Source organism: Cohnella thailandensis (assembly GCF_014212135.1).
Classification (GTDB): domain Bacteria; phylum Bacillota; class Bacilli; order Paenibacillales; family Paenibacillaceae; genus Cohnella; species Cohnella thailandensis.
In genome coordinates this window covers 1-230,686 of the sequence record NZ_JACJVQ010000008.1, presented here as the reverse complement: position 1 = coordinate 230,686, position 230,686 = coordinate 1, and the positions used below count along the sequence as shown (strand labels likewise).

General features: G+C 58.6%; 190 protein-coding genes and 4 riboswitches (1 of these 194 cut by a window edge). Of the genes, 146 read left to right on the top strand and 44 right to left on the bottom strand.

The genetic code is table 11. The features are described 5' to 3' along the window. The 5 genes from H7B67_RS12435 to H7B67_RS12415 all read left to right on the top strand — a co-directional run. Positions 1-742: the 3' portion of an MFS transporter gene (locus H7B67_RS12435; protein ID WP_185120146.1), read on the top strand. 437 nt of this gene lie to the left of the window's left edge; the window shows 742 of its 1,179 coding nt (coding positions 438-1,179); its start codon lies beyond the left edge, outside the window; its stop codon occupies positions 740-742. Between the two features lie 90 nt (positions 743-832). Continuing rightward, positions 833-1,408: a 5' nucleotidase, NT5C type gene (locus tag H7B67_RS12430; protein ID WP_185120145.1), complete on the top strand. Its 576-nt coding sequence runs from the start codon at positions 833-835 to the stop codon at positions 1,406-1,408. Positions 1,409-1,450: 42 nt separating this feature from the next. Then, positions 1,451-1,768, top strand: a complete 318-nt coding sequence (locus tag H7B67_RS12425; protein WP_185120144.1) for an ArsR/SmtB family transcription factor — start codon at positions 1,451-1,453, stop codon at positions 1,766-1,768. Positions 1,769-1,942: 174 nt separating this feature from the next. After that, positions 1,943-2,021: riboswitch (ZMP/ZTP riboswitch) on the top strand. 50 nt (positions 2,022-2,071) lie between these two features. Beyond that, positions 2,072-2,671: a DJ-1/PfpI family protein gene (locus H7B67_RS12420; RefSeq protein ID WP_185120143.1), complete on the top strand. Its 600-nt coding sequence runs from the start codon at positions 2,072-2,074 to the stop codon at positions 2,669-2,671. 594 nt (positions 2,672-3,265) lie between these two features. Beyond that, positions 3,266-4,384 (top strand): NADH:flavin oxidoreductase, encoded by a 1,119-nt coding sequence (locus H7B67_RS12415; protein ID WP_185120142.1) that lies wholly within the window; start codon positions 3,266-3,268, stop codon positions 4,382-4,384. A gap of 60 nt (positions 4,385-4,444) precedes the next feature. Here the strand turns inward: H7B67_RS12415 and H7B67_RS12410 are convergent, their stop codons facing one another. The 4 genes from H7B67_RS12410 to H7B67_RS12395 all read right to left on the bottom strand — a co-directional run bounded on the left by H7B67_RS12410 (position 4,445) and on the right by H7B67_RS12395 (position 9,078). Next, on the bottom strand, positions 4,445-5,920 hold the full coding sequence (locus H7B67_RS12410) for a sulfatase (RefSeq protein ID WP_185120141.1): 1,476 nt from the start codon (positions 5,918-5,920) through the stop codon (positions 4,445-4,447). Between the two features lie 6 nt (positions 5,921-5,926). Further along, on the bottom strand, positions 5,927-6,793 hold the full coding sequence (locus H7B67_RS12405; RefSeq protein ID WP_185120140.1) for a carbohydrate ABC transporter permease: 867 nt from the start codon (positions 6,791-6,793) through the stop codon (positions 5,927-5,929). Positions 6,794-6,804: 11 nt separating this feature from the next. Then, positions 6,805-7,677, bottom strand: coding sequence for a carbohydrate ABC transporter permease (locus H7B67_RS12400; protein ID WP_185120139.1), 873 nt, complete (start codon positions 7,675-7,677; stop codon positions 6,805-6,807). 93 nt (positions 7,678-7,770) lie between these two features. Beyond that, positions 7,771-9,078, bottom strand: a complete 1,308-nt coding sequence (locus H7B67_RS12395) for an ABC transporter substrate-binding protein (protein ID WP_185120138.1) — start codon at positions 9,076-9,078, stop codon at positions 7,771-7,773. Positions 9,079-9,288: 210 nt separating this feature from the next. On the opposite strand from H7B67_RS12395, the gene H7B67_RS12390 reads away from it, so the two are divergent. The 11 genes from H7B67_RS12390 (at position 9,289) to H7B67_RS12340 (ending at position 21,707) form a co-directional block, all read left to right on the top strand. After that, positions 9,289-10,206 carry a helix-turn-helix domain-containing protein gene (locus tag H7B67_RS12390; protein ID WP_185120137.1) on the top strand — a complete coding sequence of 306 codons (918 nt, stop codon included), beginning with the start codon at positions 9,289-9,291 and terminating at the stop codon, positions 10,204-10,206. Positions 10,207-10,244: 38 nt separating this feature from the next. After that, positions 10,245-11,276, top strand: a complete 1,032-nt coding sequence (locus tag H7B67_RS12385) for a formylglycine-generating enzyme family protein (protein WP_185120136.1) — start codon at positions 10,245-10,247, stop codon at positions 11,274-11,276. A gap of 485 nt (positions 11,277-11,761) precedes the next feature. Then, positions 11,762-13,498: a sensor histidine kinase gene (locus H7B67_RS12380; protein WP_342592587.1), complete on the top strand. Its 1,737-nt coding sequence runs from the start codon at positions 11,762-11,764 to the stop codon at positions 13,496-13,498. Between the two features lie 6 nt (positions 13,499-13,504). Beyond that, the gene (locus tag H7B67_RS12375) at positions 13,505-15,085 is read left to right on the top strand and encodes a response regulator (RefSeq protein ID WP_221468750.1); all 1,581 of its coding nucleotides are present in this window, start codon (positions 13,505-13,507) and stop codon (positions 15,083-15,085) included. A gap of 158 nt (positions 15,086-15,243) precedes the next feature. Then, a complete protein-coding gene (locus H7B67_RS12370) occupies positions 15,244-16,164 on the top strand; it encodes an ABC transporter permease (protein ID WP_185120134.1) in 921 nt (306 codons plus the stop codon). A gap of 77 nt (positions 16,165-16,241) precedes the next feature. Further along, positions 16,242-17,114, top strand: coding sequence for a carbohydrate ABC transporter permease (locus H7B67_RS12365; RefSeq protein ID WP_245363878.1), 873 nt, complete (start codon positions 16,242-16,244; stop codon positions 17,112-17,114). A gap of 58 nt (positions 17,115-17,172) precedes the next feature. Continuing rightward, positions 17,173-18,771, top strand: coding sequence for an ABC transporter substrate-binding protein (locus H7B67_RS12360; RefSeq protein WP_185120132.1), 1,599 nt, complete (start codon positions 17,173-17,175; stop codon positions 18,769-18,771). A gap of 293 nt (positions 18,772-19,064) precedes the next feature. Further along, positions 19,065-19,622 carry an NUDIX domain-containing protein gene (locus H7B67_RS12355; protein WP_185120131.1) on the top strand — a complete coding sequence of 186 codons (558 nt, stop codon included), beginning with the start codon at positions 19,065-19,067 and terminating at the stop codon, positions 19,620-19,622. Positions 19,623-19,765: 143 nt separating this feature from the next. After that, positions 19,766-20,293 (top strand): DUF5946 family protein, encoded by a 528-nt coding sequence (locus H7B67_RS12350; RefSeq protein ID WP_185120130.1) that lies wholly within the window; start codon positions 19,766-19,768, stop codon positions 20,291-20,293. A 3-nt stretch (positions 20,294-20,296) separates the two neighbouring features. Next, complete coding sequence (locus H7B67_RS12345; protein WP_185120129.1) at positions 20,297-20,881, top strand: MBL fold metallo-hydrolase; 585 nt, start codon at positions 20,297-20,299, stop codon at positions 20,879-20,881. A 52-nt stretch (positions 20,882-20,933) separates the two neighbouring features. Beyond that, entirely contained in the window at positions 20,934-21,707 is a 774-nt protein-coding gene (locus tag H7B67_RS12340) for a Cof-type HAD-IIB family hydrolase (protein ID WP_185120128.1), read from the top strand. A gap of 105 nt (positions 21,708-21,812) precedes the next feature. Here the strand turns inward: H7B67_RS12340 and H7B67_RS12335 are convergent, their stop codons facing one another. Then, positions 21,813-22,916, bottom strand: coding sequence for a bifunctional 3-deoxy-7-phosphoheptulonate synthase/chorismate mutase (locus tag H7B67_RS12335; protein ID WP_185120127.1), 1,104 nt, complete (start codon positions 22,914-22,916; stop codon positions 21,813-21,815). Positions 22,917-23,414: 498 nt separating this feature from the next. Here H7B67_RS12335 and H7B67_RS12330 point away from each other — a divergent pair, with 498 nt between their 5' ends. The 6 genes from H7B67_RS12330 (at position 23,415) to H7B67_RS12305 (ending at position 27,973) form a co-directional block, all read left to right on the top strand. Next, positions 23,415-23,987 carry a hypothetical protein gene (locus H7B67_RS12330; RefSeq protein WP_185120126.1) on the top strand — a complete coding sequence of 191 codons (573 nt, stop codon included), beginning with the start codon at positions 23,415-23,417 and terminating at the stop codon, positions 23,985-23,987. A 24-nt stretch (positions 23,988-24,011) separates the two neighbouring features. Then, positions 24,012-24,722 carry a hypothetical protein gene (locus H7B67_RS12325; protein WP_185120125.1) on the top strand — a complete coding sequence of 237 codons (711 nt, stop codon included), beginning with the start codon at positions 24,012-24,014 and terminating at the stop codon, positions 24,720-24,722. 12 nt (positions 24,723-24,734) lie between these two features. Then, the gene (locus H7B67_RS12320; protein WP_185120124.1) at positions 24,735-24,893 is read left to right on the top strand and encodes a hypothetical protein; all 159 of its coding nucleotides are present in this window, start codon (positions 24,735-24,737) and stop codon (positions 24,891-24,893) included. A gap of 36 nt (positions 24,894-24,929) precedes the next feature. Beyond that, entirely contained in the window at positions 24,930-25,142 is a 213-nt protein-coding gene (locus tag H7B67_RS12315; protein WP_185120123.1) for a hypothetical protein, read from the top strand. A gap of 107 nt (positions 25,143-25,249) precedes the next feature. After that, positions 25,250-27,580: an ATP-dependent helicase gene (locus H7B67_RS12310; RefSeq protein WP_185120122.1), complete on the top strand. Its 2,331-nt coding sequence runs from the start codon at positions 25,250-25,252 to the stop codon at positions 27,578-27,580. A gap of 108 nt (positions 27,581-27,688) precedes the next feature. After that, positions 27,689-27,973, top strand: a complete 285-nt coding sequence (locus H7B67_RS12305; protein WP_185120121.1) for a late competence development ComFB family protein — start codon at positions 27,689-27,691, stop codon at positions 27,971-27,973. Positions 27,974-27,995: 22 nt separating this feature from the next. Here H7B67_RS12305 and udk read toward each other — a convergent pair whose 3' ends face one another. The 3 genes from udk to H7B67_RS12290 form a co-directional block, all read right to left on the bottom strand. Beyond that, the gene (gene udk, locus H7B67_RS12300; protein WP_185120120.1) at positions 27,996-28,619 is read right to left on the bottom strand and encodes a uridine kinase; all 624 of its coding nucleotides are present in this window, start codon (positions 28,617-28,619) and stop codon (positions 27,996-27,998) included. A gap of 362 nt (positions 28,620-28,981) precedes the next feature. Continuing rightward, positions 28,982-30,268, bottom strand: coding sequence for a glycoside hydrolase family 27 protein (locus H7B67_RS12295; protein ID WP_185120119.1), 1,287 nt, complete (start codon positions 30,266-30,268; stop codon positions 28,982-28,984). 137 nt (positions 30,269-30,405) lie between these two features. Further along, positions 30,406-30,756 carry a DoxX family protein gene (locus H7B67_RS12290; RefSeq protein WP_185120118.1) on the bottom strand — a complete coding sequence of 117 codons (351 nt, stop codon included), beginning with the start codon at positions 30,754-30,756 and terminating at the stop codon, positions 30,406-30,408. A 156-nt stretch (positions 30,757-30,912) separates the two neighbouring features. On the opposite strand from H7B67_RS12290, the gene H7B67_RS12285 reads away from it, so the two are divergent. Then, positions 30,913-31,275: a winged helix-turn-helix transcriptional regulator gene (locus H7B67_RS12285; protein WP_185120117.1), complete on the top strand. Its 363-nt coding sequence runs from the start codon at positions 30,913-30,915 to the stop codon at positions 31,273-31,275. Here H7B67_RS12285 and H7B67_RS12280 read toward each other — a convergent pair. Then, positions 31,272-32,168, bottom strand: coding sequence for a helix-turn-helix transcriptional regulator (locus tag H7B67_RS12280; protein WP_185120116.1), 897 nt, complete (start codon positions 32,166-32,168; stop codon positions 31,272-31,274). The two genes, H7B67_RS12285 and H7B67_RS12280, sit on opposite strands and share 4 nt — an antisense overlap. 180 nt (positions 32,169-32,348) lie before the next feature. Between H7B67_RS12280 and H7B67_RS12275 the strand changes: the two genes are divergently transcribed. From H7B67_RS12275 to H7B67_RS12265, 3 genes are all read left to right on the top strand, one after another. After that, positions 32,349-33,581, top strand: a complete 1,233-nt coding sequence (locus H7B67_RS12275) for an allantoate amidohydrolase (RefSeq protein ID WP_185120308.1) — start codon at positions 32,349-32,351, stop codon at positions 33,579-33,581. A 114-nt stretch (positions 33,582-33,695) separates the two neighbouring features. After that, the gene (locus H7B67_RS12270; protein ID WP_185120115.1) at positions 33,696-34,052 is read left to right on the top strand and encodes a DUF1304 domain-containing protein; all 357 of its coding nucleotides are present in this window, start codon (positions 33,696-33,698) and stop codon (positions 34,050-34,052) included. 139 nt (positions 34,053-34,191) lie between these two features. Continuing rightward, complete coding sequence (locus H7B67_RS12265) at positions 34,192-34,983, top strand: stalk domain-containing protein (protein WP_185120114.1); 792 nt, start codon at positions 34,192-34,194, stop codon at positions 34,981-34,983. A 68-nt stretch (positions 34,984-35,051) separates the two neighbouring features. Here H7B67_RS12265 and H7B67_RS12260 read toward each other — a convergent pair whose 3' ends face one another. After that, a complete protein-coding gene (locus H7B67_RS12260) occupies positions 35,052-36,269 on the bottom strand; it encodes a LysM peptidoglycan-binding domain-containing protein (protein WP_185120113.1) in 1,218 nt (405 codons plus the stop codon). 220 nt (positions 36,270-36,489) lie between these two features. On the opposite strand from H7B67_RS12260, the gene H7B67_RS12255 reads away from it, so the two are divergent. Continuing rightward, positions 36,490-40,632 carry an S-layer homology domain-containing protein gene (locus H7B67_RS12255; RefSeq protein ID WP_185120112.1) on the top strand — a complete coding sequence of 1,381 codons (4,143 nt, stop codon included), beginning with the start codon at positions 36,490-36,492 and terminating at the stop codon, positions 40,630-40,632. 421 nt (positions 40,633-41,053) lie between these two features. Here the strand turns inward: H7B67_RS12255 and pepT are convergent, their stop codons facing one another. Together pepT and H7B67_RS12245 are read right to left on the bottom strand one after the other, a co-directional pair. Then, on the bottom strand, positions 41,054-42,286 hold the full coding sequence (gene pepT / locus H7B67_RS12250; RefSeq protein WP_185120111.1) for a peptidase T: 1,233 nt from the start codon (positions 42,284-42,286) through the stop codon (positions 41,054-41,056). 119 nt (positions 42,287-42,405) lie between these two features. Continuing rightward, positions 42,406-44,730, bottom strand: coding sequence for a helix-turn-helix domain-containing protein (locus tag H7B67_RS12245; RefSeq protein WP_185120110.1), 2,325 nt, complete (start codon positions 44,728-44,730; stop codon positions 42,406-42,408). 117 nt (positions 44,731-44,847) lie between these two features. Between H7B67_RS12245 and H7B67_RS12240 the strand changes: the two genes are divergently transcribed. From H7B67_RS12240 to H7B67_RS12220, 5 genes are all read left to right on the top strand, one after another. After that, positions 44,848-46,350 (top strand): extracellular solute-binding protein, encoded by a 1,503-nt coding sequence (locus H7B67_RS12240; protein WP_185120109.1) that lies wholly within the window; start codon positions 44,848-44,850, stop codon positions 46,348-46,350. 86 nt (positions 46,351-46,436) lie between these two features. Then, entirely contained in the window at positions 46,437-47,522 is a 1,086-nt protein-coding gene (locus H7B67_RS12235) for a VanZ family protein (RefSeq protein WP_185120108.1), read from the top strand. A 206-nt stretch (positions 47,523-47,728) separates the two neighbouring features. After that, positions 47,729-49,294: an extracellular solute-binding protein gene (locus H7B67_RS12230; protein WP_185120107.1), complete on the top strand. Its 1,566-nt coding sequence runs from the start codon at positions 47,729-47,731 to the stop codon at positions 49,292-49,294. A 79-nt stretch (positions 49,295-49,373) separates the two neighbouring features. Next, positions 49,374-50,321, top strand: coding sequence for an ABC transporter permease (locus H7B67_RS12225; RefSeq protein ID WP_185120106.1), 948 nt, complete (start codon positions 49,374-49,376; stop codon positions 50,319-50,321). A gap of 25 nt (positions 50,322-50,346) precedes the next feature. After that, positions 50,347-51,222, top strand: coding sequence for a carbohydrate ABC transporter permease (locus H7B67_RS12220; RefSeq protein WP_185120105.1), 876 nt, complete (start codon positions 50,347-50,349; stop codon positions 51,220-51,222). Positions 51,223-51,427: 205 nt separating this feature from the next. Here the strand turns inward: H7B67_RS12220 and H7B67_RS12215 are convergent, their stop codons facing one another. After that, positions 51,428-52,612, bottom strand: a complete 1,185-nt coding sequence (locus H7B67_RS12215) for an oxalate decarboxylase family bicupin (protein WP_185120104.1) — start codon at positions 52,610-52,612, stop codon at positions 51,428-51,430. Positions 52,613-53,292: 680 nt separating this feature from the next. On the opposite strand from H7B67_RS12215, the gene H7B67_RS12210 reads away from it, so the two are divergent. After that, positions 53,293-54,114, top strand: coding sequence for a phosphodiester glycosidase family protein (locus H7B67_RS12210; protein WP_185120103.1), 822 nt, complete (start codon positions 53,293-53,295; stop codon positions 54,112-54,114). Here H7B67_RS12210 and H7B67_RS12205 read toward each other — a convergent pair. Continuing rightward, complete coding sequence (locus H7B67_RS12205) at positions 54,111-54,308, bottom strand: hypothetical protein (protein ID WP_185120102.1); 198 nt, start codon at positions 54,306-54,308, stop codon at positions 54,111-54,113. The genes H7B67_RS12210 and H7B67_RS12205 overlap by 4 nt on opposite strands. Positions 54,309-54,421: 113 nt before the next feature. Beyond that, positions 54,422-55,279, bottom strand: coding sequence for a helix-turn-helix domain-containing protein (locus H7B67_RS12200; RefSeq protein ID WP_185120101.1), 858 nt, complete (start codon positions 55,277-55,279; stop codon positions 54,422-54,424). Positions 55,280-55,506: 227 nt separating this feature from the next. Between H7B67_RS12200 and H7B67_RS12195 the strand changes: the two genes are divergently transcribed. The 3 genes from H7B67_RS12195 (at position 55,507) to H7B67_RS12185 (ending at position 62,075) form a co-directional block, all read left to right on the top strand. Beyond that, positions 55,507-57,810 (top strand): glycoside hydrolase family 95 protein, encoded by a 2,304-nt coding sequence (locus H7B67_RS12195; protein ID WP_342592588.1) that lies wholly within the window; start codon positions 55,507-55,509, stop codon positions 57,808-57,810. Between the two features lie 163 nt (positions 57,811-57,973). Next, positions 57,974-60,262, top strand: a complete 2,289-nt coding sequence (locus H7B67_RS12190; protein ID WP_185120100.1) for a helix-turn-helix domain-containing protein — start codon at positions 57,974-57,976, stop codon at positions 60,260-60,262. A gap of 16 nt (positions 60,263-60,278) precedes the next feature. After that, positions 60,279-62,075, top strand: coding sequence for an extracellular solute-binding protein (locus tag H7B67_RS12185; protein WP_245363845.1), 1,797 nt, complete (start codon positions 60,279-60,281; stop codon positions 62,073-62,075). 391 nt (positions 62,076-62,466) lie between these two features. Here H7B67_RS12185 and H7B67_RS12180 read toward each other — a convergent pair whose 3' ends face one another. Continuing rightward, positions 62,467-65,757, bottom strand: a complete 3,291-nt coding sequence (locus H7B67_RS12180) for a X2-like carbohydrate binding domain-containing protein (RefSeq protein ID WP_185120099.1) — start codon at positions 65,755-65,757, stop codon at positions 62,467-62,469. 420 nt (positions 65,758-66,177) lie between these two features. Here H7B67_RS12180 and H7B67_RS12175 point away from each other — a divergent pair, with 420 nt between their 5' ends. The 3 genes from H7B67_RS12175 (at position 66,178) to H7B67_RS12165 (ending at position 69,847) form a co-directional block, all read left to right on the top strand. Next, complete coding sequence (locus H7B67_RS12175; protein ID WP_185120098.1) at positions 66,178-67,104, top strand: ABC transporter permease; 927 nt, start codon at positions 66,178-66,180, stop codon at positions 67,102-67,104. Positions 67,105-67,119: 15 nt separating this feature from the next. Continuing rightward, positions 67,120-68,019 carry a carbohydrate ABC transporter permease gene (locus tag H7B67_RS12170; protein ID WP_185120097.1) on the top strand — a complete coding sequence of 300 codons (900 nt, stop codon included), beginning with the start codon at positions 67,120-67,122 and terminating at the stop codon, positions 68,017-68,019. A 133-nt stretch (positions 68,020-68,152) separates the two neighbouring features. Next, positions 68,153-69,847, top strand: a complete 1,695-nt coding sequence (locus tag H7B67_RS12165) for an ABC transporter substrate-binding protein (RefSeq protein ID WP_425353910.1) — start codon at positions 68,153-68,155, stop codon at positions 69,845-69,847. Positions 69,848-69,916: 69 nt separating this feature from the next. Here H7B67_RS12165 and H7B67_RS12160 read toward each other — a convergent pair whose 3' ends face one another. Then, a complete protein-coding gene (locus tag H7B67_RS12160; RefSeq protein WP_185120096.1) occupies positions 69,917-70,081 on the bottom strand; it encodes a DUF1328 domain-containing protein in 165 nt (54 codons plus the stop codon). 151 nt (positions 70,082-70,232) lie between these two features. Here H7B67_RS12160 and H7B67_RS12155 point away from each other — a divergent pair, with 151 nt between their 5' ends. Beyond that, on the top strand, positions 70,233-70,394 hold the full coding sequence (locus H7B67_RS12155) for a hypothetical protein (RefSeq protein WP_185120095.1): 162 nt from the start codon (positions 70,233-70,235) through the stop codon (positions 70,392-70,394). Positions 70,395-70,757: 363 nt separating this feature from the next. Here the strand turns inward: H7B67_RS12155 and H7B67_RS12150 are convergent, their stop codons facing one another. After that, positions 70,758-70,928, bottom strand: coding sequence for a DUF4023 family protein (locus H7B67_RS12150; RefSeq protein ID WP_342592589.1), 171 nt, complete (start codon positions 70,926-70,928; stop codon positions 70,758-70,760). Positions 70,929-71,257: 329 nt separating this feature from the next. Here H7B67_RS12150 and rocF point away from each other — a divergent pair, with 329 nt between their 5' ends. The 10 genes from rocF (at position 71,258) to H7B67_RS12100 (ending at position 84,521) form a co-directional block, all read left to right on the top strand. Then, positions 71,258-72,154 (top strand): arginase, encoded by an 897-nt coding sequence (rocF, locus tag H7B67_RS12145; protein ID WP_185120094.1) that lies wholly within the window; start codon positions 71,258-71,260, stop codon positions 72,152-72,154. An 86-nt stretch (positions 72,155-72,240) separates the two neighbouring features. After that, positions 72,241-73,044, top strand: coding sequence for a hypothetical protein (locus H7B67_RS12140; RefSeq protein ID WP_185120093.1), 804 nt, complete (start codon positions 72,241-72,243; stop codon positions 73,042-73,044). Between the two features lie 101 nt (positions 73,045-73,145). Then, positions 73,146-73,469 carry a lipid-A-disaccharide synthase N-terminal domain-containing protein gene (locus tag H7B67_RS12135; protein ID WP_185120092.1) on the top strand — a complete coding sequence of 108 codons (324 nt, stop codon included), beginning with the start codon at positions 73,146-73,148 and terminating at the stop codon, positions 73,467-73,469. 34 nt (positions 73,470-73,503) lie between these two features. Then, positions 73,504-74,427, top strand: coding sequence for a S66 peptidase family protein (locus H7B67_RS12130; protein ID WP_185120091.1), 924 nt, complete (start codon positions 73,504-73,506; stop codon positions 74,425-74,427). Positions 74,428-75,327: 900 nt separating this feature from the next. Beyond that, entirely contained in the window at positions 75,328-77,172 is a 1,845-nt protein-coding gene (gene glmS / locus H7B67_RS12125; RefSeq protein ID WP_185120090.1) for a glutamine--fructose-6-phosphate transaminase (isomerizing), read from the top strand. Between the two features lie 9 nt (positions 77,173-77,181). Further along, complete coding sequence (locus H7B67_RS12120) at positions 77,182-79,434, top strand: glycoside hydrolase family 5 protein (protein WP_185120089.1); 2,253 nt, start codon at positions 77,182-77,184, stop codon at positions 79,432-79,434. 1 nt (position 79,435) lies between these two features. Continuing rightward, positions 79,436-80,515, top strand: coding sequence for a HEAT repeat domain-containing protein (locus tag H7B67_RS12115; protein ID WP_185120088.1), 1,080 nt, complete (start codon positions 79,436-79,438; stop codon positions 80,513-80,515). A gap of 193 nt (positions 80,516-80,708) precedes the next feature. Continuing rightward, positions 80,709-82,133, top strand: a complete 1,425-nt coding sequence (locus H7B67_RS12110; RefSeq protein ID WP_185120087.1) for a glycosyltransferase family 2 protein — start codon at positions 80,709-80,711, stop codon at positions 82,131-82,133. A 20-nt stretch (positions 82,134-82,153) separates the two neighbouring features. Next, the gene (locus tag H7B67_RS12105; RefSeq protein ID WP_185120086.1) at positions 82,154-82,963 is read left to right on the top strand and encodes a response regulator; all 810 of its coding nucleotides are present in this window, start codon (positions 82,154-82,156) and stop codon (positions 82,961-82,963) included. Positions 82,964-83,156: 193 nt separating this feature from the next. Next, on the top strand, positions 83,157-84,521 hold the full coding sequence (locus tag H7B67_RS12100) for a nucleotide sugar dehydrogenase (protein ID WP_185120085.1): 1,365 nt from the start codon (positions 83,157-83,159) through the stop codon (positions 84,519-84,521). 464 nt (positions 84,522-84,985) lie between these two features. On the opposite strand, the gene H7B67_RS12095 is transcribed toward H7B67_RS12100, so the two are convergent. Then, the gene (locus H7B67_RS12095) at positions 84,986-86,179 is read right to left on the bottom strand and encodes an MFS transporter (protein ID WP_185120084.1); all 1,194 of its coding nucleotides are present in this window, start codon (positions 86,177-86,179) and stop codon (positions 84,986-84,988) included. Positions 86,180-86,314: 135 nt separating this feature from the next. Between H7B67_RS12095 and H7B67_RS12090 the strand changes: the two genes are divergently transcribed. Continuing rightward, the gene (locus H7B67_RS12090; RefSeq protein ID WP_185120083.1) at positions 86,315-87,196 is read left to right on the top strand and encodes a LysR substrate-binding domain-containing protein; all 882 of its coding nucleotides are present in this window, start codon (positions 86,315-86,317) and stop codon (positions 87,194-87,196) included. Positions 87,197-87,205: 9 nt separating this feature from the next. On the opposite strand, the gene H7B67_RS12085 is transcribed toward H7B67_RS12090, so the two are convergent. Then, entirely contained in the window at positions 87,206-88,138 is a 933-nt protein-coding gene (locus tag H7B67_RS12085) for a hypothetical protein (RefSeq protein ID WP_185120082.1), read from the bottom strand. Positions 88,139-88,267: 129 nt separating this feature from the next. Here H7B67_RS12085 and H7B67_RS12080 point away from each other — a divergent pair, with 129 nt between their 5' ends. The 5 genes from H7B67_RS12080 to H7B67_RS12060 all read left to right on the top strand — a co-directional run bounded on the left by H7B67_RS12080 (position 88,268) and on the right by H7B67_RS12060 (position 95,034). Continuing rightward, positions 88,268-89,137, top strand: coding sequence for an alkaline phosphatase family protein (locus H7B67_RS12080; RefSeq protein ID WP_185120081.1), 870 nt, complete (start codon positions 88,268-88,270; stop codon positions 89,135-89,137). A gap of 371 nt (positions 89,138-89,508) precedes the next feature. Beyond that, positions 89,509-91,572, top strand: coding sequence for an alkaline phosphatase (locus H7B67_RS12075; protein ID WP_245363847.1), 2,064 nt, complete (start codon positions 89,509-89,511; stop codon positions 91,570-91,572). A gap of 483 nt (positions 91,573-92,055) precedes the next feature. Then, a complete protein-coding gene (locus H7B67_RS12070) occupies positions 92,056-93,105 on the top strand; it encodes a hypothetical protein (RefSeq protein ID WP_185120080.1) in 1,050 nt (349 codons plus the stop codon). Then, positions 93,105-93,821 (top strand): ABC transporter ATP-binding protein, encoded by a 717-nt coding sequence (locus H7B67_RS12065; RefSeq protein ID WP_185120079.1) that lies wholly within the window; start codon positions 93,105-93,107, stop codon positions 93,819-93,821. The genes H7B67_RS12070 and H7B67_RS12065 overlap by 1 nt, the downstream gene beginning before the upstream one ends. Beyond that, positions 93,784-95,034: an ABC transporter permease gene (locus tag H7B67_RS12060; RefSeq protein ID WP_185120078.1), complete on the top strand. Its 1,251-nt coding sequence runs from the start codon at positions 93,784-93,786 to the stop codon at positions 95,032-95,034. The genes H7B67_RS12065 and H7B67_RS12060 overlap by 38 nt, the downstream gene beginning before the upstream one ends. Before the next feature lie 20 nt (positions 95,035-95,054). On the opposite strand, the gene H7B67_RS12055 is transcribed toward H7B67_RS12060, so the two are convergent. After that, entirely contained in the window at positions 95,055-95,585 is a 531-nt protein-coding gene (locus H7B67_RS12055) for a TlpA family protein disulfide reductase (RefSeq protein ID WP_185120077.1), read from the bottom strand. 268 nt (positions 95,586-95,853) lie between these two features. Between H7B67_RS12055 and H7B67_RS12050 the strand changes: the two genes are divergently transcribed. The 6 genes from H7B67_RS12050 (at position 95,854) to H7B67_RS12025 (ending at position 104,035) form a co-directional block, all read left to right on the top strand. Then, positions 95,854-98,994 carry a hybrid sensor histidine kinase/response regulator gene (locus H7B67_RS12050; protein ID WP_185120076.1) on the top strand — a complete coding sequence of 1,047 codons (3,141 nt, stop codon included), beginning with the start codon at positions 95,854-95,856 and terminating at the stop codon, positions 98,992-98,994. Next, positions 98,972-100,114 (top strand): response regulator, encoded by a 1,143-nt coding sequence (locus H7B67_RS12045; protein WP_185120075.1) that lies wholly within the window; start codon positions 98,972-98,974, stop codon positions 100,112-100,114. The genes H7B67_RS12050 and H7B67_RS12045 overlap by 23 nt, the downstream gene beginning before the upstream one ends. Before the next feature lie 194 nt (positions 100,115-100,308). Further along, positions 100,309-102,477: an ATP-binding cassette domain-containing protein gene (locus tag H7B67_RS12040; protein WP_185120074.1), complete on the top strand. Its 2,169-nt coding sequence runs from the start codon at positions 100,309-100,311 to the stop codon at positions 102,475-102,477. Beyond that, positions 102,474-102,950 (top strand): hypothetical protein, encoded by a 477-nt coding sequence (locus H7B67_RS12035; RefSeq protein ID WP_185120073.1) that lies wholly within the window; start codon positions 102,474-102,476, stop codon positions 102,948-102,950. Before H7B67_RS12040 ends, H7B67_RS12035 begins: the two co-directional genes overlap by 4 nt. A gap of 224 nt (positions 102,951-103,174) precedes the next feature. Beyond that, positions 103,175-103,681 (top strand): hypothetical protein, encoded by a 507-nt coding sequence (locus H7B67_RS12030; protein ID WP_185120072.1) that lies wholly within the window; start codon positions 103,175-103,177, stop codon positions 103,679-103,681. A 51-nt stretch (positions 103,682-103,732) separates the two neighbouring features. Next, positions 103,733-104,035 (top strand): hypothetical protein, encoded by a 303-nt coding sequence (locus tag H7B67_RS12025; RefSeq protein WP_185120071.1) that lies wholly within the window; start codon positions 103,733-103,735, stop codon positions 104,033-104,035. A 53-nt stretch (positions 104,036-104,088) separates the two neighbouring features. On the opposite strand, the gene H7B67_RS12020 is transcribed toward H7B67_RS12025, so the two are convergent. After that, the gene (locus H7B67_RS12020) at positions 104,089-105,705 is read right to left on the bottom strand and encodes a bifunctional metallophosphatase/5'-nucleotidase (protein ID WP_185120302.1); all 1,617 of its coding nucleotides are present in this window, start codon (positions 105,703-105,705) and stop codon (positions 104,089-104,091) included. 125 nt (positions 105,706-105,830) lie between these two features. Beyond that, positions 105,831-106,721, bottom strand: a complete 891-nt coding sequence (locus H7B67_RS12015) for an NmrA/HSCARG family protein (RefSeq protein WP_185120070.1) — start codon at positions 106,719-106,721, stop codon at positions 105,831-105,833. A gap of 120 nt (positions 106,722-106,841) precedes the next feature. Between H7B67_RS12015 and H7B67_RS12010 the strand changes: the two genes are divergently transcribed. From H7B67_RS12010 to H7B67_RS12000, 3 genes are all read left to right on the top strand, one after another. Then, the gene (locus H7B67_RS12010; RefSeq protein ID WP_185120069.1) at positions 106,842-107,225 is read left to right on the top strand and encodes a winged helix-turn-helix transcriptional regulator; all 384 of its coding nucleotides are present in this window, start codon (positions 106,842-106,844) and stop codon (positions 107,223-107,225) included. Positions 107,226-107,287: 62 nt separating this feature from the next. Beyond that, positions 107,288-108,235 carry a peptide-methionine (S)-S-oxide reductase MsrA gene (msrA, locus tag H7B67_RS12005; protein WP_185120068.1) on the top strand — a complete coding sequence of 316 codons (948 nt, stop codon included), beginning with the start codon at positions 107,288-107,290 and terminating at the stop codon, positions 108,233-108,235. Between the two features lie 606 nt (positions 108,236-108,841). Beyond that, positions 108,842-109,315, top strand: coding sequence for a CcdC protein domain-containing protein (locus H7B67_RS12000; RefSeq protein WP_185120067.1), 474 nt, complete (start codon positions 108,842-108,844; stop codon positions 109,313-109,315). Positions 109,316-109,476: 161 nt separating this feature from the next. Here the strand turns inward: H7B67_RS12000 and H7B67_RS11995 are convergent, their stop codons facing one another. Next, positions 109,477-109,800 (bottom strand): hypothetical protein, encoded by a 324-nt coding sequence (locus tag H7B67_RS11995; RefSeq protein WP_185120066.1) that lies wholly within the window; start codon positions 109,798-109,800, stop codon positions 109,477-109,479. Positions 109,801-110,110: 310 nt separating this feature from the next. Beyond that, positions 110,111-111,634: a stalk domain-containing protein gene (locus H7B67_RS11990; protein ID WP_185120065.1), complete on the bottom strand. Its 1,524-nt coding sequence runs from the start codon at positions 111,632-111,634 to the stop codon at positions 110,111-110,113. 213 nt (positions 111,635-111,847) lie between these two features. Here H7B67_RS11990 and H7B67_RS11985 point away from each other — a divergent pair, with 213 nt between their 5' ends. From H7B67_RS11985 to H7B67_RS11895, 19 genes are all read left to right on the top strand, one after another. Continuing rightward, positions 111,848-112,129 (top strand): winged helix-turn-helix transcriptional regulator, encoded by a 282-nt coding sequence (locus H7B67_RS11985; protein ID WP_245363888.1) that lies wholly within the window; start codon positions 111,848-111,850, stop codon positions 112,127-112,129. Positions 112,130-112,205: 76 nt separating this feature from the next. Continuing rightward, positions 112,206-114,395, top strand: coding sequence for an alpha-galactosidase (locus H7B67_RS11980; protein ID WP_185120063.1), 2,190 nt, complete (start codon positions 112,206-112,208; stop codon positions 114,393-114,395). A 226-nt stretch (positions 114,396-114,621) separates the two neighbouring features. Next, complete coding sequence (locus tag H7B67_RS11975) at positions 114,622-115,629, top strand: ROK family protein (RefSeq protein ID WP_185120062.1); 1,008 nt, start codon at positions 114,622-114,624, stop codon at positions 115,627-115,629. Then, the gene (locus H7B67_RS11970) at positions 115,616-116,734 is read left to right on the top strand and encodes a mandelate racemase/muconate lactonizing enzyme family protein (RefSeq protein WP_342592590.1); all 1,119 of its coding nucleotides are present in this window, start codon (positions 115,616-115,618) and stop codon (positions 116,732-116,734) included. Before H7B67_RS11975 ends, H7B67_RS11970 begins: the two co-directional genes overlap by 14 nt. Positions 116,735-116,919: 185 nt before the next feature. Continuing rightward, on the top strand, positions 116,920-118,284 hold the full coding sequence (locus H7B67_RS11965) for an ABC transporter substrate-binding protein (protein ID WP_342592591.1): 1,365 nt from the start codon (positions 116,920-116,922) through the stop codon (positions 118,282-118,284). Positions 118,285-118,353: 69 nt separating this feature from the next. Beyond that, a complete protein-coding gene (locus H7B67_RS11960; RefSeq protein ID WP_185120061.1) occupies positions 118,354-119,283 on the top strand; it encodes a carbohydrate ABC transporter permease in 930 nt (309 codons plus the stop codon). Continuing rightward, positions 119,283-120,173, top strand: coding sequence for a carbohydrate ABC transporter permease (locus H7B67_RS11955; protein WP_425353911.1), 891 nt, complete (start codon positions 119,283-119,285; stop codon positions 120,171-120,173). The genes H7B67_RS11960 and H7B67_RS11955 overlap by 1 nt, the downstream gene beginning before the upstream one ends. Positions 120,174-120,210: 37 nt before the next feature. Further along, positions 120,211-121,317, top strand: coding sequence for a glycoside hydrolase family protein (locus tag H7B67_RS11950; protein WP_245363851.1), 1,107 nt, complete (start codon positions 120,211-120,213; stop codon positions 121,315-121,317). Positions 121,318-121,359: 42 nt separating this feature from the next. Then, positions 121,360-122,055, top strand: coding sequence for an N-acetylmannosamine-6-phosphate 2-epimerase (locus tag H7B67_RS11945; protein ID WP_185120060.1), 696 nt, complete (start codon positions 121,360-121,362; stop codon positions 122,053-122,055). 20 nt (positions 122,056-122,075) lie between these two features. Further along, positions 122,076-123,092, top strand: coding sequence for a zinc-dependent alcohol dehydrogenase (locus H7B67_RS11940; protein WP_185120059.1), 1,017 nt, complete (start codon positions 122,076-122,078; stop codon positions 123,090-123,092). Positions 123,093-123,096: 4 nt separating this feature from the next. Beyond that, positions 123,097-124,005 (top strand): Gfo/Idh/MocA family protein, encoded by a 909-nt coding sequence (locus H7B67_RS11935; RefSeq protein WP_185120058.1) that lies wholly within the window; start codon positions 123,097-123,099, stop codon positions 124,003-124,005. 21 nt (positions 124,006-124,026) lie between these two features. Further along, the gene (locus H7B67_RS11930) at positions 124,027-124,809 is read left to right on the top strand and encodes a M55 family metallopeptidase (protein ID WP_185120057.1); all 783 of its coding nucleotides are present in this window, start codon (positions 124,027-124,029) and stop codon (positions 124,807-124,809) included. A gap of 66 nt (positions 124,810-124,875) precedes the next feature. Then, positions 124,876-126,564 (top strand): DUF4855 domain-containing protein, encoded by a 1,689-nt coding sequence (locus H7B67_RS11925; RefSeq protein ID WP_185120056.1) that lies wholly within the window; start codon positions 124,876-124,878, stop codon positions 126,562-126,564. A 209-nt stretch (positions 126,565-126,773) separates the two neighbouring features. Continuing rightward, positions 126,774-127,634: an SIS domain-containing protein gene (locus H7B67_RS11920; protein ID WP_185120055.1), complete on the top strand. Its 861-nt coding sequence runs from the start codon at positions 126,774-126,776 to the stop codon at positions 127,632-127,634. A 312-nt stretch (positions 127,635-127,946) separates the two neighbouring features. Further along, positions 127,947-128,396 (top strand): MarR family transcriptional regulator, encoded by a 450-nt coding sequence (locus H7B67_RS11915; RefSeq protein ID WP_185120054.1) that lies wholly within the window; start codon positions 127,947-127,949, stop codon positions 128,394-128,396. Between the two features lie 82 nt (positions 128,397-128,478). Then, a complete protein-coding gene (locus H7B67_RS11910) occupies positions 128,479-129,603 on the top strand; it encodes an ABC transporter substrate-binding protein (protein ID WP_185120053.1) in 1,125 nt (374 codons plus the stop codon). A gap of 20 nt (positions 129,604-129,623) precedes the next feature. Further along, positions 129,624-130,427, top strand: a complete 804-nt coding sequence (locus H7B67_RS11905) for an ABC transporter ATP-binding protein (RefSeq protein WP_185120052.1) — start codon at positions 129,624-129,626, stop codon at positions 130,425-130,427. A gap of 29 nt (positions 130,428-130,456) precedes the next feature. Beyond that, positions 130,457-131,305: an ABC transporter permease gene (locus H7B67_RS11900; RefSeq protein ID WP_185120051.1), complete on the top strand. Its 849-nt coding sequence runs from the start codon at positions 130,457-130,459 to the stop codon at positions 131,303-131,305. Next, on the top strand, positions 131,289-133,559 hold the full coding sequence (locus H7B67_RS11895) for an arylsulfatase (RefSeq protein ID WP_185120050.1): 2,271 nt from the start codon (positions 131,289-131,291) through the stop codon (positions 133,557-133,559). The genes H7B67_RS11900 and H7B67_RS11895 overlap by 17 nt, the downstream gene beginning before the upstream one ends. An 87-nt stretch (positions 133,560-133,646) precedes the next feature. Here the strand turns inward: H7B67_RS11895 and H7B67_RS11890 are convergent, their stop codons facing one another. Next, a complete protein-coding gene (locus tag H7B67_RS11890) occupies positions 133,647-135,062 on the bottom strand; it encodes an amidohydrolase (protein WP_185120049.1) in 1,416 nt (471 codons plus the stop codon). Positions 135,063-135,238: 176 nt separating this feature from the next. Here H7B67_RS11890 and H7B67_RS11885 point away from each other — a divergent pair, with 176 nt between their 5' ends. Beyond that, positions 135,239-137,287: a helix-turn-helix domain-containing protein gene (locus tag H7B67_RS11885; protein ID WP_185120048.1), complete on the top strand. Its 2,049-nt coding sequence runs from the start codon at positions 135,239-135,241 to the stop codon at positions 137,285-137,287. A 1-nt stretch (position 137,288) separates the two neighbouring features. Here the strand turns inward: H7B67_RS11885 and H7B67_RS31285 are convergent, their stop codons facing one another. Further along, positions 137,289-139,061 carry a histidine kinase gene (locus tag H7B67_RS31285; protein WP_185120047.1) on the bottom strand — a complete coding sequence of 591 codons (1,773 nt, stop codon included), beginning with the start codon at positions 139,059-139,061 and terminating at the stop codon, positions 137,289-137,291. Positions 139,062-139,067: 6 nt separating this feature from the next. Further along, a complete protein-coding gene (locus tag H7B67_RS11875; protein ID WP_185120046.1) occupies positions 139,068-139,808 on the bottom strand; it encodes a response regulator in 741 nt (246 codons plus the stop codon). Positions 139,809-140,184: 376 nt separating this feature from the next. Here H7B67_RS11875 and H7B67_RS11870 point away from each other — a divergent pair, with 376 nt between their 5' ends. The 10 genes from H7B67_RS11870 to H7B67_RS11825 all read left to right on the top strand — a co-directional run bounded on the left by H7B67_RS11870 (position 140,185) and on the right by H7B67_RS11825 (position 152,164). Then, positions 140,185-141,189 (top strand): ABC transporter ATP-binding protein, encoded by a 1,005-nt coding sequence (locus H7B67_RS11870; protein ID WP_185120297.1) that lies wholly within the window; start codon positions 140,185-140,187, stop codon positions 141,187-141,189. Further along, on the top strand, positions 141,186-142,184 hold the full coding sequence (locus tag H7B67_RS11865) for an ABC transporter ATP-binding protein (RefSeq protein ID WP_185120045.1): 999 nt from the start codon (positions 141,186-141,188) through the stop codon (positions 142,182-142,184). Before H7B67_RS11870 ends, H7B67_RS11865 begins: the two co-directional genes overlap by 4 nt. Positions 142,185-142,206: 22 nt before the next feature. Further along, positions 142,207-143,157: an ABC transporter permease gene (locus tag H7B67_RS11860; protein ID WP_185120044.1), complete on the top strand. Its 951-nt coding sequence runs from the start codon at positions 142,207-142,209 to the stop codon at positions 143,155-143,157. 48 nt (positions 143,158-143,205) lie between these two features. After that, a complete protein-coding gene (opp4C, locus tag H7B67_RS11855) occupies positions 143,206-144,111 on the top strand; it encodes an oligopeptide ABC transporter permease (protein WP_185120043.1) in 906 nt (301 codons plus the stop codon). A gap of 74 nt (positions 144,112-144,185) precedes the next feature. Further along, on the top strand, positions 144,186-145,862 hold the full coding sequence (locus tag H7B67_RS11850; RefSeq protein ID WP_185120042.1) for an ABC transporter substrate-binding protein: 1,677 nt from the start codon (positions 144,186-144,188) through the stop codon (positions 145,860-145,862). Positions 145,863-145,912: 50 nt separating this feature from the next. Continuing rightward, positions 145,913-146,929, top strand: a complete 1,017-nt coding sequence (locus H7B67_RS11845; RefSeq protein ID WP_185120041.1) for an ABC transporter ATP-binding protein — start codon at positions 145,913-145,915, stop codon at positions 146,927-146,929. Positions 146,930-147,112: 183 nt separating this feature from the next. After that, entirely contained in the window at positions 147,113-148,582 is a 1,470-nt protein-coding gene (locus H7B67_RS11840; protein ID WP_185120040.1) for a M20 family metallopeptidase, read from the top strand. 10 nt (positions 148,583-148,592) lie between these two features. Next, on the top strand, positions 148,593-150,050 hold the full coding sequence (locus H7B67_RS11835; protein ID WP_185120039.1) for a M20 family metallopeptidase: 1,458 nt from the start codon (positions 148,593-148,595) through the stop codon (positions 150,048-150,050). A 596-nt stretch (positions 150,051-150,646) separates the two neighbouring features. After that, positions 150,647-151,414, top strand: coding sequence for an SDR family oxidoreductase (locus H7B67_RS11830; protein WP_185120038.1), 768 nt, complete (start codon positions 150,647-150,649; stop codon positions 151,412-151,414). A 171-nt stretch (positions 151,415-151,585) separates the two neighbouring features. Next, positions 151,586-152,164 (top strand): TetR-like C-terminal domain-containing protein, encoded by a 579-nt coding sequence (locus H7B67_RS11825; RefSeq protein WP_185120037.1) that lies wholly within the window; start codon positions 151,586-151,588, stop codon positions 152,162-152,164. Between the two features lie 52 nt (positions 152,165-152,216). Here H7B67_RS11825 and gcvPB read toward each other — a convergent pair whose 3' ends face one another. The 3 genes from gcvPB to gcvT are packed head-to-tail and all read right to left on the bottom strand — an operon-like array spanning position 152,217 to position 156,229. Continuing rightward, positions 152,217-153,755: an aminomethyl-transferring glycine dehydrogenase subunit GcvPB gene (gcvPB, locus tag H7B67_RS11820; RefSeq protein ID WP_185120036.1), complete on the bottom strand. Its 1,539-nt coding sequence runs from the start codon at positions 153,753-153,755 to the stop codon at positions 152,217-152,219. Further along, positions 153,752-155,110, bottom strand: a complete 1,359-nt coding sequence (gcvPA, locus tag H7B67_RS11815) for an aminomethyl-transferring glycine dehydrogenase subunit GcvPA (protein WP_185120035.1) — start codon at positions 155,108-155,110, stop codon at positions 153,752-153,754. Before gcvPA ends, gcvPB begins: the two co-directional genes overlap by 4 nt. 9 nt (positions 155,111-155,119) lie before the next feature. Then, complete coding sequence (gene gcvT / locus H7B67_RS11810; protein ID WP_185120034.1) at positions 155,120-156,229, bottom strand: glycine cleavage system aminomethyltransferase GcvT; 1,110 nt, start codon at positions 156,227-156,229, stop codon at positions 155,120-155,122. A 107-nt stretch (positions 156,230-156,336) separates the two neighbouring features. Continuing rightward, positions 156,337-156,451: riboswitch (glycine riboswitch) on the bottom strand. Between the two features lie 3 nt (positions 156,452-156,454). Beyond that, positions 156,455-156,560, bottom strand: a riboswitch (glycine riboswitch). Between the two features lie 257 nt (positions 156,561-156,817). Continuing rightward, a riboswitch (glycine riboswitch) is annotated at positions 156,818-156,931 on the top strand. Between the two features lie 153 nt (positions 156,932-157,084). Here gcvT and H7B67_RS11805 point away from each other — a divergent pair. From H7B67_RS11805 to lpdA, 5 genes are all read left to right on the top strand, one after another. Further along, positions 157,085-158,326: a serine hydroxymethyltransferase gene (locus H7B67_RS11805; RefSeq protein WP_185120033.1), complete on the top strand. Its 1,242-nt coding sequence runs from the start codon at positions 157,085-157,087 to the stop codon at positions 158,324-158,326. A 49-nt stretch (positions 158,327-158,375) separates the two neighbouring features. Further along, entirely contained in the window at positions 158,376-158,771 is a 396-nt protein-coding gene (gene gcvH / locus H7B67_RS11800; RefSeq protein WP_185120032.1) for a glycine cleavage system protein GcvH, read from the top strand. A 179-nt stretch (positions 158,772-158,950) separates the two neighbouring features. Beyond that, a complete protein-coding gene (gene sdaAB, locus H7B67_RS11795) occupies positions 158,951-159,616 on the top strand; it encodes an L-serine ammonia-lyase, iron-sulfur-dependent subunit beta (protein WP_185120031.1) in 666 nt (221 codons plus the stop codon). Positions 159,617-159,683: 67 nt separating this feature from the next. Further along, positions 159,684-160,583, top strand: coding sequence for an L-serine ammonia-lyase, iron-sulfur-dependent, subunit alpha (gene sdaAA / locus H7B67_RS11790; RefSeq protein ID WP_185120030.1), 900 nt, complete (start codon positions 159,684-159,686; stop codon positions 160,581-160,583). Between the two features lie 27 nt (positions 160,584-160,610). Next, positions 160,611-162,062 carry a dihydrolipoyl dehydrogenase gene (lpdA, locus tag H7B67_RS11785; RefSeq protein WP_185120296.1) on the top strand — a complete coding sequence of 484 codons (1,452 nt, stop codon included), beginning with the start codon at positions 160,611-160,613 and terminating at the stop codon, positions 162,060-162,062. 105 nt (positions 162,063-162,167) lie between these two features. Here the strand turns inward: lpdA and H7B67_RS11780 are convergent, their stop codons facing one another. Further along, a complete protein-coding gene (locus H7B67_RS11780) occupies positions 162,168-163,145 on the bottom strand; it encodes an aldo/keto reductase (RefSeq protein ID WP_185120029.1) in 978 nt (325 codons plus the stop codon). Between the two features lie 435 nt (positions 163,146-163,580). Here H7B67_RS11780 and H7B67_RS11775 point away from each other — a divergent pair, with 435 nt between their 5' ends. The 8 genes from H7B67_RS11775 (at position 163,581) to H7B67_RS11740 (ending at position 172,014) form a co-directional block, all read left to right on the top strand. Further along, positions 163,581-164,360, top strand: a complete 780-nt coding sequence (locus H7B67_RS11775; RefSeq protein WP_185120028.1) for an ABC transporter ATP-binding protein — start codon at positions 163,581-163,583, stop codon at positions 164,358-164,360. Between the two features lie 19 nt (positions 164,361-164,379). Beyond that, positions 164,380-165,216, top strand: a complete 837-nt coding sequence (locus tag H7B67_RS11770) for an ABC transporter permease (protein WP_185120027.1) — start codon at positions 164,380-164,382, stop codon at positions 165,214-165,216. 18 nt (positions 165,217-165,234) lie between these two features. Then, positions 165,235-166,071 carry an ABC transporter permease gene (locus H7B67_RS11765; RefSeq protein WP_185120026.1) on the top strand — a complete coding sequence of 279 codons (837 nt, stop codon included), beginning with the start codon at positions 165,235-165,237 and terminating at the stop codon, positions 166,069-166,071. Between the two features lie 56 nt (positions 166,072-166,127). Beyond that, positions 166,128-167,210: an ABC transporter substrate-binding protein gene (locus H7B67_RS11760; protein WP_185120025.1), complete on the top strand. Its 1,083-nt coding sequence runs from the start codon at positions 166,128-166,130 to the stop codon at positions 167,208-167,210. A 17-nt stretch (positions 167,211-167,227) separates the two neighbouring features. Beyond that, a complete protein-coding gene (locus tag H7B67_RS11755) occupies positions 167,228-168,568 on the top strand; it encodes an LLM class flavin-dependent oxidoreductase (RefSeq protein WP_185120024.1) in 1,341 nt (446 codons plus the stop codon). 12 nt (positions 168,569-168,580) lie between these two features. After that, positions 168,581-169,330: a class II aldolase/adducin family protein gene (locus H7B67_RS11750; protein WP_185120023.1), complete on the top strand. Its 750-nt coding sequence runs from the start codon at positions 168,581-168,583 to the stop codon at positions 169,328-169,330. Positions 169,331-169,428: 98 nt separating this feature from the next. After that, positions 169,429-170,355, top strand: a complete 927-nt coding sequence (gene cysK, locus H7B67_RS11745) for a cysteine synthase A (RefSeq protein WP_185120018.1) — start codon at positions 169,429-169,431, stop codon at positions 170,353-170,355. Between the two features lie 48 nt (positions 170,356-170,403). After that, complete coding sequence (locus H7B67_RS11740) at positions 170,404-172,014, top strand: gamma-glutamyltransferase family protein (protein WP_185120017.1); 1,611 nt, start codon at positions 170,404-170,406, stop codon at positions 172,012-172,014. A 145-nt stretch (positions 172,015-172,159) separates the two neighbouring features. Here the strand turns inward: H7B67_RS11740 and H7B67_RS11735 are convergent, their stop codons facing one another. Next, positions 172,160-172,774: a hypothetical protein gene (locus H7B67_RS11735; protein ID WP_185120016.1), complete on the bottom strand. Its 615-nt coding sequence runs from the start codon at positions 172,772-172,774 to the stop codon at positions 172,160-172,162. 188 nt (positions 172,775-172,962) lie between these two features. Between H7B67_RS11735 and hisJ the strand changes: the two genes are divergently transcribed. Beyond that, positions 172,963-173,784 carry a histidinol-phosphatase HisJ gene (gene hisJ / locus H7B67_RS11730; protein WP_342592592.1) on the top strand — a complete coding sequence of 274 codons (822 nt, stop codon included), beginning with the start codon at positions 172,963-172,965 and terminating at the stop codon, positions 173,782-173,784. Between the two features lie 77 nt (positions 173,785-173,861). Here hisJ and H7B67_RS11725 read toward each other — a convergent pair whose 3' ends face one another. Both H7B67_RS11725 and H7B67_RS11720 read right to left on the bottom strand, forming a co-directional pair. Next, positions 173,862-174,281, bottom strand: a complete 420-nt coding sequence (locus H7B67_RS11725) for a DUF4183 domain-containing protein (RefSeq protein WP_185120015.1) — start codon at positions 174,279-174,281, stop codon at positions 173,862-173,864. A 24-nt stretch (positions 174,282-174,305) separates the two neighbouring features. Beyond that, positions 174,306-174,626 carry a DUF4183 domain-containing protein gene (locus H7B67_RS11720; protein ID WP_185120013.1) on the bottom strand — a complete coding sequence of 107 codons (321 nt, stop codon included), beginning with the start codon at positions 174,624-174,626 and terminating at the stop codon, positions 174,306-174,308. Between the two features lie 183 nt (positions 174,627-174,809). Here H7B67_RS11720 and H7B67_RS11715 point away from each other — a divergent pair, with 183 nt between their 5' ends. The 10 genes from H7B67_RS11715 (at position 174,810) to H7B67_RS11670 (ending at position 193,615) form a co-directional block, all read left to right on the top strand. After that, complete coding sequence (locus H7B67_RS11715) at positions 174,810-175,049, top strand: cysteine-rich CWC family protein (protein ID WP_185120012.1); 240 nt, start codon at positions 174,810-174,812, stop codon at positions 175,047-175,049. Between the two features lie 142 nt (positions 175,050-175,191). After that, a complete protein-coding gene (locus H7B67_RS11710; RefSeq protein ID WP_245363855.1) occupies positions 175,192-177,003 on the top strand; it encodes a cache domain-containing sensor histidine kinase in 1,812 nt (603 codons plus the stop codon). A gap of 14 nt (positions 177,004-177,017) precedes the next feature. Beyond that, the gene (locus H7B67_RS11705; RefSeq protein WP_185120011.1) at positions 177,018-178,331 is read left to right on the top strand and encodes a response regulator; all 1,314 of its coding nucleotides are present in this window, start codon (positions 177,018-177,020) and stop codon (positions 178,329-178,331) included. A 95-nt stretch (positions 178,332-178,426) separates the two neighbouring features. After that, positions 178,427-179,347 carry a carbohydrate ABC transporter permease gene (locus H7B67_RS11700; protein ID WP_185120010.1) on the top strand — a complete coding sequence of 307 codons (921 nt, stop codon included), beginning with the start codon at positions 178,427-178,429 and terminating at the stop codon, positions 179,345-179,347. Between the two features lie 2 nt (positions 179,348-179,349). Continuing rightward, positions 179,350-180,222: a carbohydrate ABC transporter permease gene (locus tag H7B67_RS11695; RefSeq protein ID WP_245363857.1), complete on the top strand. Its 873-nt coding sequence runs from the start codon at positions 179,350-179,352 to the stop codon at positions 180,220-180,222. A 123-nt stretch (positions 180,223-180,345) separates the two neighbouring features. Then, on the top strand, positions 180,346-181,803 hold the full coding sequence (locus H7B67_RS11690; protein ID WP_185120009.1) for an ABC transporter substrate-binding protein: 1,458 nt from the start codon (positions 180,346-180,348) through the stop codon (positions 181,801-181,803). 481 nt (positions 181,804-182,284) lie between these two features. Then, a complete protein-coding gene (locus H7B67_RS11685) occupies positions 182,285-182,947 on the top strand; it encodes a hypothetical protein (protein WP_185120008.1) in 663 nt (220 codons plus the stop codon). 635 nt (positions 182,948-183,582) lie between these two features. Then, complete coding sequence (locus tag H7B67_RS11680; RefSeq protein ID WP_185120007.1) at positions 183,583-186,159, top strand: glycoside hydrolase family 31 protein; 2,577 nt, start codon at positions 183,583-183,585, stop codon at positions 186,157-186,159. A gap of 150 nt (positions 186,160-186,309) precedes the next feature. Beyond that, positions 186,310-192,960: an S-layer homology domain-containing protein gene (locus tag H7B67_RS11675; protein ID WP_185120006.1), complete on the top strand. Its 6,651-nt coding sequence runs from the start codon at positions 186,310-186,312 to the stop codon at positions 192,958-192,960. 70 nt (positions 192,961-193,030) lie between these two features. Next, positions 193,031-193,615 carry a Uma2 family endonuclease gene (locus tag H7B67_RS11670; RefSeq protein ID WP_185120005.1) on the top strand — a complete coding sequence of 195 codons (585 nt, stop codon included), beginning with the start codon at positions 193,031-193,033 and terminating at the stop codon, positions 193,613-193,615. Between the two features lie 45 nt (positions 193,616-193,660). On the opposite strand, the gene H7B67_RS11665 is transcribed toward H7B67_RS11670, so the two are convergent. Beyond that, positions 193,661-194,632 carry a D-2-hydroxyacid dehydrogenase gene (locus H7B67_RS11665; protein WP_185120004.1) on the bottom strand — a complete coding sequence of 324 codons (972 nt, stop codon included), beginning with the start codon at positions 194,630-194,632 and terminating at the stop codon, positions 193,661-193,663. Between the two features lie 168 nt (positions 194,633-194,800). On the opposite strand from H7B67_RS11665, the gene H7B67_RS11660 reads away from it, so the two are divergent. From H7B67_RS11660 to H7B67_RS11640, 5 genes are all read left to right on the top strand, one after another. Next, on the top strand, positions 194,801-195,241 hold the full coding sequence (locus H7B67_RS11660) for a DUF4362 domain-containing protein (protein ID WP_185120003.1): 441 nt from the start codon (positions 194,801-194,803) through the stop codon (positions 195,239-195,241). 74 nt (positions 195,242-195,315) lie between these two features. Then, positions 195,316-196,068: an MBL fold metallo-hydrolase gene (locus tag H7B67_RS11655; protein WP_185120002.1), complete on the top strand. Its 753-nt coding sequence runs from the start codon at positions 195,316-195,318 to the stop codon at positions 196,066-196,068. Then, a complete protein-coding gene (locus H7B67_RS11650; protein WP_185120001.1) occupies positions 196,046-196,633 on the top strand; it encodes a TetR-like C-terminal domain-containing protein in 588 nt (195 codons plus the stop codon). The genes H7B67_RS11655 and H7B67_RS11650 overlap by 23 nt, the downstream gene beginning before the upstream one ends. A 117-nt stretch (positions 196,634-196,750) precedes the next feature. Then, positions 196,751-197,359, top strand: a complete 609-nt coding sequence (locus H7B67_RS11645; RefSeq protein ID WP_185120000.1) for a permease — start codon at positions 196,751-196,753, stop codon at positions 197,357-197,359. Between the two features lie 150 nt (positions 197,360-197,509). Continuing rightward, complete coding sequence (locus H7B67_RS11640; protein ID WP_185119999.1) at positions 197,510-198,364, top strand: VOC family protein; 855 nt, start codon at positions 197,510-197,512, stop codon at positions 198,362-198,364. Positions 198,365-198,616: 252 nt separating this feature from the next. On the opposite strand, the gene map is transcribed toward H7B67_RS11640, so the two are convergent. Both map and H7B67_RS11630 read right to left on the bottom strand, forming a co-directional pair. Beyond that, entirely contained in the window at positions 198,617-199,366 is a 750-nt protein-coding gene (gene map, locus H7B67_RS11635; RefSeq protein WP_185119998.1) for a type I methionyl aminopeptidase, read from the bottom strand. 3 nt (positions 199,367-199,369) lie between these two features. Continuing rightward, positions 199,370-199,984, bottom strand: a complete 615-nt coding sequence (locus H7B67_RS11630; protein ID WP_185119997.1) for a TetR/AcrR family transcriptional regulator — start codon at positions 199,982-199,984, stop codon at positions 199,370-199,372. A 206-nt stretch (positions 199,985-200,190) separates the two neighbouring features. Between H7B67_RS11630 and H7B67_RS11625 the strand changes: the two genes are divergently transcribed. The 8 genes from H7B67_RS11625 to H7B67_RS11590 all read left to right on the top strand — a co-directional run bounded on the left by H7B67_RS11625 (position 200,191) and on the right by H7B67_RS11590 (position 210,605). Then, positions 200,191-200,946: a hydroxypyruvate isomerase family protein gene (locus H7B67_RS11625; protein WP_185119996.1), complete on the top strand. Its 756-nt coding sequence runs from the start codon at positions 200,191-200,193 to the stop codon at positions 200,944-200,946. A 167-nt stretch (positions 200,947-201,113) separates the two neighbouring features. Further along, positions 201,114-201,695 (top strand): phage tail protein, encoded by a 582-nt coding sequence (locus tag H7B67_RS11620; protein ID WP_342592654.1) that lies wholly within the window; start codon positions 201,114-201,116, stop codon positions 201,693-201,695. 28 nt (positions 201,696-201,723) lie between these two features. After that, positions 201,724-202,758: a phage tail protein gene (locus tag H7B67_RS30860; protein WP_245364137.1), complete on the top strand. Its 1,035-nt coding sequence runs from the start codon at positions 201,724-201,726 to the stop codon at positions 202,756-202,758. Positions 202,759-202,878: 120 nt separating this feature from the next. After that, positions 202,879-203,394, top strand: a complete 516-nt coding sequence (locus H7B67_RS11610) for a phage tail protein (RefSeq protein ID WP_185119995.1) — start codon at positions 202,879-202,881, stop codon at positions 203,392-203,394. A gap of 30 nt (positions 203,395-203,424) precedes the next feature. Beyond that, positions 203,425-203,925, top strand: coding sequence for a phage tail protein (locus tag H7B67_RS11605; RefSeq protein ID WP_185119994.1), 501 nt, complete (start codon positions 203,425-203,427; stop codon positions 203,923-203,925). Positions 203,926-203,950: 25 nt separating this feature from the next. Then, the gene (locus tag H7B67_RS11600) at positions 203,951-204,475 is read left to right on the top strand and encodes a phage tail protein (RefSeq protein ID WP_185119993.1); all 525 of its coding nucleotides are present in this window, start codon (positions 203,951-203,953) and stop codon (positions 204,473-204,475) included. 339 nt (positions 204,476-204,814) lie between these two features. Continuing rightward, entirely contained in the window at positions 204,815-210,127 is a 5,313-nt protein-coding gene (locus H7B67_RS11595; RefSeq protein ID WP_343069208.1) for a choice-of-anchor D domain-containing protein, read from the top strand. Positions 210,128-210,176: 49 nt separating this feature from the next. Then, complete coding sequence (locus tag H7B67_RS11590; RefSeq protein ID WP_185119991.1) at positions 210,177-210,605, top strand: GNAT family N-acetyltransferase; 429 nt, start codon at positions 210,177-210,179, stop codon at positions 210,603-210,605. Between the two features lie 71 nt (positions 210,606-210,676). Here H7B67_RS11590 and H7B67_RS11585 read toward each other — a convergent pair whose 3' ends face one another. Next, entirely contained in the window at positions 210,677-211,318 is a 642-nt protein-coding gene (locus H7B67_RS11585; RefSeq protein WP_185119990.1) for a TetR family transcriptional regulator, read from the bottom strand. 188 nt (positions 211,319-211,506) lie between these two features. On the opposite strand from H7B67_RS11585, the gene H7B67_RS11580 reads away from it, so the two are divergent. From H7B67_RS11580 to H7B67_RS11565, 4 genes are all read left to right on the top strand, one after another. Continuing rightward, positions 211,507-212,265, top strand: a complete 759-nt coding sequence (locus tag H7B67_RS11580) for an SDR family oxidoreductase (RefSeq protein ID WP_185119989.1) — start codon at positions 211,507-211,509, stop codon at positions 212,263-212,265. A 34-nt stretch (positions 212,266-212,299) separates the two neighbouring features. After that, positions 212,300-213,184 (top strand): SDR family oxidoreductase, encoded by an 885-nt coding sequence (locus H7B67_RS11575; RefSeq protein ID WP_185119988.1) that lies wholly within the window; start codon positions 212,300-212,302, stop codon positions 213,182-213,184. A gap of 399 nt (positions 213,185-213,583) precedes the next feature. Further along, the gene (locus tag H7B67_RS11570) at positions 213,584-213,970 is read left to right on the top strand and encodes a tautomerase family protein (RefSeq protein ID WP_185119987.1); all 387 of its coding nucleotides are present in this window, start codon (positions 213,584-213,586) and stop codon (positions 213,968-213,970) included. A gap of 40 nt (positions 213,971-214,010) precedes the next feature. Next, a complete protein-coding gene (locus H7B67_RS11565) occupies positions 214,011-214,697 on the top strand; it encodes an HAD family hydrolase (protein WP_185119986.1) in 687 nt (228 codons plus the stop codon). A 670-nt stretch (positions 214,698-215,367) separates the two neighbouring features. Here H7B67_RS11565 and H7B67_RS11560 read toward each other — a convergent pair. Continuing rightward, positions 215,368-217,122, bottom strand: coding sequence for a response regulator (locus tag H7B67_RS11560; protein WP_185119985.1), 1,755 nt, complete (start codon positions 217,120-217,122; stop codon positions 215,368-215,370). After that, positions 217,119-218,996: a cache domain-containing sensor histidine kinase gene (locus H7B67_RS11555; protein ID WP_185119984.1), complete on the bottom strand. Its 1,878-nt coding sequence runs from the start codon at positions 218,994-218,996 to the stop codon at positions 217,119-217,121. Before H7B67_RS11555 ends, H7B67_RS11560 begins: the two co-directional genes overlap by 4 nt. A 119-nt stretch (positions 218,997-219,115) precedes the next feature. Between H7B67_RS11555 and H7B67_RS11550 the strand changes: the two genes are divergently transcribed. The 6 genes from H7B67_RS11550 to H7B67_RS11530 all read left to right on the top strand — a co-directional run bounded on the left by H7B67_RS11550 (position 219,116) and on the right by H7B67_RS11530 (position 224,010). Then, entirely contained in the window at positions 219,116-220,003 is an 888-nt protein-coding gene (locus tag H7B67_RS11550; RefSeq protein ID WP_185119983.1) for a carbohydrate ABC transporter permease, read from the top strand. Continuing rightward, positions 220,003-220,851, top strand: coding sequence for a carbohydrate ABC transporter permease (locus tag H7B67_RS11545; protein ID WP_185119982.1), 849 nt, complete (start codon positions 220,003-220,005; stop codon positions 220,849-220,851). Before H7B67_RS11550 ends, H7B67_RS11545 begins: the two co-directional genes overlap by 1 nt. Positions 220,852-220,974: 123 nt before the next feature. Beyond that, positions 220,975-222,285, top strand: coding sequence for an ABC transporter substrate-binding protein (locus H7B67_RS11540; protein WP_185119981.1), 1,311 nt, complete (start codon positions 220,975-220,977; stop codon positions 222,283-222,285). 180 nt (positions 222,286-222,465) lie between these two features. Further along, complete coding sequence (locus H7B67_RS11535) at positions 222,466-223,179, top strand: MerR family transcriptional regulator (protein WP_342592653.1); 714 nt, start codon at positions 222,466-222,468, stop codon at positions 223,177-223,179. A 132-nt stretch (positions 223,180-223,311) separates the two neighbouring features. Further along, complete coding sequence (locus H7B67_RS31280; protein WP_342592652.1) at positions 223,312-223,446, top strand: hypothetical protein; 135 nt, start codon at positions 223,312-223,314, stop codon at positions 223,444-223,446. Positions 223,447-223,461: 15 nt separating this feature from the next. Next, positions 223,462-224,010 carry a DUF559 domain-containing protein gene (locus H7B67_RS11530; RefSeq protein ID WP_342592651.1) on the top strand — a complete coding sequence of 183 codons (549 nt, stop codon included), beginning with the start codon at positions 223,462-223,464 and terminating at the stop codon, positions 224,008-224,010. Between the two features lie 271 nt (positions 224,011-224,281). Here the strand turns inward: H7B67_RS11530 and H7B67_RS11525 are convergent, their stop codons facing one another. Genes H7B67_RS11525 through H7B67_RS11515 form a run of 3 tightly spaced genes read right to left on the bottom strand, consistent with a single transcriptional unit; the run spans position 224,282 to position 227,154 of the window. Beyond that, the gene (locus tag H7B67_RS11525) at positions 224,282-225,160 is read right to left on the bottom strand and encodes a sugar phosphate isomerase/epimerase family protein (protein ID WP_185119979.1); all 879 of its coding nucleotides are present in this window, start codon (positions 225,158-225,160) and stop codon (positions 224,282-224,284) included. Positions 225,161-225,185: 25 nt separating this feature from the next. Then, positions 225,186-226,043 carry a sugar phosphate isomerase/epimerase family protein gene (locus H7B67_RS11520; protein WP_185119978.1) on the bottom strand — a complete coding sequence of 286 codons (858 nt, stop codon included), beginning with the start codon at positions 226,041-226,043 and terminating at the stop codon, positions 225,186-225,188. A 46-nt stretch (positions 226,044-226,089) separates the two neighbouring features. Further along, the gene (locus tag H7B67_RS11515; protein ID WP_185119977.1) at positions 226,090-227,154 is read right to left on the bottom strand and encodes a Gfo/Idh/MocA family oxidoreductase; all 1,065 of its coding nucleotides are present in this window, start codon (positions 227,152-227,154) and stop codon (positions 226,090-226,092) included. Positions 227,155-227,289: 135 nt separating this feature from the next. Here H7B67_RS11515 and H7B67_RS11510 point away from each other — a divergent pair, with 135 nt between their 5' ends. The 4 genes from H7B67_RS11510 to H7B67_RS11495 form a co-directional block, all read left to right on the top strand. Beyond that, entirely contained in the window at positions 227,290-228,144 is an 855-nt protein-coding gene (locus H7B67_RS11510; protein ID WP_185119976.1) for an AraC family transcriptional regulator, read from the top strand. A 30-nt stretch (positions 228,145-228,174) separates the two neighbouring features. Next, the gene (locus H7B67_RS11505; RefSeq protein ID WP_185119975.1) at positions 228,175-229,305 is read left to right on the top strand and encodes a GntR family transcriptional regulator; all 1,131 of its coding nucleotides are present in this window, start codon (positions 228,175-228,177) and stop codon (positions 229,303-229,305) included. 150 nt (positions 229,306-229,455) lie between these two features. Then, on the top strand, positions 229,456-230,157 hold the full coding sequence (gene araD / locus H7B67_RS11500) for an L-ribulose-5-phosphate 4-epimerase (RefSeq protein WP_281067930.1): 702 nt from the start codon (positions 229,456-229,458) through the stop codon (positions 230,155-230,157). Positions 230,158-230,215: 58 nt separating this feature from the next. Continuing rightward, positions 230,216-230,686: FGGY family carbohydrate kinase (locus H7B67_RS11495; RefSeq protein WP_246476041.1), on the top strand; the 471-nt coding region annotated here is incomplete at its 3' end.

Here is a 230,686-nt window from a genome sequence, read left to right as displayed (position 1 = left end):
GGGCGTTCCGATGGGAATCGCCATCTCGGATTGGTGGGATTGGAGAGCGGTGTTCGCCGTCCTGGGTGCCGCGACGCTGCCGATTTTCTTTATCCTTCGCCGAATGCTGCCCGACATCGAAGGAGACGAACCCGTTCCGTTCAAAAGCCAGTTCGCGGTATTCCGCCAACGGATCGTTCTGGCGACGTTCCTGCTCTCGTTCCTCTGGGCTTCCGGCAACTCGATCATCTACTCGTACATGACTCCTTTTCTTCAGACCGTCCTGCGATTTACCACGGGGGAGGTCGGCGCGATGCTGCTGGCGTTGGGGATATTCGGCATGCTGGGCTCCCGGCTGGGAGGAATCGGAGTCGATCGGCTGGGAACCGTCCGGATGCTCGTGCTAAGCTTGACGCTCCATATCGCCGCGTTGGCGCTGCTTCCGCTATTTGAACATTCGACCTTTGGGGCGCTGGCCGTCATTATCCTATGGGCGTTCTCGATGTTTATGTCGGCGCCGGCGCTCAATACCTACTTTATTCAACTGGCTCCCCGGAAAGCGCAATTCGTTCTCGGCCTGAACACGTCGTTCACCCACCTGGGCCTGGCGGCCGGGGCGGGAGCCGGCGGGCTGATGATCGATTGGAGCGCGACGCCTCTTTACAATCCATGGCTGGCCAGCCTGCTGGGAGTCGTCGGAATGGGCATCGCGTGGTACTCCTTCCGATTGAAGGGCAGAATCGTCCCGAGTCCCGCCGCTTAACGCTCGACGGGTGAATGGCAACGGTGTCTTTTCCGCGCGGTTCTGGTAAAATGAATGGAATCACCCGCATGCGGAAAAGGGAGAACTTGCATGAAATTCGGTTTCGACATCGACGATACGTTGATCAATCTGCGCGAGCATGCCTTTAACCTCTATCAGAAGAAATTGAATAAGAGCGTAGAGCATGAGAAGTTTCTGGCCTTGAAAAGCGTTCCGATCCATGAGCTGTTCGGGATGACGACCGAAGAGGGCGGAAGAATGTGGAACAGCTTGCGCGAAGAAATTTATTATACGGATTGCCCGCCGTTCCCGCATGCCGTCGAAGCGCTCCAGGAGCTCATTCGGCAAGGCCATGAGGTATACTATATTACGGCACGAGCTCCGGAGTATTGCGAGAGAACGAAGCAGTGGATCGCGGAGGCCGGTTTTCCCGTGGAAGAGGGTCGGTTCTACTGCGGCATGGGGGATACGGAGAAGGTTCACATCATTCGGAAGCTAGGGCTCGATTATTACTTCGACGACAAGCCGGCGGTGCTCGACACGCTGATGGAGCTGCCTCTGAAAGTGTACGTGAGGGACAATTCGTACAATCGCCACCTCGACATTCCGCGGATCACGACCTGGAGCGAGCTGCTCGAGATCTTACGGGAAGCAGGAGACCGGTGATATCATGCAAGAGACTATTCTAGGAAGAGAGCGGGATTCAGGATGGACGCGAATGCCCAGCTGACAATTATGAAGGTGCTGTCGAACGAGACCCGTCTTAGCATCCTTCAGTGGCTGAAGGAACCGGAGAAACACTTCGTTCCGCAAAATATTCCCGAGAGCGCGTCCTTCGACGGAGGAGTATGCGTGGGCAGCATTCAGGAGAAAACCGGACTCGCGCAGTCGGTCATCTCCGGCTATCTGAGCTCCATGCAGAAATCCGGCTTGCTCGAGTGCAAGCGCGTCGGCCAATGGACGTATTACCGCCGGAACGAGCCGGTCATCGAGGAGTTTCTCGAGAGCCTGAGCTCGCAGCTTTAAACGGATGAGCGGGCATAAGCGGAGTCGCCAGAGGCGGTAGGGGCGGCGGATTGCCGGATCGCCGGATCGTAGGGGCGCCGGTTCGCTGTATCGCCGGAGATGGCCGAAGGGCCATCTTTTTTATATCGGGGTGTTGAAAGGAAGAATTTTCTGAATATAATGAATTTATATCAAGAAGGTAGGTGTGACTGGCGTAACGTGGAGAACCACGAGGGAGCACCTATTTCATAAGCCGTACGCCTGGGCGAAGCATTCGGTCGATGACCGGATGCTTTTATTTTCTTATCCGGGGGAGAGGATAGCATGGAACAGGCGCGTCAGGCAAGGAACGTGGTGATTCTGATTTACGAAAAGGTGGAGCCGCTCGATTTCGTCGGGCCTTTCGAGGCGTTTATCTCGGCAAGCGACTTCGGGCGGGACTTCAACGTGTACACCGTGGCGGAGAGAGAGGGGGCCGTGGCGGCCGTCGGCAATCTGAGCGTCAACCCCGCGTATGCATTCGATTCTTGCCCCAAGCCCGACATCCTGATCGTTCCGGGCGGTTGGGGCTCGCGCAAGGAGAGGCTCAACCCGGCGATCGTGAATTGGGTGAGGGAAGCGTCCGGCGAGGCGGAGCTGGTTTTGTCCGTGTGCACCGGGGCTTTGATATTGGCGGCAACAGGGTTGCTGGACGGCCTGGATGTGACGACCAATCGTTCGGCTATGCATGAGCTAAGGGCGGCGGTTCCCTCGACCACCCGAGTGATCGAAGGCGTACGGTACGTGGATAACGGAAAGATCGTCCTGTCCGCCGGCGTATCGGCCGGCATCGATGCCTCGCTCTATGTCGTGGGCAAGCTGCTGGGAATCGAGCGGGCGGAGAAGGCGGCGACCATCATGGAGTATGATTGGCGACGGGAGTAGACCGTTCGTTTCGGGGCATTAGGCGTGAAGACCATCCATCGGATGGTCTTTTTGCGCGGGACGAGCCGTGGGAATATCGTTTCGGAGTTACTCCCGTGCCGGCGTTGTGCGGAAAAGTCGTGTATCTCTGCCTCGGCAAGCCGCTCTGGGGTGGCGTTGTGCGGAAAAGTCGTGTATCACCGCCTCGGAAGGCTACTCTGGGGCGCGTTGCACGGAAAAGTCGTGCATCTCCGCCTCGGCAGGTCGCTCTGGGGTGGCGTTGTGCGGAAAAGCCGTGTATCACCGCCTCGGAAGGCTACTCTGGGGCGCGTTGCACGGAAAAGTCGTGCATCTCTGAGTATGTGGGTATCCTCTTTATGGTGCAAAATAGGAATGCTCACTAGAATGCTCACGTAGTTGCCGCCCGTACCGTATCGGCAAGCCCGTTCGATCCCCAAGTACGTCATTGACTTGGCAACTTTATATTTACATATCTATAAAAATAGATATAATAAAGAAACACCAAGAATATCACTCGGAATAAAAGGCGGATATGAGGAGCCGATAAGAATCATTAAGAATCTTCTCTGTCCGAAATATAAGGAGGAAGTAACGATGACCATTAAATCGCCTAGCGTGGATGCTTTGTTTCGCCCCTTCGACAGCGAGAAATTAAGTTTGTCCAACCGCATCGTGATGGCTCCGATGACGCGCAGCTTCTCGCCGCGCGGCGTTCCGGGACCGGACGTGGCGGCTTATTACAGGCGGCGCGCGGAGAACGGCGTCGGCCTGATCGTGACCGAAGGAACGGTCATCGAGCACCCGGCGGCCGCGGCGGATCGCGACGTCCCGCACTTCTACGGCGAAGAAGCGCTGCAGGGCTGGGCGAACGTCGTGCGCGAGGTGCATGAAGCCGGAGGCAAAATCATCCCTCAGATCTGGCATGTCGGCATGGCCCGCAACCCGGCTGTTTTCCCCGAATCGGACGCGGTTCCGGTCGGCCCTTCGGGATTGACCGCCGACGGGGCGCAGACGGGTCACGCTTTGAGCGTCGAAGAAATCAAAGGGCTGGTGAACGCCTACGCCGAAGCCGCGGCGAACGCGAAGAAGCTAGGCTTCGACGGCGTCGAGATCCACGGCGCCCACGGCTACCTAATCGATCAGTTCCTGTGGGAGCGGACGAACAAGCGAACGGATGAATACGGCGGCGACATGCTGGGAAGAACGCGGTTCGCCGCGGAAGTCGTTGCGGCGGTCCGTGCGGCCGTGGGACCGGACTTCCCGATCGTGCTGCGCCTCTCCCAGTGGAAGTCGGTCGATTACCGAGCGAGGCTCGCTCCGACGCCGGAGCTTCTCGGCGAGCTGCTGAAGCCGCTCGTCGATGCGGGCGTCGACATTTTCCACGCCTCGACCCGCCGCTTCTGGGAGCCGGAGTATGAAGGCTCCGACCTCAACTTCGCAGGCTGGATCAAGAAGCTGACCGGCAAGCCGGCGATTACGGTCGGATCGGTCGGCCTGGACGACGACTTCATGAACACGTTCAAGCCGACCAGCGAAGGAGCCGGCAATGCGGATATCGAAGCCCTCCTGCGCAGGCTGGAGGACGGGGAATTCGACCTCGTCGCCGTCGGCCGCGCCTTGCTGGCCGATCCCGCCTGGGCCGCCAAGATTCGCGACGGCAAGCTCGACGAGCTGGTTCCGTTCACCCGCGAGGCGTTGCAAAGCTTGTCTTGATTAGAGAAGCAAGAAGCCATCGAGGAGACCCCATAAACGGGATCTCCTCGATGGCTTTTCTCATTCCGCCAATCCGATCCGCACGTACTGCTCCGGAGGCGCGTCGTTCGCCGCCATCAGCTTCTTCAGCAAATCGATCATTCTCGCTTCGATTGCCGGATCCTGGATCGGATGCCTCTGCTCGGGGTCCTGCTCGAGATCGAACAGCAGCGTGCCGTATTGATGCAGATGGCCATAAGTGCTTGCCGGAATCCGCAGCAGCTTGGTTCCCTTGGTGAAGGAGAACGGCTCCGACAGCTCCGCGTCCCGCAGCTCCTCCGGCCGGAACCGGCTCCTCATATGGGTCGGCATCAGCGTGTAGTCGTAGAGCGGACGGTTGTCCGGGGACGCGGCTGCGCGCATGTAGACGTACCTTCCGTCGGTCACGTTCACGTGTCCGCCATGCAAGCCGAACAGAGCCGCCTCCCGCACGGACTTGTCGGAAGCGATCGTCTCGGACAGCGGCTTGCCCTGCATATCCTTCGGCAGAGGCAGGCCGAAGAAGTCCAGCAGCGTGGCGGGCAGATCGACGGTTTGGACGAGACTGCGGCGATTGACCCCTTGGACCCGGCTCCGGGGATCCCAGATGAAGAGAGGGGTATGGGCCACTTCGTTATAGAACGGTTGAACGCACTTCGCCCATTGATCGTGCTCCCCGAGCAGGAACCCGTGGTCGGTGTTGACGATCAGCATCGTGTCGTCCCACAGCCCGAGCTCATCCATCGTATCGAAAACCCGCCCCAAATAATGGTCGCACATGCTGAGCAGCGCCAGGTACTCGTACCGGAGATGCTCGACCTCCTCCTTCGTCTCGGTGACGGGACCGTAAGTCGGCCAATCGAACGCTCTTCCTTCGTAACGGTGGGGATACAGATTTTTGTACAATTCCGGGCTGTAAAACGGCTCGTGCGGGTCGAACGTCTCGAGCTGCAGGAACCAGCGGTCCTCGTCCGCGTTCTTGCGGATGAATTCCAGTCCCTTGGAGAAGGTTCGGGCTTGCGGAAATTCCTTTTCCTCCCGAATGTACTTGCGGTTGATCCGATCCTGCCTGCCCAGCTTATGGGCATACGGATGAAGCTGTCCTAACTCCTCGGGCAGTCCTTCGTCGTTTACTTCGCCTTTCCACGGATCTCCTTCCTGTCCCCTTATGAGCTCGAAGCTTCGATAGCGCGGATGATAGGTGCCGCCGCCGTCCTCCCAGTAGTGCTGGTGGTCCGTGACCAGGTGGGTGTAGACGCCCGCGTCGCCGAGCAGCTCGATGGCGGAATCGTCGAACGGCTCCAGCGGTCCCCAGCTGCGGTGCAGGAAGTTGTGCCTTCCCGTATGAAGCTCGCGGCGGGCCGGCATGCATGGCATGCTGCCGATATAGCTGTTGTCGAAGACGGCCGTTCTCTCGGCCAATCTCTTGAAGTTTGGGGTATGAATCCAGTCCGGAGCCCCATAAGGAGAGAGCATCCGGCGGTTAAGCGTATCGAACATGACCATGATGGCTTTCAATCGTTATCATCCTTTCACTCCGGTGGATACCATGCTCCGAATAAACTGCTTTTGGAAAACAAAAAACATGATCAGAATCGGAATCGACACGAGCAGGGAGGCCGCCATCAGCAGGTTGTACTGCACCTGGTGCTCCCCGCGGAACACCTGCAAGCCGAGCTGTACCGTCCGCATTCCGGGAGAGTTGGTATAAAGAAGCGGGTGGAAAAAATCGTTCCAGACGGAGACGAATTTGAAAATGCCGAGAGTCGCGAGAAGCGGGCCGCTCAGCGGGAGATAGACGGAGAAGAACAGCCGCAGGTAGCCGGCTCCGTCGATGTAGGAAGCGTCGTCCAGCGCTTTCGGGAATTGCAGGTAGAATTGCCGGGCCATGAAGACGCCGAACGCGCCGGCCAGCTCGGGAACGATCAGCGCCCAATAGCTGTCCAACCAGCCGTTGCCGCCCTGTCCGAGCCAATCGTTGCCCCCGAACAAGGGGATGGATTTCATGATGATAAACTGCGGAATGACCGTTACCTGGGCGGGGATCATCAATCCGAGCAGCAGCAGCAGGAAGAGAGGGGTGCGACCGGGAAAACGAATTCGAGCAAACGTAAATCCGGCGAGCAGATTCAGCACGAGGCTTCCTCCGACGGCGGCCGCGGTCACGATAGCCGAGTTGCGGATAAAGACGCCCCAATCCGCCATCTCCCACGCGCGAGAATAATTCTCCGGATGCCAGGAGGAGGGCAGCAGCGTCATGCCGCCCAGCGAGAACTCTTCGTCCCCCTTCAACGAGGTGAACAAGGCGATAACCAAGGGAATGATCGCGACCAGCGCGATCAGCGTCAAGAACAGATAGGCCAGACTTCGTTCGGTTAGGGTATGCTTCATCGTTCATTCACCTACTCCGTGGTCGTATTGCGGCTTCCCAGCCAATATTGCAGCATGGTGACTATAAGCGTGATGCCGAGCAGGAAGACCGCCATGGAGGAGGCGTAGCCCATCCGATATTCCTGGAAGCTGGCGCCGACGATCTGCGTCACGATGGTCGTGCTCGAATTGGCCGGACCGCCGCCCGTCAGGATGTAGACGAGATCGAACACCTGGAACGAGCGAATGGTGGCGGTAATAAATAGGAAAAGCAGGATCGGCTTCAGAAGCGGAACCGTGATGAAGCGGAATCTCTGCGGACCGGAAGCGCCGTCGAGCGAAGCGGCCTCGTACAGGCTCTCCGGGATGCCCTGAATGCCCGCGAGCAGGACGATCATCGCGTAGCCGAGCCCGGTCCAGACGCCGATGACGATGATGGACGGCAGCGACGTGTCCGGATTCTGCAGCCAATTCCGGCCCCCGATGCCGACCGCCTCGAGCGCGCCGTTGATCGGACCCTGCAACGGATCGAGGAGCCACAGCCATGTCATGGCGACGGCCACCGACGAGAGGACGCCGGGCAGGTAGATAAGAGCGCGGAAGGCGGCCAAGAGACGAATCTTCATCGTGAGCAGCGCGGCCAGAATGAGGCCCAGCAAAATAGTAGGGACGATGGTGCCGATCCAATACCATATCGTATTGACGATCGCTTTGCGGAAAAGGGTATCCTGTAGCAGCCGTTCGTAGTTTCGGCCTCCGATCCACTCGGAGGGCTGCAGGATCGTGTAGTCGGTAAAGCTGAGGTAGACGATCCACAGCACCGGCGCCAGCACGAATACGGCAAAGATCAAATAGTTCGGCAAGATCAACAAATAAGGGACGATGCGGTTCCAGCCTCGGTTCATGCCGATAAAGCCTCCTTCCTCGCGGACAAGAGCTTCGCCCGAAGCGGCGCGTCGGGCGAAGCTTGCGATGCGGTCGTAATGTCAACTCTCTTTTTACTTCAAGCCGGCAATCTCGTCCCTCGCCAGCTTCGCGTTATCCTTAAGCGCATCGGCCGCGGGCTTGACTCCGTTATAGGCCTCTTCAAGCGCCAGCCGCAAATATTTGACGTTGATCCCCCACAGCTCGGATGCCCGATACCCTTGGGCATGGTTCAGCGCTTCGAAGGAAATTTCGTTCTCCGGGCTCAGCTTGACGTATTCGTCCTTAAGCGATTGAAGCGGCGGGATAAAGCCGGTCTTCGTCGCGAATTCGAAGACGTTGTCCTTCTCGAACCAGAACTTGAGGAATTCCCATGCCTCTTCCGGATGTTTCGTGTTCTTCGCGGCGGTAAGGAAGGTGCCCAAGACCAGAGAGGTCCGGTTGCCGGCCGCTCCTTCCGGAGGGAGGGCCCAGCCAAGCTTGTCGGCTCCTGCGGATTGCTTAAGAGCAGCGGCGCCCGCCGTCGAGACGAAGGCCATGGCCGCCTGGCTCTGAGTGAACGTGCTTCCTCCGACCTGCTGGGAATTATAAGGAATGATGGCGCCGTCCTTGTACAATTGGACCAATCGCTCGACCAGCTTGATCGAGGTGTCGGAGTCGAACGTCGGGTTGCCTTCGTCGTCGTAGAAGTCCTCCCCCAGCAGCAGAAGCAGCGACAGATAGGGCTGCTCGCCGTTGCTGGTCGCGATGTCGATTCCAGCCCGGACCGTCTTGCCGTTCTCGACGACCTTCAGCTTGTTCGCGAGCTCGAACAGCTCGTCGACCGTCTTCGGCGGCGACTCCGGATCGAGTCCGGCTTCTTCGAAGAAGTCCTTGCGCCAGGCGAGCGGACGGATCTCGGGGAGCAGCAGGCCGTACTGTCCTCCTTGCCACTGGCCGGCCTTCAGAATGTCGGGGAAGAAGTCGTTCCGGCCCTCCCAGTCGTCCTTGTCGATATACGGCTGCAGGTCGAGGTACTTGCCTTGGCCCACGGTCGAGATCAACTGGCCGAAGCCGAGTCCGTGCACGTCCGGCTGCAAGCCGCCCGAATAGGCGACGGACAGCTTCTGGAAATATTCCGAGAAGGGAATCGTGGTCAATTCGACTTTAATATCGGGGTGCAGGCTCTCGAATTTATCGATCTGCGCGTTTACCGCGTCGATGGCGATTTGTTCGGCGGTCGGGTACCAGAATTTGAGCGTGACCTTCTCTCCGGACGAAGCTCCCGTCCCCTGGCCCGCCGCGGCTCCGTTACCCTCGTTGGTCCCCCCGCCGCAGCCTGCCAATGCCAAGCTCAATGCCGCAATCGGCGCGATCGTTAATGCCCAAGCTTTTTTTCTCATCTCATCTACCTCCCAGATCGTTCAGGGCCTAAAATCGGCAGCATCCGGTTGTCCGGTCTGAAATGCAGTTCTAGTATTCCCATTAACATACTTGTATTTGAAGCGTTCAATGGTTACTATTGTAGCATTCGGAGCTATTCCCGTATTTATCTAGCAAGGGCGATTAGGTTTCAAAAATGCAGATTATGGTCCGTTAGGAGGCGAGGCGGAATGACCGTATTCATGGAATTCAGCAATCGGAGCTCGCTCGATCCGCTCAACATCAACATTCGCTGGTTGAAGGAATGGCACCTGAACATCCGGCAGCATTCCGGCTATTTGTTCCCGTACACGGCCATTTGGCTCGTGCTGGGAGGGAGCGCCGTCATCGAGCTGAACCGGATCCGCTACCCGCTTAAGAAGGGAGATATCGTCTGCATTCCATCCAAGACTCTGCAAGGCTGGGTCCAAATCGACGGAGACGAGGCATTTCATTTCATCTCCTTCGCTTGCGAGGCCAAGGTCGGGATGTTCGATCTGATCCGGCTGTACCGATTCCCTTACGTCGTCTCGTCCGCCGACCCGGAGCAGTTCGGCGAGCTCGTCCGCAAATGGAGGGAGATCGCGAGGGAATACTCCTCTTACTTGCAGTGGTTCAAGCCGGAGGATCTGAAGACCAGCGAGAGGGGGTACGAGCACAAGTATCCATCGTTCACGTTGAACACGTTCCAGGCCATCCAGCACATGAAGATCCGGTCGGCGGGCTTGGACTGGATGCTGAGCCTGTTCGGGGCTCTGAGCCATCTGCTTCCGGAGCAGCCGGCTTCCTATGATACGAGGGTGTTCGAGGTGTGCGAGTACGTGGAAGGAAGGCTGGACAGTCCTTTGAGCTTGGAAGAGCTGGCCGATCGGGCCGCTCTCAGCAAAGAGCAGCTGAGGGCGCTGTTCCAGGCGGCAATCGGCGTCTCCCCCATGAAGTACGTGCGTCACGCGCGCATGCAGAGGGCGAAGGAGCTGCTGACCCTTACCGCCCATCCGATCAAAGAAATCGCCGGGGCGGTCGGCTTCGCGGACCAGCATCATTTCTCCCGCGCGTTCCAGCAGAGCGAGCGCATGTCTCCGATCGAATATCGGCGCAGCCAGAAGTAGAATCGGATCTCTAGTCTATGAAGAAGGAGAGGGTACATATGGAAGGGAAAGAGAACGGAGAGCTGAAGCCTTGCTGCGCTGCCAGACGAGACGGCGCGGAGGGCGGGGATCCGCTTATCGCGGTATCTTCTTTCGGCAGGCTGAAGGCGAATAAGGCGTCGCAAGCGGAACCGGAGAAAGGCGGTACTCGGAGAGAGGAGCCTCCGATGGTTTATCTATCCGGAGGCGTATTCCTAATGGGGACGGAGGACAAAGAAGGCTTTCCGAGCGATGGGGAGGGGCCCGTGCGGGAAGTGGAGGTCGCTCCCTTCTATATCGATAAGTATTCGGTCACTAATGCCGAGTTCGCCATATTCGTAGAGGCAACGGGGTACGTCACCGAAGCGGAGCGTTACGGCTGGTCTTATGTCTTCCATCTGTTCGTCTCGAAGGCGACGGCGGCGGGCGTCCGGCAGCAAGTGTATCGCACTCCATGGTGGTGGGTCGTCGAAGGGGCGGATTGGCGCCATCCGGAAGGTCCGGATTCGGACATTCGGGATCGGCTCGATCATCCGGTCATCCATGTCAGCTTCACCGATGCCGAAGCGTATTGCGCCTGGGCGGGCAAACGGCTGCCGACCGAAGCGGAATGGGAATACGCGGCCCGCGGCGGGCTGGAGCAGAAACGCTTCCCTTGGGGAGACGAGTTGGAGCCGCACGGCGAGCATCGATGTAACGTCTGGCAAGGACAGTTCCCGCACGTTAATAATGCGGCGGACGGCTACGCGGGCACGGCGCCCGTTCACGCCTATGAACCCAACGGCTACGGACTCTGCAACATGGTCGGCAACGTCTGGGAATTCTGCTCGGATTGGTTCGACATCTCGCATTCCTTGCCCGGCGCCTCCGCCGAGCGTTGCGTCAACCCGAAGGGTCCGGAGAACGGCGTCAGCAAGGTCATGAAGGGCGGCTCCTACCTCTGCCACGATTCCTACTGCAATCGCTATCGCGTTGCCGCCCGCAGCTCCAACACGCCGGACAGCTCCGCCGGCAACATGGGCTTTCGCTGCGCCCGCAGCGCGGACATGTAGAGCAGCATACGGAGATTTCTTAGGCAAGGGCCATCTCGCGAGGGACGGCCTTTTTTCATTGCAAGTCTACTCTCTAAACTTCTTACGGAAATCACAGCCTCTATTTGCCCGAAATCCGGCTCTATTGAATTCTAACGGAAGTGGGAGCCCCTTATTTTCGTTTTTGCTCCGCTGAATCGGCAAAATTCTCGGAATAGCGTCTCTCATTTCCGTTAGCTGGAGAAACCCGGCTTTTGGAACCGAATAGCGTCTCTCATTTCCGTTACGTCCATTCGTCTGCCTCGCCATGCGCCGCTCCTAGCAGCTACGCCACGGAAGAGCGGGTGGTGGCTAGAGCGTCGGAGCTAGAGGAGAGAATGAGGGCGCACGTGATTTGAGGGCTATCGAGTTTTAAACTCTAGTAACCGCTTACTTTTCGGTGTAAAATGAGGCGAAATGTCTCTGCTCTATCACACATCAGAGCCTTACCTAAGGGGAGCGCGCGCGTGAAGAGATTCCTGTCCGGCAAGAAGTATATCCCGTTCACGTACAAGATGCTGGTTCCGTATCTCGTCCTTGTCCTGCTGACGGACATAGCCGTCGGGTATATCTCCTTCACCATGCTCGTTCAGTCCCGAACCGAGATGGCGGAAACGAACATTCGGACGGCTCTGGAGCAGACTCGGAACAATATCGTGTACCAGATGGACGAAATCAAGCGGATGTCGAACTCCCTTTTTCTCAATACGAACTTTCAGAATGCCCTTCAATTCAGAGGCGATATCGTAGAGAACATGCTGAAGATGAGAGACGATATCGTTCCGTACATGAAGTCTCCCCTTCAACTGTACGGGAACAAGCTGAGGCTGGTGCTGTATCCCGTCAACGACTCGATGCTCGAAATCCCGGGTGACGACATGACGCAGCCGATCGGCCGAAGCGACTATTACGTTCTCTCCTATCGGAACATCGAGCATGCGGAATGGTTCCGGTCGATCGCGAGCTTAAACCAGGACAATATCTGGATTCAGATCGAGACGGATCGCGAGCTCGGGAACCTTTCCTACTTTCGCAAGCTGGTGAATTCGAGCGGGGCTCCTTCCGTCATCGGCTATGTCCGCGTCACGGCGAGATTCGACGAGCTCCTCGGCAACTTCGATACGTTCCCGATCGAACGGGGGATCGCTCTTCGTCTGTTGGATAAAGCGACGGGGACAAGCGTCTACGAGCGGGGAGAAGCGAGCGGGGACGCGAGGGACGGCTCCTATCTGCTCCTGACCGAAGACATCCCCGGGTCTAACTTCGTCATTGAAACCCGGGTGCCGAGAAGCTATTTGTCCCAGGACGCCAGCCGAATGCAGCGGGTCATCGAGACCGTGTGCTTGATCAGCTTCCTGGTGATGGCCTTTATCGGCTACCTGGTCGCCCGCCTGTCCGGCAAGAAAATGAAGAGGATCGTCACCCTGGTCCAATCGTTCCAGGAAGGGAACTTTCACAAGCGGATCGGGTTTACCGGGAACGACGAATTCGTGTTTATCGCGGATGCGTTCAATCGGATGGCCCGAAGCATCCAGGAGCTGATCCGGAACGTCTACGAGCAGGGCATCCATAAGAAGCAAGCGGAGCTGGACGCGCTGCAGGCGCAGATCAGCCCCCACTTCCTCTATAACACTCTCTCGACCATCGGCAGCTTGGCGAATCTGGGGGAAGCCGACAAGGTCACCCAGATGGTTCACGGGCTCTCGAGATTTTACCGGCTGACATTGAACGAAGGGCAAGTGGATATCTCCCTGGACAAGGAAGTGGAGCAGGTCAAGACGTATCTCGACATTCAAAGGGTCAAGTACGCGGATGCTTTCCGGGTTTACTACGATATCGACCCGGACATCCTGCATATCCCCGTTATCAAGCTGATTCTGCAGCCGTTCGTGGAAAATATTTTTAAGCATGCCTGGTTCGGGGAATCGATCGCGATCCGCCTTACCGGCAAGAGGCTCGGAGACCGCATCGAGTTGAAAGTGATCGACAACGGCATCGGCATGCGGCCGGATACGTTAAGGGCCATGCGCTCGGGCTCTCCTGATCCGACTGGCTACGGCTTGAGGAACGTGGAGGAGAGAATCAAGCTGAGGTACGGCAACGATTACGGCATCCGCATCGGCAGCCATTATGGAGCCGGCACGACCGTTCAACTCATTCTGCCGATCGATAACGCGGAGATCCGGGAAGATAAGGGGGCATAGGGAAAGATGGCTATCGAGATCAACGTTCTGCTGGTGGACGACGAGGCGATCGATCTGGAATGGCTGCGGCGCCGGGTCGTCTCCCACGAGCATTTGCCCATCCATAGCGTTACGACGGCTTCAAGCGGGTTCGCCGCGTTGAAGATCCTGGAGCAGAGCCCGGTGGATATCATTCTGTCCGACATTCGCATGCCGATCCTGTCCGGGACGGAGTTCGCGCGGCAAGCCAAAGCGAGGAATCCGAACGTCCACATCGTCTTTATCAGCGGGCACCAGGACTTCGGCTATGCCAAAGAAGCGATCGAAATGAACGCTTCCGGATACTTGCTCAAGCCGGTAGAGGACGGCGAGCTGAATGCCGCCTTGACCGGCCTGTGCGCCAAGATCGAGCAGGAGAGGAACCAGCACAACTCCTTGACCGAGACCATGTCCCTCGTGAACCAGGAGCTGCTGCTGCGCTGGTTCAACGAGCCGGCGCCGGGGGACGTCGAGACGCACATTCGCGCGCTGCTGGCTCCGGTGATGCAAGCGGGAACCGCGGTCGCCATCCTCGAGATCGACGATATCGCGTGGAAGCTCCGTCAATCGTCCGAAGACGAACGGAGGTCTTGGACGAACCGGGCGTCCCATTTTATCCGGAAGTTCGCTCAGGATCATCAATTGGGCATGGCGATGGCGACCTACGACTACCACTTCGTCATCGTGGCTTCCGTTCAGGAGCCGTATTTCTCGGCACTGCTCGAAGAGCTCATTCGCGCGTTCCGCGAGACGTTCTCCTATACGGTGACGATAGGCACGGGGATGTATACCACGGAATTCGACAAGCTGCACGACTCCTACCGGCAGGCGCGGGCGGCGCTGAGCATCAAGTGGATCCTCGGCAAAAACCGGCTGATCCAGGACGCTTCGGAATGGCGCCCCAAGGAGAGGATCGCTTCGAATCTGGAGGAGATCGTCGACCGGATGCTGAAGGCCATGCTGGAGTACGACCTTACGGCCATCGACGATTGCTTGCTGCAGCTGTTCGACGGGGACAGCCCGCCCTCCCAGAAGAACGAGATCTACGACCTTATCATTCGGATCACGTCCAAGCTGCATGCGGACCTGCGGCAAATGAACGAGCACCTATACGAGATTCTCAATTGGGATTCCCACCAGCCGTTCGTGCTGTTCCAGTTCGAGACCGTGCACGACATTCTCTCCTGGCTGCGGCGCCGCTTCTTCGAGCTGTCCGAGCTGCTCTACATGAAGCGGCAGAAGCAGAAGCGCAAGCTGATCGCCGAGATTACCGAATACGTCCAAGGCCGATTGGAGCAGAAAATCACGCTGAACGAGGTGGCCGCCCGCTTCAACTTTACGCCGAATTATTTGGGCCAGCTGTTCAAGGCGGAAACGAACAGCCTGTTCAGCGATTACCTGAACGAGCTGCGAATGAAGCGGGTGTGCGAGCTGCTCGAGGACCCCACGAAGAAGGTATACGAAATCGCGGAGCAGGTCGGCTATAAGAATATCATCTACTTTAACAGGCAGTTCAAACAGGTCATGGGCATGTCGCCCGGCGAATACCGGAAAAAACGCAAGATCTGAGGGCATTCCTCCTTCTTGAGGCTCAGGTTCCGTTCGGAACAGGGGCCTTTTTGCGTCGAATCGTTGAAAAAGTATTATGTTTAGTTGATTCGCTGAATCCTATCGATCCGCTTGGACTTCTATAATGAGAGCTACAGAGACGAGAGAGGAGAGCAGCGATGAAACGGCAAACGTTCTGGAACGATCTGAAAAACTACAAAGTCCTCTTATTGATGCTGACGCCGGCGGTCATTTTCTATCTGCTATTCGCTTATCTCCCGATGGCGGGCATCGTGATCGCCTTCAAGCGTTACGATTACGCCGGCGGCATCTTCGGTAGCCCATGGAACGGTTTCGATAACTTCCGCTTCTTCTTCGAATCGGGGGATGCCTTCCGGGTGACGCGCAATACGGCGCTTTACAACATCGCTTTTATCGCCGTAAATAACGCCCTGCAAATCTTCGCGGCCATCCTGCTGTTCGAAGTAGGAGGCAAGTGGTTCCGCAAAATCATTCAATCGGCGATGTTCCTCCCTTATTTCATATCGTGGGTCGTCGTCGGGGCGATCGCCTATAACCTGCTCAATTACGATATCGGCACCGTGAACGTGCTGCTTAGGGGCCTCGGGCTCGAGCCGATCGATATTTACAATACGCCCGCCTACTGGCCGTACCTTCTCGTGCTGGTATCCGCATGGAAGGGGCTCGGCTACGGCACGGTCATGTACCTGGCCGCCATAACCAGCATCGATACCGAGATGTACGAGGCGGCCGAGATCGACGGGGCGAACATCTTCCAGAGAATCATGAAGGTGACGATACCGAACCTGTACCCGACCGTCATCATCCTGGTGCTGTTGGCAGTAGGAAATATTTTCCGCGGGGATTTCGGGATGTTCTACAACATGATCGGCAACAACGGAATCCTGTTCTCGACGACGGACGTCATCGACACCTTCGTGTTCCGCTCGCTGATCACGTCGAACGACATCGGCATGTCGGCCGCGGCGGGCGTCTTCCAATCGGTTCTCGGCTTCGTGACGATCATGCTCGTCAACTATGCCGTCCGGCGGTATGACAAAGACCGCGCGTTATTCTAACAGAAGGGGGTCCTACCATGAGCGCAACGGAGCTTAACGTCGATAAATCGTTCGCCAAGGCGACGGGAGTCCGCAAGATGGATCGCAAGGCGTTCTCAGTCATCGGATACGTATCGCTGACGATATTGGCGCTGCTATGCCTGCTGCCTTTCATCCTCGTCGTGTCGTCCTCGCTGACGAACGAAGACAAAATCATCATCGACGGCTATCAGTTTATCCCGGCCGATTTCTCCACCGAGGCATACCGCCTTCTGTTCAAATACCCCGAGCAGATCGTCAGGGCGTACATCGTCACGATCTGCGTGACGGCCGCCGGCACGTTCTTCGGCTTGTTCCTGACCTCGATGACGGCGTACGCTTTGTCTCGCAAAGACTTCAAATGGCGCAACCGATTTTCGTTCTTCTTCTTCTTCACGACCCTGTTCAGCGGCGGTCTCGTTCCCTGGTACCTGCTGATCGTGAATTACCTGAACATGAAGGATACCTTTCTCGCGCTGGTCGTTCCTTTGTTGTTCAACGTCTTCTATATCATCGTCATGAAGTCGTTCCTTAGCGGCATTCCCGAAGCGATCGTCGAATCGGCGAAGATCGACGGCGCGGGCGATTTTCGGATCTACGCCAAGCTTATCCTGCCGCTCTCCAAGCCGGCGCTGGCGACGATCGGATTGTTCCTTGCCCTTGCCTATTGGAACGATTGGTACAACGCCTTGCTCTTCGTCTCCAACGAGAACCTGATGCCGCTCCAGTATTATCTATACAAGATGCTCGGCAACATGGAAGGCATGCGCAAGGCCATGATGGGGGCAGGAGCCGTCATTACGACCGCGATTCCGACCGAGAGCCTGAAGATGGCGATGACGGTCGTGGCCACCGGCCCGATCCTGCTGGCCTATCCGTTCGTTCAGAGGTTCTTCGTTCAAGGCTTGACGATCGGCGCCGTCAAAGGATGAACCCGGGGCTACCCGGTTTATCGATAAATCGAATATCAACTTAGGGGGAAGAAAGGACATGCAAAAGAAAAGCGGATTGATTATGCTGGCGATTGCCATGATGCTCGTCATGATCATGAGCGCCTGCGGCAACAACAATAACAACGCTTCGGAACCGTCCGCAAGCTCGGAGCCGAGCGCGAGCGCTTCTTCGTCGGCATCGAGCTCTCCGGCCGCAACGGAGACGGAAGGCACGGCCGGCGCCTCCGTCGACACCTCCAAAGAAGTCAAGCTGAAGATGATCTTCGTCGGTCCTAAACCGGTCGATTACGATGCCGTCTTCGCGGAAATCAACAAAAAGCTGAAGGAAAAAATCAACGCGACGCTCGAAGGCGAATTCCTCGACTGGTCCGACTGGGCGCAGAAATATCCGCTGAAGCTGGCCGCTGCCGAAGATTTCGACCTGATCTATTCGGCTAACTGGGCCGGGTACAACGACCAGGCGCTGAAGGGCGGATTCCTGGAGATTACGGACGAGATGATCCAGAAATACATGCCGCAGACGTGGGCCAACATGCCGAAAGTAAGCTGGGGCCAGGCGAAGGTCAACGGCAAGCTGTACATGATCCCGCAGAACCGCGGAGAATCCGTCGAGAAGCTGATTCTCTACCGCGAAGACCTGCGCAAGAAATACAATCTTCCCGAAATCAACAGCCCCGAAAGTTTTGCCACTTATTTGAAAACGATTGCAGCCAACGAGAAGGGAATCGTTCCATTTACGCCGGAAACGGGGGATTGGAAGTACCACAACCTGGACCGCGTCTTGCTGAAGCAGCAGAACGAGTGGAACATGTTCGACCTGGATATGCCGTTCGCCTACAAGCTGACGGACGAGAAGGGGCAAGTGTTCAACGTCTACGAGACGCAAGAGTTCAAGGATCTGATGGTTTATTACAAGGATCTCGCGGACAACAACGCTTGGTCCAAGAACGTGCTGAACAGCAAGAACGACCATCAGCAGGATTTCAAGGCAGGCAAGACGGCATCGATTACGCATAACAACGGTACGCTCGGAGCGCTTATGTCCCAGATGCGCCTGGAGAATTCCCCTTACGAAGTGAAGCTGGCGGACATCAACCAAGGCAAGAAGAAGTCGGTGGCCATCTCCACGCAGAACGGCACGTCGATTCACGCCACCTCCAAGAACGTAGAGCGCTCGCTGATGCTGATCGAGCTGATGCAGAACGACAAGGAACTGCACGACCTGATGATGTACGGAATCAGCGGCGTGAACTACGAGCCGGTCGGCGACGACAAGTATAAGGCGACCGACAAGTTCCAGAACTTCTACGGCTTCTCGAACTGGAACTTCAACTCGCCGCTCAACCGTACCGACGAAGCGTTCCCGCAAGAAGCTTCCGACCTGGTCAACAGCTGGGAAGCGGACGTGTACCACTACCCTCTGGAAACCTTCGTGTTCGACAACAGCAAGGTGAAGACGGAGATCGCCAACGTCGGCAACGTCATGCTGCGCTACGGCATTCCGCTCGAATACGGCCTGGTCAAGGACATCGACAAGGGCATCGCGGATCTGAACAAGCAGCTGAAGTCGGCCGGCCTCGAGAAAATCCAAACCGAGCTGCAATCGCAAATCGACGCTTTCCTGGCTAAACAGTAACCATGGGCAGGCATGGGTAGGATCAATGAATAGGATCAAAGGATAGGAGCAAGGCCATCCCCCGGCGGATGGCCTTGTTTTGCACTCTTCGGATACGTGCCTGGGTGGATATGGTAAGTTTGGACAATAAACAAACTTTCTTCGACAAGGAACGTTTCGAGTCGGCATGGATCGCCACGCCTGCCCCTTGCCACGCCTTCCCCTCTAGCTCTCCAACCTGTCTATGCACGACTGCGGTTCGGGAGTATAATCGGAGAAGCGTTTGAGCTTGGACAACGAGGTGAAGAGACAGGATGGAACCGAAATTCTGCATGTCCTGCGGACACGAATTGGAAACCCGCGATATCGGCGGGACTCCGCGAAGGGCCTGTCCGGAGTGCAGCTTCGTCTATTGGGGCAATTACAGCATCGGCGTGGGCGCTCTCGTTCTAAGAGAAGACAAGGTGCTGCTCGTGCGGCGGGCTCAAGATCCGGGCAAAGGCTACTGGACGAATCCCGGGGGCTATGCGGAGCAGCTCGAGCAGCTGCACGACACCGTGCGCAGGGAAGTGTTGGAGGAGTGCGGCGTCGATGCGGTCGTGCGCAACGTCGTGGCGATCCGGGATCTCCCGCGGAGCATTCATAATCTTTACGTGGCGTTCTCGATGGACTACGCCGGAGGCGAGCCGGTTCCCGACATGGACGAGGTGGACGCGGCCGGCTTCTTCAGCTTCGAAGAGATGAAGGAGATGAACGTCGCGCCGTTTACCCGGTGGCTCGTGGACGTCGCGCTGAACGGCCGCAACGAGGGACTAGCGCTTGACGCCGAGCCGCTCGTGAAGCTGGACGGGCATGGGCTTTTCCGGTGCTGAGTTCTGCATTTTGTTTAAAGAGGCTGACCCTTGCTCTGGCGGATTCCAGAGCTTGAAGGTCAGCCTTTTTGTTCGCGGGCGAGCTTCTCTTTGACATTCACGCAGCGTTAACCTTTATTGTGTTATAAGGGAGGCGAGCTGACATGCAAAGCATAGAACGTCAAGCGCAAAAAAAGGGCGTGAAGCTGATCCATCGCGGGCGGTGCCAATTCTGCGGGTCCGATACTCGAAACGGAGTGTTTGAATGCTTTGAGATATTCAATCGTCTGGCATCCGCCTTCGAAGACGATACCGGTCCCTCCACCTTTATCTATGCGGACGCGCATTGCTTGCAGCATTCGGAGGTTCACGGCACGTGGAATAACCATTTCCATCTCGCCAGGCAGTATTTGATTCTGGATAAGTCCGTGGAATGGAATTATTCCAAAACGCCTTTCTTAAGCAAAATCATGGATGAATACAAAAGATCGCATCCGGAAGCCGCAATCCCTGCTTTGCCTGTCTTGGAGAGAGGACGTTTTACCGTGACGGATTTGGCGGGGCTTGAAGGAGAAGAACTCGCAAGTTCGTTGCGGAAATGGGCTCTTGGCGTCTATTCGTCCTATGAACGATATCATCCGATGGCCGAAGCGGTCGGCGATCTTTATTTACGCAGATATGAAAGGGGATAGATAATGGATAAGATAGGCGTTGTCAACATCGGCTATAACTCGACCAACTACTATGCCATTCATTGCAACCAAGGGTATCTGCTAATCGATACGGGATTGCCGGGCACGTTGGAGAAAATGATGAGCCAATTCCGCAAGTACGGCATTCGCCTGAACGAGATCCGCTTTTTGGCGGTCACTCATTTTCATCCGGATCACTGCGGAATAGCGGAAGAACTGCAGGCTCTGGGCATCGACCTAATCGTAAGCGAGAAGCAATCGGAGTACCTGGAATCGGCCAATGAATCCATGAGAAAGTTTCGTCCGTTCAAAGAGATCGTCGTGAAGCCCCATAATATTCTCGTTGCAAACGATCGCATATCATTTTCGCAAAAAACAGGCCTCTCTGGGTATCTTCTCTGCACGCCGGGCCATTCCGAAGATTCCATAAGCGTGGTTATCGAAGGGTTAGGCGTTTTTACGGGCGATCTTCCTCTGGAGGGAACGACGATCGATTCAAACGGGAAGATTAAGCGGAGCTGGGCGCAGATTATAAAGACAAATGAAAGAACGGTATTTCCCGGACACGGCCGAACCTTTGAAATATAAATTGCAAAAGTGCTATAATCGGCGAAAATAGAGATAGGAGAGGGAGAAAAAAATGTCATATAAAATCGCTTTTTTCGATATCGACGGGACGTTGGTGGACGAGGAGAAACGGATTCCGGCGGACGCCATCGAGGCGATTCGGCGCTTGAAGGAGCGGGGCATCGAGCCCGTCATCGCGACAGGGAGAGCTCCTTATTTCTTCAAGGCGTTGGCGGAGGAAGTCGGCATCGAATCGTACGTCAGCATGAACGGGGCTTACGTGAAGTACAAAGGACAGGACCTGCACGAGAGCAAGATCGCTCTCGAGGTGCTGGAGAAGCTGGTCGGACTTGCTCAGAAGCACAAGCACGAGCTCGTGTTCGAAGGCAAGAGCGCTTATTTCTCCACGTCGCCCGAGCATCCTTTCGTCTTCGAGGCAATCGCTTCGCTGCGGGTCGAGCATCCGGGGTTGGACGCGGACTTCTGGAGGAAGGAAGGCATCTACCAGGTGTTCCTGCACTGCGAGAGCCACGAGGAGCAGCTGTACGCGACCGAGCTGCCGGAGCTTCGCTTCGTTCGCTGGCATGCCAAGGCGCTGGACGTGCTGCCGAATACGGGCTCCAAGGCGGAAGGCATCAAGGCGCTGCTCGATCGGCTCGGCATCAAGCCGGAGGAAGCGATCGCGTTCGGCGACGGGCTGAACGACAAGGAGATGCTGCAGCTCGTCGGCCTCGGCATCGCGATGGGCAATTCCCACGCGGAGCTGCTTCCGTACGCCGACTACGTGACGACCGCGGTGGACGAAGGCGGCGTCAAGAACGGGCTTGAGTACGCGGGGGTTCTGTAAGGTTTTAATGATTGAAAAGGCAGCGCCGGCGGCGCTGCCTTTTTAGCTGGAAATGCAGGTAGTCAGACTACGCACATGGGTCATACGCGCAAATCCAAATCTCTTTTAAGCCAGCACCCCGTCCTTGAGCAGGCCGGAGGAGCGAACGTCCGCCATGAAGCGTTCGAACTGCGGGATGTCGAGCTGCTGTGCGGCGTCGGAGAGGGCGACGGCCGGGTTCGGATGCACCTCGACCATGATGCCGTCGGCGCCGGCGGCGAGCGCGGCCTTGGCGCATGGCGCCATGATGTCCTTGCGGCCGGTGGAGTGGGTGACGTCCACGAGCACCGGCAGGTGGCTCTCCTGCTTCAGGATCGGCACCGCGGAGATGTCGAGCGTGTTGCGCGTTGCTTTCTCATAGGTGCGGATGCCTCGCTCGATGAGCATGACCTGGGAGTTTCCGCCGGCAAGGATGTACTCCGCGGCGTTCAGGAATTCGTCGATCGTCGCGGCCAGGCCGCGTTTGAGCAGAATCGGCGTCTTCACGCCGCCGGCCGCCTTCAGCAGCTCGAAGTTCTGCATATTGCGCGCGCCGATCTGGATGACGTCGATGTATTCGGCCGCCAGCTCGACGTGGGCCGGATCGACGATCTCGCTGATCGTCTTCAAGCCGAATTCGGCGGCAACTTCCTTCAGGATGCGAAGCCCCTCGATGCCGAGACCTTGGAAGTCGTACGGCGAGGTGCGGGGCTTGAACGCGCCGCCGCGCATGACCGTAACGCCGGCCGCCTTAAGGGCGGCCGCGGCCGCGCGGGTCTGCTCGTAGCTTTCGACGGAGCAAGGGCCGGCGATCATGACCGGCCGCCCGCCTCCGATGACGGTGGAGCCCAGTTGGATCGTCGTGTCCTCCTTGCGAACCCGCCGGCTGACGAGAAGCTCCTTCTTGCGTTCCTGAACCTGCAGGTCCAGCGACGCCTGAAAAATCTGCTTGAACAGATGACGGATCGTCTTATCGTCGAAAGGCCCCGGATTGGCGGCGACGAGCTCCGTCAGCATCTCCTGCTCCCGAACCGGGTCGAACTCCGGTCCTCCTTGCTTCTCCTTGATCCGGCCGATCTCCCGGACGGTCTCCGCCCTTCGCGACAGCAGCTCCAGCAATTGCCGGTTGATGCCGTTCAGCTCGCTCCTCAGCGACTCCAAGCTCGATGGTTGCTTCTCCTCGTTGTTCATCTTCTCACGCGCTCCTTTTTTTTCACCGTTAATAGAAAATAAAAAAGACTCCCCGCCGCAAGGGACGAGGAGTCGTGGTACCACCCTTATTAGAGCGACGCATGCCCGGCCCGGGCGAAACGCCGCTCTCGCTTGAACCCTTAACGCGGGGAACGGATTTCTCTACGCAGTTGCCCGTGCATGCGGACACCCTTCAAAAAATCGGCTCCGGAGCGAACTTCGGCGAATCGGTTCGTTCGGCTGCTCTCAGTCGGTCGGCGCGCCGTCCCTGTCAGGAACCGTAGTTCGCTTACTCTCTCCATCATGGCCTTGGCTAATTCGGTTATTCCGTATTCTATGCCGAAGAGCCGAACCTCGCAAGAGCACGGACTGCCGCTTGTACGCAGCGTTTCATCGGCGCTTTGTCGCGATAAAAGAAATAATTCGGAACATCGTTTCCATATTGAGGTATAATTGGATGAAGAGATATCTTGCGAGTGAGTTAAAGGAGGAGCACGCATGAAAATAAGGGACTTGGCGTTCGTGCTGATCCGGCTGCTGGCGTTGTATATAATCGTTCAGGGAATCGGGCAGCTCGGGAATCTGTTCCAGCTTCTGTACTTTAACGAAATATCGGGCGACGCGGCGTCGACTTCGATCGAGCTTTTTGTCGCGGTGTTCGTCGCATGCGCCGTCGTCTACTTCCTGGTGGGCTGGCTGCTCTGGAGCCGCAGCGGAAGGCTGGTTCGTTTTCTCGTCGGCGGGGACGCGTTTCGCTCGGAAGCTTCGCAGGAGACTTCCGTCCCATTGCGCGAATGGTATTCGCTCGGGCTCACGCTCGTCGGCATCGTGCTCGTCGCGCAGAACGTCCCGGGCCTGGTCGGCTACATCATGCAGCTCATCCAGTACGCGACCAGCGAGCTTCCGTCCGCGTTCGCGGCCGCTCGCCAACAGACGTGGATTGCTCTTGCGACGGTAGTATTGAAGCTTGCGATCGCTTTCGTTCTGATTTTCCGGGCGGACGGCATCGCGGGGCTGATTCGCAAAATCAGGGAGCTCGGCGTCAAGGACGAACGGCAGACGGAGCTGTAAGATCGAGAGGAGAAGCAACGAACCATGAGAAAGCGCTGGATAGCCCTCGGCCTGCTTGCCCTTGCGGCGGCGGGCGTGGGCTTTTATTTCAATGGGGAACTGGCTAAGGAGAAGGAAGCGTCCAGTCCGACGGCCGTGGAGGCGATCGAGCGGGTTCGGGACGATTACCTGGATTACGTCGTTCACGAGGAAGCGGTCGACGGGGGCAAGGTCGTCTTTTATCTTCATTATCACGATAACGGCTTCGTCCTTCAGGCCGATTATGCGAAGAAGACCCGATACGGGTGGAAATACGTATTCGGCGGAGGCTTCGGGGGCTCGGGGATGGAACGTCAAGAGGGAGCGCAGCCCATGCCGGAGGATCCTGACCGTGCCAAAGAGAGCTATTTGAATTTATTGCATATGTACATCCCCAGCACCGTAGGAACCGAATTCGGCCGTACTCCTTTTCCGATGTACATGGGGGCGATCCTGGATCCGGAGGTAACGAGCGTGGTCGTGACGAGCGTGGAGGACGGCTTGGAGAAGCAGGCGAAGATCGTAACGGTCGACGATTATTTTCGGATCTACTTCGTCTTCCTGGACGAGTCGCAAGGCTTGAAGCTGAAGGTAACGACCTATGACGGCGATGGACGCAAGCTTCAGGAGGTCGAGCGGGACGAGAGCGCTTCGCATGGCTTCGAGTCGGGAACGCAGGCGAGCGCCAGCCCGGCGTCGGTACCGAGTTCAACGTGAGGGAGGATCTTCATGGGGGTTATCGCGTTTATCGGATTTATTTTGGCCGTTATTGTTTTGTTCGGAATCGAAATCAACACCCGCAAGCTGTTAGTTGCACAAGAGCAAACCTTGGCCGTTCAGGAAGAGATCCTGGAGATCCTGAAGAGGCGGGACGGGGAAATTGAATGAGTCTGGCGATCAAGTCGTCGCAGAGGAGGATATTTAGTGGGAATCGTTCTTGGTATTATCGCGTTTGTCCTCTCCATTCTTCTGTTGGAATACATTATCCGGACCGCGATCAATTCGTCGAGAATGGCCAAGAAGCTCGACGAAGTCGTTTGGGAGCTGCAGCAGCTTAGGAAGGAGCTGAAGGCCAGGGACGAACGGGACCATCCGGAGAAGCCCGATACCGGACGAGTAATCGACGCCGAGGTCTAAGCGGGGAGTTTCATCCATTGCTTCGCGGACGGTTTATCTTTATCATTAAGCTTTACGTGCCTATTCGCTGGGCATCGAGATCGGAACGGATTGGAAGGATTGCGGCAATGCAGGGCAACGAGTTTCTATCGCGGAAAAAGGCAGAGCTGGGCGTGGAGCTGAACGAGGTGCAGAAGAGGGCGGTCCTTCATACGGAGGGCGCTTTGCTGCTGCTCGCTTCGCCGGGCTCGGGCAAAACGACGACGCTCATCATGAGGATCGGCTACCTCGTCGAGGAGAAGGGAGTAAGGCCGGAGCGGATCAAGGCGGTCACGTTCAGCCGGGCTTCCGCCCGGGACATGAAGGATCGGTTCAACAAGTTTTTCCCCGAGTTCGCGGGGGAGCGCGTCGCCTTCTCGACGATCCATAGCCTGGCTTTCGAGATGATGAGAGACTCCCTTCGCAAGCAGCGGATCGACTATCAGATCATCGAAGGGGACGCCGCCGAGCTGGAGGAGGAGATCGACTTCGAGGGCGAGCGGCCGCCGCTGCACAAGAAGCTTATTCTTCGGGAGCTGTACCGCCGCGTGGCGGGCGACAACATGACCGACGACCAGATGGACGAGCTGACGACCTATATCAGCTTCGTGAAGAATAAGCTTCTTCCGCGGGAAGAGTGGGGCTCCGTGAAGTGCGACGTGAAGGACGCGGAGCGGTTGCTGGCCGAATACGAGCGATTTAAGCGCGGCGGGGCGGACAAGCTGCTCGTCGACTACGACGACATGCTCGTTCTCGCGAACGAAGCGCTGGAGAACGACCGCGAGCTGCTGCGCAAGTACCAGCGCCGCTACGACTACGTCATGACCGACGAGAGCCAGGATACGTCGCTCGTCCAGCATGCGATCGTAGAGAAGCTGGTGCGCGCGCACGGCAATCTGTGCGTCGTAGCCGACGACGACCAGAGCATCTACACCTGGCGGGCGGCGGAGCCTCAGTACCTGCTCGACTTTAAGAAAGTGTACCCGCGCGCGAAGCTCCTCAAGATGGAGCAGAACTACCGCTCCTCGCGCAATATCGTCCAGGTGGCGAACCGCTTCATCAAGCGCAACAAGAACCGCTACGACAAAAACATGTTCACGGACAATCCCGAGGACGAGCCGATCGTCGTTCACCGGCTCGGCGATTATCAGCTCCAGGCGAAGTTCGTGGCGGAGCGGGTAGCCGAGGAGGAGAACCTGCGGGAGATCGCGGTGCTGTACCGGAACAACTCGTCCTCCATCACCCTGATGAACGCGTTCGACCGTGCGGGGATCCCCTTCTACATGAAGGATGGGGACAACCGGTTCTTTTCCCACTGGGTCGTGGAGGACGTCCTGAATTTCATGCGGATGACGTTCACGGACCGAAGGCCGGACCTCCTGGAGAAAATCCACACCAAGATGAACGGCTACATCACGAAGCAGCAGATGGCGGCGCTGAAGGCGGTGACGAACCCGGATTCGGTGTTCGATAACCTGATGAACTATGTCGCCCTCCGCGATTATCAGTTCAAGCTTCTGCAGGAGTGCAAAGAGACGTTCGAGCGGATGAAGGGGATGGCCCCGCGCGATGCCATCCAGACGATACGCTACGATCTTGGCTATGAGAAAGCCATTGACAAGATGTGCGAGAGGCTCGGCTTCCGCAAGGAGTATCTGATCGGCATCTTGAATACGCTGGAGGATATCTCGGAAGGGCTGGAGTCGATGGAGTCGTTCGCCCGTCGGCTGAAGTATCTCGAGCAGGTCATGAAGACGTCCAGGCGGCGCAAAAACGAGAACGCGGTGACGTTCTCGACGCTGCACAGCGCCAAGGGGCTCGAGTTCGAACGGGTGCTGATCGTCGACCTGGTGGACGGCATTCTGCCATCCAACGACGATATCAAGAAGTACGAGAACGAGGATGTCGCGGACATGGAAGAAGCGGTGCGTTTGTTCTATGTCGGGATGACGCGGGCGAAGAAGCGGCTGGAGCTGCTCGCCTATGAGCGTAGGGACGGAGCGAAGGCTAAGGTTTCCCGGTTCGTGAACGCCGTGCGGCGCATTCAGAATCCGGAGGAGTTCACGGGAATCGGGATCGGCGGAAAAGGCGCAGGCGGAGCTGGCGGGGCGAGGGAGTACGGCGGGGCTGGCGCGGCCGGGCGGCCGCTTGGCGCCAAGAGGTCCGCCGTCAAGGCGACCGTCGTCCGCATCGACAACCCGGGCGCGAAGGCGGCGGCCGCCCGCAACCCGAACGCCGTCCGCGAGGCGGAGCTGCTGAAGGCGGGAAGCTCGGTCGAGCACCGCGCCTTCGGCCGCGGCCGCATAGTCCGGATGCGCGGCGACCAGGCGGACATCCGCTTCGAGTCGGGCGAGAAGACGCTGTCCGTCGCGACGTGCATCGAGATGGGGTTGCTGGAGCTAAGAGGGGGAAGGCCTTGAACCCATGGTTCCTCGGTTGCATAGGAATAGCCCATTCGGCCTGCTTCGCTCGGCGTGCGCGTATGGTATTCTATTGTATATCCGCTTGGAAAATAGAAGGAGACGCGCATGCAGCTAACCGGCGAGACTCAAATATTAAATGCGATGGAACCGATCGTACATAGCATCTTCGAGGAGCACGTTCTGCCGAATCGGGCCTTGAAGTGCGATTGCGACAAATGCAAGCTCGACATTATCGTGCTCACTTTGAACCACGTGAAGCCTCATTATACGTCCACGCAAGTCGGGGAAGCGTATATCAAAGCGCTCTACATGAACACTCAGATGATCTCGGACGTCATCCAGGAGCTGGCGCGATCGGTTCTGGTCGTGGAACAGAAACCGAACCATTGAGCGTTTTGGGCGAGTTCGCCGCCTACAACGGCTTCCCGGTCAAATACTTCTCGGTCAGAACCGACAGCAGTTGGACGCCGACCTCATTGTGCCCGCCCTCGGGAATGATGAGGTCGGCGTATTTTTTGGACGGTTCGATGAAGGCGTCGTGCATCGGCTTCACCGTCGTCAGGTACTGGGCGTAAACGGACTGGACCGTGCGACCCCTCTCCTCGACGTCGCGAATGACGCGGCGCAGGATGCGAACGTCCGGGTCGGTGTCGACGAACACCTTGATGTCGAGCATCTCCCGGAGATTCTCGTCGGAGAGGACATGCAGCCCTTCGATGATGACGATGTTGTTCGGCTCGAGCGTGACCGTCTCCGCGGCGGAGCGGGCATGAACCGAGAAATCGTAGATCGGGGCGAACGCCGGACGGCCTTCCTTGAGCAGCTTCAAGTCTTCGATCAGCAGCTCGTTATCGAAGGCGAAAGGGTGGTCGTAATTGAGCTCGGCCTTCTCTTCCAGGGTCAGCTCGGGATAATCCTTATAATAGTTGTCCTGAGAGATGAAGGTTACCTTGTCGTTCCCCAGTCTCTCGATGACGGAGCGGGCGACGGACGTTTTGCCGGAGCCTGTCCCGCCGGCGATTCCGATGATGAGCATGTGTCGTTTTCTCCTCCAATAGTTATGCAGCCGAAATCATAATTTCAGTAGTATAGCATAGTTGGAGGAGGGGATAAACAGCGGAATCCGGCGATTTGGATGGCTCTTCGGCGCGGAGAATGACCAGTTGATGCATTAAGCTTGAAAAATCATGTATATTTTCGCGGGCGCGGAAAACGAAGAAGATTAAACATGAAAAACCATGTTTAATCTCCTGGGGATTGCCGAACCTTGAGGATTAAGCATGAAATATCATGTTTAATCGCTTGAGAATCGCCGAATGCGAGAATTAAGCATGAAAATTCAAGTTTATTCGATTCGGAATGTTCTTCAAATTTAAAACGGTTCTATGCGCACTGGTCTCAACTAAGCTTAAACAGCTTGGCTCCGTGGGGAGGGATCGAGGCGGCAAGCGTGCCGCCCGGCTCGACCGTGCCCCAAGCCTCGCCGCTCCACAGCTCGGTCGCGGACGCGCTGCCGCCGAGCGCCAGCTCGGAGCCGCTCACGGACACCTCGAGCTCCGTCTCGCCGGTGTTGAACAGCGCGACGTAGGCAGCGCCGCCCTGCACCGAGGTCGTCCAGACGACGCGGTCGCCTTCCCGGAAGACGAGCCTCGCGCCGTCCGAGTCCCGATGCATCGCGAGCACCTCGCGATTGGTGAGCAGCGATAACGTCCAGTCGTCGTTATCCCGCAGCTCCCCGCCGAACATGAGCGGCGAGCGGAACAAGCTCCACAGCGTCATCATCGTCCGCTGCTCGTCCCGCGTGAAGCGGGTCCAGCGGTCGGCGCCTCCTCCGTCGACGGAGCGGATGCCGATATGCCCGAGCGGCAGCATGTCGCAATCCGGCCAGTTGCCCGGCCTTGCGCGGCCCTGCCAGCTCTCGCACCGATCGAACATGTCGAGCAGCAGCTCCCACCGGTCCCAGAAGTCGTCCGTCATCCGCCACATGTTGGCAAGTCCGGCCAGCTCCTCGGCATAATGGACCGGAGCGGGGCCGGGCGACAAGCTCAATACCATCGGCCGGCCGCAGCGGTCGATCGCCTTGCGGATCAGCCCGATCTCCGGCAGATGGGTGTCGTACAGGCGGGACGCGGCGATGTCGTCCACCTTCACGAAGTCGACGCCCCATTCGGCGTACAGCTCGAACAGGGAGTCGTAGTACGCCTGCGCGCCTTCCGCGGACGCGTCGACGCCGTACATGTCCGTGTTCCACGGGCAGATCGAGTTCGGGTGCGCGATGTCGCGGGCGGTCGCCGTCGTTCCCTTGATCGCGGTTGCGGCATGGGCGGCTTGTCTCGGAATGCCGCGCATGATGTGGATGCCGAACTTCAAACCCAGGCCGTGCACGTAGTCGGCAAGAGGCTTGAAGCCGGCTCCCCCGGCGGCCGAAGGGAAACGATTGACGGCGGGCAGCAAACGAGAGTATTCGTCCATCTCCAGCGGGACGAACTTGCGGTATTGGGACGAGACGGCGCCGGGTTCGTACCATTGGATGTCGACGACGACGTATTCCCAGCCGTAATCCTTCAGGCGCTCGGCCATGTATTCGGCATTGCCTCTGATTTCGGCTTCGGTGACGGCGGCTCCGTAGCAGTCCCAGCTGTTCCAGCCGAGAGGAGGCGTCGGGGCGGCGAGGCGGTGGTCCATAAAGGCGATCTCTCCTTATTCGGGAATGATAGGATTGGAGAAAATTGCGATGTCTCACCTATCATAATTCCTGCCTCATTTGCGCTTCCACCGTAAAATCGTTCGACCTATAGCACAAAATTGCTTTTTTCCCCCCGTTAAATCCGACCGAAAGCAACGATCAAAGCCAAAGCCAAGAACACGATGTTGATGCCGATGTCCTTATATTCTCGGCGAGATACATGAAACAAAGCTCCGAGCAGCACGACGGCGGCCAACGCGAATGCGGCTATCGGCGTCAATGCGGGAGCGATTCCCGACGCAAGCGGCGCGATCACCCCGACCGCCCCCAAGAGCTCGGCTAACCCGATGGCAACGACAAGCCCCTTCGGAATCTCGCGCGCCCACGGCCAGGAAGCTTTTGCTTTCTCGACCTGCACCTTCATCCATCCGGAGTATACGAACCCTAAGGCCAATAACCCTTGCGCGATCCATAATGCGATATTCATGCGACTGCTTCCTCCTTGATTTCTCTTCAATCGATTGTCTTGCCCGGCCGATAGGTGCATAATAATCGATAGACAAATTTCTCGGAAGTAGACACTTTAACTAAACATAGTCACTAAAAAGAAACCTAGGAAAATTAAACGATCGGAGCGAGGCTCATGGCCAATTATTGCAAGTTCGAAAAGGCGCTGGAGATCTTCATGGGAAAGTGGAAGCCGGTCATTCTGCTGCGTCTGTTCGCCAACGGAACGATGAGGTTCAGCGAGCTGCAGAAGGCGATTCCGGACATTACGAAAAAAATGCTGACGCAGCAATTAAGAGAGTTGGAGTATCACGACATCGTGCATCGCGAGGTGTACCGGGAGGTTCCCCCGAAGGTCGAGTATTCGATTACGCCTTACGGCAAGGGGATGGCGAACGTCCTGCAGGCGCTCAACGATTGGGGAGAGTCCCATATCGTCCACCTGGACGAGCTTTACGGGGAAGATCGTTCGGAGGGAACCGAGCGGCGGCTCCCTTAATCGAAGAACAAGCGGCGATAATGCAGCCCGTTGCTGCCGGAGGCGCGGAACGAGCCGGGCGTCTGTCCGGTCAGCCTGCGGAAAATCTTGATATAATAGCTGCCGGTCGAATAGCCGACGCTCCGGGCGATCCTCTCCAGCGGCCAGTCGGTCGCCTGCAGCAGTTCCATCGATTTCTCGATCCGCACGCGCATCAGATAGTCGTTCGGCGTCATTCCGGCGTAACGGGCGAACGTGCGCAGGAAGTGGTATTTGGACACGCCGAGCCGCTTCGCCAGCTGTTCCTGATCCGTCATGTCGGCATAATGGCCGTTGATGAAGGAGACCGCCTGAGCCACGCTTTCCGGCCACTCCGATCGCTCGGAGAGAGGCGAAGCGGCATATCGCCCCAGAGCCATGGCGAATTGATAGACGGAAGAGGAAGCGGAGTAGGGACCGTCGATCCGCCCGGCTTGCGCATCCACGACCAGCTGCCGAAGCAAGCGGATCGGCTCGCTGTCCGGCGGCAGGGAAGCCACCTCCCCGAGCTTCGCCTTCGCCTCCTCCCAAACGGGCAGGATAAGCCGGGGATTCATCAGGATGAAATAGAATTCCCAATGCTCCCGATCCTCCGGAAGGTAGTAGCGGTGACGGCCGGGGATCTCGACCAGCAGCGCCTGTCCTTCTTCGATCCGGCGCGAGCGGTCTTCGATCACGGCAGCCCCGCCGCCGGAGACCGTGTATTGGAATAGCAGCAGGGGGCCGTCCGTTCTCTCCATTCCGTCCCAGCTATAGGAGGAGCTCTCTTCCCGTTCATGGCCGACGGCGAACAAGCCGCATAGCGGCAGCTCCGCCGATTCCCCGAACCGGAAGCCGTACGTTCCCAAGCCTCGTCTCTCCTCCGTATGTTCCATGCCGCTCGACCGCTCCTTTTCCCCGAACATTCTCTTCCTACCATGTTAAGTCCTCCGCCGCTCGGGCGCCAGCGTAAAAAAACGAACGGGCTCGTTATACATTTTGTCAATTGAAAGCTCGGGCGGTTCCGGTACTATTACAAGTATGTGAGAGAATCTGACGTTGTTGGGATAGGAGTGATCGGGATGCCGAAGCTGTTCGTGAACGGGGCCAGGTTGAAGGAGACGATCGAGACTTTCGCGGATTACGGGAGAACGCCGAACAACGGGGTGACGCGGCTCAGCCTGTCGGCGGAGGACGTCGGGGCCAGGAATTATTTCCGCTCGTGCTGCGAGGAGCTCGGGTTGACGGTTACGGTGGACGACATGGGCAACATGTACGGAACGCTCGCGGGCGAGCTTGGCGATCGGCCTCCGGTCGTGATCGGCTCCCATCTGGATTCGGTGAAGAAGGGCGGGCGCTTCGACGGGGCGCTGGGCGTGCTGTCGGGGCTCGAGGTGATCCGGACGCTGGTCGACCGCGGGGTGAAGCCGAAGGTTCCGGTGACGGTCATGAACTTCACGAACGAGGAGGGGGCGCGGTTCGAGCCTTCCATGATGGCGTCGGGCGTGCTGTCCGGCAAGTTCGATAAGGCGACTATGTTAGCGAAAAAGGACGCGGACGGAATTGCGTTCGGCGAGGCGCTGGCGGCAAGCGGCTTCGAGGGGGACGAAGCGAACCGGCTGCGGGAAGCGACGGCGTACCTGGAGCTGCATATCGAGCAAGGACCCGTTTTGGAGAAGGAAGAGATAACGATCGGAGTCGTCGACTGCGTGGTCGGAATGGTCTGCTACGAGATCGAGGTGAGCGGGGAGTCCAACCATGCCGGCACGACGCCGATGGGCATGCGCAAGGATGCTCTGTTCGCGGCGACGGAGCTGATCGCGCTGTTCCGGGAGAAGCTGGGCTCTTTGGACGACGAGCTCGTTTACACGATGGGGCGCCTCAACGTGTGGCCCAACATTCATACTGTTATCCCGAACAAGGTCGTGTTCACGCTCGAAGCGCGGCACAAGGACGAAGGCGTCATCGCCCAGGTGACGGACATCATCCACGGATTGCCTGAGGAACAGAGCGGCTGCTCCGTGAAGCGGACGAAGCTGTGGGGGCGCGACACGGTCTGGTTCGACCAGGCGGTCGTCGGGGCGATCGAAGCGTCGGCGGCGGATTACGGGTATTCGAGCAAGCGCATGGCCAGCGGAGCCGGGCACGACGCCCAGTTCGTCGCGAGTTATCTTCCTTCGGCGATGATTTTTGTGCCGAGCGTGAACGGGCAAAGCCATTGCGAGGAGGAGTTCACTCCGTACGAAGACTGCGAGAAGGGCGCGAACGTGCTGCTGGGCGCGGTGCTGGGGATTTTGGAGCGGGCTTGAGCGAAGGAACGGGATACGTGTACGTTGCACTTTTTCCATTGATTGGTCGGATTGTCCCGCTTATAATGGGCAGACGGGATTGTTATCCATATCTGACCATAAGGAGCGTCGGCGATGCTGGCAACGATACTGACGGGCTTGATAGCGCTCGAGCATATTTACATTCTGGTTCTGGAGATGTTCCTTTGGACGACGCCTAGGGCAAGGCGCTCGTTCGGGACGACGGAGCAGCTGGCTCAGGCGACCAAGTCGCTTGCGGCCAATCAAGGGTTGTATAACGGTTTTCTGGCGGCGGGCCTTGTCTGGGGGATCGTTCATCCGGTTGCCGCGACGGGGAGGTCGATCGAGATCTTCTTCCTCGCGTGCGTCCTGATCGCGGGTTTGTACGGAGGAGCGACGGCGAAGCGCTCGATCTGGCTCGTCCAGGCGCTGCCGGCGTTGATCGCGCTGCTAGTCGTTCTGTTTAGCTGAGCCGGGCAAAGACTCGTTCCCTGCGGGGGGCGAGTTTTTTTTGTTGGGGAAGTGTTACAAGAAACATATTTCTGGATAAAAGAGTCTATGGAATAGTGAAACATAAAAAAGTTCTAATTGGCGATCGGAGGGTATTCTTGTGAAGAAAATCGTTTTGTTTTGCGCTATTTTGGCCATGACTCTCGGGTTCTCGGGCTATACGCCCCAGACGAGCGCGGCAACGGCGGAGAAAGTGCCGGTACATTTGAAAATCGGGAAGTTCTATATTCTTTATACGCAGTACGGCGCTCCTTTCTCCGATTCCCAGAACAGGCTGCTCATTCCTCTGCGAACGATCGAAGGGTTGATGGGGGGCAAGGTGAATTACGTCAATCGAACGAAGACGGCGACCGTCGATTGGCTGGATCATCGGTTCGAGCTGACGATCGGCTCCAGTCGGGCCACGATCGACGGGGAGGCCGTTACCATGGACACCGTGCCCGTCCTGAGGAATGGGGCGATGTTCCTGCCGATCCGCTTGTTCCTGAAGCCGACGGGAATCGAATACGCATGGGACCAGGACAATCAGTTGCTTCGCATCACCGATAAACGCGTTCTGGTCGGGGAGCCTTTCGCTTTGTTCGACGGCGCGGATGGCAACGCGAACGGCAAAGACGATCATATTCTCATCGATTCGTATGAACTCGTTCGTTCCAAAACCGGGCTAATGGTAACCCTCCACGCCAAGAATCTGTCGGATGCCGCGATTCCGGAGGGGGCGGCGGACATTAATCCGCTCGCGTTCTTCAGCGACGGCTCCTTCTCGGTAGACTCCTATTCCCGTCCTTCCAGCCCGACGTTCGTCGAGATCCCCAAGAACGGTTCAGTCACTCTGACGCGAGCTTATACCAATAATCTGGAGTATCTGATTTCGGTCGCGCGGCATTCGTAAGCCGCCGATCCATCATTCGAACAAGAGGGCGGCCCATGGCGGGCCACCCTCTTTTGCTATGCTCTGGGTTAGGCGTTGGCGGAAGCAGCGGTGCTAGTGCTGTCGCTAGAGCTACCGGAACTGCCGGAGCTCGAGGAGCTGCCGGCAGACTTGCCGCCGTGACCGCGTCCGCCGAAGCCGCCTTTGCCCGCGAATTCGCCGTTTACGAGCTTGGTCGCGGTGTCGGGGAGCGCTGAGGCTTGCGTGTCGTACTGCTCTTGCGTGATCTTGCCGTCGCTAAGCTTCTCGGCAAGCTTCTCTTTCAGCGATTCCGTCACGGAAGCGATGACGGTATCCACGCTGACGTTCTGAGCCGCCGCGATGGCGGCGAGGGAGTCTCCGGCTTGCAGCTTCGTCTTCAGCTCGTCGGCGGTGAGGCCGAGCAGCGCGGCGAGCTCGTCGGACGCGAGATTCGCTCCGCCAAAGCCTTGGCCTCCGCCCAGTCCGCCGCCGAAGCCGCCTTTGCCCGCGAATTCGCCGTTGACGAGCTTGGTCGCGGTGTCGGAGAGCGCTGCGGCCTGCGTGTCGTACTGCTCCTGCGTGATCTTGCCGTCGCTAAGCTTCTCGGCGAGCTTCTCCTTCAGCGATTCCGTCACGGAAGCGATGACGGTATCCACGCTGACGTTCTGAGCCGCCGCGATAGTGGCGAGGGAGTCGCCGGCTTGCAGCTTCGTCTTCAGCTCGTCTGCCGTGAGACCGAGCAGCGCGGCGAGCTCGTCGGACGCGAGATTCGCTCCGCCGAAGCCTCTGCCGCCGCCCGGCCCGCCGCCGCGTCCGCCTTTGCCCGCGAACTCGCCGTTGACGAGCTTGGTCGCGGTGTCGGAGAGCGTTGCGGCCTGCGTGTCGTACTGCTCTTGCGTGATCTTGCCGTCGCTAAGCTTCTCGGCGAGCTTCTCCTTCAGCGATTCCGTCACGGAAGCGATGACGGTATCCACGCTGACGTTCTGAGCCGCCGCGATAGTGGCGAGGGAGTCGCCGGCTTGCAGCTTCGCCTTCAGCTCGTCGGCGGTGAGGCCGAGCAGCGTAGCGAGCTCGTCCGAGGCCAAGAGAGCGGCTTGTCCGCCTTTGAAATGACCGAACCCGGGCTTCTCCGCGCTCTGGGTTTGGGTCTGCGTTGCGGAGGTATTCGAACCGGAGGCGGCGAAAGCGTCGGTGCCGAGCAGCGTACCGCCGCCAATCGTCAGGGCAAGGGCCATGGCGCTTACGGCGGCTAGTTTCGTTTTGAGCTTTTTGTTCGGATTCATCATTCGTGCTTCACCTCGAGGATTTATTTGCCTTGCTTTAGCATTCTCCCCTCCGCGACTTATCGGGAGATGAAGCGGAGCTTAAAGGGAGCTAAATTTCGGGGGAGATGCCCCATTCGGAAGCTTCACCAATCGATTACATTAAACCGGATTCTATTTTACATAGGCCATCTATAATCTCTTTTATCGACAGCAGTGCAACTATGAGAGGATGTGCCTTCCCTTGAGAACCAGCCGGACAAGCCTTGCCCGAATCGTCGTCGGATCGATGGCGGTTTTATTAGCCGTTCCCTTTGCCGCTCCGATGCCCGCGAAACAGGTCGCGTTCGCAGCTTCATCGGGAACCATCGACAATGGCGTGATGATGATGGAGGACTTCGAGTCCGGCGATGCCGGAGTCGTCAAACTAAATCCCAAACGGGTCGTTTCGGCCGGAGCGTCGATCGAGACCGATCCCCAGCACGTAAGGAACGGCGCCTACTCGTTAAGAATCGACTACGACATGATCGACGTCGTCGATAATCCGTCGCAATTGGAGCTGGCGCCCGCATCCGGCAGCATCGCCGTTCAAGGCAAACCGATCAAAGTCGGCATGTGGGTATACGGCAGCAACGATGGACACCTTCTGACAACGAAGTTCCGCGATAGCGGCGGATCCTCATTCACTCCGGAGTACTACTCGGACGCGTCCGTCGGCGTGAACTGGACAGGCTGGAAGTACATCGAGGTCGACGTTCCGCAGAACAAGATCGAGGGAAGCAATCTGGAGCTTCTCTTCCAATTAAAGCAATCGGACATGTCCAAGAAGAACAAAGGCTCCATCTGGATCGACGACGTACAGCTGATCTACGAAGACATGGGAGAGGATCGGGAGGTTCCCGTCATCGAGGCCGTCTCGCCTGCGCCGAACGCGGTACTCCCGAGCGACCTTGCAAGCTTCGAGGTTCGGATTCGGGACGTGCAGCCGGGCACGGACAAGATGTCCGGTATCGACCCGAGCTCGATATCGTTGATCGTGGACGGGCAGGATTTGACCTCCCGGATGACTTACGCGGAAGAAACGCAGCTCTTGAGTCTGCCGGCGGAGCTCATTACGGGCGGTTATCACGAGGTCGTCGTGGCCGCCAAGGATAAAGCGGGCAATCCGGCCCGGCTTAGCTACTCCTTCACGGAAGACGCCGGCGAACGTCTTGTCATGTGGGCTCCCGCGGAAGCGGTAAGCAACGAACTGTACGAAGTCACGGTATCCCTGGCCGGAGACCGGACGAGCTCTTCCACCAATATCGCCCTACAGTATGATGCCGGCACGCTGACGGTCGAGCAGATCGTTCCCCTGAACGGGACGACGGCCGAACTGACGTCGGATGCGGGCGGAGTGCTTCAGTTCGATGTCGGCGGCATCCAGTCCGCGGGCGGGCTGGCGACGGTGCAATTCCGCGTCAGCCCCGACGCCGTGCTCAACCGCGGGGAGAGCTTCAAGCTCGTGAAGATGAGCGCGGGCACGCTCGCTTCGGAATCCCATACCTTCTCTTCGCTGGCGCAGCCGATCCGCTACACGATCGCTTTCCCTTATTTGATGACGGTCGAGGGCGTAGGCATGAATACGACGACGACCTTCAAGGTGACGACGCATGACGGGGCTCCTTATGCGGGAGCGGACGTCTTCCTTCGCGGCTTGCTGGAGCAAATGGCCGTCGTTGCGGTCAACTCGGAGACGCCGGTTTACGAGGACGATGACGTTTCGGAACCCGTTCTGGCCACGCTTCCCGCGGGTACTCGCGTCTATGGGACACCGGAAGCGGACGACGGCTGGTACGAAGTGCTGCTGGCCGACGGCGTGACGACCGGGTACGTGGCGGAGGCGAACGTGGATGCCGCTTCTATCTTCCCGTTAAACCAATCCTTGGGCCAGACGGACGAGAACGGCGAATTGAAGACGAACCTGACGACGCTGGCTCTGGGATCTTACAAGGCCCAAGCGGTCGTCGGCAACAAGAATAGCGCAGCCCTTGGCTTCGAGGTCGTCGAGCCCTACGGCAATAAGAATCCGGAATACGTTCAGACTTACGTGACGGAGGACTTATCCTCCCAGTTGAGCGTGGGCTGGACGACAAGCCCGTCGGCGGCAACGAATTATATTCAATACGCGAAAGCGGAGGATTGGGGGACGGACGCAACGGATCCGGATGCTTCGAAGGTAACGACGGTCGAAGCGGACAGCGTCGGCCAAGTGCTCAGCGAGCTGGAAAACGGGACGAAGGGCGAGATTCGATTCCATACGGCGCTGATCAGCGGGCTTAGCGAGTCGACCGCCTATAAGTATCGGGTAGGCGCCGAAGGCGCGTGGAGCGAATGGTACGATTATTCGACCGCGGATGCGAAGACGTCCACTCCGGTGTCGTTCGTGTTCGTCACGGATTCCCACGTGAAAGCCGATAACGGCAAGATGACCTACCAAGCGTTGGTTCAGAATGCTCTGGATACGTACCCGGACACCCAATTCCTCATGCATGGCGGCGACGCGGTGGATGCGGGCGGGGCGTTCGCGGAATGGAAGCGATTCTGGGAGGCTTCCTCCAGCTACACGACTTCCCTTCCGTCGGCGACGACGCTCGGCAACCACGACGTCAAGGCGGAGGGCAAGGAAGTCTATGCCAAGGGAGCGATCCTGCCGGACAACGGGCCGGAGTCGTATAAGGAATATGCGTATTCTTACGATCTGGACGATACCCACTTCGTCGTCTTGAATTCCGAGGGAACGAAGGAGCAAATGGCTTTGCAGGCGGAATGGCTGCGCCAAGACCTGGACCGCAACGAGAAAAAGTGGACCATCGCGATGTTCCACCGTCCCGTCTACCATACGGAAGCCGGCCGCGGCGATCTAGCGGAGGACGTTAAGGTTTATTTTGCCGATATCCTCGAGAGCCGCAAGGTCGATCTAGTCCTGGTCGGACATGACCACGTGTATGCGAGAACGTATCCGATGGCGGGAGGCGCGGTCGCTTCGGACGGCGCAGGCACCGTCTACCTGGACGGCGGCTCTTCCGGCTGGAAGTTCTACGAAGGCCAGAAGTACGATTACCTGGAGTTCATGTACGATGACGACGTACCGGTCTATTCTCATATCGAAATAGCGGACGACAAGATTAAAGTAGAAGCGAGAACGCTGACGGGCGAGCTCGTCGATGAGTTCGACATTGCCAAGAAGGATTCCCCGGGGGGCGAGACTCCGACCCAACCTGGTAATCCCGATACTCCAGGCACGCCTAATACTCCTAGCGCACCAGGCAGCTCGACCGGCGCCGAAGAAACGGACGGGACGGTGCATGAGCTGACGGAGAAGGAGCTGCAAGCGGTCCAATCGAACGGCGATTTGACGGTGAAGGTGTCCGGACCGACTCGACAATTGAAGATCGGAGCCGGCCTTCTGGCCAAGCTGGCTTCGTATCAGGTCGATTCCCTTATCATCCAAGGCGACGGTCAGCCCGCAATCCGAATCGACGCAACGCAATTGAGCTTGCCTGCCGACGGATCGGATCTCGTCCTGGCGTGGAAGCGGGAGGACTTCGCGAATTCCGGCGCCTTGAATCAGGCAGCGCCCGCTCCGAACGCGGAAGCGTCGAGCCGACTAGCCTTTACCGTATCCTCGAACGGCAAGGCATTCGCGTATTCCTTGGATTGGAACGGTTTGTCCCTTACGCCTTACACGAATTTGTACCGGGTAACCGAGAACGGAAGCCTGGAGCTGGCAGCCTTCAGTATCGTCAATCAAAAGAAAGCGGCTAGCTTGTCCTCGGGCTCGACTTACGTCGCGGTCGAAGTGAAGCACGGCTATAACGATCTCCCAGCTTCCCATTGGGGATACCCGTATGTTCAAATGCTGTCCGGGATCGGAGTTATTCATGGAACCGGCGACCGAATGGCGAGCCCGGAGAAGAAAGTGACCCGAGCGGAGTTCACGACGATGATCGCCAGAGCTCTCGGGCTGCGGCCTTCGGGCGCCGCGGCTTTCGCGGACGTGAATCCGAATGCCTGGTATAGCGAAGCCGTCAAGGCAGCAGCAGCGAACGGCATCGTGACGGGCGATAGCGACGGCCGATTCAATCCGAACGCGGGGATCTCGAGGCAAGAGATGGCCGTTATGATTCTGCGAGCTTTGGAGTATCGCCATGTAACGATATCTAAGGATAGCGAAGGAACAAGCTTCGGCGATCGGGCCGACATCGCGGCTTGGGCGCTGGACGCGGCCCAAACCTTGAAACGGCTCGGCATGGCGGAGGGCGATGCGGCAGGAAACTTTAATCCGCTCTCCCCGGCTAGCCGCGCCGAAACCGCCAAGGTGATTTCGATGCTCCTGTTCCAGTAACAGGATTGCCCGGAATCCTTGCAGGTTGGACGAAAAGCAGACGTTGGCGTCTGCTTTTCGTCTTTTTGCTTTGTTGTTGGCGAGCGGCTATTGCCGATGCGGGCTAACGGACGACAGGAGAGACGCTTACGGTCGAAATAAGAGCGAATTCTAATTTTAACGGACCTACAAGACGCTTAAACTCAATAATCTTGCTTGGAAGGGCGATTTTTAAAGAATAAGGGTTTCTCTTGGTCCGTTAGGATTTATTAGGGCGTAAATAGGCGCAGTAAGAGGTTCTTATGTCCGTTAAACATCTAAGGCAGGGGGAGGCAGAGGGAGGCTGGCTATCTTCGGAACCAGTAGTTCCCCGAACTACTCTGTGTGCTGAGATAAGAAAAAGCCCGCCTGTCTCCAGGCGAGCCTCTCCAGCTTGCGGCCATCAAGCCCGCGCTTCGAACCGCTTCACCGTCTCGATAATGACCGCGACGGCTTGCTCCATCGCTTCGACGGACACGTATTCGTAGCGGCCGTGGAAGTTCTCGCCGCCGGCGAAGATGTTCGGCGTCGGCAGCCCCATGAAGCTTAGCTGCGAGCCGTCCGTGCCTCCGCGGATCGGTTCGAGCTTCGGCTCGATGCCGAGGTCGATCATCGCGTCGCGCACGACGTCGACGATCTCGCGAACGGGCTCGATTCGCTCCCTCATGTTGAAGTAGCGATCCTTCAGCTCGAGCGCGAAGCGGCCTTCGTGCTTCGCGTTCAGCTCGGCCGCCAGCTCCGTCATGAACGCCTTGCGAGCTTCGAACTTCGCGCGGTCGTGGTCGCGGATCAAATAGGTCATAACGGCTTCCTCGACGTCTCCCACGAAGGAATTCAGATGGAAGAAGCCCTCGTAGCCTTCGGTGTGCTCCGGAGCTTCCCGTTCGGGCATTCGGCCCTGGAACTCCATCGCGAGCTTGAGCGCGTTGACCATCTTGTTCTTGGCGGTGCCGGGATGGACGTTCTTGCCCTTCACCGTTACGGTGGCGCCGCAAGCGTTGAAGCTCTCGAATTGCAGCTCGCCAAGCGGGCCGCCGTCCATCGTGTAGGCGAATTTCGCCCCGAAGGCGGCGACGTCGAAGAGATGCGAGCCCCGGCCGATCTCCTCGTCCGGATTGAAGGCGACGCGGATCTTGCCGTGCTTGATCTCCGGATGCTTGATCAGGTACTCCATCGCCGTCACGATCTCGGCGATGCCCGCCTTGTCGTCCGCGCCGAGCAGCGTCGTGCCGTCGGTCGTGATCAAGGTATGGCCCTTGTAGCCGGCCAGCTCCGGGAATTCGCCGGGGGAGAGAACAATGCCCAAAGCCTCGTTCAGCAAGATGTCTCCGCCGTCGTAGTTCTCCACGACCCGAGGCTTGACGTCCTTGCCGGTCATGTCGGTCGCCGTGTCGACGTGGGCGAGGAAGCCGATGACCGGCACGCCGGTCTTGTCCGTATTGGCAGGGAGCGTCGCCATGACGTAGCCGTTGTCGTCAAGGGTAATCTCCGTCATGCCGATCTCCTTCAGCTCTTCCGCGAGCAGCCGGAGCAAATCCCATTGTCCCGGCGTGGATGGGCACGTCTCGCTGCTCTCGTCCGATTGCGTATCGATCTTCGCATAGGTCGTCAGCCTGCGGATCAGATCGTTCTTCATTATGGCTCCAACTCCTCTATGTAGCGCGTCCCGCGCATTCGCAACGGCTTCCCGTCCAGGGGCCAACGCTCGATTTTCACCCCCTATTGTATAACTTCCGTCCCCGCATGACAAAACCGTCATTCCTTCGAATGCTTCTCCCGGTATTGCCCCGGCGTCATGCCTTCCTGCTTCCGGAACGAGCGGATGAAATTCTGCGGGTTGTTGTACCGGAGGCGGGCGGCGATGTCCTTGATCGGCATGTCGGTATCCGCCAGCCACTTCTTCGCCATGTTGAACCGGTAGGCGGCGAGATACTCGCTGAACGAGACGTTCGTCTCCTTGCGGAAAACGCTGCTCAAATAGTTAGCGTTGTAATTCAGCCTGGACGCGCACTCCTCGAGCGACAGATCGGTGTCGTAATGCTTCTGCACGAGATCGATGATTTTCTCCGAGATGTTCTGGTACTGGGACGATTGCCGGTCCGCGAAGACGCGAAGCATCGGCTGGATCGCGTTCGTCCAGAACCATTCCTGAATGTCCGGAACGGTGCCGAGATCGATCATTTCCTCGTAGAGCGTACCCTGGGACGGACGGATTTTGCTTAAGCTGATGCCCGACTCCTGCATGACCATGATCAGGCTGTTCAGCAGGCGGGTGAGCGGAATCTGGTATTCCTGCGGCGTCATCTCGGCGGCGAACGCTTTGCCCATGAAGACGCTGAGGCTTTCCTTGGCTTTCTCCGCGTCCGCGAGCTTGATGGCGTCGATGAGCTCGGCCTCCGAATGGGCCGGGTAGTTGATCTTTAAATAATGCTTGCCCGAGTTGAGCTGCTCGTATTGCACGACGATGCCTTCGCCCAGCTTGAGCCGGTGCTTCAAGGCGTCGAGGCCCTCCCGATAGGCGATCGGAAGCTGCTTGATCGATTCGAAGGGAAGACTCATGCCGATGCTGACCGACAAGCCGAGGAAGCTGAGGAACTTGCCTTGAAGGTCCTCGGTAACGCTGTACAGCTCGGCGTTGAACGCCCCGCGATCGGGGTCGGGGCTACCGTACAGCAGCACGACCGTCTGCTCGATGGCGACGGGATCGAACCGGCGTCCTTGCGGAATGAGCTCCTCGATCATGTTATGGACGGAAAATAGGAGCAGTTCCATGTCCCTGCGCTCATAGCGGGTCGCCTCGAGCGAGTCGATCTGCAGCGTCATGACCGCCATCTGGCGCCATTCCTCGAGGCGGGAGCCGTAGCCGAAGCTTCCCAGCCGATCAAGCAATTCGCTCAGCTTCGTTTGCCCTTGGTAAGCCCGGACCAGATAGAACGTTCTCGCTTGCTTCAGATGCTGGCGAACCTGGTCCTCCAGACGGGAGTTCGATTGGAAAAGCCGGTGCATCTGCTCCCCGATGACCTGGAACTCGTCCGTTCTCCGCCGCTCCGTCCCCGGCAGGCGGTCGTCGATCATCCGGAGCAGCTTCTGGATCGGCGAATACATTCTTCGGGAGCCGAACCAGGCGAGAAGCGTCGTCAACAGAAGGATCGCCAGGCAGACGGCCAGCGTGTAGAACCCGATCTTCTGCGATTCGTGCGTCAAGCTGGACAGAGACGTCAGCGACACGTACGTCCAGCCGTTGTAAGGCGACTTATAGTAACTGATCGCGAAGGAGCGATCGTTCACGCGGGATTTGAATTGGCCGGAGGAGAACTCCAGGCGGGCGGTATCGCCGAAGCCCGCCGCCGAAGCCGGCTGCCCGATAAGCCCTCGGTCCGGGTGAAGCAGAATCCGGTAGCTCTCGTCGAGCACCATGATGGTGTCGGAGGCGTTCGAGCCGGCCTGCATGTTCGATTCGTTCAGAAGCTGCGCCTGCAGGCTGCAGGACGGGATGTTCGCCATGACGAGGCCGTAAGGCGTAAGTCCGGTGACCGGCAGCTTCTTCACCAAGCTGATGCTGTACGGACAGATCGCGCCGCCCGCGCTCTCTTCGCTGTAGAACCAGGAAGAAGGGTTCAACGTCCAGGAGGCCCCGGCCGGCTCGCGAATGATCGCCGACAGTTGCTCCGCATACTCGTATTCGGAGAACCGGTATACCCCGGAATTTTTGACCATCCAATCGTTTCTCTCGTTCACGAGCACGACGTCCTCCAGCTTCGTATCGAACGTCTGCATGTGCCGAAGCTCGTTGCGGAGATTGTCATACAGCTTGAAATCGCTTACAGTTAGAGGGCTGTTTAATGCGCTTTTGAGCACCGTCGAGTTGATGACCTGATTCAGCGTGTGATTGACAGTCGTTAAAATTTGCTCTACATTGGCATTAATTTGGGATAAGAGTTGCATTTTCCCTTCGTTTACATGTTTTTGAATTTCTCTCGAGGACGTCGCATAGGAGAAGTAGCCGATGAACAGGACCGGCAGCATGCTGAGCAGACATCCGAATATCGTCATTTTGGTCAAGTAGCTTAAGGAGCGCATGGGCGGCCATCACCTACGGTTTCGAGGATTCTATTATTGTAGGGCAGAGGCGCGTCCCGGACAATAATCATCGCGCGTTAACGATAATCATCTTAACAGATTCAAGGGGGAAAAGGGATGTTGAAGAGGGCGGCAAGCCTTGCGACGACTATGGTTATGCTCGCGGCGGTCTCTCTATCGCTCGTATCTTGCGCCGCCTATTCGTCCACGGGGTCCGCCGCGAAGGAGACGGGCCGGACCGTCTTGACGGTGATGGCCCCGCTGCATTTTCCGAATACTCCGGATGCGGGGGTCATCGATAAACTCGAAGAGCTGACCGGCACCCGCCTATCGATCGAATGGGTGAGGGACGAGATCTACACCGACAAGATGAACACGGCGCTGACGACGAACTCGCTCAAGAAGGCGACCTTCGCGAAGTATACGGACTACATTCTGATGAAAAATTCGATCCGCTCCGGGGCGTTCTGGGAGATCGGCCCCTACCTGGACGAATATCCGAACTTGAGGCGGCTGGACCCGGACATCCTGAAGCAGACGGCGGTGGACGGCGAAATTTACGGGCTCTATACGGAGCGCCCGTCGTCGAGGCAAGGCATCATCCTGCGGGAGGACTGGCTCGAGAACCTTGGGCTGGAGATACCGAAGACGATCGACGAGCTGTACGAGGTGATGAGGCAGTTTACGTACGGCGACCCGGACCGCAACGGCAAGGACGATACGATCGGCCTGACCGACCGCGACGATCTCGTGTTCGGCGCCTTCAAGACGCTGAGCTCCTACTTCGGAGCGCCGAACGATTGGGCGGTCGAGGGTCGGAGCTTCGTGCCCGAATTCGAGACGAAGCCTTATATGGACACGATGAACTTCATGAAAAAGCTGTACGACGAAAAAATCGTCAACCCGGACTTCGCCATCACGAGCAAGGATGTCCAGCGCAACCTGCTCATTCGCGGCAAGGCCGGCGTCTACATCGGCAGCATGTCCGACGCGCAGCGCCTCTCCTCGGAGGCGAAGCGGGTCGACCCGGACGCTAGGTTCACGCTGGCGAACCGGATCGAGGGGCCGGACGGCTACAAGGTGTGGTCCATCCCGAACTTCAACGGCCTTTATTTGTTCTCGAAAACGGCCATACGAACGGAGGAGGAGCTGCGGGAGGTTCTGCGTTTCTTCGATCGGACGATGGATCCCGACGTCGCTACGCTGATGCGGTACGGAATCGAAGGGAGGCATTACGAGCTGGAGGGCGAGCAGATCTATCTCCCGGAGGAGAGCTCGCAGCTTAGGGTCGACGAGGTCGCCTCCCTGTACACGCTGATGATCGCCGATCTCAGCAACCCGAACGTGAAGAAGGTCGTCAGCCAGGAGGAGCTGTCGGAGTTGGCCGACCGGCTTATCGAGGACAATGAGAAGTTCATCGTCCGGAGTCCGTCGGTCGGCTTGGAGTCGCCTTATTACGACCAATACGGAGCCGAGCTGTACAAAATCGTCACCGACGCCACCTACAACTACATTCTGGGCGGCCTGGACGAGGAAGGCTTCCGCAAGGAGATCGCCAAGTGGCGGGCGAACGGCGGGGACAGGATCATCTCGGAGTATGAGCAGGCTTATTTTCGGTAGCGCCTGGACTAAAGGAGATCGCGCGAGGGAATGAAATCCTGTATAGTAGAAAAGCTACTTTTCCGACTGGCAGGTGTTCTCTTCTCATGCTCGATTCTTATCTTTTCCCGATCTCGTATGCTTTCTTTACGTTCCCTATCGCCGCGGCCTTGTTCACGATGCCGTTCCTGGTCGTTCAATATCGGCGCCACGGCTACATCCACAAATACCGGGCTCTTATTCTATATCTGCTGCTGCTGTACTTGATGAATGCCGTTTATCTGATCGTGCTGCCGTTCCCCTCCACGGTTCATAACCGTCCGCCGGAGAGGTCCTATTTCCAGCTGATTCCGTTCCACTTCCTGGCCGATATCGCGAAGGAGACGGGAGTGAGGATCGATCAACCCTCGACCTACTTGCATCTTCTGAAGGAGCGGGCGTTCCAGCAGGTGGCGTTCAACGTCGCGTTGACGGTGCCGTTCGGCTTGTTCCTGCGCTATTACTTCAGGGCGAGGTGGACGCGCTGCCTGCTCTTCTCGTTCGGCCTGTCGCTGTTCTTCGAGGTGACGCAGGTGACCGGAATCTACGGCATCTTCGACTATCCGTACCGGCTGTTCGACGTGGACGATCTGATGACGAACACGCTGGGCGGCATGATCGGATACGTGGCGGCCGAGTGGCTGGCGTCGCACCTCCCCCGCATCGACCGTCTGGACGAGAACGTCGATTTGGCGACCAAGCGCGTCACGTACACCCGAAGAGGCATCGCTTTCCTGATCGATTGGGCGATCCTGTTCCCCGTCGGCGCCGTTCTCGCCGTCCTGCACTTGCGGCTCGCGTATTTGCCGCTGGTCATCGCGTACTTCATCGTCGTTCCTTATGCGACAAACGGCCAAACGGCGGGCAAGTGGGTCGTGCGCATTCGGGTCAAGGGGCAGGGGGAGAGGCTTCGGCTGCGGGAGCTGGCGGTCCGTTACGGGCTCTTGTACGTGGTCATCGGAGGGGTGAACCTGGCTTACCCGATCATTGCCGTGCAATCCTCCTCTCCCTGGCTGAACATCCCCTATGCGTTCGTCCTGTTCGCGATGAACCTGACGTTCGCCGTCCATCTGATTCGCTGCGTCTTCAATCGCAAGCGCACTCTGTTCTACGAGAAGCGGAGCGGCACCGGTCACGTCATTTCTTTAAAATAATGGGTAAAGCCTCGGGCGCCTCATGCGGCGTTCGGGGCTTTTTTACTCCGCCAATCATTTTCCCCGCCGATAATCATCTCCTCACATCCCGGCCTGCGAGGCCTCAATCTGGCGCAATGATTGTATCGGTAACGAGCCGCGAGGCGTATCGTTTGACTTGCATAACCCATCCCACCCATTCCAACCAAAGATGGAGGTCAAGCGGTATGAACGGTAAGGTACCATCGATTCTGCTTAGCATGGCATTGGTCGCAGGGGCGTTAACCGGTTGCGGAGGCAACGACAACGACAACGAAACGTCCTCGCCCAAGGCGAGCGAGCCCGCAAGCAGCGGAAGCCCGTCCGCGTCGACGCCGGCATCGGAGACGCCTAAAGACGAGAAGCCGACGGAGATCACGATCATGCTTCCGCTGAACACTTCGGAGACGCCGCCCGACACGATCAAGAACGAGGTGGAGAAGCTGACGAACACGAAGCTGACCTACCAATTCTTCCCGGCGGACACGTACGAGGAGAAGCTGAACGCGTCGCTTGCGACCGGATCCCTTCCGGAAGTGACGTACCTGAAGAACCAAGCGACGTTCATCCAGATGAAGGGAGCGATCCGCGACGGCCAATTCTGGGAGATCGGGCCGTACCTGAAGGACTTCCCGAACCTGAGCAAGCTGAAGGAGCAAATTCTGAACAACACGAAGGTCGACGGCAAGCTGTACTCCCTTTATATCGGAAGACCTCTCGCCCGCCAAGGTCTCATTTACCGCAAGGACTGGGCCGACAAGCTCGGCCTCAAGGCGCCGGAGACGGTCGCCGACGTCGTCGCCATGGCGAAGGCGTTCACCGAGAAGGATCCGGACGGCGACGGCAAGCCGAACACGATCGGTCTCGCCGACCGCAACGACCTCGTGTACGGCGCGTTCAAGACGCTCGCCTCGTGGCTGGGCACCCCGAACAACTGGGGCGAGAAGGACGGTCAGCTTCAGCCCGACTTTACGTTCCCGCAATACATCGCCTCGATGGACGTCATGAAGGAGATTCGCGACGCGAAGGCGATGAACCAGGATTTCGCCGCGACGAGCAAGACCGATCAGGTCAACCTGTTCACGAGCGGCCAAGCCGGCATGTACATCGGCGCCATGTCCGACGTCGACTCGCTGAACAAGGATCTGGTCAAGAACGTGCCGACGGCGGTCGTCGATACGAAGGCCTTGATCAAGGGACCGAACGGCGAGCTGTCCACTTGGGCGATCCCGGGCTACAACAACGTCGTTCTGTTCCCGAAGGGGGCCGTCAAGGACGAAGAGGAGCTCAAGAAGGTGCTCGCGTTCTTCGACAAGATGATGACGCCGGAAGTCGCGAACGTCATGTATTGGGGCATCGAAGGAACCCATTACACGGTCGAAGACGGCAAGGCGAAGGCTTCCGACAACAAGGAGCTGACGGAGCGCGAAGTGAAGGGCTTCAAGGACAGCGTCATCGGCGAAGCCGAGACGAACGGCATGTACGAAGGCTACTATACGCTCGAGGCGCGCATTCACGCCGAAGAGTTCACGGTCGAGAACGAGAAGATCGCGATCCACGACCCGGCGGCCGCGCTCGACTCGGCGACTTACACCGAGAAGGGAACCGAGCTGCAGAACATCATCACGGACGCGACCTATCAATACATCTACGGCAAGCTCGACAAGGCCGGCTTCGAGAAGGAGATCGCAACCTGGAAGAGCCGCGGCGGAGACAAAATCATCGAAGAGTTCAACGCAGCGTACAAAAAATAAACGCGTAACCGGGGGGCCGTCGTCGGAAGAGGCGGCGGCTTCAGCGGTCCGCGCGGGCGCGGAGAGGGAGAGATAGACGATGCAGCAAGCGATCGCACGGCCGGAACCGGAGCTTCGGAGCGAGAGCCGATTGTCCCGGAGGCTTGTCCGCAACAAGTGGCTTTACCTGATGATTTTGCCGGGGCTGCTTTATTTCGTGATCTTTAAGTATCTTCCGATGTACGGCCTCATTATCGCTTTCAAGGATTACAAGCCGTTCGCCGGCATCAACGGCAGCGAATGGGTCGGCTTCAAGCATTTCGATCGCCTGTTCACCGAATCCGATTTCGGGACCATTCTGACGAACACGCTCGTTTTGTTCGGGTTGAATCTGGTGTTCTTTTTTCCGATTCCGATTATTCTCTCTTTGATGCTTAACGAGGTTCGCCTCACCTTCTTCAAACGGATCTTCCAGACGGTCATTTATCTCCCGCACTTCATGTCCTGGGTAATCATCGTCTCGATCGGCTACGTCATGCTGACGATGGACGGAGGCATTATCAACGAATTCATCGCGAGTCTCGGCTTCGAGAAAATCAATTTCCTGCTCAGTCCCGAATGGTTCCGACCGACGTACATCATCCAGGTCATCTGGCGGGAAGCAGGCTGGGGAACGATCATCTATTTGGCGGCCATCGCGGCGATCGACCCGCAGCTTTACGAAGCGGCGCGGATGGACGGAGCCGGTCGGCTGCGCCAAATTTGGCATATAACGCTTCCGGCGATTCGCAGCGTCATCATCGTGCTGCTCATCCTGAAGATCGGCGACGTCCTGGAGCTTGGCTTCGAGCACGTTTATCTGCTTCTGAACTCGATGAACCGCGACGTGGCGGAGATCATCGATACGTACGTGTACACCGCGGGCCTTAGGCAAGGGCAGTTCAGCTACAGCACGGCGGTCGGATTTTTCAAATCGTTGGTCGGTCTCGTAATGGTCATGATTGCGAATCGTCTGGCGAAAAAAATGGGCGAAGAGGGCGTCTATTAAGGCGCGCTAGAGGAGGCAGATTAGAATGGTAGAGGATCGCACGCTCGCGGGCCGTTTGTTCGGCATCGTGAACTTCGCTCTGCTGGCTCTGATCGCGATCGTCATGATGCTCCCGTTCATCCACGTGGTGGCGGGCTCCTTCACGACGAGCGCGGAGATGGCGGTCAAGAAATTCGTGCTCATTCCGACGGATTGGAGCATCGACGCTTACAAGTTTATTTTCTCGACGAATACGATCTTCCGGTCGATGGCCGTATCGGTAGGGATCACCGTCGTCGGCACCCTGTTCAGCATGCTGATCTCTTCGATGATGGCATACGGGCTGGCGCGACGGGATCTGGACGGACGGCGGGTGTTCATGTTCCTCGTCGTGTTCACGATGCTGTTCAACGGCGGCCTCATTCCGACGTTCCTCGTCGTGAAGGAGCTCGGCCTCATCGATAATTACGCCGCGCTGATTCTTCCGATCTCGATCAACGCGTTTAATCTGATCATTCTCAAGAACTTCTTCCAGAACATTCCCGAGGGACTGGAGGAATCGGCCAAGATCGACGGCTGCAACGACTTCGGCATCCTGTTCAGGATCGTGCTGCCGCTGTCGATGCCGGTTATCGCGACGATCTCGCTATTCTACGCGGTTACGTATTGGAACACGTATCTGAACGCGATCATGTACCTGAACGAGAGCAAAATGTGGCCGATCCAGGTTCTGCTGCGGCAGATCGTCGTGCTCGCGAGCGGGCTCGACTACAGCTCGGATCTCGATTCGGCGGTTCCTCCTCCGGACCAAGCGGTCAAGATGGCGGTTATCGTAGTGGCGACGCTTCCGATTCTTCTCGTTTATCCTTTCCTTCAGAAGCATTTTGCGAAGGGGGCGCTGCTCGGGTCGGTCAAGGGCTGATTCGGCAAAGGACGCCAAAAACCCATTATCCCCGCGGGTCAGAACGGCTTCGTGCTACGTGCCGTAACCCTGAACCGAGGGGATAATGGGTTTCGTGCGTGACAGGAGGAGCTCTGAGCCGAGGGGATAGCGGGTTTCGGTCGCGGTCGCGGTGCGCAGTCGGGTCTGAGCCGAAGGGATAGCGGGTTCAAGAAACGTTCTGCGGCTAAGGAGCCGGAAACCCGGGGTACTTCACGACCGGCCACTTCTCCTTGCGAAGGGAGCGCATGAGCTCGCCCGTTGCGTTCAGGTTCGACTTCACGAGCTCCGGAGGCGTGAGCGCCATCCATTGGTTGAGGGAGATGTCCGCGAAGCGGTCGCTCTGGAACATCTCGAGGAACCAGAGACTCTCGGTGCCCGTGTTCTGGATGTAATGGCCGTAGGCGAACGGAATGTAGCCGACGCTGCCGGCCCGTACGTCGAACGTGCGGGCGGTGCCTTGAGCCGCAAAGGCGGTCATGCGGCCTTGACCGGTAAGAAAGTACTGCCACTCGTCGTTGTTGGGGTGCCAGTGAAGCTCTCTCATGCCGCCGGGCAATATCTCGACCAGGGCGGCCGCGATGGCGGTCGACACCGGAAAATTCCGGGAGTCGACGATGCGCACCGAGCCTCCCGGAGTCCGGATCGGTTCCTGGGCGAACAGGCGGTGGGTGAAGCTGAGCGGAACGGCGCCTTGCGGATCCGGAACGGCTTGGCTCTCCAGGGGGCCGGGCACGTTGGATTGGTAGATGTAGACCTGTTCCTTCGGGCGGCCCGCGAACGCCGTTTCCGGAATGCCAAAGTTGCCGCTGAGCACGTCGCTCGGAGTGCGGGCGAACCAGTCCGAGATCGAGAAGGTGTCGATGTCGGAGAAGGCGCCGTCGTTGAACACGAGCAGAAATTCGCAGCCCTCCTCCAGCCCTTGAAGGGAATGGGGGATGCCGGGAGGGAAGTACCACAGGTCGCCGGGCCCGACGTCGGCGATAAAGTTCCGGCCGTTCTGATCGACGGCGGTAATCCGGCATCGGCCCCAGAGCATGAACGACCATTCCGCCTGCCGATGCCAATGCAGCTCCCGGACCCCTCCGGGGGTCAGGCGCATATTGACGCCGGCCAGCGTCTTGGCGATCGGCAGCTCCCGCACCGTCACTTCTCGCGACCAGCCCCCGTGGTTGAGCTGCATGTGCGTATCCGAGAACGAGAATACAAGATTCGGCACGGTGCCGGCATCGGTCTTCGGAGGGACGAGAAGATCGGGATTCTCCGCGTCCCGCATCACGTCGCGAGGGCCGGGATCGGTCGCTCCCGCGCCGTCCGTCCGGATCGGCTGGGGAATGGAGAACTCTTTCGGACGTTCCTCTCTATTCTTCATGTTCGCAGCACGCTCCTCAAGGCGGATTTTCCCATAAGGGTATTTTTACCAATATAGAAAGGTATGGCGGAATCGATCCTCTCATGTCATTAGGCTCAACTCTATGGAGAGGATGGGAGCAAGGAACGATAATTTCGAATGAATGCGCTTGCAAAAATAAGAGAAAGGAAGAAATAAGCAGATAAAAGCGGACTGGGCGGGAAGAATGGATATAACTGTCGATTTCTAGCGAATTTTAAGTTGTCAGAATATTTGATCAAATAGAGCGATTCGGGTATACTCAAGACATCAAAAGGAAAGGGGATAGTCCAATGGGTTAGGTAAGCGAAGCATATCCGGGGCAAGCGAAAGCGCAAGAGCAAGATTTTTCGCAAGCGTAACGGAACCGGAAAAGGCTAGCGCAAACGTAATGGCAAGCGCGAGCTGGCAATGGGAATCGGAACGAAGGCTGCCGCTGGGAAGACGGAAGCGGCGACGGATATGCGGGATTCCAGGACGTCTGCCGGACAATCTCTTATTTCTTAAGACAGGAGTGTAAAGGAACAATTGAATAGTTCGTGTCCAGCAAGCTAGGGCGCTCGGTTATCAGCGGTTAACCGGGCGTCCTATTGCGCTTTACGGGGGGTGCCCGACTCCTATATCATAGGGGAAAACACTCGTAAGCGCGAAGGGAATCCGATATGGAAACAAGGATGAAGGCCATTCGATATCAAGCGGGCAGACCCGGAAATTGGATCGCGCTCGGAATCGTTCTGATCCTTTTGGCGGGAGGAGCCTACCTTATCTGGGGGAGAGACGGAGGGAGCGGCATTCCGCCGGTCGTTCCGGAGCCGCGGAACTATGCATACGAAGAGGCGGTCGCGACCAACGGCATGGAATTGCATGTGGTTAGAACGCGGCCTTCGAATATAACGTTGAAGTCGATCAATGGCAACGTAACCGTCGCTCCGTATTACGGAATCAACGGCGGGTTCTTTTATCAGCAGGCGCTGGTGAGCATGGCGATCGTCAACGACATTCCAGTGAACGGGGCGCAGGGGGAATACGGTTCCGGCGAGGAAAATATGAAGTACGCCCGGGGAACGCTCGTCTGGGACGGGGCGACGGATTCGTTAAGCGTGCAGGTCGTTAGCCGGCAGTCGGAGCTTCAAGTGACGGATCGTTCCTCCTATTGGGCGCAGGGCGGCATCAGCATGGGGCTCGATCTCGGCGATGCTGGGTGGGTCGGCCGTTCGATCGCGGAGAATGCTCCGTTCGCGGACGAGCCCAGGCTGCGATCGGCGCTCGCTTACGATCGGGAGGGAGACTTGTACTTGATCGTGAGCTCGAGCTTGGGAACGCTGGCGGAGTTCCGCGAGGCGATCCTGGAGAAGGTCGGGGGCGGGGAGCTGACGAACGGGATTTTCCTCGATGGAGACGGTTCTTCGCAGATGCGGGTACGGGAGCGAAGCCTGAAGGGGGACGGCCGTCCGGTCGTGCAGATGATTCAGGTCGTGGGCTAGAAGCGGTCCAGCGTTCTCTTCAGCAGCATGGGAGCGGCGATGCTGCCGGCTATGGGGATGAAGAAAGGAAGGGACAGGCTTTGAAGCCCCTTGAGCGTCAGCATGCTGAACAGGATGTCGCAGGCGATGAAACGGTACACGTCTCCGCGGGTAATCACGATAATGACGATGCGGCGGCGATGACGGATACCCATGGACGCTCCTCCTTCCCGATTTGGCGGGTGACGCCCTAGTGTATGCCTTCGGGATTGTCCGATATGAAGAGCAAAAGGCAAGGCTTCCCTCGCGGCGGCCTTGCCTTTCTTTATTAGACGCGCGCTCCGCTGCGGAAATGGCGCGGGCTTACCCCGTGATAGGCCCCGAACTGGCGGCTGAACGGATGGATGGAAGGGTAACCGAGCTTGTCGGCGATGGCGGTAACGCTGAGGTCGCTCTCCCGGAGGAGCTGCGCCGCTCGCCTCATTCGCTGCTTGTGCTGGTAGGCTTTCGGCGTTATGCCTGTCTCGCGGTGGAACAGCTCGTGGAACTGGCTGCGCCGAAGGCCGCAGAACCTCCACCATTCCGAGACCGGCTCGCGCAGCTCCGGGGAGGCGTCGAGCCTGGCCAGCAGGCGGACGATCCGGTAGTCGGTCGGCTGGCGCGAATGGACGGCGTTGTACCAGGCCAGCATCCACGAGTAGAACAGATGGTTCACCGTCTCGTCGCGGTAGTAGGCCGCGTTCTCGAACAGCAGCGCGAGAGCGTGGAACAGGTCGAACAGCTGCGCGTGAGGCTGCAGGGAGAAGACGCTTGGCAGCCCGTCGAGCTCGTCGCAGCGCGGGGTCGGCGTCTCCGTCCGCGGAACGTGGGGTTCGGGATAGCGGTAGAAAATCCGGTTCAGCGAGCGAGGCTGCTCCTTGTCCCACAGGTCGAAGTACAGATTGTACGAGGACAGAGGGTGAGCCGGCGAGACGTGGAACGCGTGCGGCTGGCCCGGACGCAGGAAGAAGAGGGAGCGGCGCCCGATCGGGTAGCGCTTGCCGTCGATCTCCATCTCTCCCGGGCCTTCCGGGAATAGGTGAATGGCGTAAACGTTGGACGTGCGCAGCCCCTCGTTGGAGCTGCCGTCGTACAAGTAGGGCATATATTCGCCGACGACCGGCGTGATGTCGGACAGCTTCTTCACCGAGGGCTCCTTTCCCGGACAACGATACCTGATTCGTTCGATTGCCGGATTAAATGACAAATCTATGGATGCGTTATCAAATACGATTCTCTCTTCGAATGATACGATAAAAGCAAGGAAACCGAAATAGGACGTGCCGCAGGGATGGAGAAATGGTTCGCTTCGGCTACGTATCGTGCGGTTCGGAACTAGGAGAAAACCGGATCCGTTAACAAGGAGGCATCCCCGTGAAATTAGGGTACGATAGGCCGGCGGCGAGCTGGAAGGAAGGGCTGCCGATCGGCAACGGCCGGATCGGAGCGGTTATCGCGAGCGGAGGGAGCGACGAGACCTGGTTCGTGACGGAGTCGACCTATTGGTCGGGCAAGCCGGAACGAATGCCGAGCCGATCGCGCGGCAAGCCCGATCTGGAGCGGATGAGGAAGCTGTTCTTCGAAGGGCGCTACGAGGAAGGGGAACGGCTCGTCGGCGAGCTGCTGCAGCCCGAGAAGGGCAACTTCGGCACGAATCTGCCGATGGCGGACGTCATCCTTAGCTTCGGCCACTCGGCGGAGGAGTTCGCTCGCGAGCTAAGCTTGGACGAGGCGGTCGCGCGCGCGGCGTATCGTTCGGCGGGAGTATCGTTCGTCAGGGAGACGTTCGCGTCCCACGCGGACGGAGTGCTCGCGTCGCGCCTTCGTTCGGGCAAGCCGGGAAGCTTATCGTTCACGCTCCGGCTGCGCGGGCGAACGGACGCGTTCGCGGTCCGCGAACAAGGGGACGGCACGCTCGTCTTCGAGGGTCAGGCAACGGAGACGGTGCACAGCGACGGCACATGCGGCGTTCGCTGCCGCGGAATCGTCCGGGTCGTCGTCTCCGGAGGCTCGGGGAACGCGAAGGCGCATGACGGAGCCATCCTGGTGGAAGGCGCCGACGAGGCGTGCGTTTACCTGGCCGTCGCCACCGACTACAGGGCCGCGGACGACGATTGGACCCGGGAGGCCGAGGCTGCCGCGGCACGGGCTGCTCGGGACGGCTTCGAGGCCGTCCGGGAAAGGCACCTGGACGATTACCGGCGATTATTCGGGCGCGTCCGGCTTGATCTCGGAGGGCGCGATCGGGTTTCGCTGCCGACCGACGAACGGATCCGGCGGCTCCGCCGGGGAGAGAACAACGATCCGGAGCTGTTCGCGTTGTTCTACCAATACGCCCGCTACCTGACGATTGCGGGTTCGCGCGAGGATTCTCCGCTTCCTCTGCATCTTCAGGGCATCTGGAACGACGGAGAGGCGAACCGGATGGCGTGGAGCTGCGATTACCATCTGGACGTCAACACGGAGATGAACTATTACCCGACCGAGTCGGCCAATCTGGCCGAGTGCCAATTGCCGCTGCTCAGATTCGTAGAACGACTGTCGGAAGCCGGGCGCGAGGCGGCGCGGGATTTCTACGGATGCGAGGGCTGGGTCGCCCACGTGTTCACGAACGCTTGGGGCTTCTCGGCTCCGGGGTGGCATTATTCGTGGGGGCTGAACGTAACGGGCGGCCTCTGGCTGGCGGCTCAACTTATGGATCATTACGAATTCGGCGGCGACGACCGTTTTCTGAGGGAGACGGCTTATCCGGTGCTGCGCTCGGCCGCCGAGTTCTTTCTCGACTATATGACGGTTCACCCGGAGAGAGGGTGGCTCGTCACCGGCCCGTCCAACTCTCCGGAGAACAGCTTCTACCCGGCCGGGACGCCGGATCGCTCGCGCACGATGTCGATGGGGCCGGTCATGGATACGATGCTCGTGCGCAGGCTCTTCGCGTTCTGCCGCGATGCCGCTTCGAAGCTAGAGGGCGAAGACGCTTTTGCGGAGCGGTTAGCCAAGGCGCTGCCTCTGCTGCCTCCGCCGATGATCGGCCGCCACGGCCAGCTTCAGGAATGGCTGCTGGACTACGCCGAAGCGCAGCCGGATCACCGTCATTTGTCGCACCTGTATGGCTTGTTCCCCGGGAGCGATATTACGCCGGAGCGGAGCCCGCAGCTGGCGGAAGCGGCGCGAACGACGCTGGAGAGGCGGCAGCGCGAATCGAATCTGGAGGACGTCGAGTTCACGCTGGCGCTGTTCGCGGCCGGCCGGGCGAGGCTCGGGGACGGCGACAAGGCGCGCGAGCACGTTGCTTATCTGATCGGAGAGCTGTGCTTCGACAACCTGCTGACGTTCTCCAAGCCCGGCATCGCGGGGGCGGAAGCCTACATCTTCGTAGCGGACGGCAACTTCGGAGGGGCCGCCGCGATCGCGGAGATGCTTCTGCAGAGCCATGCGGGAGAACTTCATCTGCTGCCGGCGCTCCCGGCCGGTTGGCCGGAGGGCTCGTTCGCGGGCCTTCGCGCCAGGGGAGGAGCGGAAGTCGGAGCGGCCTGGAAGGACGGGCGGCTCGTGTCCGCGACGGTCAAGGCGGGCAAGCTTCCGCTGAGATCGACGGTCCGATACGGGGAACGGCGTCTGAGGCTGGAGCTGGAGCCGGGCGAATCCGCGGCACTCGAAGGGGAATGGGGAAGGTAGACCGGATTTTGTTACTCATAACGGCAAGGCACAAGCGGCTGCGGGGGTTCCCCTGCGGTTGCTTTCCTTTATTTTAGTAAAGTGCAAAAAAGCGGTTTATGTACGATAATAGGAGTATTCTTTCTTGATAGCGCTGCCAAAAGGTTCGGGGAGGAGAAAACGCGTGGGGAAATTTACGAGGGTTTTTCGCAGTTTTCTGCTCTCTTATATTGTCATCCTGATCATCCCCAACATCGCCTTGTTCGTCTCCTATCGGACGTCCATCTCCGTTACGGAGAAGGCGTCGATCGAGAATAGCGTCACCCAGCTCGCGAAGACGAAGGAGCTGCTGGAACGGCGGATGGCCGAAGTCGAAGGCTTCACGAGACAGCTGGCGATCAACCCGGACCTGAGCGTTCTGATGAACGAGCGCAATACGGGCGATCAAACGAACGTGTACGGCATATGGAAGATGCTTCGCAGCATCCTGACCTTCGGGCAGACGAACGATTTTTTGCAGCAATTTTATATTTATCTGGGCAATTACGACGTGATCCTGACTCCGGGCTCGGCTTACTTCCGCCCCGAGCATTATTACGAGAACTTCCGGTACGCGGACCAGACGTTCACCGATTGGAAGCAATCGGTTCTCGGCCAGACTCACCGAAGCGAGATCATGCCGCTCCGGCCGTTCCTCAACAAAGGCGCGGAGACGGCCGTCGTTACGTATATGCAGTCGTTCCCTCTGGACGCCTTCAACAGCTCCTCGCCGGCGCTCGTGGTCATCATGATCGACGAGAAAACGATCGCGAGCCTGCTCGCCGGCATTACCGACCGGTACGGCGGCTGGACGCAAATTACGGATGCCCAGGGGCGGACGATCGCCTCCCAAGGCGAAGGCATTCCGGACCTGGCTAAGCTGGAGGAGGACGGGCGCTACGACCCGGCCAAGGTTAGCCAGTTCCACGAAGGAGATCTCGTCATCACGACCGTCTCCGACACGAACGGTTGGGTGTATCGCGCGGGCATTCCGCGCAAGGTGCTGCTCGCGGACGCCAACCACGTCAAGCGGATGACGTGGACCGGCAACGGGATCGCGCTCGCGGTCGGCCTGCTCGTCTGCCTGGGGCTTGCCTATCGCAACAGCGCGCCGATTCACCGCCTCATCTCCGCGTTCGGGGCGGCCGGGAAGGAGCCGGGCCGCAACGAGTACGATTTTCTTCACGGGAACATCGCGGAGATGCTTCACAACAGCAACCGGCTGGAATCCGAGCTGCGCCGGCAGCAGCCGCTCATCCGGGATGCGTTCTTGAAGCGGCTGCTCTCGGGAGAGCTTCCGTCCCGCGAGGAGATCGTCGCCGCGGCGACGCAGGCGAACACCGGCATTTACGGGAACTCCGGGTACGTTTGCATCCTCCAGATCCAGGGGTACTCCGGCAAGGGCACCGTCGAGATCCTGAACGAGCTTAACGCGGCTCGGCTCATCCTGAAGCAGTCGCTGACGGATCTGGCCGGTTTTACTTTGATGACCGATTGGGGGGCCGACCGGATCGTCATCCTGTTCGCGTCCCGCGAGACCGAGACGGGCGCGGCCGTCGGCCGGGACGAGATCGCGTCGCTTCTCGATCAGCTGTCCCGGCACGCGTTCGAGGAGTACCGGATCACGTTCACGGCCGCGGTGGGCGAGCGGTTCGAGGCGGAGACCGGCGTGAGCGCGTCCTACGAGCAGGCGAAGCAAGCGCTGGAATACGCGCTTCATTCCGATCGGAAGAGCGTCGTCTGGCATGAGGAGACGCGCTTGGAGAGCGCGACCTATTATTATCCGCTGGAGCTGGAGCAGCGGCTTCTCGGCACGATCCGCGCCGGCGAGACGGAGGAAGCGCTCCGCATCGTGGAGACCGTCGTCACGACGAACACGGTCCAGCGCGAGCTGTCGGTCGAGATGTGGCATCAGCTCGTCGGCGAGCTGAAGGGAACGCTGCTTAAGCTTATTGACCAGAAGACGTTCCTGGAGTCCGGCAGCTTCGAATCACTGAAGGATCGGATTATCGCGGTTCAGCCTGCGGACAAGAGAACGCTCCAGAGGGAGATCGAGCAGATCGTCGCCGCGATGTGCGCCGTCGTCGAGGGACGCAAGAACGCCAGCCATTCGCGCATCGTCGAACAGATCAAGGCGTACGTCGGCGAGAATTACGGCGATGCGGAGCTGACGCTCTACCGGATCGCGGAGCAGGTGGAGCGGCCGGAGAAGTACATCTCCCAGCTGTTCAAGGAAGCGACGGGCTCGAACCTGTCGGATTACCTGGAGACGGTCCGGATGGACCAAGCGGTCAAGCTGCTCGTGGAAGGGCGCTATACGGTCGACGAGATCTCCGCGCGCGTCGGGTACAACAGCTCGCACTCCTTCCGGCGGGCGTTCAAGCGGGTAACCGGCGTCTCGCCGAGCTCGTACCGGGAAGCAGCCGGGCGCTGAGAGGAGGGGGATTGGAATGGCATTCCGGATTCGGATTCGGACGATGGCTCGGCGGACGTTAAGGGAACTGAGGGCTCCGACGCGACTGAGGGTGCCTAAGCGACTGGGAGTGCCGACGCGGCCGAGGGTGCCTGGGCCGCCGTGGCCGGTGATGACGCGGAAGGCTCTGTCGGCGGCTTTGTTGCTCCTAATCGCGGCCGCGATTCTAGTCTCTTGCGCGGGATCCGGGCAGCGGGATCCGGTGGAGACCGCCGCGGGCAAGCCTTTGAGCATCAGCGTCTTCGCCCAGCAGGACAGCACGTTCGACTTGAAGACGAACGACTTCTCGCGCTTATTGGAGGAGAAGTTCAATTTCTCGTTCGACTGGCAAACGGTGCCGTACATAGGCGCCAAGCAGAAGCGGCAAATCTCGCTGGCGAGCGGCAATTATCCCGATGCGTACATTCTGACGTCGTACATTGATCAGTTCTCCCAGGCGGACGTGCTGCGATACGGCAAGCAGGGAGTGTTCTATCCGCTGAACGATCTGATCGACCGATTCGCTCCGAATATCAAGGCGGCTTTCGCCCGGGACCCATGGCTTAAGGAGCTCAGCACGGCGCCGAACGGGGCGATCTACGGGCTGCCGGCGTTCAGCGATTGCTTCCACTGCTCGTACCCGTACAAGCTCTGGATCCATACGAAGTGGCTGGACCGTCTGGGGCTGTCCATGCCCCGGACGACGGAAGAACTGCGGGACGTGCTGTACGCCTTCAAAACCCGGGATCCGAACGGCAACGGAATCGCAGACGAAGTGCCGCTAAGCGGCTCGGTCGAAGACTTCGGCGTAAGAGTGCTGCCGTACTTGATGAACGGCTTCGTCTACGACGACGATCAAACGTACTTGACGGTGAAGGACGGCAAGGTCCGCTTGTCGCCCGCGACGCCGGAGTGGAAGGAAGGACTTGCCTACGTCAAGTCTCTCTATGACGAGGGGCTGATCGACGCGGGCGCCTTCACGCAGGACGTGGAAGCGTACAGGAGGCTCGGGGAGAACGAGGAAGCCCAGATCCTCGGAGCGGGAACGGCGATGCACCCGGCGATTTTCGTCGATACGGGACCGGACAACGAGCGGGGAAGCGACTATAACCCCGTTCCTCCGCTTAAGGGTCCTCACGCTTCATATGCGGTCTATTACCGATCCGGAATCACCCCGGGGGCGAAGTTCGTCATCACGGACAAAGCCAGCCCGGAAGCGCGCGAGACGCTGATCCGGATCGCGGATTACTTGTATACGCCGATCGGGCAGGCGAACGCGGAGGTCGGCATGGAGGGAGTGGATTGGCGGCTCCCGCTGCCGGGAGAGGTCGCGCTCGGTCCGGACAGCAAGGCGGAGTTCGCCCGCATCCCCGTCAAGGAGGGCGAGCCTTCCCGCAACTCGGGCTGGGCGGGCATGGGCCACTTTTATATGCCGAAAGAGTATCGGGACAGCTGGACGCAGGACATGGACATCTACTCGCCGAACGGGTACGAGCGCCGCTTATACGAGGCGTCCGAGCTCTATCAGGGACACGAGTCTCCGGAGCTGTACCCGAGCTGGGCGATCTGGCTCGACCCGGACGTCGTCGACGAGCTCGGCATGCTTCAGGCGAACGTCCGCAACGAAGTGGACCAGAGTGCCATGCAGTTCATCACGGGCCAAAAGGATCTGAACGAGGATTGGACCGCTTACGTTCTGAGGCTGAACGAGCTGGGGGCGGACCGTTATTTGGAGATCATGCAGCAAGCGTACGATGAATGGTCTAGAAGCAACGCCGGTTCCGCGGTTCGTTAGCGAGATGCCTAAAAAGAGGGGCCGTCCCGTAAGTCATCAAAATTGACTTAGGGACGGCCCCTGATCTTTTAGCGGCGGTTTCAGCTTCGCGGCTTGCCGAAGAGCATAAACTTACAATAGCGCGAAGGGACGACCTCTCCCTCCTCATATACACCTTACTTTTGCCTAGGTGAGCTTATCTGAGACTATCTCCTCTCCCAACACACCTTACTCTCGCTGAGATAGTCTCATCTGAGACCATCTCCTCCACGATGTCTACCGGAAGGCCGATCAGTGATGCTTACCGCCATCGACTACAGCCGATCCGTCAGCTTCAATTGATCATGCCGTCCGGCAACGTGCCTCACAGTCTTCGCTTTACTATCGACGACAATGCTGCCCGCCGCTGCCGTTACCGCCCACCATTACCTCCACCATTACCTCCACCATTACCTCCACCATTACCTCCACCATTACCGCCGCCGTTGCCGCTACCATTGCCACCACCATTACCGCCGCCATTGCCGCCACCGTGTCCGGCACCATTACCGCCACCGTGTCCGCCGCCATTGCCGCCGCCGTTACCGCCGCCGTGGCCCGGAGAAACCGGCTGAACCGGAACCTCGAAGCGAAGCGCGTCCGCGAGCATCCATTCGCCGGATTTCTTGACGACGCGAATCGTATGCGTGCCGTTCGGAAGCGAAGAGACTTTATACAAGCTCTTTAGAGCGCCGCGACTGTCCGCGTGGGCATCGACCGTCTGGACCAGCTCGCCGTCGACATAGACGTCCATCTGTCCCAGCTTCGGCCCGGTCGGCGAGAGCAGCTCGATGCCGGTTCCCTTGAACGAGTATTCGAAGGAGGCTCCATTCTCGGTCGTTCCGTGAACGTCGTCCGCGTAGTCGCCGCTGAAGCGGAACGTGAGCTTCGTCGTGCCGACCGGCTGCGCGGCCAGGTACTCCTTCTTGATGGTCGCTTGCGCGCCCGCCACCGTGTAGTCGACTCCCTCCGCGAGAGCGGCGGAGCCGTTATAGATGCCGACCAAGTCGCCCGCGTCGTCCATCAGGCCTACGGTGACGTCCGCTTGCTTACCGGCCGCCAGGTCGAACTCGGCCGCGGAAGTGTCGATCAGGTCGGGAAGCTTCACTCGCAACGCATCCAGCAGCATAAACCGTCCCGACTTCTTGACCGCCTTCAGCGTATGGAAGTCCTTCGGCAGGCCGCCGACCGAATAAACGGTCACCTGCGGCTTGTTGCTGGCATTAGGATCGTAGGTGCTGACCGTTCCTTGGCTGACCCCATCGAGGAAAATCTCGATGTCGCCTTGGCCCGAATCGACCTCGCTGATAAGATCGATGCCGGTTCCATGGAACGAATAGGTGAAGAAGGCTTCGTTGTTCTCCGTCCAGTGGACATCGTCCATGTAGTCGCCGAGGTTGCGTCCGCCGCTGTTGTTCCAAGCTCCGGTATACCGGATAGCGGGATCGTTGTTGTTGATCATCGCGTAGCGGCCTGCGTTCGCCGAACCGGTTACGGCGATGGACAACTCCTGCGAATCGCCTCCGGCGAATTCGAACGCGAGCCGAGTCGTTTGACCGGAAGGCTGCTGCGCCAGATAAGTCGACGGGATCGTGACGACGTTGCCGCTAATCGCATAGTCGCTTCCTCTCGCAAGCGCACTCGTCCCGTTCTTGATATCCGTCAGGGAACTCGTGCCTAGCGGGAGTTCGACCGTAATGTCGGACGGCTCGTTCTTGTCGAAGCTCGTTGCCGAAGGAGTGCCGAGAAGAGAAGCCGTCGTCACCTTCAAAGCATCCAGGATAAAGAAATACTGGCCGCCCGGATTGCGAACCGCCCGAAGCGTGTGTTCCCCAGGTGGCAAATCCGAGATCGAGTAAACCGGAATTTGACCGGTCTGGGGGTCGCCCGACGAGTCGACCGTCTCCTTGAATTCTCCGTCGATATAGATGTCGATTTTGCCGCTGCTATTGCTCTTCTCGGACCAGAGCTCGATTCCCGTGCCGCTGAACGCATACGAGAATTCCGGCTCCGTGCCGTTATCCGGCTCGCCGTAATGGACGTCGCCCATGTAGTCGCCGAACGAGCGTCCGCTGCTGTAACCCCACTTGTTGGCATATTGGATCGCAGGGTCGTTATCGTTCAGCACCACGGAATAGGAAGAAGGTTGTTCCGTTCCCGGTTCTTCCGGCCCGCCATATGTCGAGTCGATCACGGAGACGGACAGGTCTTGGGCATCCTGCACCAGTTGGTTGCCGCCGTTGCGGGTCCAACTGCCGGAATACTCCATTCCCGTATCGTCGTCGTTGACGATCGAAGTGCCGTTAAGGGCGGTTACTTTGAAAAGGCGGGAGGCATGCGGCTCGAGGTACACCGGGGCGATTCCCGTCTGGAAGGCGCCGAGCTCCGTATGGCTCCACAGGTCGCGGACGGAAGCGGAGCCGCTCAGGCCGATGTCGCTCCAATTCACGCCGATGTTAGCGGCCTTGGTGCCGAGGTTGAACAGCGCTACCGTGTACGTACCGTCGCCGTTGTTGGCATACCAGACCTGCTGCTTGGTCGCGGTCGATACCGGATGGATCGGCCGTCCGGCTTGGTTGACGGCGATGACCTCGTCGTTGGTGTACAGGGACAGGCCGTACTCGTCCAGGTTGGTCAGGTCGTCGCCGGTATAGAACGGAGCGGCGGAAGCGGCCCACAGAGTCGCGGCCGTCCGGCGCTCGTCCCTCGTCAGCCCGGAGGTCAACCCGTTGCCGACGTTCAAGGAATCGAGGTCGTTCCAGCCGCCGGGACCCGCGTCCCTCCACCATAAGGCCACGTCGGGGAACAGACGGGCGATGTTGGCCCACGTCGTCATCCCGACTTCGGGGTCGTACGCCTCCACGTCCCAATTGACGCGCCAGCCGTTGGCGTACTTTTTCCAATAGTCGACGTAATTGTGGTCGAGCGCCCAGCTCAGCTCCAGCCAGATGCCGTGGCGGGACAACGCGGTCGACCAGGCCTTCACGTCGTCGCGCGCGTCGATAGATTCGTCGTTATGGCCGGAGCCCGGCGTCACGCTGTCGAACTTGACGAAGTCGACGCCCCAGGAGGCGATCAGATCGGCGATCGAGTCGACGTACTTCTGCGCGCAAGGATTGCTGAAGTCGATCTTGTAGCCGAGGTTCCAGTAGTCCGCATACTTATAAGGCTTCACGACGATGTCGCCGATCGTGCAGCCATCCGCCCCGTAGATCGGAAGATCCTGCTCCACCGCCTGCGGGGACACTCCCGGGATAAAATAAAGGCCGATTTTCTGCCCCTTGGCGTGCACGTAATCCACGAGGTTCTCGAAGCCGTTCGGGTACAGGGTCGTGCTCGGAATCGGACGAGCGTACTCGTCCATGCTGCCGTTCCAGCCCGCGTCGATATTGATGTACTCGAAGCCGTGAGCCTGCAGCTTCTCGTGCATCGCGTCGGAGATCATCTTGATCTTCTCTTCGGAGATCCAATTGCCGGAAGGGCCGTCGTACACTTGCAAGCTGAAGCTGCTCCATCCCATGTAAGGCTTCAGGGCCAAGCCGTTGTCGGCGGCTTCCGCGACGTTCTTGTGCGGCGGGACCCACGCGATCTGGACAAGCACGACGATGGCGAGCAGCAGATAGATCCAGCTTCTTCGCCGACTGCTAGAGCGACTGTTCAACATCCTTTTCCCCCTTCGATCCGTTGATTGGGCAACCGCTACCGGCCGGCCTTCGAATCGCAATGATAGCGCTTACCGCAACCCGATTGTAGTCGATGGCCCGGCTCGTCAGGTAGGTACAACTCGGTCGTTTAGCGTACCATTTTCCCGAAATCGAGGGTACAAATCGGCGAGGACTGGCCATTTGCGGAGGGGGAGAAGCGCGGAGGCGGAAGCGGCGGGAAGGGGGCGAACGGATGCGGAAGGGAGGAGGCGGGCAGCCTCGTTTGGCCTGCCGGCGAACAATTGGCCCCCCGCCGATCGGGAAAGGTGTACGCTTCGGGACGCAATTGTACCTACCTCGCAAGCGGGAAAGCCCCTATCATGGGGATTGTTCAACGGGAAAGCGCTCTCATTACACATCACGTTCGGAAGAAGGGATTCATGTTGGAAGCCGCAACCAAAGGCCTGGGAGCGCGAAGGAGCTTCGCCAGGCACTGGCAGCTGTACCTCATCGTCGCGCCGCCGCTGTTGTTTTTTCTGATCTTTAAATACTATCCGATGCTCAATGCGGTGCTGGCGTTCAAGGACTATTACGTCACGAAGGGAATCTGGGGCAGCCCTTGGGTCGGCTTCAAGAACTTCGAGATGTTCTTCGAGAATCCGGTGTTCTGGACGCTCATCAAGAACACGCTGTTCATCAGCTTCTATCTGCTGCTGGCGGGGTTCCCGATTCCCATCGCGCTGGCGCTCATGCTGAACGAAATCCGCAGCCGGAAGTTCAAGCGCGCCGTGCAGCTGATCACCTTCGCGCCTTACTTCATCTCCACGGTCGTCATGGTATCGATCATCATGCTTTTCCTGGCGCCGCGCCTTGGATTCGTCAACGTTGCCCTGGGCCATCTCGGACTCGAACCGATGAACTTCCTCGGCAATCCGGGCATGTTCTCGTCCATCTACGTCTGGTCGGAGATCTGGCAGACGGCCGGCTATTCGGCGGTCATCTACCTGGCGGCTCTGTCCGCGGTCGATCCGACGCTGTACGAAGCGGCGAAGGTCGACGGGGCGTCGCGCTTCCAGAAAATATGGAACGTCGACCTGCCGGGCATCCTGCCGACGATCACGATCATACTCATCCTGAACGTCGGCAACGTCATGGCGATCGGCTTCGAGAAAATCTACCTGCTGCAGAACAACCTGAACATCTCCAGCTCGGAGATCATCGCCACGTACGTGTACCGGATCGGTCTGCTGAACGCGAACTACAGCTTCGCGACGGCCGTCGGCCTGTTCAACTCGGTCATCAACCTGATCCTGCTGTTCTCGGTTAACGCATTGGCCAAACGGTTTTCCAACTCGAGCATTTGGTAATCAAGAGGTGATTCCATGATAAACGCTACTACCCGGATCAAAGAATCGGCGGGCGACCGGTTGTTCCTGATCGTCGTCTACGCCGTCCTGTCCGTCGTGCTCGTCGCGGTGCTTTATCCGCTGATCTATATTTTCAGCAGTTCCCTCAGCAGTCCGTCCGCCGTCTCGGCCGGCCGCGTGTGGCTGTGGCCCGTCGATTTCTCCATCAAAGGCTACGAGACCCTGTTCAAAAATCCGCAGATCCTGACCGGCTACGGCAACTCGCTCTTCTATACGGCCGCAGGCACGCTCATCAGCGTCACGTTGACCGTCATGCTCGCCTATCCGCTGTCTCGGCGGACGTTCTTCGGACGCAACGCGATCATGATGATCGTGACCTTCACGATGCTGTTCAGCGGCGGGCTGATTCCAACCTATATGGTGGTCAAGGCTCTCGGCCTGATCGATTCCCGGTGGGCGCTGCTGATTCCGAACGCGATTTGGGTATGGCAGGTCATCATCGCGAGATCGTTTTTCCAGTCTTCGATTCCGGAGGAGCTCGCGGAGGCGAGCGACATGGACGGCTGCAGCGACCTGCGGTTCATGAGAAGCGTCGTCCTTCCGCTGTCCAAGCCGATTATCGCCGTTCTCGTGCTCATGTACGCGGTCGGCCAATGGAACGCCTACTTCGACGCGCTGATCTACCTGAAGACCGCGGACAAATATCCGCTGCAGCTTATCCTGCGAAGCATCATCATCCAGAACAACAGCGGCAGCTCCCTCATGGACGCGATGAAGCAGGTCGAGCGGCAGCAGCTCGCCGAGCTTCTCAAATATTCGCTCATCGTCGTCGCCACCCTTCCGGTGCTGCTGATTTACCCGTTCGTGCAGCGGCACTTCGTCCAAGGGATGCTGGTCGGGTCGGTCAAAGGCTGAATCGGCCGGGAGCTTCTCATGAAGGGGGGGATGCCGGAGGCGGCGCGGAGCCTTCTCGGCACGGATGGACGCAAGATCAGATTGTCGAAGGATGATTCGAACCTATATTCGGGAAAAGGGAGCGAGATCCATTTTGAAAAAGAGAATGATAAGCCTTCTATCGATCGCCCTGCTGCTCGGCGGCCTATTGGCCGGCTGTTCCGGCAACAATAACGAAGGAAGCGGCGGCTCCGCCTCGGGATCGGAATCGCCGTCCTCTTCCGGCGCCTCTTCCTCGGAGCCGGCAGCCGCCGAACCGACCAAGATCAAGGTGTTCGCCGTCCAGGAGCCGAACATCGACCTGGCGACGAACAAGTTCACCCTCTTCGCGGAGGAGAAGTTCGGCATCGACTTCGACTTCGAGGCCGTCCCCTCCGACGGCGCGAAGGAGAAACGCCAGATCTCGCTCGCCAGCGGGGACTATCCGGACGCTTATATCCTCACGGCCTACATCGATCAATTCTCGCAGGCGGACCTTCTCAAGTACGGACAACAAGGCGTGCTCGTCCCCCTGAACGACCTGATCGACCAATACGCGCCGAACATCAAGGCGGCGCTGGAGAGCAACGCGGACTTCAAGGCGTTCAGCGTCGCTCCGGACGGCAACATCTACGGCTTGCCTTCGTACGCGCAATGCTTCCATTGCTCGTATCCGAACAAGATGTGGCTCAACACGACGTGGCTCGAGAAGATGAATCTCGAGATGCCGAAGACGACGGACGACTTCAAGAAGGTGCTGGAAGCGTTCAAGAACGACGATCCGAACGGCAACGGCAAGAAGGACGAAGTTCCTCTCAGCGGCTCCACGGAAGACTACGGCGTACGGATCGTTCCGTACTTGATGAACGCGTTCGTCTATGACGACGACCGGAACCACCTGATGCTGAAGGACGGCAAGGTGTCCTCTTCGGCGACGACGGAGGAGTGGAAGCAGGGGCTCGCCTACATCAAGTCGCTGTACGACGAAGGCTTGATCGATCCGGGCGCGTTCACGCAGAACTCCGAAGCGTTCAAGAAGATCGGCGAGAACGCGGACGTGCAAATTCTCGGCGCCGGCGCCGGCATGCACCCCGCCATCTTCGTCAACATCGACAAGGGCAACAAGTACTCCAAGGATTACAACGCGGTTCCTCCTCTGACCGGACCGAACGGCGTCTCGTACGCGACCCACGACAACGGCGGCGTTGCGCCCGGAGCGAAGTTCGCGATCACGAACAAGGCCAGCGAGGAAGCGAAGATCGCCCTCATCAAGTTCATCGACTACCTGTTCACGCCGGAAGGCCAGACGAACGCCGCATCGGGCTTGGAAGGCATCGACTGGAGAAAGCCGACGGAGGGCGAAGTCGCGCTCGGAGAAGGCGTAACGCCTCTGTTCGCGCCGATTCCGGCCGCCGAAGGCGAAGCGCCGCGCAACGCGGGTTGGAGCGGAATGGGCCACTTCTACATGACGAAGGAATACCGCGACAGCTTCGTGCAAGGCACGGATATCTACGACTCGACCGGCTACGAACGCCGCCTGTACCAAGCTTCGCTGCTGTACGAAGGCAAGGAGCCTAAGGAGCTGTTCCCGATCTGGGCGCTCTGGCTCGACCCGGCCGAGACCGACGAGGCCAGCATGCTGCAGACGAACATCCGGACGTACATCGACGAGAACACGCTGCAATTCATCACCGGCAACAAGAGCCTGGACAAGGACTGGGACAGCTACATCAAGGGCTTAAACGGCCTCAAGCTGGACCGCTACCTTGAAATCCTTCAGAAGTCTTACGACAATTCTACCTTTAAGTAAGAGGAAAAAGGGAAAGAGGGTCTCCGACGTCATCGAATGACGGTTGGAGACCCCTTTTATCGCGTGGGCTCAGGCTCTGTTGCGGGCGCCGAAGATGAGTCCGAGGATGAACAGGATGATAAAGACGAAAAACAACACTTTGGCGATGCCTGCCGCGGCGGCGACGATTCCGCCGAAACCGAAGATAGCGGCGACAATGGCGATGATCAGGAACACGACCGACCAATATAACATATGCGTCTCCTCCTTTGGTTGTGGCTGATGTAGGCTTGCTTGCCCCCTCCTTACCACTTGTCCCGCGGAATGAAACGCATGATTAAATCGTCGGGCGTCAGGGTAATACCGTTACGAGCATCCAATCTGGGACAAGAAAGGATGATGACCCATGGCAATCGAACATCGCAACGTAGGCGTCGAAGAGCGGATCGTCGAGAAAAAATCGGACTCCAGCAAAGTAGGGACCGCCATCATCAAGTACGCGACCTATCTGATCATTTTCTTCGGAGTTTTGTATTTCCTGATTCAATATATCCTTCCGAAGTTTTGATCGGGACTTAGCCGGACGATCCGGCGCGGAAAGGCAAACGCCGAGCCCTGGATAGGGGTTCGGCGTTTTCGTATGCGGCGTGCCCCGTGAAGCGGGAGGGGGCAGCTAGGCGTCGAGGATGCGAACTATAACGGAACTCATAGCCCTTATTTCTGCTAAGAATGGCTCTTTTCCGTTCTAACGGAAACAGGAGACCTTATTTTAGGCGAAGCGGCCTGATTTCTGGCTATTGCTCCAAAATAACGTCTCTCACTTCCGTTAGAATTCAGAAAAGAGATTTTGGAGCGAAATAACGTCTCTCACTTCCGTTACAACTTCAAAAGACGCCAAGGGCCGCTCATCGGTCCGCTAGGCGTCTTTTGCTTATTTGTTCGTGCTGTGCTGCTTGCCGGGCAATACGTTGCCTTCGCTGCCTTTGGCGCGATTGCGGTTCTTCTCGGCTTTCTTCTGATTGTCCTGGATCTTCTGGACGAATTCGCCGGTGCTGTCTGGGGACGTAACGATCGCCTCCTTCCTCCTGATGGCCGTGTCCACAGTAGCATATCCAAATTCAGGGCAAACATGAATAGAAGAGGTTTTCCCCCGTCGAATACGTTTTGCGAGCGTTCTCCAATTGAATGAGACTCATGGCGCCCGAGCCGCTCCAACCTGAAAAATTCAGGTTGCAGGGCCCAAACAAGGTGTTCTACGAGCTCTAGCCCGAAAAATTCGGGTTAGAGAACCGCGTCCGAATGAAGTTAGCAAGTTTACTTTCAAAATAGAGCGATTAGGTCCGAAAACGCGCAGCGGACCGCGAGCATACAATGGAATAGACCCCCGTTGTGCCTCTCTTGTCGGATAGCAGGGGGAGGGAGGGCGATTGGATGCGCATAAAGAAAGTCGGACTGGTCTGCGTCCCGTTCGGACTCGGCGGAGCACGGGAAGGCGCAGAGCTGGGGCCGCGGAGCGTCATGAACGCCGGGATCCTTAAACAGCTGGAGAGCTTGGGTATCGAAGAAATAACGGTTAGAGACGTCTTGTGCCCGCAGAGGCCGACCGGCCTGCCGAGCGGGGGACGCATGCGATACGAGATCGAGGTGCGCCGGATGAGCGATCTGATGTGCGAGCAGGTGGCAGACCTAACGGCTAATGGCTATATGCCCATCGTGCTCGGAGGCGACCACAGCGTGGCGATCGGTTCGCTCTCCGGCATTACGGAGCGCGATGGCAGCCCTGGCGTTATCTGGATCGATGCCCATAGCGATTTGAATACGGAGGCGACGAGCCCTTCCGGCAACGCGCACGGCATGCCCTTGGCCGTCGCACTCGGCAAAGCGCAATTCAAATTGTCGGGCGCAAGCGGCAAGTCGATTCGCAAGGAGAAGCTCGTCCTGATCGCGGCAAGGGACCTCGATCCGGGAGAGAAGGAGCTCATCCGCGCCGATGGAATCGCGTGTTTCACCATGCATGACATCGATAGGCTGGGCATGAAAACGGTGATGGACAGAGCGCTGGAGATCGCGGGAGAAGGAACGGCCTCTCTGCACGTCAGCTTGGACATGGATTCGCTGGATCCCTCGGAAGCGCCGGGAGTCGGCACCCCGGTTCCGGGCGGTTTGAGCTACCGGGAAGCCCATCTGGCGATGGAGCTGCTGGCGGAATCGGGCAAGGTCACCTCGCTCGACATCGTCGAGGTCAATCCGACTCTGGACAGCGGAGGCAGAACCGCCCGGCTGGCCGTCGAATTGTGCGCCTCCCTGCTAGGCAAAACCATCCTCTAGAACCCTGGTCGATTGACTTTGCGCCTGGCGTTGCAGTACAAATGAAGAGGTATAGACACCAACGATTAGGAATGGAGGCGGATCCCATGAGGGCGAAGCCCGCAAAACATACCCCGCCCAGCGCCGCCATCCGGCCGGCGATCCGGTTAACGGGACGCCGGCGCATGGCAGCCGTTGCCGTCCTTCTGCTCGCTTGCTTGTTCCTTCTGACCTCTTGCGTGCAAGGCCAGGCTCATCTGAAGATCAACCGGGACGCAACCGCCGACCTCCATTTGAATCTGGCCGTCTCCAGCAAAGCGCTTGACCTGATAGGCAAGCCGGAGCTGCTTCGGCAGGCGGCGGAACGAGTCGCGGGAGACCGGATGGCGTTCAAGGCTTACGAGAAGGACGGGCAGCAGGTGCTGGAGGGAACACGGCACTTCGATCTTAAGGAGATGAGGCAGCAGCCGATGGATCTTCCGGAAGGAGTCGAAGTCGAACACAGCTCGGAGAAGCACTTTTTCTACACTAAATATCATGTCGCGGTTACGGTCGATACGGACAAGCTGATGGAGGGAAGCGGGGGAGCGGACTCGGAGAGCATGACGGACAAGCTGTCCTCGCTCTCTCCTCTTGTGAAGAAGCTGGTGCTGAGCCAGCTGGACTTCGACCTCAAGGTCACGTTCCCCTTGAAGCCCGGCGCGAATAACGCTCCCGGGACGGAGGACGGCGGCCGAACGCTGGTTTGGCCTTTCTCCTTCACGGAGCCGAACCGCTTCGAGCTGGATTTTAACGCGCCGAATTTGAAGAACATTCTGATCGTCGGAGCTCCCGCGCTTCTCGTTATCCTCGGAGGAGGCGTCTGGCTGATCGTTCGCCGCCGAAGGAGCAAGCGAGGCAAACCCGCTTAAGAAGCATCGGAGCTTCTTAGGGATGGAAGTGACACATATAGTTGATTAAGAAATAGGAGCTCCGGCCCGATAATCCCATTCAAGATTCGAGGCGAATAGGCATGTGGGAGAAGCTGACCGGTCATCTAACCGTCGAGGAGCTGCTCTGGATCTCCTTCGGCCTTATCGGCCAAATCATGTTCACCGGCCGGTTCATCGTTCAATGGATCGCGAGCGAGCGGGCCCGGAGAAGCGTCGTCACCCGATCCTTCTGGCTGTTCAGCATTCTCGGCAGCAGCATGCTTTCCATCTATGCGATCTACCGAAGGAACCCCGTCTTCATTCTCGGCCAGGTGCCGGGAATTTTTATCTACTTCCGCAATCTGATGATCATGAGGAATGAAGAGAAAGAGAACGAGAAGGTGTCGGAAAAAGCCACGGGCTAGCGTGCGAATGCTCTTCTTTAGAGGAGGCGAGGGGATGGCGGTTCAATCGCCCGCGCTGCGGCGGGGAGATACGGTCGGCATCGTGACGCTCGGCAGCCCGCTGGATGCCGGCGTGATTCGCGAGAGAATCCGGTATCTGGAGGGCATGGGCTTCAGGGTTGTCGTCGGGCGGCATGTCTTCGATCAGAACGGTTTTCTGGCGGGGAGCGAGGAAGGGCGAGCGGCGGATCTGATGGCGATGTTCGCCGACCCGAACGTGCGGCTGATTCTGCCGTCCCGCGGAGGGGTAGGCGTCGAAGGCATTCTTCCTTATCTCGACTTCGGCGTCATCCGGTCGCGCCCGAAGCTGATCAGCGGTTATAGCGACATCACGGTGCTGCTCAACGCAATCTCGCAATTCTCCGGACTCGTTACGCTGCACAGCCTTATGCTTATCGACTTCAAGCCGGAAACCCCGGCATATAACTTCAATCAATTCTTTGCGGCGGCTTCCTCCTCGGACGTCCCGAGGTCGATCGCCAACCCTCCGGAGATGGCTCCGATGAGAGGGAGAGTTCCCGGCAACGCGTTCGGGCCGCTTGCCGGAGGCAACCTCACGTCGCTCGTAGGAACGCTAGGAACTCCATACGAGATCGATACCCGAGGCAAGGTATTGCTGCTGGAGGAGACCCACGAGCCGATCAATACGGTTTACCGGTACTTGGAGCAGATGAAGCTGGCCGGCAAATTCGATGGCGTTGCCGGCATCGTCATGGGCGAGTGCACCAATTGCGCGGACGCGTATGGGAAGTCGTACGAAGACCTGATCGAGGACTTCATGGTTCCGCTAGGCAAGCCGCTCGTCACGGGCATCGCCTCCGGCCACGGCACGTACAAGGCCGCCTTGCCGATCGGCGCGTTCGCGAACTTGGACGCTAGTAGCGGGAGCTTGGTTTTGATGGAGCCGGCTGTGGGGTAGATGATAAGGGAAAGGAGTTCTAAAAGAAGATCAGGTGTCCCCTATTATTACAGGAGTAAGTGAATAGGATTGGGCCCAATTTCGCAGCTTCAATCTAAGTTACTTAAGGGTTATAGAATATGATTTCGAAAGTAAAGTGATTGCTTTCTACAGTGCGAATAGGAAGTTCACATGATTCTCCTGTAGGTTTCGCACCTGGAAATGGCGAACAAAATGTTTGTATGTTATTGTTTATCTGCAATTAATTATTGCTTGATTTTTGAATTTATGCGGTTTTAGGTCGCAAGAGGAAGAAAGTGTTCCTTTACGACCTTAAATCGCTGTCGCATCCCGCAGGGGATGCGTGGATTGAAATAGCTCGATGTTGTTGGTTAACGAAGTGTTTTGCTGATAGTCGCATCCCGTGCGGGATGCGTTGAACCCTAAGGCAGTCTCGATCCGAGACCGCCTTTTCGGCGTTCCTTAGGCAGGCGAATTCGCCGCCGCACGCCCCCTAGCCGCTCGAACAGACGGACCAAGTGCTCTTTTTCGCAGCACAAGGGATATTTTGGTCCGTCCCCCACCGAAAACCTGCTCTTAACGGCCCGAACTCTGAAAAATGACATGATAATTTTTTAAAAACGATCGCAACCCCGGTTTTTCTGTAAGGAAAAGAAATCCATCCTCGAAATCCCTATCGAGCTACGGCTTTACCTCGCATGGAAGATTTTTACCTCGCCGCATAAGGACGGACGAACGATTTCCGATTCTAATCCTTTTCTGAGAAGCCGGCCCCCTAATGTTAAGATTTCCTCAGGTTTGGCGCCTCGGCTCCGGTTTATAGTGATTAGGTCGGCAGGGATGGCTCGAAAGAGGGGGTCCTTCCCTGCAAGTAAGCTGGACGAGGAGTGGACGTTAGCAATGTGCGGAATTATGGGATATATAGGCGCTAAGCCGTCGGAACGAATCATCGTGGAAGGCCTGCGGAAGCTGGAGTACCGAGGGTACGATTCGGCGGGAATCGCGGTGTGCACCGACAGCGGCATGAAGGTCGTGAAGGCGAAGGGCCGCATCAAGGAGCTGGAGAATCGGCTGAACGGCCACGATCTGGCGACGGGAACGGTCGGCATCGGCCATACCCGTTGGGCCACGCACGGGAAGCCTTCCGACGAGAATTCGCATCCCCATACGGACGGCCAGATGAAAGTCTCGGTCGTGCACAACGGAATTATCGAAAATTACATGGAGCTCAAAAAAGAGCTGGAGGAGACCGGAGTCCGCTTCGTCTCCGAGACGGACACCGAGGTCATCTCCCATCTGATCGCTTCCGAATACGAGGGAGACATCGTTCGGGCGGTGCAGCGGGCAACCGCTAGAATGCGCGGCGCTTATGCCTTGGCGGTGCTGTCCGAGCAGGAACCGGACAAGCTGATCGCGGCTCGGCTGCATAGCCCTCTGATTATCGGGCTCGGGGATGGCGAGCACTTCATCGGCTCCGATATTCCCGCGATCCTGGAGCATACGCGCGACGTTTACATTCTCGACGACGGCGAGATGGCCGTTCTGACGAGAGATGCCGTCGAGCTCATGACGATAGAAGGCAATCCGATCGCCAAGGAGCCGTTCCGCGTCAACTGGGATTTGGCGGTCGCGGAGAAGGACGGCTTCGATCACTTCATGCTCAAGGAGATCCACGAGCAGCCCAGGGCCTACCGGGATACGATCGGCAACCGCCTGCTCGGCGCGTATCCTTGGGTACACCTGCCGGAACTGACGCTGACTCCGGAGAGAATCCGGCTGTTCCGACGGGTGCATATCGTCGCTTGCGGCACCGCGTACCACGCGGGACTCGTCGGCAAGCAGGCGCTCGAGCGCTGGGCCCGCATTCCGGCGGAGGCGGACGTGGCCTCGGAATACCGTTATCGATCCCCGCTCGTCGCCGAAGATACGCTCGTCATCGTCGTGAGCCAATCCGGCGAGACGGCGGATACGCTAGCCGCGCTGCGGGAAGCAAAGCGCCAAGGAGCGCATGTCATCGCGATCACGAACGTGGTCGGAAGCTCCGTCGCCCGGGAAGCGGATGACGTGCTGTTCACGATGGCCGGCCCGGAGATCTCCGTCGCATCGACGAAGGCATATTCGACGCAGTTGCTCGCGTTCTACATTCTGGCCCTTCATATGGCCCGCGCCCGCCGGTCGCTCCCGGACGAGGAGTTCGCTCCGATCGTCGAGGCGCTGCGCAAGCTTCCGGAGCAGGCGGAGCAGGCCCTGAAGCAAGCCGAAGAGATCCGCTCCTACGCGGAGGAGATCTCGCATCATCGCCACCTCTTCTTCCTGGGACGCGGGATGGACTACGCGGTGGCGCAGGAAGGCTCCCTTAAGCTGAAGGAAATCTCGTACATTCATTCGGAGGCGTACGCGGCGGGCGAATTGAAGCACGGCACGCTGGCGCTGATCGAGGAAGGCACGCCCGTCGTCGCGTTGGCGACGCAGCCCGAATTGTACGAGAAGACGGTCAGCAACATTCGCGAGGTCATGGCCCGCGGCGCGACGGTGCTTGGCATCGCCAGCCCAAGCGGCAGCCGAGGCGACGCGAACCTCGCTTCCCGCGTCGACCGCGTGCTGACGATTCCGGATACGCATCCGATGCTAACCCCGGCGCTCTCGGTCATCCCTCTGCAGCTTCTCGCCTATTACGCGTCGACCGCGCTCGGCTACGACGTGGACAAGCCGCGCAATCTCGCCAAGAGCGTCACGGTGGAATAAGCGGGAACGATGAGCCATTCCCAAAAAAGAGCTTGGTGGAAGGGCGGCAAAGGCGCGGCGGCGGGGCTCGTTCTGCTCGCGGCCGTCGCGGCAGGCGGGTTCTACCTCCGGGAGCGATCCGCCGATGCCGTTCCGGCCATCGAGAGCGCCATCCAAGCGGACGGAACGCAGATCAAGTTCAAGACCGAAGGCGAGACGGTCCAGATATTCCGGGACGGCAAGTGGGAGCCGCTGTTCCTTCAAGGCGTCAATCTCGGGGCTACGGTTCCGGGTTATTTTCCGGGCGAATTCCCGATAACAAGGGACGACTACATGAACTGGTTCGGTCAGATCAAGGAGATGGGCGCGAACGTCATTCGGGTGTATACGCGCCATCAGCCGGTGTTCTACGAGAGCTTGGTGGCTTACAACCGGAAGCACGCGGACGATCCGCTCTACTTTATTCAAGGAATCTGGTCGCCGGAGGAGCAACTGATCGAGAAGAAGGATGCCTACGATGCCGATATCGTCGCGCAGTTCCGGGAGGAGATCGCAAGCGACGTCAAAGCGGTGTACGGCGACCTCGAGATGCCCGATACGCAGGGCAAATCGTCCGGCGATTACAAGGCGAACGCGGGGCCTTACCTGCTCGGCTGGAGCATCGGAACCGAATGGGACCCCGAGATGGTGGCGAACACGAACAAGCTTCACGCGGATAAGGCCGCTTATACGGGCGATTACTTCGGAACGACGGCCAAAGCGTCTCCGTTCGAGGCGTGGCTCGCCGGGATGGTCGATTTCGCGGCGCAGACGGAAGCGGCTTACGGGTGGCAGCACCCGATGAGCTTCACGAACTGGGTGACCACCGACGTGCTGTCCCATCCGAACGAGCCTCTTTTTACCGAGGACATGGCCGCCGTCGACGCGACGCATCTGAAGCCGCTGCATTGGAGCGCCGGGTATTTCGCTTCTTATCACGTCTATCCGTATTACCCGGATTTTTTCCGGTACAACGCGGAAGGCAAGGGCGATACGGAAGCCGATACTTATGCCGCTTACCTGAAGGAACTGAAGGCTTACCACGCCGGAATGCCGATCATGGTAACGGAGTACGGGGTCCCGTCTTCCTCGGGAATCTCCCACGTGGCGCCGCTCGGCCGCTCGCAAGGCGGGCATAACGAGGTCGAGCAGGGCGAGATCGACGCGGAGCTGACGGAGACGATCCATGACGAGGGATATGCGGGAGCCATCCTGTTCATGTGGCAGGACGAATGGTTCAAGAAGACGTGGAACACGATGCCGATGGAGCTTCCGGAGGATCGCCGCGCTTATTGGCTGAACGTCCTGACGAACGAGAAGCAATTCGGCCTGCTCGGCATGTATTCCGGGCTGGAGAACAAGATTCGCATGGACGGCGACGACTCCGATTGGAAAAAGCTGAAGAAGGACGAGAAGTCGGACATTGCCGCGGAAGTGCCGGGGATTGCCGGGATCGAAGCCGCGCACGACGAAGCTTACGTCTACTTGGGCATCCATCTCGATCACGATTTCGATCCGTCCAAGGAGAGGATCCAGATCGGGACCGACACGCTTCCGGGCGGTAACAAGCACGGGGAAGAGCTGGCCGGCAAGACGCTGGACGAAGGCTTGGAGACGCTGCTGACGATCGGAAGCGACGAGGAGACAAGCGTCAAGATCGCGGCGAACTACGATATGGAGAAAAGGCTGTACGGTTACGTGTACGGAATGATCGTGATGTCCGAGAAGGAGATCAAGGACGATTCGGGGCTCTTCAACGAGTGGAAGCTTCCGGTCAGCCTGAAGATGGAGCCGCCGGACACGAAGTACGCCCATCCGTTCGAGGACAGCGACGTCGGCTCGCTGCGCCGGGGAACGAACAGCCCCGCCAGCGCCGCTTACGATTCGCTCGCGATGTGGCAGTACGAAGGAGACTTCATCGAGGTGCGCATCCCGTGGATGCTGCTCGGCCTCGCCGATCCCAGCTCGCTTACGGCGGTCAGCTACGAGATGCCGGACAAGGCGTTCAAGACGACCGCCATCGATGGAATTCGCTTCGTTCCCTGGATCGTGAACAAGGAGACGGGGGAAGCGGCGGGCCTCGATACGCCGGACGGCGGCGCTTATCCGGTCTCGCAATTGGCCAAGTATACGTGGTCCGGCTGGGACGCGGTGACGTACACGGAACGATTGAAGCCTAGCTATTCGGCGATGCAGGAGACGTTTAAGCGATTGAACGCGACGCCGAAGACGGGAGGGAATTGAGTTGTATTCGAACATGAATATCGCGATAGCGGTTATCGCCGTTCTGGTCGGCGTTATCGTCGTCGGCCTCGGGGTATTGTTCTCCATGAAGCTGAAGGAGATTCGAAAGCGCCGCGACGAAGAGGCGTTCCGGGCGAGGTTCAGCGACTGGTTCACCTATATTCTCGCGAACGCGGACGGCGACGAGCCTCTGTTCATCCCGAACGCGCCGCTCTCGAAGGCGGAGAGACGGATCGTTCGCGAACGGCTCGTCCACTGGATCGAGCAGTTCAAGGGCGTTCCGCAGAGAAGATTGATCGAGCTGGCGGAACGGATGGGGCTTGTCTCCGAACAACTGAAGAGGCTCGACAGCCCGTTCGAATGGGTGAAGCTCGACGCGGCTTACCATCTCGGCTGCATGCGTTCGGCGCAGGCGGTTCCGGGCATGATGGAGCTGCTGAAGTCGCTGAAGCCGGGGCCGCTTGCCTACATTCCGGCGCGGGCCATCGCGAAATGCGCCGCCCGCGCGGACGAGCTGCGCGAAGTGACGGACGTTCTGCTGTCGCACAAGAAGGACGCGCAGCCGCTCATCGCGGACATTCTGAGGGAATCGGAGCTGGATTACGCGCCGATGCTCGCGACTTTCCTGCGCAGCTCCGATCCCGAGCGGGTGAAGCTCGCGCTGGCCGCGATGACCGGCTCGCCGGCGGACGGAGTGGCCGACACGCTGTACAAGCTGACGGGCTCGGAGGAGAAGGAGCTGAGCCTGGAAGCCGCCCGGCTTCTGCTGAAGAACCGGAAGGCGCTCACCCAGGAGCGGATCGCGCGGCTGTTCGCGCATCCCGAGCCCGACGTTCGCGCCGTCACGGCCGAAGCGATCGGCGAGCTCGGCTTGACGTCGAGCGTCGGCATGCTGGCCGCCGGCCTCTCCGATCCGGAATGGCAGGTTCGGTTCGGCAGCGGGCGCAGCCTGGCCCGCTTGGGCGAAGGAGGCATCGCGGCGCTTCGCGAAGCGGCCGAGTCCGACTCGGAAATCCGCCGGGAGACGGCGCTCGCCGTGCTCCGCGAGACTTCCGGCCGGAGACGGAGAACCGCCTCGTAAGGGGCCGTTTCAAGGGATTATCCAGAGCGGCTTGAGAGGTTCGAGAGTGGTCTGAGAGTGCTTCAAAAGTGCTTCAAGAGTGCTTCAAGAGTGCTTCAGGGTCCGCGCTTGCCCGTATCGTCTCCGCAAAGCTACTCGGCGTCGACAGGGCGCCGAAGGCGTTTTGGCTTGAGAAAGGGGTTTTATACTGGCCATGAGAGAGATTCTGCTCGGCTACGGATCGGCGATCACGTATTACGTCGTCGCCGTCACGCTGATTTATTTCGTCATATTGTTTCTGTCTTATCGAGGCGTCTATGCCATGAGGAAAGGGGCGGCTTATTCCAAGTTCCAGTCGCTGGCCGGATCGGAATCCGCGCCGCCCGTCTCGCTTCTCGTTCCCGCGTACAACGAGGAGCTTACCATCATCGACAACGTAAAAAATCTGCTTACGCTTCATTATCATACGTACGAAGTCATCGTCGTCAACGACGGCTCGAACGACAACACCCTGAAGGTGCTGATCCAAGCGTTCGGTCTCGTCCCGAAGGAGGACGAGACGATTCGCTATTCGATCGACTGCACGCAGGTCCGGACCGTCTATCACAATCCGGAATACCCGAACCTGTTCGTCGTGGACAAACCGAACGGCGGCAAAGCCGACTCGTTGAACGCCGGCATCAACCTGTCCCACTATCCGCTTATCTGTTCGATCGACGCGGATTCGCTGCTGGAGAAGGATGCCTTGATCCGGATGGCTCGCGTCTACATGGAGAATCCGGCGGAGACGGTCGCCATCGGAGGCAACGTTCGCATCGCGAACGGCTGCACGATCCGGGACGGCGTCGTCGAGGACGTCCGGCTGCCGCGCAAGATGTGGCCGATGTTCCAGACCCTCGAATATATGAAGGCATTCCTCGGGGGACGGATCGGCTGGAGCCATATCAACGGGCTCATTATCGTCTCCGGCGCGTTCGGCATGTTCCGCAAGGATAAGGTCGTCGAGGTCGGCGGCTACCGGGACGGATATCCGGGAGAAGACATGAACATCATCATCAAGCTTCATCGGCACATGCTGGACCAGAAGCTGCCCTACCGGGTCGCCTATTGCCCCGATGCCGTCTGTTGGACGCAGGCTCCGGATACTTACCGGATTCTGAGCAGCCAGCGCAAGCGCTGGGGACGCGGCAACCTGAAGAACATGATCGAGAACCGCGACATGTTTTTCCGCCCGAAGTACAAGGTGTTCGGAATGCTTACCGTTCCTTACAACGTCCTGTTCGAGACGCTGAACCCGTACTTCAAGCTGACGGGCCTGCTCGCGCTGATAGGCTACGTGGCAATGGACATGACGAAGTGGCCGGTGCTGCTCGTCTTCGCCGCGATCAACTTCCTGAGCGGGTACCTGCTCGCCGTCGGATCGCTCGTGCTCGAACAGCTCGCGTTCCAGCGGTATCCCCGCATGAAGGATATGGCCAAGATGATCGGATTTTCCGCGCTTATGTTCCTGGGCTATTACCAGCTCGGCGTTCTGTGGCGCTTCCAAGGACATATCGAATATTTGCGCAAAAACAACACCTGGGGAGTCATGACGCGGCAGAGCTGGAATCAGGATGCGACTACGACCACGTCCCCGTGACGGCAGGAGGAGATTGGAAAATGAATAAGCTACCGGAAGCGGCAAAGCTGAACGAATTGATGTATCAAGCGGTCGTGGAGCGTTATTGGGCGGGAGACGAGGCATCCGTGCAGGACTGCGGAATCGTGCTCGTCCGCTGCTTGGAGAACTTCGAGGATACGATTCGCGAACTGATCCGCGGCTTGGAGGCGGAGTTGCATACGACGATCGAGACGGTTGCGGAACCGGGCAAGCGGCAAGCCGCGTTCCTTCTGTTCGGCTCCGGCATGGGGCTCACCCATTACGCCGCGCTCCACGTGAAGGGGGCGCTGGCTCGGCTCGGCGCGGAAGACTGCGCCATGATGCTCGCCGGGATGGGCAAGCAAGCGGAGAGAAATCCGCGTTATTTCGAGACGATGACCGACATGTTCGAGCAATTGCCCGAGAGCATGGAGATCGTGCTGTTCCGCGAGCGGTACCAGCCGAGCGGCACGCAGTCGGTGCTGCTCGTGGACGGCGACGAGGAGACCCGCCGCTACGTACGGCTGCGGCTTAGCCTGAAAGGCTACCGAGTGCTGGACGCGGAGGACGGCAACGAAGGACTCGAGCTGTTCCGCCGCGAGAAACCGGACGTCATCGTGACGGACCTGAACCTGACCGGGATGGACGGCTACCATATGCTGACGCGAATTTTGAACGAGGACGCCGAAGCGCTTGCCCGTACCGTGGTGTTCACGGACAACCGGGTGGAAGAGACGATGCGCAAGTGCTACGAGCTCGGCGTGGCCGACTACGTGACGAAGCCGTTCTCCCCGGCGGAGCTGGAGCAACGGATCGAACGGCTGCTTTAAGCGCGAATGTTGAGCGGCCAGTACTTAGATGGAGCGAACTCTCTCGAGTGGCGGTACGAAGTTGAGTAGCCACGACTCAATAGGAGCACCTGCGAGCGAGTGGCGGCGATTTTGGCAGGACGGGTTCCCTTTTTATCCATTGCAGCCCTTATTCCAACTACTATTGAACCCCCTGAGGAGGAGAAGGTAAAGTATGAAAAACACGAACTACACGCGCCTGCAAAGGGCGATCGAGAACAAGCAAGCCAAGCTGGGCGTCGTCGGCCTCGGCTATGTCGGGCTTCCGCTGGCGGTCGAGATGGTGAAGCAGGGCTTCTCCGTCTACGGCATCGATCTGGATGAGAGAAAGATCGAGAGCTTGCGCAGAGGAGAGTCCTACGTTCAGGACATCTCCCGGGAGAAGCTCGGCGAAGCGCTGGCCGGCGGCCGCTTCCAACCGACTTCGGATTATTCGAAGGTCGCCGAGCTCGACGCCGTATCCATCTGCGTGCCGACTCCTCTGAGCGCCAATCAAGACCCGGATACCTCGTACATCGTGTATGTCGTGAATCAACTTAAGCATTATATGAAGAAAGGCTTGCTGATCGTACTCGAGAGCACCACTTATCCCGGAACGACCGAGGAGTTGATCGAGGCCGAGCTTGCCCAAATGGGACTCGTCGCCGGCAAGGATTACTTCCTCTGCTTCTCTCCGGAGCGCGTCGATCCGGGAAGCGGCACGTTCGCGACCTACAACACCCCGAAGGTGCTCGGCGGCACGACTCCGGAGTGCGGCGCGTTAGGCAAGCTGCTGTACGAGAATATCGTGGAAAAGGTCGTTCCCGTCTCTTCGACGAAAGTAGCGGAAATGTCCAAGCTGCTGGAGAACACGTTTCGGAGCGTCAACATCGCGTTCATTAACGAGATGGCGATGATGTGCGAACGGATGTCCATCGATATCTGGGAGGTCATCGAGGCGGCGAGCACGAAGCCGTTCGGCTTCATGCCGTTCTATCCCGGTCCCGGAATCGGAGGGCACTGCATCCCGCTCGACCCGATGTACCTGGCCTGGAAGGCGAAGGGCTACCGCTTCTACAGCAGCTTCATCGAGCTGGCGCAGTCGGTCAACTCGAACATGCCTTACCACGTCGTCACGAAGACGGCCAACATCCTGAACCAATCGGCGAAGTCGCTGCGCAACTCCCGAATCCTCATTCTCGGCATGGCCTACAAGCCGAACGTGGACGACCTTCGCGAGTCTCCGGGGCTTGAAGCGTACGAGCTGTACCGCAAGGAAGGCGCGATCGTCGATTATTACGACCCGTTCGCGACCTCCTTCCGCGATCACGCGGGCGAGACCGTGCGCTCGGTCCCGTACAACCTTGATCAGTTCCGCGGGTACGACTGCTTCGTGCTCATCACGGACCACGCCGCCTTCCCGTATCGCGAGCTCGCGGGGCTCGGCGTCCCGATTCTCGACACGCGCAACGCGCTGTCGTCGTTCGACCTGCCGCACATCTTCAAGCTCGGCGCTCCGGCCGACCGTCCGATGCACGTGATGCATACGTCGGCGGGGTGACGGGGGCAATACCTAATGAGAAAAGCACCCGCGAGGGTGCTTTTTGTTGCACGGATTTTCCGTACATCTCCGGCGGCTCCGCCCCCTCGGGGCAGTCGTTGCACGGATTTTCCGTACATCGCCAGCGGCTCAGCCCCCTGGGGGCGTCCATTGCACGGAATTTCCGTGCATCTCCGGCTGCTCAGCGCCCGGAGGGCGGCCGTTGCACGGATTTACCGTGCATCTCCGGCGATTCCACCCCCTGGAAGCGGCCGTTACACGGAATTTCCGTGCATCTCCGGCGGCTCTGCCCCCTGGAGGAGGCCGTTGCACGGAATTCCCGTGCATCTCCGGTGGCTCCGCCCCCTGGGGGCGGCCGTTGCACGGAATTTCCGTGCATCTCCTTCGGATTCGGCCTCATGCGGGTGCCGTTGCGCGGATTATCCGCGCACATCAACGCGTAACCCTCAAGCGAATTCGACGGATCACTGCACCCTTAGAGCAGAAGCCTTCACCGCCCGGCGGCCGCGAGAGGTTGCCGCGAGCTGAACGAGACCCATCAGCGCGACCACGACCATCATGCCGACGATGGCGGAGGCGAAGCTGCCGGTCGCGTCATGGACCTTGCCCAGGAAGATCGGGCCGGCGGCGCCGATCGCATAGCCGGCGGATTGCGTCATGGCCGACCAGGAGGCGGCTTCATGGGCGCTGCTCGCGGCGTCGATCGGGAGCATTAGGTTCAGGGAGAACAGCCCGCCCGCGCCGATCCCGATCAGGGAGGCGGCAACCCACGGCGTCGCATGCAGCGCAAGCATGACGAGTCCCGCCAGTTCGAATGCGGACGCCGCGACGAGCCATAACCGGCGGGACGGCGCTTTTCTTAGCAAGATCGGCATGAGCAGGTTGATGGGGATTTGCACGACGACGAACAGGGTCAAGGTAGCCGCCGAATACCCTTTCGAGTACCCCATGGCTTGAACCATCTCCGGGATCCAAGCCGTGTACGAATAGAACAGGACGGCCATCAGGCCGAAGGACAAGGTCAAGATCCAAGCCTTGCCGTTTCCCCACGGAAGCCGGGCGGTCGCCGATGCCGGCGAAGACGAAGAAGCCGCGGAACCGGCGGACGCCGGGAGTACGAGCAGCCACCAGAGAACGGCGGCGACGGCGGCTAGGACGGCCCAAGAGGCCAGGGATCCCTGCCAAGAGCCGAACGCGCGCTGCAGCGAAGAGGACAATGCCGAGCTGATGGCGGCGCCAAGCGTAAGAGCGACGGAATACACGGCGATCATGGAAGGAACCTGCCCCGGAAAATGCTTCTTGATAAAGCCGGCCATCAGAGGTCCGATAAACGCGATTCCTATTCCCGCGATCAATGCCGTGACGAGCAGAAAGGCGACGGAATTCGTAAACAGGCGAACGACGGTTCCGAGCGCGATGACGATCAGCGATACTCCCATCACCTTCTCGAGCCCCCATTTGCCGCCGGCCTTCACGGCTATCGGAGAGAACAGGCCCATGCACAGCACCGGGATCGAGGTCAGAAGGCTGGCGATCGAACCGTTCATGGCCAGATCGTTCCGGATGCCGTCCAGCAGGGGCGCGATCGAGTTGATCGCCGGGCGAAGATTGAGGGAAGCTATGAACATGGCAAGCACCATAAGGACGTTTTTCTTCATTTGGATGACTCCCTTCCGTTGACTCGTGAACAAATCTTACTCGGAGGGAGATCATTTATCAATTCTATTTGAATTATCGTTATCATTTGTTGTATAAATGATTTAACCATATACGGATGAGGGGGAAAAGGTCGAGTGGAGCTAAGGCAGCTGGAGTATTTTATCGCGGTATGCGAGGAGCTGCATTTTACGAGGGCGGCAGAACGGATAGGGATCTCCCAGCCGAATTTGAGCTTGTCGATCAAAGCGCTGGAAGAGGAGATCGGACTTCCGCTGTTTAACCGGATCGGCAAGCGCATCGAGCTGACCGACGCGGGATCCGTTCTGAAGAGAAACGCCAAGATGGTGTTCCAGAATCTGAGCAACGCCCGACTGGAGATAGAGGATCTCTCCGCGCAGAAGGGCGGGAGCCTAAGCGTCGGAGCTTTGCCGTCGGAGCTCGATTACCGTCTAACTCCTATGTTTATCCGTTTCTTTCAGAAGTATCCGAATATCCGGCTGAAAATCTTCTCGGAGATCGATGTCGCCGAACTCGTGCTGAGCGCCGACATCGATATCGGAATCTCCGGCAAGCCGGCCTACGATTCCCGGCTCGTCATCCGTCCCCTGTCCCGGGACGAGTACGGGATCGTCGTGTCCAAGGAGCATGAGCTGTCGCAGGCCGAATCGATTTCCCTGTACGACCTGCGAACGCTGCCTATCGTCATGTACCCCAAAGGGTTATGGGGGCGAGATTTCGTGGAGAGCTGGTGCGAGAAGCACGGAGTCCAGCCGAACGTGGTGGTGGAGACAAGCTCCAATCCGTCCCTGTTCCTTTTCGTCAAAGCCAATGTCGGGGTAGGGATCGTCGCGAGCGCGCTGTTGGAATCGATCGACAGCCTTGACCTGCGCTTTATCCCCATCCGCGATTACCCGCCCATCAGGGAGACAAGCATCATCTATCGGTCGGATAAATACCTCAACCACGCGGCGCGGGCTTTTATCCACTTCGTGGAGGACTACTTGAAGGAACAGTAGGTTTACGCGTCATTCGCGTTCCTTGCGAATCCAGTTGGCCAAGTCGTGCACGGCAATCCCGCCGTAGCCGGCTTGTCCGGCGTATTCGTCGTCGATCCTCCGCATCATCCGGCGGAGCTCCTCGGCGGCGCGGTCGTAGAAGGTGAGCTTCTCTTCCTCGTCCTTGGCCGCGTTCAGCCCCACGTAAACGGTTCCGCCCGTTCGGCCGGCATGCTCGAGCTCGCCGGCGACGATCGCCAGCACGCCATCCTCGCCTTCCGCTTCGTTGCGATAGGACATCAGCGAGACCGAATCCGCGCGCGCCATCATCCATTGGTCCAGCGTCCGGATGCCGTCGTTCTCGTTATCGTCCCCGGCCGGAACCGTATCGAGCCAGAAGGGAAGATCCATGCCGGTTTCGAGCGAATGAGCTTGCGCGAAGGAGACGAATTCCTCGGTCATCTCCCGCCACGACTCGACGACTCCGCGCCGATCCTCCTCCCATTCCTTCAATAGATAAGGCTCCACGTCCAGATGAACGCCGGTAAAACGGGACTCCGCGGGAGCGGACCCGTTGTAGTCGGTTATCAGCTCCAGGAAAACCCGGAACTCCGCGCGTCCCGGCTCCAGCACCCAGTCCCGATCTCCTCCGAGGGCATGCACCTGAATGCCGGCCATGGAGGCTTGCCGGATAAAATCGCGGTAGGCCTCTCGGGCGGAGGCTTTCTTCAGCGTATCGTCGACATGAAGGTAAACCGCGTTTACCCTCTGCTCCTCCAGGAAGCGAATCACTTCCTCCGCCCCTCCATTATCGTTCAGCAACTCCTCCAGGCTCCACACCCAGGTCGTACGTCCCGAGGCGGGAGCCGGCGCGGAATCGAACTCCCTGTACAGGATGAATCCCAATAGCGCCAATATTATTGCGAATATAGGAAGACCGATCGCATAGGTCCATTTTCTCATCGTCTATCCACTCCATATTTGCTTTCTGTGCACACTTTAATCTGCATTTAGTTCGCAGGTCCATTTCTGTTCTTACGCGGAAACTTATACTTAGGGTACACCATGAAACGCAGAAAGGAAGGATTAGAATTGTTAAGTTTCTTTAAGCCTTTGTCCGCCGTCGTTGCCGCCACAGCCATCGCCGCCGGAACCCCGACCCCGTCGGGTGCCGCCGAATACCCCCGCGCCACTTGGCTGTGGGATACTCCCCTTATCGGTTCCGAGGCTGCCGACATTTTGGATTTTGCGACGGGCAACGGCCTTAATACGATCTACCTTCAGATCAATCGCGACGTAAAGGATGACGATTATAAAAGCTTTATCCAAGCGGCCGGCGAGCTGGGAATCGAGGTTCACGCGTTGGACGGAAGAGCTTCCTGGGGCTTCGTTAAGAGTCGCCCGAACATCGACGCTTCGCTCGATTGGCTTCGCGACTATCAAGAGAGCGCGGCGGCAGAGGAGAAGTTCAAGGGAATCCATGTCGACATCGAGCCTTATTCCTTGCCGGGTTGGAGCTCGGGAGGCTCTGATTTCATTCCCCAATGGCAGAGCAACGTTCGCTACATCGCGAGCAGGGCGGATCAGCTGGAGCTGCCGGTTCATGCGGACATCCCGTTCTGGCTGTACAACTACAAGACCCCGGAAGGCAACGAGACGCTTAGCCGCTGGATGATGAGGCAGTACGACGGCGTGACTATCATGGCTTACCGGGACTCGGCGCAGACGATTGCGGGAGCGGCGGACAAAGAGCTGGAGGAAGCGGCCGATCTGGGCGTTCCGGCGATGATCGGGGTGGAGACGCTAGCTACCGCGGAAGGGGCCAGCATTACCTTTTACGGGGAAGGAAGATCGTATCTAAGCGGTCAGCTGAGGCAGGCCGAGAGGCTTCTCTCGGGCCGCAACGCCTTCTCCGGGTTCGCGATCCACGAGTACGGGGCTTGGCGGGCGATGAAGGAATGAGCGGACGGTAAACGATAATCGATGAAGAAAAGGCTTTCCCGGAGGGCGCTCGCGGCGCTTTTCCCGGGAAAGCCTTTTTTTGGCGCAGACAGTTTAATGGTTGTTGCCGGAGCTGTTGCCCTTCTTGTCCGAAGTGCGCTTCGTCGTGTTCTTGTTCGCATGCCCCTGCTGCTTCGCCAAGCGTATCGCCTCCTTCGTTCGCCGAATGAATCTAGTGTGTCAGCATGGCGGGAAGATATGCGGATGGAAGAAGATAAACGGAGTGCTAATTTTACCACCATTTTACTATCGATCACATTATCCCTAACAATGCGCCTTTATATTAAAGAGAGATTAAAGGAAGCTTAAAATCCTTGTGGAGGTGCAGGAGATTGACGAGGTTCAAGATGTGGAAAAGCGTGACGGCTGCGGCTCTGTCCGTGGCCATCGTCGCGACCGGAGCGGAGGTTCTGTCTAACCAGCCTAAGACGGTCGATGCGGCGGAAACGGCTGCGGAGCAGACGAAGGCGGCTTCGATCTATATCGCTCCGATCGACCGGGCGGAATTTCTCGCCGGAGCCAAGTTCGACTTCCGGGTGGAGCTGAACGATCTGGCTTCCGATCCGGGTTCCGTCAGCATCAAGATCAACGGCAAGGAAGCTTCGGACGTGTTCGGCAAGCCCTATGAGAAGACAAGCACGGACAAGAGCCGAGAGTTCACGGTTCGCGACGTCGCGTTCTCGGTCCCGGGTACATATACGGTGTCCGTCCGCGCGGGCAGCCTGTCCAAGACGGTGAAGTACACGGTGAACGCGGCGGACGCAAGCGGAGCCAAAGCGAAGAACGTCATCCTCTTCGTGGGGGACGGGATGGCATTCTCCAACGTGACGATGACGCGCATCCTCTCCAAAGGCCTGACCGAGGGCAAGTACAACGGGCTCTTGGAGGTAGATAAGTTCGACCAGCGCGCGGTCGTGACGACGTCCGGCATGGACTCTCTCGTGACGGATTCCGCGAACAGCGCCAGCGCTTACAACACCGGCCATAAGTCCGCGGTCAACGGGCTCGGCATCTATCCGGACAACACCGCAAGCTCGCTCGACGATCCGAAGGTCGAGACGCTCGCCGAGATGCTTAAGCGAAGCCGCGGCATGTCGGTCGGCGTCGTGTCCACCTCCGAGATCGAAGACGCCACGCCGGCCGCGGTCGTCTCCCATACCCGCCGCCGCTCCGACAAGCCGGAGATCGCGGAGATGCTTTACAAGCTTCAGCCGGAGGTCATCCTGGGCGGCGGCTCGGCATACTTCCTGCCGCAATCGACGCCGGGCTCCAAGCGCAAGGACGACAAGGATCTGATCGGCGACTTCGAGAAGAGCGGCTACACGTTCGCGGACAGCGCGACGAGCCTGAAGGCGGCGCCTGCCGACAAGAAGCTTCTCGGCTTGTTCCACACGGGCGACATGAACGTCTATTACGACCGTTCCACCAAGAACAAGGACGCGCTGAAGTCGTTCACCGACCAGCCGAACCTGTGGGACATGACGCAGAAGGCGATCGACGTGCTCAGCCAGAACGAGAACGGCTTCTTCCTCATGGTCGAAGGCGCGAGCGTGGACAAACAGCTGCATACGATGGATTGGGAACGCTCCACGTACGACGCGATCGAGATGGATAAGGCGGTCGGAGTCGCTCGCAAGTTCGCGGAGAAGAACGGCGACACGCTGATCGTCGTGACGGCCGACCACTCCCACTCCGCCAGCATCGCCGGCACGTACTGGGAAGGCGACGGCAAGTCCGGCCGGGAAGCGGTTCGTACGTATGAGGCCGCGAAGTTCCCGGACTACGTCGACGCGAACAAGGACGGCTTCCCGGATAGTCCCGACGTCAGCCGCAAGCTGGCCGTCGTGTTCGGCGCGACGCCGGACTATTACGAGGATTACAAGTTCAGCAAGGTTCCGACGGTTCCGGCGGTCGATTCCGACGGCGTCTACATCGCTAACCCGGCTTCTCTGTCGAATCCGGACGATCCGAACAAAGATCGCTTCCTGCATACGGGCACCCTTAACCCGAAGACGGATTCCCAAGAGGTGCATACGGCGGACGACGTCCCGCTCATGGCTTACGGCCCGGGCTCGGAATACTTCCAAGGCACGATGGACAACACCGAGGTATTCTTCGGCATGGTCAACTCGCTCGGCCTGAACCTCACCGGCGCGAAGGCGGACACGAAGAAGTGGGTCAACGTTCGCGATTTCGCGAACCTGCTCGGCGGCACGGTGAAGAAGAACGACTCGACGAACAAGGTGTCGATCACGGTGAACGGGCAAACCCTCGTGCTCAACCTGACGAGCGGCCAAGCGTCGAAGAACAACAAAATCGTCAAGCTGGAGTTCAAGCTTGACGCGGATGGCCAAGTCGTCGCGACCAGCAGCAGCCTTCTGGCGGCTTTGGGGTGAGTTAGGCCGAACCGGCTGGGCTTGGTGGGCTAGCTAAGATGCAGACGGGAGCGCCTCTTCACCATATATCTTGCTCTTTGCATCTTGCTATCTGCTCCTTGCCCTCTTCATCAGCAATCCAGGCACGCCTTGGAGCTGAGATCGTCTCGGATGAGACGATCTCGGCTTGCAGGCAGCGTTGGGAGTGCGCAGATCGTCTCGGATGAGACTATTTCGGCTTGCAGGGAGCGTTAAGTGTGCGGAGTTAGAATCATTCAGCAGCATCTCGACATGCTTGCGTCACGAAGAGAGAGCCAGTCCATTCTCGGTTAGTGTTGTACGATCACCCCCGGCGGTTCGCCGGGGGTGTCGGAGGCTAGATAGGGTGCGAGCGGAGGGCGGACAGCTATTCGGGTTCCGGAAGCCGGCGGCTAAAGGTGCTGAAGTCAGGCAGCTAAGCTAATCGGGTTTCGCTGGCCGAGCAGATGAGGGGAGGAGAACGTAATGAAAGCAAAGCGGCGTATGAAGACGGCGGCGTTGGCATGGCTGGTCGCCGTGATGGCGGTTGCTTTGGTCGGATGCGGTGAGCGGGTGAACGAACCGCCGATGCCGGAGACCGGGCAGACGAACGATGCGTTCGTGCAGGAGTCGTTGGCGATGGGAGCGGACGACTCGAAGCGGCGGGCCGCTCCCGAAGGTGAGGCCGTAGAGCAGACCTCCGCGCAAAGCTCCGGGCAATCGGCGGGGACGGGCGGCGAGATCGCGCCTTCGGCGGCTCCGAGCGATGAGCTTGCCGTCGCGGGCGCCGAAGCGAGTTCCGAAGGCTCGTCGGGGAGCGGGAGCAGCGGCGTCAAGGACGCAGGCAAGATGAGCGAACCGGGTTCGGGGGGCACGAAAGCCGCCGCGAGCGCCAAGGGCGATGACGGCAAAGGCGATAACAGCAAGGAGAGCGGCGGCAAGAGCGCAGACGGCAAGAGCGGTAAGCCTGCAGCCCCGGCTGCCGCGGCAACCCCGTCGCCGACGCCGTCACCTTCTTCGTCCGCCTCGAATCCGCCGAAGCTCGCGTCCGCTGCTCCGGAGAAGGCTGCCGCGGCTGCTTCAACTCCCGAAGCCTCCGCTTCGCCGACACCGGCCAGTCCTTCGCCGGGGCCGTCTCCGAGGCCGAAGAAAGAAAAATCGGGGCCGGAGACGCTTACGTTCTCCGAGCTGTATGCCGAAGAGACCGTACGCGGCCTGAAAATGTCTGATAAGGTGAACGAGCTGAACGGCCAAGAAGTCGAGATGATCGGCTATATGGCTCCTCCGCTTACGGCGACGGTGCGCTTCTTCGTGCTGACGAAGGTGGCGATGAGCATCTGCCCGTTCTGCTCGTCGGATGCGGATTGGCCGAGCGATATCGTCGTCGTCTTTATGCCTTCGGGCAAAGAAATCAAGCCGACGGAGCATGAGGTGAAGGTGACGGGCACGCTCAGCGTCGGCTCGCAGACGGACGAAGAGACGGGCTTCGTCAGCCTGATCCGAATCAACGCGGATAAGGTGGAGGTGCTGAAGTAATGCTCCTCATCGAAGAACTGGTCAAGTCGTATCCGATGAAAGGCGGCCAGGCCGTGAAGGTGCTCGAGGCGGAGCGCTTCGAGATGAAGCCGGGCGAGAAGGTCGCCATCGTCGGTCCGAGCGGCTCCGGCAAAAGTACGCTCCTGCATCTGATTTCGGGAGTGCTCCGTCCGACGAGCGGCTCCATCCAACTGCTGGGGCACGAGCTGGGCGCGCTCTCGGAAGCGGAGCTCGACCGGTTCCGAGCGAAGCATATCGGCTACGTGTTCCAGAGCTTTAACCTGCTGCCGGGATTCTCGGCGCTGGAGAACGTGCAGGCGGCCATGGGCTTCGGCCGCAAGATCCCCGCGCGCGAGCGCAAAGCGCGCGCGGCGGAGCTGCTCGGCCGGGTGGGCCTCGGCCACCGGCTGAACCATCGCTCCCACCAGCTCAGCCAGGGGGAGCAGCAGAGGGTGTCGATCGCGAGGGCGCTGGCCAATCGCCCCGCGATCGTGCTGGCCGACGAGCCGACGGCCAGCCTCGACGGCGCGAACGCGCGGCAGGTCTACGAGCTGCTCGCGGAAGCGTGCGGGAGCGAAGGCGCGGCGCTGCTCCTGAGCACGCACGACATGGAGCTGGCGAAGCGGCTCGACCGGGTAGTCCCGATTCGCAAGCTGGCCCCGGGAAGGAGAGAAGATAGTGCCGCTTACCCGCATAGCCTGGCGCAATCTGTTTAACCGGCGCGTCCAGACGCTGATCACGATCGGCGTCGTCGCGGTCGGCATCGCGGTTACGATCGCGATCCTCCTCCTCTCGAGCGGAATCAAGCAAGGGATCGTCCGGGCGAGCGAGCCGTACGGCATGCTCGTCGGGTCGAAGGGAAGCCAGGCCCAGCTCGTGTTCAACACGATTTTTCTGATGGACAATCCGCTCTCGAACCTGGAGCCCGATTACTACGAAGCTCTCGCCGAAGACGAGAGAGTATCCCTCGCCGTTCCCTTCGCTCTCGGCGACAACTATGAAGGCTACCGCCTGGTCGGCACCGAGCCCTCGTTTTTCGAGCTCAGGGCGCGACCCGCCGATCCGGCTTACTTCCGCCTGGCCTCCGGCCGCTTGTTCGAGCAGCCGTTCGAGGCCGTCATCGGAGCGAAGGTCGCCCGGGAAACCGGCTTGAAGCCGGGAGACGAATTCGTCTCGGCTCACGGAGTGACCGAGTCCCTCGAGCCCGAACAGCATAAGAAGCATCCGTATACGGTCGTCGGCGTGCTGGAGAGCACCCGCGCGCCGTCGGATCAAGGCATCTATGTGAACATGGAAAGCTACTGGCTCGGACATGAGCACGAAGAGGAAGCGGGCACGGCAGCGGATGCGGGCGAGCACGATACATCGGAGGAGACGCGCGCCGAAGAACGCGGAGTCACCGCCGCGCTGATCAAGCCGAAGAGCTATGCCGATCTCATGACCATGTATCAAGAAATCAATCAAGGCAAGGATGCCCAAGCGGTCTTCCCCGGGCAGACGCTCGCGAAAATCTTCGACATGATGGGGAGCGGCGAGCAGATTCTGCGTTATGTCGCTTACGTCGTGCTGGGCATGGCGGGCTTGACCGTTATCTTGGCGCTCTACGGGGCCACCGTCGAACGAAGAAAGACCGTCGCCATCCTCCGGGCGATCGGAGCGGGGAGGGCGGAGGTATTGACGATCGTGCTGCTGGAGTCGGCGTTCGTCATGCTGATCGGCTGCGCCGCCGGCTATGCGGCCGGCTACGGGCTGGCCTGGCTGCTGACGGGCTACCTCGGAGAGCACGTCTCCATTGCCGTTCCTATCGGGTTCGACTCGCAAACGCTGGCGATCGCCGGTTATGTCGGCTTGGCCGGCGTGGCGGCGGGTCTGCTGCCCGCGCTAAGCGCCTACCGAACGGAGACGGCCCGCTACTTAAACTCCGCATAATGCGACTTAGCCTTGCTCTCTTAATCCCCAGCGCTGCTCGTCTCTTTAAGTCCCAACGCCTCTTCAAGCTCGGACCGGGTAACCGGGCCGAGCTTTCTCCATGCCACGAGCCCCTGCTCGTCAAGCACGTAGGTCGTCGGCAGCGAAGCGATATGGTAGCTTTCGGCGGCGACCGAACTCTTATCGAGCAGGACGGGAGGCTCCAGGCCGTACTCGCGAACAAAACCCCGAACGTCCTCTACCCGATCTTTATCCGTCAGGTTGATCGCATACACCCGAACGCGGTCGCCGTGCCTTTGCGCCAAATCGTTCAGCTCGGAAGCCTCCGCGCGGCAAGGCAGGCACCACGACGCCCAGAAGTTCAGGACGACCGCTTCGCCATCGACGGGACGCAGCTCGTATTCGCGCCCTTCCGGGCTGGCGAGCCGAATCGCCGGTGCCGGCTCGCCCATCTTCGCCTCCGCCGGCCGTTCCCGTTCTGCCGCAAATTGCCAGACGACGGCCAGCGCGACCGCCGCAGCCAGCGCCACCCATCCCCATTGCCGATTCATCCGCCGCTCCCCCTCTATTCGCCTATCTTTTTATTTCACCATAATGACGTTATCCCTAGATTAACTCCTCTGCGGACTTAACGATAAACCTGACAGGAAGCGCATTCTTTTCAGTTTGCGGGGAGATCGCCCTGTTATTCTAGTTGTCAGGTCCAGAGGAGCCTTGAGACGTGCTTAGAGCCCCTTCTTCTGCATTACCAATGGCGTAATGGAAGAGAGGTGAAGTAAGATAGGGGTATTACGGGAACTCGGGCGGTGGATGCAAGGGATGCTTCAAAGTCGGCGAACCAGACTGATTGCGTTGCTCGCCATTTTGCTCATGCTGGGCTCTACTCTGGCGCTGCCGGCCCTCGGCCTGCTGCCGGGCAAGACGGAGCCGCGCGCGGAGAACGGCGTGCTGGATTTGAGAGATTGGAGTCTTGCGCGGGACGGGGCGGTTCGGCTTAGCGGCGAATGGTCCTTCGACTGGGAGCGGCACCTTAATGGCAATACCTTCGGTGCTGACCGGGCATCGCCCGATACGCTTGCGGAAGTCCCCGGAGAGTGGACGTCACTCGGATTGCCGGGACGAGGCGAGGCAACCTATCGCCTTAAAGTGCTTGCCCGAGAAGACATCGGATCGCTCGGTCTCCAGATCCCCGCGATCACTCCGGCGTATAAGATCTACGAGAACGGCCGACTGATCGCGGAAGCGGGAGCGCTCTCGACGGACGAGGGAGGAGCGCATGCGGCCTACAAGCCGCAAACCGTCGTTTTTACGCCTTCCTCCGCGGCGTTCGAGCTGACGATTCGAGCCTCCAACGCGATCTATCCTCACGGCGGCATCTGGTACAGCCTGACGCTGGGGACCGAGCAGGACATGCTGGAGAGAAGCAAGAATGGCTCCTTCGTCGACATGGCGGTTTTCGGCGGATGCGCCTTGCTCGGCTTGTATCAGATCTCGGTATACGTACTCAGGCGCAGCGAGCGCTCTACTCTGTACTTCGGGATCTGCTGTTTGCTGGGCGCCTTGCGCCTATGGGTAGTCGGCGGAATGTACTTGGCCGAGCTTTTCCCGGAGGCGAGCATTGAGCTCCTTATCCGTCTGGAGTATTTGACCTATTACGGCGGCGTGACGATGGCCGTGCTGTTCGTGAAGGAGCTGTACCCGAAGGAATTCGGCGGCAAGCTCGTCAAGCCGATCGCCGCGATAGGCGGCGTCTTTATCGCTTCGGTCCTCCTGCTGCCGGCCGAGACATTCACAAGATTCATCGACTCCTTTAAATGGGTGTCGCTGTTCGCGTTCGCTTATTTTCTATACGGCTTCACTCTGGCGCTGTGGCGCGGACGAAGCGGGGCGTTGCTGCAGCTTACCGGCTGGCTCGTCTTCGTCGCCGCGGCCGTTCACGATATTCTGTACAGCGACGGATGGATCATCTTGATCGACCTTCAGCTCGTTCCTTACGGCTTCGTTCTTCTTGTTTTTATCGAAGCGTTGGAGCTGGCGAGGCGATTCACGAACGCTTACCGGACGATCGGAACGCTGTCGGACGAGCTGATCGCGATGAACCGGCTGAAGGACGAGTTCCTGGCCAATACGTCGCATGAGCTGAAGACGCCTCTTCACGGGATTTTGAACCTGTCGCAAGCCTTGGCGGACGGCAAGTCGGGACCGCTGAACGACCTGCAGAGGGAGCAATTGGAGACCGTAGTCTCCGTCGCGCGGCGAATGTCCAATCTGATCAACGATATTCTCGACCTGTCCTTGTTGAAAAACAACGGCATCCGGCTGTCCCTTGCAAGCGTGGACGTTCGGGCGGTCCTATCGGCGCAGGAGGAAGTGTTTCGCCATTACATCGGCCGGAAGCCGGTCACGCTGCGGATGGAATGGCCGGAATCGTTGCCGAATGCGTTGGCCGACGAAAGCCGGCTCCTCCAGATCGCTTACAATTTAATAGGCAACGCGATCAAGTTCACGCCGCGGGGCGAAGTCGTCGTCTCCGCCAAATCGGAAGGGGCGATGCTTCGCATCGCCGTCGCCGATACCGGCATCGGCGTTCCGGAGAACAAGCGCGAGGCGATTTTCCAATCCTTCGAGCAAGAGGGAACCTCCGTCGCGAAGGAGTACGGGGGAGCCGGACTCGGCCTGGGCATAACGAAGAGACTGGTCGAGCTGCACGGGGGACGCATCGCGGTCGAATCGAAGGAAGACCAGGGCTCCGTCTTCTCCTTCACTCTCCCTATCGCGGAGGGCGGCGGTTCCGCGGCCCCGAGAGAGCTAGCGCCGGCGTCCGCGCAACTGAGAACGGCAAGGCTCGAAGCGGCGGCTTCCCTCGAGCCCAAGAGCGCCCATAAGCCGGGGCAAGCGATTCTTGCCGTCGACGACGATGTCGTGAATCTTCGGGTGCTTAGAACCGTTCTGGCGGACGAGCCCTACGAGGTGCTGACGGCGACAAGCGGGCAAGAGGCGCTGGAGCTGATCAAGAGCTCCGAAGGCCGAATCGGCCTCGTCATTCTGGACGTCATGATGCCCGGTTTGTCCGGCTACGAGACGTGCCGCCGCATTCGCGAGAACTACGCGCTGTCCGAGCTGCCCATCCTGCTGACGACGGTCCGAAGCGAGCCCGAGGATCTCGTGTACGGGCTCGAGGGAGGGGCGAACGACTTTCTGACGAAGCCGTTCCATCCCCACGAGCTGCGGGCGAGAGCGCGCACGCTGATGGAGATGAAGCGTTCCGCGGAGGACGCGATCCGCTCCGAGATGGCTTTCCTGCAAGCGCAAATCAAGCCTCATTTTCTCTATAACGCGCTCAACACGATCCTCTCCTTGTCGCTGGACGAGCCTCAAACCTCTCACGATCTGCTGCTGCATCTCAGCCGTTACTTGAGAGGGAGCTTCGACTTCAAGAACAAGACGAGGCTCGTGCCGCTGCGCAAGGAGCTGGAGCTGACCCGCGCCTATCTTCAGATCGAGCAGGCGAGATTCGGAGACAGGCTGCGCATCGTCTACGAGGTCGACGAGGAGGCCGATTGCCTGCTGCCGCCGACGACCCTTCAGCCGTTGGTCGAGAATGCGGTCAGGCACGGGATCATGAAACGGGAAGAGGGCGGGACGATCCGCGTATCGGTGATCGCGGAAGGAGACGATGCCGTACTCGCCGTGGCGGACGACGGGATCGGAATGCCGCTGGAGCCGCACGCCATCCTCTCGAGAGAAGCGGAAGGCGAAGGGGGAGTCGGCCTTCGGAACATTCACCAGAGGCTCCTTCGCCAGTATGGCCGAGGACTCGATATCGAGAGCGCCGCCGGGAACGGAACGAAGGTGACGATTCGGGTGCCGCTTGCCGCGGGCAGGGGAGCATCGGCCGTCCAGCCGAACGACATCCATACGGGAAGGGGGAACGCGGATGATTCGGGTAATAGCCGTTGACGACGAACTGCCCGCGCTGAATCGGTTAGGCAAGCTTCTGCAGACGATGGAGGGAGTGCAGGTGGCCGGGCTGTTCGACAGTCCGAAGTCGTTGCTCGAATACGCGTTGACCCATTCGGAGCCCGTCGAGCTGGCGCTTCTGGACATGGAGATGCCGGGGCTTCACGGATTGGAGCTGGCTCGCCGGCTGCAGGCGGTTCGGCCGGAGATCCATATCGCTTTCCTGACGGCATACGAAGAATACGCGCGGGAGGCGTTCGACGTGGAAGCTCTGGATTATTTGCTAAAGCCGATCACGGGAGACGATCTGGCCAGAACGCTCGGCCGCCTTCGGAAGCGGAATACGGTTCGCGATCCGTCGGAGGAAGCTTCGGAGAGGAAGATCGCCGTACGCAGCTTCGGTCCCTTCTCCGTCACGACGGAGACGGGAGAGTCGGTGCGGTTTCGCAATTCCAAGAGCCGGGAGCTGCTCGCCTATCTGCATCACCATGGGGACAAGCCGGTGAGCAAAGCTCAAATCCTCGAGGATATCTGGCAGGGGGGCGACGTGGAGCGGGCCCAGGTCAACCTGCATTCGACGGTCTATCAGCTGAGAAAAGACCTGGAGGCTTGCGGACTGAACGGAATCGTGGAGCAGACGAAGACGGCGGGCGGAAGCTATGGCTTGCGCTGGAACAAACGGCTAGACGACGACGTGCTTCGGTTCGAGGCGGCCGTTCGGCAGGTGGAGAGCACGTCCTCCCTGACGAACGTCCTGCAGGCGATTCAGCTTTACGGAGACGGGTACCTGGCCGGAAGCGGCTACGGCTGGGCGGCGCCGAGGCAGGCCGAGCTGGAGCTGACATTCGGCAGGCTGCTTGAGGCGATGGTCGGTACCTACGTAGAGCAGAAGCGATACGAGATCGCTCTGAATCCGATGCAGAAATGGGTTCAGCTGCAGCCGCTGGACGCGAAGCTTCATGCCAGAATGATCGCGCTCCTTCTTCTGTTGGACAGAGAGAAGGAGGCCAAGAAGTACTGGGAGACCATGTTCGATCTCCTCGATCTGGAAGAGGATTCGGGCGAGCTCGATTGGTCCCGCTTGCGGGCGAACCCCGCCGCCTGCTTTGAACGTCCATAGGCTTAACGCCGGGAAGTTTGCCTTCGATTAGGATATCGATCTAATCGAAGGCTTTTCTTGTTTTTCGCCGAAATTTGATAAAGTTTGACCCGCAAACCTGACATGAAGCGCTTTCTTTTCATTCTGCGTACAGTCTCAAGCCCTACAATGAAGGGTATTCATTCAGTCTTTAGGCCTATCGGAGGGAAGGGTGCATGCTGTTCAAGACGATCATGTCCTCGATTCGCTCGTCTCCGATTCTGTTTGCTCTGATCGCCGCAGGGGGCTTGTTCGATCTCCTCTTCTCCTATCTCTCGGCGATAAGCTATAAATACCTGATCGATAAGGCTCTGCTTCCTAAAGACGCCTCCGTGCTCGCGATCCTCGTCGGCTCGCTGCTTCTGATCGGGGTGCTGAACGTGTCGTTCGGCATTGCGGGCGACTATGCCAGAGCGAGGCTCGGCAGCAAGCTCTTGTTCGATTACCGGATGAAGCTGTTTCGGCATATGCAGCCTCAGTCCCAACGGTTCTACGAGCGGTTCCGGCTAGGCGATCTCCTCGCCAGGTACAGGGAGGACATCCCGAACATTCAGCTGGCCGCCATACAGACGATGTCGTCCGGATTAACGCTGTCGTTAAGCGTAGCGGCAGGACTGGCGATTCTGTTCGGGACCGAATGGAGGCTGACTCTCGTCGCTATCGCGGGCTCCGCGCTGCTGTTCTTGCCGTACCGGCTGCTTAAAGCCCGATCTCTGAAGCTGTCCGGCGCCTACTATGAGCAGCTGCAAAACTTCAATCATGCGATCAACGAGAACGTCGCCGGCTACAAGGTCGTTCGAGGCTTCAATCTGAGGCTCGCCATGCAGGAGAAGGTGGAGGCGAATTTGCGGTCGATGCTGTCGATCGGGGTGCGAAGAAGCTTCGTCGATTCGAACCTGAACCGCCTTCCTCTCTTGGCCGTTTCGGCGCTGTCGGCGATCGTTCTCGGTTACGGGAGTTATCTGACCTTCAACGAGCATCTCACAATCGGTACTTTTATCGCCTATAATTCGATCTTTATCACGGTGGGACAGTCGTTGTTCGGGTTAACGTCGCTGCTGCCTTCGATTCTGAATTCGAGGACAAGCTTTAATCGGCTGCAGGAGGTGTTCGATTGGAAGCCGGACGTGGCGGAAGGAGGCACGCTCGAGCTTCCTCCGATCCGCCGGGCGTTGGAGCTTCGCGGCGTCTCCTACGAGTATGTCCCCGGACAACTGGTGCTGAAGGGGATCGATCTCGTCATTCCGGCTTCGGGATACACCTGCATCGTCGGAGCCAGCGGTTCGGGCAAAAGCACGCTTCTGCAGCTGCTGCTTCGATTCGAGGAGCCTTCGGGCGGCGCCGTGCTCTACGACGGAGTCGACGTGCGCGATACCGTCTACGACTCCCTGCTCGGACAGGTCGGGATGGTGTTGCAGGACTCCGTCCTGTTTAACGGAACGATTCGTGACAATATCCGGATGGGCAAGCCGGACGCTTCCGAGCGGGAGATCGAAGAGGCTGCTCAAGCCGCCGGCATTCACGACGCGATCGCGAGGTTCGAGGGCGGCTACGATACCGTCGTTCATTCCCAAGGCGATAGCCTGTCCGGAGGACAGAGGCAGCGAATCGCGCTCGCCCGGGCTCTTGTCCGCAAGCCGCGGGTTCTGTTCTTGGACGAAGCGACGTCCGCGCTGGACCCGGAGACGGAGCAGGCGGTGAGCGAAACTCTCCTTTCGGTCGCCCGAAGCCGGGCGGTCGTCTCGGTTACCCATCGGTTGTCCCATGCCGCCCTGTCGGATCGAATTATCGTCCTGGAGCGGGGGGAGGTCGCCGAGACCGGCTCCCATGAGAGCTTGCTGGAACGGAACGGTCCCTACCGCCGCATGTGGGACAAGCAGCAGGGGTTCATCTTCTCCAAGGGAGGAGGGAACGCCCGGGTGGAAGCGTCCCGACTTGCCCGGCTTCCCTTCTTCGGCGGGCTTCCCGAGAGTGCCCTTAGGGAGATCTCCGGTTTATTCGCGACGGAGAGGTTCGAAGCGGGAGAACGGATCATGGAGCAAGGAGACGAAGGCGACAAGTTTTATATCCTCGCCCGAGGCAAGGTTGAAGTCGCGGTCGCCCATCCGGAGACGGGAGAGAGCAAGACGGTTGCCGTCTTGGAAGACGGCGACCACTTCGGGGAGATCGCTTTGCTGCGCCATGTCCCGAGAACGGCAAGCATCGCGGCGCTTGCTCCTTGCGTCTGCCTGACGCTCTCCGGCGAGCAGTTTCACCCATTGCTCCGCCGGTACCCCGCTATCCGGGAATCGCTCGAAGCTACTCTTCAGCAACGCCAATCCATGTCTAGGAGTGCTGCCCCATGATCGTCTGGTCGATCGCAAGTACCGAAGAGGAACAGGCCGACGGCGCGATGTTTCTATGCCGCAACGCGGAGAGGCTCGGAACCCCGTTCAAGTGGAGTACGGTCATTCATTTGCTCATTTACACCCTGGAAGACAACGGCTTGCTCATCGGCAAGGATGAATCGGGAGCCGTCGTGTCCGCGGTCGCCTATACGGCTGGGGCGGAGGACGACCGCTACAAGGATCGTGCCCGCATTCAAGTTCATTTGCTTTATATCGAGGATCGCTGGAGAGGCGGAGCGGTTCTGCTTGCCGGGTATCGAGCGCTTCTGAAGCACTTGCGGCAATCGCAGGCGGGCTGGAGGGAAATCGTGTTCTACGCGGGACCGACGGAGGAGAACAGGCGGAGGTTCCGGAAGAGGGCTGAGCTTCTCAAGACCGTTCAGCGTCCTAGCGGAGAGATGGATTTCTATTTGTTCGTACCCTTGCGCTGAACGGCGAATGGCCGGCATCGAGGCCGGCCACCGCTGCGAACGATTCGTTTATACGTCGGCCGGGTCTCTCTGTACTCCCGAAGCCATCGGAGCATTGCATGCCGGTGCACCCATTCTCTAACACCACCTTAAATTGGGATAGATAGAAATATAATCTAAATAATATTATTATGCAATATAAAAAATATAAGTTCTAGAAGACGACGGAGAGAGGGGGCGACGGAATGGTAACCTTCGAGATTTGCTCAAGCATCGGACAATGGAGCCGGTTCTCCGAATTCTACCTGGAACATCGGAACGGCATCATTCCTGGCTATCAGGTGAAGCATGCGTTGACGGATATCAAGAACGTCATGCGCAAAGGAAGGGCCGCCATTCTGGTTAACGGAAAGAACGAGGTGATCGGAATCGGAGGTTTTACGCTGGGGATGGAAGAAAACGGCTTCGAAAACAAGGAAATAGCCGTTCTGATCAACAGTTATTTTAAGGAGGAATATCGAGGCAATCGCACCTTTATCAGAGGCCTTCAGGTGCTGGCCGAGCAGATCAAGGACGCTTCCTCCGAGGCGGTCGAGGTGAGGCTCCCAACCTTTGCTCACAATGGCTATACGAACAGGCTTTACGGCAAGTTCGCCGGCAGGATCGAGACGAAGAATACCCCCTACGGCGAGTTCCATATCTATTCCGCATCCTTTGAAGCTTTCTCGCAATTTTGCAGCCGATTTAAGTAAAAAAGATTAAGCTTCTCATAACCCTTATGTCCGAAAGGTGAGAATCTCCCTTTGAAAAACGTCAAAACAGCGTTATACCTTCTCCTCTCCCAGTTTATCTATCTGCTTATGTGCGCCCCGTGGTTTCTGGTCGCGCTCACGTCGATCATGGCGTTCGCCGATCCGAACGCGCTCAGCAGCATCGCGGGCCTCGGCCTCATGTTCTTCGTCTGGCTTTATCCCGCCGCTTTCGTCGGCGCGGCCGTGACTTGCTGGATCTTCTACCACAAGGGGAAGTTCAAACGGGCGGCTTGGATGAACCTGCTGCCGCTGCTCTGGATCGTTCCGCTTGTTTTGTTCTTCATGTACGGCTAATGCCTAACGAAGAAACCGCCTCGCGGAGAGGCGGTTTTCGTTCGCGCGGACTTCTATTCCGTTACGACCTCGACCCCGTTCGCCGTCACCTTCCAGTTCCGGTTCACCGAAGCTTGGATCGTGCCCTTTTCCATAATATAGTTGGCCAATAGCTCTGAGACGTCCACCGTAATGTCGCGAACGACCGGCTTGTCCTTGAACATCGGGTACTCCCCGCCGCCGACGGCCCGGTAGTTGTTCATGGCGACGTCGTATTCTCCGGCCGGGTCGATCGGCTTGCCGTCCTTCTCCAGCTTGACGACACGGTCTCCATGCGGGCGGGCGATGTCGAGCTCGTAGTCGATGCCTTCCCACATGTCGTAGTTGTAATGCTGCGGCTTCGGATCGGAGAAGGAGGCGCTGACCTTCGCGGCGCCGTCCTCGTATTCGAAGTAGGTCGCGGAGCGCTCGAGCGCATCCTTGATGTCTTGTCCGGACACTCGCAGCACTTTCAGCGTGTTCGGGTAAATATAGTTGGCGACAATCTCCCGCATCGTGATCCGGCTGCCGAAGCCCGGCGACCAATTGTCGAAGAGGGAGGTGCACGAGATATCCGCCTCCGCCGCCTCCATCTGGACGCGGTTCAGAAACTCGATGTACGGGTGTTCCGTAAGGCGCGCCTTCATCGGGTCGACGATCGTCATGTCGCCTTCCACGAAGCCGATCGGCTGGTCGAGCCAGCCCTGCGTGCCTTCCTCGGTCTCGGAGACGATCTCCACGACCGCCGGATCGGGAACGTATTCGCCTTGATGCAGGAGCTTCGAATCGGTTCCGGTTACGCGCCAAGCCCCGTTTTCCCGTGCCAAGGTCGCCTGAGCCATCCCGAGATGCATGCCCATGCCTCCGGCCTGGATGATCCGAACCCCGTTGATATAAGCCCCGTCGATCTCGCGATGCTGATGGCCCGTCAGCAGAATGTCGATGCCCGGAACCTCCATGCAGATCCGGTAGCCCTGGTTCTCTCCGGTCTCGTTCTCGGTAAGCTCGCCCGTCTCCAGGCTCCTCTCGAATCCGCCGTGATAAGCGACGACGACCAGGTCCGCGCGCTCCTCTTCCCGAAGGTGCTTAACCCAACGCTTCGCCGTTTCGCAAGCGTCCTTGAAGGCAAGCCCGGTCACGTTGCGGGGATGCTCCCAATTCGGGATGTATTGCGTGGTAAGGCCGAGAACGCCGACCCGCACGCCGCCGGGATACTCCTTGATCAGATATGGCTTGCCGAAGTAAGGCTCCCCGCTCTCCGCGCCCACGATATTCGCCGCCATCCAAGGAAAATTCGATTCCCGGACCGCCTTGTTCAGCAAGTCCATTCCATAATTGAATTCGTGATTGCCGATCACCGCCCCCTCGTAGCCGAGCTCGTTCAGGACGCGGATCATGGGATGAGGCGCATCGCTCGCGAACCGGGAATAGTAGTAGGTAAAAGGAGTGCCTTGAATAAGATCGCCGTTGTCGAGGAGAAGAGTATGTTCGTGTCGTGCCCGTTCCGCGCGAATGAGGGGAGCCAGCCGGGCAAAGCCCGTCGGACTCGGCTCGTTGTTGGCATAATGGTGGGGCAGAACGTTGCCGTGCACGTCGGTCGTATAGAGAATCGTAAGGGTAAAGTCGGAAATCTCTCCATTCGGTTCAAGCATCGGTTTCATCTCTCGGCTCCTTATTTGTCTAATTATGGTCTCTAATTCCGATCATACAATACGATCCTTGCCGCGCCAAGCAAAGAAGACTCGTTCCGCCCGGACGAGTCTCCCGTCATGAACCGCTATTCCGACGCCTCTAAACTTGCCTTAAGATATTGGGTTCCTTGGCGAGCCAGCCAATCGTCGAACGTCATGAGCCCGGGGTGGAGACGCCGCAGCTCGGCGAAATCGACCTCGTAGCTCTCGCCGTTAAGCCATTCGTAGATCGAGGCAAGAGTCCCGTTAAGGCTTCGAATGGTCTCGATCGGAATCCGCTCGTAACGGATCGGCCGCCGAAGCGCCCTCGAGAGGGAAGCTGCCAGCGCGGTCGAGGTCGGAGCGTCGCCGGCCAGCTCGATCGTTCTTCCGATGAACGTTTGCGGCTCGCGGAAGGCCATTCCGGCGAACGCGCCGATATCCTCTACGGCGATCAGCTTGACCGGCACGTCCGGTCTCATCCCGTCGGTCAGCTTTCCTTGGCGGAGGCCGAACATCGGTTTCGCGTAGCTCTCCATGAACCCGGCGGGCCGCAGCACCGTGGCCTGAAGCCCGATCTCGCGAACGTGGCGTTCGATCTCCGTCTTGGCCAGATAGCGGAACCTCGACTGCCTGTCCGCGCCACCGACCGACGAATAGACGTAATGCCGGACTCCGGCTTGCTTCGCGGCGTCGGCGACTTGGACCCCGAGCCGGATCTCCCGCTTGGCCGCTGCATCGCTCGGATCCCACTCGGGCGGCTGCACGCTGAAGACTCCGTAGGCTCCTTCCATTGCCTTGACCAGGGACGGCCGGTCTTCCATATTCCCTTCGCGCAGTTCCGCCCCCGCCCGAGCGAGCGCCGACGCGGCCGCGCTCGAAGCGTCGCGGGTGAACGCCCGCACCTTCCAACCGTCCGCGAGAAGGCGGCGGGCCGTCGCCCCTCCCTGCCGGCCGGTCGCTCCCATGACGACAATCGTTTTTTGACCCCTCTCCATCGTTCGTTTCGCCTCCGTTTCCTTCGCTCTATGTCCAGTTTAGCGGAAGTGGTATATTGGGGGTAAGAACGCACTTCATTTAATCTTGCTTGCTTAAAGTAAGCGACGGGAGGAGCAGCCATGATTCGCGGAGGAGAAGAAGGCGTCCGATGCGAGGCCGCCATGGGAGAGGCCTTGCGGGTGCTCGGAGGCAAATGGTCGTACGAGGTCATCTCGAGGCTCTATTATCGAACGTTGAGATTCAACGAGCTGCGGCGAAGCTTAGGCGGCATTACGGTCAAGTCGTTGACGGACATTGTGCGGCAGTTGGAGAGTCTCGGCATCGTTCGCCGCGAGGTCATCCCGACGACTCCGGTCAGCGTGGAGTATTCGCTGACGGAGAAGGGCAAGGAGTATAGGGCCGTTCTGACGCAGATGCGCGAGTGGGGCGAGAAGTGGGGGAGCTCGGGCGGCTTGGACGACTTGGACGGTGTGGCCAACGATCGCCGGAAGAATGAAAATTAAAGCAAACTCTGCTAAACTGTGTATAGAAACACGATAGTTAAACCTAAGGAGGTTAAGCATACATGAGTGAAAAAGCGATTTTCGCGGGAGGCTGCTTCTGGTGCATGGTGACGCCTTTCGAGGAGATGCCTGGCATCCTGAAGGTCGAATCCGGCTATACGGGAGGCCATGTGCCGAATCCGACGTACGAGCAGGTGTGCTCGGAGACGACCGGCCATGCGGAAGCGGTCCAGATCACGTACGATCCGGAGCTGATGCCGTACGAGAAGCTGCTTAACATCTTCTGGCAGCAGATCGACCCGACCGATGCGGGAGGACAGTTCTTCGATCGCGGGGAATCTTACCGCACGGGGATCTTCTATACGACCGAGGAGCAGCGGGAGAAGGCGGAGAAATCCAAGAGCGAACTTGAGGCGAGCGGCCGCTTCGATCGTCCGATCGTGACGGAGATCACGAAGGCGACCGAGTTCTATCCGGCGGAGGATTACCACCAGGACTATCACAAGAAGAATCCGCTGCGTTATAAGGCTTACCGCAAGGGATCGGGGCGCGACGCGTTCATCTCCGGCCATTGGAATACGGAGAAGGACAAGGCCAAGCTGAAGGAGAAGCTGACTCCGATCCAATTCGAGGTTACCCAGAACAACGGGACGGAGCCGCCGTTCCGCAACGAATTCTGGGATCACCACGAAGAAGGCATCTACGTGGACATCGTCTCCGGAGAGCCGCTGTTCAGTTCCCGCGACAAGTATGACTCCGGCTGCGGCTGGCCGAGCTTCACGAGGCCGATCCAGACGGGCATCGTCAAGGAGAAGGAAGACTACAGCCACTTCATGGTTCGCACCGAAGTCCGCAGCCGCGAGGCGGACTCCCATCTGGGACACGTGTTCCCGGACGGTCCGGGCCCTGACGGCCTGCGCTACTGCATCAACTCCGCCGCGCTCCGCTTCGTTCCGGTCAGCAAGCTGGAGGAAGAAGGATACGGAAGGTTCAAAGAATTATTCGAATAAGTTGTTGGAACGCCTAGAAAGCAGCCTGCCCGATCGGAGAGAAGATCGGGCGGGCTGTTTGGCTGTAGGTAGCCGGTCAGCCAACCGTTAGCAACGAGCCAAAAGGTGCACGGGGTGCACCACATGAGCGGAGTTCGCCAACAACGAGCCAAAGAGGTGCAGTGGGTGCACCACATAAGCGGAGTTCGCCGACAACGAGCCAAAGAGGTGCAGTGGGTGCACCACATAAGCGGAGTTCGCCGACAACGAGCCAAAGAGGTGCAGTGGGTGCACCACATAAGCGGAGTTCGCCGACAACGAGCCAAAGAGGTGCACGGGGTGCACCACATGAGCGGAGCTCACCGACAACGAGCCAAAGAGGTGCACGGGGTGCACCACATGAGCGGAGTTACCCAATCGCCTAATGGTCAAATGAACATGAAGAAGTGCGTTCATTCTATTGTGCCGGTGGATATGGCTTTCGGGCAGACGAACGCACCGGCATTAGGTGATCTTTAATTTACAACCCTATCGGCGGATAGTAAAATACCAATAAATGCAATTCCTATTTGTTGTTATTCCATATTGGGGCGTCTCAATATAATGAAGGGCGAGCGAGGTTAAGGAATGAATTCCTACAATTTCTATGTCATTGTCATTCTAATTGCGGCCTTGATTCTATGGCGCAGAACCCGATCCATGTATCGTCCGATCAAGGGGAACGGAATCCGTCTGCTCGTGCCCGCGTTCCTCTTGCTGTTGGCTTGCGTGCCCGTGCTGTCGACTCCCGGAATCCATGCCGCCGGCTGGGAATGGGTTTGCGCATTCGCCTTTGGAGCCGTTTTATCGATTCCGCTCATTTGGACGACCCGATACGAGCGCCGCTCGGACCAACAAATCTACGCGACCCGGAACAAGGGCTTTTTTATAGCCTTCCTCATCGTGTTCGCCGTACGTTTTCTGTTAAGAGAGAACCTGAATTCGCTGGGACAGGAGACGGAGATGGCTCTGTTCCTGACCATCGCGCTCGGATACGCTCTTCCTTGGAGAGTAGCTTCTTTCCTCAAATACCGTAAGTTAAACAGCCTCGACAACGTATAATCGCACTGCGCGAACAGAGTTCGCATCCTCTCAAGAACGCTTTCTGTCGGGGGACAATAACATACGTCATTAAAAGCTGCCCGGTATCCTGATGTTGATTTATGTCCAAACGAAAACCGCCTCTGTAAAAAGGCGGTTTATCGAACCAATCAGAGGTTGCGTTAGCGTTGAGTTTCATATAAATATTGAACTTTAGCCATAAAGGCATCAAGAGCTTCAATCATCTGCCCAATATCGCTTACTGATGCGTATCTTGGTGCTACGTTGACTTGATTCCACGCCGTGCCGAAACTCGTGTTCAATTCGGGATAAACATCTTCGACGGAATGAAAATCAATGTTCGATAGCAAGGCATATGGGGTAATCAAGTTTCTGGATTCCTCGATTATAAAAGCTAATGGAACGACCTCGCTGTCTCCTATTTTGTTATCCTTGATAATTGCCCCTAAACGATATTTAATGCTGGCGGTTTGATTTTTAATCATGATTAGTTCGCTTGCCTGAATATCGTTGACTTCATTGTTAAGCAATTTGTATTTTCTTTCCGTTTGTAGTGCGTACAGGACAGAGGCGACAACGATAAATGCGCAAACGATTCGGAGTGTTATTCTCATTAAGCAACCGTAGCATGATAATCCAACCTAATTAAACAAACAATATATGGCTATATGGCTCCTCCTCGCATAAAAAGGCGAAGCTAGATGTTCTATTGGATCCGTTCGGTACCATTGGAAAAATGAACCATGCTCGGCCCTGGGCCGGACATGGTTCTTGTTGCGGTTATTCTCGTTTCGGTTATCCGTTCGCGATCTCGAAGCACATCACAAGGTTGTTGTCGATCGCGACGAAGGTCGTCGGGGATAGCGGAATGATCTGCGTGCCGGTGATCGTTTGATTGTCTATGACGAGAATAAAGCGCAGATTGCCTTGCGAATCCAGGCTGTGAATCGTGCCGCCGGTCGTGGAGATGTAGGCGTTGCCTATGCCGTCGGCGACGAGAGTGGATGCGAACAGGCTGTAGCCCCGCTGCTTCTCCATCTGCGATTGCTTGTAGGTCCACACGGTTTCTCCGGTAGCCGGGTCCATCTTTTTCAGAGTATTCTCGCTGTCAAGGCTTGAATAAGCTCCTCTTCCTCCGCCTCCGTAAGGAGAGGCCGCTTCCGTAAGCTTGCCATTCTCCACCTTATATACTCTGCCGTTAAACAATAAAGTGCCGTCCTTCAGAATGGTTGGGGCAAAATAGCCGTTATCGGCAAGAAGCGTCTCGCCTTTCGCATTCAGAATCGCGTATCCCGCCTCATTCTGAAGGTAGATGTTATTGGAGGAATCGGTCACCAATTGCATGTCTTCCTCAAAGGCTGACAAAACTCCCGTTTCGGTTTGAAATTGCTGCTTTGCCCAGAGGCGTTCGCCTTTGTCGTCATAAGCGGCAAGGCCATCCTTCGTCAGAATGATGAGATGGCCATCGCTATCGATGTTGCCGTTCACGACAAGGTAGTCATAAGAAGGCTCGCCGGCAATGATCAATTGCGGAGATACATTGGTCTTGGTATAAAGCGGGATACGGCTCCAGCTGTAGTTGTTGTCCCCTTTGCTCGCCTTGATGTCATACCCGTCGGAGCTCTTTACGGCTTCGATCTCGGCGTAGGATACGTCTTCGAAAACCTCTGTCGTGAGTTCATTCCCCTCAAAATCGGTTACGAAATATTCGCGATGACCCATAAAGACGAGCGTATGATTATCTCCGACGAAGCCCTCGTAATTCTGAAAAGGACTCTCATCCTGGAACGACCATTTCAGCTTCGCGTTTCCTTGATGCTTAAGCAAGATGGATTCCCCTTTATCGTTCATTAGGGGCAGCTTGTCCGTAACGGTCAGATCCATTTCGTCGGTACGGATGTTGATCGTCTTGGAAGCGGCATTCAGCTCGACCTCGGCTCCGAGCGACTCGCTTACGAACCTTAGCGGAACGTAGACGTTATTGTTCAGAGTCAACGGCGCTTGCTGAAGGGAGACCGCGGTTTTATTGACGTATGCGGTTTTGGAGCCGAGAGTTAGCGTGATGGACTTGTCGCCTCTTTGCCCGACGACCTGTTTGGATTTGCCGTTAAAAGCGACTTTGGCGCCAAGCGCTTCGAAGATGGCCCGCATGGGGACGAAGGTAACTCCGTTTCGGAATTCGGGGGATAACGGGGAGTTTAGCTTTAGGTCGTCAACGGTTAGAGAATACGAGGGAGAAGCCGCAGTTGCCTGAAGGCTGGTTGAATGAAACGCCAAGGATGCGGCAACGAGTCCGGCAAGTATCCATCTGAGCTTCATGTCGGGTTATTCCTCCTTGAATGATTAATGTCATTAATGCTGGTAATTATATCCGAAATAGAATTGATTGTATTTAAGGAATTTTTGAAGGCCGCCATGCAGCGCCATTATTCTGTATTAACTCGCCCCGCTGTGCTACAATGCAACTATGGCGAGGTGACCGCATTGGAACAAGTGCAAATTCCGACAATCTGCCCGAGGTTTGAGAAAGCGATGCAACTCCTCAGCAAGCGCTGGGCCGGGCTGATCATCTTTCAATTGCTGCCGGGACCGCAGCGGTTCTGCACGCTCGAGACGTCTCTTCCGAACATCAGCGGACGGCTGCTGTCGGAGCGGCTGAAGGACCTGGAGCAGGAGGGCATCGTCCGCAGGGACGTCTACCCGGAGACTCCGGTTCGGATCGAATATTCGCTTACCGACAAGGGAAGGGCGCTGGAGAAGATTTTCGCGGAAGTGGCGGTTTGGTCGCAGAGTTGGCTGCCGGCGGACCGTTAACGATTCGTCCCGCTTCTTACCAGGAAGCGGGATTTTTGAATGGGGCTAGTAAAATCTATAGCATGAGGTGTAATCCGTGACCATCCATTATGATCAAAGCACCCGTACATATCATCTGCAATCCAAGAACGTCAGCTATGTGATGCAAGTCGTCAAAGGCGATTATTTGGCTCATCTTTATTGGGGACGCAAAATCCGCGGAACGGCGATTCACGACATGATGCCGAAGTCGTACCGTCCTTCCTTCAACCCGAATCCGTTCCCGGACGACGAGACGTTCTCGCTCGATACGCTTCCACAAGAGTTTCCGGGCTACGGAACGAGCGACTTCCGCTCGCCGGCGTATCAAGTGCGCCTGGCGAACGGAACGACGATCACGGAATTCAAAGTGAAGGATCATCGGGTCGTCGCCGGCAAGCCCGCGCTGGAAGGACTTCCGGCGGTCTATGCCGAGTCCGGCGACGAAGCCCGGACGCTGGAGATCGTGCTGGAGGACGAAGCGGCCAAGCTGCGCCTGATCGTCAGCTATACCGTGTTCCGGGACAGCGACGCGATCGCGCGCAACGCCCGGATCGAGAACCTCGGGGAAGCCGCGGTACGCGTGCAGCGTTTCCTGAGCGCAAGCGTCGACCTGCCGCATTCCGAATTCGAAGCTCTGCACCTGTGGGGAACCTGGGCGCGCGAGCGTCATGTGGCGCGCCGCGCCTTGATGCCGGGCGTGCAAGCGATCGAGAGCCGCCGCGGCTCCAGCAGCCACATGCACAATCCGTTCTTGGCGCTCGTCACGCCGGAGACGACGGAAGATAACGGCGAAGTGTACGCCATGAACCTGGTCTATAGCGGCAACTTCCTGGCGCAAGCGGAAGTCGATCAATTCCGCTCGACCCGCCTGTCGATCGGCCTCAACCCGTTCGACTTCGAATGGCAATTGGACGGCGGAGCGTCGTTCCAATCCCCGGAAGCGGTTCTCGTGTATTCCGGCGAAGGTCTCGGCGGCATGTCCCGCACGTTCCACAAGCTGTACCGCACGCGCCTGTGCCGCGGCGAGTTCCGCGACAAGGAACGCCCGATCCTGATCAACAACTGGGAAGCGACTTACTTCGACTTCGATTCGGACAAGATCATGAAGATCGTCACCGCGGCGAAGGAGCTGGGCCTCGAGCTGTTCGTGCTCGACGACGGCTGGTTCGGCAAGCGCAACGACGACAAGCGCTCACTCGGCGATTGGTTCGTCAACACGGACAAGCTGCCGGAAGGGCTCGACGGCTTGGCCGCCCGCGTGAACGCGGAAGGCTTGTCCTTCGGCCTGTGGGTCGAGCCGGAGATGATCTCCCCGGACAGCGACCTGTACCGCGCGCATCCGGACTGGTGCCTGCACGTGCCGGACCATCGCCGCACGCTGGCCCGCACGCAGCTCATCCTCGACTTCTCGCGCCAAGACGTGCGCGATTATATCGTCGAGCGCCTGACGGAGATTTTCTCCAGCGCGCCTCTGACCTACGTCAAGTGGGACATGAACCGCAACATGACGGAGATCGGCTCCGCCCAGCTGCCGCCGGAGCGTCAGCGCGAGACGGCTCACCGTTACATGCTCGGCCTGTATGAAGTCATGGAGAAGATCACGTCGAGATTCCCGAACATCCTGTTCGAGAGCTGCTCCGGCGGCGGCGGCCGCTTCGACGCGGGCATGCTTTATTACATGCCGCAGACTTGGACGAGCGACGACACGGACGCGATCGAGCGCTTGAAGATCCAATACGGCACGAGCATGGTGTACCCGATCAGCACGATGGGCAGCCACGTGTCGGAGGTGCCGAACCACCAGGTTCAGCGCGTCACGTCGTTGACGACTCGCGGCCACGTCGCGATGTCCGGCAACTTCGGCTACGAGCTCGACCTGTCCAAGATGAGCGCGGAAGAAAAGGCGGAGGTCGCTCGCCAGGTCCAAGAATACAAGGAGCTGCGCGGCCTCGTTCAGCAAGGAGACTTCTACCGTCTGCTCAGCCCGTTCGAAGGCAACGAGACGGCTTGGCAGTTCGTCTCCGAAGACCGCTCCGAGACGTACGCGATCTTCGTCCGCACGCTGGCGGTACCGAACGGCCCGCTCGCGCGCCTGCGCCTGAAGGGACTCGACCCGGAGAAGAACTACGCGCTGAAGGGAACGGACCGCGTCTATGGCGGCGACGAGCTGATGCACGTCGGCCTGCCGCTACCGAAGCTCGAAGGCGACTTCGGCAGCCTGGCGTTCTACTTCGCGGAGGTTTAAGCTTTATACGAAACTTCAAGAGACGGCGGTCCGACAAGGGCGGCCGTCTCTTCTTGTTGTTGATTTTCTACACATCGCTTCTCCGTTCGCGCGAATTATTTGTCTACATAATGGAGAAAATCTTCTTTTTATAAATTTTTGAAGGATTTATATTCCTAAACCCGCAATAGTGTGCTATCATACGATCAATGGGTTCACAACTAGAGGATTCAGCAGGGGGCGGACGATGAAGAAAGCGGCAATCGGGATCGATATCGGAGGCACCCATATCAAAAGCGGTTTGATCGGAACGGACGGAACGATTTTGGAACGGCGTTCTACGCCGACCGAAGCTAGGGAAGGCAAGCAAGGCTTACTGGGCAAGCTGGACAATCTGATCGGGGATTACGAGCGGATTGCCGCGGAGCAAAACTGGCAGTTGGCCGGCATCGGGATCGGTACGGCGGGCTATGTCAACCTGCAAGGGGGGATCGGCAGCGCCACGGACAATTTGCCCGGATGGCAAGGGACCTCCCTTCGCGACGAGCTTGAGGCTGGCGGCACCATGCCGCTTTTTGTAGAGAATGATGTGAATGCGCTTGCATTGGGAGAGCAATGGCTGGGCGCGGGCCAAGGCCGGGACGATTTTATTTGCCTGGCCCTCGGCACCGGGATCGGGGGCTGCCTCGTTACGGGAGGCAGGCCATACCGGGGAAGGAACGGATATGCGGGCGCGTACGGGCATCAGACCATCGTAGCGGACGGACTGCCTTGCACCTGCGGACTTCGCGGCTGTTGGGAGCGATACGCTTCCGTTACGGCTTTGAAGCGGATGGCGTCCGAACAAGCCGGCTCCCGCGAGTGGTCGGTCTCTCCGGAAGCCGTGTTCGCCGCGGCGAGAGAAGGGGTCGAAGAAGCGGAACGGATCATCGACCGGTACTCGGCCTATATCGCGATCGGGATCGCGAATCTGATCCATAGCTTTAACCCGACCGCGGTCCTCATCGGCGGAGCCGTGACGGCGCAGGGAGACTTCTTGTTCGAACGCGTTCGAGGCCATGTCCGAAGCTGTACGCTTCATGGGTTCGCGAACGAGCCGGAGCTGGAGATCCTGCCCGCGGCGCTGGGCGGCATGGCGGGGACGATCGGCGCGGCCAAGCTGGTTTGGAACGGGATCGAGAAGCGGAGTCAGGCTGAATTGGATACGGGAGTAGAAGAAATTAGAGAATGGCGGGTGTGCCGTGAGAATAGCTGACATTATAGCGTATCCGCTGAGGCTGCCGATGAAGCAAAGCTTCGCCATCTCGGGCGGAACGGTAGGCAGCCAAAGCCAAGGCGCTCCGCACGTCTACGTCAAGATCGTTACGGACAGCGGAATAGCGGGCTGGGGCGAGGCCAGGCCGAGCCACCGATGGAGCGGCGAGACGTTGGAGACGGTGACTAGCACGATAGAGGGCTACCTGAAGCCGGCGTTGATCGGGGCGGAAGTCGAAGACGTTCGTTCGATCCGCTCTCGAATGAACAAGGAGATCAAAGCCGACCTAAGCGGAGGACAGCCGATCGCCAAAGCGGCGATCGATATGGCCCTGTACGACGCCATCGGCAAGGCCAGGCAGTGCAGGCTGGCGGATCTGTGGTTCTCCGGGTTCCGTTCTTCGATTCGGCTGTCTTATCTCATCAGCACGGCCAGCCCGGAGGAAGCCGAGAGCAAGGCGGCGTTCGCCGCGTCGAACGGCTACCGGGGGCTTGACGTCAAGCTCGGGCTGAACCCGGAATCGGACCTCGAGATTCTCGAAGCGGTCAAAGGCGCGGCTCCGAATCTGTTCCTCCGGGTGGATGCCAATCAAGCTTACGACCTGCAGCGGGCGATCAAGCTCTCGCGAGCGATGGAGCGAATAGGCGTCGACGTGTTCGAGCAGCCGCTCAAGGCGGACGATCTGCACGGTCATGCCGAGCTGCGCCGCAAGACGAACGTCCCCGTCGCCCTGGACGAGAGCATCTGGACGACGGGGAATCTGATGCAGGCGATTCGCGCCGAGGCTTGCGATACGGCGGTCGTCAAGCTGACGAAGATGGGGGGATTGACGGGCGCGAAGAGATGCGGGGAGCTGGCCAGAGAAGCGGGATTAGGCCTGCTGGGCGGCGGATTGACGGAATCGAGGCTGGCCTTGACGGCGAGCGCGCACCTCTTCAACTACCTGCAGATCGAAGAGCCGGTCGACCTGAACGGTCCGATTTTTCTGGAGGACGACCCGATCGAATCGGGCCCATCCGTAGAGGAAGGGACGGTCGAGCTGCCGGATCAACCCGGGATCGGCTGCCGGATATCGGAGGATAAGCTCAAGCTTTACGGCCGTTAAGCCGCTCTTTTTTGCGACTCGTTGGAGAAAATATCCATTTATGTCCAATCAATAAGTGGAATTTTTCTTATAAAAGGAAGAATGCTCTGTCGGGAGGTGATGGAGAGTCGCGTTCGAGGCAGGAGAAGGAGAAAGGCCAGCACTCTTTTTACCATTTATGAACGAATATAAGGGAGGCGTCAAGCATGTCCATGTTCGGCAAAAAAACGATGGCGATTACGGGGTCGACGATTTTATCTTTATCTCTTCTGGCGGGCTGCGGTTCTAACGATAACGAGGAGAACGCTAGTCCCGGCGCTAGCTCCGGCTCTGCCACGAACGCTTCTTCGCCCGCAAGCGAAAGCTCGGCTCCGAAGGAGAAGGTGGAGATCTCCTTCTGGACGACGTATTCGGATCAGGATGCGGGTCCGATCACGGCTCTGGTCGACCAATTCAACCAGACGAACGATCATATCACGGTCAAGATGCTGGGCAACCAGGATCCGACCAAGCAGCTGACGGCCATCTCCGGAGGCGCGGCGCCCGATATCCTGCTGACCTATTGGAACAATATCGGACCTTGGGCGGACGCCGGAGCGGTGCTCGATCTGACGGATAAGATCTCGCAGTCCGGCTTCGATATCGGCTCCGTCGTTCCAGCGGCCATGGACCGGATGAAGATCAACGACAAGTATTACGCGATGCCGTTCACGATGAGCATGGCGAACTCGCTGATGTACAACAAGAAAGACTTCGCGGACGCGGGGCTGACCAAGCCGCCGGAGACGCTGGAAGAGATGTTCGACTACGCGAAGAAGCTGACCAAGAAGGACGATAGCGGCAATATTACGCAAATCGGCTTCATTCCGGATTATCCGTGGATCGACAATGTCTTCTGGCCGGTCGTCTTCGGCGGGTCCTGGCTGGACGACAGCGGCAAAGTAACGCCTAACGCGGAAGCGAACGTGAAGTCGATCGAATATCAACGTTCCTTCTATGAAGAATTCGGACAGAACCAAATCGACAAATTCAAGTCCGGCATGGGCAAGCGCGGCACGCCGCAGGATCCGCTGCTTACGGGGCAGCTCGCCATGTACATCGGCTGGGAATACAACTTCATGCCGGAGCGCGGAGAAGACGGCCCGATCGGCGTCGCGGCATTCCCTTATCCGGCCGACCGTCCCGAGCTGAAGGGATCCGGCATGGTCAGCCCGCGAGCGGTCTTCATTCCTCAGAAGGCTAAACATGCGGACGAGGCGTGGGAATTCATGCAATACCTGATGACAACGGACGCGCAGGTCAAATATTCGCTCGAAGCGCACGTTATTCCGACCATTACGGCCGCCCTGAGCGACGAGCGCCTGATGGTGGAAGAGAACAAGACGATGTGGGAGTTCTACGAGCGCGCGAAGAGCGAGAACCTGAACGGCTTCCCGAACAGCGCTTATATCAACGAATACCTCCAGGCTCTGACGGAGGAGACGGAGAAGGCCCTCAAGGGCACGATATCGGCTCAAGAAGCGATGGACAACGTCGCGAAGAAGATTCAACCGCTCGCTGACGGCAAGTAAATCCATACCGGCATGTGGCGGACCGCGGCCGCGCGGTCCGCTTGCGACTTGATGAAAGGAGGAGGGGCGATGGCGAAAGTCAGCGGCAATGCGGTCGGCATTCGCAAGAGAGAGCGGAAGCTTCTGGTGAAAGGTTTGCTGTTTACGAGTCCCTGGATTATCGGCTTCTTGATTTTTCAGCTTTATCCTATCCTGGCTTCCTTCTATTACAGTTTAACGGAGTACAACCTGTTCAAGCCTCCGGAGTGGGTCGGGTTCGGCAATTATAAGGATCTGTTCCAAGACGACAAGTTCTACAAGTCCATGTACAACACCCTCTATATTACGATAGTCGGCGTCGTGCCCCACATGGCATACGCTTTATTGATGGCTCTGCTGTTGAACGCGAAGGTCAAAGGCCAGAGCATCTATAGAACGATTTATTTCCTGCCCACGCTCGTTCCCGCGGTAGCCGGCTCCCTGCTGTGGATGTGGCTTCTCAATTCCCAATACGGCTTGATCAACATGGGGCTCGAGGCGATCGGAATCATGGGGCCCAACTGGCTGGTCGATCCGGACTGGACGAAGCCTTCGCTTATTCTGATGGGCTTCTGGGGTACGGGGACGATCACCGTCATGTATTTGGCCGCGCTTCAGGACGTCCCCAAGATGTTCTACGAGGCGGCCGAGATCGACGGGGCGAGCAAGTGGAGGCAGTTCTGGACCATCACGTTCCCTTCCATCTCGCCGATGACGCTTTTCCAATTGATCATGATGCTCATCTCGTCGTTCCAATACTTCACGGAGGGCATGGTGTTCGCCGAGGCGTCGCAATCGGTGGGAGGACCCGAGAATTCGCTTCTGTTCTACTCCATCTATCTCTATCAGCAAGCGTTCTCCTTCCTCAACATGGGGTACGCTTCCGCGATGGCCTGGATTCTGTTCGTGGTCGTCATGCTGTTCTCGCTCGTCATCTTCAAAACGTCCGCTCGCTGGGTCTACTACGGAGGTGACAAATAATGGCTATGGCAAACGAACCGGTCTCCGCGGACAGTCTCGCCTTGAAGACGTTGAAGAAGAAAAGAACGGGGAAACAAATCGCCAAGTCTTTGCTTAAGCATTTCGTTCTTTGCTTGGTCGGCCTCTGCTTCCTCGGACCGTTCGCCTATTTGCTTCAGACCTCGGTCAAGAGCATAGAGGATATCTTCGCCGTGCCCTTCGTCTGGTGGCCGGAGAAATTGTACTGGGAGAACTATTCGAACGCGGTGCAAGCGATTCCCTTCCTGCGGTATACGTGGAATACGCTGTTCGTGGCGCTGCTGTGCGTGCTGGGCGAGCTGATCGCCGCTCCCTTGACCGCATACGGCCTGGCGAGAATCCCCTTCAAGGGGAGGAACGTCATCTTCCTGGTCATGATGGGAACGATCATGCTGCCGATGCAGTCGACGATGGTTCCGATGTACGTTCTGTACAACAAGCTGGGCATGGTGAATTCCTACTGGCCATTGGTTCTGCCGGCCTTCTTCGGAGCGGCCTATTATATCTTCTTGCTCAGGCAGTTTTTCATGGGTATTCCCCAGGAAATAACGGAATCCGCCAAAATCGACGGGGCTTCGGAATTCCGGATTTATTCGCAGATGATTTTGCCGCTGTCCCGTCCGGCCCTGTTCACCGTCGGCCTGCTCGTCTTCCTGAATACTTGGAAGGACTATCAAATGCCGCTTATTTACCTGAATGAACCGATCAAGTGGACACTATCCGTCGGTTTGAAAGCTTTCATCGGGGAATACGACGTGGAATGGGGCATGCTGATGGCCGCCGCCGCGCTGTTCACGATCCCGGTCATCGTCCTGTACTTCTTCGTGCAGAAGGTGTTCATTCAAGGGATCACCATGACAGGCACCAAATAAAGAACAAGAGGAGCTTGGAAAAGGAGGGAGAGCGTTTATGGATTCAACTGACTATTCGAGCCAAGCGGCTTTTCTGGAATCGATATCCCCTCGCGTCATAGCCGTCGTTAAGCCATACTTCGATAGCCGGCTTAGACGCTCCGACGAGACGGGAGATCGGTCCATTCTCGACGACGAGCTGGGCAGCCGCGCGAGCTGCTGCACGACGGCAGCGGCCGCCGCATTCTACGTATGGGAGGGACGTCGGAATCGTTCCGAGGCTTCGCTCGATATCGCCCGCGCTTTGGCCGAGGACGTGCGCCGGCGCCAGCTGCCGAGCGGCGGGTTCGGACAGCCGTTCTATGTGAGAAAAGGGGAACCGGACGTAGTCGACATCGCCGAGGTGGGAGCTTCCGCGGACAGCTTGTTCCACTTGTATTCCTGCGCGGGAAGCGAGGCGGCCCGGGAGGCGCTGATCCGTTCGGCCGATTATCTGCTCACGCAGGTCTCGCCGCGGAATCCCGCCGTTATCCTCAAGCGGCCGGACGACGATTTCGACGTGCTGAACGGCGACATGTACGCGGCCCATGCCTTCGGAAGAGCGTACGCCGCGAGCGGCCGTACCGTTTATCTCGAGAAGGTAAGGCAGATCGTCGCCCACTTGGCCGATCGTTTCGGTCGCAACGAAGCGGGATGGTGGCCTTATATCGAGAATTGGGACGGCTCCGTCTTCATGGGCAACAGCGTGGCTTATCAGGCGACGATCCTCGAGCTGGCTCATGGCTTGCTGCCGTTGCTGGAGGAGCCTCTGCGCGAACGGTGGAACGAAGTGTCCAAGGAAGCGATGGCGACTATGCTCGATGCGATGAAGGAGCCCCCTTCGGACGCGACGGAAGCACCCTGGTGGGCGCGGGATTGGAGCAAGAGCGGAGAGATCGACAAGGCTTTCTGGGTCAGCGGCGACCCCGAAGTGCAGCGGATGGCCATGAATCGCTTGAACGAAACCGTCCGTCTTCTGGAGGAGCGAGGAATTGCCGCGTTCGCGCCCGTCATCGAGAATGACGTTCCGGATCGGACTCCGGTGACGACGACCTATCGCAAGGTCGCCGGATTCGCCGGCACGATCGCGAACATGGCGCTAACCGAGGAAAGGTCCCGGACTTAAATCATGAAGACAGAGAAGCTACTTGAGAGGAGGGACCCGACCATGGCAGCTCAACCGCTTACGGCAAAAGGCTTGATCGTATCCTGCCAGGCAGCGCCGGAGGATCCTCTATACGGAGCGGATACGATGGTCCGCATGGCGTTGGCGGCCAAGCAAGGCGGAGCGATCGCCATCCGCTGCAACGGGAAGGAAGACATCCGGGCGATCAAGGAGGCCGTCGGTCTGCCGGTCATCGGGCTGATCAAACGGGAGATCGCCGGTTCCGACATCTATATCACTCCCGAGCTCGAAGACGTTCGGGCCATTCTGGAGGCGGGAGCGGACATCGTCGCGCTGGATCTGACGAATCGCGAGAATCGCCTCGAGAACGGGAAACGTCTGATCGATTACATTCATCGGGCCGGCGCGAAGGCGATGGCCGATATTTCTACGGCGGAAGAGGCGATCCGGGCGGAACAGCTCGGAGCCGATTACGTGTCGACGACGCTGTCGGGGTATACGCCTTACAGTCCGCAGCAGGACGGGCCGGATCTCGAGCTGATCGCCAAGCTGAGAGGCCGGCTTACCGTTCCGCTGATCGCGGAAGGGAGAATCTGGACCACCGAAGAAGCGGTTCTGGCGCTGGAACGGGGAGCCGAATTCGTGGTGGTCGGCTCGGCGATCACGCGGCCTCAGCTGGTGACCAAGCGGTTCGCGAACCGAATCGCCGAGTATTGGACTCACAACGGAGTCGTCTAGACCAAAGGGGGAATTCGTCCATGAAACAAATCGTCGTGAACGAGCATGCGGCCGTTCTGGAAGAAGCGGAAGCGCCGGCGCTGACCGGCGAACAGCCGTACCGGGTGCTCGTCAAAGTCCGGTACTCCTCGATCAGCCCGGGAACGGAGCTGAACCTGATTCATAACATGGAGGTTCCGGCGGGCTTCAAGCTTGGCTACAGCGCGTCCGGGGAAGTCGTCGCGGTAGGCTCCAAGGTCAAGGACCTGAAGCCGGGCGACTATGTCGCCTGCTATGGCGGTCCTTACGTTTATCATGCGGAGCAGCTCTCCGTGCCGAGACAACTGTGCGTTAAGCTATCCTCGGAGACTTGGCTGCGGGAGGCCGCGTTGGTCGGTTTAGGCTCGGTCGCCATCCACAGCGTGAGAAGGATCGGCTTGCAATTCGGCGAGACGGTGTGGGTCGTCGGTCTCGGCCTTCTGGGCCAGTTGATCGTGCAATTCTGCAAGCAGGCCAATTACCGGGTGCTGGCGACGGACATGGATCCGGCGCGCGTGGAGATCGCGCGGTCGTACGGCGTCGAAGCGTATCTTGCGAACGACCCCGGCTTGGACGGGCGGATCTCCCGGTTCACGGAAGGGCATGGGTTCGACGGCATCGCTCTTGTCGCGCATTCGAACAGCTCGAAGATCATCGAGACGACGATGGAGAAGCTTGCCTTCCGGGGCAAATACGCGCTTGTCGGCAACGTGCCCATCGAATTCCCGCGCGAGCTGTTCTTCCAGAAGGAAGCGGATTTTATCATCGCCCGCGCCGCGGGACCGGGACGATACGACGAGCAGTACGAGGACGGCAACGTCGATTATCCGAAGTCTTACGTCCGCTGGACGGAGGGGCGCAACATGGCCGAGTACGTCCGTCAGCTGGAGGAGGGGATCACGAGCATCGCCCCGCTCTTCACCAAGGAATATTCGATCGACGAAGCGCCGCAGGCTTATGTCGACATGAAGCGGGACGTGTCCAAGGTGCTTGGCGTTCTGCTGCGCTATGGAGGCTAGAGGGATGACGGGCCGGATCAAAATCGGCATTGTCGGGACGGATACGTCCCATTCTATCGCGTTTACGGAGCTTCTGAACGATCGGTCGCACCGGTATCACGTACAAGGGGGCGAAGTCGTCGCCGCCTATCCGGGAGGCTCCCCCGACTTCGAGCTCAGCATCTCGAGGGTAGCGGGATTCGCCGAACGGATGCGCTCCGCTCACGGAGTTCGAATCGTCGAAAGTCCGGTCCGGGCGGCCGAGGTTAGCGATGCGATTCTGCTTCTCTCCGCCGACGGCAGAGTGCACAGGGAGCTCTTCGAAGAGATCGCTTCCTTCGGCAAGCCTATTTTCATAGACAAGCCGCTTGCCCTCCGCTCGGAGGATGCCGCCGCTATCGCGAAGACGGCCCGAAGGTTGAGCTTGCCCGTCATGAGCGCCTCGGCGCTGCGCTATGCGGAGGCTCTGACCAAGCAGCTAACCGGCCATCCCGCGGACGACGCGGTGCTCGGCGTCGACTGCTGCGCGCCGATGTTCATGGAACCGACCCAGAGAGGGTATTTCTGGTACGGCATCCATGCCGCGGAGCTGCTGTACGCGATAATGGGTACCGGCTGCGAGAGTGTCCAAGCTATCGCGTCCGGGGATCTGGAGACGATCGCCGGTACGTGGCGGAACGGGGTCGTCGGCACGATCCGGGGAAGCCGTTCCGGGGGATTCCCGTTCTCGGCCGCGATTCATCGCGAGCGTAATTCCTCCTTCGTCCATGTGCCTTCCGAGGAGAAGCCGTTCTACGCCAGCCTGCTGGAGCAGGTCATGACGATGTTCGAGACCGGGGTACCCCCGGTGGGGATGGACACGACGCTCGAGATCATTCGTTTCCTCGAAGCGGCGAACGAGAGCAGGGAGACCGGCAAGACGGTTGTTCTCTAACGATCGGAGGCGGATTTGGCCATGAAATATATCATTATTACCGATTTGGAAGGGGCGGCGGGAGTCGATTCCTTCGGCCAGACGCGGACGACCGATCCCGTCGCGAAGGAAGCGGGGATGAGGCAGCTGACGCTGGAGGCGAACGCTTGCGTCGCCGGCATTCGGAAGAGGGATCCGAACGCCGAGATCGACGCGATCGACGGCCACGGAACGGGCGGGCTCCACCCGGAGGACCTGATCGGCTGCCGGTACGTCAACTTGGCAGGGACGAGCGTGTATCGTTTGCTCGAAGAAGGGAGCTACGACGCGATGCTGTTCGTCGGACAGCATGCGATGGCGGGCACCGTGGCGGCGCCTCTCAACCATACTTACTCCTCGCTCGACGTGATGTACTACCGGCTGAACGACGTTTTTATCGGCGAATTCGGCGCGCGGGCCGTGCTCGCGGGATCGAGGGGAGTGCCGGTTATTTTCCTGTCGGGGGACGACAAGGCGGCGGCGGAAGCGAGGATGTTCATCCCCGGCATCGAGACCGCCGTTACCAAGCGGGGAACGGGAATCGAGAGGGCGGAGCATTTGTCCTCGGAGCAGGCTTGCACGGCCATCCGGGAAGGAGCTTCGCGGGCGGTTGCCCGAATGGCCGGCATTCCGCCTTATCGGGATTTCCAAGCGCCCTATACGCTGGAGATTCGCTATTATCGTCCTATCGCCGACGGGTTATTAATCTCTTATCCGGACGCCGTGCTCATCGACGAGAGGACGGTAAGCATGACCGTTCACGATCCGGCTCTTCTTCCGCTCTAAAGCGTCAAGCAGTCGAAATAGAGGTTGTAAGCTCCACGCAAATTATCATTGAAGGGAGATACATCGATGATGAAAAGAAGCTTGCTTGGCGCACTGGCCGTATTGACGGCGGGAGCAACTCTAACGGGGGCGGCGGCTCAGGCGCAGAATGCTTCGCCGGAGGCCGAGCTCGTCAATCTGGCGCTGGGCCGAAGCTATACGCTGGAGACGCCGTACCCGGCGGATTCTCAGTTCGGCCGAACCGAATCGGCGCATCCGGACGATACCGGCCTTCAGTTGACGGACGGCGTTTACGGCGGCACGGCCTTCTCCAACTCCGCGTACGTCGGCCGAATCTGGCAGGGAAGCCGGATCGTGACGATCGACCTGGGCGAGCCGGGAACCGTCGAGCGGATCGGCGTCCACGTTCTGCAGGACAATGCGAGCGGAATTTTCGCCCCGTCAAAGATCGCTTATTACGTCTCTCTGGACGGCGAGAAGTGGGAGCGTCTTCAAGACGGAGTCAGCCGACTTCCAACCACGGAAGCCGGACCGGTCACTCAAACGATCTGCATCCAAGGTATCGACAAGCAGGCCCGTTACGTGAAGGCGGAAATCCCGGTCACGTCCTGGGTGTTCATGGACGAGATCGAGGTGCTCGGCACGCGCGATCTATCGGGCAAGAAACCGCACCCTACTCCGGATCATTCCCGGAAGGACGACGGCTACCCTAAGGCAGGCTCCAAGCAAGCGGCGGGCATCTCCAATCAAGTGCTGCTTTACACCGGCGAGTGGCAGTATGAGCCCGCCGACTGGATTTCATATACGAAGGAAGACCTCAAGCCTTACGTGTCTTATGTCGACGCCGAGATGAACCGGGTCGATTACATGTTCGACGGATTCCTGTTCCTGCAGTACGCTACGCTTCTGAACGGCGCCAATTACGGAGCGTCCGGGAAGCCGACGAACAAGGCGGATTGGGAGAAGTCGCTGGACCGGCTCTTCCGTGCCGACTACGATCTGGGCGCTCTCGACCAAGCGGTCGCGGAGGCGAAGCAGGAACTGAAGCAGAAGGGGAAAAAATACGAGGCCAAGGTCGTGCTCTCGATTCCTTATCCGCGTCCCGATCAGAGCGACTTCGGAGACGTGGACGGAGACGGGGTCAGCGAGAACCTGAACGCGGCGGAGGTCGGGGAGGACAAGGCGCTCGAGAATCGGGCCAAGGTCGTGAAGTGGTACGTAGACGAGGCGTACGCACGGTGGAAGGATGCAGGCTACGAGAATATAACGCTGTCGGCGTTCTACTGGTTCAACGAGTTTCTATCCCGGCAGACGAGCGAGAGCGAGGACGATCTGATCCGCCTCGTCTCCGATTACGTGCATGGCAAAGGGGCAAAGCTGCAGTGGATTCCGTATTACTTCGCGCGCGGGTGGAGCGATTGGAACGAGGTCGGTTTCGACACGGCCCTCATGCAGCCCAATTATTTGTTCCAGAATACGACCGCGGAACGCCTCGACACGATCGCCCAAGCGGCGTACGATCACGGCATGGGCGTCGAGATGGAGATGTCGGACGGCGTCCTGACGGATCCCGCGCTGAGAGACAAGTATTACGCTTACTTGAATAAGGGCGCCGAGCACGGCTATATGAATTCGTTCAAGGCGTTCTACCAACAGGTCAAGACGATCAAGAAGGCGGCGGAATCGACGGATCCGGCGGCGCGCGAAGTGTACGACAAGACCTATCGGTATTTAAAAGGCGTTTATCAACCTTAATAGAGCGCGAGTCGGCGGAAAGAAAGCGGCAGATAGGCGTTGCGGGAGAGACTTCGGAGACGAGTCTCTCCCTTCTTGTCCCTGCGCGGCGATCGATTGTCGAATGGAAAATTTGTTTAGCGATATTCTTCAATCCCTATATTGACTAGAGGAGAAATTCGTCATAAGATGAGGCGAAAGCAAGCTTGGACGAGAAAGGAAGAAATGATGTGAGCAATGCCTTAGAGACCGGGAAGACGCTTCTGAACATACGCAGTCACATGAGCGGCCTGACGAAGACGGAGCAGAAAGTGGCTCAATACATTCTGGAGAATGCCCAAGACGTGATCTACCAGTCCGTCACCGAGCTTGCGGAGCGAGCGGATACAGGGGAGACGACCGTTCTTCGGCTTTGCCGGAAGCTGAAGTTCAGCGGATTCCAGGACTTCAAGCTATCGCTCGCGCAGGATCTGGTCAAGCCGGTCGAGCATCTTCCAGAGGAGATCGCGGAGGGGGACGACCCTTATACCATCAGCCGCAAGCTCATCTCCAGCCATTATCAGATCCTGGAACAGACCTATGAGCTGCTTCCGCCGGAACAATTGAACCGCGCGGTGGCCGCGCTAGCGTCGGCGGCCGCGATCGAATTCTTCGGAGTCGGATCGTCCGGCTTCTCCGCGCAGCAAGCGGCGCAGACGTTCCTGCGGATGGGCAAGCCGAGCGGCGCGTTGACGGATTCCCACTTCCAGGCAATGAAGGCGGCGCTGCTCCGTCCGAAGGACGTGGCGGTAGGGTTGTCCATCACCGGCAGCACCAAGGATACGATCGACAACTTGGCCCTCGCCAAGAAAGCGGGAGCGACGACGATCGCGATCACGAGCAACGCGCGTTCCCCTATCGTTAAGGTAGCGGACATCGTTCTGCTGACAGTGGCGCGGGAGAACCCGTTCCAGGGAAGCTCGATGAACTCCAAACTGTCCCAGATGACCGTCCTCGACATCCTGAGCGTATCCGTGTCGCTGGCGATGAAGGGCGAAGCCTCCAAGTATCGGGAGATCACCGCAAAGGCGATCATCAACAAGATGTATTGATCAACGCAAAGCAGTCGGCGTTTCCCATGGCGAGGTAGTCCCGTAAAGAGGGGGACTCGCTAGGAGAAACGCTTTTTTTGCAAACCAACAAATCATAGTTTACAAATGGGAATTCATGTGTTAATTTTATTTCACGACAGAAATATTCTTAACGAAATAAAATAATTGAGCCTTCTGGACAGCCGGCGGCTCCCGAATTTACAGCCCCTCCGCATTGGAGACGGGGTTGCTTCGGGGGCCTTTTCTGCGTCAGGAGGAAGGAGGCGGGACATCATTTCTCTCTATACGGAGCTTGACGATACCTTTCGAAAGATGATCCGTAAGTTCGTGGTCGAACGTGACAAAGTGGTAATCGCGGGGGAGCTAAACCTGCCCCAACTCGTCGTGCTTGGCACGCTTAATTTCAAGGGACCGCACAAAGCGGGGGAGCTGGCGGAAGCGACCGACTTCTCCCCGAGCATGCTCACGGCTTTATGCAACAAATTGGTGGACGGCGGCTACATCGAACGCACGAGACCGGAAGAGGATCGGCGCACGGTGCTGCTCGCCATATCGGCGAAAGGCAAGGAGTTCATTGAGACTTTATCGCGAAGCAAGCGCAAAGATAAGGCTCCCTATTTATTCGAAGAATTTAATGAAGAAGAATTGAAGCTTCTGCTGAACTTCAGCGGCAGGATTCTGAAGAGGCTTGACGGCTTCTCGGAAGCCATCATGGCCGAAATCGAGCAAGCGCTGACGCCGGAAAGGCCGGCCGACAAATGAGCTCGCCGTTCTCTCGAATGAAGGGAGGGAGGGCGAGCCGGACGCGAACTACTAATTTCAGTGAATAATCGGAGGGTCTCATATGTCCAAATTCGTGAAAATCCGCAATGCCGCATCCATCGTCGTATTGACGAGCGCGTTCGCGCTCGCTTTGGCCGGATGCGGTTCCGATAACGGAAACAACTCGAACGCGGGAACGGCATCTTCGGCAGCCCCGGCTTCCGAGTCCGTATCCCCGGCGGCTTCCCCGTCCGCATCCGAATCCGCCTCTCCCGCCGCGGAGACGCCGAAAGAGAAGGTCAAGGTCCGTATCGCTCTGGATACGGCGGCCGGCGGCTCGCTGCAATTCCGTCTAGCGGAGGAAAAGGGGCTGTTCGACAAGTACGGAATCGATGCGGAGATCTCCAACTTCCCGTACGGGATCGACACGCTTAACGCGCTGCTCGTAGGGCGCGCGGATACGGGAACGGCTGCGGATTACGCGCTGCTCAACTCCCTGAACAAGGGCGACTTCAAGGTAGCCAGCGCGCTGTCCCGCGAGACGCCGGAATCGGCGACCTCCACGGTCGTCATCGCCAAGGGCGACGATATTAAAACTCCGCAGGACTTAAAGGGCAAGAAGCTCGGCGTCGCCAAAGGAACCGTCTTCGAATACGTCTGGTCCAAGTACCTGGAGAGCATTGGCGTGGCCGAGTCGGACGTGAAGTTCGTGCCGTACTCCTCGCCGGACGAAGCGATGGTCGGCCTTCAGAAAGGGCAGATGGACGCGGTGCTCGGCAGCGGAGTGTTCATCGACAAGTTCCTTAGCATCAAGGGCACGAAGGTGATCGGGGATCTCGCGGACGCGGGAACGGACATCACGGCTTATTTCGCGGTCACTTCCGATTTCCTTAAGAAGAATCCGGACGCGGTCGGAGGCATTCTGAAGGCGCTCGACGAAGCCATCGCCTACATCCCGGGCCACGAGGAAGAGCTTGCCGAGATCGCGTTCAAGGAGCTGAAGCTGCCTAAGGACGGCGTGCTCAAGACGATCGACCAGCAGGGTTACGCGGTCGGCTTCTCCCACGAGGATTACGACCATCTGAAGAGCATGAAGCAGTTCATCTTGGATAGAGGAATTCTGAAGGACGATTACGACCTGAACGCCAAGCTCGATCTCGAGCCTGCTAAACAGGCGCTTCCGAATCTAGTGAGTTATCAACCGTAAACGAAGAGAGGAGTACGCGCATGAACTCCAATGCCAATGCAAACGCCAACGCTCTCCCGCAATCCGGAACGATCCGGATCGAGAATCTGCGCAAGTCGTTCGCGGCCGCCCATCCGGGCCATGAGCCGCACTACATCATCAAGGATATCAACCTGACCATCCGAGGCGGGGAGTTCTTCATCCTGCTCGGCCCGAGCGGCTGCGGCAAGTCGACCCTCCTGAACATCGTCGCCGGCTTCATCGGCAAGACCGAGGGCAAGGTAGCCTTGGGGGAAAAGGAAATCGTTCGTCCGGGCAGCGAGAGGGCGATGGTTTTCCAACAGGCAGACTCTTCTTTGTTCCCTTGGCTCACGGTTCGCGAGAACGTGGAATTCGGGCTTCGGATGCGGAAGGTGCCCAAGGCCGAGAGGAGACGGACTTCGGATCATTACATCCGGCTCGTCGGCTTGGCCGGGCACGAGGACAAATTCCCGAAGGAGCTTTCTGGAGGCATGAAGCAGAGGGTTCAGCTCGCTCGCGTGCTGTCGAACGATCCCGCCATTCTGCTCATGGACGAACCGTTCGGGGCGCTCGACGCGATGACGAGAAGGACAATGCAGAAGGAGCTCATCCGCATCTGGCAGGAGACTAACAAGACGGTTATTTTCGTCACGCACGATATTCAGGAGGCTCTGCTGCTCGGCCAGCGGATCGGCATCATGTCGGTCGGCCCGTCCTCGCAGATTACCGATCTTTACGACAATCCGCTCCCTTATCCTAGGAACGTGACGGAACCGAAGCTGATCGAGCTTCTCGATACGATTCAGTCGCACTTCGACGAGTAGACAGGGACAGGAACAGGAGTTGAAAAACGATGAATCGATGGAAGTATTGGCTGCTGCACGGAGTCCTGCCTTGGCTCGGAGTTTTGGCCGTTTGGCAGCTAGTCGCTCTGGCGTCCGACCCGCAGTTTTTTCCCAGTCCGTACCTTACGCTCAAAGGAGCGATCGAGCTGTCCGAGGACGGCTCGCTCTTTACTTACATTGGCTATAGCTTCGCCCGCGTGCTCAGCGGTTGGCTGCTCGGCAGCTTGATCGCCGTTCCGATCGGACTCGTCATGGGGCGCTTCAAGTTCATCCGGGCGATCACGGACCCGATCTTGAACTTCATCCGCTTCATTCCGGCGCTCGCGTTCGTCACTCTGTTCATGCTGTGGTTCGGGATCGGCGAAGAATCCAAAGTCATTCTGATCATGTACGGAACGATCTTCACCGTCATCATGAATACGATGACCGGCGTGCTCTCGGTCGAGGAGGACAAAATCCGTTCGGCCCGCAGCATGGGGGCTTCGGAGTGGCAAATCATGCTGCACGTCATCGTTCCGGCTACCGTACCCTACATCTTCACGGGGGTTCGCATCGCGATGAGCATGTCGTATCTCGCGATTCTCGGGGCGGAGATGGTCGCGGCGAACGAAGGCGTCGGGTTCCTGATCTGGAACGCCCGCCTGTACTTCAAGACGGATTGGATCTTCGTCGGCCTGTTCGCGCTCGGCATCATGGGCTTCACGACGGATCGCTTGCTCGGCTACGTCGGGCGGAAGCTGCTCGGCCGCTACGGCGTCGTTCATTCGGGCGCTGCGGGACAAAGAGCGCGCAAGCCTCGCAAAGCAATGCAACCAACCAACGCAACCGGAGGGAATTCCTATGGGAAAGTGGGCTAAAGAATCGTTTCAAGGCGCGATAGGAGCGACGGTAGAGGATTCGATTCCGTTCTGGCCTAAGCCGGAACAACCGAAGGAGGGCTCACCTAACGTCGTCGTCATCCTGCTCGACGACCTCGGCTTCGCTCAGCTCGGCTGCTACGGCTCCGACATCGCGACGCCGAACATCGATGCGCTGGCGTCAGGAGGCTTGCGCTACAACAACTTCCACACGACGGCGGTCTGTTCGCCGACCCGCGCGGCCCTGTTAAGCGGCCGCAATCCTCACGCCGCCGGCGTCTCGTTCGTCTCCGGCTTCGACATCGGCTACCCTCATACCCGGGGCAAGGTATCGAAGGAGACGGCGCTTCTCAGCGAGATCCTCGTCGATAACGGCTACAGCACGCTCGGCGTCGGCAAGTGGCACCTTGCGCCGGCGTCGGAGCATTCCGCCGCCGGACCGTTCGACAACTGGCCGCTCGGCCGCGGCTTTGAACGATACTACGGTTTCCTGGAGGGGGCGACCAATCAGTGGAATCCCGATCTCGTCGAGGATAACCGCCCGGTTCCGCAGCCCAAGACGGCCGAAGAAGGCTACCATCTGACGGAGGATCTGACCGATAAGGCGATTCAATACATTCGCGATCAGAAGTCCGCCGCTCCGGACAAACCGTTCTTCGCCTATATCGCGTACGGCGCCACCCATGCGCCCCACCATGCGCCTCAGGAGTACATCGACCGCTACAAGGGCAAGTACGACAAGGGCTGGGACATCGTTCGCGACGAATGGTTCGCCCGTCAAAAGGAGCTTGGAGTCATCCCGGCGGATGCGGTGCTGCCTCCGCGCAATCCGGGAGTCAAGGCTTGGGAGGACTTGTCCGAAGACGAGCGCCGCCTGTTCGCCCGCCAGCAGGAAGCGTTCGCCGGTTTCCTGGAGCACACAGACTACCATATCGGACGCTTCGTGGACTTCCTGCGGGAGATCGGCCAGTTGGACAACACGCTGCTCGTTCTTCTGTCCGACAATGGAGCGTGCGCGATGGGCGGCCAAGAAGGCACCGCCCAGAGCTGGGCGGAGGGCTTCGGCCCGAAGGAGACGTTCGAGGAGAAGCTGGCCCGTATCGACGAGATCGGTTCTCCGCTGGCGAACAACCACTACGCGAGCGGTTGGGCCCAAGCGGGCAATACGCCGCTGAAGTGGTACAAGTCGTTCGTGCACGCGGGCGGGGTACGCGATCCGCTTATCATTCATTATCCGAACCGGATCAAGGACGCCGGAGAGGTACGCGGCCAGTTCCATTACGTGACGGATATCGTGCCAACGGTGCTGGAACTGCTCGGAATCGAAGCGCCGGAGACGTATAAGGGAGTTCCTCAGCAGCCTGTTCACGGCACGAGTCTCGCTTACACGTTCGAGGAGAAGAAAGGACCTTCACGCAAGCGAACCCAGTACTTCGAGATGATCGGCAATCGGGGAATTTGGCATCGGGGCTGGAAGGCCGTCGCCGTTCACAAGCCGGACACTCCGTTCTCCGAAGATCAATGGGAGCTATATCATGCCGACGAGGACTTCACGGAAGCGAACGACCTCGCGGCGGAGCAGCCGGAGAAGTTGAGGGAGCTCGTCGATCTGTGGTGGGCCGAAGCGGGACGCAACGGCGCGCTGCCTCTGGACGGCCGATCCATGCTCAATAAGGTGCGAAGCGTCCGGGGAGCCCATCCGATTCCGCTGGAAGCGAAGACCCGCGTCTTCTATCCGACGTCGTTCGGGCTGCCGTTCGCTCAAGCGCCGGACGTGCGCAACAAGCCGTTCGAGATCAAGGCGGAACTCTCTCGCGGCGACGCTTCGGATGAAGGGGTCATCGTCGCGCATGGCGGGCGATTCGGAGGTTATGCGCTGTTCATCCAGGACAACAAGCTGCAGTTCTACTTTAATCATTCTTACCGCATCCGGCATTCGATCGTCTCGGATTCCGAGCTTCCGGCCGGACCGCTGGTCGTCGGTTTCCGGTTCGCCAAGACGGGAGAGCTGAAGGGAGTCGGCACTCTCTATGCGAACGGCAAGAAGATCGGGGAAGGGACGATCGGGCATACGGACCTGCTCGGCTTTACGCAGGACGCTTTTTTCGTCGGAGAGAACGGACCGACTCCGGTCAGCGAGAGCTATGCGGCTCCGTTCCGCTTCGAGGGCACGCTGAAAGCCGTCACGTATACGCTCGGAGGCTATACTCCGGACATCGAGTCCCAACTGGCTCTGGAGCTGGCGACGGAATAATCGGATAGCGGATATCGAAAAAGCAGGGGTCATCTCATAAGTCGTTTAATACACGACTACGAGATGACCCCTGATGTTATGCGACGCTCAGCCGGCCGGTACGGCCTCCTTATGGTACGGCGGCTTCACGTCCATCGGGATGCCGGCCTTATAGGCTGTTCCCTTCGTGCTGGCGGCGAATTCCGCCTTGGCTTTCTCGATGATGCCGTCGACGTTGAGCAGAAGGTCGTACGCGGATAGAGCCATCAGCTTGGCGGCGTAGTGCATGCCTTTCATGCCGATGGAAGAGCCGAACGCGGCGGTCGCTTGCCACGTATGCACCTGGACGCCGGCCGGAGCGCACGTCGTCATGATCTGGCCCATCGGCACGATCCACGAAGCGTCGCCGATGTCGCTGGAGCCGCCGATCGACATGCCATACGTCTTCTTTAAGTTGAAGAAGCCGGTCGGGAGGTTCTCTTTGGTCGGAGCCATGGCGCTCCCGGCCTCAAGCACGCTCGGATGGATGCTGCCGCGCAGCTGCTCGGCGAATTTCTCTTCCTCTTCCGTGAACGACATCGGACCGGCCAGCTCGGCTTGAGCGTGCATCAAGTCGTTAAGCGCCATGTTCGGCAGCGTGTCGTAGCAGCCGGCGCGGATCGCCCATTCGACGGTCGTCTCCGTCATCATGGCCGCGCCTTGGGCTACCTTGATCAGGCGCTCCAGCAGGTGGTCGACGGCCGGGCGGTTTTTGCCGCGAAGGAAGTAGTAGACGCTCGCCTTGTCCGGAACGATATTCGGCGCGAGCCCTCCGTTCGTAATCTGGTAGTGGATGCGCGAGCCGTCCGGCACGTGTTCCCGCAAGTAGTTCGCGCCGACGTTCATCAATTCGACCGCGTCCAACGCGCTTCGTCCGAGATGGGGCGCTCCGGCGGCATGCGCCGTTCGGCCGGAGAAGAAGAACTCGACCGCGGTCAGCGCCTGCATGCTGATGTTGGCCGTCATGTTGAAGGTGCCGGGATGCCAGGTGAGCACGCTGTCCAGGTCGTCGAAGGCGCCCGCCCTCGCCATGTACGTTTTGCCGGACAACAGTTCCTCCGCCGGGCAGCCGTAGTAACGGATCGTGCCTGCCAGCCCTTCGGCGTCCATTCGCTGCTTTAAGGCGAACGCCGCCTCGACTCCGGCGGTACCGAGCAGGTTATGGCCGCAGCCATGGCCGGGACCGCCGGCCACGATCGGGCTTTCCGCGAAGCCGACTTCCTGGGACAAGCCCGGCAGCGCGTCGTACTCGCCCATGATGCCGATAATCGGCTTGCCGCTGCCGTACTCGGCGATGAACGCGGTGGACACCTCTCCGATGTTCCGGGTGATGCGGAAGCCTTCCTTCTCGAGGGCGCTCGCCTGAAGCGACGAAGCGAAGCGTTCCGTGTAGCCTACTTCCGGGTTGTCCCAAATCTGCTTGGCCATATCGGTGAATTCAGCGGCGTGATCATCGATCCAAACGAGAATGTCTTGCTTGCTCATGGGCGGTCCCTCTTTCTATCGTTGATGTTAAAGATAGTTACATTCTAGCTCTCGAAATCGAAGATTTCATTGTTTGAATGAACGGTGTTTACATGGATTCCTTGTTTAAATACACTATGGAAAAAGGCATTCACGATACAAAGTCATAAAAGATGACACGGAAACGAGGGGTTCGATTGACGGATCGCGAGCTCAGGGCTTACTTGGAAGCGTGGATGGAGTCGGTGCCGTTCGGGGTATGGGAGCGGTCGGGAGCCGACGATCCTTGGCGGCGTTGGCTTAGATCGGAATCGGAGACGGCAGGAGAGGAAGAACCCTTCGACTTGGACGATAACCTTCGAAGCGGTACGGGTTCCGGCATCGGACAAGCGCGATTCGTATATGGAGAGCCGTTGAACCGGGAAGCGCTCCTTCGCTATCCCCTCGAAGCGAAGCTGAGCGGCGATTGGCAGGAAAGGCTGCGTTCGATCATCCGCGAGAAGTGGCTGGAGGCTCTCGTCGTCCAACAACGGCAAGAGCATGAGCAGTGGCTGCGCGGCCTTCGCGAACTTACGTCCTCGCTCGACATTAACGAACTGCTGCTTCGCATTATGCATAGCGCCCTGAAGGTCATTCCTTCGGCGGACTGCGGCTTCTTCATGATGTTCGATCCGGAATCGGGCAAGCTCGTTCCTCGCGCGAGCGTGGGGGTCGGGGAGTCGATCTACCGGTTCCGCGTGTTCCCCGGCGAGGGCATTACCGGCAAAATCTTTAATAGCGAGCGAGGGCAAATCTTCGTCTCGCCGCCTTCTTTTATTAAAGAAATGGACAACGTGGACATGGACAACATGAACCATCTGTCCCAGGCGTTCGAGAATTCGCCGGAAAGCGTCCAAGCCGTCATGGCGGTGCCGGTCACGATGAATAAAGACAAAATCGGCGTCATGATCGTCCATCAGCTGCAGAGGAGCAAGCGAATGGACGAGCGCGATCTGCATCGGCTCCAGGGATTCGCGGACCAAGCGGCGATCGCGATCTCCAACGCCCGGCTGTACTCCGAGCTGGAGGAGAAGAACCGGTATTTGACGAAGCGAAACGAGATTCACGACGTGTTCACGAAGCTGTCCGTAGAAGGCAACGATCTGGAGACGGTCACGCGGACGATGGGCCGAATGCTTCGGCTTCCGGTCTTCTTCGTCGATCCGGCCAAGGACGAATGGTATCCCCGGTCCGGTCGGACGCATGAACTGTCGGGGGAGCAGCTCCATACGCTGTTTAGCGTTGACCTATCCGCGAGGGAGATCGCGGGTCCGAACGGAATGGGCTTGTATCTGTACCCTATCTTGAACGGTTCGGTTCTTCTTGGCAGCTTCGTCGTGGAGCTCGAACGCCCCCTTCAACGGCTCGATCTGGTCGTGCTGGAGCAAGGGAGCGCCGTCGCGGCTCTCGAGATGATGAACACGTATTCGCTGACGGAGATGTACTTCCGGAGGAATCAAGAGCTGTTCGGCGAGCTTGTCCTCTACCGGGAGCCCAAGCGATTGGAGGCGAAGCTGAAGAGCTTCGGCCTGTCCAAGCATGACCGGCTGTTCGTCTGCCTTCTGCAGCTGACGGAAGAGCCGAAGGACATGAAGAGAAGGGAGAGCGACCTGCGCAGGTTGATCTCCGGTATCGAGAAGGAGATAGGCAGAACGAACCTGCTGCTGTTCGGCGCCCAGGACAAGATCACGATCCTCGCCGCCGCGGACGACGAAGCCAAGCAGAAGCATTTCATCCAGAAGCTAAGCGCCGTTGCGGCCAGATGGTCCGAAGCTAAGGGATCCCCTTTATACGGAGGGGCAGGCGGCTTGTACAAAGGGCTGGAGAACGTCTCGAAGAGCAACGACGAAGCGAACCGTTCGCTCGCTTACGTGCTGGGCAGAGAGAGAGCCGGTATTATGCGCTATGGAGACATCGGCATCAATCGCCTGTTCATTAACCAAGACCCGGAGGAGATCGATTCGTACGTTCGGGACGTGCTGGCGCCGCTCCGCTCGCCGCGAGGGCAATCGGGCGAGCTGGAGCGCACGCTCAAGGAGTATATGGCGGCCAACCGGGCTTCCGCTCTGACGGCGGAACGGCTGCACATCCATCCCAACACGCTCTACCATCGGCTGCGCAAGATCGAAGAGCTGCTGGACGTCGACCTGAACGAGCCGGACGACTGGCTCCAAATCTACCTGGCCTGCCATTTGAGCGACGCTTGACCTAGTCGATCGGCAGAACGATGGCGATCAGCGTCCCGACGCCGGGCTTGCTCTTGACGCGCAGCTCGCTCCGCCCGCCGTACGCGAGCTTGATCCTTCTCTGCGTATTGATGAGGCCGATGTGGTTCGTAGGGGGCGATTCGCTGAACAGCCTCGTTCGCAGCTCGACCATCCGCTCCTCGGTGATGCCGTTGCCGTTGTCGATGACGGCCAGCCGCAGGCGATTGCCAAGCCGCTGAATCTTGATCTTGATCGCCAGCTTCCGTCCCGGACGGCCCAAGCCATGTTGAAGGCTGTTCTCGATCAGCGGCTGGAAGATCAGTTTTAACATGTGATACTTCTCCAGCTCCGTATCGTATTCCCACCAGATGTCGAACCGCTCGCCATGCCTTGTTTTCTGAATCGCGATATAGCTCTTCGTATTGGCGATCTCCACGCGAAGCGGCACGAGCCCGTTCTGTCCGTCCAGCGAATAGCGCAGGATGTCGGACAGGTGCTCCACGATATTCGTCAGCTCGTTCGGCCCGTCCGTGTAGCTGGCGGCCTTCCAATGAATCGTCTCCAACGTGTTGTACAGAAAATGAGGGTTAAGCTGCGACTGCAGAGCGGCGAATTGGGCGGCCTGCGTCTTGTACTGGCTCTCCGAGAGCTGGATCCTCATGTAATTGTGCTCGATGAAGTTCTGCAGCAGACTGCGGATGATCTGGCTGTAGACGCTATTGCCCTTCGTCCGGTGGACGGGAAGCGGCTTGCCCTTCTCGGCGGCGTCGAGAATGGACATGATCACCTTCAGATCCCAGTAGTTTTTCTTCGTCATCTGGTAGGCCAGCAGGAATGCGGCCAGAAGCGACAGGGTCAGCAGCACGGCGCCGATGCGAAGCAAGCGGTTGAGTGCGGTGTACAGGGACTGCTCCGGCGTCACGGAGAGGAACGTCCAATCGTAAGGATCGGAGTGGATCTTGTTGATCAGCGCTTTCTCGCCGGTCGCCTTGATGGAGAAGGAGTTGCCCTTGCGGGCGATGATCTGCGCGATCTCCTCGGGAGCCGGGGCGTACCGCTCGCTGTTGCGGAGGATGATCGAACCCTGCTCGTCCGCGACGGCGAGCAACTGCCCGTTGACGGTTGCGAGGTCGTTCAGCCTGCGCTCGATATACTCGCGCTTGATGTTCAGGACGATGACGCCTCCCGTGCCGTCCATCACCTTGAAGTTGCGGTACATGGTGATCACGTCGCTGTACTCGAGCTCTTTGCTGACGTTGTAGCGCGGCACCGCCCGGCTCTCCGTCCAGATAGCCTCGTCGCCTTCGTGCTGGAGATAGCTGTCGTACCAGGTGCGGTCCGGGTAATCGTCCAGCTCCATGAAGCCTCCTGAGGCGGAGGAGATGAACCGGCGGTTCTCGTTGTTCAGATAGATGTAGATCGAATCGATATAAGGGCTCGCGATAGAGGGCGAGTCGATAAAGTTCTTCAGAGCGGCGAGCTGTTCGTAATCCTCCGCCGATGGCAGGGGCTTGTTCAGCATGCCCTTCAGGTTCATGAACTGGGTTGCGCTCGCGATAATATGCAGGTTCAGGGAATTCTGCTCGTTAAACAGAAGCTCGATGTTCTCTTTGGTCTGCTTCAGCATGTTCGTGTTGTTGCTATTGATCTCGTGAACGACATACTGCTGGATCAGGAAGGCGGACATCGCCCCGAGAACGACGAGCGGGATCAGCATCGGCAGCAGGAAGGTAACGAGATTCTTGGCGAAAAATCGGGCAGTGGTCGTGATCACAAGCGGCTATTCCTCGTTTCGGTATTCTCTTGGGGTCATCCCGAAGTAGCTTCGGAACATCCGGGTGAAGTTCTTCGAGTTGCTGTACCCGACGATCTCGCTGATCTCATAGGTTTTGGCGGCGGTGGACTTCAATAGTTCGGCCGCTTTGTTCATGCGGACATTCGTCAAGAAGTCGGAGAAGTTCTCTCCGGTCTTGGTTTTGAAGTACTTGCTTAGGTAGAAGGGGTTTAGAAAAACGTGCTTGGCGGCACTCTCCAAAGTGGCGTTCGAGAGATTGTCTTGGAGGTAGGCCTTTACTCTATCGATCGTCTGATCCGTCGCGCCGGATTCCGCGGGGGCAACGGATGGGGAGGGAGCGGGCGCTTTGGTTCGGTCCAATTCGTTGCGGAGCTGCTCGAACACTTCCGCGATCTCCGTGTACTTGGTCGGCTTCGTCAGATACCTCTTGACCCCGTATTGGACGGCCAGCTGAGCGTATTCGAACTCCCGGAAGCCGCTTAAGAGGACGACCTTAACGTCCGATCGTTGGCGGAACAGCCTCTCGGCCACCTCGATGCCCGACAGGGAGGGCATGCGAATGTCGCAGAGCAGCACGTCCACCGGTTTCTCGGAGATGAAGGCAAGCGCTTCTTCCCCGTCGCATGCCTGTCCGATGACTTGGTAGCCGAATTCGTGCCAAGGGAAGTAATTGCTCAGACCGTTGCGGATCTCGCTCTCGTCGTCGGTAATCAGAAGGTTGTACACGATCGATCCCCCGCTCTCTTTTTCTGACAATTCTTAAGATTTGATACCTTTCGCGGCCGAATGGGCCATCGATGCCAAGAAATGAACCCTAATCCTCAAATGAAGGGCCTATTATCCTTCGTCATATAGATGTTAAATAATATTACACGAATCATTCGAGCCAGAACGTAAGGAGATGGCTGCCAAAAGAACATGTCGTACCGCGAATATACCATATTTCTTCGTAGAAATGTAGGTAGAAACCTACATTCCGGTTAGAGCTCAAATGTGGATTTACACAGGAAAACCGATCGAAATCCCGATAAACAGTCTAATTTGCGTTAGGAAATATTACACCGAAATGGGTAAGGCGGACCGCCAACAGGCAAAGGAGGGGCTGCGAATGCTGCTGGAGCTTAAGGACGTGAAGACCGTCTTCAAGACGGAGAAAGGGGAGGTCACCTCGGTGGACGGGGTCAGCCTCAAGCTCGGGAAGGGAGAGACGATCGGCATCGTCGGCGAATCCGGCTGCGGCAAGAGCGTAACCTCGCTCTCGATCATGAGGCTGCTCGGCAAGAACGGGAGCATCAAGGAGGGAGAAATCCGGTTCATGGACAAGGATCTCGCGAAGCTGCCGGAAGCTCAGATGCGCGGGATTCGCGGCGGCGACATCGCGATGATCTTCCAAGAGCCGATGACCTCGCTCAATCCGGTATTCACCATCGGGAACCAATTGACGGAAGCGATACGGCTGCACACCGACATGAAGGGCAAGGCCGCCGACGAGTACGCGGTCGAGATGCTGAAGAAGGTCGGCATTCCCCGCCCCGAGGCGATCATGAAGAGCTACCCTCACTCCCTGTCCGGCGGAATGAGACAGCGCGTGATGATCGCGATGGCGCTCTCCTGCAATCCGAAGCTGCTCATCGCCGACGAGCCGACGACCGCGCTCGACGTGACGATTCAGGCGCAGATCCTGAATCTGATGAAGGAGCTTCGCGAAGAGACGGGCGCTTCGATCCTGCTGATCACCCACGACCTCGGAGTCGTCGCGGAGATGGCGGACAAGGTCGTCGTCATGTATGCCGGCCAAGTGGTCGAGGAGACGGACGTGTTCACGCTGTTCGAGAAGCCGCTGCACCCTTACACGCAAGGGCTGATGAAGTCCATTCCCCACATCGGGTCCGACGCCGACGAGACGCTGGCTTCCATACCGGGAGCGGTGCCTCCTCTGACGAACATGCCGAAGGGCTGCCGGTTCCATACCCGTTGCGCCTTCGCAAGCGAGAAGTGCTTGTCCGCCGCTCCCATGCTGCTGACGGTTCAAGAAGGACATCAAGTGCGCTGCTGGATGGCTCAAGAGCCGGAAATCTGGAAGACGCAAGAGGAGGAAGCCGTATGACGACTGCGGAACGCAGCCCTGCCGCGGAGCCTCTGCTCCGGATCGAAGGCTTAAAAACCTACTATCCCATTAAACGGGGCCTGCTCTCCCGAACGGTCGGGAACGTCAAAGCGGTAGACGATATAACGCTGGACCTGTACCAAGGAGAGACGCTGGGACTCGTCGGCGAATCCGGCTGCGGCAAGTCGACGATCGGACGAAGCATCGTCCGGCTGGAGAACCCGACGGACGGCAGGATCTGGTTCGACGGGGAAGACATCACGGATCGATCGATGTCGGACTTGCGCGGGGCCCGGATGAAGATGCAGATGATTTTCCAAGACCCCTACTCCTCCTTGAACCCTCGGATGCGGGTACAGGAGCTGCTCGCCGAACCGATGAGGGTTCACGGCGTTGCCGGAGGAGCCGAGCTGGAGACGAAGATCGACAAGCTCCTGGATACGGTAGGCATCCCTCGAAGCTATAAGCAGCGGTTCCCCCACGAATTCTCGGGCGGCCAACGGCAGCGCATCGGCATCGCCCGCGCGCTCTCCCTGAACCCGAAGCTCATCGTGTGCGACGAGCCGGTATCCGCCTTGGACGTCTCGATCCAGGCGCAAATCTTGAATCTATTGAAGGATCTTCAGAAGGAGCTCGGGCTTACCTATCTATTCATCGCCCACGGGCTCGGAGCGGTCAAGTATATCAGCACCCGAATCGCGGTCATGTACCTCGGCAAGGTCGTGGAGATCGGCACGAAGGAGGAGATCTTCGCGAATCCGCGCCATCCCTACACCCAAGCGCTGCTTAACGCCTATCCGGTGCCGGATCCCCGCAAGCGCGGGCAGGAGCGCATCGTCCTGCAAGGGGACGTGCCGAGCCCCGCCAACCCGCCGGCCGGCTGCCGCTTTCATACTCGATGCCCGTTCGTCCAGGCGAAGTGCAAGGAGCGGGAGCCGATCCTTCGGGGCGGCGATCACGCGGCGGCTTGCCACTTCCCGCTAGCCGCCTTGTAAACCGCGAGAGAGGAGAGAAACCATGCTAACGTATGTCATCCGCCGCGTTCTGATCGCGATTCCCGTTCTCTTCGGCATAACGATCATGAACTTCGTCATCATCAACCTGGCGCCCGGCAACCCGGTCGACATGTACATGACTCCGGACACGCCGCCGGAGCTGCTGGAGCTTCGCAAGGAGCAGCTCGGCTTGAACGACCCGATCATCGTTCAGTACTTCAAATGGCTCGGCCAGCTGCTGTCGGGCAACCTCGGCTATTCCTTCAGCACGAGCGAATCGGTCGGCTCCCTGATCGGCGAGCGTCTCGGCCAGACGATGCTGCTCGGGATCGCGGCGCTTATCCTCGGTCTCCTGATCGCCCTGCCCATCGGCATCATGAGCGCCGTCAAGCAGAATTCGAAGTTCGACTACCTGATGACCGGCCTCTCGTTCGTCGGAACGTCGATTCCCCAGTTTTTCCTCGGGCTGCTCTGCATCTATATCTTCGCCGTCCAATTAGGCTGGCTGCCCGTCGGAGGAACGGAGACGCTCGGCGGCGGCGGCGGACTCGGAGATCGCCTCTGGCACATGGTGCTTCCGTCGATCGCGCTGGCCGTCGGCATCGCCGGACGGAAAGTGCGGTACATCCGCGCCAGCATGCTGGACGTGCTCAAGCAGGACTACCTTCGCACGGCGCGCGCCAAAGGGCTGAAGGAGTTCATCGTCACGAACAAGCATGCTCTCCGCAACGCCCTTATCCCGGTCATTACCGTCGTCGGCATGGAGATTCCGATGCTGTTCGGAGGAGCGGTCATCGTCGAGCAGCTGTTCCAGTGGCCCGGAATCGGGCAGCTCACGATCCAATCGATCCTGTCGCGCGACTATTCCACCATCATGGGGCTTAATCTGGTCGCCGCGATCGTCGTGCTCGGCGCCAACCTTCTGACGGACGTTTTCTACTCGGTGGCCGATCCTCGCATCAAGTATCACTAACGGCCGTTCGGCCGAATAAACGCAAACGAATGAGAGGAGGCGGACTCGATGTCTGCTGTTGAAGCCCCTGTCCCCGTTGCCGGGGGAGTCGCGATTCCCGCCCAGCCGGAGCGATCCGAAGGCGCCTTCCGCCAAATGGCCCGACGCTTCGTGAAGCATAAGATGGCCGTCGTCGGGTTTGTAGTCACTTCGCTTCTTATCCTTATCGCGATCTTCGCTCCATGGCTGTCGCCGCACAGCCCCTATGCGGTAACCGCCGAATTCTCGGCCGCCCCGTCGGCATCCCACTGGCTTGGAACCGATCAGGTCGGCCGGGACGTGCTGGCCCGCTTGATCTACGCGACAAGGGTCGCCGTCATCGTCGGCTTCGGAACGGTCGCCATCTACGTGACGTTCGGCACGGTCGTCGGTTTGCTCTCCGCCTACCTCGGAGGCTGGGTGGACATGATCGTCATGAGGGTTACCGACATGTTTATGGCGTTCCCTTACATGATGGTCATTCTCGTCGTCGTCAGCGTGCTCGGCCCGACGCTCGGGACCCTCGTTCTCGTGCTGGCCCTGTTCTCCTGGCCGTCGATCGCCCGTCTCGTGCGAGGCAGCGTGCTGACTCTTAAGCAGATGGATTACGTCAAAGCGGGCATCGCCTTGGGGCTAAGCACTCCCCGCATCGTCTTCCGCCATATTCTGCCGAACGCGCTCGCCCCGATCATCGTCAACGCGACCTTCGGCGTCGCGGCGGCGATCATGGCCGAGTCGGGCCTAAGCTTCCTCGGGATGGGCGTGCAGCCGCCGACCGCCAGCTGGGGCAACATGCTGACGGACGCGCAATCGATCAGCGTCATGACCGACCAGCCCTGGCTGTGGCTGCCTCCCGGGATCATGATCCTGGTGACGGTTCTCGCCATCAACTTCGTCGGCGACGGCCTTCGCGACGCGCTCGATCCGAAGCAATAGGTTCCATCCGAATAGCAGGCCACAATGACACGCCTCATATGGCAAATCAAACAAAGAAAAGTGGAGGAGATCCAATGACAAGGGTGCGCAAAGCTTGGGTTAGCGGAGTATTGGCATTATTAATGGTTCTGGTCGCGGCATGCGGTTCGAATAACGGGAACAATACGGCTTCGCCGTCGGGTTCGGCAGCGTCGAGCCCGTCCTCCTCGGCCGCCGCGTCGGGAACGGCCGCTTCCGGAGGAGCGGATCAGCCCCTCTATATCGGCTTGGTCAACCCCGTAACGACGTTCGACGTGTTTAATCTCGATAACGCAGGCATCTACGTAAACTCGTTCATGAGCGACACGCTGATTGCCCTGAACAGCAGCTACGGCTTCGACCCTAAGCTCGCCGAATCGATCGAGACGGCGGATAACCAGAACTTCACGATCAAGCTTAACAAGAGCGCCAAGTGGAGCGACGGCGAGCCGTTCACGGCGGACGACGTCGAATTCACGCTCCGCATGTTCACGGACGCGAGCGTCAAGACGCTTACCAACATTACGTTCGTCGCCGGTCTTAACGAAGCCGGCAAAAGAGACGAAGGGCAGACCGAGCTACCGTTCTTCCAGAAGGTCGATGACTACACCTTCATCATCAAGACGAAGAATCCGATGGAAACCGATCAATTCAAGAGCCAATTCGGCACGTACTTCCGTTACCTTCCCGAGCATGTGCTGAAGGACGTCGCTCCGGCAGACCTGAACAAGAACGAATTCATGATGAACCCGACCGTCACGAACGGAGCGTACAAGTTCGTTAAATTCGCGAAGGACCAATATGTGCAGCTTGCCGCCAACGAGCTTTATTACGAAGGCGCGCCCGCGATCAAGGACATCTACATCAAGATGATGCCGGCGACGAACCTAGCGGCGCAGCTGCAGACGGGCGACATCCAACTGACGTCTCCCGGCGTCGGCCTGATTCCGGTACAAGACTTCGATAAGGTAGCCAATATGGCCAACGTGACAACGGGCTACGGCGATGCCAACAACCCGAACATCTTGTTCCTCAACACGAAGAAGTTCCCGAATCCGAAGGTACGCCAAGCGATCGCTTACGCGATGAACCGCCAACTGCTCGTCGACCAACTGCTCAAGGGCCAAGGCGATCTCGTGGATGGAATGCTCGGTCGGAATCACCCTTATTACAACAAGGACATCCCGCTGTATTCCTACGATCCGGAGAAAGCGAAGCAATTGCTTAAGGAAGCGGACTGGGACTTCGGCCAGACGATCGAGTTCCTCGTCCCGACCGGCAACAAGATCCGCGAGCAAGCGTCCGACATCGTTGCCGAGAACCTGAAGGCGGTCGGCTTGAAGGTTCAGGTGACAAAGCTCGACTTCCCGACGACGCTGCAAAGGGCGCTTAAGCACGATTACGACCTGACGGTAGTGAACCTTGGCTTCATTCTCGATCCGGGCTCGGTCTTCGGCATGTTCTTGACGGGAGTCGGCTTCAACATCCCGGACTATTCGAACCCGGAGGTCGACAAGCTGATCGCCGCGGGAGCTCAGGAGCTGGATCCGTCGAAGCGCTTCGAGATCTATAAGCAAGTGCAGCAGATCCTGCATGACGAAGTGCCGATCATCGCCTTCTATGCGGATAAGCAAATGTATGCGAAGGCGAAGAACCTCGACCTGCGCAAGGGTCTTGAGACGAGCGCGGTCGGCCTGACGAACAACGTGTCCAAATGGACGTTCACCCCATGATCGAATAACGGCCGGAGGACGGCTCATTTCGAACGAGGGAGGAGCTTCGGATGAGAGCGAACGAGAGGGAGACGGAGAAGGGGAAACGGCGGGAAAAGGAGAAAGGGCCCGTTCTGCTGCAAGTCGAGGGGCTCAAGACGTACTATCCGATCCGGCAGGGGATTTTCTCGAGGGTTACGGATTACGTACGGGCGGTCGACGGCGTCAGCTTCTCGATTCGCGAAGGCGAAACGCTCGGACTCGTCGGCGAATCGGGCTGCGGCAAATCGACGGTCGGCCGTACGCTGCTCCAGCTGGAAGCTCCTCATGAGGGAAGAGTGATCTACTCGGGCCGGGAGCTCTCGGAGATAAGGAAGCGGGAGCTTCGGCGCACTCGCGCCAGCATTCAGATGATTTTCCAGGATCCCTATTCCTCGCTTAACCCCCGGATGAGGATCGGCGATATTCTGGCGGAGCCTCTGCTCGCTCACGGGCTTGCGGATCGCTCGGCCGTGCGGGACAGGGTAGATCGGCTGCTGGAGACGGTCGGCATTCCGAAGCAGGACCGCGAGCGCTATCCGCACGAATTCTCGGGAGGACAGAGACAGCGAATCGGCATCGCCCGGGCGCTCGCCCTTAATCCGCGGCTTATCGTCTGCGACGAGCCCGTCTCGGCTCTCGACGTCTCCATCCAGGCTCAAATTCTGAATCTATTGCGAGATTTGCAGAAGCAATTCGGACTTGCCTACTTGTTCATAGGGCACGGTCTCGGCGCCGTCCGCTATATCAGCGACCGGATCGCCGTCATGTATCTTGGCAAGATCGTGGAGATCGCGAGCCGGGAGAAGCTGTTCAAGGCTCCCAAGCACCCATATACGAACGCCCTGCTAAGCGCGAATCCGGTGCCGGACCCGAGGCTTCGTTCGAAGAGCCGGATCATCATTCAGGGCGACGTGCCGAGCCCGGTTCGGCCGCCATCCGGCTGCCGGTTCCACACGCGCTGTCCGATCGCCAAGGCGATCTGCCGCGAATACGAGCCGGAGCTCAAGGGGCACGACCATCCCGTCGCCTGCTTCGCTTTCGATTGACGGAGGACGGATAGCTTAAGCAGGCGGTTTCCGCTGCGGCCTTTGTTTTTAGACAAAGCAATTACCTGAAGATACCCCCGGGGGCTCCCCCAAAAGGAATCGGAATTCGCTAGAGAGCTTTGCGCCGCTTTTGGGGGATTTGTTCTTACGGAATATAAAAATCAAACGAGAGAGGTGTCCGGCATGAACGACAAGATCATTCAAGAGGTGACCGACGCGATCGAAGGCAAGAGGGATCTCTTTATCGGCGTGAGCGATCGGATCTGGGGCTTCGCGGAGACGAGATTCCAAGAGTTCCGATCGGCCGAATTGCTTTGTACGGCGCTGGAGCAGGAAGGGTTCGCGGTGGAAAAGGGAGTCGCGGAGCTCGAGACCGGCTTCGTCGGAAGCTTCGGAAGCGGGTCCCCCGTCGTCGCGATTCTCGGAGAGTTCGACGCTCTGGCGAGTCTTAGCCAACGGGCAGGCGAAGCGGCGTTCAATCCGATCGTGCCGGGCGCGAACGGACACGGCTGCGGCCATAACCTGCTCGGCGCGGGCTCTCTCGCCGCCGCGGTCGCGGTAAAGGATTACTTGAAGGAGCATGGATTGGCCGGCACGGTCCGTTACTACGGCTGCCCGGCGGAGGAGAGCGGCTCCGGCAAAGCGTATATGGCGAGAGCGGGCCTGTTCAACGATGTCGACGCCGCCTTCTGCTGGCATCCCGCCACGGCGAACGTGGTCATGCATATGTCCTCTCTGGCCAACGTTCACGTTCACTTCAAATTCGCTGGCAAAAGCGCCCATGCCGCGGCCGCGCCGCACCTCGGGCGCAGCGCCCTGGATGCCGTCGAGCTGATGAACGTCGGCGTCAATTATTTGCGCGAGCACATGATTCCGGAAGCGCGAATTCACTATGCCGTGACGAATACGGGAGGCTTCGCGCCCAATGTCGTGCAGGCGGAAGCGGAGGTGAACTATCTGGTGCGCGCGCCGAAGGCGTCCCAGGTGCTGCCGCTGTTCGAGCGCGTGCTCGACATCGCGCGCGGCGCCGCCCTCATGACGGGAACGAAGATGTCCTACCACTATGAAGGGGGAGCCTCCAACCTGATCCCGAACGCCACGTTGGAGAGCAAGATGCACGAGTTCATGCAAGGCTTGGAGCTTCCGGCTTACACGGAGGAAGAGCTGGCGTTCTCGAAGGAGATCTTCGCCACGATTCCGGAGGAGGACAAGCTGAGCGCTTCGATGCAGGTCGGCAAGCAGGCGCACGAGCTGTTGTCGGCACGGCCTCTCGCGGACTTCGTCGCTCCGCTGATGGAGAAGATGGTCGTCATGCCGGCGTCGACGGATGTCGGAGACGTCAGCTGGAACGTGCCGACCGCGCAATGCGGCACGGCGACTTGGGCTTACGCGACGCCGATTCATGCTTGGCAGACGGTCGCGCAAGGCAAGAGCAGCTATGCTCACAAGGGCATGCTGCTCGCGGGGAAAGCGATGGCCTGCACCGCCATCTCGGCTTTGCTCGATCCCTCGCTCGTCGAGAAGGCGAAGGCGGAGTTGGCCGAGCGGCTGGGCGGAGAGTCGTACGTTTGCCCATTCCCGGACGAGGTGAAGCCTCCGAAGCTGTCTCTGACGAAGGACGCGACTGTTTCGCGGTCAGCGGTAACGGTGTAAGATGACAACCATGTGCAGAGGGGAAATCGCGCAGTTCGTAACGAGTGCGATAGAGGAACGTCGAGAACGCTTTATAGAGATCAGCGACCGAATTTGGGAATTCGCGGAGACCCGGTTCACGGAATTTCGCTCGGCGGAGCTGCTCTGCGAAGCCTTGGAGCGGGAAGGGTTCGCCGTGGAGCGCGAGGTCGCGGGCCTGGCGACCGGCTTCGTCGGCAGCTTCGGGGCGGGCGGCCCGGTAATCGCGTTCCTAGGCGAATTCGACGCTCTCGCGGGCTTAAGCCAGCAGGCGGGAGAAGCGGCGTATTCGCCCGTCGTCCCCGGCGCGAACGGCCATGGCTGCGGCCATAACCTGCTCGGCGTGGGCTCGTTCGCGGCCGCGGTGGCGGCGAAAGAGTACTTGCGGGAGCACGGCTTGTCCGGAACGGTGCGCTACTACGGCTGTCCGGCGGAAGAAAGCGGGTCGGGCAAGACGTACATGACGCGGGCCGGCCTGTTCGCGGACGTCGACGCCGCTTTCTGCTGGCATCCGGCTCCGATGAATGCGGTCATGCACGTCTCTTCCTTGGCGAACGTGCTCGTGAACTTCAAGTTCGCGGGCCGGAGCGCACACGCCGCGGCGGCGCCGCATCTCGGTCGAAGCGCGCTCGATGCGGTCGAGCTCATGAACGTGGGCGTGAATTATCTTCGGGAGCATATGATCCCCGAGGCGCGCGTTCATTACGCGGTAACGAATTCGGGCGGCTTCGCTCCGAACGTGGTACCGTCCGAAGCCGAGGTCGTCTACTCCATTCGCGCCCCTAAGTCCTCTCAGGTGCTGGGGTTGTACGAGCGCATCCAGGATATCGCCCGGGGGGCGGCGCTTATGACCGGAACATCGGCGACTTGGCGTCAGGAGGGCGGGGCGTCGAACCTGATTCCGAACGCGGCCCTGGAACGCGTGATGCACCGTTATATGAAGGAAGAGCTCGAGCTTCCTTCTTATACGGAAGAGGAGATGGCATTGGCCAAGGCGATTTACGAATCGCTGCCGGAGGAAGACAAGCGGAGCGCGGCGGCGATGGTTGGGGAGAAGGCGAACGGTTTGCTGTCGCGGCGGCCTCTGGCGGGATTCGTCGCTCCATACCCGGAGAAGCCCGGCTTGATGTCGGGATCGACCGACGTCTCCGACGTCAGCTGGAACGTGCCGACCGCCCAGTGCGTCACCGCGACGTGGGCGTACGCCACCCCGTTTCATGCGTGGCAGACCGTCGCGCAGGGGAAGAGCGGCTACGCCCACAAGGCTATGCTGCTGGCGGGCAAGGTCATGGCCTGCGCCGGCATCGAGGCTCTGCTCGATCCTGCGCTGATTGCGCAGGCGAAGGCGGAGCTCGCCGCGCGGCTCGCGGGCGAAGCGTACGTATGCCCGATTCCAGCGGACGTAATGCCTCCGCGACTTAGCCGCCCGCTCGCTGAAACCAAGGCATAAAAGCAGCCTATAATGAGGCCGTCCCTTAAGGTCGCGCGAATAACGCGATGGCAGGGGCGGCTTTTTTGTTGCGGCCGCCATATGCTTCGAGCCCCAATCCAGGCGCGGTCTGGATGCGTCGCTGCAAACCCTGATGCGGGAGATGCACGGTTTTTCCGTGCATCTCCCTTGCATTTGCGCATGCTAGGCCGCCGATGCACGGTTTTTCCGTGCATTTCCGACGCGTTCGGCCATGTAGGGGCAAACAGAAGCAAGATAGTCGAAAAAATCGACTAACGGAGCCTGAGCAGGGGTTGCGAGAGGCGAGATAGTCGAAAAAATCGACTAACGGAGCCTGAGCAGGGGTTGCGTAAGGCGAGATAGTCGAAAAAATCGACTAACGGGACTGGGCTAGTAGAGACTTAAGGCGGTTGCCCGAAGAGCTCCGAATAGGCGGAACTAAGTCCGTATCAGAGAGGGTCATCTGCTCGAATGCAGCGATTCGATTGGCGAATTTCCCCAAAAAAGAGACTCCTCTTCATTTGACAAGCCCTCGCCCGAGTTCTATAATTCAATCGTACAACTGTCTAATAAATTATATTTTGGAGGGATATGCGATGCGTTTGGAAGGCAAAGTAGCGATCGTAACCGGAGCGGCATCGGGCATGGGCAAGGCAATCGCGGAACTGTATGCGAAGGAAGGCGCGAAGGTCGTCGCATCCGACTTGTACCTGGAGGGCGTGCAAGCCGTCGTAGAAGGAATCAAGGCCAACGGAGGCACGGCAATCGCGATCAAGACGAACGTGGGCAATCTCGACGACGTCAACGCGATGATCGATACGGCCGTGAACGAATTCGGTACCCTCGATATTCTCGTTAACAACGCGGGCATCATGGATAACATGGCGCCTGTAGGCGACGTGGACGACGCTCGCTGGGACCTGGTCTTCGACGTGAACACGAAGGGCGTCATGCGTGCCATCCGCAAGGCGGTTCCGATTTTCCTCGAGAAGGGCAAGGGCGTTATCGTCAACACGGCTTCCACGGGCGGCTTCAGCGGCGCTCACGCCGGCGCGGCGTACGTCGCTTCCAAGCATGCCGTCGTCGGGCTGACGAAGAACACGGCGTTCATGTACGCTCAGAAGGGCATTCGCTGCAACGCGATCGCTCCGGGCGGAGTGGCAACTAACATTGTAAATCAAGAAGCTATGGCCAAATTCGACCAATTCGGCGCTTCCCGCACGATGCTCGCATCCGGCGTTATGCCGCGCGTCGGCACTCCGGAGGAGATCGCCCAAGTGGCGCTGTTCCTCGGCTCCGACGAGTCGAGCTTCGTGAACGGAGCTATCGTGACGGCGGACGCAGGCTGGACGGCAGCGTTCTAAATCCGGATTCCCGCACAACACCAAAGGCAACAGGCGGCGCGGCTGCTTGTTGCCTTTTCCTATCCAGACAGGTATACATTTTCCGTTCGGCATAATATAATACTCTTCATATTCATTTATCGGACATTATCCTGCCAAAACGTTCATTAAACGGATTGAGGAGAATACCCATTGAACGAGAACGATCTGAGAGTCATCAAGACGAAGAAAGCGTTGCACGAAGCGCTCTTGGCACTCCTCAAAACCAAGCCGCTCGAAGCCATCTCGGTATCGGCGCTGTGCTCCAAGGCATCCATCACGCGCGGCACGTTTTATTTGCATTATAAGGACGTCGGGGCGGTGTTCGACGAGCATCTGAATTCGCTTCTGCTCGACCTGGAGGATTCCTATATGGAGCCCTACAGGCACGGAACCCTGGATCTCCCTCGCCAGCTCGACCCTTCGACGATCCGGATTTTCCACCATGTGAAGAAGTACCAGAAGTTCTACGAGATCGTCTTCGACAAGAAGTCGTCTCTGTCTTACTATTATTCCCTGTTGGAGAAAATAAAGCGGCTGATGAGCGATACCTTGAAGGAGCATGTCCAATTGGATCGGGATCCCTCCATGCTGATCTCTTACCAGGCGAACGCGATCATGGGCTTGCTTATCCAATGGTATGAGGAAGGCTTCGAACGAACCCCCGAAGCGATGAACGACGAGCTGACGTATTACATCAAACTGCAAAATTTCGCACCTCCGCGGAATTAAAAACAGGCAGTCCTTCAACGTTGAAGGAACTGCCTGTTTATTTATGCGGCGATTAGCTGCAAGCGCAGTTGAGAACCGGCTTGCGCGCGGCGGTCGTCTCGTCGAGACGGCGCACGACGGTGTCGTAAGGAGCGTTCAGGACGATCTCCGGATTCGTGCGGGCTTCCTCGGCGATGCGGATCATCGTGTCGATGAAGCCGTCGAGCGTCTCCTTGCTCTCGGTCTCGGTCGGCTCGATCATGATGCACTCCTCGACGTTAAGCGGGAAGTAGATGGTCGGCGGGTGATAGCCGAAGTCGAGCAGCCGCTTGGCGACGTCGAGCGTACGGACTCCGTATGCCTTCAGACCGCGGCCCGACATGACGAACTCGTGCTTGCACACGCCCGGATACGGGATCTCGTAATGCGGAGCGAGGCGAGCCATCATGTAGTTGGCGTTCAGCACCGCGCATTCGGAGACGCGGCGCAATCCTTCCGGCCCGTAGGTCCGGATGTACGTGTACGCGCGAACGAGGATGCCGAAGTTGCCGTAGTACGCCTTCACGCGGCCGATCGATTGCGGACGGTCGTAATCGAAGTAGTACGTTCCGTCTTCGCGCTGGGCGACGATCGGCTTCGGCAGGAACGGGATCAGCTTCGCTTTGACGCCGACCGGGCCGGCGCCGGGACCGCCGCCGCCGTGAGGCGTGCTCATCGTCTTGTGAAGGTTGAGATGCACGACGTCGAAGCCCATGTCGCCCGGGCGGGTAATGCCCATGATGGCGTTGGAGTTCGCTCCGTCGTAGTAGAGCAGGCCGCCCGCTTCGTGGATGATCTCCGCGATCTCGACGATCTGCTCCTCGAACAGGCCGAGCGTGCTCGGGTTCGTCAGCATGAGAGCGGCGGTGTCGCTGCCGACGGCCGCGCGAAGGGCGTCCAGGTCGACCATGCCTCGCTCGTCGGACTTGATCGTAATCGTCTCGAAGCCGGCGACGGTCGCGCTGGCCGGGTTCGTTCCGTGCGAGGAGTCCGGCACGATCACCTTCGTGCGGGTCTCGCCGCGGCTCTCATGGTATGCGCGGATCATCATCAGGCCGGTCCATTCGCCGTGCGCGCCCGCGGCCGGCTGAAGGGTCACTTGATCCATGCCGGTCAGCGCGGCGAGGTCGTTCTGCAGCGTGTAGAGCAGCTCGAGAGCTCCTTGGATGCTTTCTTCCGGCTGGTAGGGATGGATCTTCGCGAAGCCGGCGAAGCGAGCCGTGTCTTCGTTGATCTTCGGGTTGTACTTCATCGTGCACGAGCCGAGCGGGTAAAAGCCGTTGTCGACGCCGAAGTTGCGGCGGGACAGCTCGGTGTAGTGGCGGATGACGTCCACTTCGTACACTTCCGGAAGCTGGGCCGGAATCTCGCGCAGCATGGAAGCCGGAATAAGCTCGGATGCCGGAACCTCGGGAACGTCGAGCGGCGGAAGCGAATAGGCGACGCGGCCCGGCTTGCTCAGTTCGAAGATCAGCGACTTCTCCGGCTTGGTCGATACGTTCTTGAATCCGCCGGCAGACCCGGCGGTCGTCTCGGAGGCATTCGTCGTGCTCTCGTTTATCGTCGTGTTCATGCTACCACTTCCCCCAATCTGCTTGCGAAGCTGTCGATTTCGGTGCGCGTGCGTTTCTCCGTGACGGCGATCAGCATGTGGCCGGCAAGCTCCGGATAGGCGATGCCCAGATCGTAGCCGCCGAGGAAGCCGGATTCGAGGAGCTTCAGGTTCGTTTCCTTGACGGAGACGCCTTCCGGAAGCTTCACGACGAATTCGTTGAAGAACGGCGAGCCGAACGGAAGCTCGAAGCCTCGTTTCTTCAGCTCGTTTGCCGCGTAGTGAGCCTTCTGCAGGTTCAGGTTGGCGGCATCGATGAGGCCTTGCTTGCCCATCGTCGAGAGGTAAATCGAAGCGCACAGGGCGAGCAGCGCTTGGTTGGAGCAGATGTTCGACGTCGCTTTCTCGCGGCGGATGTGCTGCTCGCGGGCTTGCAGCGTGAGCACGAAGCCGCGCTTGCCGTCGATGTCGGTCGTCTGGCCGACGATCCGGCCCGGCATCCGGCGCATGAGCGGCTCGGCTACGGCGAAGAAGCCGCAGGTCGGGCCGCCGAGCGATTGCGAGATGCCTAGCGGCTGCGCATCGCCGACGCAGATGTCGGCGCCGAGCTTGCCCGGCGTCTCGAGCAGGCCGAGCGCCATCGGGTTGGCGCTAACGACGAACAGGCCTTTCGCGCCGTGAATGATCAGCTCGATGGCGGCGAGGTCTTCGACCGCGCCGAAGAAGTTCGGCGACTGCACGAGCACGGCGGCCGTGTCGGTCGTGACCGCGGCGCGCAGCGCGTCCAGATCGGTTACTCCGTTCGCGCAGCCGACTTCGACGATTTCAAGGTTAAGACCGTGAGCCATCGTCAGAAGAGCTTGGCGAGCTTCCGGATGAACGGCGCGGGAAACGACGAGCTGCTTGCGCTTCGTCGCGCCGGCAGCGAGCGCTCCGGCTTCGGACAGCGCCGTGACGCCGTCGTACATGCTCGCGTTGGCGACCTTCATGCCGGTCAGCTCGCAGATGTAGGACTGGAATTCGAAGATCGCCTGCAGCTCGCCTTGGCTGATCTCCGGCTGATAAGGGGTATATGCCGTATAAAATTCCGAACGGGAGATCATATGGTTAATGACGACCGGAAGGTGATGGTCGTAAATCCCGGCGCCGAGGAAGCTCTTGTAGCGGTCGGTGTCGGCATTGCGTCCGGCCAGCTCCTTCATATGCTCGAGCAGGGAGAACTCGTCGAGCGCGGACGACATCGGCATCGTGCCCTTGTAGCGGATCGCCTCCGGAATGTCGCGGAACAGCTCCTCCGTGGACGAGACGCCGATCGTCGCCAGCATCTCGGCCTGGTCTTGCTCGGTCATCGGAATGTAGCGGTGAAGATTAGCCATGTCGGTGGATCACTCCTTAGGAAGTCTTTTGTAGAATGGGGATTTGATGACTTCGGCTCTCAGCCGCTTGCCGCGAATCTCGACTTCCACGACGGTGCCGAGCGCGGAATGGTCGGCGTCGATCAGGGCGAGTCCCAGGTTGCGCTTAAGCGTCGGGGACTGGGTTCCGGTCGTTACTTCGCCGATTCGAACGTCTCCCGCGTAAACCGGATAGTGGGAGCGGGGAATGCCGCGATCGATCATCTCGATGCCGACCAGCTTGCGCGGCAAGCCTTCTTCCTTCTGCTTGACCAGCGCGTCCTTGCCGATGAAATCTTCCTTGTTCAGCTTGACGAAGAAGCCGACTCCAGCTTCGAGCGGAGTGATCGTGCTCGACAGCTCTTGTCCGTACAGCGGAAGGCGGGCTTCGAAGCGAAGCGTGTCGCGGGCTCCGAGTCCTGCCGGAAGCAAGCCGAACGGCTCGCCTGCCTTCGTCAGCGCGTTCCAGATATCGCCGGCTTGCCCGGCCGATACGTAGATCTCGAAGCCGTCCTCGCCCGTATACCCCGTTCGGGATACGATCGTGCGGACGCCCGCGATCGGGACGTCGGTCTTAAAGTGGAAGGATGGCAGCTCCAGGACGTCCGAAGGCGCGCCCGCCGCCTTCAGGATGGCCGCCGCTTGAGGGCCTTGCAGCGCAAGCAGAGCATACTCATCCGATACGTTTTCCAAGGTAACGTCCCCGGCCAGATGCTCTCTCATCCAGTCGAAATCCTTGTCGATGTTGGATGCGTTCACGACGACCAAGTACCGATCCGCCGAGATCCGGTAAACGAGCAGATCGTCCACGACGCCGCCGTCCGGGTAACACATCAGCGTGTATTGCGCCTGTCCGTCGGACAGCTTGGACACGTCGTTCGTCGTCATGCGGTTCAGGAAGCTCTTCGCGAACGGGCCCGTCACCATGAATTCGCCCATATGGGAGACGTCGAACAGGCCGGCCTGTTGACGCACCGCGTCGTGCTCCTTCTGGATTCCGGAGAATTGGACGGGAAGCTCCCAGCCTCCGAAGTCGATGCAGCGGACGCCGGGAAGCTCGGAGTAGAGCGGGTACAGCGGAGTTCTCTTCAGTTCGGTCATCCTGTTGATTAACCTCCTCGGTTCTTATCGATCTCAACGCATGCCAAAAAGGACAGTCGCAAAAAGAAAGCGCGTCCCCGGCCGAAGCCGTCTGCGTCTTCTCTTCGCTCTGTCCTTTGTACCTGAGAGTTACCTTACATCCGGGCGGATGCAAGTTTCCCCGTGGGTGATTCCGCCGCCGTTGCGATCCGATGCGGATCCAATGCGGAATGCTCTCCAGAGTCGCGTCCGGCAAAGGTCCTTTTGCCTGAGAGATTCTCCTCGAACCCGAGGGTTACTCCTTCGGCGCCGCCTCCGTGTTGCCCTGGGCGATCTCTCCCGTTGCCTTCATCCGCTCATATTAATCATCTGTATGCGGGCAGGCATGCCCGAACCATCTCCAGATGACTTCGCAAAGCTTCTCCCGAGCCGGCAAGACTCCGGAGACGTTTTTGCTTGTTTGTCATATTCTATTCTTACATGAGACGGGGAGGGAGTGTCAATGACAAAATGCGCGCATTTTTATTTTTTGTCAGGTATCTTGACACTGGCCTCGGTTGTGAATTAATCTAAGCACGTCACACCGATACGGCAATCGAATAAAGCGGATGACGATGGTAGGGAGAGACCGACGAAGCCGAGCGCTTCGAAGGCACCGAAGGAGCAAGTCTGAGGCCGGCCGGCCAACGATTAATCTCTCAGGTAAAAGTACCGCCATCCGACGCGACTCTGGAGAGAGCGAATAGCCACCAAAGGGGTAACGACGGTCTTAAGCGATCGTTTTAAACTCTCAGGTACCCGGGACAGAGAACTTGGCGCCAGCCGGTTCGCTGTCCCTTTTTGTCTATCTACATAACCCTTCGGAGGTGCCTTTCCTTGAGTCTGCTTGCTTACGATCCCGACATTCACGCCGCAATCGAAAGAGAACGAGACAGGCAATTGAGGACGCTGGAGCTGATCGCTTCCGAGAACATCGTCAGTCCGGAAGTGATGGAGGCGATGGGAACCGTCCTGACGAACAAGTATGCCGAAGGCTACCCTGGCAAAAGGTATTACGGAGGCTGCGAGCACGTAGACGAAGCGGAAGTCCTTGCGATCGAGAGAGCGAAGGCGCTGTTCGGGGCCGCCTATGCCAACGTTCAGCCGCATTCCGGCGCCCAAGCCAACACGGCCGTGCTGTTCCACCTTCTCAAGCCGGGCGATAAGCTGATGGGCATGAACCTGTCGCAGGGAGGGCATCTCACTCACGGAAGTCCCGTCAGCCTGTCGGGCAAGTGGTTCGACGTCGTCTCCTACGGGGTCGACGAACGGACTCATCGGATCGACTACGACCAGGTGGAGTCGCTCGCCCGCAAAGAGAAGCCGGCCTTGATTATCGCCGGAGCCAGCGCATATCCGCGCTTTATCGATTTCGCTAAGTTCAAGAAGATCGCGGACTTGGTCGGCGCCAAGCTCATGGTCGACATGGCGCATATCGCCGGGCTTGTCGCGGCCGGGCTCCATCCGTCTCCGGTGCCGTACGCCGACGTCACGACGAGCACGACGCATAAGACGCTGCGCGGACCGCGGGGCGGCCTCTTGCTCGCGAACGACGAAGAGACGGCCAAGGGACTGAACAAAGCGATTTTCCCCGGTATCCAAGGCGGCCCCCTCATGCACATCATCGCGGCCAAGGCGGTCAGCTTCCGAGAAGCGCTCGAGCCTTCCTTTGCCGAATATGCGAAGCGGATCGTCGGCAACGCCAAGACGCTTGCGAATACGCTGAAGGAAGAGGGCGCAACGCTTGTATCCGGGGGCACGGATAACCATCTGATGCTGATCGACGTTCGTCCATGGGGATTGACGGGCAAGGAAGCCGAGAAGCGCCTCGAGCATGTCGGCATTACGGTCAACAAGAATACGATTCCCGGCGAAACGGCCAGCCCATTCGTCACGAGCGGCATTCGCATCGGAACTCCGGCCCTGACGACGAGAGGCATGGGCAGCGAAGAAATGGTAACATTAGGACGCTGCATCGCGGACGCGCTGAAGAATCGCGACGATCCGGCGGCAATCGCCAAGGTCAGGGAACGGACCGCGGAGCTCGCGGGGGCTTTTCCTCTGTTCAAGCGCGGGTAAGGGTCTTAGGGAGACGGGAATAAATCAAAATTCGAAAGGAAGCTGACAAATGAGCGAAGTTAAAGCGGGATTGGGTTATACGGAAGAGCACGAGTGGGCGGAGGCCCAGGGCTCCAGCGTCGTGCGTATCGGCATTACGGATTTCGCGCAAAGCCAGCTTGGGGACATCGTGTTCGTGGAGCTGCCGGAAGTCGGCGCGACGCTCGAAGCGAACGAGACGATGGGCACGATCGAATCGGTCAAGACGGTATCCGATCTCTTCAGCCCGGTAAGCGGCACGGTCGTGAAGGTAAACGAGGCCCTGCTCGATTCTCCGGAGAAAGTGAACGAAGAGCCTTACGGCGAAGGCTGGATCGTCGAAGTCGAAGTGAGCGGCGACGCGGCGGAAGCGGTAGCGGCTCTGCTCGACGCCGACAAGTACGCGGAATTCATCGCGAATAAATAAACGCGGAGCTCGGGAGAGGGGCGCGAGACGCGGACGCCAGATGCGAACGCCGGGAATCGGAAAGCTGTGAATTTCCGGCACGTCCGTCCCCGTTCCGCCTCTTTCGCGCGACTGCTCCGCGATGACCGATTGCCAAGGAATGACCGCCGGCATACATAGTCCTGGGAGGGAATTCGGGGATGCGATTTAAGCACGTTTTCTCCATCATCGGACCGGTGATGGTCGGCCCGTCGAGCTCGCACACCGCGGGAGCGGTGCGGATCGGACGAGTGGCCCGCCAACTGCTGGGACGTCAGCCGGAAGAGGCCGAGATTACTCTGTACGGATCTTTCGCGGAGACGTACTCCGGACACGGCACGGATCTCGCCCTTGTCGGCGGGCTGCTCGACTTCGATACCGACGACGAGCGAATTCCGGAGGCGTTCGCCGAAGCGGAACGGCGCGGCATGCGCTTTGCTATTAAGCCTGGTTCCGGCACGATGCCTCATCCGAATTTCGCGGAAATTACGGCGAGGGCCGGGGGGCTTGAAGCGTCGGTCCAAGGCGCCTCTATCGGAGGAGGCAACATCGAGATTTATTCGCTTAACGGCTTCGACACCGGGTGTTCGGGCTATTACCCGACCCTCGCGATCTCGCATGAGGATCGGGTCGGCGTGCTGGCCTCCATCACGGGAACGGTGAGCCGCTCGGGGCTGAACATCGGGTTCATGAATTTGTCCCGCAAAGAGAGAAGCGGAGCGGCGATGACGGTCGTCGAGAGCGATCGAAGGCCGGACGAGGAGCTGCTTGAGGCCCTGCGGAAGCTGCCTCACGTCGAGAGGGTCTCGGTTATAGACGTTACGTGACCGTGGCCACGGCCTGTAGAAGTCAGAAAATTGGAACAACAGACTGGCGCCTAAGGAGAGGGTATCGATGCGATTCCGAACTCTGAACGACATCGCGGAGATCTGCAGGGAGGAATCGCTGGCGATCTCCGAGCTTATGATCTTGGAGCAGGAGAAAGAGACCGGCCAGCCCAAGGAAGAGATCGTAGCCCAAATGGCCGGGTATTACCGGATCATGAAGGAAGCGGTTCGCAAAGGGCTGGAGACGGAGACGAAGTCCCGCAGCGGGCTCGTCGGCGGCGATGCCCGCAAGGTGAACGAGTACGCGTCGGCTAGCGAGCCGTCCGTCGGGGATTGGGCAGGCAAAGCGATGGCTTACGCGCTCTCCGTCTCCGAGGTCAACGCCTCGATGGGGCGAATCGTGGCGACGCCGACCGCCGGCTCCTGCGGCATCATTCCCGGAGTGTTCGTCAGCTCGCAGGAGCGGTTCGGCTGGTCCGACGAGAAGCTGGTGCGAGGGTTGTTCGGCGCGGGCGCGATCGGTTACGTCATCGCGAACAATTCGTTTATCTCCGGAGCGGAAGGCGGCTGCCAGGCGGAGGTCGGCTCCGCCATCGGCATGGCGGCCGGGGCATTGGTCGAGCTTCGCGGAGGAACGCCCGAGCAAGCGGTGCATGCGGTCGGGCTGGCGCTGAAGAATACGCTCGGCCTCATATGCGACCCTGTCGCGGGATTGGTCGAGGTTCCGTGCATCGTCCGCAACGGGCTGGGAGCGGTGAACGCGCTGGCGGCGGCCGACATGGCCATGGCGGGAGTAAGGAGCGTCATTCCGTCCGACGAGGTCATCGGCGTCATGCTGGAGATCGGCTCGAAGATGCCGAGCGAGCATCGCGAGACGGCGCTCGGGGGCCTCGCGCAGACGCCGACGGGACGCAAGCTGACAGAGAAGATCAAGGCGGCCAAGTCATCCGGTCGCACTTCTGGTTAATAATAGGATGGAAGGGAGATGAGCCGTATGAACCATTACGATATCGTCATTCTGGGCGGAGGTCCCGGCGGCTACATCGCCGCCATCCGGGCGGCCCAGCTGGGCAAGAAGACGGCGCTCGTCGAGAAGGAGAAGCTGGGCGGAACTTGCCTGCATAAGGGCTGCATCCCGAGCAAAACGCTGCTGAGAAGCGCGGAGCTGTTCGAAACGATGAAGCGCAGCTTAAGCTTCGGCATCAAGGCGGAAGGCGTGGAGCTCGATTACGGCGGCGTGCTGGCGCGCAAGGACGGAATCGTGAAGCAGCTTGAGGCGGGCGTTCGGTTCCTGATGAAGAAAAACGAAATCGACGTATACTCGGGCAATGGGGAGATCGTCGAAGCGGCGTCGTCAAGCGGCGAGTACAACGGGATTATCGAGGTGACGGGAGGAGCGGGAGAAGGCGGCGAATCGGCAGGAGAACCGCAGGCGCCCGTCCGCATCGGCTATCGCGATCTCATCGTCGCCACGGGGTCCCGTCCGCGCCGCATTCCCGGCTTGCCGGAGAACGAGCGCATCATGACCAGCGACGAGGCGCTCGCGATGGAAGCCGTGCCGGCTTCGATCCTGATCGTCGGCGGAGGAGCGATCGGCGTCGAATGGGCTTCGATGCTGAGCGACTTCGGCGCTCAGGTGACGATCGTCGAAGCGGCGGACCGCCTCGTTCCGTCGGAGGACGCGGACGTGTCCCGCGAGCTTGCGCGGCTGTTCGCCAAGCGCAAGATCAAGGCGCTGACGGGAGCGAAGCTGCTGCCGGAGACGGTGTCCGCGGACGGGACGGGGGTGACCGTTCAGGTGGAGAAGAACGGCAAATCCGAATCGCTGTCGGCCGAGAGAATGCTCGTCTCCGTCGGCCGCGCGGCGAACGTCGAAGGCTTCGGCCTGGAGCGGACGCTGGCGCAGGTAGAACGCGGCGTAATCGCCGTCGACCCTACGATGAGGACGGCCGATCCGCACGTCTACGCGATCGGCGACGTCGTCGGCGGGCTGCAGCTCGCGCACGTGGCGAGCCACGAAGGCGTGGCCGCGGTGGAGAGCATCTGCGGGCTTGAAGAAGCGCATTCGCCGGATCCGGCGAACGTTCCGAAGTGCGTGTACGGTCGGCCGGAGCTGGCCAGCGTCGGGCTGACCGAGCAAGCGGCCATCGACGGCGGGTACGCGGTCAAGGTCGGCAAGTTCTCGTTCAAGGCGATCGGGAAGGCCCTTGTCTTCGGGGAGTCTGACGGCTTCGTGAAGGTCGTGGCCGACATCAAGACCGGCGCCGTGCTCGGCGTCCATATGATCGGGCCGCACGTGACCGACTTCATCGGCGAAGCCGCGCTCGCGCAGCTGGTAGAGGCGACCAATATGCAGGTCGGCAGAATGATCCATCCGCATCCGACGCTGTCCGAGATCATCGGCGAAGCGATGCTCGGAGCGGACAAGCTGGCTTTGGGGATGTAGGAGACGCTAAGCAAATTCTGCTTGATTTCGACCCTATGATTATCCCTCAAGTCACGAACAAAGAAGGGGCCGTCCTATAAGCAACTTATGGGACGGCTCCTTCCATTAGAAGCCCCTCACGGGATGGGGAATGTACGGCTCCTCCAGCAATGCGATTTCTTCCGGCGTCAAGCGCAAGGAAAGCGCCGCGACCGCATCGTCTAGATGGCGAGGCTTCGTTGCGCCGACGATCGGCGAAGTGACGATCGACTTAGCGAGCACCCACGCCAGAGCGACCTGAGCCTGCGGCACTGCTCGTTCCGCAGCGATCCGCCCGACTCTGTCCACGACCGCCCGATCCGACTCGACGGCAGACGTATACAGCGTCTTGCCGAAAGCGTCGGTCTCCGAGCGTTCGCTCGTCTCGTCCCAGCCGCGGGTCAATCGGCCTCGAGCCAGGGGACTCCAGGGAAGCACGCCGACCCCCAGATACTCGCACAACGGAAGCATCTCCCGCTCTTCCTCCCGATACAGCAAATTCAAGTGGTTCTGCATGCTGACGAACTTCGTCCAGCCGCCGCGTTCCGCGGCATGCTGCGCCTTCAGGAACTGCCAGGCGAACATGGATGACGCCCCGATATAGCGAGCCTTGCCCGCTTTTACGACATCGTGAAGCGCCTCCATCGTCTCTTCGATAGGAGTATGGGGATCCCACCTGTGGATTTGGTACAGATCGACGTAATCGGTGCCGAGCCTCCGCAAGCTGTCGTCGATCTCGCCAAGAATGGCCTTGCGGGACAAGCCCGCGCCATTCGGTCCCGGCCTCATGCGGCCATGCACTTTGGTTGCGATGACGACATCCTCCCGCCGGGCGAAATCCTTAAGCGCGCGTCCCACGATCTCCTCGCTCGTGCCGTCCGAATACACGTTTGCGGTGTCGAAGAAGTTGATGCCGAGCTCCAGCGCCTTGCGGATGAACGGGCGGCTCGTCTCTTCGTCCAGCGTCCAAGGATGCGATCCCCTGTCCGCAACCCCATAGCTCATGCAGCCTAGACACAGCCTGGATACCTCCAAGCCTGTCCGTCCCAGCCTCGTATACTCCATATCCGCTGCCTCCTCCTTCTCGGGCTTAATTCTATCGAACCAGCCTGAAATTGACCTCTATCTTAACGTATTTTCCGAGAAAAGCCAATCATCAAAACAGACTAAAACAGTTGGAATAAAAGTTGGCCACGCATGAAGCAAGATAGCTTGGATTGTAAAGTGAAACCCCTGAAATCCGCGCTAATATAAGCTTTTTTCACAATAAAAATGGATTGACATCCAGTTAGGCCGGTGCTATTGTACACTCAAGATATATCGATAATTCATACTGGATTACTTGGTTTAATGTCGAATAGGATTCTATCGCCGCATGAATGGAGTTTGCTGACCGTATGAACGGAAGCATCCCTGCCGGTCGGCTAACCGCCGATGACCGGCATCGGAGGCAAGTCCCATTCGGCTCCGAACCTTGACCAATGGAGAGGAGAGAACCCCATGGGCGCGACTTTATTGGAGATTCGCGAGCTGTCCAAGAGCTTCCAAACCGACAGCAAAACCGTTCAGGCTCTGCGTCAAATCGAGCTCGATGTAAAGGCCGGAGAATTCGTTACCGTCATCGGTCCCAGCGGATGCGGCAAGAGCACGCTGCTGCGTATCGTCGCCGGGCTGGACACCGGTTATCAAGGAAGCGTGACGCTGGACGGGCAATCGATCGCGGGCCCCGGCATCGACAAAGGTTTTATTTTCCAGGAACCGCGGTTATTTCCTTGGCTGACGGTGGAGAAGAACATCGCGGCGGACCTGTCCCTGCGAAGCCCCGAAGTGAAGCGAAGGGTCGGAGAGTTGATCGAGCTAGTCCGGCTGAACGGTTTCGAGAAAGCTTACCCGAAGGAACTGTCCGGCGGCATGGCTCAGCGGGTATCCATAGCGAGAGCGCTGCTGCGCAATCCCAAGATTCTGCTGTTGGATGAGCCGTTCGGCGCGTTGGACGCTTTCACGAGGGCCCACATGCAGGAGGTGCTCCTGGATATCTGGAAGCGGAACGGAACGACGATGATCTTCGTCACGCACGACATCGACGAAGCGGTGTTTCTCGGCAGCCGGATCGTGATCCTGAAGCCGAGACCCGGCGAGATTCGCGCCAAGATCAACGTCGACCTGCCCTACCCCCGCAAGAAGGCAAGCGCGGCGTTCCAGAACTTCCGCTACGAGGTGCTCAGCGAATTCGAGAAGATCGACGAGCTGAGCTGGGGCGAGTCGGGAGCGGGCATATGAGAAGGGGGGCGAGCTTCGCATGAGCATCCGTCAAGCGAACGCGGCGGCAGTCCCGACGGCCGGGAGGAAGCGGCGGAAAGCCGAGAAGACTCGCCGCAAGTTGTCCCATTTTCTGTGGGGAGCCATCCTTCCGGCAACCATCCTGATCGTCTGGCAGGTGCTCGGCGACCGCGAATTGATTTCGCCTCTGCTGTTCCCGACTCCCCTCGTGATCGCCGATTCGTTCGTCTGGCTGTGGAATTCCGGCACGCTGAACGACAATCTTTTCGTCAGCTTGTATCGTACGTTCGCCGGCTTCGGTCTCGGAGCGGGCCTGGGACTCGCGCTCGGCTTGTTCGTCGGCCTGTCCCGGAGCGCGGAGAAGCTGCTCGACTCGACCGTGCAGATGATTCGAATGATTCCGCACATCTCGGTCACGTTTTTGTTCGTGCTTTGGTTCGGGATCGGGGACACGTCGAAAATTTTGCTGATCGCCAAAGGCTGCTTTTTCCCGCTGTACATTTATTCGTTCTTGGGAGTACGCGGCGTTGACAACAAGCTATTCGAGGTGACTCGCGTGCTCGGCTACAGCCGCTTCAAGCAGTTGGTTCGGCTGGTGCTTCCGGCGACGCTTCCGAACGTCATTCTCGGCCTCCGGCTGTCGCTCGCCATCGCTTGGGTCAGCCTCGTCGTCGCGGAGATGATGGGAGCTAGCTCGGGACTCGGCTTCCTGATGATGGATGCCCGGGCCATGAGCGATACGCCTACCGTCTTCGTCGGAATCTTCCTGTTCACGCTGCTGGCCAAGATAACCGATTCCCTCGTACTGTTCGCCGAACGCCGCCTGCTGGCCTGGCGCGACAGCTTCGAGAGATAAGAGAGGAGAAGAAGCGACATGAGCGAGCAAGCTCAAACCCTTAGGGCGCCCGCCGTTCGAACGGGACGGAAGAAAAATTTCAGCCGCGGAAAGGGGACTCTGTTGCACTTCGTGGCGGCCGCTTTGCTGCCCGCCGTTATCCTGATCGTTTGGCAGTGGTACGGCGCTACCGGCAGAGTCAATCCCCTGCTCCTGCCGTCGCCGCTCGCGATTGCCAAAGCCTTTGGCAGGCTGATCGCCTCCGGAGAGCTGCCGATGCAGCTCGGCTTCAGTCTGGGCCGCGCTTCTCTCGGCATTCTGTACGGAGCCGTCGTTGCCCTAATTCTAGGCGCCGCTGTCGGTTTCTCCCGCAAGATCGAGCGGGTGCTCGATCCGCTGATGCAGATTCTCCGGCTGACGCCAAGCCTCGCGACGGCGCCGCTTATCATTCTCTGGTTTGGCTTCGGGGAGACGTCGAAGATCGTCATTATCGCCTTCGGATCGTTCTTTCCCTTGTATATGGGGGTCATCCAGAGCATCCGCAACGTGGATAAAAAGCTGTTCGAGGTCACCCAGGTGTTGGAATTCGGAAGGGGCAAGCAGCTCGCGAGGCTGATTTTGCCGGCTTCGCTGCCCGGCATCCTGTCGGGGCTTCGGCTATGCATCGCTTACGGCTGGCTTGCCCTGGTCGTCGCCGAACTGCTCGGTTCGCAGACCGGCATCGGCTTCCTGATGAGTCAAGCCCAGACGAATTCCCAGCCGGAGACCGTCTTCGTCGGCGTGATCGTGTTCGCCGTCATGGGCAAGCTGATCGATTCGTTCGTCGCCGCCATCGAGCGCAGGCTGCTGCGTTGGCGCGACAACTATACTGGATGAGGGAACATCCACGCGTTTTTAATAGAACGTCCCCTTACTTGGAGAGGAGAACCGAAATGAATCTCAACCGTCAACGTTCGCTTATCAGTCGCAAGTCGTTTCCGATCGCTATCGCCTTGCTGCTTATCGCGGCGCTGCTGCAAGCCTGCGGCGCCAATAACAACGCTAACGAAGAAGCCGCCTCCGGAAGCGCCCCGGACGCTTCCTCGTCGCCCGCTTCCGCATCCGCCTCGGCAGCAGCCGAGTCTCCGACTGCCGCCGCCCCTTCGACGCTCACCTTCGGCTTCGTCGGCGTCAAGGAACCGGCCGGCGTCGAAGGCTGGGGGCTGCATAAGGGAATTTTCCTAGAAGAGTTGAAGAAGTACGGGGTCGAGGAGATCAAGGTCGTTCCGTTCCAGACCGGCCCGGATCTGAACGAGTCCGTTATCGGCGGACGCGTGGACGTCGGCAACTCCGGCGATACCCCCGCTATCCTGGCGCGCTCCTCCGGGGCCAAGACCCGCATCGTCAACTTCGCGAACACGGAAGTCAACACCATTCTGGTCGGACGCAAAGACGGAGCCCAGACGCTAGACGAGCTGAAGGGCAAGAACGTCGCGGTCGTCAAAGGCTCGCTCATGTACCGCTTCCTTGTCGGTTATCTGGACGAGAAGGGACTGTCGAAGGACGTCAACGTCATCAACATCAACAGCATACCGGACACCGAAGCGGCTCTGCTGCGCGGGGAGATCGACGCCTACGCGATCACGAGCACGTATTACTCCGCCTACAAGCTGCTTAAGGACGGCTCTCCGCTGCTCGGGCAAGCGACGGAATCCCCGAGCCTTCTCAGCACCTCCGTCGTCTACGCGACGGAAGATTACCTGGAGAAGTTCCCCGGCTTCCAGAAGGTTTGGACCGAAGCGAGACAGAAGGCTTACGAGGACCTTAAGGCTAACCCGGACGAGTATTACCAATGGCTCTCGGATCAAACCGGAACGCCGATCGACGTGCTGAAGGAGATTCAGCCGATCGAGTCGCTTCCGGGCGAAGCGCTCGCCGCGGAAGGCATTGACCGCGTGAAAGCCGCTAAGGACTTCCTTGTCGCGGAGAAGCTGGCGAAGAAAGACTTCGACGTCGACGAATGGATCGTTAAATAAGCGAGGAGGAAACGAAAATGGCAGACAACGGACAAAGACAGCTGAAGCTGGGGATTTTCCTGCAGGGAGGCGGCGGGCATTGGCGCGAGGAGGGCGTTCGGGCGGACGGAGCCGCCCGGATCGAAACTTATCAAGAGTATGCGCGCATCGGAGAAGCCGGCAAGTTCGACTTCGGCTTTATCGCCGACTCGGCGTACATTACGAAGGATTCGACGATTCCGTTCCTGAGCCGTCTCGAGCCGATGACCGCCCTGTCGGCGGTCGCGGCGGTGACGAAGCATCTCGGACTCGTAGGCACGTTTACGACTTCCTATAGCGAACCGTTCACCACGGCGAGGCAGCTCGCTTCCTTGGACGTCATCAGCGACGGGCGCGCCGGCTGGAACGCAGTCACCTCCGCGCTCGAAGGAGTCGCCCGCAACCACGGCCACGACAAGCTGCACGATCATGCGCTCCGTTACCGGATCGCGGCGGAATATATCGAGGTGGTGCGCGGCCTGTGGAACTCGTGGGAGGACGGTGCTTTTCCCCGGAACAAGGAAACGGGCGAATATGTCGATCTCGACAAGCTGCATACGCTGAACCACGTCGGCGAGTTCTTCAAGGTGCAGGGACCGCTCAACATCGAGCGTTCCAAGCAGGGGCATCCCGTCATCTTCCAGGCGGGAGCGTCGGACACGGGCCGCGATCTGGCCGCCCGTTACGCGGACGCGATCTTCTCCAGCTTCGAGGAGTCCGGCAATATCGCCAAGGCTCAGGAGCAGTATCAGGACGTGAAGCGCCGCGCGGCCGCTTACGGCCGGGATCCGGAGAAGGTGCTGCTGTTCCCTTCGATCGCCCCGATCGTCGCCTCCACCCGGGAGGAAGCCGAACGCCTCTATGAAGAGGGCAACCGGTTTACCGATCCGGAATACGCGGTCAAGTATTTAAGCCGGTACTTCAGCTTCTTCGACTTCTCGCAATTCCCTCTGGACGAGCCGCTGCCGGAGCTCGGAGACATCGGCAAGAACAGCTTCCGCTCGACGGCGGAGTATTACCTGCGCATCGCGAAGGAGGAGAACCTGACCCTTCGGCAGCTGGCGCTCCGGGCGACAAACCCGAGAGGCGACTTCGTCGGAACGCCCGAGTACGTCGCCGATAAGATCGAGCGTTTCTTCAAGGAGAGGGCGGTCGACGGCTTTATCCTCAGCGGCTCGCATGCGAATCTGCGCAACTTCGTCGACCGGGTCGTGCCGATTCTGCAGGAGCGCGGGTTATTCCGCAAGGAGTACGAGGCGGATACGCTTCGCGGTCATCTGGGGCTTGATTTTCCGGAGAATCGCTATGCGCTCGAGAGACGCGGAGTTCTGACGAGATAAGGAGTGGGGAAAATGGCCATCGACGCGGCAACGATCAATCAGCAGCCGATCTTCTCGAACTTGGAGGACGAACGCCAGCATCGCAAGGAGCGGCTCGCCGCCGCCTTTCGCGTATTCGCCAAGCTGGGCTACGAAGAAGGGGTCATGGGGCACATCTCGGCCCGGGACCCGATCAAGACCGACCATTACTGGACGAATCCGTTCGGCCTTAGCTTCGGCTTGATCAAGACGAGCGACCTCGTTCTGATGGGCCCGGAGGGCAAGATAGCCTCCGGCCACGGACTCGTCCATCCGGGCGGCATTCAGCTCCATCTGCCGATTCTGCGGGACAATCCGCATATTCAATCGGCTGCTCATACGCATTCGATCTATGGCCGAACCTGGTCGGCTTTCGGGCGGCTTCTCGATCCGCTTACGGCGGAAGCGGCGGTCTTCCACAACCGCCATGTCATCTATGACAGCTTCGCGCACGGGGAAGGGGACAACCTGGCGCAGGTCGTGGGGAACAACAAAGCGGTCCTGCTCAAAAACCACGGCATTCTGTCTCTAGGCAAGACCGTGGACGAGACGGCTTATTGGTTCATCTCCTTCGAGAAGGCGAGCCAAGGCCAGCTTCTGGCCGAAGCCGCCGGCAAGCCGCTTCTTATCGGCGAGAAGGACGCCGAAGCGATCGCCGCGCGCACGGGAGAGCAGTTCGGCTGGCTGAACTTCCAGCCTTATTATCAGGCCATCGTCAGGGAACAGCCGGATCTGCTGAACTGAGATGAAGCGAGCTGAATTAAGATCGCGGTTCGCCATCGATGCGGCCTAACGCAAGACCACCCGACCGGACATGCCGGACGGTAACAGGAGGATGCCTTATGGCTTCTAAACGAGTGAACAGCATTACGGATTTGATCGGAGAGACGCCCGCGGTCCGATTGAATCGTTTGACCAGCGAAGGGGACGCGGAAGTCTACGTGAAGCTGGAATATTTCAATCCGAGCGGCAGTCTGAAGGACCGGGCCGCGTTCAATCTGATCGTCGACGCGGAGAAGTCGGGCCGGCTGAGGCCTGGCTCTACCATTATCGAGCCGACTAGCGGCAACACCGGCATCGGGCTTGCGATGAACGCGGCGGCCAAGGGCTACCGGCTCATCATCACGATGCCGTCCAACGCGACGAAGGAACGCATCAACATTCTGAAAGCGTACGGAGCGGAGGTCGTGCTGACGCCGGCCGGCGAGCGAATGTCGGGAGCGATTCGCAAGGCGCTGGAGCTGCAGCGGCAAATCCCGGGCAGCTTCGTGCCTCAGCAGTTCGAGAACCCGGCGAATCCGGCGATCCATCGCACGACGACGGCTCTCGAGATCCTCGAGCAGATGGACGGGCAGCTCGATTCGTTCGTGGCTCCCGCGGGCACGGGCGGGACGATTACCGGAACGGGCGAGGTGCTGCGCGAAGCCCTGCCGAATATCCGGATCGTCGTCATCGAGCCGCAGGGCTCGCCGGTGCTGTCCGGCGGCAAGCCGGGCCCTCACAAGCTGATCGGAGCGGGACCGGGGTTCGTCCCGGGCGTCATCAATCAGAGCGTGTACGACGAGATCGTTCAAGTGTCGGATGCCGACGCGGTCAAGATGGCGCGCCAGCTCGCGATTTTCGAAGGCATCCTCGTCGGTCCTTCGTCCGGCGCGGCGGTCTGGACGGCGTTGAGGGAAGCGAGAAAGCTCGGGGCCGGCAAGCGGGTGCTGTGCATCGCGCCGGACAACGGGGAGCGATACCTCAGCTCGGACGTATTCGACGACTGACTGTCGGTTCGCGGAATTATCCATCCGAAGAAAAAGGGAGCTCCACAGATGACAGTCGATCCGCTCTATCATCCTTACCCTTCGTATCGTACTCCCGCCTACGCCCGCAAGGGCATGGTCGCTACCTCCCAGCCGCTCGCCGCGCAAGCCGGGCTCGAGATCCTGAAGCTCGGCGGCAACGCGGTGGATGCGGCCATCGCGACCGCGGCCTCCTTAACCGTCGTCGAGCCTTGCTCGAACGGAATCGGCGGCGATGCTTTCGCGCTGGTCTGGATCGAAGGCAAGCTGCACGGTCTGAACGCCAGCGGTCCGGCGCCGCGATCCATCTCCGTCGAAGCGGTGAAGCGGGCGGGACATGATAGCATGCCCAGCTACGGCGCGCTCCCGGTTACCGTTCCGGGCGCCCCGGCCGCCTGGGCGGCGCTGTCTCGCCGCTTCGGGCGGCTGCCGCTTGCCGAAGCGCTGAAGCCCGCTATCCGCTATGCGGAGGAGGGCTATCCGGTATCCCCGACGGCGGCTTATCATTGGGGCAAGTCGTTCGAGCAGTACCGGAAGGAGTTGCGGGGGCCAAGCTTCGAGGGATGGTTCGAGACGTTCGCCCCGGGAGGCAAGCCGCCCGCCGCCGGGGAGCTTTGGGCATCGCCCGGCCATGCCCGCACGCTGCGGCTCATCGGCGACAGCGAAGCGGAGGAATTCTATCGCGGCGAGCTGGCCGGACGAATCGCCAAGTTCATCGGCGAAGCCGGCGGTTTCTTAAGCGAAGAGGACCTGGCCGCGTTCCGCCCCGAATGGGTGGAGCCGATAGGCGTGTCCTACCGGGGCTACGAGGTTTGGGAGCTGCCGCCGAACGGCCAGGGCTTGATCGCCTTGCAGGCATTGAACGTGCTTAAGGGCTTCGAGAACTTGCATCCCGGAGATGCGGACACCTACCACAAGCAGATCGAAGCGATCAAGCTCGCCTTCGCGGACGGCAAGAAGTATGTGACCGATCCTCTAAATATGAAGGAAGACGTAGGCGCTCTGTTATCTGACGAATACGCGGCGGCAAGGCGCGAGCTGATCGGGGACCGCGCCGGGTTTCCCGAAGCCGGGAAGCCTAAGGGCGGGGGCACCGTATACCTGGCGGCCGCGGACGGAGAAGGCGGCATGGTGTCGTTCATTCAGAGCAATTACATGCAGTTCGGCTCCGGCCTCGTCGTTCCGGGCACCGGCATCGCGCTCCAGAATCGGGGCCGAGACTTCTCGTTGGAAGAGGATGCCGCGAACCGGCTCGAGCCGGGCAAGCGGACTTATCATACGATCATCCCCGGTTTTCTGACTCGAGGCGGGGGGCCGGTCGGCCCGTTCGGCGTCATGGGCGGCCTCATGCAGCCGCAGGGCCATGTACAATCGATCATGAACCTGATCGACTTCGGTCTCCATCCGCAGGCGGCGCTCGACGCTCCGCGCTGGCAATGGACGAACGGCCGGACCGTTCTGGTCGAGCCCGGTTTCCCGGCCGCGGTCGCGCAGGCGCTCGCCCGCAGGGGCCACGACATTCGCTTCGCGCTCGAGTCAGGCTCCTTCGGCCGTGGCCAGATCATCTTGCGCGACCCGGAATCGGGCGTGCTGTGCGGGGGCACCGATTCACGAACGGACGGCATCGTCGCGACATGGTAAGAGTGAGCTGGGATCAAGCTCAGAGAAGAATAAGCATTCAACATAAAAGGGGCGCCCCGAGCGCCCCTTTGCTTCGTCCTGCTTTACCTGCTCCCTGCCTTACCTGCTCCCTGCCTTACCTGTCCTTGCCTTACCTGTCCTTGCCTTACCTGCGGCGGCGAACCTTTCTTTGCGCGGCATTGTTGTCTTCTTCGAATTGAATGGTGATGCGGGCGAAGACGCCGGCGGGATTGCTGTCGCTTCTGTTGGCGTTCGACGGGAAGTTAAAGGCGGCGATAACGATATTATTGCTGCCTCGGCGAAGGAATCGCAAAATATTGAACGTTCTTCCGGGATTAAAGAAAGATACGTTGCCCTGCGGACTATCGATAACCACGGACCTTCCGTTTATGAGAACGATGGCGAAGTTGTCGACGGCCAGGAACAGGTTGGCCGTGTCGATTTCATCCAGGTCCCTGTTGATGGTAAATCTTCTGGCGACAACGGCCGCCGGACCGTTCGGATCGTTGCTGCCCCATAGGTAGGATCCGCTCGGCTGCGGCGCTACCCAAGCCGGATTTCGCGTGATCGGAAGGGCATTTACCCAGTTGCCGTTCGTGACGATCGTTCTGTTTTGGCTGATCACGACGGGTTTTTGCGCGCTTAAGGATCGTTGGGCGGACGCAATCAGTTGTTTTACTTTGGCGGCGGAGATGGTCACTCTTTTGGCCGGGACCCGCGTTCTCTTTGCCGTCGATTTTACGAGTTTTCTTTTGTACATAGGATCATTCCTTTCTATGGATTCTTCAGCATCATATGAAACAAGCTATCGGGAAGTGATAGACTTATGGACCGATAGACTCCTTAATAGTCGTTAGACCGAAGATTCGCTTCACCTGCCCTCCGCGCGAATGCTACAATGAGTTCAATCCGAAATGGGAAAAACGAATCCGCGGGAGGAGAAACGTCGTGTTGAAGTGGGATGGACATACGCACAGCAAGTTCTGTTATCACGGCAATCCGGCCGAACAGCAGGAGTACCTGGACCGGGCGATCGGGCTCGGCTTCCAGAGATATAGCGTGACCGAGCATCCGCCTTTGCCTGACAAGCTGGTAGACGATCCGAAGCTGATGCTGGAGCTGGCGATGCCGGAGCGGGAGCTGCCGGATTACTTCGCCTACATGCAGGAGGTTAAGGCGAGGTACGAAGGAAGGATCGAGCTCGCGATCGGGCTCGAGATGGACTACCTCTACAAGAACGAATCCTTCTCCGATCGCATCGTCGACAAGTGGGCGGCGAAGATGGAGGATGCGGTCGTGTCGGTGCATTACCTTCCGAGCCGGGGAGGCAGCATCCGCTGCATCGACTATACGGCGGACGACTTCAAGGACGCGTTCCTCGGCTATTACGGCTCGATCGACAAGGTGGTCGACGAATACTTCAATCACGTGGAGATGGAGATCGAGTGGGCGGCGCAGCTTCCGATGCGCAAGCGGATCGGGCACGTGAACCTGATCCGCAAGTTCCATAAGGAGCTGCCGGAGATGGACCCGGTCTTGATCCGCCGCAGGCTTGAAGGGCTGCTTCCGAAGCTGAAGGCGGCGAATATCGGCGTCGACGTGAACGTGGCCGGCTTCCGGGTGGCGACCTGCGAGGAAGCTTACGTGCCGGAGTGGTTCATGCAAGCCTGCCTGGAGCAAGGAATCGAGCTGGTGTACGGCTCCGACAGCCACAAGCCCGAGCAGGCGGGCTTCAGCTACGATTGGTTCGCCGATCGCGCGATTAAATAGAATAGGCCAACCAAAGCAACGAACCTGCGCGGTCTTCATGACCGGCAGGTTCGTTGCTTTGGACGGGCGGCGATCGCTTACACCGTTACCGTTATGGTCGGAGCGGAGATGGTCGGCTCCACCGTAATCGTCGAAGCCGAGTTGGAATAATCCGAAACCTGAAGTACGACCGGGGCTCCGGCGGGAATGGCGGCCGTGCTCAGCACCAATTGCGCGGTCGTCAGGACGGAGAGCCCCGCTTCTTGCAAAACGCCGTTCACGTACACGTTGATATACCCATCCGTCGGAGGAGCCGGCAGCTCGGTAATCGGATCGCCGTTGTCGTCCAGGAAGCTGGCCGCGGGAATCGTTGTATCCGTCGCCCCGATCATTCCCGCCGCGACCGTGGCATTGAACCTCGCGACGTCGGGATTTACGGTCGTCGTCACTTCGCCGCCCGTGGCTACCGGAGCGGAAGCCGCAGCCGCGACATAAAGTTTGATTAATGAAGCAGCCATGCTGTCACCTCCCTTCTTGCCGGCCTAGGCGAAAATAGAGATCGATTGAACGATAATCGGCACTCCTTCCGCCGGCACGTCGTCCGACAGAAGCCGAAGCTTGCCCGATTTGATTTCGTACAGCGATTTGGGCTGCAAGACGCCGTTCACTAGAACGTTTACGAGCGAGACGGTGCGCGGATTGGGGATGCGGTTCACCCCGTATCCCTGAACGCCGTCCCGATTGGTATAGATTCTCTTTTTCCCATCCGACAGGGCATAGAATGTGGTCGATCCGGCCTTCAAAACCCGCGGCCGGCGCACGCGCCTTCTTGTCCTCTTCGATTTGCGGCCGCAGCGTCTCATTTGTTTATCACCAACTTTGACGGAACAAGGTTTCCCCATATGTTATTCGGACCTTGCCGCATTGTCTGTGCGGGTATCCCGCTCCGTTCTGCCCTATTGATCGTACGCGGATAATTCATATTGTCATTTCCCCCGGCAACTAGTACGATGGGCTCAGAAACCTGAACGGGAAGGTGCCGAGCGATGGGAGTACATACGAGCAAAAACGATAGAAAACAGCCGGATGCCGGGAATTTCGATCCGTCCGTCTGCCCCCTCTGCGGGAAGGCGAACGGCTGCGCGGCCACGGCGGGCCGGCCGCCGGAGACGTGCTGGTGCAGCCGGGCTACCTTCTCCGAGAAGACGCTGAGCCGGATCCCTCCCGAGCTGAGGATGAGAGCTTGCTTATGCGGCGAGTGCGCGGACCGAGCTTCAACCGATTAACCCCGGACAACGTGCCTCTTACCGCCCATGTGCGTATCCAAGGAGATCGTAGTCTTTTTTACGGAAATGGTTGATAACGCTTACCGCTAGCGGATGAGGCCTTATACTAATAGGGTTTTAGGAGAGTAGGGGGACTTTGCCCATGGTTAAGCTTCGTTTCCATAACCCGCTGACGAGAATGAAGGTCAAGCAGCAATTGGTCCTGCTCTTCATCGTTCTCGTAAGTCCGGTGTTTATCTTGAATTGGTACGCGAACGTGAAGACGGAGCAGATCCTCAAGCGCCACGTCACGAACGCCTATGCCGAGCTGAACAAGCAGAATCATCTTCTGATCAACCGGGATATCGATACGGTGCACCGGGTCATGACGACGATCATCCAGAACCCTCAGGTGCAGCAGATGCAAGCGAGCGAAGAGGACGTTCTGGACCGGGTGAAGCTGTACGAGACGACGGATAAGCTGCTCTCGACGTTCACCATGGGGCTTAGCGGCGGAGGGGCCAACTATTATTACTTGTTCGTGTACGATCCGCTTAACGAATATAATTTCGCTCCGGTGTCGAATTCCAAATACAAAAACGGAGGCGTGTTTTTCTACTCGTACTTGTATAAGCCTTCTTGGGTCGACGAGGCGATCGCGCGCAAAGGGAGAGGCTATCTCAAAATCATCGACGGAATCGGAATCGGCACGAACTCCAAGACGCTCGCCTATATTCGCGCCGTGAACAGCGTCCAGAGCGGAAGGGCCATCGTCGGCGCTCTCGTCGCCACGAACATGGACAAGAGAATCGAGCAGTCGCTGGCGACGGTCTCGCTTCCGGATAACGGCGAGCTCTACTTCACGGATTCGCAGAACATGGTTCTGGCCTCGACGGTTCCGGACCAGATGGGGAACACTCTGGAGCTCCCGAGCGAGCTGGCCGCCAACCCGGACAGCGAAGGCATCGTGGACGCGATCGAGGAAGGCTTCATCTACGTCGTTCATTCCAGCTCGGAGCTTAACCAGAAGCTGGTCTATCGGATTTCGACGTCGGCTCTGCTCAAGCAGCAAAGCGAAGTGAAGAGAGCGATCCAGTGGATCTCGATCGCGTATTCGCTGTTCGGGCTCGTCGTCATGGCGTACTTCTGGCGATCGCTCCTGACGCCTCTGCAGCGGCTCGCCGGATTCGTGAGGAGCTATGAGCCGGGCCGCAAAGTTCCGGAGGAGGCCGGGCATCCGAGAAACGACGAGGTCGGGGTGCTCATTCACTCGGTCCACAACATGGCGCATCGCCTCAACGTTCTGATCGAGGAGCAATACGTGATGGATATCAAGCAGAAGGAGTCGCAGCTTAAGCTGCTCTATCAGCAGATTAATCCTCACCTTCTGTATAACACGTTGGAGAGCATCTATTGGAAAAGCACCCTGGAGGGCAACTCCGATTCGGCGGAGATGATCAAGGAGCTGTCCAAGCTGATGAGGATCAGCCTTAGCCGCGGCCGAGAGCTGATCGCGATCCGGGAGGAGACGGAGCATGCCGCGGCCTACACCAACCTTCAGTTGAAAAGATACGAGTACGAATTCCGCGTTCAGTGGAACATGGATCCGGACGCGGCGAACGCTCTCATTCCGAAGATCACGCTTCAGCCGCTTATCGAGAATGCCATTCTGCACGGCGTCCGCAATATGGGAGAAGACGGCCTGATCCTCGTGAATTCAAGGAGAGAAGGCGACCTCGTGTTCATCCAGGTCATCGACAACGGCTACAAAAAGGTCGATCACGAATGGCTGAACCGCATCATTCGCGAACCGAGAACGGACTCTTCGACGGGGTACGGCATCCACAACGTGTTCGAAAGAATTCAGCTTCATTACGGCTCCGAATTCGGAATTACCTATTCCGAGACGGAAGGCGGAGGGACGACGGCCACGATCAAGCTGCCCTATCAGGAGAATGACGGCGAGACGGAATAAAGGAGGAGACAGGCATGTACACGATTCTTCTGGTGGACGACGAACCCCTCATCTGCCGGGGGCTCAGCAACCTGCTTCAAGCTTCGGGACTAAGCATCGGAACGATTTTTATCGCGAACAACGGTCAGGAGGCGCTCGATTACTTGAGGCTGGAGGATGTCGACCTGATCGTGACGGACATCCAGATGGGGACGATGAACGGGATCGAGCTGATGCACCAGGCCAAGATCATGAAGCCGTGGGTGGAGACGATCGTCATCTCCGCCCACGAGACGTTCCAATACGCGCAGACGGCGATGCGGCTGGGTGCGAAGGATTACCTCATCAAACCTCTGAACAACGAGCAATTCCTCGATACGGTCCGCAACGTGCTGCTGCAGATGGAGAAGCCGTCCGTGCCGGGAGAGGAGCTTCTGTCGAACCTCCGGACGAACTTCCAGATGGAGAGCCCGAACGAGAGCAAAAACGAATGGCTGAACCGGCTGGTCAAAGGAGAACCCCTGGAGGCCAAAAAAATCGCGGAGGAATTGAGCGGAGGATTCGGAGTATCGATCGATGGACCTTACTTCGCGGTCTTCCGCGTCAAGCTGGAGCTGGGCGAGCTTCCCGCGAAGGACAGGGGCCTGCTCCGTTACGCGGCGCTCAACATCGTGAACGAGCTCCTGAGCGAGGAGCGCAAGCATCAGGCTTTCTATTCCGGGGACGACGAGCTTTGCGTCCTTATCGAATGGAGCGAGCAAGAGTACAACGAGACCGCGATGAACAAGATCGACCAGCTGGAGTATATCGGCCGCAGCCTGCATTTTCACATCGAGAAGTTCCTGCAGCGCCGGGTGTTCGTCGGGATCAGCCAGATCCTGAAGGACGTCGTTTTCATTCCGACCGTCGGCCTGCAGGCGGCCCGCGCCTTGCGCTGGAGGGAAGAGCATCCGGATCATCACGTGTTCTATTACGGCGATTACAAGTGGGGGAGCCGGGAGGACGGCTCGACCGCGGAGGAAGGACTCGCTCAGAGCAACGGCATCGTCGAGCAAGCGAAGCATTATATCGACGAGAACTACATGAAGAAGGGGATTACGCTCAATGAGGTCGCCCATCACAACCATGTCAGTCCGAACTACTTGAGCTACCTTTTCAAAAAATACATGAACTGCAATCTATGGGAATACGTGATCCGGCTTCGCATGGAGGAGAGCAAACGGCTGATCGAGACGACCGACTTGCGCCGCTACGAGATCGCGGACCGGGTCGGGTACGAATCCCCGGAGCACTTCAGCAAGATTTTCAAGAAATATTACGGCATCAGCCCGAGCGACTGGAAGAAGTAAGATTGACCATGATCCTCATAGAATCGCACATTTTCCCTCGCGGCCCCTTTTTCTACAATGAAGCTAGACCTACAGAAAAGGAATGAGGGAGTGCCATGGATCAGACTGCCGCCGCTAACGTTCAGCCGGCTAAAAGCGCCAAGAGAAGAAGATTCGCTCCTTACAGGAAGAATTGGTCGGGCTACATGTTTCTTGTGCCCGCAGCCGCGTTGTTCGTGCTGTTTCTCTGGGTGCCGATCATCAAAGGAGTCGTCTACAGCTTCTACGACATCGACTTCGTGAACGGGAATACCTACGTCGGATTCGATAACTACAAGACGGTCTTTAACGATTCCGAGGTCGGGGTCTCCGTCAAGAATACGTTGTACTACATGGCGCTTTGCTTATTGATCGGGTTCTGGGTGCCGATCCTGTTCGCCATCGCGATCTCCGAGATCAGGCGATTTCAGGGGATATTCCGGGTTGCCGCTTACTTGCCCAACGTCATTCCGGTCGTCGTCCTGTACGGATTATGGCGCTGGATCTACGATCCGGTCGGACCGATTAACGCGTTTCTCGGCAAGCTGGGGGCGGATCAGATCCTCTTCATGACGGATACCCGCTGGTCGATGGTTTCGCTCGTCATCATGGAGACCTGGCAGCAGTTCGGCTCGGGGATGCTGATCTACCTGGCGGCCGTGCTGAGCATTCCGAAGGATTGGTACGAGGCGGCCGAGATCGACGGAGCGGGAATCTGGGCGAGGGTGCGCCACATTACGCTGCCCTCGATCAAAGGGCTCATTATGCTTATGCTGATCATGCAGCTGATCGCGACCTCTCAGGGCTACCAGTCCCAGCTCGCGATGCTGGACGGAGGGCCGCTTAACGCAACGCTGACATACGGACTCAAGATCGTGAAGTATGCCTTCACTCGATTGGATTACGGAGTAGCATCCGCCATGGGCGTTCTGATGTTCCTGGTGCTGGGCGGACTCGCTGTCGTACAATTCCGAATGCAGAATCGGGGAGGGAACTGATCTTGAAAGCAGCCGAACGGGGAATCCTTTCTTCCCACGATTATCGCAGACCGACAACCATGGTCGTGCTCGCAATTATGTCGCTCGTCATCTTGTTCATGGTGTTTACGATGCTGTATCCGATCGGCGTCACGTTCATGAACTCGCTCAAAACGGTCGTTGAAGTCAATTCCTTCCCGCCGAAGTTCCTTCCGCAAGGATTGGAGTGGCAGAACTTCAAGGAAGGTTGGCATTACATGGACATTCCGATGTTCATGAAGAATACTTTGATTATCTTCGGAGGCAATGTGCTCGTCACGGTGTTCGTCTTGGGGCTGGCGGCGTTCACCTTGTCGAAGCTGAATCTGCCTCATCGGAAGCTCATTTATTTCTTCTTCCTGATGACCCTGTTCATTCCGCCGTCGACGTATATCGTGCCTAACTTCGTTAACTTGAAGGATCTGGGTCTTCTCAATTCCTTCTGGGCGTTCTGGCTGCCCGCGGGCGCCTCGGCCTTCAACATGCTGCTGTTGAAAAGCTTTTTCGACGACATCAACGACGAGATTTTCGAGGCTTCGCGAATCGACGGGGCGTCGAATTGGTACGGCTTCACGAGGATCGCGCTGCCGTTATCCATTCCTATCGTCGCGACATTATCTATCTTTATTTTCTCGGCGGCATGGAACGATTGGTTCTGGCCTTCCCTGGTCATGCACGGAGACCCGAAATATCCGCTCGCAACGGCAATCTACAAGAAGGTCATCCAGGCTACCGGACTTAAACAAAACATCAAATTTGCTATTCTGGCCATGGTGTCTCTTCCGCCGATCGTCGTGTTCCTCGTCTTCCAGAAATTTATCCTGAGAGGCCTGCATCTTGGCGGCGTCAAGGGATGAGCGGTGTAAGCGGATTCGTAAAGTTGCACACGATCGGAATAAAAATACACATCGCCTAACCGAAATCGGCTCCATTATGATGAGTTCGTAGCACAAAATTCCATATGGATAAGGGGAATACAAATGCAGAAGAAGAAATGGTCCGCGCTGTTGTTGAGTCTTGCAATGGTCAGTGCCGTAGCTACTGCGTGCGGCGGCAACAACAATAACGGGGAGGCGAGTCCCTCCGGCACCGCTCCGGCTTCGGATAGCCCGTCTCCCTCCGCCTCCGCGGAATCGCCGGCTCCTTCCAGCGAAGCGCCGGCCGAGAAGGTCACGATCAAGATCTACTATCCGACGGCCGACAAGACGGAGCTTCGCGCTCTCGAAGACGACAAGATCAAGCGCTTCACCGCGAAGTATCCGAACGTGACCGTCGTTCCGGACGACTGGCAGTACAACGTCAACGAGATCGGCATCAAGATGGCCGCCAACGAAGCGCCGACTTTCTTCAACACCTTCGCGACGGAAGCGAAGATGCTCGTGGAGAAAGGCTGGGCAGCGGACATTACCGAGCTGTGGAACAATTATGAATACAAGGATCAGATCAACCCCGTGCTGCAAAGCCAATTCAACATTGACGGCAAAGTATACGGCGTCACTCAGAAGGGTTACGTAACGACGACGATCGTGAACAAGAAGATGCTCGATGAGAAGGGCGTAGCGATCCCTTCCTACGACTGGACTTGGGACGACATGCTGAATACGGCCAAGGCGGTAGCCGATCCGAAGAAGGGCATCGCGGGGATCGCTCCGATGGGCGCCACGAACGACGCCGGCTGGAACTGGACCAACTTCCTGTTCGAAGCAGGCGGCGAAATCCAAACCGTGGCGGACGGCAAGGTAACGGCAGCATTCAATTCCGATGCCGGCGTCAAGGCCGTGGAATTCTACAACAAGCTTCGTTGGGAAGCGAACGCGATTCCGCAAGACTGGGCGCTCAACTGGGGCGGAGCAACCGGCGCGTTCGCTCAAGGCCGCACGGCCATGGTCATCGCCGGAGCGGAGGGCCCGCTGCAGCAGGCTCTGCAAGCCGGCTTCACGCCGGCCGACCTTCTCGTATTCCCGATGCCCGCGGCTCAAGCGGGCGGCAAGCACACCGGCGTTCTCGGCGGCGACTACCTCGTCATCAACCCGAATGCTTCCCCGGCCGAACAGAAGGCCGCGTTCGACTACATTACGTTCGACTACTTCTCCGACGACTATCTGGTATCGCTCGAGAAGAACATCCAGGACTTCAAGGCGAAGGGACAATACTTCGTGCCGGCTCACTTGGATTACTACAAGCCCGATTCCGAGTACGGCAAGAAGGTTCAAGCGATCCTCGCGAAGTACGACAACGTCTACAAGTACGACGACGCGTCGAACGCCCTTCTCGACGGCAAGCCGGAAGCGCAATATAACACGCAGGACTACTACGGAACGATGACGACGGTCATCCAAGAAGTCTTCACGAAGAAAGGCACCGACGCAAAGAAGCTGCTCGATATAGCCGCTAAGTCGATGCAAGAGAAATTCTACGACGCGATCAAGGTTCAGTAAGGCGAGCCGAGCGTTGGCTGAAGGGAACTAGATTCCATAAAGGATGCAGCAAGGGCCTCCGCCGATGGCGGGGGCTCTCTTATTCTTATTTGTTTCTCTCGACAATTTGTTTATCATGTGGTAAATTCTAGAAAATGGGCTTGCAGCAGGAATGTTAGCTTATTCTCGGAGTGACTTGATCCGCAAAGTAACTATCATAGGTTGAAGGCGCTAGTTTGGGTGAAATTCAGCTCGTAGCAGCTTGATCAGCCAACTAACTATGAACGCTGTTCGAGATGCTGGACTGGATGGAACTTTGCTCGAAGTAACTTGATCAGCCAACTAACTATGAACACAGTTCGAGATACTGGACTTTACGCAACTATTGTCGACAGTGTCGAATATGCAAAACCGCGCATGAAGCACATGCCGTTAGCCCCCATCCGGGGGTTAACGGCTTTTCTTTTTTAATGTGCACTATTAAGAAGATGGAGGAATTTTAATGAACGAAAAAATGATCGACGCATTTATCGAGGAACAGAAGAAGCAAGCCACGGGAAGAAGGTTGGAGATGCTTAATGGCGACATAAGCGGCACCAAAAAGCTTCTGGGATTGCTGTGGCCGATCCTTAAGTCGTTCAAAGGTATTATCTTGGAGTATGAGATGGTGAGCAACACCGGAGTTCGAATGTACGTTGACATCTTCTACGAGCCGCTCGGCATCTGTTTCGAAGCCGAAGGCTACGTGGTTCACGAGGAGAAGCTCACGCGGGAACGCTTCAGCTTCGAGAGAATGCGGATCCGCACGATCGGCAACCGCAAGTACACCTTCTATCCCTTCAGTTGGGACGAGATGGATAAGAGGCCCGAAGCATGCCGCCGCGATATCTACGAGCTGCTCGGCAGCATGGGAAGTGTGTCCGGTTCGAGATTAAACGAGCTGCCGGTGTATGAGCGCGAGGTTCTTCGGTTTGCGGTGGTTCGGTTCGAGCCGTTTGGGATGCAGGAGGTTCGTCAATTGCTTCAACTCGGTCAGGATGCTAGCAGAGTAGTCGTCCGTAGTCTAAAAGCGAAGGGTTATATCCGGTCAGTCGGAGGAAGCGATTTAAGGTGCCATACTTTTGAGATTACGGCTGAAGGGCGGGAGCTATTTTTAAGTAAATAGAATGCGGCATGGCAGATACACGGAAAAACCGTTTAACGGAGCGCGAAAAGGGACTGAGTAGCGGGAGATGCACGGAAAAACCGTGCAACGGCGGTGGAAATGGGGCTGAGGATGGGGAGATACACGGAAAAACCGTGTAACGGCTCGCGAAACGGGGCTGAGGAGGAGGAGATGCACGGAAAAACCGTGCAACGGAGCGCGAAACGGGGCTGAGGAGGAGGAGATGTACGGAAAAACCGTGCAACGGCGGCGGAAATGAGGCTGAGGAGGGGGAGATGTACGGAAAAACCGTGTAACGGAGCCCGAAACGGGGCTGAGGAGGGGCAGATACACGGAAAAACCGTACAACGGCGGCGGAAATGAGGCTGAGGAGGGGGAGATGTACGGAAAAACCGTGTAACGGCTCGCGAAACGGGGCTGAGAAGGGGGAAATGCACGGAAAAACCGTGCAACGGCGCGCGAAACGGGGCTGAGAAGGGGGAAATGCACGGAAAAACCGTGCAACGGCACTTCAAGTGGCAAGTCTGCCAACCTCCGTAAAATTACGCACAAGATGCGTAACGATGCCAATGTGCATCGATCGCGCGCTTCGATATGATTAGGCCATTATGACAGATTGAGGTGGCTAATCACACATGTTGACCAGCGAAGAGATACATCCCGACAATGCGAACCATGCGAATTCCGGCGAGGGCTTCGGCGGCAATGACGGCACGCGGAGGCTTCAACGCTATAGCGCTATCCATTCCATCGAGCGACTGGCATCGAACGAGCGAGATGGCTACATTCTTCACGGAGAGCAGGCGAGTCTCGCGATCATCGCGCACGCCGACGGGATCATTCGGCTGAAGTTGGCGCACCGAATCAACGGTGCCCAGGCCGCGGCGCCCGATTTGCGGACAACGCCGGCTATTCTGGACTCTGCCTCATCCGGTGATGCAATCTCTTACTCCGAGGATGAGTCGCATTATAGGCTGCAGCTAGCCAACCTGAGCGTTCACGCTCACAAGCAATCCGGCCGAATCGAAGTGTTCGGCAGCGGCGGCAAGCCGCATAAGGCCGAGGATGTCGGCGGCGGGCCGAACAAGTCCGCGAATAGCGAAAACGTCAAGCCGGACCATTCCGGCGCCAAGTCCGACAGCAACCAAGACCGGGAGCCCCTCCTCGCCTTTTCCTCGATCGAGTGGACGGGCAAGCGCCAAACCGCGTGCACGATCGAGACGCACGAGGATTCCCACTACTACGGTCTCGGGGAGAAGACCGGCTTCCTGGACAAAAAAGGCGAGCGCTACGACATGTGGAACAGCGACGTCTACGAGCCCCACGTTCCGGATATCGACGCCCTGTACCAGTCGATTCCATGGCTCATTCACTATCGATACGGAGCCCCGGCCTCCGGCATCCTGCTGGACGACCCCGGCCGCACGACGTTCGATATGCGAAGCGGCGGGGACGACCGCATCATCATCTCCTCGGAGAACGGCAACCTCGACCTCTATGTCCTGGAAGGTCCGGAGCTCAAAGACGTCGTCAAGCGGTACGCGACGTTGACCGGCCGGCCCCCGATGCCGCCGCGTTGGGCGATCGGCTTCCAGCAATCGCGATACAGCTACATGAGCCAGGAGGAGCTGCTCTCGGTGGCCCGGACCATGCGCGAGAAGCGGATTCCGTGCGACGTTCTTTACCTCGATATTCACTACATGGAAGAGTACAAGGTTTTCACGTGGGACACCGAGCGCTTCCCCGACCCTCGCGGCATGATCGCGGAGCTGGCGGAGATGGGGTTCAAGGTCGTTCCGATCGTCGATCCGGGGGTCAAAAAAGACCCGAGGTATCCGGTTTATGCGGAGGGGGTGCGGAACGGCCACTTCTGCGCCAAGCTGGAGGGGGATCTGTTCATCGGCGACGTATGGCCGGGGCCTAGCGCTTTCACGGATTATTCGGACGAGGCTGCCGCCGAATGGTGGGGAGATCTGCACCGGCATTACATCGATTACGGAATTCACGGCATCTGGAACGACATGAACGAGCCGTCGGTTTTCGGCGTCCCGTCCAAAACCATGGATCTCGACGTCGTCCACCGAAACGGAGACAAACCGAAAACGCACGGCGAGTGGCACAATCTGTACGGGATGCTGATGTCCAAGGCGACTTACGAAGGCATGGCCCGCAACATGGAGGGGGAACGGCCCTTCGTTCTGACGCGCGCCGGCTACGCGGGCATCCAAAGATACGCGGCGGTATGGACGGGAGACAACCGCAGCTATTGGGAGCACATGGCGATGAGCATCCCGATGGTGCTGAACCTCGGCCTGTCCGGCGTCGCCTTCACGGGACCGGACATCGGCGGCTTCTCGCACCACGCGTCCGGCGAACTGCTTGCCAGGTGGACCCAGCTCGGCTCGCTGTATCCGTTCTGCCGCAACCATAGCGCCATCGACACGATCCGTCAGGAGCCTTGGCTTTTCGGCGAGCGGGTGGAAGCCGTCTGTCGCGATTACCTGAGCCTTCGGTATAAGCTCATGCCTTACCTGTATTCTCTTTTCTATGAAGCTAGCTCCGCCGGTCTTCCTATCGTAAGGCCGCTGTTGCTCGAATACCCGCAGGACCGCAACGTCTCGAACCTGTGCGACCAGTTCCTGCTCGGCAAAGACATGCTCGTAGCTCCGGTTCTGCGTCCGGGAACGCCGTCGCGTTCCGTCTACCTGCCCGAGGGAACCTGGTACGATTACTGGACGGGAGAGAAGCACGAGGGAGGACGCTCGATCCTTGCGGAGACGCCGCTGGAGAAAATGCCGATCTACGTTCGCGCCGGCGCGATCATCCCCGAGCAGGCTCTTACGCAGCATGCGAACGAGCGTCCGGAAGGTCCGACGAAGCTGACCATCTACTCCGGAGGAGAAGGAAGCTTCTCCTTGTTCGAAGACGACGGTCTCACCTTCGGCTACGAGAAGGGCGCCTATCGCCTAAGAGACTTCGAATGGAAGGAGTCCGCGAGCGGCCGAACGCTGGCTTCCTCCTTGCGGAACGACGGCTATCCGGGGCTGAGCCGCGAGCTTGAGATCGTCATCGAGCAAGCCGGCCTAAAGCCGGCTTCCATCGAGCTGGCCGGAAGCGCGGAGCCCGTCCAGTGGTCGTACGACGCAGCCTTCAAGCGAATCCGAATCCCGGTCCCCGGCGACGGCGATTTCCTTTTGACCATCAAGAATTAATCGGAGGACAGTTCCCTGGCAAGCAGGCCATAGGGGACTGTCTTTCTTCGTAAAAAACCACCTAAAGATTAGGGAAACGCACCTCGAAATGTAAGCGCTTATTTAATAGGATGGGAGGGTACTCATCAATCTAGAGGAGGGTATCTCTTCATGGCAAGGTTACGAGCATGGCTTTCCCGATTCCTGGCGGCGATTATGCTGCTGACCGCGGCCCCCGTGTATGCGGAAGGCACGGGAACGGGAGCGGGTACGGAAGGCGAGCAGGCTGCAACGGGCAACGGTCCGGCGGCCATCGAGACTTCGGTGCAATCGGCCGTCTACGTACGGATTCAGAACAAGTGGCAAAGCAACTTCCTGTACGAAGCGTCGGACGGAATCGTTCGATACGGAATGACGGCGCCGAGCGACGAGTCCTCTCAGTGGCAGATCGTCGACGACGCCGAGGGAACGAAGCGGATTCAGAATCGCAAAACCGGCCATTACATAACGATCGAGAACGTCAGCCAGCGCCGGGACGCCTTGACGGCACGCGAGGCGGAGACGAGCACGCCGGAGACCCGGTGGCTGATCGAGCCCGCCAGCCGCGAAGGGTACTCGCTGATCAAGAGCGCGACCGTCCCTTCGTCGAGCAACCTCGTCATCCACGAGGAGGATCAGCTAGGCTACGCGGAGGCGAGCAGCGACATCAACGTGACCTTCGAGAGCCCGCAGTGGAAGCTCGTGCCGGCCTCGGATCCGATCCCCGTGCGAATTCGCAATCAGGAACGGGTCGGGCAATATTTGTTCGTGAAGAGCAACCCGGAAGCGCCGGATCGGCCTAACGACGTGGTCGCCTACGGCAAAGTCGAGCCGGGCGACGCGAACGCCGAATGGTTCCTGGAAGAGGGAGAAGACGGCCGAATCAAGCTTCGCAACCGGGCTACCGGCCAATATGTCGTTCAATTCGGACCGGACGATTTTTGGCGGAAAATCGAGATGGGCACCGGAGACAATACGGCCGCGACGGAGTGGATCGTGTCCGCGGCCATAGGCGAATCCGGCGTTCCCCAGGCGGGCTATGTTACTTTCCAGAGCGCGCTCAATCCGGCCTACGTGCTGAACAGCCAGTTCCCGGACGATACGTTTGCCCGTTCCAACGATTGGTCGAACGTTCAGAGAGCCAACGCCCATTGGAGAATCGAGCCGGTCTGGGAAAAGCCGGCGCACATCGTGAACTTCACGGAAGGCGACGCGGGGACGGATTATCTGTACGAGGATAACGGAGTCGTGAAGCATGGCGCCCTAGGGACGGAAAATGCTTATAATCCGCTCTACCAATGGGTTGTCGAGGATTACGACGGCGCGAAGAGGATCCGCAACGCGGCCACCGGGCGCTATATCGAAGCCGGAAGTCCTCTAATCACGCAGGACGCTTCCGTCTTGGGAAGCTCGGCACAGTGGCAGCTTCAAGCGTCGCTGCAATACGACGATTATGTCACCATTCAGAGCGTCGCGAATGCCGGCGAATTCATCCATATGGCCGAAAGCGACGAGAACGTCCAGTCCGCCGCCGTCGATCCGAATTCGAACGGGGCGCAGTGGCTGCTGGAGGACCCGTCGGTTCCGGCGGACGGCTCTAACCCGTACGTTCGCATTCAGAACGTTTGGCAGCCCTACGTGCTCTACGAAGATGACAACGGGGACCTGAAGTACGGCAATCCGAGAACGGACCAAAGGGATCAATGGCAGATCCAGAAGTACCACGGACGCAAAAGAATCCAAAACCGCGCCACCGGCCATTACATCAACATTGAGTCGATGAAGGAAGGGCGGATCCGCGTCACGGACGTTCAGGACGATTGGACCAGCGCGATCTGGGTCATCGAGACGGTCAGCGGAGCGAAGCTGATCCGCAGCGTGAACGATCCCGCGACGGGAGGGGAGACCGATCGCCTGATCAACCTCCAGAACCTGACGAAGTACGCCGAATACGCGATGATCAATCGCGGCTGGGGCAGCCCGAAGTGGACGTTCGTCACGGTATCCGACGACCTCCCGCAGTACGCGCGTCTCATCAATAAGCAGACGAATCAACCGCTGTTCGAAGAAACGAACGCCGAGGACCCTACCCAAGGGACGGTCAAATACGGGGAAAAGGACGCTTCCGACGCCTCTTCCGTCTGGGAGCTGGAGGATGCGGGCGACGGCTCGATCCGCCTGAAGAACTCGGCGACGGGCAACTACGTCGCCATGGAGAACGTCGGCGGCGACGTCGAGCTCGCGGATCCGCCTCAGCATCTGCAAACGCTGAAGACGATCTATCCGGTGTGGGGAAGCGCGAAGTGGTTCCTTGAAGACGCGACAGACGAAGGGTATGTCACTTTCCGAAGCGCCTGGGCGTCCCACTACATCCGCGCGGAGGACAGCGGCGGCGGAGTGAAAGTCAGCAAATCCGTCAAAGCCGAGGACGGCACGATCGCCGCTTCCGCGGAGTATAAGATAGAAGCGGTCGACGCGGCCAGCCCGCAATGGCCGGAAGGCTACGTGCAGATTCGCAGCGCGTTCAACCAACAATTCTTGTACGAGAACGCGTCCGGAGTCGTTTTTTACGGCGATGTCGCTCCGTCCAACGGATATTCGCATTGGCTTCTGGAGACGACCGATGGTCAAACCCGCATCAAGAACCGGGTGACGGGCCATTACCTCGCGGCTAGCGGGGATTACCGCTACCTGGAGAGCGTCTCCTCGAACGCTTCCGACGCGAAGACGCAGTGGGCGCTGGAAGCGGCGGCCTCGGACGGCTCGAGCCTTCGCATACGCAGCCTGAACGAGGGCATGGACGATGAATACGTTCATGTCAACGGCTCGGCCGGTTACGCGGAGAGAGGGCTGCTGCCGGTGTCTTACGGTTCTCTGTTGTGGCAGCTTTCCGCCGCTCCGGCGGAGTACGAGACTCCGATTGACGGAGGAGAACGCAACGAACAGACGAGCACGCCCGTTCAAGACGACACCCGTTACGTCATGATCTCCATCGGAGGGAAGAAGCTGACGGAGACCAACGGCGCGATCTCGTTGTCGGAGACGAGCGGCCGGTCCTCCGAGTGGCTGCTTCAGGATTTTAACGGCCGCAAGCTTCTCCAAAACCGGGAGTCGGGACATCTGCTGGCCGTTTCGGATAACGGACAGTTAACGGCGCTCTCGGAATCTCTCCGAATTCTGAATTCGGCACAGTGGACGGTAGAAGAGACGTTAGGCTACCGGACCGTTCGCAGCGCGGCGAATCCGTCGCTCTACCTCTTGAATGCGGGAGGCGCCGCGAAGCTCGGCTCATCCTCTAACGCGGGCGACGTCCGATGGACATTCGATCCGGTGATCGCCGATGTCGTCTATGAGGCGGAAGAGGCTTTCGCAAGCGGCGAAGTCTCGGCGGGGAATGAAGCGTATGCGGAAGGCTTCGGCACCGCGGGCGACAAGCTGATCTGGGCGGTCAACGCTCAAGCGGCAGGAGCTTATGAAGCCAAGCTTCGTTACCGCTCGGCCGCGGAGAACGAGAAGAGCCTCGGCCTGTACGTGAACGGCGAGCGCGTTCAAACGCTGTCGCTGGCGGGAGCGGACGAATGGACCGAGCAGTCGCTGCAGCTGACGCTGCGCTCCGGAATCAACTCGGTAGCGCTTCAGGCTGACGGGGACGCGTCCGGAACCGTTCAGATCGACTCGCTTACGGTGAACGACAGCGTAGCGAAGGCATATCGCGGAGCGGCTCTGCCGTACATTACGTACGAAGCCGAGCAGGGCATCACCAACGGCGCTCTTATCGGACCGTCCCGCACGTACCGCGAAGTCGCTTCCGAGGCTTCGGGCCGTCAGGCGGTGAAGCTGTCCGAGACCGGCGAGTACGTGGAATTCCGGACGGCCAAGGACGCCAACTCGATCGTGCTGAGGTACTCCATTCCGGACAGCGAGGACGGACAGGGGCTTAACGAGACGCTGGGCCTCTACGTGAACGGCGAATTCCGCCGGAAGCTGGAGCTCACCTCGAAGTACGCTTGGGAATACGGCAGCTATCCTTGGTCGAACGATCCTAAGCAAGGCAGCGGGCACCGCTTTTTCGACGAGATCCATGCTCTCATAGGCGACGTTCCGGCAGGCTCCACGATCCGGTTGGAAAAGGATGCCGACAGCAAAGCCGACTATTATATCGTGGATTTGGCCGAACTCGAGCAGGTCGCGGATCCGTTCGCGAAGCCGGAAGGGTTCGTATCCGTCACGGAGTACGGGGCGGCCGCGAACGACGGGCAGGACGACACGGCCGCGTTCAAGCAGGCGATGGCGGCTGCGCAAGCGGCGAACTCCGGCGTCTGGTTCCCGGCGGGCGAGTTCGAGCTCGGGGACGGGCTGCTCTACCTGGACCAAGTGACGATCCGCGGCGCGGGCATGTGGCATACCCGGCTGAACGGCGCTAAATTCGTGGGCAAGGGCAGCGACATCCAGGTGTACGACCTGCTCATCGACGGGGGCATCAACGAGCGGGACGACGAAGCGATCACGAACGCTTTTCACGGGGGCTTCGGTCCGGGGTCGGTCATTCAGAACGTGTGGATCGAGCATACGAAGGCCGGCCTGTGGCTGACGAAGCTGAAGGAGAGCGACGAATATACGCACGGTCTCTACATGGTGGGGCTGAGAATCCGCAACCTGATGGCGGACGGCATCAACTTCTGCGTCGGCACGGCGGACAGCATGATAGAGCAGTCGGACATCCGTTATCCGGGCGACGACGGCATCGCGATCTGGTCGGCGGAAGGGCGGGCCAGCATCCGCAACGTAGCGCGCTTCAACAACGTCTCGCTGCCTTGGCTGGCGGACAACATCGTCGTGTTCGGCGGCACCGACAACAAGGTGCAGGACAACGTCGTCTCCGATACGATCACGAACGGAGCGGGCATCGCGGTGTCGACTCGATTCAATCCGGTACCGTTCGAAGGCACGACGATCGTGGAACGCAACACGATGATCCGCACCGGCAGCTACGACACGGGCTACCAACGCGATCTCGGCGCCCTCTGGGTGTTCGCGAGCGACAAGGATCTCGGCAGCGAGATCGTCATCCGCGACAACGTCGCGCTGGATAGCACCTACCTGGGCATTGCCGTGCAAGGGGATTTCGCTCTGCAGAACGTGCTGCTGGAAAACATCGTCATCGACGGAGCGGGGACGCAGGGCATCGAGATCGCTTCGAACGTTAAGGGGTCGCTTAAGGCAGACAACGTTATTCTTCGTGGAGCCCGGATCGGCGACGTATCGAACGCATCGTCAGCGTTCACGGTCAACGAATCGGGCAAAGGCTTCTCGAGCCTGTCGATTCCGTTCAGGCTGTACGCGGGATCGGAAGGGAACGCAGCGGCCGGCTTAACTCTGAAGTCTGGCGATAAGGTATCGCTGAAGATCGTTCATAAGACCGAAGGGGACGTGACTTCGAAAGCGGAGTTTGCGGTCGTAGGCGGGCAAGCGGCAAGCGTATCCGCGGACGGACAGTTGATCGCCCTTCAATCGGGCTCGACGTACCTTCTCGTAACGGCGCTTGGCGAAACGAGAGCTTATCCGGTGACGGTGAGCTCGGCCGGGACGGGCGGTGTCGGCGTCGGTCCGAGCACCCCGGCGCCTTCCGGCACGGCGGCCAATGACCGCCGATTGACGGAAGCGAAGGAGGAGAAAGTAACCTTCGACGCAGGGGCTTCCGGCGCTAACGGAGTCGTGTCGTTCAGCGTGCAGGGCCTGCTCGCTGCCGGCAAAGCGAACCCCAAAGGCGTTATCGTCGTGACGAACGGCTCCGCTTCCTACTCGCTGTCTCTCTCCGTAATCGCGGAGCTTCTGGAGAAGAGGGCGATCCCGGATCCTTCCAAGGCCGTCTGGAGCTTTATCGTTCGCCCGGCTGACGGGGATACGGCCTCCGACGCGAAGGAAGCGGCCGGCAAACAAGGAATCGAGCTCGCGGGAGCTCCGGTCGAGTTCAATCTCGTTCTGGAAACGGGCGGCGTCCGCGAAGAGATCGGAAGCTTCGGCTCGACATATGTCGAACGCACCCTTGAGGTCGATGGCGTTCTGGATCCAAGCCGTCATACCGTTCTCGTCTTCGATCCAGAGCAAGGCACCTTCCGCTTCGTGCCGGCTGCGTTCTCTTCGGCGGGCGGGAAGACGATGATCAAGGTTCTCAGCGCGTCTAACAGCCTTTATGTGGTGGCGAAGCACGAGAAAACCTACGCGGACATCGCCTCGCACTGGGCTAAGGCGGATATCGAGCTTCTAGCCTCCAAGCTCATCGTGAACGGAGTGTCCGAGCAGGAATTCGCTCCGAATCGTCCGATTACCCGGGCCGAATTCGCGTCGCTGCTCGTTCGATCGTTCGGCCTGAAGCACCAAGAAGGATCCGGCAGCAAGACCTTCAAGGACGTTCCGGCCGGCGCTTGGCATGCGGCGGACGTGGCTGTCGCCGCCGAATACGGCTTCGTGCAAGGCATGGAGGATGGCGCCTTCCATCCGGGTGATCGCATCACCCGCGAGCAGATGGCGGTCATGATCGCCAGGGCTCTCGCCTTCGCTTCGGGCGGAACGCTTCAGAAGGCGGACGGGCAAGCGCTCGCGGCGTTCCCGGACCGCGCCGCGATCTCGGATTGGGCGCGGGAGGCGGTCGCTCAAGCAGCGGGCGCGGCCATTCTGCAAGGAACGGCCGACGGCCGGTTCGCGCCGTCGGTGGAGGCCACCCGCGCGGAAGCGGTAACGATGCTGAAGCGGTTGCTTCAGGCGGTCGGATTTATCGATTGAACTTCGAAATGAATCTTGAAATGCTAGATATGTGATATAATGGGAGAATCCTAAGCCGGAGGGGGATCCCATGGAATACGAGATCAAGCGGAAGCTTCCGCCCCTGATCAAAGAGTCGGGGTGGACGGTCGACGATTACTTCGAGCTGCCGGAAGACGGCAACCAATACGAGATCGTCGACGGCATTCTGGAGCTGAAGCCTTCTCCGACGACGGATCACCAACGGGTCATCCGGCAATTGGACCACGTATTATCGGACACCTGCGAATCCCAATACATCATGATCCTGTCGCCGATCGACGTGATCCTATCCGAACGCGAGACCCGTCAGCCCGATCTGCTGATGGTTCATCGCAGCCGCTCGGAAATCGTTCGCCGCAACGGCATCTACGGTCCCCCGGATCTGGTCGTGGAGCTGCTCTCCGCGAACAGCGCCAAGCGGGACCGGGTCATGAAGCGGAAGTCGTACGCGAAGTTCGGCGTGCCGGAGTATTGGATCGCGGATTACGAGCACCAGACGATCGAGCAATACGTCTCCGCGGCTCCCGGAGAGCCTTACGAGCTAATGAACGTATTCGCAGCTGGCGACACGGTGACGTCGGAGCGCCTTCCTTGCGTAAAGTTCGTCGTGAAGGATGCATTGCAAATCATATAAATGGCTAAGAAGGCGATAGGGAGAAGGTTCCCTATCGCCTTCGCTTCATCCGGACACGACGTTCGCCGGAGATCCGCCGATGAAGCTTCGCAGGTTGGAGACGGCGACGTCCAGCAGCCGTCTGCGGGCTTCCGACGAAGCCCAGGCGATGTGCGGAGTCACGATGCAGTTGCGGGCGGACAGCAGCGGGTTGTCCGCTGCCGGAGGCTCCGACGACAGAACGTCGACGGCGGCGCCCGCAAGGCGCCCTTCGTTTAGAACGGCGGCGAGGTCCGCCTCCGCGATCAGCTTGCCGCGCGCGGTGTTGACGAGCAGCGCGCCGGGTTTCATCAACGCGAGCGTGTCGCGGTTGATGAGCCGCTCGGTTTGCGGAGTCAGCGGGCAATGCAGGCTGACGACGTCCGATTCGCGAAGCAGCGTGTCCAGCGGAACGCGGGGAACGTGCGGAGCGGCGGCGCCCGGCGAAGCGGCCGCCGAGCCCGGCCGTCCCGAGGCGACGACCCGCATGCCGAAGGCGGCCGCGATCCGCGCCACGCTCTCGCCGATGCGGCCCATTCCGACGATGCCGAGCGTTTTGCCTGCCAGCTCGGTGAGAGGGGAACGCCAGTAACAGAAGTCGGGACTGTCCGCCCAGTCCCCTTCGCGAGCGGACTCGCTATGAGCGCCGACTTGGTGACACAGCTCCAGCAGCAGCGCGAAAACGAATTGCGCGACCGATTCCGTCCCATAAGACGGAACGTTGGATACTGTCACCCCGCGATTCGCCGCGGCGGCGATATCGACGATGTCGTAGCCGGTCGCCAGCACCCCGATATAGGCGAGCTCTGACAGCTGCGCGAGCGCGTCCGCCCGCAGCGGCGTTTTGTTCGTCAGGAGCGCGGAGGCTCCTTGGCTTCTCTCCACGATGAGATCCGCGGGAGTCCGGTCGTACACGACGACCTCGCCCAGCTCCCGCAGCCCTTCCCAGCTAAGATCGCCGGGATTCAGCGCGTATCCGTCCAGCACGACGATGCGCATAAGCGATGCCTCCTTCCGGGCGCGATTGCGATAAACCGAGGCCCGAATCTTGTTCCTCCTATCGTATCGGATCGGGCTCGGAAGCTCAACGTCGCTCCGGGAACTTTTAACCAATCCTCGCGTTTATAGGAAGACAAGCATGCCGATTCCATTATAGGGGGACTTAGAATGCCGATTCGATTCCGGGCGAAATCCGCGATAGCCGCTCTGTGCGCAATGGTCATCCTGCTAGGGGGTTGCTCAAAGGCTAACGACCACAGCCAAGAGATGGATTCCAACGTGCTGATCCACTTCGACAAGCAGGATCGCCAGCGCATGAATCAGTTTATCGAAAGAGCCGATGAAGGGAAGTTCGATTACGTGCTCGCCGTCATCAGCTCGTTCGAAGGCGGCAAAGTCATCTATGACCTCATCTCCGACCAGCAAGACGGCAAGCTCCATGTGACGATCGACGATACCCGGGACGCCTACGCCGGCATGAACAAGGGCCAGAAAAAGTATGTATGCGAGGATATCGGCTGGGCGGAAGCCTTCGGATCCGAGAAAGTCAGGCTGTCGGGGTGCGATGGCGCGGAAGCGGAAGGGTTTTTAATCGGATTCGGCAAATAACCCCTTGTCAAAACTAATTCCATTAGTTATTATAAAACTAATCCAATTAGTTAATCCAAAGGAGCGGTCCGAAAATGAAGATTACCCGTGAGCAGTCGGTTTATCAATTGGCGTTCCTGCCTCGTCTTTTTCCGGTGAATGCGTACTTCGTGGAGGAAGAAGACGGCCTGACCCTGATCGACGCGGCTATGCCGTTCAGCGTCAAGGGCATCATGAAGGCAGCCGAGACAATCGGCAAGCCGATCGCGAGAATCGTGCTGACGCACGCCCACGGCGACCATATCGGCGCGCTCGATGGCCTGAAGGCCGCCCTTCCGGACGCGAAGGTATACATCTCGGCGCGGGACGCTCGGCTGCTCGCGGGCGACAAGACCTTGGACGCCGGCGAAGCCGGACCGATCAAGGGATCGATTCCGAAGCCCGGAAGCATCCGGACGAAGCCGGACGTTCTTCTTCGCGAAGGGGACCGGATCGGTTCGCTCCAAGCGATCTCGACCCCCGGCCACACGCCAGGCTCGATGTCGTTCCTCGACACCCGCAATCTCGCCTTGATCGTAGGGGACGCTTTTCAACTGAGAGGCGGTATCGCGGTTTCGGGCCAGACGCGGCCGTTGTTCCCGTTCCCGGCCATGGCCACTTGGAGCAAGGAAGCGAGCCTGGCGAGCGCTCTCAAGCTGCAGCAGCTGAAGCCTTCGCTTCTTGCGGTGGGTCACGGCAGCATGCTCGCGAATCCTCAAGAAGCAATCTCCCGCGCCATCGAGACGGCGAAGCGCAATCTACAATCCCAAAGGAGCCATGATTCCCATGTCACCCAGAATCGGACTTGATCTTCCCACTCTTCTAGACGCGGCAACGGAGATGGCGGACCGGCAAGGACTGGAAGCCGTCACGCTTGCTTCGCTGGCGAGCAAGCTGAACATTCGTTCCCCGTCCCTCTACAACCACGTGAACGGCCTTCCGGAGCTGCGACGCCAGCTCGCTTTCAAGGGCTTGGAGCTTCTTCTGGCCAAAATCGACGGCGAGGTCGCGAATCTCTCCGGCGATGAGAAGCTGATGGCTTTCTGCCGAGCCTACCTGTCGTTCTCGCGCGAGCATCCGGGCTTGTACGCGGCCATTCAACGGGCTCCGGAGCCGGATGACGAGGAGCTGAAGCGAGAGATGGCCGTCGTCGTCGAACGCGCCGTCGAGACGATCGGCGCCTATGGCTTGCAAGGCGACGCGGCCATTCATGCCGTTCGCGCCGTCCGCAGCTTCCTGCATGGCTTCGCGTCCTTGGAGAGCCAAGGAGGCTTCGGCATCCCGCTCGATCTGGACGAAACGTTTCGACTTATGGTCGAGACGTTTATTGCCGGCGTCAAAACGATCCGAAAATCGAATGAAGGAACGATTTAAGGAAGGGGAATCTCCATGAGCTTTATCGTGTTCATGCTGCTTTTCACGCTTGGCTGCGGGTGGCTGGATGCCCGGGCCCGCCGTACGAATTCTAGCCGGGGGAGGAGGTGAACGGCCATGTTCGCAGGTCATTTCGCGCTGGCGGCGGCTGTTAAGTCCCGCGCGCCGCAAGTCCCGTTATGGGCTCTTATGCTGAGTACGCAATTGCTCGATGTCGCGTTCGTTCCGTTTCTGCTGACCGGCAAGGAGACGATAGAGACGGTTGAAGGAGCGGAGGGCTACGGAAGCAGCCTCATTCATGCCGATTATACGCACTCGTTGGTCGGCGCGCTGGTTCTGGCTCTGCTGGTCGGATGGTTGGCGGGGAGACGCTGGGGGCGCAAGTCCGGAGCGATCGTCGCGGCGGTGACGATGAGCCATTGGGTGCTGGATCTTGTCGTCCATCGCGAGGATCTTCCGCTGCTGCCCGGCAATGCGGGAGATCTTCCGCTGCTCGGTTTAGGCCTCTGGCAATGGCCGGCGGCCAGCATCGTCGTAGAGCTGCTGCTCATCGTCGTTGGAGCCGCTATGTATGCAAGGTCTCTCCTGGCGGACAGAAAGCGGGCTCTGCGTCGGGCAACCGCAGCTAAGGGTTCGGCGCGCGGAAACTGGGCCGTCTGGAGCGGAACCAGCATGGGAGCGCTGCTCGCGCTGTCTTTAATATGGGATGTCGCCGGTCCGGGTTGAGAACGCTCCGAGAGGAGAGAATAGCGTATAACGTTGACGAGACGGCCGTTTCGGGAGTATGATACTTACAAAAAGTAACTAAATATCGCCGGGTAGGTAAGTTGGGAATTTATCGAGCGGAGATTTTAGTTAGGCAAGGAGGGCATTCCGATGCCGAAAAGCATCCATCCCGATACGCAAATCGGTCTCGTGCGCCTGAAGGTAAGCAACCTGGAGCGTTCGATCCGTTATTATCAACAGATCATCGGATTCAACTTCGTTCGGGAGCAGGGCGACACGGCCGAGCTGTCGGCGGATGGCGATCGCCCGCTGCTGCTTCTCGAGGAAGTTCCGAATCCGGTGCCGCTTACGCGCAGGCATGCCGGCCTGTACCACTTCGCCATCCTCGTGCCGGACCGCAAGTCGCTGGGGGTAACCGTTCGGCATCTCGCCGAGAACGGCGTTCCGCTCGGGCAAGGCGACCACTGGGTGAGCGAAGCGTTCTACTTGAACGATCCGGACGGCAACGGCATCGAGATTTACGCGGACCGGCCGAGAGAGCAATGGGAATACGACGAGCTTGGACAGGTAAAAATGGGCACGGACCCGGTAGACGTGGAGAGCCTGCTGCTTCTCGCGGACAACGAGCCGTGGGAGGGACTGCCTGCGGGGACGACGATGGGGCATATCCATCTGCATGTGTCGGGGCTCCCCGACACCGAGCGCTTCTACTGCGGCCTGCTTGGCTTCGACTTGGTGACGAAGTTCGGAGATTCCGCGCTCTTCATTTCCGCCGGCGGGTACCATCACCATATCGGCCTCAATACGTGGGCTGGCGTCGGCGCGAAGCTCGCGCCGGATGGGGCGGTCGGCCTCAAGGATTACGAGCTCGTCGTGCCGGACCGTTCGGCGTTTGACGAGATCGAAGGCCGGCTGAAGGCGGCCGATTACCCGTACCAGCTTGACGGCGGGGAGCTTTGCGTGAAGGACCCGACCGGCAACGCGATTCGCGTGGCGGCACGATAAACATAACGTCGGCACTGGGGAGGGTGTCCCGGTGCCGACGTTCGATTATAGGTGAAAAATCATGTTCAGTTCCGTTGTTTCGCTAAATTTGAAGGGATAAGCATGAAAAATCATGCTTATTCTGTTCCATAATCTAAAATGGGCTGAATGAACATGAAATTTCATGTTCAATTCGCTTAAATGCGAAAATCCCGAAAATAAGCATGGAAAATCAAGTTCATGGAGAGGCTCCCCTCAACGAACTCTATCCGTTCAGTCCTGTGCCGTTAAAATAACCGGACCGTCTTTCATGATGGCGATCGTGTGCTCGTACTGGGCGGACAGGCGGCCGTCCATCGTGCGGGCGGTCCAGCCGTCCGCGTCGATCTTCATGCGCCACGTTCCGGCGTTGACCATAGGCTCGATCGTCAGGACCATGCCTTCCTTGAAGCGGAAGCCCTTGCCCGGGTTGCCGACGTGGATGAAGCTCGGCTCCTCGTGCAGCTCCCGGCCGACGCCGTGGGCGGCGAGCTCGCGCACCATGGAGTAGCCGTGCGCTTCGGCATGCTTCTGCAGCGGATGCATCGCGTCGCCGATCCGGTTGCCGATAACGGCGTGCTCGATTCCGATGTAGAGGCACTCCTTCGTGACGCGCATCAGCTTCTCCGCTTCCTCGGACATTTCCCCGACTCCGTAGCTCCACGCCGAATCCCCGATCCAGCCGTCGAGCTGGGAGACGATGTCGATCTTGACCAGATCTCCGTCCTTCAATGGGGTCTTGTTCGGAAAACCATGGGCGATCACGTCGTTGACGGAGGCGCAGGTGGCGTATTTGTAGCCTTTGTAGCCCTTCGTGTAGGCGCGGGCGCCCGCGCGGTGAAGCATATCGTCGACGAGCTCCTCGATATCCCAGGTCGAGACGCCCGGGCGGATCATCTTCGCGATCTCGCGATGGCAGGCGGCGACGATCGCGCCCGCCGGCTTCATTTGTTCAATCTCGCTTGGCGATTTTAAAGTAAGCAAGGATCAGCTCTCCTCTCGTGCTTGCGCAGTCTGTTTGATTCCGGTCAGGAGCAGGCGGGACGTGCGGTCCGCATCCAGCGCGGGATGGTTATGGTACAGCCATAAGCCCGCGCATCCGACCAGCGAGCCGACGAGCAGGCTCGCGGTCTCTTCGGCCGAGCGTGGCTCGATGACACCCGAGACAGCCTCCGCAATCGGTTCGAACAGCTCCGACCGGAAGCGTCTCGGCAGCTCCCCGATCGCGCTTGCGGGCAGTTGATGGAACTTCTCGGATGCCATTTTGTACAGGATAAAGGTTGCCGGCTCCTCCGCCCACAGCTTGAGAAGGTCCGCGCCGAATCGCTCGAGGACGTCCCAGGAAGGAGCTTCCGTTCGCAGACGGTTCTCGGTCAGCTCGCGGGCGGTCTCGAAGGCTCCCCAGAGCAGGTCGCTCAGCATCGTGAATTTATTGTTGTAATAGTGGTAGACGGTACCGTAGCCGATTCCCGCCCGCAGCGCCACGTCTCGGATCTCGAAGGCGGTTCCTCTCGTCAGGTAAACGTCGGCGGCCGCGGATCGGATCTGGCGGAAGCGCTGTTCGCGGATAACGTCGTTCTGCTCCTTCGTTCGGGGCGACATGAGGGAGTCCTCCTTCGGAGTTTATTTTTGACCTACTGTCATGTCGATATAAAACAAAAGTACGCCAAATACAGGGTAGTGTCAAGCGGAGGAACGCCCTGAAATCGGCCGTCTTCCCAACCGCCTTCGGCAAAGGGTACAATGGAAGCGGAAACAACGTTCTCGGAAGGCATCTATTCCATCCTTGGCCAAGGGGGTACAAGCGGTTGAAATTATCCATCTGCACGGATGCGGTTTATCGCGGGGTTCCGACCTCGGAAGCGATTCGCTCGGCGCGGCAAGCCGGCTTCGAGGCAATCGAATTCTGGTCCTGGTGGGACAAGGACCTGAACGCGATCCGCGAGGCGGCGAAGGCTCATGACGTGACGATAACGACGTTCTGCACGCGTTTCGTCAGCTTGATCGACCCGGAGAAGCGCGGCGAGTACCTGGAAGGGCTCAAGCAATCGATCGAGGCTGCCAGGAGCTTGGATTGTTCGCGTCTCATCACCCAAACCGGCAATGACCGCGAAGGCGTCTCGCGCGAGCTTCAACGTCAGCATATGATCGACGGGCTGAAGGAGTGCGTTCCCTTGCTGGAGGAAGCGGGCGTTACGCTGCTCGTCGAGCCGCTCAACACGGCGGTCGATCATCCCGGCTATTATTTGTCGTCCTCGGAGGAGGCATTCCGGGTCGTCCGCGAGGTCGGCAGTCCGAACGTCAAGATCCTCTACGATATTTATCACCAGCAGATAACGGAGGGCGATCTGGTGCGGACGATCCGAGCGAACCTGGAAGGGATCGGGCACTTCCATGCGGCCGGCCATCCCGGCAGAGGCGAGCTTCACAACGGGGAGATCAACTATCCGTACGTTTTCGCCGCCATTAAGGAAGCCGGATATCAGGGCTATGTAGGGCTCGAGTATTTCGGCAAGGAGCCGACCGAAGCCGCTCTCGCGCGGGCTTTGGGGATGGCGAGGTAAGAGCGCTTTATCGACATAAGGAACGAGGCAGAGGCGGCCCCGGCGGGGTCGCCTTTTGTGTTGGCAAGGCACCCTCTCCGGGAGGCGAAGAAACTCGCTTTTTCTATAAATCGGTATTAACTGGGGGTTTTTCAGAGGTTGTTAAGCCGCAGGCAGTATCATAATTGGTGCTTGTCCATCACAAAGCAGTTTCTCTATCCATTTTGAAAGGAGATTACACCATGAGCGATCCGTATGTTGGCGAAATTCGCATGTTCTCCGGCAATTACGCTCCGCCGGGATGGGCGGTTTGCATGGGGCAGGAACTGCTTGTTTACGAATATAGGGAGTTGTTCGAACGGATTGGAACTCTTTATGGAGGCGATGGAAAAAGGACGTTCGCGCTGCCAGATCTCCGCGGGCGCTTGCCGATTCATTACGGCATGTCATCCTCCGGCACGCCCTATGCGCTCGGGCAGAAAGGCGGGTCCGAGCAAGTGAAGCTGATGACGTCCCAATTACCCGTGCATACGCATACGGTACGCGCAAATTCGGCGCAGGGAATGACGGACGGTTCCGCCGATCGCTTCTTGGCAGCCGGGACCGTTAACGGATTCTCGGTTGAAGCGCCCAATGCCTGTTTGAATGCTTCGGCGATTTCCTCCGCAGGAGGAAACCAGCCGCATGACAATGTCATGCCGTTTTTTCCGTTAACGTTTATTATCGCGCTTCGGGGCGAACGCCCGCTGCCGGGAGAATGGCATAGATAAAACCATCAACCCTTGAGGAGGAAGCAAGTTGCCCGATCCTTATGTTGGAGAAATTCGCGTTTTTGCACACGGCGCCGTTCCGGCCGGATGGCTGCCCTGCAACGGTCAGCAACTCGATGTCCAAACCCATTACGCTTTGTTTACGATTCTCGGTACTCAATTCGGAGGCGACGGGATCAAGACCTTTGCTTTGCCCGATCTGCAAGGCCGAGTTCCTCTTTGTCCAAGTCCGTCGATCGCTCCCGGTTCCGCAGGAGGCTCGGAGGAACATGCGCTTACCATTGCCGAAATGCCCGGACATGCGCATCGGCTTTTTGCGGGAACCGATACGGCGACCGTCCTTCCGGATGAGGCGGCATGGGGATTTTCGAGCTCGGTTTCTTATCGTTCCGAGAGCAATACGACGATGTCGAGACATGCTTTGGCCGTTGCCGGAGGAAATCAAGCACACTCGAATATGCAGCCTTATCTCTCTCTGAACTACTGCGTATGCGAGAGAGGAATTTATCCCCAGGCGGAAGGCGGGTTCAGCGATGACCCATTCGTCGGCGAAATTCGTCTTTTCGCGGGAACGTTTGCGCCATACGGCTGGGCGTTCTGCGACGGACAGAGCATGAATATCCGGGATTACATGGCATTAGCCAGCGTTATCTACGTGACATACGGCGGCGATGGTCAAACAACGTTTAAGCTTCCCGATCTAAGAGGATACGCGCCCATGAACTGGGGAGCCGGAGAGGGGTTGACTCCTCGCATTATTGGCGTGACCGGCGGAGAACCAGCCATCGCGCTGACAGAGGAGCAAATTCCGGAACACACCCACGCGCCAAATGCCCAAACGTCGTCGAACACGGCGAATCCGCAAGGCGCCGTCTGGGCAGCGGCTGCAACTGCGAAGGAAGGAGACGGCGGGTCTGCTGTCCGCCCGATGACGGAGCGGGTACCTATGAACGCACAGTCGATTCAACCCAGTGGCGGGGGAGAACCGCACAATAATAGGCAGCCTTATGTAGCCATTCCATTCATTATTTCTTTAGGCGGAATTTTTCCTGCGAGGCCTTGAACTGGTGGATAAAAGTGGGTATCTTTCAGAGATTGTTAAGCCATGGGCAGTATCATAAATGGTGCTTTGGTCATCGAACCGCAGACTCATCTCTATCATTTTTCGAAAGGAGATTTAATAATGAGCGATCAGTATCTTGGGGAAATCCGCATGTTCTCCGGCGCTTACGCGCCTCAAGATTGGGCGTTTTGCAACGGACAGCTCCTTCCGATTAATGGCAATGATGCCTTGTTTACCTTGATTGGAACTCAATACGGCGGGGATGGAAAAACGAATTTCGCTTTGCCCGATTTACGAGGAAGGGTGCCTCTGCACGAAGGAAAGGCAGATTCGGGTACCGTCTATCCGCTTGGGCGGACGGGGGGAACGGAACAGGTTACGCTGAACGAGGGGCAACTGCCCGCGCATACGCATTCGGTCCATGCTCAAGCGCTGGCGGGAAGCTCCGCATCTCCTGCAAACAACTATTGGGCGACCAGTACGATTAAAGAATACTCGAATGAGGCTCCAAACGGTTCTATGAGCGGCTTGGCCGTCTCGTACGTCGGAGGGAATGCCGCGCATAACAACATGATGCCGTTTTTTCCAGTGACGTTTATTATTGCGCTTAAAGGCATTTTTCCATCGTATGGTTGAAATCCGTCAGGCACATAAGGAGGAATAGAAATGGCAGAACCTTTTGTCGGAGAAATTCGTTCTTTTGGATTCGGCATCGTACCCGCCGGATGGATGGCATGCAATGGGCAAGTGCTGCAAATAACGGAAAATTCGGCCTTGTATTCGCTCCTTGGTACCCGATTCGGAGGAGATGGCGTGAAAACGTTCGCTCTTCCTAATTTGCAGGGACGCGTGCCGATTTGCGCGAGCAACCCTAACGCTAAGGTTGCCGCTTCCGGCGGGGAAGAAGGCCATGCGCTCACCATAAACGAAATGCCTTCTCATCAACATGAGGCCACGGCGGGAAGCAATGCCACGACCTCCGATCCGTCGGGAGCCTTCTGGGGAACATCCGACCTCGTATCCTACAATGCGGCGAAGAATCAGACGATGTCTCCCAATGCTTTGAGGACGTCCGGAGGCGGAGCGGCGCATTCGAACATGCAGCCATATACGGTTTTGAATTATTGCATAGCGACTCAAGGCATTTATCCGCCTCAACCGTATTAAGCAGACATAAGGAGGTTCGTTATTCATGGATCCGTATCTGGGCGAAATTCGTTTGTTTGCAGGGCCATTTGCGCCTCAGGGTTGGGCGTTTTGTTTCGGACAGGTTTTGAAGACCATTGAGAATCAAGCGTTATTCACCGTCATTGGCAATATGTATGGCGGCGATGGAAGAGATACGTTCCAGCTCCCCGATTTGCGCGGCCGCGCTCCGATGCATTGGGGGCAAGGGCCGGGATTGACATCCCGATCTTTAGGCGTGGTAGGCGGGGAAACCACGGTAAACTTGACCTTGGATCAAATGCCGGTTCATAACCACTTGCCGGGAACCCATTCCGCGGCAAACGAGACGAGCCCGGTCGGTGCGATTTGGGCAACGACGCAAAAGGTAGGCAAAGCGTCGCCGAAAGCCTATTCGAATGTCGGCTCCGTTCCGATGAACCCGCTGGCGATCGGATCGACGGGCGGGTCTCAAGCGCATAACAACATGCAGCCGTTCCTTGAGCTTAATTTTATTATTGCTTTGGAAGGGATATTTCCGCCTAAGTCGTAATTTTTTTTCGAATACGATTAGTCAGTGAAGGCTTCAAGAAACTGATTTACATGGAGGTAGGCTGTTGTGCGGAGCGGTTCCTTTAACGGCAAAGTTTATAAAAAACGTCTTTTATCCTTAATCACGATATTTGCTTTGATAGCGACAAGTTTGTTGCCTTACGGGAGAGCAGCTGCGGATCCAAGCGAAGTCGTAACTAATTTTAATGCCAGCTTGACGGCCGATCAAAATTTCTACGCTCCTGCGTTTTATTCTGTAGATGCTTGGGTTGACGATTCTTCCGTACAGGCTTCGGGGAGCTCTTTCGGGTTTGACACTTCGAGCCCCAATGCCGAAGATATGCAAGGGAGTTACAATTATTTTGCTGTGGACGTTACGCCGAAAGTCTCGGGTGAGTATACCTTCTTGGTTAACGGTGCAAATCTTAGTCCCGCGGCATCGGGTTGGGGATATAAGAACAGCTCCGGGCAGGACGTCGATGCGGCGGACGACACGGCACTATTCTTATATTCTTCGTTTGATCCCGAACAATCTCTTAGCCAACTTATGGTCGGAAACGACGATGTCGTAAATTATCAACTTTATGATACTTACCATGCAAATAATAATTTCAGGTCAACGTTAACTAGCGTGTTGCTTGAAGCCGGCGTGACGTACACGTTAGTAACAACCAGTTTTCAGGCGAATGTGACCGGTTCTATTTCTTTTAGCATTGCCGGCCCTGACGCGGTGACCCTTTCGGAAAATGAAAACTCAACAGGTTATACCCCTCCGGAACCCGAATTGTCGTACAGCATAGAAGCTATTGCTGACGTTACGTTGGGCGAGCTGATGGCAGGGTATGCATCAGGCGCGCAGGAAACGAAAACGATCACGGTGAAGAATACGGGCACCGGGGATCTGACGAACCTGAAGGCTGAGCTGAGCGGCGACGACGCGGAAGCGTTCGAGCTGACGCAGCCGACTGCAACGCTGAACGGCGGAGCCAGCACGAGCTTTACGGTCAAGGCGGTTGACGGCTTGGCCGCCGGAACGTACGTGGCGACGGTAACCGTCTCTGCGACTAACCTGACGGCGGATGAAACGTTCACGATCACGCAGGTGGTGAACGACGCGCCGACGTACGCGATCGAAGCGATCGAGGACGTAACGGCGACACCGTTGACGGCAGGATACAGCACGGGAGATAAGCAAACGAAGACGATCACGGTGAAGAGCACGGGTACCGGAACGCTGACGAACCTGAAGGCGGATCTGAGCGGCGACGACGCGGAAGCGTTCGAGCTGACGCAGCCGACTGCAACGCTGAACGGCGGAGCCAGCACGAGCTTTACGGTCAAGGCGGTTGACGGCTTGGCAGCCGGAACGTATACGGCGACGGTAACGGTCTCCGCGGACAACCTGACCGACGAGACGTTTACGGTCACCCAGAAGGTGAATGCCGCGCCGACGTACACGATCGAAGCGATCGATGACGTAACGGCGACACCGTTGACGGCAGGATACGACGCGGGCGATAAGCAAACGAAGACGATTACGGTGAAGAGCACGGGCACCGGAACGCTGACGAACCTGAAGGCGGAGCTGAGCGGCGCCGACGCGGAAGCGTTCGAGCTGACGCAGCCGACTGCAACGCTGAACGGCGGAGCCAGCACGAGCTTTACGGTCAAGGCGGTTGACGGCTTGGCCGCCGGAACGTACGTGGCGACGGTAACGGTCTCCGCAACTAACCTGACGAGCGAAACGTTCACGATAACGCAGGTGGTGAACGACGCGCCGACGTACGCGATCGAAGCGATCGATGACGTAACGGCGACACCGTTGACGGCAGGATACAGCACGGGAGATAAGCAAACGAAGACGATCACGGTGAAGAGCACGGGCACCGGAACGCTGACGAACCTGAAGGCTGAGCTGAGCGGCGACGACGCGGAAGCGTTCGAGCTGACGCAGCCGACTGCAACGCTGAACGGCGGAGCCAGCACGAGCTTTACGGTCAAGGCGGTTGACGGCTTGGCCGCCGGAACGTACGTGGCGACGGTAACGGTCTCCGCAACTAACCTGACGAGCGAAACGTTCACGATCACGCAGGTGGTGAACGACGCGCCGACGTACGCGATCGAAGCGATCGAGGACGTAACGGCGACACCGTTGACGGCAGGATACAGCACGGGAGATAAGCAAACGAAGACGATCACGGTGAAGAGCACGGGTACCGGAACGCTGACGAACCTGAAGGCGGATCTGAGCGGCGCCGACGCGGAAGCGTTCGAGCTGACGCAGCCGACTGCAACGCTGAACGGCGGAGCCAGCACGAGCTTTACGGTCAAGGCGGTTGACGGCTTGGCAGCCGGAACGTACGTGGCGACGGTAACCGTCTCTGCGACTAACCTGACGGCGGATGAGACGTTTACGATCACTCAAGTGGTGAACGACGCGCCGACGTACGCGATAGAAGCGATCGAGGACGTAACGGCGACACCGTTGACGGCAGGATACGACTCGGGCGATAAGCAAACGAAGACGATTACGGTGAAGAGCACGGGCACCGGAACGCTGACGAACCTGAAGGCGGAGCTGAGCGGCGCCGACGCGGAAGCGTTCGAGCTGACGCAGCCGACTGCAACGCTGAACGGCGGAGCCAGCACGAGCTTTACGGTCGAGGCGGTTGACGGCTTGGCCGCCGGAACGTATACGGCGACGGTAACCGTCTCCGCGAATAACCTGACCGACGAGACGTTTACGGTCACCCAGGTCGTGAACGCCGCGCCTACGTATGCGATCGAAACGATCGCTGACGTAACCGCAAGCGAGCTGGTGGCAGGCTATGCATCTAGCGCGAAGGAAACGAAGACGATTACGGTAAAGAGCACGGGCACCGGAACGCTGACGAACCTGAAGGCGGAGCTGAGCGGCGCCGACGCGGAAGCGTTCGAGCTGACGCAGCCGACTGCAACGCTGAACGGCGGAGCCGGCACGAGCTTTACGGTCAAGGCAGTTGACGGCTTGGCAGCCGGAACGTATACAGCGACGGTAACCGTCTCCGCGAATAACCTGACCGACGAGACGTTCACGATCACGCAGGTGGTGAACGCCGCGCCGACACCGCTGACGTACACGATCAAAGAGATCGATGACGTAACATTAACGACGTTGACGGAAGGGTATGCGTCAGGCACGCAGGAAAAAAAGAAGATCACGGTGCTGAACAACGGAACCGGGGATCTGACAAACCTGTCTGCTGCGCTAAGTGGCAGCGGAGCGAGCAACTTCGTTCTGACACAGCCGCTGGACTCGAGCTTGGCTAGCGGTGAAGACACAAGCCTTGCTGTAAAAGCGAAGGATAACCTGCCAGCCGGAACGTACACGGCAACGGTAACCGTCTCCGCGAATAACCTCGCGGAAGCAGAGACGTTTACGATCACTCAAGTGGTGAACGCCGCGCCGACGTCGCCGACGTACACGATCGAAGCAATCGGTGATGTAACGGCGAATGAGCTAACGGCAGGATATGCATCAGGCACGCAAGAAGCGAAGAAGATCACGGTGAAGAACACGGGCACCGGGGATCTGATGAACCTGAAGGTTGAACTGAGCGGCAGCGGAGCGAGCGCCTTCGAACTGACGCAACCGCTGGATTCAAGCTTGACCAGCGGAGAAGAAACATCCTTCAAGGTGAAGGCGAAAGATAACCTGCCAGCCGGAACCTACGTGGCGACGGTAACCGTCTCCGCGGACCACCTGACGACGGACGAGACGTTTACGATCACCCAGAAGGTGAACCTGCCTGAAGTACCCGCTAGCCCGCAGAACCTTACAGCTACCGGGGGAGATCGGCAAGTCTCGTTGACTTGGCATCCCGTTGACGGAGCCTCCTTCTACAACATATTTATGGGGACGGCTTCCGGCCGATACGGCAGCGAACCGATCGCGACCGTAACGGATGCGGAAGCAAACGTACCGAACCTGACGAACGGCACCAAATATTATTTTATCGTTAAGGCGGGGAATAACGGCGGACTGAGCTCCGGTTCCAATGAAGCGAGCGCAACGCCGGCAACGGCCCCGGCTGCCCCGAATAATGTCGTGGCTACGGCAGGTAACGGTCAAGCCATCGTGACGTTCACGGCTCCGAATGACAATGGCGGAAACGTGATTACGGGTTACGTGGTAACGGCGATGCCGGGCGGCATTACGGCAACCGGGACGGCAAGTCCTATCACCGTTAACGGGTTGACGAACGGTACGGCTTATACATTCACGGTGAAGGCGTTGAGCCTCGGCGGCAACAGCGCGGAATCGGCCGCTTCTCAGCCGGTTACGCCATGGGCGCCATCCGGCGGAAACGATGGAACGCCTCCGCCTGCCACCGATACGAACGCGCCCGAAGCATCGGATTCGGATGTTGAAGTTCTGGTCAATGGCGTAGTGGAAAAGGCGGGCAAAGCGTCAACGACAACGGTCAACGGCCAAACCGTGACGACGGTTACGGTGGATCAAACCAAGCTTGACGAGAAACTCGCAACGGAAGGCAACGGAGCGCTGGTCACCGTTCCGATTATGACCGGTGCCGATGCGGTGTTCGCCGAGCTCAATGCCCAGATGATCAAGAACATGGAGCTTAAACAAGCGGTAGTCGAGCTCAAGACTCCGAATGCCGCATACAAGCTGCCCGCGCAGCTAATCAACATCGACTCGATTTCCGGACAAATCGGACAGGCGGTAAGCCTGCAAGATATCAAGATCCATATCCAAATTGCCGTGCCGTCGGCAGACACGGCGGAAGTCCTCCGGAACTCGGCAGTGCAAGGCAATTTCGGCATTATCGTTCAGCCGCTTGAATTTACGATTACGGCGACATACGGCGGCCAAACGGTTGACGTCAACCGATTTGAAGCATATGTAGAGCGGACGATCGCAATCCCTGACGGCGTCGATCCGAGCCGTATCACCACCGGTGTCGTGATCGAACCGGACGGAACCGCTCGCCATGTGCCGACTAAAGTCGAACAGAGGGATGGAAAGTACGTTGCGGTAATCAACAGCCTAACGAATAGCACGTATTCCGTCGTTTGGCACCCGGTTGAGTTTGCGGACGTCGCACGCCATTGGGCCAAAGATGCCGTTAACGATATGGGTTCGCGCATGGTCGTTGAAGGTACCGGCAATGGAATGTTCAGTCCCGATCAGAAGGTAACCCGCGCGGAATTTGCCGCCATTATCGTACGCGCATTGGGATTGAAGGAAGAAGGCGGAACCTCGGCATTCGCCGACGTGAAAGCTTCGGACTGGTTCGCCGGGGCGGTGAATACCGCTTTCGCTTACGGGTTGATCGAAGGCTACAATGACGGTTTATTCCATCCGACGGACAACATTACCCGCGAGCAAGCGATGGCGATTCTAGCCGAAGCGATAAGCATAACCGGACTCCAATTGACGGCGCCGCAGCAGCAAGAAGCCGACAAGATACTGCTTTCGTTTGCGGATGCGGCACAGGTATCCTCATGGGCGAGGGCGGATGCGGCGAAAGCGCTGCAAGCCGGAATCGTAACGGGCAAAGACGGACAGAAGCTCGCTCCGCAAGATGATGTGACCCGGGCAGAGGTAGCCGTCATGGTTCAAAGGCTTCTGCAAACATCGGGGCTGATTTAAACAAGTTATGCTGACCACTCGTTTGGCCGTACCGGAAGATGAGCCGTTTTTGTTCGAGGTCTATGCGGATACCCGCAGCGAAGAGCTTTCTTCATGGGGGTGGACCAAAGAACAATCCAACCTTTTTCTGCGAATGCAATACGAGGCTCAAAGACGTTCCTACTTCGGGGACGCCTCCTCGGCGAAGGAGGAAGTGGTCCAATATGAAAAGGAAAGAGTCGGCCGAATCCTAACCCGTACGACGGATCTCGTTCTCGCGATTGTCGATATTTCATTGCTGAGCGGTTTCCGTAACAGGGGGTTCGGAACGGAATTGATTCGCAGATGCCAGCGGCATGCCTACGGAACGAACCGTTCGGTTGAATTGCATGTGTTGAACGGAAACCCGGCAATGCGGTTGTATGATCGGCTGGGATTCGAGGCGGTTTCGGAGGCTTCGCCTTACATCGCGATGAAGTGGAGCCCCCAAGCTTTTTGAACAAAAAGGATCTATTTGACGAAAAACCAGCTTTTTCGGGTTTCGACCGAAAATGCTGGTTTTTTATTCTTCTAGGATATGGTCTGCAAAATATGGACGACCTTATTCTCGAAATCGGAGTCGTCAACCGCGTCCAGATATTCGGGTTTGAGCAATTGATACTTTTTTATTTTGTAAAATTCCATGATCGCTTGCTTCAAAGTGAGATCGTACCACTGAATGCTGAAGGTCGGCTCCATGATGCGCCGCAGCACGGCATCGTCTTGAACCAAAGAAAGCACCGCGTTCAACCGGTTAAAAATGTTCCGATCCATCCCGCTTTCAAAAAAGGCTTGCAAATTTTTATTTCGGTTTTGTTGGGCGATGACTAGCCTATCGAAAAGCTGCGGATAGAATTCCTTGAGGTCTTGCAGGAACAAATCGGACAAATAAATCACGCAAATCAACGATTGCAGGAACGTATGCTGAAAGCGCTCGGTGAAAGAGAGGGAATCGTCGCTGACAACGGTATCGGCCTGCTGCAAATACTTCTCTTCATACTCGACGACCTGCTCGATGATTTCGTCTTTGGACGAAAAATGCTTGTACAGTGTCACTTTGCTAATATCCATAAATTTGGCGATATCGTCTATTTTCAGTTGGCTGAATCTGGTTTTTCTGATAACGGGTTTGATTTTATTGATATATTGATCTGCGCTCACGGGTTTTCTCACGATAGAAGCCTCCTCTGACACTCATTCCTGATAGTATACCAAAATCGCCGACACGACAAACGAAATTCATTTATTTTAATAACTTAACAAAATTAATAAAAATAGTTTACTTAATTAATTTCGAGTTGTATAATCGATCCTGTACTTCATTATCCGATTGAGGAATATCCAGAGGAGGCAGAGTTCAAATGGAACAATCAGGAAGCGGCAAATACGCCGGTAAAAAAGTCGTGATCACGGGAGGAAGCAGCGGGTTCGGGCTCGAGACGGCGAAGCTGTTGGCGGAAGAAGGAGCGCGCGTTCTGATTACCGGACGTACCCAAGCCACGCTGGACGCGGCTCTTGAACAAATCGGCGGCAACGCGGTCGCCGTCGTGAGCGACGCCGCGTCGCTCGCGGATATCGAGGCATTGGCCGACCGGGTGAAGGCGGAGTTCGGCACGATCGACGCTCTGTTCGTGAATGCCGGCGTCACGCGCTTCGCCCCCTTTGAGGCAGTGACCGAGGAAGTGTACGACGAATTGCTAACCATCAACGCCAAGGGTCCGTACTTCACCGTGCAGAAGCTCGTCCCGCTGCTAAGAGAGGGAAGCGGCGTGGTTCTTACCACCTCTGTCGCGAACGTGCTCGGCATTCCGATGATCAGCGCGTACGCGGCCAGCAAGGCAGCGCTGCGCTCCATGACCCGCAGTTTGGCCCGCGAGCTTCTGCCGCGTAAAATTCGCGTCAACGCGGTAAGCCCCGGCCCCATCGACACGGGCATTTTGGACAGGTCGATGCCGAAGGAAGCGGCCGAACAGACCAAGGCGCAGATGGCTCAAGAGAACCCGATGCTGCGTTTCGGCGCCCCTATCGAGGTTGCCAAAGCCGTCGCGTTCCTTGCTTTCGACGCTACCTACACCACCGGAGCCGAGTTCCCGGTGGACGGAGGCGGCTCTCAGATTTAAGTTCAAGGCTTTTGAAAAAAAGGAGGAATTATATATGCGCGTATTTGTAACCGGAGCAACGGGCTTTATCGGTTCCGCCGTCGTACGGGAGCTAATCGATGCCGGGCATGAAGTTGTTGGCCTGGCACGTTCGGACAATGGAGCGTCAGCATTGAAGGAGGCCGGAGCCGACGTTCATCGCGGTTCTCTCGAAGACCTCGACAGCCTTCGCGGCGGCGCCTCCGCGGCGGACGGCGTCATTCATTTGGCGTTTAACCACGATTTCTCGAATTTCGCGGCATCCGCCGAGACCGACAGTCTGGCGATCGACGCGATCGGGTCGGCGCTAGAAGGCACCGGGAAACCACTCGTGGTCACTTCGGGAACCTTAATGCTCAAGCCGGGAACCCTCGTGACGGAAAAGGACGCGTCGAGCCAGGCTACGCCGCGGCGCTCCGAGGAGGCGGCATTCGCGCTGGTAGAGCGCGGGGTGCGAGCATCGGTCGTCCGTCTTGCGCCGTCCGTGCATGGCTTGGGCGATCATGGCTTCGTATGGAGCTTGATCGGCAAGGCTCGCGACAATGGCGTCTCTGCCTATATCGGCGACGGACTCAACCGCTGGCCGGCCGTGCACCGGCTGGATGCCGCGCGCCTCTTCCGGCTGGCGCTCGAGAAGGGGAGCGCGGGAGCCCGATATCACGGAGTCTGCGACGAAGGCGTGCCGTTCCGGGACATCGCAGCCGTCATCGGGCGGCACCTGAATCTGCCTGCGGTCAGCATTGCCCCCGAAGAAGCGGAAGCTCATTTCGGGTGGCTTGCCTTCGCCGCTTCGGCGGACAACCCGGCGTCGAGCGCGCTGACCCGGGAACGCCTGGGTTGGCGGCCGACGCACCCCGGGCTTATCTCGGACCTCGAAGAAGGACATTACTTCAAGATCTAAAGATACATGTAGAGAGGCTGACCCAAGAATCGCGAGAGCGACGGCGGGACAGCCTCTTTTTCCATAGAAATCCCTAGATGCCGTGCGGTGGTTTGTTTTGTTCACGTTTCAGACAAACTAACGATGATGGATTTTTTATGTAACACTTCCGACATAATTCGCTAAAATTCGACTATTCGCGAGTCGTAGGGGCCCATTTTCCTATAAAAGCTCAGGGGGAAATCGGCGGGATACGCAAAGAACAAACCTGGAAAACGGTCCCAAAACAGCGAGAAGCCCATCCGGAGTCGAAAAAGTTTGAAAATTGTTCTGAAAATATTTCTGAAAACAATGCTATGATGTTTCGTATATAGGAGAACTGATTCTACGAATTAATATAGAGCAAGGAGGCGATCCTGCATGGTCCAAGTTAAAATTTACGGCATCCGGGACAAGCTCGGAGCCATTCGCTTAACGTTGTCGGATATGGTTCATATGAGTTTGGTGGAAGCTTTTCAAATTCCGGAGGAAGAGAAGTTCCAACGGTTCTTCTGGCTGGAGAGAGACGATTTTCTCTACCCTGCAGGACGCTCGGAACATTATACTATTATCGAGATTCTGATTTCCGAGGGTCATTCCGATCAGGCCAAAAAGCAGTTGATCAATCTCATTTACGAGAGGACGGCCGCGTGCGGTTTGACGGCGAACGACTTGGAGATCGTGCTGATCGAGTCCCCTTTGACCAACTGGGGGATCAACGGATTGCCGGCGGACGAGCTGGAGCTGCCCTATCGCATCGACCTGTGAGTCCGAGACGAATTTTCATAGCCTGGGGAGTTGGAAGACCATGATACGCGCTATCGTATTTGATTTTGACGGAACGATAATGGACACCGAGTCGGTCGCTTATGACGCGTTCAGGGGAATCTTCAACGAATACGGCCTCGAGCTGTCGCTCGCCAAATGGGCGAAAGGAATCGGCACTTGGGGAGCGTACGATCCGTACAAGGATCTCGAGGAGCAGACGGGGCTTCTGCTTAACCGCGAGGAGCTGAACCGGCAGTACGAGATGTCGTTCGCCGAGAAGGTGAAGAACGTCGAGGTTCGCCCCGGCGTCGTCGCCGTGCTGGAGGAGGCTTCGCGCCGCGGGTTCGGGCTCGCTCTCGCGACGAGCTCGTACCGGAAGAACGTGATTCCCCATCTGGAGGAAAAGGGCCTGCTGCACTATTTCCAAGCGATCCATACCGCGGACGAGGTGGAGAAGGTGAAGCCGGATCCGGCGTTGTACAAGCTGGCGATCGCCTCCTTGAAAGTGCGGCCGGAGGAAGCGGTGGCGATCGAGGACTCGGTTAACGGGCTGCGCGCCGCCAAAGCTGCGGGACTGTTCGGCCTCGCCGTGCCGAACGAGCTGACCGCGTTCATGGATTTCTCGGAGGCGGATCTGACCATCCCGACCTCGCTCGCTCAACTGCCGTTCGACGAATGGATGGGCCGGCTGCACAAGCAGGGCGCTCCGAAGCCGGCTCGGGGGTAAACTCGAGCTGCGTATCAGGGAGCCTTGAGGCGGGGAGATGTACGGAAAAATCGTGCAACTTCTTGGTTAGTAGGTGCCGATTGATCGGAGATGCACGGAAAAATCGCATATCACCCTTGGTTAGGGCGCCGACAGCAACACATCCTCTATGCCGTGGATTTTCCACCAAACTCACTCTAACTCGCTGCACCAGTAACCAAGTCATAAGCTAACTCTCTGTTAGCGTCCCCTCCGTCAGGAGATAGTCGAAAAAAAATCGACTAACGGCCCCTTCGAAGGGGCGGATGAGCTCGAGATAGTCGAAAAAATCGACTAACGGACCCTCCGAAGGAGCGTATGAGCTCGAGATAGTCGAAAAAATCGACAAACAGCGCCTCCGAAGGGGCGGATGAACTCGAGATAGTCGAAAAAATCGACTAACGGCTGCTCCGAAGGGGTCGATGAACTCGAGATAGTCGAAAAAATCGACTAACGGACCCTCCGAAGGGGCGGATGAGCTCGAGATAGTCGAAAAAATCGACTAACGGCCCCTTCGAAGGGGCGGATGAGCTCGAGATAGTCGAAAAAATCGACTAACGGACCCTCCGAAGGGGCGTATGAGCTCGAGATAGTCGAAAAAATCGACTAACGGCTGCTCCATTGGGAGAGGCCCCCTCCACTCATGCGATCTTCACTCCGCCCCGCCCGACTTCCGGTACTGGTTGGGCGAGACGCCTTCCAGCTTCTTGAACACCTTGCTGAAGTATTTCTCGTCGGAGATGCCGACCATCTCGGCGACGTCCGCGATGCGCAGCTGCGGGTTGCCGAGCAGCAGCTTGGCTTTCTCGATGCGGATGCGGCCGAGGAAGTCGGAGAGGTTCTCGCCGAATTCCTGTTTGAAGCGGCGGGAGATGTACTCCCGGCTTAGGTAGAATTGGTTCGCGATGTCCTGCAGCGTCAGCTCGCGGTTGTAGTTCTGCTCGATGTACTTCGCGATCTCGCCCATGACGTTGCGCTCGCGGCCGCGCTCGGCGCCTTGCTTCGCAGCAACCCGCGACAGCCGTTCGCTCCACTCGCGACCCCATTGCTCCAGGGAGAGCGAGCCGTCCTCCCCCAGCGGAACGGAGTTTGCCGGCGCGTTCGGCCGCTCTTCTTCGCCATGCAACGTCGAATCGCCGATGCCGGCCCCGATTCCCCAATCCTTGGCCCAACGCTCCAGCATGGCGCCGAATTCATGCCGCCACAGCTCCATATGCTCAAGAGTCACGACCGGAAGCCGGCTTACCTCCTCCAGCCACCGACCGACCGCCATGCCGATCTCCGCCCCGTTGCCGCTGAGCACCGCCAAACGGAAGCTTTCCTCGAACTCGAACAAGCTTAATTTCCCGGCCGGATGACGCTCGTTCGGGTCGTACTCGTGGCACCACGAGGCGCGGGATAGTATGTTCCGGTGCTTCAAAGCCGCTCGGGCCGCGGCATACGAAGTCCCCAGCCCGTTCGGAAAAGCTTCGACGGTGCCGATGCCCAGATCGAATCGGCACTTCAGCGTGGACAGGAAGGCCTGCTGGATTCTAGCCAACAGCTCCCTAACCTCCGAGAGTCGATCCCAAAGAACGATAAGCACGTCATGGTCGCTATTCCAATAGCGGCAGGCAAAGCCGCGATAGTTTTCCTTTACTCGGTAGCTCTCCCTGTCTCGGTAGCTCTCCCTGTCTCGGTAGCTCTCCCTGTCTCGATTGTTCTCCCTTTCGCGGTCATCCGCCCTTGCTCGAATACGCTCCCCCGGATCCTCCCTCAGAAATTCATTGCAAATATTCGTCACGGTGAAGAAGAGAAGGTCCCGGTTGCGGGTGTACTTGTCCATGACCGAGCGGCTCATCGTATCCATGCTCAGAATGACGACCTGCGCTTGACGCGCTCCGCCCAGCCCGAATTCCTCCTCCAACGTCTCCCTAACCGCACCGTAAGTCGCCGGCTCGGACACCAAGCTGGAGAACATTTTGTCCCAATAAACCGGCTTCAATTGATTCATCTCGATGTTGCGCTTCTGGGTCCGCTTGCGCTCCTGGCTCTCCTGCTCCCAGCTGGCGACCGCTTTGACGAGCGCCTCCTGCAGCTGCTCCGGATCGACCGGCTTCAGCAGGTAATCCTGCCCGCCATATTTCATCGTGCTCCGCACGAGGTGAAAATCGTCATGCCCGCTCACGACGATCCGGCGTCCCGGGTATTCGCGCTCCTGCATCCAAGCGAGCAGCTCCACCCCGTCGCGGAGAGGCATCCGCATGTCGGTGACGACGATCTCGGGCTTGTCCCGCTCGATGATCCGCATCGCGTCTTCGCCGTTATCCGCCTCCATGATCTCCGAGATGCCAAGCGTACTCCAATCCACCAGCAGCTTGATCGCTTCCCGCACGTGCTGTTCGTCGTCTACCAGCAACACCTTCATGGCTGACCCTCCTGATCTTGAACTCTTGGCCCCTCAACCTCCAACCCGCTTTGAAGCGGGATCCGCAGCGCGACCCGGAAGCCGCCGGGGCCGCCCCCGGGGCTGTCGATCGACAGCGAGGCCTTCTCGCCGAAGTAAAGCTTCAGCCTCATGGCGACGTTGCGCAGTCCGATGCCTTCCTCCGCCTCGTCCAACGGAGCCGCTCCGAGCCGCGCGAACTGCTGCTGAAGCTCGTCCAACCGGGCGGGCGGCACGCCAAGCCCGTTGTCCTCCACCTGAACGAGCAGCCAACCGTCCTTCGTCATGCGCGAGGATATCGTCAGCGCCCCGGCCCCGCCCTGCGGCTCGTACCCGTGCTTGAAATAGTTCTCGACAAGCGGCTGCAGCAGCATTTTGGGAACGAGTACCTGCCGGGACGCGGGATCGATATCGAACGCGATGTCGATCTGGTCCGAGAAACGCTGCTGTTGCAGCTCCAGGAACGCCTTCGCATGGGCAAGCTCCGACTCCAGCGGAACGATCGCGTCGTTCGTGTTCATCGTGTAACGCATCATCCGGGCAAGCGAGCTGAGCAGCGAATACACCTTCGGAGCCTTCGACTGCAGGGCCAGAGTGCCGATGGACTGAAGCGAATTGTTCAGAAAATGGGGGTTGATCTGCGCCTGCATCGCCTTGAGCTGGTTCGTCTTGTTCGCTAGCTCGAGCTTATATTCCTTGTTGATCAGGTCGCCGATCGTGCCCATCATCGAGTTGAAGCGCCGCGCCAGAATGCCGATCTCGTCCTTGCTCTGCACGGGGACGGCGGCGGCGTTCAGATTGCCGATCTGGGCTTTGTTGATATGCAGAATCAGCTGCTTGATCGGCCTCGTGAACTGGAACGAGATGAACAGGGTGGCCAGCACGACGACAACGAGGAAAAGCGCGATGATAAGCGAGTTGATCGTCCGAACCGTCTGGGCATCCTCGTACAGGTACGAGTAGGGAAGCTCCTTGACGACGATCCAATCCATGAAATTCGTCTGAAGAGTGTCGTAGATGACGATGCCGGAGAAGCTGTCGTCCTGCCACTCGATGTGCCCGCTCTCCTGAGGAAGCGACAGAAGCCGATCCGTCCATGCCAGCTGCAGCGGACCCTCGTCCAGCTTGGAATTCGCGGAGCAGAGAAGCTGTCCGCTCCGGTCCATGAGGTAAAGCGTCTCCTTGCTCGACGTGACCAGGCTGGAGCAGATTCCTTCGAGCTCCTCGCTTTTGATATCGATGGAGAGGTAGCCGATGATCTCGTCGCTCGGCGTGCGGATGATGGGGCGCCGCAAAGTGAATACGCTTTCCTCTTTGATGCTGCGATTCCGATCGTACGCGTAATGAGCGCTCCGATGAGTCGCTTCGACGAAGGGCTTCGGATTGTTCGCGCGCGCGGAAGGCCATTCGATCGTGCTGTTGCTTCCTCCCCGGTACAAACCTCTGGCAAGCAGGTAAGTCATCCGGTCGGGCCCGAGAATCTGAAGCTGTATCTGGTGGGCTCCGGGCAGCGATTGGTACATATTCAGCAGATGCGTGTACAGCGTCATGCGGTTGTTCGCGTCGAACGTTTCGCTGACGACGTTGGCCGCGCTCCCTCTCTCGATGATGGCGAACATGGAGGTCGGACTGTTGTTGGAATTGTAAGCGTTAAGGGAAACTCGGTTGATCGTGTTCATGTAATTCAGGATGTTATTCGCGCCGAGGGACAGCATCGTCTGGTTCTCTTTGATCGACTTCTCGGTCACGGCGGACTTGATATAGTGATTGGAGACCAGCATCGAGATCAATATCGGAATGATGGTCGCCGCCAGCAGCAAGGCCATCAGCTTGGTGCGGATGCTCGTCCGAAACATCGCCGGTCCCTCCCCTTGAGGTCAATATATTACACCAAACCCATCATATCTATCGGTGGCCCGTCTGACAATATCTCTTTATCATTCAGAATATGGAATGGCGAAAGGGGAGAGAGGCAATGTCATTGCGCAAAAAAACGGGAGAGTGGATCCGGCAATCGGTGTTCGTGGGTCCGGGGCTTATTGCTTTCTCCATCATCGTGCTGGTGCCGTTCTTGCTTGGGTTCTATTATTCGTTCACGGAATGGAATGGACTGGATCTGAACAAGGCCAAGTGGATCGGCATGGACAATCTGAATCGAATCTTCGCGAACGACGAGAAGTTCTGGGCGTCGCTCGCGTTCACTCTGAAGTTCACGGCGGTTACGGTGCTGATCACGAACGGGCTTGCTTTTGTGCTGGGGCTTGCCTTGTCGAGAGCTCTTAAGACCCGCAACTTCCTGCGGACGGTCTTCTTCCTGCCGAACGTCATCGGCGGCATCCTGCTCGGCTATATCTGGCAGTTTATCTTCACGAAGGGCTTCAAAACGATCGGGGAATTCACCGGCTGGCCGCTGTTCGAGCTGCCGTGGCTCGGAACCCCCGGGACGGGCTTCTGGGGACTCGTCATCGTGTTCGTCTGGCAGTCCGCGGGCTACATGATGGTCATCTACATCGCGGCGATCGTCGGCGTGCCGAAGGATCTGTCCGAGGCGGCCGTCATCGACGGGGCGAGCTACTGGCAGACGGTCCGCAAGGTGACGATCCCGCTTATCATGCCGGCCGTTACCGTCTGCTTGTTCCTCACGACCTCGAACGCGTTCAAGATGTTCGACCTGAACCTGAGCTTGACGAAAGGCGGGCCGGGAACGTCCACCCAGTCGCTCGCTTACAACATTTACGCGGAAGCGCTGGTTAACAACCGATACGGCCTGGGCACGGCCAAAGCGATGATTTTCTTCGTTCTCGTCTCGCTTATCGCCATTACGCAGGTGTGGCTGACGAAGCGCAAGGAGGTGGAGGCCTGATGAGCAAAGCTATCCTAGCGGAACGCAGATCGAAGAAGCTGCTGATCGTCGAGGCGATCGCGATCGTTCTCGCGCTGTTGTTCCTGGCTCCGTTCTACTTCGTTCTCGTCAACTCGGTCAAAGCGCTCGGCGAGATCATGGTCGATGCCGCTTCGTTGCCTAAGGAGTACTTGTTCGCTAACTATTCGAAGGTTTGGGACATCATCCGGTTCCCGAACGTGCTGTATCATTCCTTCTTAATCACGGCGCTAAGCGTTCTCGGCCTCATCCTCCTCAGCTCGATGACCGCTTACCGGATCGTTCGCAGACCGACGATTTTCAACAAAACGCTCTTCTTCTGCTTTATCGCCTCGATGACGATTCCGTTCCAATCGGTTATGCTTCAATTGGTGCGGGTCACGAGCACGCTCGAGCTCCGCGGCAATCTGATCGGCATCGTCGTCTGTTACCTGGGCTTCGGCCTCGCCTTGTCTGTCGTGTTGTTCCACGGGTTTATCAAGGGAGTGCCGCTCGAGATCGAAGAGGCGGCTGTCGTGGACGGATGCTCGCCGTACGGGGTGTTCTGGAGAATCGTGTTCCCGCTGCTGAAGCCGATTACCGTTACCGTCGTTATTTTGAACACGCTGTGGATTTGGAACGATTATTTGCTCCCGGTGCTGATCATCGGCTCCAACAAGGACCTGACGACGATTCCTCTCGCGGTGACCCGATTCTTCGGGCAGTACACGAAGCAGTGGGATCTGGCGCTTGCCGGGCTCGCGATGAGCGTCACGCCGATTATTGTCCTATTCCTGCTGCTGCAGAAGCATATTGTCGAAGGGATTACATCGGGTTCCATAAAAGGGTAAAAATACAAGTGGTCAATATGTTCCACCTAATCGTTCAACATCTTCGGTTCAGGGTTGTGCAAACGGTTTCTATAATGAGTTCAGTAAGCCAAAGAATATACCAATCAGGGAGGTCTTCTTCGCATGAAACGCATGTCCGCCTTATTGATGGCAACGGCACTGGTAACGGTTATGGCCGGTTGCGGGAACGACAACGACAACAACGGCGCGGCCAGCCCCAACGCTTCCGGAGGCTCCGCTTCTCCTGCCTCGACCGAATCGGCAAGCCCGGCAGCCGAGAAGAAGGACGTCAAGATCAAGATTTTCAACTTCAAGGTCGAGATCGCGGACAAGTTCAATCAGCTGGCCGAACAATACGAGAAGGAGACGGGAGTCCAGGTCGAGATCGAAACCCACGGCGGCGGCGAAGATTACAACGCCCTGCTGAAGGCGGAGATCGCGTCCGGCTCCGAACCGGAGATCTTCAACTCCGAAGGCTTCGCGGCTCTCGAGCCGTATTACGACCGCGCGACCGACCTGTCGGGCGAAGCTTGGGCGAAGGACGTCGTGCCGGCCGCGGCGGCGCCGGCGACGGTGGACGGCAAGCTGCTCGGCATGCCGATGAACATCGAAGGCTACGGCATCATTTATAATAAAGATCTGTTCGCGCAAGCCGGCATTACCGAGCTCCCGAAGACGCTGACGCAGCTTAAGGACGCCGTGGCCAAGCTCGAGGCGGCCGGCATCACGCCGTTCTCGACGACGAACGAATGGTGGTCCATCGGGCACCACACGATCAACGTCGGTCTCGCCGAGCAACCGGATCCGGTGGAGTTCATCGAAGATACGAAGACGGGCGCCGCTTCCTTCAAAGGCAATTCCGTGTACGAGAACTGGATCAACTACGTCGATCTGGTGTTCGGGCACAGCCAGAAGGACAAGCTGACGACGGACTACGCGACCCAAGTGTCCTTGTTCGCGACGGGGAAGGCCGCGATGATCCAGCAAGGCAACTGGATTCAAGGAGACATCGACAAGGTAGCGAAGCTGAACCTCGGCATGCTGCCGATTCCGCTCGACGACAGCGGCAAATCTCACATCTATACCGGTCCGGCCAACTTCTGGATCGTCAACAGCAAGTCCAAGTACCCGGAAGAAGCGAAGGCGTTCCTGAATTGGCTCGCCACTTCCGAGACCGGCAAAACGTACCTGACGAAGGAGTTCAAGTTCATCCCGGCGCTCGTGACGATTCCGGCGACCGCGGACGACATCGGCCAGCTCGGCGCCGCCGTCTCCGAGCAAGCGAAGGACGCGGGCGGCTGGCATTGGGGCCGCTACCCGGACGGCGTCATCCAAGGATGGGGCGCCGCGATGCAGGAATACCAAGGCGGCTCGATCGACAAGGATAAGCTGTTCGAGAAGTTCGACCAGGCGATCAAGGATATCGTTCAGTAAGCGAAGTAATGGCAAGCAGAGTAAATGCGGCATGGAAAGCCGGCGGATCAGGGTCCGCCGGCTTTATTATTTTTTTCGCAGAAGCCTTGACTCTCCTCTTAGGGGAGACTTTATGCTACGGATTGAAGGGAGGGATGAGCAACGGTATACACGGTTAAGGAAGTGTCGGAGCTATCGAACGTGACCGTCAAGACGCTTCATCACTATCACAAGATCGGACTTCTGCCGCCGAGCAAGGTAAGCGAAGCCGGCTATCGGCTGTATGGCAAGGCGGAGCTCGAACGGTTGCAGGAGATTTTGTTTTTCCGGGAGATGGAGATGCCCCTGGATCAAATCAAGGAAATGTTCGAAGGGCATTCGGATCGGCTCTCCATTCTGCAGCAGCAGGAGGAAATGATCCGCAGTCGCAGGCAGAGGCTGGACGCGATCGCTCAAACGTTAAGTAAATCCATTATGTGCATGAAGGAAGGGATACCTATGGAAAACAAGGAAATGTTCAAAGGATTCGCAAACGAGGAGGAGTGGAATCGGGCGCTCTCCGGGCAGAAGGAGTATTTAAAGGAAACTTATGGGGCGGAGCTTGCCGAGGTCGCTCCCGACGACGTTCCGGAATTGAACGAACAAGCCGTCGAAGCGATGGCCTTCATGAATCTAATGGCGGCCTCGCTGCGGGAAGGCGTCAAGCATAACGAAGAGAAAATCGCGGAGTCGATTCGTTGCCATCTGGAATTCCTGAATCGTCATGGGCATCCGGCATCGGCTTCCGACTTTGCGGCGCAAACTCGGTTTTTCTTAAGCGACGACTTTCATCTTAAGATGCTCGAAGACCAGCAGACCGGGCTCGCTTATTATTTGTCGGCGGCGGCGGAGGCTTATGCTTCTGCGGAGAGATAAAGAATTTTGAGAAACAGATGGAAATGTATGGGTGAGTTTACTAAAATAGAAGCAACAGAGACGAAGAACGTCCTGATCCGCTCCTTGCGAGCGTTTCGGTTCGTTCTTTGTTTATTTTCAGGGGGGACAAGCATGGTAACGAGAACAGGGGCAAGCTTTGAAGAAGCGCATCAAGTTTTTATTCGGGGACATCTCGAGAGAAGGAAGGGGGAGCGGCGAGGGCGGCTGGAACGCGGGCATCGGGAGGCGGAAAAGCTGTTCTGCTGAAATGTATGGTGGCCTTTGCGCGGCAGCTTCGACGGCTTGCATCCCGAATACGAGGTGCTTGATTGGCGGGGCATGAGCTACTTCTGCGACTTCGCGTGGATTACGAGCCAGGTGAAGCTCATCATCGAAATCAAGGGCTTCGGTTCTCACGTGAGGGACATGGATCGCAAGAAGTACAGCAACGAGCTGAACCGCGAGACTTTTCTAACCGCCATGGGGTTCGTCGTCATCTCGTTCTCCTACGACGATGTAAAGGACCGACCGGAGCTGTGCAGGACTCTTCTGAGGATGGTGTTGAGTCGGTATCAGGCGGAGCCAGGAGACGGAAAAGAAACGAAAACTTCTATTGCCGAGAAAGAGATCGTGCGTCTAGCCCATACTCTTGCTCGCGCGATAAGGCCGATCGACGTGGTAAAGCATTTGGGCCTCAATCAGAGAAGTGCGGTTAAGTATCTGAATGCGCTCAGCGAGAAAGGGGTGTTCAATCCAATAAAAGCAAGCGGATGCGATCGCATTATGAAGTACGAGCTTCGAGAGAATTCGGCTGAGAGGCTCTGGAGGTGATACTGGCCGCCCTGTTTAGGTGAATGTAATGCGAAAGTGCATCTCTTTAAATGTTTAAAGCGCGTTTGGGGAGAATGAGGTGCAAAAATACATCTGATCCAATTCCAATGACGGAAACAAACCGAATCTGCAAGAATCAAGTGCATTTTTACATCTCATTGTTTAATTTCAAGCAAAAATGAGGTTATGAGATGTATTTTTGCATCACATCGAGAGTAATCTGCGACAACGAACAACCCCCGAGAACGTTTCGTTCCCGGGGGTGTTCGCCTTACCGATACTGCTTCAAGAACTGAACCGCCTTGGCGATGTCGCCGGACGGGTCGGTGCCGACTTCGCGTTCGATGGTGAGATAGCCGTTGTAGCCGATATCGTTCAGTGCCTGAAGGTAGGCGTTCCAGTCGACGGAGCCTTCGCCGAGCGGCACTTCGCGGAAGTAGACGCCGGACTCGACCTGCATCGCCAGCTTCTCGTGCTCCATCGGCTCGAAGCCGAGAGCGCCGTAAATGTAGCGCGGATCGACCTCCTGCAGGCGGACGCCGTCCTTGGCATGGGTGTGCACGATGTAGTCGCGCAGCGTGTACACGCCTTGGACGGGATCGTCGCCGGTCACCATGACGAGGTTCGCCGGGTCGTAGTTGACCGAGACGCCCTTCGTGCTTAGCGTATCGAGGAAGGACTTGAGCCGGGCCGACGTCTCCGGGCCGGTCTCGATCGCGAAGTACGCGTTCAGGCTGCTCGCGTACTGGCTGAGCTCCTCGCAGGCGGACTGCATCGCCGCGTAGACCGCGCTGCTTGGGTCCTCCTGCACGATACCGATGTGCGTCGTCACGATGTTCGTGCCGAGCTCGACGGCCAGATCGAGGATGCGCTTCGACTTCTCGATTTTCCACGGGTTCTCGCTCGCATCCTGGAAGCCGTGCCCGCCGAGATCGCCGACAAGGGCGGAGATGCGCAAGCCCTGAGAATCGAGCTCGTCCTTCAGCTCGCGAATGCGGGCCTTCGTGATGACGGCGGGATCCATCTCGCCGCTGACGGCATAAATCTGCACGCCGTCCGCGCCGACTTCCTTCGCCTTGCGAAGGCCTTCGCTGACGCCGACGCGGAAGCTGTCCACGATGACGCCGATCGGATTCGTAATTCTAACCATGGGGCTCTATTCCTCCTTTTAATGGTTAAACTTCGTTCCACAGCCGTCTTGCGTTGTCCAGCCCAAGTCTCGCCCCGAGCCGGCAGTCTTCCAGCCCCTCGAACTCGAGAGACAGGTAGCCGTCGTAGCCGGAAGCTTTAACGACGCGAAGAACTTCGCGAGTGTCGATGTCCCCGTGCCCGAAGATCGCTCCGCGAAGATGATTGCCCGCGGTCGTCGCGAACCAGCCCTCGCCGGGCCGCGCGTTCTCCGCCCGAACGTAGAAGTCCTTCAAGTGAACGATGGAAGCCTTGCCGATCGTCCGCTTCACCGCGGCGACCGAATTCTCGTCCGCGCACAGGAAGTTCCCGATATCGAGCGTGAGCTTGAAGTTCAGATGCCCCACGGCATCGATCAAGGCGAGCACGCGCTCGCTGCCTTGCAGGAAGTAGCCGTGGTTCTCCAGGCTGGTGACGACGCCTTGCTTCTCGGCATATTCGGCGATGCGGCAGCAAGCGGCCGCCAGCTTCGGAAGCTCCCGCTGGAACTGCTCCGTCGACGCCCCGTCGCGGAAGGCGACGTCGTGCCGCATCTTGCCGACGCCCAGCGCTTTGGCGATATCGACGTGCGCCATGACCCGCTTGATCTCGCTCTCGTAGGCTTCGTCGTCCTCCGCGTCGAAGTTGGCTCCGATCGCGTAGTTGGAGATATCGAGCCCTCGAGCCGAGGCGCGCTCTTTGATCCGTTCGATCAACGAAGGCTCCTCGATCAAGCTGTACCCGATCGGAACGATCTCGACATGCTCCCCTTCATGGTCGGCGATCCAGTCGATGACGTCCAGGACGGTCATCTCGCCCGAGTTCAAAGCTCCTTGAAGGCTATAAGTGCTTAATCCGAGTTTCATCGATTCGTCCCCTTTTTCCTTGATCTAGTTCCCTATCTCTCGAAGCTTAATCCAGCCGGATCTCGCTGCCCTTCTCCGCCGACTCGTAAACCGCGCGCAGCATCTTCATGACGGCGACGCCGTCCTCGACCGGGCTGAGCGGCTCCGTTCCGTTCTGGACGGAAGCGACGAAGTGGTTGATCTCCTCTTGGAAAGCCCGAACGAAGTTAAACCCTTTATCGTCCGTCTGAGGAACGACGTTCAGCATGATATCGTGCTTCTCGGTCGCGATCTTCACCTCGGGGTCGACCTCGAACCCGCCCTTCGTGCCGAACAGCTTGACCGACGTTTCGTCCTTGCTCGCATGCAGCGTGAAACTGACATCCACCAATAAAGAAGCGCCGTTCTCGAAGCGGATCATCGCATTCGCCATATCCTCGACGGTGTTGAGCGACGCGTCGTAGTCCGCCGCTTTATAGAAGCTAAGCCCCTTGACGTTGGAGCGGTTGCCCAGCTTGTTGTATACGTTGCCGCTGACCGATACCGGCTTCGGCTTGCCCATCAGGTACCAGATGAGATCGATGACGTGAACGCCGATGTCGATGAGCGGTCCGCCGCCGGAGCGGGTTACGTCCGCGAACCAGCCGCCGGGATTGCCGAGCCTGCGCAGGATGGATGCCTTCGCGTAGTAGATCTCGCCGAATTCGCCGAGCTGGGCGAAGCGGTTCAGCAATTGGGCATTCGGGTCGTACCGGCGGACGAAGCCGACCTGCAGAATCCGATCCGACGAGCGGACGGCCTCTTGGATCTCCAAAGCCTCTTCGACGGTCAAGCTAAGCGGCTTCTCGACGAGCACGTGCTTGCCCGCTTGAATGGCTTTAATGGCGATAGGGGCGTGCGTGTTGTTCCATGTGCAGATACTGACGGCGTCGATCTCCGGATCGGCGAGCAGCTCGTCGAAGCTTCCGTAGCTGCGCGAAGCGTTGTATTTACGTGCGGTCTCCGCCGCTCTTGCCGCGTTTACGTCCGCCACGGCCGCTAGCTGAACTTCGGGATGGTTCCGGTAAGCGTCCAAGTGAGCCTGAGAGATCGATCCGGTGCCGATAACTCCGATTCTGACGGTGTTTGCCACGATTCATCGCTCCTTATGGGTTTGCTATTCACACTAGGTAATATAGAATGAAAGGGAAGCGAGAGCCATGAACGGCTATGCTGAGTTTTTGTAAAATTGTGCGATGGGAGGCGGTAAACCTTGGAGAAACCCCCTATGCTAAGAGAAGAAATGGACATGCCGGATCCGCTCTTCCCGATGAAAATCCATCGTTGCCTCTACGAGAAATCGGGTACCACGACGTTCAATAATCATTGGCACGCCCACCTCGAGTTTATTTACGTCATGGAGGGAGAGGTTCGCTTCACCTGCAACTCCCAGCAATACGACGCGGTTCCTGGCGACATTTTTATCCTCAACAGCACCGATCTTCACCATGGCATCACGCTGTCCGACCGGGTTTTCTACTATGCGGTAATCGTGGATCCGTCTCTGCTTCACAGCCGCACGGTCGACGCGGTGGAGACGAAATACATCGCCCCGATCGCGAGCAACCGGATTCGCTTCGAGAACAAAATTTCCGACGATCCCCTTGTCAGGGAGAGCCTCTCTTCTCTGATCGAGGAGTTCTTCGGCGAGGCTTTCGGGTACGAGCTGGCCGTCAAGTCCTGGATCTATCGTCTGCTGACCGCGCTGCTGCGCCATCACGTCGCCGTGCAATTTTCCCCCGAGGAGTATTCGTCCCGCATTCGCAAGCTGGAGCGGATCGATCCGGTTCTGCGCCACATCGAGGAAAATTACTCCCGCAAGCTCTCCGTCGACGAGCTCGCCGATATCGCGAACATGAGCCGCTTCCACTTCGGGCGGACGTTCAAGGAGCTGACGGACCGGTCCGTGACCGATTACATCAACTTCGTGCGAGTCAACCGCTGCGAGTACGACCTGAGGCATTCGGACAAAACGATCACCGAGATCGCGCTGACGCACGGCTTCCACGACGTGTACTACTTCAGCCGGCTTTTCAAAAGCTACAAGGGCGTTCCCCCCACCGAATTGCGCAAAACCAACTAAAGGTACGTACAAGTTCAAGCCTGTGCTATAATGAGCCTATCAACTTCGTCCGAGGTGAATGGCTTGAGTTCTTCGCAATCCCCGAAATACTTGAAGCTCAAAGAAGAAATCGTCTCCTGGATCGCCGGCGGGCGCTACCGTCCGGGGGACAAGCTGCCTTCGGAGAACGAGCTGTCCGAACAATTCGGCCTGAGCCGCCAGACGGTCCGCCAATCGATCGGCGAGCTGGTTCAGGAAGGCTGGCTCTCGCGGGAGCAAGGCAAGGGAACGTTCGTCTCGCGCTTGTCGGGAGAGCGAAGAACGGCCGGCGGCAACCGCACGGTCGGGATGATCACGACTTATATTTCGGATTATATTTTTCCCTCTATCGTGCGCGGCGTGGAGGCCGGGCTCAAGGAGCAGGGCTACCGGCTGCTGCTCTCGAGCACCGACAACCGCAAGGACCGGGAGCGTGAGAGCCTCGAGATGATGCTGAGCCAAGGCGTGTGCGGCCTCATCGTCGAGCCGACGCGAAGCGCGGAAGGCAATCCGAATTTCGATGCCTATATGGCGATGCAATACCACGGCATTCCTCTGCTTATGATCAACGAGAGGTATCCGGACCTGGACTGCCCGGTCGTGAAGCAGGACGACGAAGCGGGCGGGCGCGTGGCGACGGAGCATTTGCTGTCCTTGGGGCATAGGCGCATCGCGGGCTTCTTCAAGACGGACGACCTGCAGGGCGTGAACCGGATGAAAGGCTTCGTGAAGGCGCACCGGGAGCGCGGCATCCTCGTCGATCCGGAGCTAGTCGTTCGGTACGAGACCGAGCAGAGGGAGGAGCTGCCCCGGGCGGCGCTTCGCGAGCTGCTGAACCGGACGGACCGGCCGACCGCCATCGTCTGCTACAACGATCAATTGGCCGTGGCGCTGCTGGACGTCGTGCGGGAAGCCGACTTGCGAGTACCCGAGGACCTGTCGATCATCGGATATGACGATTCGTTCCTGGCGACGGCGACGGAGATCAAGCTGACGAGCGTGAACCATCCGAAGGAGGAGCTGGGCGAGAAGGCGGCGCAGCTGCTCATCTCCATGCTGGAGAACGGGGCGCGGCAGGAGGAACCGGGCTGGGAATTCGCTCCGCAGGTCGTTCCTCGACAGTCGACGGCTTCCATAGAGTAAAGCGGATGCGGCAGGTTCGATAGAAATCTGTCGCTTCTTGTCTGAACAGGCAGGCAATCTATGGGGGACCTCTCGACATACATGTACGTACAAGTGTATAATGTAAACGGATTCGAATGCGGACTTTTAGCGGGAAGGGATGGATGCGAGTTGTTGGAAAAATTAAAACAAAGCGTGTGCCGAGCGAATGCGGAATTGCCGGCTTATGGTCTGGTTACGTTCACTTGGGGCAACGTCAGCGGCTTCGACCGGGAGTCGGGCCTTATGGTCATCAAGCCGAGCGGGGTTCCGTACGAGGAGCTGACGCCGGAGCAGATGGTCGTCGTCGATCCGGAAGGCAACGTCGTCGAGGGCAACCTGCGCCCGTCCTCGGACACTCCGACCCATCTCGCTCTCTATAAGGCATGGCCGGGCATTGGCGGCATCGTTCATACCCACTCGTCCTGGGCGACGATCTGGTCGCAGGCGGGCCAAGGCATTCCGGCGCTCGGAACGACGCACGGCGACTACTTCTACGGCACGATTCCGTGCACGCGTCCGATGACGGCGGAGGAGATCAAGGGAGCCTACGAGCTCGAGACGGGCAACGTCATCATCGAGACGTTCAAGGGAATCGACCCGAAGGCGGTGCCGGGCGTTCTCGTGTACAGCCATGCCCCGTTCGCGTGGGGCAAGGACCCGATGGACGCGCTGCACAACGCGGTCGTGCTCGAGGAGGTGGCGAAGATGGCTTACCATACCCGGCAGCTGAACGGCGGCATTCCGTCGATGCAGCAGGAGCTGCTCGATAAGCATTATCTTCGCAAGCACGGGGCGAACGCCTATTACGGCCAGCCGGGCAAGGAGCATTGAGCGTTAGAAGCTGAGCCACGGAATCATCCAATATCATTCCCATATGGAGGAAGAGACGATGAGCAAAAAATACGCCATCGGCATCGACTACGGAACGCAATCCGGCCGCGCCGTTCTGGTGGATCTGGCGAACGGCCATGAAATCGCCGATCATGTCACCCCTTATCCGCACGGCGTCATCGACGAGAAGCTGCCGGCGTCCGGAATCGAGCTGGAGCACGACTGGGCGCTTCAGCATCCGGACGACTATATCGAGGTGCTTCGCAAGTCGGTTCCGGCCGTGCTGGCCGAATCCGGCGTGTCGCCGGAGGACGTCATCGGCCTCGGCATCGACTTCACGGCGTGCACGATGCTGCCCGTGGACGCGGACGGCACGCCGCTGTGCCTCAAGCCGGAGTGGAAGGACAATCCGCACGGCTGGGTGAAGCTGTGGAAGCACCATGCGGCGCAGGACGAGGCGGATCGCCTCAACGCGATCGCGGCGGAGCGGGGCGAGAAGTTCCTTCCGCGCTACGGCGGCAAGATCTCG

What these genes read in the sequence shown, in the direction of transcription:
- H7B67_RS12175 (WP_185120098.1), top strand. Translation starts at nt 66,178, where the DNA reads ATGTTGGAAGCCGCAACCAAAGGCCTGGGAGCGCGAAGGAGCTTCGCC.
- H7B67_RS11720 (WP_185120013.1), bottom strand. Translation starts at nt 174,626, where the DNA reads ATGAGACGCTGCGGCCGCAAATCGAAGAGGACAAGAAGGCGCGTGCGC.
- H7B67_RS11660 (WP_185120003.1), top strand. Translation starts at nt 194,801, where the DNA reads ATGCCGATTCGATTCCGGGCGAAATCCGCGATAGCCGCTCTGTGCGCA.
- H7B67_RS11835 (WP_185120039.1), top strand. Translation starts at nt 148,593, where the DNA reads ATGTGCAGAGGGGAAATCGCGCAGTTCGTAACGAGTGCGATAGAGGAA.
- opp4C (WP_185120043.1), top strand. Translation starts at nt 143,206, where the DNA reads ATGTCTGCTGTTGAAGCCCCTGTCCCCGTTGCCGGGGGAGTCGCGATT.
- H7B67_RS12365 (WP_245363878.1), top strand. Translation starts at nt 16,242, where the DNA reads ATGGATCGCAAGGCGTTCTCAGTCATCGGATACGTATCGCTGACGATA.
- H7B67_RS11890 (WP_185120049.1), bottom strand. Translation starts at nt 135,062, where the DNA reads ATGAGCAAGCAAGACATTCTCGTTTGGATCGATGATCACGCCGCTGAA.
- H7B67_RS12160 (WP_185120096.1), bottom strand. Translation starts at nt 70,081, where the DNA reads ATGTTATATTGGTCGGTCGTGTTCCTGATCATCGCCATTGTCGCCGCT.
- H7B67_RS11605 (WP_185119994.1), top strand. Translation starts at nt 203,425, where the DNA reads ATGGCAGAACCTTTTGTCGGAGAAATTCGTTCTTTTGGATTCGGCATC.
- H7B67_RS12030 (WP_185120072.1), top strand. Translation starts at nt 103,175, where the DNA reads ATGGTAACCTTCGAGATTTGCTCAAGCATCGGACAATGGAGCCGGTTC.
- glmS (WP_185120090.1), top strand. Translation starts at nt 75,328, where the DNA reads ATGTGCGGAATTATGGGATATATAGGCGCTAAGCCGTCGGAACGAATC.
- H7B67_RS12330 (WP_185120126.1), top strand. Translation starts at nt 23,415, where the DNA reads ATGAAAATAAGGGACTTGGCGTTCGTGCTGATCCGGCTGCTGGCGTTG.
- H7B67_RS11770 (WP_185120027.1), top strand. Translation starts at nt 164,380, where the DNA reads ATGAGCATCCGTCAAGCGAACGCGGCGGCAGTCCCGACGGCCGGGAGG.
- H7B67_RS12120 (WP_185120089.1), top strand. Translation starts at nt 77,182, where the DNA reads ATGAGCCATTCCCAAAAAAGAGCTTGGTGGAAGGGCGGCAAAGGCGCG.
- H7B67_RS11645 (WP_185120000.1), top strand. Translation starts at nt 196,751, where the DNA reads ATGTTCGCAGGTCATTTCGCGCTGGCGGCGGCTGTTAAGTCCCGCGCG.
- H7B67_RS12055 (WP_185120077.1), bottom strand. Translation starts at nt 95,585, where the DNA reads ATGAATCGGCAATGGGGATGGGTGGCGCTGGCTGCGGCGGTCGCGCTG.
- H7B67_RS12405 (WP_185120140.1), bottom strand. Translation starts at nt 6,793, where the DNA reads ATGAAGCATACCCTAACCGAACGAAGTCTGGCCTATCTGTTCTTGACG.
- H7B67_RS11865 (WP_185120045.1), top strand. Translation starts at nt 141,186, where the DNA reads ATGACGACTGCGGAACGCAGCCCTGCCGCGGAGCCTCTGCTCCGGATC.
- H7B67_RS12225 (WP_185120106.1), top strand. Translation starts at nt 49,374, where the DNA reads ATGCAGCAAGCGATCGCACGGCCGGAACCGGAGCTTCGGAGCGAGAGC.
- udk (WP_185120120.1), bottom strand. Translation starts at nt 28,619, where the DNA reads ATGCTCATCATCGGAATCGCCGGCGGGACAGGCTCCGGCAAAACGTCC.
- H7B67_RS12285 (WP_185120117.1), top strand. Translation starts at nt 30,913, where the DNA reads ATGGCCAATTATTGCAAGTTCGAAAAGGCGCTGGAGATCTTCATGGGA.
- H7B67_RS11955 (WP_425353911.1), top strand. Translation starts at nt 119,283, where the DNA reads ATGGCTATGGCAAACGAACCGGTCTCCGCGGACAGTCTCGCCTTGAAG.
- H7B67_RS12015 (WP_185120070.1), bottom strand. Translation starts at nt 106,721, where the DNA reads ATGGAGAGGGGTCAAAAAACGATTGTCGTCATGGGAGCGACCGGCCGG.
- H7B67_RS12070 (WP_185120080.1), top strand. Translation starts at nt 92,056, where the DNA reads ATGAAAGCAAAGCGGCGTATGAAGACGGCGGCGTTGGCATGGCTGGTC.
- H7B67_RS11940 (WP_185120059.1), top strand. Translation starts at nt 122,076, where the DNA reads ATGAAACAAATCGTCGTGAACGAGCATGCGGCCGTTCTGGAAGAAGCG.
- H7B67_RS12425 (WP_185120144.1), top strand. Translation starts at nt 1,451, where the DNA reads ATGGACGCGAATGCCCAGCTGACAATTATGAAGGTGCTGTCGAACGAG.
- H7B67_RS12155 (WP_185120095.1), top strand. Translation starts at nt 70,233, where the DNA reads ATGGCAATCGAACATCGCAACGTAGGCGTCGAAGAGCGGATCGTCGAG.
- pepT (WP_185120111.1), bottom strand. Translation starts at nt 42,286, where the DNA reads ATGAAGAACGATCTGATCCGCAGGCTGACGACCTATGCGAAGATCGAT.
- H7B67_RS11525 (WP_185119979.1), bottom strand. Translation starts at nt 225,160, where the DNA reads ATGGTTAGAATTACGAATCCGATCGGCGTCATCGTGGACAGCTTCCGC.
- H7B67_RS12215 (WP_185120104.1), bottom strand. Translation starts at nt 52,612, where the DNA reads ATGAAGAATAGAGAGGAACGTCCGAAAGAGTTCTCCATTCCCCAGCCG.
- H7B67_RS31280 (WP_342592652.1), top strand. Translation starts at nt 223,312, where the DNA reads ATGGTAACGAGAACAGGGGCAAGCTTTGAAGAAGCGCATCAAGTTTTT.
- H7B67_RS11780 (WP_185120029.1), bottom strand. Translation starts at nt 163,145, where the DNA reads ATGGAGTATACGAGGCTGGGACGGACAGGCTTGGAGGTATCCAGGCTG.
- H7B67_RS12320 (WP_185120124.1), top strand. Translation starts at nt 24,735, where the DNA reads ATGGGGGTTATCGCGTTTATCGGATTTATTTTGGCCGTTATTGTTTTG.
- H7B67_RS11575 (WP_185119988.1), top strand. Translation starts at nt 212,300, where the DNA reads ATGCGCGTATTTGTAACCGGAGCAACGGGCTTTATCGGTTCCGCCGTC.
- H7B67_RS12035 (WP_185120073.1), top strand. Translation starts at nt 102,474, where the DNA reads ATGATCGTCTGGTCGATCGCAAGTACCGAAGAGGAACAGGCCGACGGC.
- H7B67_RS11985 (WP_245363888.1), top strand. Translation starts at nt 111,848, where the DNA reads ATGCAACTCCTCAGCAAGCGCTGGGCCGGGCTGATCATCTTTCAATTG.
- H7B67_RS11860 (WP_185120044.1), top strand. Translation starts at nt 142,207, where the DNA reads ATGCTAACGTATGTCATCCGCCGCGTTCTGATCGCGATTCCCGTTCTC.
- H7B67_RS12385 (WP_185120136.1), top strand. Translation starts at nt 10,245, where the DNA reads ATGGAAGGGAAAGAGAACGGAGAGCTGAAGCCTTGCTGCGCTGCCAGA.
- gcvPA (WP_185120035.1), bottom strand. Translation starts at nt 155,110, where the DNA reads ATGGCTAATCTTCACCGCTACATTCCGATGACCGAGCAAGACCAGGCC.
- H7B67_RS12290 (WP_185120118.1), bottom strand. Translation starts at nt 30,756, where the DNA reads ATGAATATCGCATTATGGATCGCGCAAGGGTTATTGGCCTTAGGGTTC.
- H7B67_RS11840 (WP_185120040.1), top strand. Translation starts at nt 147,113, where the DNA reads ATGAACGACAAGATCATTCAAGAGGTGACCGACGCGATCGAAGGCAAG.
- H7B67_RS12310 (WP_185120122.1), top strand. Translation starts at nt 25,250, where the DNA reads ATGCAGGGCAACGAGTTTCTATCGCGGAAAAAGGCAGAGCTGGGCGTG.
- H7B67_RS11930 (WP_185120057.1), top strand. Translation starts at nt 124,027, where the DNA reads ATGAAATATATCATTATTACCGATTTGGAAGGGGCGGCGGGAGTCGAT.
- H7B67_RS12235 (WP_185120108.1), top strand. Translation starts at nt 46,437, where the DNA reads ATGCTCGATTCTTATCTTTTCCCGATCTCGTATGCTTTCTTTACGTTC.
- H7B67_RS11670 (WP_185120005.1), top strand. Translation starts at nt 193,031, where the DNA reads ATGGAATACGAGATCAAGCGGAAGCTTCCGCCCCTGATCAAAGAGTCG.
- H7B67_RS12295 (WP_185120119.1), bottom strand. Translation starts at nt 30,268, where the DNA reads ATGGACCACCGCCTCGCCGCCCCGACGCCTCCTCTCGGCTGGAACAGC.
- H7B67_RS11675 (WP_185120006.1), top strand. Translation starts at nt 186,310, where the DNA reads ATGGCAAGGTTACGAGCATGGCTTTCCCGATTCCTGGCGGCGATTATG.
- H7B67_RS12260 (WP_185120113.1), bottom strand. Translation starts at nt 36,269, where the DNA reads ATGATGAATCCGAACAAAAAGCTCAAAACGAAACTAGCCGCCGTAAGC.
- H7B67_RS12395 (WP_185120138.1), bottom strand. Translation starts at nt 9,078, where the DNA reads ATGAGAAAAAAAGCTTGGGCATTAACGATCGCGCCGATTGCGGCATTG.
- H7B67_RS12245 (WP_185120110.1), bottom strand. Translation starts at nt 44,730, where the DNA reads ATGCGCTCCTTAAGCTACTTGACCAAAATGACGATATTCGGATGTCTG.
- H7B67_RS12415 (WP_185120142.1), top strand. Translation starts at nt 3,266, where the DNA reads ATGACCATTAAATCGCCTAGCGTGGATGCTTTGTTTCGCCCCTTCGAC.
- H7B67_RS12185 (WP_245363845.1), top strand. Translation starts at nt 60,279, where the DNA reads ATGGCATTCCGGATTCGGATTCGGACGATGGCTCGGCGGACGTTAAGG.
- H7B67_RS12370 (WP_185120134.1), top strand. Translation starts at nt 15,244, where the DNA reads ATGAAACGGCAAACGTTCTGGAACGATCTGAAAAACTACAAAGTCCTC.
- H7B67_RS12000 (WP_185120067.1), top strand. Translation starts at nt 108,842, where the DNA reads ATGAATTCCTACAATTTCTATGTCATTGTCATTCTAATTGCGGCCTTG.
- H7B67_RS11995 (WP_185120066.1), bottom strand. Translation starts at nt 109,800, where the DNA reads ATGATTAAAAATCAAACCGCCAGCATTAAATATCGTTTAGGGGCAATT.
- msrA (WP_185120068.1), top strand. Translation starts at nt 107,288, where the DNA reads ATGAGTGAAAAAGCGATTTTCGCGGGAGGCTGCTTCTGGTGCATGGTG.
- H7B67_RS12100 (WP_185120085.1), top strand. Translation starts at nt 83,157, where the DNA reads ATGAAAAACACGAACTACACGCGCCTGCAAAGGGCGATCGAGAACAAG.
- gcvT (WP_185120034.1), bottom strand. Translation starts at nt 156,229, where the DNA reads ATGACCGAACTGAAGAGAACTCCGCTGTACCCGCTCTACTCCGAGCTT.
- H7B67_RS11610 (WP_185119995.1), top strand. Translation starts at nt 202,879, where the DNA reads ATGAGCGATCAGTATCTTGGGGAAATCCGCATGTTCTCCGGCGCTTAC.
- H7B67_RS12130 (WP_185120091.1), top strand. Translation starts at nt 73,504, where the DNA reads ATGGCGGTTCAATCGCCCGCGCTGCGGCGGGGAGATACGGTCGGCATC.
- H7B67_RS12390 (WP_185120137.1), top strand. Translation starts at nt 9,289, where the DNA reads ATGACCGTATTCATGGAATTCAGCAATCGGAGCTCGCTCGATCCGCTC.
- H7B67_RS11700 (WP_185120010.1), top strand. Translation starts at nt 178,427, where the DNA reads ATGGATCAGACTGCCGCCGCTAACGTTCAGCCGGCTAAAAGCGCCAAG.
- sdaAB (WP_185120031.1), top strand. Translation starts at nt 158,951, where the DNA reads ATGCGATTTAAGCACGTTTTCTCCATCATCGGACCGGTGATGGTCGGC.
- H7B67_RS11950 (WP_245363851.1), top strand. Translation starts at nt 120,211, where the DNA reads ATGGATTCAACTGACTATTCGAGCCAAGCGGCTTTTCTGGAATCGATA.
- H7B67_RS12240 (WP_185120109.1), top strand. Translation starts at nt 44,848, where the DNA reads ATGTTGAAGAGGGCGGCAAGCCTTGCGACGACTATGGTTATGCTCGCG.
- gcvH (WP_185120032.1), top strand. Translation starts at nt 158,376, where the DNA reads ATGAGCGAAGTTAAAGCGGGATTGGGTTATACGGAAGAGCACGAGTGG.
- cysK (WP_185120018.1), top strand. Translation starts at nt 169,429, where the DNA reads ATGGCTTCTAAACGAGTGAACAGCATTACGGATTTGATCGGAGAGACG.
- H7B67_RS11765 (WP_185120026.1), top strand. Translation starts at nt 165,235, where the DNA reads ATGAGCGAGCAAGCTCAAACCCTTAGGGCGCCCGCCGTTCGAACGGGA.
- H7B67_RS11665 (WP_185120004.1), bottom strand. Translation starts at nt 194,632, where the DNA reads ATGCGCATCGTCGTGCTGGACGGATACGCGCTGAATCCCGGCGATCTT.
- H7B67_RS11650 (WP_185120001.1), top strand. Translation starts at nt 196,046, where the DNA reads ATGTCACCCAGAATCGGACTTGATCTTCCCACTCTTCTAGACGCGGCA.
- H7B67_RS11680 (WP_185120007.1), top strand. Translation starts at nt 183,583, where the DNA reads ATGTTGACCAGCGAAGAGATACATCCCGACAATGCGAACCATGCGAAT.
- H7B67_RS12270 (WP_185120115.1), top strand. Translation starts at nt 33,696, where the DNA reads ATGCTGGCAACGATACTGACGGGCTTGATAGCGCTCGAGCATATTTAC.
- H7B67_RS11690 (WP_185120009.1), top strand. Translation starts at nt 180,346, where the DNA reads ATGCAGAAGAAGAAATGGTCCGCGCTGTTGTTGAGTCTTGCAATGGTC.
- H7B67_RS11540 (WP_185119981.1), top strand. Translation starts at nt 220,975, where the DNA reads ATGAAACGCATGTCCGCCTTATTGATGGCAACGGCACTGGTAACGGTT.
- H7B67_RS11715 (WP_185120012.1), top strand. Translation starts at nt 174,810, where the DNA reads ATGGGAGTACATACGAGCAAAAACGATAGAAAACAGCCGGATGCCGGG.
- H7B67_RS11945 (WP_185120060.1), top strand. Translation starts at nt 121,360, where the DNA reads ATGGCAGCTCAACCGCTTACGGCAAAAGGCTTGATCGTATCCTGCCAG.
- H7B67_RS12430 (WP_185120145.1), top strand. Translation starts at nt 833, where the DNA reads ATGAAATTCGGTTTCGACATCGACGATACGTTGATCAATCTGCGCGAG.
- H7B67_RS12420 (WP_185120143.1), top strand. Translation starts at nt 2,072, where the DNA reads ATGGAACAGGCGCGTCAGGCAAGGAACGTGGTGATTCTGATTTACGAA.
- H7B67_RS11740 (WP_185120017.1), top strand. Translation starts at nt 170,404, where the DNA reads ATGACAGTCGATCCGCTCTATCATCCTTACCCTTCGTATCGTACTCCC.
- H7B67_RS12305 (WP_185120121.1), top strand. Translation starts at nt 27,689, where the DNA reads ATGCAGCTAACCGGCGAGACTCAAATATTAAATGCGATGGAACCGATC.
- H7B67_RS12230 (WP_185120107.1), top strand. Translation starts at nt 47,729, where the DNA reads ATGAACGGTAAGGTACCATCGATTCTGCTTAGCATGGCATTGGTCGCA.
- H7B67_RS11570 (WP_185119987.1), top strand. Translation starts at nt 213,584, where the DNA reads ATGGTCCAAGTTAAAATTTACGGCATCCGGGACAAGCTCGGAGCCATT.
- H7B67_RS11725 (WP_185120015.1), bottom strand. Translation starts at nt 174,281, where the DNA reads ATGGCTGCTTCATTAATCAAACTTTATGTCGCGGCTGCGGCTTCCGCT.
- sdaAA (WP_185120030.1), top strand. Translation starts at nt 159,684, where the DNA reads ATGCGATTCCGAACTCTGAACGACATCGCGGAGATCTGCAGGGAGGAA.
- H7B67_RS12220 (WP_185120105.1), top strand. Translation starts at nt 50,347, where the DNA reads ATGGTAGAGGATCGCACGCTCGCGGGCCGTTTGTTCGGCATCGTGAAC.
- H7B67_RS12140 (WP_185120093.1), top strand. Translation starts at nt 72,241, where the DNA reads ATGAGGGCGAAGCCCGCAAAACATACCCCGCCCAGCGCCGCCATCCGG.
- rocF (WP_185120094.1), top strand. Translation starts at nt 71,258, where the DNA reads ATGCGCATAAAGAAAGTCGGACTGGTCTGCGTCCCGTTCGGACTCGGC.
- H7B67_RS11580 (WP_185119989.1), top strand. Translation starts at nt 211,507, where the DNA reads ATGGAACAATCAGGAAGCGGCAAATACGCCGGTAAAAAAGTCGTGATC.
- H7B67_RS12280 (WP_185120116.1), bottom strand. Translation starts at nt 32,168, where the DNA reads ATGGAACATACGGAGGAGAGACGAGGCTTGGGAACGTACGGCTTCCGG.
- H7B67_RS12020 (WP_185120302.1), bottom strand. Translation starts at nt 105,705, where the DNA reads ATGCTTGAACCGAATGGAGAGATTTCCGACTTTACCCTTACGATTCTC.
- H7B67_RS12180 (WP_185120099.1), bottom strand. Translation starts at nt 65,757, where the DNA reads ATGTTGAACAGTCGCTCTAGCAGTCGGCGAAGAAGCTGGATCTATCTG.
- H7B67_RS12045 (WP_185120075.1), top strand. Translation starts at nt 98,972, where the DNA reads ATGATTCGGGTAATAGCCGTTGACGACGAACTGCCCGCGCTGAATCGG.
- H7B67_RS12360 (WP_185120132.1), top strand. Translation starts at nt 17,173, where the DNA reads ATGCAAAAGAAAAGCGGATTGATTATGCTGGCGATTGCCATGATGCTC.
- H7B67_RS12335 (WP_185120127.1), bottom strand. Translation starts at nt 22,916, where the DNA reads ATGAACAACGAGGAGAAGCAACCATCGAGCTTGGAGTCGCTGAGGAGC.
- H7B67_RS11735 (WP_185120016.1), bottom strand. Translation starts at nt 172,774, where the DNA reads ATGTACAAAAGAAAACTCGTAAAATCGACGGCAAAGAGAACGCGGGTC.
- H7B67_RS11705 (WP_185120011.1), top strand. Translation starts at nt 177,018, where the DNA reads ATGTACACGATTCTTCTGGTGGACGACGAACCCCTCATCTGCCGGGGG.
- H7B67_RS11710 (WP_245363855.1), top strand. Translation starts at nt 175,192, where the DNA reads ATGGTTAAGCTTCGTTTCCATAACCCGCTGACGAGAATGAAGGTCAAG.
- H7B67_RS11775 (WP_185120028.1), top strand. Translation starts at nt 163,581, where the DNA reads ATGGGCGCGACTTTATTGGAGATTCGCGAGCTGTCCAAGAGCTTCCAA.
- H7B67_RS11845 (WP_185120041.1), top strand. Translation starts at nt 145,913, where the DNA reads ATGAGAGCGAACGAGAGGGAGACGGAGAAGGGGAAACGGCGGGAAAAG.
- H7B67_RS12010 (WP_185120069.1), top strand. Translation starts at nt 106,842, where the DNA reads ATGATTCGCGGAGGAGAAGAAGGCGTCCGATGCGAGGCCGCCATGGGA.
- H7B67_RS11895 (WP_185120050.1), top strand. Translation starts at nt 131,289, where the DNA reads ATGGGAAAGTGGGCTAAAGAATCGTTTCAAGGCGCGATAGGAGCGACG.
- H7B67_RS11565 (WP_185119986.1), top strand. Translation starts at nt 214,011, where the DNA reads ATGATACGCGCTATCGTATTTGATTTTGACGGAACGATAATGGACACC.
- lpdA (WP_185120296.1), top strand. Translation starts at nt 160,611, where the DNA reads ATGAACCATTACGATATCGTCATTCTGGGCGGAGGTCCCGGCGGCTAC.
- H7B67_RS12350 (WP_185120130.1), top strand. Translation starts at nt 19,766, where the DNA reads ATGCAAAGCATAGAACGTCAAGCGCAAAAAAAGGGCGTGAAGCTGATC.
- H7B67_RS11905 (WP_185120052.1), top strand. Translation starts at nt 129,624, where the DNA reads ATGAACTCCAATGCCAATGCAAACGCCAACGCTCTCCCGCAATCCGGA.
- H7B67_RS11640 (WP_185119999.1), top strand. Translation starts at nt 197,510, where the DNA reads ATGCCGAAAAGCATCCATCCCGATACGCAAATCGGTCTCGTGCGCCTG.
- H7B67_RS11555 (WP_185119984.1), bottom strand. Translation starts at nt 218,996, where the DNA reads ATGTTTCGGACGAGCATCCGCACCAAGCTGATGGCCTTGCTGCTGGCG.
- H7B67_RS11510 (WP_185119976.1), top strand. Translation starts at nt 227,290, where the DNA reads ATGCTAAGAGAAGAAATGGACATGCCGGATCCGCTCTTCCCGATGAAA.
- H7B67_RS12205 (WP_185120102.1), bottom strand. Translation starts at nt 54,308, where the DNA reads ATGGGTATCCGTCATCGCCGCCGCATCGTCATTATCGTGATTACCCGC.
- H7B67_RS12085 (WP_185120082.1), bottom strand. Translation starts at nt 88,138, where the DNA reads ATGAGAAAATGGACCTATGCGATCGGTCTTCCTATATTCGCAATAATA.
- H7B67_RS11990 (WP_185120065.1), bottom strand. Translation starts at nt 111,634, where the DNA reads ATGAAGCTCAGATGGATACTTGCCGGACTCGTTGCCGCATCCTTGGCG.
- H7B67_RS11750 (WP_185120023.1), top strand. Translation starts at nt 168,581, where the DNA reads ATGGCCATCGACGCGGCAACGATCAATCAGCAGCCGATCTTCTCGAAC.
- H7B67_RS11850 (WP_185120042.1), top strand. Translation starts at nt 144,186, where the DNA reads ATGACAAGGGTGCGCAAAGCTTGGGTTAGCGGAGTATTGGCATTATTA.
- H7B67_RS11655 (WP_185120002.1), top strand. Translation starts at nt 195,316, where the DNA reads ATGAAGATTACCCGTGAGCAGTCGGTTTATCAATTGGCGTTCCTGCCT.
- H7B67_RS11760 (WP_185120025.1), top strand. Translation starts at nt 166,128, where the DNA reads ATGAATCTCAACCGTCAACGTTCGCTTATCAGTCGCAAGTCGTTTCCG.
- H7B67_RS12340 (WP_185120128.1), top strand. Translation starts at nt 20,934, where the DNA reads ATGTCATATAAAATCGCTTTTTTCGATATCGACGGGACGTTGGTGGAC.
- H7B67_RS11900 (WP_185120051.1), top strand. Translation starts at nt 130,457, where the DNA reads ATGAATCGATGGAAGTATTGGCTGCTGCACGGAGTCCTGCCTTGGCTC.
- H7B67_RS11630 (WP_185119997.1), bottom strand. Translation starts at nt 199,984, where the DNA reads ATGTCGCCCCGAACGAAGGAGCAGAACGACGTTATCCGCGAACAGCGC.
- H7B67_RS11755 (WP_185120024.1), top strand. Translation starts at nt 167,228, where the DNA reads ATGGCAGACAACGGACAAAGACAGCTGAAGCTGGGGATTTTCCTGCAG.
- H7B67_RS12040 (WP_185120074.1), top strand. Translation starts at nt 100,309, where the DNA reads ATGCTGTTCAAGACGATCATGTCCTCGATTCGCTCGTCTCCGATTCTG.
- H7B67_RS11550 (WP_185119983.1), top strand. Translation starts at nt 219,116, where the DNA reads ATGTCATTGCGCAAAAAAACGGGAGAGTGGATCCGGCAATCGGTGTTC.
- H7B67_RS12400 (WP_185120139.1), bottom strand. Translation starts at nt 7,677, where the DNA reads ATGAACCGAGGCTGGAACCGCATCGTCCCTTATTTGTTGATCTTGCCG.
- H7B67_RS11965 (WP_342592591.1), top strand. Translation starts at nt 116,920, where the DNA reads ATGTCCATGTTCGGCAAAAAAACGATGGCGATTACGGGGTCGACGATT.
- H7B67_RS12065 (WP_185120079.1), top strand. Translation starts at nt 93,105, where the DNA reads ATGCTCCTCATCGAAGAACTGGTCAAGTCGTATCCGATGAAAGGCGGC.
- H7B67_RS12210 (WP_185120103.1), top strand. Translation starts at nt 53,293, where the DNA reads ATGGAAACAAGGATGAAGGCCATTCGATATCAAGCGGGCAGACCCGGA.
- H7B67_RS12345 (WP_185120129.1), top strand. Translation starts at nt 20,297, where the DNA reads ATGGATAAGATAGGCGTTGTCAACATCGGCTATAACTCGACCAACTAC.
- H7B67_RS11935 (WP_185120058.1), top strand. Translation starts at nt 123,097, where the DNA reads ATGACGGGCCGGATCAAAATCGGCATTGTCGGGACGGATACGTCCCAT.
- H7B67_RS11915 (WP_185120054.1), top strand. Translation starts at nt 127,947, where the DNA reads ATGATCCGTAAGTTCGTGGTCGAACGTGACAAAGTGGTAATCGCGGGG.
- H7B67_RS11910 (WP_185120053.1), top strand. Translation starts at nt 128,479, where the DNA reads ATGTCCAAATTCGTGAAAATCCGCAATGCCGCATCCATCGTCGTATTG.
- H7B67_RS11600 (WP_185119993.1), top strand. Translation starts at nt 203,951, where the DNA reads ATGGATCCGTATCTGGGCGAAATTCGTTTGTTTGCAGGGCCATTTGCG.
- H7B67_RS12170 (WP_185120097.1), top strand. Translation starts at nt 67,120, where the DNA reads ATGATAAACGCTACTACCCGGATCAAAGAATCGGCGGGCGACCGGTTG.
- H7B67_RS11830 (WP_185120038.1), top strand. Translation starts at nt 150,647, where the DNA reads ATGCGTTTGGAAGGCAAAGTAGCGATCGTAACCGGAGCGGCATCGGGC.
- H7B67_RS12355 (WP_185120131.1), top strand. Translation starts at nt 19,065, where the DNA reads ATGGAACCGAAATTCTGCATGTCCTGCGGACACGAATTGGAAACCCGC.
- H7B67_RS11975 (WP_185120062.1), top strand. Translation starts at nt 114,622, where the DNA reads ATGAAGAAAGCGGCAATCGGGATCGATATCGGAGGCACCCATATCAAA.
- H7B67_RS12110 (WP_185120087.1), top strand. Translation starts at nt 80,709, where the DNA reads ATGAGAGAGATTCTGCTCGGCTACGGATCGGCGATCACGTATTACGTC.
- H7B67_RS11685 (WP_185120008.1), top strand. Translation starts at nt 182,285, where the DNA reads ATGAACGAAAAAATGATCGACGCATTTATCGAGGAACAGAAGAAGCAA.
- H7B67_RS12375 (WP_221468750.1), top strand. Translation starts at nt 13,505, where the DNA reads ATGGCTATCGAGATCAACGTTCTGCTGGTGGACGACGAGGCGATCGAT.
- H7B67_RS11520 (WP_185119978.1), bottom strand. Translation starts at nt 226,043, where the DNA reads ATGAAACTCGGATTAAGCACTTATAGCCTTCAAGGAGCTTTGAACTCG.
- gcvPB (WP_185120036.1), bottom strand. Translation starts at nt 153,755, where the DNA reads ATGAACACGACGATAAACGAGAGCACGACGAATGCCTCCGAGACGACC.
- H7B67_RS12105 (WP_185120086.1), top strand. Translation starts at nt 82,154, where the DNA reads ATGAATAAGCTACCGGAAGCGGCAAAGCTGAACGAATTGATGTATCAA.
- H7B67_RS12325 (WP_185120125.1), top strand. Translation starts at nt 24,012, where the DNA reads ATGAGAAAGCGCTGGATAGCCCTCGGCCTGCTTGCCCTTGCGGCGGCG.
- H7B67_RS11925 (WP_185120056.1), top strand. Translation starts at nt 124,876, where the DNA reads ATGATGAAAAGAAGCTTGCTTGGCGCACTGGCCGTATTGACGGCGGGA.
- H7B67_RS11595 (WP_343069208.1), top strand. Translation starts at nt 204,815, where the DNA reads ATGCAAGGGAGTTACAATTATTTTGCTGTGGACGTTACGCCGAAAGTC.
- H7B67_RS11545 (WP_185119982.1), top strand. Translation starts at nt 220,003, where the DNA reads ATGAGCAAAGCTATCCTAGCGGAACGCAGATCGAAGAAGCTGCTGATC.
- H7B67_RS12095 (WP_185120084.1), bottom strand. Translation starts at nt 86,179, where the DNA reads ATGAAGAAAAACGTCCTTATGGTGCTTGCCATGTTCATAGCTTCCCTC.
- H7B67_RS11505 (WP_185119975.1), top strand. Translation starts at nt 228,175, where the DNA reads ATGAGCCTATCAACTTCGTCCGAGGTGAATGGCTTGAGTTCTTCGCAA.
- H7B67_RS11960 (WP_185120061.1), top strand. Translation starts at nt 118,354, where the DNA reads ATGGCGAAAGTCAGCGGCAATGCGGTCGGCATTCGCAAGAGAGAGCGG.
- H7B67_RS12050 (WP_185120076.1), top strand. Translation starts at nt 95,854, where the DNA reads ATGCTTCAAAGTCGGCGAACCAGACTGATTGCGTTGCTCGCCATTTTG.
- H7B67_RS11560 (WP_185119985.1), bottom strand. Translation starts at nt 217,122, where the DNA reads ATGAAGGTGTTGCTGGTAGACGACGAACAGCACGTGCGGGAAGCGATC.
- H7B67_RS12135 (WP_185120092.1), top strand. Translation starts at nt 73,146, where the DNA reads ATGTGGGAGAAGCTGACCGGTCATCTAACCGTCGAGGAGCTGCTCTGG.